Genomic DNA, 162,378 nt, shown 5'->3' with positions numbered 1-162,378 from the left:
AGCACCCGGGGCTGCCATGGGTTGTCGGGGGGCCCCCCCGCGACGGGTTCCGGGGCCGCGCCCCCGGAACACCGTGGATCAGAGCACCTTGGACAGGAACGCCTTGGTCCGGTCGTGCTGCGGGTTGCCGAGCACCTCGCGGGGGTGGCCGGCCTCCACCACCACACCGCCGTCCATGAAGACCAGCGCGTCGCCGACCTCGCGGGCGAAGCCCATCTCGTGGGTGACCACGATCATGGTCATGCCCTCCTCGGCCAGGCCCCGCATGACGTCCAGCACGTCGCCGACCAGCTCGGGGTCGAGCGCCGAGGTGGGCTCGTCGAACAGCATCAGCTTGGGCTTCATGGCCAGCGCCCGGGCGATGGCGACCCGCTGCTGCTGGCCGCCGGAGAGCTGGGACGGGTAGTTCTTGGCCTTGTCGGCCAGCCCGACCCGCTCCAGCAGCGCCATCCCGCGCTCGCGGGCGGCGGCCTTGGACTCGCCCTTGACCTGGACCGGCGCCTCGATGACGTTGTCCATCGCCGTCATGTGCGGGAACAGGTTGAACCGCTGGAAGACCATCCCGATGTCGCGACGCTTCATCGCGACCTCGCGGTCCTTCAGCTCGTACAGCTTGTCGCCCTTCTGGCGGTAGCCGACCAGGTCGCCGTCGACCCAGAGCCGGCCGGCGTTGACCTTCTCCAGGTGGTTGATGCACCGCAGGAAGGTCGACTTGCCGGAACCGGACGGGCCGATCAGGCAGAACACCTCGCCCTGCCGGACCTCCAGGTCGATCCCCTTGAGGACCTCGACCAGGCCGTACGACTTGCGCACGCCCTCGGCGCGGACCATCAGGCCGCCCGGCTGGACTTCGGTCGGGTTGTTCGTCAGATCGGTCATCCGAGACCGCCTCCTTCACCGCCGCCGCCGTGGACCCCGGCGTCGGCGGGCTTCGGTGCCGGCTTCGACCGCAGGCCCTGGAACAGGCCGCGCATCCGCTGGAGCGGGGTGGGCGGCAGGGCCCGGTTCGAGCCGCGGGCGTAGTGGCGCTCGATGTAATACTGCCCGATGGTCAGGATCGAGGTGAGGAAGAGGTACCAGAGGCTGACCACGATCAGCAGCGGGATGCTCTGGAAGTTGCGCGAGTAGATGTTCTGCCCGGCCCGGAAGAGCTCCTCCAGGGCGATCACGCTGACCAGCGAGGTGGTCTTCAGCATCGAGATGGTCTCGTTGCCGGTCGGCGGGATGATCACCCGCATCGCCTGCGGCAGGATGATCCGCCGCATGGTGTCGAAGCGGCTCATGCCGAGCGCCTGGGAGGCCTCGTGCTGACCCTCGTCCACCGACTGGATGCCGCCCCGGACGATCTCAGCCATGTACGCGGCCTCGTTGAGACCGAGGCCCAGCAGGGCCGCGACGAAGGTCGGGATCAGGACGTTGGTCTCCTGCGACCAGAACGACGGGCCGAACGGGATGCCGATCGACAGCCGGGCCCAGAGCACGCCGAGGAAGTTCCAGAACACCAGCTGCACCAGCACCGGCGTGCCGCGGAACACCCAGATGTACACCCAGGCGGTGCCGGACAGCAGCGGGTTCGGCGACAGCCGCATCACGGCCAGCAGGATCCCGCCGAGCACGCCCATGACCATGGCCAGCGCGGTCAGCTCGAGGGTGACCACCAGGCCGTGCAGGATGCGGTCGTCGAAGAGGTAGTGACCGACGAGGTCCCACTTGAAGGCGGGGACGGTCACGATGGCGTGGATCAGCATGGCCGCGAGCAGCAGGATCACTGCGGCGCCGACCCACCGGCCGGGGTGACGGACCGGGACGGCCTTGATGGCCTCATGCCGTCCCGGGGTCGCCTCCGGCCCCTTGTGGAGAGAGTTCACGATGTGGCCTCAGAACAGGTCGCTCGGAGCGAGGGGGACGAGATCAGCTGGTGGCGCCGTTGAGCTGCGCCTTGTCGATCGCGCCGGCGTCGACGCCCCACTTCTGCAGGATCTGCTTGTACGTGCCGTCGTCCATCAGCGACTGCACCGCCTTCTGCACCGCGGGGGTGAGCGCCGAGCCCTTGGCGAGCGCGATGCCGTACGGGGCGGAGTCGGTGGTGGGGCCGAGCTTCTCCAGCTGGCCCTCGGTCTGCTTGATCGCGTAGTCGATGACCGGGGAGTCGGCCATCATCAGCTGGTCGCGACCGGAGACGACGGCGTTGGTGACGTCCGTCTGCAGGTCGAACTTGTCTCCGTCGTTGGGCACCGGCGGCTTGCCGGCGGCGACGCAGGCGGGGTTGATCACGTCGGTGATCTGGTCCGCCTGGGTGGTGCCGGTCTGCACCGCGATCTTCTTGCCGCACAGGTCGTCGGCGGAGATCTTGTCGGGGTTGCCCTTCTTGACCGCGATACCGGTACCGGCGGTGAAGTAGGTGACCATGTCGACGGTCTGCTCGCGCTCCTTCGTGTCGGTGAAGGAGCTCATGCCGAGCTGGTACTTGTTGGCACCGATACCCGGGATGATCGCGGTGAAACCGGCGTTCTGGACGTCGGCCTTCAGGCCCAGCTTGGCGGCGATGGCGTTGGCCAGGTCGACGTCCATGCCGACGATGGTGCCCTTGTCGTCCTGGAACTCGTTCGGGGCGTAGGAGGCGTCCGACCCGACGACCAGCTTGCCGGACGACTTGAGGTCGGCGGGGACCAGAGCGGCGAGCGCGGGGTCGGCCGTCACCGCCGAAACCGACGCGCTCGGGTTCCCGGAGCTGGAGCCGGAGCCGGAACCGGAGGAGCTGCTGCTACAGGCGGTGAGCAGGAGCGTGCCGGCGGCGAGGGCGGCGCCGGCCACGACGAGGCGGGGGCGCGGGGTACGAGCGGACATCAGGGGGATCTCCTCCTGTAGGAGAGACGGGCGGAGCACGCCGCCGGGGGAAGCGGTGCGCCGGAGGCGTCGGACCCGGGCGTCGCTGTCCGGGGCCGGCCACGACCGGTCGTTCGGTTTGTGCTGGTCCTGCCTGAATTCAATCGCCACCCTCCGCCGAGGTGGACGAAATTGATCGAACTGCCTCGACTGGGACGACACCCGGCTGCTTGGGCTGGGGGAAGGCCGCTGCGACCGAGTTGGGTGGAATCCTGCCACTGAGTACCGGGGAACGGGTCTCTCTGCAGATCAAAATCGGATAACGAGGCGCCTCAACGTCCGCTATTCGGACGAATTCCGCGCCCCTGTCACCCTGTGTATAAGTATGCAGACCGGAGTGCTCAAGGCGAGCACCCCGGCCGCCTGTGGCCTCAGCCGCCGTTCACCACCGCGTTCTGGGCGGCGCCGTCCTTGAGGTTCCACTTCTCCAGGATCTTGTCGTACTCACCGCTGCGGATGATCTGGTTCACCGCCTTCGCCAGCGTGTCGCGCAGCTCGGCGTTCTCCTTGGCGACCGCGAGACCGTACGGCGAGGGCTGCAGCTGCTGCCCGGTGATCTCGAACTGCGCGCCGTTGAAGCCCTTCTGCACGGTGTAGGCGGCCACCGGGTAGTCGTTCATGTCGGCCACGGCCTTGCCCGAGGCGACCAGGGCCAGTGCGTCGTTGTCGGTCTCGGTCAGCGTGATGGTGAGGGTCTTGTGCGCCTTGTCGCAGGCGCCGGTCTGGCGCTGGGCGATGGCGGCCTGGGTGGTGCCGCGCTGGACCGCGACGGTCTGGCCGCACAGGTCGTCGAGGGACTTGATCTTCTTGGGGTTGCCCTTGGGGACCAGGATCGTGGTTCCCGCCAGGAAGTAGTCCACGAAGTCGACACCCGGGTTGACCTGCTGCCCGTTGTCGTCGGTGCCGTCCCGGCGCTGGCGGTTGTCGGTCAGGGCCGACATCGCGACGTCGAACTGCTTGGCCTGGAGGTCCGGGATCAGCTTGTCGAAATCGGTGTCCATGATCTTGATCTTGATCTTGAGCTGCCGCCCGATGGCCTCGGCGAGATCCGGGTCGAACCCGGTGGGGAGCCCGTCCTGTCCCTTGAACTCGACCGGCGCGTAGTTGACGTCCGAACCGATCCGCAGGACGCCGGCGGTCTTCACCGCGTCGGGGAGCCGGTCGTGCAGCTCCTCCTCGGGGGACTTGGCCGCGCCGATCGAGCTGCAGCCGGTCAGGAGCAGGGACCCGGCCGCGAGGGCCGCGCCGGATCTGGTGAAGCGGCCGGATATGCGGGCGCTGTGGTGCATGGAGCTGGTCCTCCTGTGGGAGAGGGCGGTGCTGTCCCACCGGGGTGCGCGGGTGTGCGCCGGCGGTGTACGGGCACGTCTCGGTGCTGCCGAGAGGGGGTGGGCCCGTCCGGTTCCGGTGGTCGATTGCGAGGATCCTGCCATCCCACCCTCCTGCCCCGGGTCTCGGGTGTGTCAGAATCCGGTATCGGGTAACCCCCGAAGCCCGAACACAGACCGCCGGTTCGCGACAGGACCGGGGTGCGCAGGACCGGAAGCCGAAGACGTCGACTCTGGATCCGAGGCACCGGCTCCCCTCCGTGTCTGCGTTCACTCCTACGGGTGTCCGTACTGGCCCGGCCGTTGCCGCCACTGGCCCCGGATCCTTCCGAGATCCGGTGCCGTCAAGTGGCTCAAAGGCCGTGAACAGTGCGTGACAAGGACGAAAAGGCACAGGTGCGGTGCCTTCGCCCGACCTAGGCTCAAGCGGTGTCTGTCACCTTCCCGGCTCCGGCTGGTGATGCCTGGGTAAGACCGGAAGTACAGCGCAGAACACTTGAAACCCTCATCCGAGGGCGCTGCCCGAAGGCCGTGCCCCGATCCCGGCCACCGGGTACGCGGGCCGCGTACCCGGGTTTTCCGTCCCCGGCCGGGTCGGCCGGCCGCCGGTCGCGCTCTCGCTGATCATTGACGAAGAGGTCATCGTGGCAGCGGAGATCATCCAACCCAGTACTCAGGACACCGTCGATCCCGTCGACGCCGTCTTCGCCCTCCACCGGGGCGGCAAGATGGAGGTCCGGGCGACCGTTCCGGTCCGCGACGCGGACGACCTGTCCCTGGCCTACACCCCGGGCGTGGCCCGGGTCTGCACCGCCATCGCCGAGCAGCCCGACCTGGTCAACGACTACACCTGGAAGTCGAACGTGGTCGCGGTCGTCACCGACGGCACCGCCGTGCTCGGCCTCGGTGACATCGGCCCCGAGGCCTCGCTGCCCGTGATGGAGGGCAAGGCGATCCTGTTCAAGCAGTTCGGCGGCGTGGACGCGGTCCCGATCGCGCTGGCCTGCACCGAGGTGGACGAGATCGTCGAGACCGTGGTCCGGCTCGCACCCTCCTTCGGCGGCGTCAACCTGGAGGACATCTCCGCCCCGCGCTGCTTCGAGATCGAGCGCCGGCTCCAGGACGCCCTGGACATCCCGATCTTCCACGACGACCAGCACGGCACCGCGATCGTCACCACCGCGGCCCTGTGGAACGCCGCCAAGGTGAGCGGCCGGGAGATCGGCAGCCTGCGGGCGGTCATCTCCGGCGCCGGCGCGGCCGGCATCGCGATCGCCAAGATGCTGGTCGCGGCCGGCATCGGCGACGTCGCCGTCTGCGACCGCCGCGGCGTCGTGCACGAGGGCCGGGGCGACCTGACCGACGTCAAGGCCGAGATCGCCGCGCTGACCAACCGGACCGGGATCAAGGGTTCGCTGGCCGACGCGCTGGCCGGCGCCGACGTCTTCATCGGCGTCTCCGGCGGCACCGTGCCCGAGGACGTCGTCGCCACCATGGCCGAGGGCTGCTTCGTTTTCGCGATGGCCAACCCCAACCCGGAGATCCACCCCGAGGTGGCGCACAAGTACGCCGCCGTGGTGGCCACCGGCCGTTCGGACTTCCCGAACCAGATCAACAACGTGCTGGCCTTCCCCGGCATCTTCGCCGGCGCCCTCCAGGTCCGGGCCACCCGGATCACCGAGGGCATGAAGCTCGCGGCCGCCAAGGCGCTGGCCGCGGTGGTCGCCGACGAGCTGACGCCGCAGAAGGTGATCCCGTCGCCGTTCGACGAGCGGGTCGCACCGGCGGTCACCAAGGCGGTCGCCGAGGCCGCCCGCGCCGAGGGCGTCGCCCGCCTCTGACGGCGCCCCGCGGACGGGCGCTCCGAACGGGCGTCCGCAGGACGAGCGGCGGACGGCCGGGGACGGACACGCGGTGCAGGTCACACCGACGCGTGGTTCCGGGCCCCGGCCGTCGCGGCTATCGTCCGGATCATGTTCGCTGCCTACGCCGCACGTATCGACCCCGCCGATCCGCTGAGCGGGCTGGAGCTCGGCGAGCTCCCCGAGCCCGAGGCCCGACCCGGCTGGAGCGTGGTGACGGTCAAGGCCGCCACCCTCAACCACCACGACCTCTGGTCCCTGCGCGGGGTCGGACTGCCCGCCGAACGGCTCCCGATGATCCTCGGCTGCGACGCGGCGGGAATCGACGAGGACGGCAACGAGGTGGTCATCCACTCCGTCATCGGCCAGAGCGGCCACGGGGTCGGGCCCAACGAACCGCGCTCCATCCTGACCGAGCGCTACCAGGGCACCTTCGCCCAGCGGGTCGCCGTGCCGACCTGGAACCTGCTGCCCAAGCCCGCGGAGCTCTCCTTCGAGCAGGCCGCCTGCCTGCCCACGGCCTGGCTGACGGCCTACCGGATGCTGTTCACCAACGCCGGCGTCAAGCCCGGCGACACGGTCCTGGTGCAGGGCGCCGGCGGCGGCGTCTCGACCGCGCTGGTGGTCCTCGGCAAGGCGGCCGGGCTGCGGGTGTGGGTCACCGGACGGGACGAGGCCAAGCGGGCCAGGGCCGTCGAACTCGGGGCGGACGCCGCGTTCGAGAGCGGCGCGCGGCTGCCCGAGCGGGTGGACGCGGTGATGGAGACCGTCGGCGCGGCCACCTGGTCCCACTCCGTCAAGTCACTGCGCCCCGGCGGCACGATCGTCATCTCCGGCGCCACCTCGGGGCCGAGCCCGGCGTCCGCCGAGCTCAACCGGATCTTCTTCCTGGAGCTCCGGGTGGTCGGTTCGACCATGGGGACCAAGGAGGAGCTGGCGGGGCTGCTGGCGCTGTGCGGGACGGCCGGGGTGCGGCCGGTCATCGACAGCGTGCTGCCGCTCGCGGAGGCCCGGGAGGGGTTCGCGCGGCTGGCCGGGGGGGACGTGTTCGGGAAGATCGTGCTGACGCCGTGACGCCGTGACGCGCAGTTCTGCCCCCGGCCTTGGGCCGGGGGCAGAACTGGCCGTGCGTCAGATGAAGAGCCGTCGGATGCGGGCGGCGGTGGTGGCCAGGGCGGCCTGGGCTTCGGCGAGTTGGGCCGGGGTCACACCGCGGGCATCGCGGGCGGTGTCCCTGACCTGGTCGCGGAAGCGGTCGAGCAGGCGGTCCAGCTCGCGGTCCGGGGCGGCTGCGGCGTCCGTCCGGGCCCACTCGGGGAGCTCGGCAGCGGTGACCGTGTCCGTGTCCGGGTCCGCGGTGTCGGTGTCCTTGTCCAGGTCGATCCGGGTCACCCGGATCTCCTCGGACTCCTGCTGGCCGCCCCAGCGGGCCGCGTCCGCCAGCGAGGACAGCCCCTTGGTGAGCTCGGCCAGCCCCTCGGCGAGGCCGGTCGACCAGTCGCCGCGGCTCGCGTGTTCGCGGACCTGCTGTTCCACCCGCCGCTTCAGCCGCAGCGCCTCCTGCTGCGCCGCGCTGCGGGCCGCCTTCGACTCCTCGCGCAGCCTGCGGGCCTCCCGCTCGGCGGCCTTGGCCTGTTCCTTGGCGGCCCGCTCCTGCTCCTTGGCGCGCTTGGCCTGGTCCTTGGCCTGCGCCTTGAACTGGGCGAACTCGTCCTTGGCGCGCTGCCAGGACTCCCGGTCGCCCCACGGACCCGCCCACGGGTCCCCGGCGTTGCCGGGCCTGGCGGTGGTGGCCTGCTTGGCCTCGCCCCAGAGCTCCTCGCGCAGGTCCTTGGCGCTGTCCCGGACGTCCTCGCGGATCGCGTCGGCCAGCTGCGCCACCGAGTCCCGGATCTCCAGCTCCAGTTCGGCGAGCTCGCCCTGACGCCCGGCCAGCTCCTGGCGGCCGGCGTCGGTGAGCCGGTAGACCTTCCGGCCGCCCTCGGTGCTCTGGGTGACCAGGCCCTCCTTCTCCAGCTTGGCGAGCCGCGGGTATACCGTGCCGGCCGAGGGGGCGTACAGGCCCTGGAAGCGCTCCTCCAGCAGCCGGATCACCTCGTAGCCGTGGCGCGGCGACTCGTCGAGCAGCTTCAGCAGGTACAGGCGCAGTCGGCCGTGGCCGAAGACCGGGGTCATCTCAGACCTCCTTGGTCAGCTCGGGGCCGGCCGGGAGCTCCTTGGTTGGGCCGCCGTGGTCGTCGTCCGCGTCGGGCCGGCGCAGGACGGTCACCGGGCCGGAGACGGTGGTGACCGCCAGCTTCCCGGTGCCGGAGCCGAGCTGGCCGGTGAGCCGCTTGGCGCCCCAGCTGCCGGTGACGGTGAGCTCCTCGAAGGTGCTGGAGACGTCGCCGGTGGTGGTGCCGGCCTCGACCTTGGCGTCGGCCAGCGAGGGCAGCCGGACGCCGACCTGGCCGCTGACCGTGGAGACCTTGATGTCGGTCGGGGTGGTGACGTCGAGGTCGAGGGTGACCGCGCCGCTCACCGAGTTGGCGTTGATCCGCTCGGCGGTGCCGGCCACCAGCGTGATGGCGCCGGAGACCGTGTTGACCTTGAGGTCGCCGGCCACCCGCTGGGCGTCCACGTCGCCGGAGACGGTGTTGGCCTGCACCGCGCCGGACAGGCCGACCAGGGTGGCGCCGCCGCTGGCGCTGTGCGCGCCGACCTTGCCGGCGATCCCCGAGACGGTGGACTCGGCGGAGACGGTGCCGACCTTGACCTCGGCGCCGGCCGGGACGGTCAGCGAGACCACCGCGCGGCGCTTGCGCCGCAGCGAGCTGATGAAGCTCTTGACCGACTGCACCGACTTGAGGGTCTCGCTGAACTCGTGCCAGTCGAGGTCCTTGTAGGCGACCGTGAGCACCCCGCCGTCGAGGGTGACCTGCAGCGGCTCCCCGTCGACCTCGGTCACCTCCAGCCGGGCGGGACCGTCGCCGGCCACCACGTTCACCGCGCCGCCGATGATCCGCACGTGCAGGGTGTTGACCGGCTCGTCGAAGTTGATCCTGTCAGGCTCGCTGACCGTCCACTGGCCCATTGGGTCCCGCCTCCCGTTCGCGATGTATCGCGTTCCACTGCTCAACACGATATATCGCGAATCGGGGAAGTCAAGCGGTTCCGCCCCGGACACGCGAACGGCCCGGAAGGCGGGTGCCTTCCGGGCCGTCACTGGGCGGCTCGCCTCAGTCCTCGTCCTCGTCGTCGAGCCGGGCCAGCCAGGTGGCCAGCCGCTCGACGGGGATCTCGAAGTCCGGGTTGAGGTCGACGAACTCGCGCAGGCGCTCGGCCAGCCACTCGAAGGTGACCTCCTCGTCGCCGCGCCGGCTCTCCAGTTCCTCGATGCCGCGGTCGGTGAAGTACACGGTGCGCTCCGGTCCGGTGGGATCTGACCTGGTCAGGATAGTGCGGGCGGCTCAGGTGTCGTTGCGGTAGTAGGTGAACGAGATCTTCACCGCACCGGTGGACTTGTTGCCCTGCTCGACCACCTTGCCCACCACCACCCCGCCGTTGGCCCGGTTGCGCAGGCAGAAGATCCGGCCGGGCGGCAGGTCGTCGTACTTCAGGTCGGCCACCGGGTGCTGGTCGATCGCCGTCGAGCACTGCTCGGGGCTGAGCGACTGGTCCCGGGTGATGTACGCGTCGCTGCTCCCGGACGACCAGTTGAAGTCGTCGTACGAGGGCGACAGCGCCCAGGCCGGGTACGAGGAGTCCGGCACCACGATGCCGTTGGCCAGGTCGAAGCTGTGGCTGGAGTCGGGGCTGGCCAGCTCGCGGTTCTCGTACACCATCGTGTACTTGGGCGGGCCGGACGGTGCCGCGCTGCCGGCGCCCGCCGCACTGTCGGAGCCCGCACTGCTCTTCGCCTTGGGGGAGGGCGAGGCGGAGGGCGAGTACGCGTCCTGGGCCGGAGCACTGGCGCGCGGCGCCGACGAGGCCGCCCCCGAGGAGCCCGACGATCCCGGCGAACCCGAGCCGGCGGTGCTCCCCGAGGCGGACGAGTCGCCCTTGCCGCCCAGCTTGTCCATCAGCACCACGCCGCCGACCGTGCCGCCGAGCGCCATCACCAGGGCGACCGTCAGCAGCACCTTCCAGGACACCCCCTTGCGCTGCGGCGCCGGAGCCGGCCGGGAGTCCGGGACCACCGGGCCGGGCGGCGGGGTGTCGAAGGAGGGCTGGTGCAGCGCGGTGGCCGCGGGCGGCGCCACCGGCCCGGTCGGGGCCTCGGTGGGCAGCGTCGGCGGACCGAACGCCCCGGCGGGCGGACCGAACGCGCCCGCCGGCGCCGCGGTCACCGGCCCGGTCGGGTACCCGCCCGGCACCGGCGGGTACCCGGCCGTCGCGCCCGGCGCCGCCGAGGGAGCCGGCGGAGCGGTGGGCGGCGGCGGGACCGGCAGCGGGGTCGGCGGGGTCTTCGGCAGGTCGGAGCGCCGGGTGATCTCGGTGTTGATCTGCCGCGGCAGCCAGTCGTCGGCGAACCGCAGCTGCCCGCCGACCGCCGGGTGGCTGCGCGCGATGTCGATGATCTCGGCCGGCCGCGGCCGGTCCTCGGGCCGCTTGGCCAGGCAGCGCAGCAGCAGTTCGCGCAGCCCGTCCGGGACGCCGTCCAGCACCGGCTCCTCGTGCACCACCCGGTAGAGCACCGCGGTCTCCGGCCCCTCGCCGAACGGCGGGGTCCCGCCCGCCACGTACGCGGCCAGCGCGCCGAGCGCGAAGACGTCGGTGGCGGGGGTGACCGGCCTGCCCTGCGCCTGCTCGGGCGACATGAAGGCGGGCGAGCCGATCCGGAACCCGGTCCCGGTCAGCGCGGTGGCGTCGGCGGCCCGGGCGATCCCGAAGTCGATCACGCGCGGACCGTCGGCCGCGATCAGCACGTTGGCCGGCTTGAGGTCGCGGTGCACCACCTCGACGCTGTGGATCGCCTGCAGCGCCTCCGCGATCCCGCCGATCAGCAGCAGCACCGTCCGCACCGGCAGCGCGCCGTGCTCCCGCACCACCTGCTGCAGCGACGGGCCCGGGACGTACGCGGTGACCAGCCACGGAGCCTCGGCGGCGGGCCCGGAGTCGATCACCTGGGCGGTGTACAGGCCGTGGATCCGCTGTGCGTTGGCCACCTCCTGGGCGAACCGGCGGCGGAACTCCGCGTCCTCGGCGAACTCCGGCCGCACCACCTTCAGCGCCACCGGCCGCCCACCGGGCGTGTACGAGAGGTACACCCGGCCCATGCCGCCCGCGCCGAGCCGGGCGAACAGCCGGTAGCCGCCCACCTCGCGCGGGTCGTCGGGGTGCAGCGGCTGGAAGATCGGCGCAAGCGGCGCGGCGGCGTCCCGCGGCGTGTCGGCGGTCATGACGGTGGCCCCCCTGTGGCGAGTGTCCTTCGGCCGCCGCCCGGTGCGGACACGGGCGGTGGTGTCCGGGGCCAACCTATCGGTGCGTCAGCTTCCGCTCCCAGCCGGTTCCCCAATTGGTTGCCGAGCTGTGGCCTTGGCGAACGTCCGTACCGGGGGTGCACGGACGCCCGGGCCCGGACCTCCGCCGCAGCGAAGGCCCGGACCCGGGCGTCGTGGTACCCGCCGTCAGCGGATCAGATGCTGAACACCTCGTCGAGCAGCGCCTGCTGCTCGGCGGCGTGCCGCTTGGCCGAACCGACCGCCGGGGCGGAGGAGGCCGTACGGGCGACGCGGCGCAGGCGGGCACCGCCGTTGGCGCTGCGCCCGACGACCACCTGCAGGTGGTCGACCAGGTTCATCGCGATGAACGGCCAGGAACCCTGGTTGGCCGGCTCCTCCTGGGCCCAGATGAACTGGACGTCCTCGCCGTAGCGGCTCAGCTCCTCCTGGAGCTCCGCCACCGGCAGCGGGTAGAGCCGCTCGACCCGGACGATCGCGGTGTCGGTGATGCCGCGCTCGGTACGGGCCGCCTCCAGGTCGTAGTAGAACTTGCCGGAGGTGATCACCACCTTGCGGACGTTCGCCGGGTCCACCGTGGAGTCGCCGATAACCGGGCGGAACGAGCCGGAGGTGAACTCCGCCGTCGCCGACGCCGCCGCCTTCAGACGCAGCATCGACTTCGGGGTGAAGACGACCAGCGGCTTGTGGTGCGGGTTGTGGACCTGCCACCGCAGGAGGTGGAAGTAGTTCGCCGGGGTGGTCGGCATGGCGACCGTCATGTTGTCCTGCGCGCACAGCTGCAGGAAGCGCTCCGGGCGGGCGGACGAGTGGTCCGGGCCCTGGCCCTCCATGCCGTGCGGCAGCAGCAGGGTGACGCCGGAGTGCTGGCCCCACTTCTGCTCGGCGGAGGCGATGTACTCGTCCACCATGGTCTGCGCGCCGTTGACGAAGTCGCCGAACTGCGCCTCCCACATGACCAGCGCGTTCGGGCGGGTCAGCGAGTAGCCGTACTCGAAGCCCATCGCCGCGTACTCCGACAGCAGGCTGTCGTAGACGGTGTAGCGGGCCTGGTCCTCGGTCAGGTACAGCAGCGGGGTGTAGTCCTCGCCGCTGTTGCGGTCGATCAGCACCGCGTGGCGCTGGCCGAAGGTGCCGCGGCGGCTGTCCTGGCCGGCCAGCCGGACCGGGTGGCCCTCCATCAGCAGCGAGCCGATGGCGAGGGTCTCGCCGGTGGCCCAGTCGATGGTGTTGTCCTCGACCGAGGCGGCGCGGCGCTGCAGCTGCGGCAGCAGACGCGGGTGCACGGTCAGCCAGTCCGGCAGGTTGACCTGCGAGGCGGCGATCCGCTTGACCGTCTCCTCGGAGATGCCGGTCTGGATGGAGACCGGGAAGTCCGCGACCGGCTTGCCGTTGGTGGCCGGCTGCTGGGTCCCGGCGGCCTGGCGGACCTCGGAGAAGACCTTCTCCAGCTGGCCCTGGAAGTCCTGGAGCGCCTGCTCCGCCTCTTCCATGGTGATGTCGCCGCGACCGATCAGCGCCTCGGTGTAGAGCTTGCGCACCGAGCGCTTCTTGTCGATCAGGTCGTACATCAGCGGCTGGGTGAACGACGGGTTGTCGGCCTCGTTGTGACCGCGGCGGCGGTAGCAGATGAGGTCGATCACGACGTCCTTGTGGAACGCCTGGCGGAACTCGAAGGCGAGCCGCGCGACGCGGACCACGGCCTCCGGGTCGTCGCCGTTGACGTGGAAGATCGGCGCCTCGATCATCCGGGCCACGTCGGTGCAGTACATCGAGGAGCGCGACGAGGCCGGCGGGGCGGTGAAGCCGACCTGGTTGTTGACCACGACGTGCACGGTGCCGCCGGTGCGGTAGCCGCGCAGCTGCGACATGTTCAGTGTCTCCGCGACGACGCCCTGGCCGGCGAAGGCCGCGTCACCGTGGATCTGCAGTGGCAGCACCGGGAAGGTGGTGCCGCCCTGGTCCAGGATGTCCTGCTTGGCGCGGGCGATGCCCTCGACGACCGGGTCGACCGTCTCCAGGTGGGACGGGTTGGCGGCCAGCGACACCTTGATGGTCTCGCCGTCCAGGCCGGTGAAGGTGCCCTCGGCGCCCAGGTGGTACTTGACGTCACCGGAGCCGTGCATGGACTTGGGGTCGAGGTTGCCCTCGAACTCGCCGAAGATCCGGGCGTACGGCTTGCCGACGATGTTGGCCAGCACGTTCAGGCGGCCGCGGTGGGCCATGCCGATGACGGCCTCGTCCAGGCGGTGCTCGGCGGCGGCGTCGATGGTCGCGTCCAGCAGCGGGATCAGCGACTCACCGCCCTCCAGCGAGAAGCGCTTCTGGCCGACGTACTTGGTCTGCAGGAAGGTCTCGAAGGCCTCCGCGGAGTTCAGCCGGCGCAGGATGCGCAGCTGCTCCTCGCGCTCGGGCTTGGTGTACGGCTTCTCGACCCGCTCCTGGATCCACTTGCGCTGCTTCGGGTCCTGGATGTGCATGTACTCGATGCCGACGGTGCGGCAGTACGAGTTGCGCAGCAGGCCGAGGATGTCGCGCAGCTTCATCATCTTCTGGCCGCCGAAGCCGCCGACCGCGAACTCACGCTCCAGGTCCCACAGCGTGAGGCCGTGCTGGACGACGTCGAGGTCGGGGTGCTTGCGCTGCTTGTACTCCAGCGGGTCGGTGTCGGCCATCAGGTGGCCGCGCACGCGGTACGCGTGGATCAGCTCCATGACGCGCGCGGTCTTGTTGACCTCGTCGTCGTGGGTGGTGGCGACGTCGGTCGCCCAGCGCACCGGCTCGTACGGGATGCGCAGCGACTCGAAGACCTCGTCGTAGAAGTCGTGCTCGCCGAGCAGCAGCTGGTGGATGGTGCGCAGGAACTCGCCGGACGCCGCGCCCTGGATGACCCGGTGGTCGTAGGTCGAGGTGAGCGTCATGATCTTGGAGATGCCCAGGCGGGCCAGGGTCTCCGGGGAGGAGCCCTGGAACTCGGCCGGGTACTCCATCGCGCCGACGCCGACGATGGTGCCCTGGTTCTGCATCAGGCGCGGCACGGAGTGCACGGTGCCGATGCCGCCGGGGTTGGTCAGCGAGACGGTGACGCCGGTGAAGTCGTCCATCGTCAGCTTGTTGGCGCGGGCCCGGCGGACGATGTCCTCGTAGGCCTGCCAGAAACCGAAGAAGTCGAGGGTCTCGGCCTTCTTGATCGCCGCCACCACGAGCTGGCGGTCGCCGTTCGGCTTCACCAGGTCGATGGCCAGGCCCAGGTTCACGTGGGCGGGCTTGACCAGGTAGGTCTTGCCGTCCTTGACCTGGTAGCTGTGGTTCATGCCCGGGCTGGCCTTGATGGCCTGGACCAGGGCGTAGCCGATCAGGTGGGTGAAGGAGACCTTGCCACCGCGGGCGCGCTGCAGGTGGTTGTTGATGACGATGCGGTTGTCGATCAGCAGCTTGGCCGGAACGGCACGCACCGACGTCGCGGTCGGGACCTCCAGCGAGGCGTCCATGTTGGTGGCGACGGCCTTGGCCGGACCACGCAGCGGGACGAGCTCGGGCCCGTCGGCCGCGGCGGCCGGGGCGGCGGCGGGCGCCGCGGCCTTCGGCGCCGGGGGCGCGGCGGGGGCCGCGGCAACGGGCGCGGGCGCCGGCTGGACCGGCGCGGGCGCCGGGACAGCGGGGGCGGGCGCGGCCGGAGCGGCAGCGGCAGGGGCAGCGGGAGCGGCAACGGTGGTCGGCGTGGGGCCGACCGGGGTTGCGGCCTGGGTCACTGAAGTCACCTCGGTACCGGGCTTGTAGTCGGCGAAAAAGTCCCACCAGGCTCGGTCGACCGAGTTCGGATCCTGGAGGTACTGCTGGTAGATCTCGTCGACGAGCCACTCATTGGGGCCGAAGCCAGTGGTGGAGCTTGCCGAGCTGCTGGGGGTTTCTGGGTGTGGCGACATCGGGGCAACCGCCCTCTTCCGCTTCCTTTTGGGATGGTGGACAGCGGGGATTAAGGCTACGCCCCTGACCAGTGATCGCGCAGTCCCCGGGGGCCAGGCGTCGCCCAGATCACAGTGTCGGGCTGTTATTTGGCCGAATGTGTGCGTTAGAAAGCCGTCAGGGGTGGGAACTGGAGCGCACCATTCGCCCATCCATACTGGCATCAAATCAGACAAAAGCCCAGCTGGCGGGCGGTACGGACGGATCCGGCCACCGCGGCCGCGCGTCTTGTGTCCCAGTTGTGTGACAACCCTGTGGCGGCCGCCGGCGGCGGACCGGTGCTCAGACCGGCACGCCGTCCACCGCGGCACCCCGGACGGCCGCACCCGGGAGGGTGACCTCGATCCGGCAGCCGCGGACCGCCTCGGCCACCCTGATCTCGCCGCCGTGCAGGTCGACGGCCCAGCGGGCGATGGCCAGCCCGAGGCCGGTGCCGCCGTCGGCGCCCGGTCCCTGCGCGGTGGCGCTGCCGGCCCGGCCGAAGCGTTCGAAGACCCGCTCGCGGTCCTCCACCCGGATCCCCGGACCCTGGTCCTCCACGGCGAGCAGCAGGGCGCCCGGCTCGGCCCCGGAGCGGGCCAGCACGGTCACCGTGCCCCCGGCGGGGGAGTGCTTGCAGGCGTTGTCCACCAGGTTGGCCACCACCTGGTGGAGCCGCTCGGGGTCGGCCACCGCGCTGAGCCCGCCGGGCTCCACGTCGAGCCGCAGCCGGACGTCGCCGCGCCGGGCGTAGGCGCCGCCGGCCGTCGCGCCGTCCACGGTGACCCCGCGCAGCACGCCGTCCAGGAACGGCTGGACCTCGAACGGACGGGCGTCCAGCGGGACCACGCCGTCGTCCAGCTTGGACAGGTCGAGCAGGTGGGTGACCAGGCGGCCGAGGCGTTCGGTCTGCTCCAGGGCGGCGCCCAGGGTGACCGGGTCGGGCCGCACCACGCCGTCCACCACGTTCTCCAGCACGGCGCGCAGCGCGGCGATCGGCGTGCGCAGCTCGTGCGAGACGTTGGCGATGAGTTCGCGCCGGTGCCGGTCGGCGGCCTCCAGGTCGCCGGCCATCCGGTTGAAGGTGGCGGCCAGCTCGCCGATCTCGTCCCGCGAGGTGACGTGCACCCGGGCGCTGTAGTCGCCGTCGGCCATCGCGCGGGCGGCGGCGGTCATGTCGCGCAGCGGGGCGGTCAGCCCGTGCGCGAGGAACTGCATGAACAGCAGCGAGGCGATGATCGAGAAGATCATGATGATGCGGATCTGGGTCTCGGACCTGATCGCGACCACCACCATGCCGGTCGCCAGCACCACCGAGACGATCACCAGCAGGGCCAGTTTGCCCTTGATCGAGCGGACCGGGTCCAGCGGCCGGATGTCGGCCCAGACCCGCAGCACGGCGCGGGTGGCCAGGCTGGGGGGCGGAGAGGCCTTGGCGTCCCCGTTGCGTTGCTGTGGAAAGGTCATGGTGTCCCTGACGTCGGCCCCGGACCGCGGACTTCGTCCCGCACGGCGCGGGTACGGACGGCCCGCCGGTGCGAGCGGCGAGCGGGTGCAGCAGTCAGCCGGGCGCGGATACGACCAGGGCCCCCCGGAGGCCCGAGCCGTCGGCGCGCCCGACTAGGAGAGCGGCGCCTCCAAGGCGTACCCGACACCGTGCACGGTGCGGATCCAGCTGGCGCCGATCTTGCGGCGCAGCGCCTTGACGTGGCTGTCGACCGTGCGGGTGCCGGAGGCGTCCGTCCAGTCCCAGACCTCGGCCAGCAGCTGCTCGCGGGTGAGCACCGCGCGCGGCTGGGCGGCCAGGCAGGCCAGCAGGTCGAACTCGGTCGGCGTCAGGTGGACGTCGCCCGAGCCGAGCCGCACCCGGCGCTGTACGTGGTCGATCTCCAGCTCGCCGAAGCGCAGACTGCCGAGCGCCGGCGTCCTGGCCGCCTGCTGGGCCCGCTCGACCCGGCGCAGCAGCACGTTGACCCGGGCCGCCAGCTCGCGCATGGAGAACGGCTTGGTCATGTAGTCGTCCGCGCCGACCCCGAGGCCGACCAGCAGGTCGGTCTCGTCGTCGCGCGCGGTCAGCATCAGCACCGGCACCGGGCGCTGCGCCTGGATCCGGCGGCACACCTCCAGGCCGTCGAAGCCGGGCAGCATGATGTCGAGCACGACCAGGTCGGGCTGCCAGGTGTGGAAGCCGTCCACCGCACCGGGCCCGTCGTGGGCCACGGCGACCTTGAAGCCCTCCGCGCCCAGCCGGGCCGCGATGGACTCGGCGATGGTGGGTTCGTCCTCGACGACGAGTACTCGTCGCTGAGTGCCCACCGTGCTGCTGGTGTTCTCTTGCTGCATTTCTGTCACGGTCACGCCACCGCCCCCAGGGCTGCGGGCCGGCCACCTGTGGGGGTGGCGGGGCTCCGCTCGTAGTCGTCTTGTTCCGTCGTGGGCTGTGCCCGGGCCCGGATCCGCGGAGCGCCCTTCCGCCGAAGGCGCTGTGCGGACGGTGCGCCGTGTGGGTCGACGCACCTCTTCCGTACTCATCGCAGGGTACGGACACCGTGGGTGTTCCGGCAGGTGGACCGGACATTTCCGGCCCGCGGACCAGCTCGGACCCGGTCTCGGACCGGGCCCGGACCGGGGCACGGGGCGATACCTTACCCGGCCGAAATCGGCTCTTGTGACGGTATGTATGCCTCCCATTCGAATAACCCGCCCGGGACGGGAAGCTACTCGTCCGTAGGCAGAGGGTTGGTCCGTACCAGGGCGGGCCCCGGTCGCGTGGGGCGGCCTGAGGAATTCTCAGCAGATCCCCAGCGGACTCCCAGGTGGTGGACGTATCGTGGGCACGACAAACCTCGGCGGGGATCTCCGGCGCCCACACGGGCGTTGAGGGAGGCGTGACCGGCTCATCCGCGGACGGAGGCGCGATGGCGGACGACGCGGTGCCCATCGACCCTCGTCCCGCCGTCTTTTCGCGCGCACGCCTCCGCGCACCTCTTCGCGCGGGCTCCCGGCCGGCCGGGATGCGCGCCGCGCTGCGGCTGCTGCCGACGCCGCGCCGCAACCCGTTCACCTTCGGCTACCTCGCGCTGCTGCTCGGCACCACGCTGTTCGCCCGCTTCGGCGACCCCGAGCTGGTGCGGCGCCTGCAGAGCGCGTCCAGCAGTGATGTGCACAACCTGCTGGTGCGGCCGGTCTCGGCGCTGCTGTTCAGCGGCTTCTGGGTGGCGGGGCCGGTGTGGATGCCGTACTTCTGGGCCTTCCTCGCCACCCTCGCCCCGCTGGAGCGCCGGATCGGCGGCCGGCGGGCGGCCGGCGTCTTCGCGACCGGCCACATCGGCGCCACCCTGCTCTCGCAGGCCGTGGTGGCCGGCGCGGTGGCCGGCGGCGTGCTCGCCTCCGGCGCACTCGACGAACTCGACATCGGCGTCAGCTACGGCGTGCTGACCTGCCTGGGCGCGCTGGCCGGACTGCTGCCGCTGCCCGGCCGGGTGGCCGTGCTGGCGGTGGCCGGCGCCCTGGTCGGACGACAGCTGCTGACCGACACCGACCTGGTCACCGCCGTTGGGCACCCGGCTGCGCTGCTGGTCGGCGTCGCACTGTGGGGCCGGGTGCGGCGCGGCGGCCGAGGCCCGGGCCGCCCCCTGCCGCTGCCCCACTGGCCGACGGTCCGCCCCCGACGCCCCGGCCCGGCCCGCTCCGAGGCCTGATCCCCGGCCTTCATCGCTTCCCACTGCGGCGATGCCGCGCGCGCCCGCGCCGCCGGGAGGGGTGTGGGGTCGATCGCTCACAGCGAACAGCGGCGCGGGAACAATCCGTCCGCGCCAAACCTTAGTCAGGTCAACTCAACTTCGCTGACTGGGGAGAGATCATGGCATCGACGTCCACTCCGCTCACTCTGCCCGTGCTGCCGCTCGACGACGAGGTCGTGCTCCCCGGCATGGTCGTCCCGCTCGACCTCAAGGACGCCGAGGTCCGGGCCGCCGTCGAGGCCGCCCGGGCCGGGGCCGGCGGGGCGGGCAAGCCCCAGGTGCTGCTGGTGCCCCGGCTGGACGGCTCGTACGCCGCGGTCGGCACGCTGGCCACCGTCGAACAGGTCGGCCGGCTGGCCGACGGGGACCCGGCCGCCCTGGTGCGCGCGGTGCGCCGGGTCCGGATCGGGTCCGGCACCACCGGCCCGGGCGCCGCGCTCTGGGTCGAGACCACGCCGTTCCGCGAGTCCGACGCCGGGCTGCCGGTCGCCGGCCGCGCCGCCGAGCTGGTCAAGGAGTACAAGGCGCTGTCCACCCAGTGGCTGCGCAAGCGCGGCGCCTGGCAGATCGTCGACCGGGTGGCCGCCATCGACGACGTCGGCGAGCTCGCCGACAACATCGGCTACGCCCCCTTCGCCACCGCCGAGCAGAAGCTCAAGGTGCTGCTGGAGGCCGACCAGGTGGCCCGCCTGGAGTACGCGCTGACCCTGCTGCGCGACCACCTCGCCGAGGAGGAGGTCAACGACACCATCCGCAAGGACGTCGAGGAGGGTGTGGCCAAGCAGCAGAAGGAGTTCCTGCTCCGCCGTCAGCTGGAGGCCGTCCGCAAGGAGCTGGCCGAGCTGAACGGCGACGCCGCCGACGAGGAGGCCGACTACCGGGCCCGGGTCGAGGCCGCCGCGCTGCCCGAGAAGGTCCGCGAGGCCGCCCTCAAGGAGGTCGACAAGCTGGAGCGCTCCTCCGACCAGTCGCCCGAGGGCTCCTGGATCCGGACCTGGCTCGACACCGTCCTCGAGCTGCCCTGGAACGAGCGCAGCGAGGAGGCGTACGACATCGCCGCCGCCCGCGCGGTGCTGGACGCCGACCACGCCGGTCTGGCGGACGTGAAGGACCGGATCGTCGAGTACCTGGCCGTCCGCAAGCGCCGGGCCGACCAGGGGCTCGGCCTGATCGGCGGGCGCCGCGGGGGCGCGGTGCTCGCGCTGGTCGGCCCGCCCGGGGTCGGCAAGACCTCGCTCGGCGAGTCGGTGGCCCGGGCGATGGGCCGCTCCTTCGTCCGGGTCGCGCTCGGCGGCGTCCGGGACGAGGCCGAGATCCGCGGCCACCGCCGCACCTACGTCGGGGCCATCCCCGGCCGGATCGTGCGCGCCATCAAGGAGGCCGGGTCGATGAACCCGGTGGTCCTGCTGGACGAGATCGACAAGGTCGGCTCCGACTACCGGGGCGACCCGGCGGCCGCCCTGCTGGAGGTACTGGACCCGGCCCAGAACCACACCTTCCGCGACCACTACCTGGAGGTCGAGCTGGACCTCTCCGACGTGGTCTTCCTCGCCACCGCCAACGTGCTGGAGGCCATCCCCGAGCCGCTGCTCGACCGGATGGAGCTGGTCCGCCTGGACGGTTACACCGAGGACGAGAAGGTCGTCATCGCCCGTGACCACCTGCTGCCCCGGCAACTGGAGAAGGCCGGGCTGCGCACCGAGGACGCCACGGTGGACGAGGGCGCGCTGCGCAGGCTGGCCGGGGAGTACACCCGCGAGGCGGGCGTGCGGAACCTGGAGCGGTCGATCGCCCGGATCCTGCGCAAGGTCGCGGCGCAGAGCGAGCTCGGCGAGCGCGAGCTGCCCGCGGCGATCGGCCCGGACGACCTGCGGGCCCTGATCGGACGGCCGCACCACGTCCCCGAGTCGGCCCAGGAGCCGGCCGAGCGGCGCACCGCCGTCCCCGGGGTGGCCACCGGGCTCGCCGTGACCGGCGCCGGCGGCGACGTCCTCTACATCGAGGCCTCGCTGGCGGACGCGGTGACCGGCTCGACCGGGCTGACCCTGACCGGCCAGCTGGGCGACGTGATGAAGGAGTCCGCGCACATCGCGCTCTCCTTCCTGCGTTCGCGCGGCGCCGAGCTCGAGCTGCCCGTCACCGGGCTGCGCGAGCAGGGAATCCACCTGCACGTGCCGGCCGGCGCCGTGCCCAAGGACGGTCCGAGCGCGGGCATCACCATGACCACCGCGCTGGCCTCGCTGCTCTCGGGCCGCAAGGTGCGCACCGACGTGGCGATGACCGGCGAGGTCTCGCTGACCGGGCGGGTGCTGCCGATCGGCGGGGTGAAGCAGAAGCTGCTGGCCGCCGACCGGGCGGGCATCACCACGGTGATCATCCCGAAGCGCAACGAGCCCGACCTGGACGACGTCCCGGCCGAGGTGCTGGAGCGCCTCACCGTGCACCCGGTCGCCGACGTCCGGGAGGTGCTGAAGCTGGCCCTGGAGCCGGCCGAGGTGCTGGTCGCGGCGTAGGTCCGAGGTCAGGCCCGCGAGGGGCGCCGGGAGCATCCCGGTGCCCCTCGCGGGCTGTCCCGCCCGCACTCTGAGACACCGTTGTGAGACGGTCTGTCAGTACGGCAGGCTGGCCCCATGCATCGCCACGCGTACCTGAGCCGTCGACTCGACGTCGACCTGGCGTACGCGTGCTCCGCGAGCTGTCGCACCGCGTTCTGATCGCGGTGTCCCCGCCCGGCCGTGGCCGGGAGCACGTCCGGGTGTGTGCACCGCCGCGCGGTCCGCCCCTCCTCACACCTGACGGGACACCCCTATGCGCTTCGCGCTGCCCGCCCGCGCCGCCGTCCTGGCGGTCGCCGCCCTGCTCACCGCCGCCGCGGCCGGACCCGCCGGCGCGGCCACCGGCTTCGGCCCGCTGCCGCCGCACAACCCGTACGCCGGCCCCGACGGCACCGCCACCATGCACGGCGACACCGGCTCCTCCGACGCCACCGTGCTGCCCGGTCCGCGCCCCGGCGCTGCGCTGACCTCGCACCGCACCGCGCTGGCCTCGGCCTGCCCGACCGTCCTGGTCGGCGCCGACGGCTACCCGGTGGCGCTGTGCACCACGATCTTCGGCCTGACCCCGACCGTCCACTTGCTGGACCCGGCCGACGAGCACTCGCTCGCCGAACTGCCGCTCACCAAGGGGTCGCTGCTCGGCGGGGTCTACGCCTACCTGGACCAGCGCGACCGGCTGGTGGCCGTCGACGGCGCCCGCGACCTGCTGCGGATCGGCCACCGCCGGACCGCCGCGGGCGGCTGGGAGCTGTTCGTCGACGGCCGGCTGTCGCTGGCCGGGGCCGTCCCCGACGGCGACGCGGTCACCGGGCTGTCGCCGGACTGGCAGGGCCGGGTCTGGTTCGCCACCGGCAAGGGGGTGGTCGGCACCGCCGACGACCGCACCGGCGCGGTCCGGACCCTGGTGCTCCCGGCGGGCGAGCAGATCGCCAACTCGATCTCCACCGCGCCCGGGGGCACCGCCGTCGCCACCACCCACGCCACCTACCTGCTGACCGCCGGCGCCGACGGCACCCCGCGGGTCGCCTGGCGGCAGCCGTACGACCGGGGGCCGGGCCGCAAGCCGGGTCAGCTCAGCTGGGGGACCGGTTCCACCCCGACCTTCTTCGGCCCGGCGACCGGCACCGACTACCTGACGGTCGTCGACAACGCCGCGCCCACCGTCCACCTGCTGGTGTACCGGACCGGCAGCGGCGAGCAGGTCTGCTCGGTGCCGGTGCTGAAGGCGGGCGGCAGCGGCAGCGAGAACTCGCCGATCGCGGCCGGCAACGCGGTCTTCGTGGCCGGCACCTACGGCTACCCGTATCCGAAGCTGCCCGACGGGGCGGGGCCGAGCGTGCCCGCCTCGGGCGCCTTCACCGGCGGCTTCAGCCGGGTGGACGTCCGCGCCGACGGCTCGGGCTGCGACCTGGTCTGGGACAACCGGCTGCGTTCGGCGGCCGTCCCGCGGCTGTCCACCGCCGACGGACTGATCCGCACGGTGCTGCGCTCCCCGGTGATCCCCGGGACCGACGCCACCTCGGTCCTCGACCCCTACTCCTACGCCGAGATCGACCCGGCGACCGGCGCGGTGGTCCGCACCAGGTGGCTGGGCAGCGGGTTCGTCTTCGACACCCTGCAGATGGCCGGGACCGTCGCACCCGGCCGGGTGGTGCTCCAGGGCACCACCACCGGCGTGCTGCGGATCGCCGAGGGGTGACGGCCGGGGCGCGGACCGGCGCCACACCCCCGCGCCGAATACCGGCCGGGCGGTGTGACGTGCAACACTTTCGCCGTGCCGTCGCCCACTCAGCGCGCCCTGATCCGGGTACCGAAGCGGTACCGCCCGTTCCTGGTGAAACACCGCAAGCTGGTGAAGTTCATGATGGTGGGCGGTACCTGCTTCGCCCTGACCATGGTGATCAACTTCGGGCTGAAGCTCACCGTGCTGCACGACAAGCCGGTGCTCGCACTGACCATCGCGACCCTGATCGCGACCGTGCTCTCGTACGTGCTGAACCGCCAGTGGTCGTTCCGGGCCGCCGGGCGGCAGCGCGAGGCGGCGATGTACTTCGTGGTCAGCGCGGTGGCCATCGTGGTCAACGACCTGCCGCTGGCCTTCTCCCGGTACGTGCTGGAGCTGCGTGAACCGCAGGTCGGCCACCTCACCCAGGAGGCGGCCGACTTCCTCAGCGGGATGATCGTCGGGACGCTGCTGGCGATGGCCTTCCGGTTCTGGGCGATGAACCGGTTCGTCTTCACCCGCCTCTCGCCCCGGGTGGAGCCCGGCCGCCGGGCCTCCGAGCGGGTCTGACGAGCGGGTCCGACCGCCCGGGGGCCGGCCGGCCGTCAGGCCGTGGCCTCGGCCGGCTCGCCGCCGGGCCTGCGCACCACCGAGGCCAGGGTGACCGCGACGCCGACCGCCGCCCAGGCGGCCAGTACCAGCAGCGGCACGGTGATGCCGGTGGAGTCGAAGTAGGCGAGGGAGCGGGCCACGTCGGTGCCGGCGCCGTTCGGGATCCAGGCCCCGATGGCCCGCCAGAACGGCGGCAGCAGCGGCGGCGGGAAGACCCCGCCGGCGCTGGGGTTGCCCAGCACCACGAAGACCAGCACGGCGAGACCGATGCCGACGATGCCGAACAGGCACTCCATCGCCATCGTGATCGCACCGACCGCGAACACCACCAGCGAGCCGAGGCCGACCAGCGGCCAGGCGGAGCCGGGCAGCGCGTCCAGCACCGGACCGATGATCACCGCGCCGCCGATCCCGGCGGTCACCGAGTAGACGGCCAGGGTGCCCAGCCGGATCAAGGCCCGGTGGGTGTTGGCGGGCCGGGAGCCGGCGCTGATGCCGAGGATCGAGGCGACCAGGTAGCCGCCGACGCACCAGCCGACCACCAGGTAGAAGGAGGACAGGCCCTCGGCGTCGCCGTCGGCCAGCGGGACGACGTCCTCGACGGCGAGGGTGCGGCCCTGTCGCTGCTCGAGCGCGGTGACGATCTCCGTGGCGGCCCGCGCGGCGGCCGGACCGCGGGCGTCGGCGACCAGCAGGGTGTCGCGGGTGCCGGAGGGGTCGACCAGCCAGGCCGCGTAGATCTTCTGGTCCTTGATCCGGGCCTCGGCGGTGGCCCGGTCGGGGGCGGTGGACGCCCGGACGGCGTCGTCCGGGACGGCTTCGAGGCCGGCCACCAGCTGCGGAGCGGCCTGCGGCGGGGCGACCACGGCGATCGACAGCTCGTGCGGGCCGGGGTCGTGCAGCGCCCCGACGTACGAGGTGATGAAGCCGAGCTGGAGCAGCAGGACGCCGATCACGAGCAGGGCGGCCCGGGGTGTCACGGCGTCCTTGAGTTCGGCCAGGAAACCTGATGCCGGCTCAGTCATCGCACAGCTCCTTGGATATAAGGGCAAAGCGGATGGATACTTCATATCATGAAGTAGTTTCGGAGCGTGCGGGTGCCCGCCTGGACCGGCTGGAAAGTTGCCTCACTCAACCATTTCTTCGTATGGTTGCTAAACGCAACAAATCTCCCGTCGAAGGATCCGTATGCCGACGACCCCCATGACCCACCGACAGGTCCTCGAAGCCCTCTCCGGCCTGCTGCTCGGCCTCTTCGTGGCCGTGCTCTCCTCGACCGTCGTCTCCAACGCGCTGCCGCGGATCCTCACCGACCTGCACGGCGGCGAGTCCGCCTACACCTGGGTGATCACCGCGGCACTGCTCTCGCTGACCGCCTCCACCCCGCTCTGGGGCAAGCTCTCCGACCTGGTCAGCAAGAAGCTGCTGGTCCAGATCGCCCTGGTGATCTACATCGTCTCCTCGGCGCTGGCCGGCCTGTCCCAGAACACCGGCGAGCTGATCGCCTGCCGCGTCCTGCAGGGCATCGGCGCGGGCGGCGTCACCGCGCTGGCCCAGATCTGCCTGGCCGCGATGGTCCCGCCGCGCGAGCGCGGCCGCTACAGCGGCTACTTCGGGGCCGTCTTCGCCCTCGCCACCATCGGCGGCCCGCTGATCGGCGGCGTCATCGTCGACACCGACTGGCTCGGCTGGCGCTGGTGCTTCTACGTGGGCATCCCGTTCTCGCTGCTCGCCATCGTGGTGCTGCAGCGCACCCTGCACCTGCCCGAGGCGCCGCGCCGCAAGGCCCGGATCGACTACCTCGGCGCCCTGCTGATCACCGCCGCGGTCAGCCTGCTGATGATCTGGATCAGCCTGGCCGGCAAGGACTACCCCTGGCTGTCCTGGCAGAGCGCCCTGATGGTGGGCGGCGGACTCGCGCTGGCCGTCCTGTTCGTGCTGGCCGAGCGCCGGGCCGCCGAGCCGATCGTCCCGCTCGACCTGTTCCGGCACCGCACCGTCGCGCTCGCCTCGGTGGCCAGCGTCCTGGTCGGCGTCGGGATGTACGGCGCGACCACCTTCCTCAGCCAGTACTTCCAGCTGGCCAAGGAGGAGTCCCCGACCCGGGCCGGACTGCTCACCCTGCCGATGATCCTCGGCCTCGCGGTCTCCTCCACCGTGGCCGGCCGACTGATCACCCGCTACGGGCGGTGGAAGGCCTACCTGGTGGCCGGCACCCTGCTGCTCGCCGTCGGCTTCGGACTGCTCGGCACCGTCCGGGCCGGCACCGGCTACGGCGCGCTCGCGCTCGCCATGGCGGTCACCGGCGTCGGCCTCGGCCTGACCATGCAGAACCTCGTGCTCGCGGTCCAGAACACCGTCCCCAGGAACGAACTGGGCGCCGCCAGCTCCGTGGTCACCTTCTTCCGCACCATGGGCGGCGCGATGGGCGTCTCCGCGCTCGGCGCGCTGCTGGCCGACCGCGTGACGCACTACCTGACCGAGAACCTCGCCGCTGCGCACGTGAACCCCGACGCCGGGGCGGCCCTCGGCGGCGGCGAGATCCCCGACCTGCACCGGCTGCCCGGCCCGCTGGTGCCGCTGGTCACCGACGCCTTCGGGCACGGCGTCGGCCTGGTCTTCCTGGTGGCCGCGCCGTTCGCGCTGCTGGCCTTCCTGGTGGTGCTGTTCATCCGCGAGGTGCCGCTGCGCACCGGTGAGGAGCCCGCCGTCCGGCCGGCCCCGGAGCTGGTCAGGGACTGACCCGCGGACGGCGAAGGGCCCCGCGGAGCAGCAGCTCCGCGGGGCCCTTCGGCGTACCGGGCGGGGTTCAGCCCGCGATCAGCGAGATGCCGTACAGCACGACGCCCGCGCAGGCGGTGAAGCAGACGCCCGCCCCGGCCAGCGCCAGGGTGCCGCTGCCGGCGCCGGGCGCGCCGGCCTCGCGCGCCTCGACGGCCGCCTCGCGGCGGTTCAGGGCGAGGTTGCCGAGGGCGAAGACGGCGACCACCGCGAGGGTGATCAGCAGGCTGAAGCCCGCGGTCTGGCCGAGTGCGGCCCACTTGATGCTCATGTCTGGCTGCCTCTCGCCGTCAGGCCGCGACGGCGGTGGTGGTGGGGGTCGGGTTGACCGGGGCGGGGGCGCCGGGGACCTCGACCGGGGTGACGTCGTTGACGTTGTCGGCGCTCACCGGCTGGCGGCGGGAGATGACCCACATCGAGCCCGCGCCGGTCACCAGCGCCACGCCGACCACGGCCACGCCCCAGGTGCCGCGGCCCGCGACGTACGCGGCGGCGCCCGAGACGAGGGCGGCGGCCGGCAGGGTCAGGCCCCAGGTGTAGACCATGCGGCGGACCAGCGCCCAGCGCAGGAAGCCCTTCGGGCCGCCGAGGCCGGCGCCCATGATGCTGCCGGAGCAGACCTGGGTGGTCGACAGGCCGTAGCCCATGTGGGTGGAGGTGAGGATCGCGGTGGCCGCGGCGGTCTCGGAGGCGAAGCCCTGCGGCGCCTTGATGTCGGCCAGGCCCTTGCCCATCGAGCGGATGATCCGCCAGCCGCCCATGTAGGTGCCCAGCGCGATGGCGCCGCCGGCGCTGATGATCACCCAGGTGGGGGGCAGCGCGCCCTTGGGCAGGTTGCCGACCGAGACCAGGGTCAGCGTGATGATGCCCATGGTCTTCTGCGCGTCGTTGGTGCCGTGCGCCAGCGAGATCAGCGAGGAGGAGAAGATCTGGCCGCGCTTGAAGCCCTTGGTGGTGGTCTCCGAGCCGCCGCGGGTGATCAGGTACGCCAGCTTGGTCGCGCCCCAGGCGGCCACGCCGGCCACCAGCGGGGCGGCCACGGCCGGGATCAGGATCTTGCTGACGACGACGCTGAAGTTGACGCCGCTCACCCCGGCGCCGACCACGGTGGCGCCGATCAGGCCGCCGTAGAGCGCGTGCGAGGAGCTGGAGGGCAGACCCTTGAGCCAGGTCAGCAGATTCCACAGGATCGCGCCGGCCAGGGCCGCGAAGATCACTTCGGGGTGGAGGCCGGCCTTCTCGTTGACGATGCCGCCCGAGATGGTGGTCGCGACCTTGACCGAGAGGAAGGCCCCGGCGAAGTTCAGGGTGGCCGCGATGGCGACCGCGACCTTCGGGCGGAGGGCACCGGTGGCGATGGAGGTGGCCATCGCGTTGGCGGTGTCGTGGAAACCGTTGGTGAAGTCGAAGGCGAGCGCCGTGATGATCACAACGGCCACCAGGAACGTGATGTGTTCCATACCCAAACAATCGTCGTAGTTGTCGTACTGACGCTGGTGTCACGCAGACCGTAGGGAGACTCGGTGAACGGGAGGTTAACTCGGTCGGGAATCAGGGTTCTGATGGTGTCTCGGAGGTTTCCGGGGGGCGTCCGGACGGGGTCACCAGGGGCCCTGATCAGCACTTTTGCGTGAAATGACCGATCTGATGATGCTTTGATGAGACCTGTCTCACAGTGTCCTGCGGCCAGGATGAGAAGTTCATCAGTACGTACCGGTGCCATCTGCCCCGCAGCCGCCCTCCCATGGCAGGATCAGCGGGTACATCGGCCGGGGGGACGCCCGGCCGGGGGTCGCCAGACGGGGGAGAACAGGCCGATGGGCGCTGCACAGGGGATGGATTCGGCCGGGCTGCGGCCCTGGGTGCGGGCCGCCCTGCGGTGCGGTGCGGTGCTCGCCGCCGCGGCCCTGTCGCTGTCGCTGGCCGGCGGCGCCGCGTACGCCGCGCCCGAGCCGGTGCCCCCGGTGGCCGCCCCGACCGTCGCCCCCGGCGCCGACCCGCTCGCCGACGCCAAGGCCACCCTCGGCCCGCTCCTCGACCAGCTGCACCAGCTCTACCAGCAGGCCGAGGCCGCCACCGAGCAGTACAACGGCTCGGTGGCCAAGCTCGCCGAACTCCAGAACGGCCTCGCCGACCTGCGGACCCAGATCACCCGCCAGCAGGCCGCCGTGGACGCCGGCAGCGACCTGGCCGCCCAGCTGGCCGCCGCCCAGTACCGCAACGGCCACGCCTCCGAGCTCGGCGAACTGCTGATGGCCGACGACCCGTACGAGGCCGTGGTCATCGCCGAGCTGCTGCAGGCCGCCGGTCGCTCGCAGTCGGCCTTCCTGGACCGCCTCAAGGCGGACCGGGCCGGTCTGACCGTGCTCCAGCAGCAGGCCGAACTCTCGCTCGCCCAGCAGCAGGTCGTGACCGCCCAGCAGGAGCAGGCCAAGGGCGAGGTGACCAAGAGGCTCGCCGACGTCGAACAGCTGGTCGGCTCGCTGACCGGCGCCCAGCGCACCGAGCTGGAGCAGCTCGAGAAGCAGCAGGCCGACCAGGCCCAGCTGGCCTTCCTCGCCTCCGGCGCGCTCGGCAAGGGCGAGCGCACGCCGTCCGAGGCCGGCCGCAAGGCGGTCGCCTACGCGCTCGCCCAGCTCGGCAAGGACTACGTGTGGGGCGGCGCCGGCCCGGACGTCTTCGACTGCTCCGGCCTCACCTCGCAGGCCTGGATCCACGCCGGCGTCCCGATCCCGCGCACCAGCCAGGAGCAGTGGGCGCAGCTGCAGCACGTCCCGCTGAACCAGATCCGGGCCGGCGACCTGGTGGTCTACTTCGGCGGCGCCACCCACATCGGGATGTACATCGGCGGCGGGCTGATCGTGCAGGCCCCGCACACCGGTGACGTGGTCAAGGTGTCCCAGATCGGCGCGATGCCGATCCTCGGTGTGGTGCGCCCCGACTCGGACGCCGCGGCCGACGACAAGGGCGGCGCCTGGAAGGTGCCGGACGTCAAGGTCGGCGCGGTGCGGATCGCGCCCGCCAAGCCGTCCACCCTGACGCCGGCGCCGCCCGCGCCGCCGGTCACCGCGCCGACCGCGCCCGCCACCCCCGAGACCGGCCCGTCGCCGTCCACCGGCGGGACCCCGTCCGGCACCCCGTCGGGCTCGGGCACCCCGTCCGGTTCCGGCACCCCGTCCGGCGGCTCCTCGACGGGCCCGTCCACGCCGTCCACCGGCACCGGCACGCCGTCCACCACCGGCACCCCGCCGGCCGGGACGGCCACCCCGGGCGACCCCGCCACCGGCACCGGCACCCCGTCCGGGTCCGGGGCCTCGGCGGCCGACTCCTCCTCCGGGTCGGCGAAGGTCTCGCCCAGCGGCACCGGGCACGCCCAGGACTGACCGGCCCGGGAACACGACGGCCCGGCCCCCCGCGCGGGGGGCCGGGCCGGTCCGCGTTCAGCTGCCGCTGTCCGGCTCGAAGCGGATCACCACGGCCTTCGAGGTCGGGGTGTTGCTGATGTCGGCGGTGGAGTCCAGCGGCACCAGCACGTTGGTCTCCGGGTAGTAGGCGGCCGCGCCGCCCCGCGCGACCGGGTAGTGCACCACCTTGAAGTGCGCGGCGCGCCGCTCGACGCCGTCCTGCCACTCGCTCACCAGGTCGGTGTACGCGCCGTCGGCCAGGCCCAGCTCGGCCGCGTCGGCCGGGTTCACCAGGACCACCCGGCGGCCACCGGTGATGCCCCGGTAGCGGTCGTCCAGACCGTAGACCGTGGTGTTGTACTGGTCGTGCGAGCGCAGCGTCTGCAGCAGCAGGCGCCCCGCCGGCACCTCGGGCGCGGTGAGCGGGTTGACGGTGAAGTTGGCCTTCCCGGTGGCGGTGGGGAACGCCCGGCGGTCGCGCGGGCCGTGCGGCAGCACGAAGCCGCCGGGCCGGCGGACCTTCTCGTTGAAGTCCTCGAAGCCGGGGACCACCCGGGAGATCCGGTCCCGGACGGTGTCGTAGTCCTCGGCGAACTCCTCCCACGGCACCGGGTTCTGCGGGCCCAGCGCGGCCCGCGCCAGCCGGCAGACGATCGCGACCTCCGACAGCAGCTGCTCGGACGGCGGCCGCAGCCCGCCGCGCGAGGAGTGCACCATGCTCATCGAGTCCTCGACGGTGACGAACTGCTGCCCGGCCGCGGTCCGGTCCCGGTCGGTACGGCCGAGGGTGGGCAGGATCAGTGCCCGGGCGCCGGTGACCACGTGCGAGCGGTTCAGCTTGGTGGACACGTGCACGGTCAGCCGGCAGCTGCGCATCGCCGCCTCGGTGGCGTCCGTGTCGGGGGTGGCCGCGACGAAGTTCCCGCCCATCGCGAAGAACACCTTGACCCGGCCGTCGCGCATGGCCCGGATGGTGTCCACCGAGTCCAGGCCGTGCTCGCGCGGCGGCTCGAAGCCGAACTCCTTGCCCAGCGCGTCCAGGAAGGCGGCGCTCGGCCGCTCGAAGATGCCCATCGTCCGGTCGCCCTGGACGTTGCTGTGCCCGCGCACCGGGCAGACCCCGGCCCCGGGGCGGCCGACGTTGCCGCGCAGCAGCAGGAAGTTGACCACCTCGCGGATGGTCGGCACCGAGTGCTTGTGCTGGGTCAGGCCCATCGCCCAGCAGACGATGATCTTCTCGGAGGCCAGCACCAGAGCGGCCAGCTCCTCGATCTGCTCCCACGGCAGGCCGGTCGCCGCCAGCACCTCGGCCCGCTCGGTGGCGGCCGCCTCGGCGGCGAACTCCTCGAAACCGTGGCAGTGCTCGGCGATGAAGGCGTGGTCGACCCCGCCGTCGGCGGCCAGCACCAGCTGGTTCAGTGCCCGGAACAGCGCCAGGTCACCGCCGAGCCGGATCTGCAGGAACAGGTCGGTCAGCTTGGTGCCCGCGCCGACCAGACCGCGGGCGTTCTGCGGGTTCTTGAACCGCTCCAGCCCCGCCTCCGGCAGCGGGTTGACGCTGACCACCTTGGCGCCGGCCCGCTTGGCCCGCTCCAGGGCGGAGAGCATCCGCGGGTGGTTGGTACCCGGGTTCTGGCCCGCCACGATGATCAGGTCGGCCTGGTAGAGGTCCTTCAGGTGGACGCTGCCCTTGCCGACGCCCAGGGTCTCGGTCAGCGCCGAACCCGAGGACTCGTGGCACATGTTGGAGCAGTCCGGCAGGTTGTTGGTGCCCAGCTGCCGGGCGAACAGCTGGTACGCGAACGCGGCCTCGTTGCTGGTCCGGCCCGAGGTGTAGAAGGCCGCGCCGTCCGGGGTGTCCAGCGCCTTCAGCTCGTCCGCGACGATCGAGAACGCCCGCTCCCAGGAGACCGGGGTGTAGTGGGTGGCGCCCTCCTCCAGCAGCATCGGCGCGGTGAGCCGGCCCTGCTGGCCCAGCCAGTACCCGGACCGCTCCGCCAGCTCCGCCACCGGGTGCGCGGCGAAGAACTCCGCGGTGATCCGCCGCTCGGTCGCCTCCTCGGCGACCGCCTTGGCGCCGTTCTCGCAGAACTCCGCGGTGTGCGTCTTCCCCGGCTCCGGCCACGCGCAGCCGGGGCAGTCGAAGCCGTCCGGCTGGTTGACCTTGCGCAGGGTGGCCAGGGTCCGCCGGGCGCCCATCTGTTCGCCGGCCATCTGCAGGCTCTTGGCGACCGCGGTGAGCCCGGCCGCCGCGTGCTTGGGCGCACCGACCTCGGGCGCGTCCTGCGCCGGGTCGCTCTGGGGGGCCTGCTTGGCCATGGCTGACACCTCCTGCTGGTGGGGTGGCGCCGTCGCCGTTCCCCTGCCCGTCCATCCTCGCACTGCCCGGATCCGGTCCCGCAGGGGTGGCACCCGGTCCGGCCCCCGCGCCAGAATTGCGCGTCCGAACCGCCCGAACCGCCCGGCCGGTCCGAACCGACCCCGCTCGACCCGTCCGAGCCCGTCCGTGCCGTCCGAACCCGCCCGCCGAGGAGTACCGAGCCAGTGAGCCAGCCGATGCCGCCGTCCACCGAGGATCCGCAGGGCCGGTTCGGCCCCGCCGAGGAGCCCGCCGACGCGGTGCCCGCCGTCCGCGAGCTGCTGATCCGGCTGCGCGCCGCCGCAGAGGTGGCCCGGACCCCGCAGGGCGCCGCCGAACTGCTGGAGGCGGTCGCCCGCGAGATGGTCGGCGAACTCGGCCGCTACGACCGGGACACCCTGGCCACCTGGCGCGAGGCGGCCCGCCGGCAGGGCGAGGCGGGCGACCCGGCCGCCGCGATCCACCTGCTGGAACAGGTCATCCTCGACATGGCGCAGGCGCTCGGCGCGGGCGACCCGGAGACCCTCACCGCCCGGCTCGACCTGGCCGCCGAGGTGGGACGCGCGGGCGATGCGGGCGGCGCGCTGCGCCGGCTGCACGACCTGCTGCCCGCGCTGACCGCGGCCGTCGGCGCCGACGACGCCCGGGTGCTGCGGGCCCGGGCGCAGTACGCCGCCCACACCGCCGCCGTCGGCGACCTCGGCGGGAGCGTCCACCAGCTGGTCCAGCTCGTGCCGCAGGTCCAGCAGGCCCTCGGCGAGGAGCATCCGCTGCTCGGCGAGGCCAGGACCGCGCTCGCCCGGGCCGCCCAGCAGCTCGGCCGCGCCCCCGGCGCACCGCCCGGGCTCGGCTGGATCGAGGCCGTCGCGATCGTCCACCGGCTGACGGTGTGGGACTTCGACACCGACCGCGAGGCCCTGGACTGTCTCTCCGAGCTGGAACGCCGCACCGGCCTCAAGGGCCTGGCCGACCGGATCTACGGCGCGCCCGACCACCTGACCGCCGAACAGGTCACCACCCTCGCGCTCGGCCGGCCCACCGGGCCCGCCTGACCTCGCCGGGACCGCCGGCCACCGGCGCCGGTCACGGTACGGCCGGGACCGCCGCCGCGCCCACCAGCGCCCGCAGCAGGGCGCGCGCCGCCGCGTCGTTCTGGCGGAACGCCGGCGCGTCGGTGCGCGGGCGGGCGAACGCGGCCTGCGAGCGGCCGTTGGTGGGCGGGCCGAGCGCGGTGCGGCGCGGGTGCGGGGCGCCGCCGAGCGCCGGGTCGAGGATCCGCCCGTCGGACGCGGCGGTGACGATCAGACCCGAGCGGTAGTGGTGCCCGTCGTCGCGGACCTCCTCCTCGGTGAGCCGGCCGGTCCGGTACAGCCCGGCCAGTACCGGGTCCGTGGTGCGGGCGACCGCGTGCTGCGGCAGGTACCCCTCGATCAGCGCGGTGGCCCGCACCCGCCGGCCGGGGACGGTGGGGCTGGTGGCCACGAAGGTGCCGTCCGACCCGTCGAGGGCGACCTCCACCCCGGCGCCCAGGAACCGCACCACGCCCGCCTCGGACAGCGCCAGCAGCTGCCGCAGCCGGAACCCCGGCGGACCGGAGGCCAGGAAGCTGAAGAAGCCGAACCACCAGCCGTCCAGCTCCCGCGCCACCGACCGCGCCGACAGCCGGCCGGAGGCGAGCAGCCGCGGCAGCTGCCCGTACAGCGACAGCAGCGCCAGGAAGGCCCCGAGGTCGGCGCTGTACCCGGGGTCGGCCCGGCGGTCGGCGTCGGCCGCGATGTAGCCGCGCAGGTGCCGTTGCAGCTGCTCGCCGTCGGCGAGCCGGACCCCGTCGAGCGGCCGGTCCAGCCGCTCGAGGTCCAGCCGGTCGGCCGGGTCCGGGACGGCCCCTGCGACCAGCGCGGCCAGCTCCGGGTCGTACCAGCCGAGCCGGTCGTAGCCGGCCAGGAACCGCGCCCAGGGCAGCGCGGTGCGCTCCGGATGGGCGTGGAACAGCTCGTGGTAGTAGCCGAAGCCGATCTCCTTGGCCATCAACGGCCAGGCGTCGCGCCGCAGTTCCAGCGGACCGGGCCGCGCGGTCAGGGCGTCCACGGCCGCCGCGTCGAAGTACCGCGGCAGCGGCGCGGGCGGGCCCTGCAGCCGGTAGCCGGTCTTGGAGTGGTACGGCACACCGCGCCGCGAGCCCACGTGCAGCACCGGCTCGCGGCCCGAGGGCCGGTACACCGGGCCGTCGGGGCCCTCCTCGAACCGGCCGCCCCGGCCCTCGGTGAGCAGCGCCATCAGGTCGACGAAGGCCAGCCCGAAGCCGCGCAGCAGGACGTGCTCACCCGGGGCGAGGGCGGACAGGTCGGCGTCGGAGGAGAAGGCCGGCGGCAGGTGGAAGCGGCCGTGCCGGGCGGCGAAGCGGGCCGCCTCGCGGTGCCGCGGGTCCGCCGCCGGCTCCAGGTGGCCGAGGGTCAGCACCACCTGGTCGGCGACCAGCACCCGGTCGGAGAGCTCCACCAGCTGCGGGCCGTCCGGCGGGCCGGTCAGCGACCGGGCGGTGTCCCGGTGCACGGTCAGCGTCACGTGCGCGGGCAGGTCGGCCGCGGCCCGGCGGAACACCCAGTCCAGGTAGGCGCTCTGGGCCTGCCGGGTGGCGAAGTCGGTCGGCCGCAGGGCCGCCAGTTCGGCCCGGATCCGCGGATCGGCCACCGGCCGGTACGGCGGGTACCGCTCGGGCTCGCGGGCCCACTCGGCGAGCGACGGCCCGGGGCGCACCGGCCCCTCGGCGGTCGAGGTCGCGTCGGTGAACATGGTCACGTCCTCGGCCATCGAGTTCATCCGCAGCAGCGGCGACTGCTCCTCCCGCCAGATCCGGCCGCCGCCCGGCGGGTACGGGTCCACCAGGTGGATCTCCAACGGCGCCCCGGGCGGCAGCAGTTCGGCGGCGTTGGCGGCCAGCCGCTCCAGCAGGCCGGTGCCGCGCGGACCGGCGCCCACGATCACCAGGGTGCTCACCGCGCCGCCCCCGCCACCCCGGCGGCCGGCCCGCGCCACAGCGCCCGCACCCGCTGCAGCGGGGTCGGCGGCAGCCCGTCCCGGGTGGCTCCGCGGGCGTAGTACCGCTCCAGGTAGTACTGGCCGACCGACAGCACACTGGTCACCCCGACGTACCAGAGCGTGGCCACCATCAGCAGCGGGATCACCTGGTACGTCTGGTTGTAGATCAGCTGCGTCGAGTACAGCAGGTCCTGCACCGCCAGCACGCTGACGATGGAGGTGCCCTTGAGCGTGCCGATCAGCATGTTCCCGGCCGTCGGCACGATCGAGCGCATCGCCTGCGGGACGACGATCCGCCGCAGCACCCGGCGCCGCGACAGCCCCAGCGAGGCGGCCGCCTCCAGCTGCCCCTGGTCGACCGAGAGGATCCCGCTGCGCACCACCTCGGCGGCGAACGCGGCCTCGTGCAGGGTGAGCCCGATCACCGCCGTGAGGACCGGCCCGAGCAGGTTGACGGTCCGCACGCTCAGGAACTCCGGGCCGAACGGGACCCCCAACCCCAGGTGCGGGTAGAGCGCGCCGATGTTGAACCAGAACAGCAGCTGGACCAGGAGCGGGGTCGCCCGGAACACCCAGACGAACCCCCAGCCGAAGGCCTGCAGCACCGGGTTGCCGGACAGCCTGGCCAGCGCCAGCAGGGTGCCCAGGGCGAAGCCGAGCACCATCACCAGCGCGGTCAGCCACAGCGTCAGCAGCAGGCCGCGGGTGATCGCGGTGGTGGTCAGGTACTGGCCCACCACCTCCCACTGGAAGGCCCGGTTGCGGACCAGGGAGTTGAGCGCCATCGCGAGCAGCAGCAGCGCCACGGCGGCCGCGGCCAGCCGGCCGGGGCGGCGGCGCGGCACGATCGGCAGCTCGGCGGTGTCCGGGGGCGCAGCCGGGTGCGCCGGGCTCGGGCGTTCGGGTGGTGGGGAGGAGGCGGCGAGGGGCAGGACGTCGGGCGACGTGGCCATGGCGGGGCTCCAGATGCGAGCGGGCAGGCGGGGGCCGACTGTCCGTCACGCGCGCGCCGGGTCCCTCAACCCGGCCTGGATCCGGGACGGTTGGCCCGGGCCCGGATACGCACTCACTCCGCGGCCGATCGTACGCGGGCGCCGCCCCGCCGTGTCAAGGTCCGCCGCCGGGGTCGGGAAGGCGGTGCGGCGGCCCGTTTCCGGACGGTGGTTGACGAACGCGGAGGTTCGCTGGTCAACTGGCGACATGAATGCCGAGCAGCGTCTGGTCACGCGCGGCCACATCGACTTCGGTCGGGTGTGGTCCGCGGCGTGTTGCGGCTGACCCGGCAGCGGGCCGCCTGACCGGCCCCATCTCCCCTCGGAGACCTCCCTCGGTCCGCCCCGTCGCGGGGCCGGGAAGCCGTCGTACCCGACGGAACGACAGGCGTGCGCTGCCGCCAGAACTCCCTCTCTTTCTAGCTGACCTCCCGTCACACTCCGCTGCCTGACGGCCGGTTCACCCGTCCACGCCCACGCCCTCGCCGGCGCGCCCCGCCGCGCCCTCGCCCGGCACGCCCCGCACCGCCCGCTCCGCCCGTACCTCCCGCGCCGGGCCGCCCCTCGGCGTGCCCGCACCCGCAAGGAAAGGCCAGCACCCATGCCCGTCGAGTTCCTCGGTATCGCCGCCACCAGTGACGGTTCGGAGACCACGCCCCGCACCACCGCCGCCTTCGACCGCGACTACACCCTGCGCCTGGCCCGTGCCCACGAGGACCACGGCTGGGACCGGGTCCTGTTCGCGTACGGCGCCGGCGCCCCCGACCCCGCGCCGTCCGCGGCCTACCTGGCCGCCAAGGTGGACAGGCTCCAGATCCTGCTGGCCCACCGTCCCAACGTCTCCTACCCGACGTTCGCCGCCAAGACCTTCGCCACCCTGGACCGGATCAGCGACGGCCGGCTCACCGTGCACTTCATCACCGGCGGCAGCGACCACGAGCAGCAGCGCGAGGGCGACTTCCTCACCAAGGACCAGCGCTACGCCCGCACCCGCGAGTACATCGGCATCGTCAAGAAGGCCTGGACCAGCCGCGAGCCCTTCGACCACGAGGGCGAGCACTACCGGTTCAACGACTTCGTCTCGGACGTCTTCCCCGTCCAGGAGCCCCGGCCGAACGTCTCCTTCGGCGGCTCCTCGCCCGCCGCCTACGCGGCCGGCGGCGCCGAGGCCGACATCTACTGCCTCTGGGGCGAGCCGCTGGCCGCCACCGCCGAGCAGATCGAACGGGTCAAGGAGGCCGCCCGCGCCGCCGGCCGCACCGACACCCCGCGGATCCAGGTCGCCTTCCGGCCGATCATCGCGCCCACCGAGGAACTCGCCTGGGAGAAGGCCCACCGCACGGTCGCCGCGATCAAGGCCCGGCGGGAGTCCGGCGGGGACCTGGTCCGCCGCGGCGTCGGCGGCGCGCCGCAGAACACCGGCTCCCAGCGGCTGATCGAGATCGCCGAGCAGGGCGAGCGCTACGACCGCGCGCTGTGGACCCTGACCGCCGCCGCCACCGGCGGCGCCGGCAACTCCAACGCGCTGGTCGGCACCCCGGAGACGGTGGCCGCCGCCCTGCTCGACTACTACGACCTGGGCGCCGACATCCTCTCCGCCCGCGGCTACGACCTGGTCGGCGACGCCATCGACTTCGGCCGGCACGTCATCCCGATCGTCCGCGAGGAGGTCGCCCGGCGGGACGCGGCCAAGGCCGCCGAGCGGGCCGCCGCCGAGGCCGCCGCCAAGGAGCGCGACCGGCACCAGCTGATCGCGGTGCAGGCGTGAGCACGCCGCTGTTCGAGGTCCAGCGGGTCCGGCTCGGCGACCCGCTGACCGAACCGCTGGTGCGCGAACTCACCCACGAGTACGTCACCCGGTACGGGCCCGGCGGGCACGCCGAGATGGCCCGCTACCCGGCCGAGGAGTTCGCCCCGCCGCACGGCCTGCTGCTGCTCCTGCTGGCCGACGGCGAGCCGGTGGCCGGCGGCGCGTACCGCCGCTACGACGACACCACCGCCGAGATCAAGCGGATGTGGACGCACTCCGCGCACCGCCGCCGGGGCCTGGCCCGCCGGGTGCTGGCCGAACTGGAGCGGGCCGCCGCGGCGGGCGGCTACCGGCGGATCCACCTCACCACCGGGCCGCGCCAGCCCGAGGCCAAGCAGCTCTACCTGGCGGCCGGCTACACCCCGCTGTTCGACCCGGACCTCGACCCGCCGGAGTTCCGCCCGCTCCCCTTCGAGAAGCACCTCACCGACCGGCACCCCGCCGGCCCGTCGAAAGGCTCCGCACCGTGAGACGCGTACTTCCGGCCGTGCTCGCCGCCGCCACCGCCCTGGTGCTGGCCGGCTGCAGTTCGGCCCCGGCGGCCGGGCCGCAGGCCGCCGCCGGAGCCCCGGGCGCATCGGCGGCCGGGCAGGACGTGGTGGCGGGCGAGCAGAAGGTCGAGTCGATCGCCGCACTGCTGCCGCCGGAGGTCCGTACGGCGGGCACCCTCAGGCTCGGCGGCGCCGGGGGCACCCCGCCCAGCGCCTTCTTCCCCGACCCCGCGGTCAAGAAGGCGGCCGGGATCGACGTCGACTTCACGGACGCGGTGGCCAAGGTGCTCGGCGTCACCATCCAGCGCGAGGAGGCCGCCTTCGAGACCATCCTCCCGGCGCTGGACAGCGGCAAGTACGACCTGGGCGCCGGGAACTTCGGCGTCACCACCGCCCGCCTGAGGACCATCGACTTCGTCACCTACATCGACGACGGCCAGGGCTTCGCGGTGAAGCAGGACAACACCGCCCTCCAGCCGGTCACCGACCTGGTGCAGCTCTGCGGCCTGACCATCGGCACCGGCGTCGGCACCACCTTCGAGACCACGCTGAACGCGAAGAAGAGCGTGTGCACCGACGCCGGCAAGAAGCCGTACGAGGTCCGGGCGTTCGCCGACAGCGGCGCCACCTTGACCAGCCTCCAGCAGGGCCGGGTCGACGTGGTGATGTCCACCATCAACGGGCTGCGCTACCAGGCGAGCCGGCCGGCCTCCGGGACCCGCTTCCTGGGGGAGTTCCACCGGCTGGACGTCGGCTTCGCGTTCAAGAAGGGCTCGCCGCTCACCCCGGCGTTCCAGGCCGCCGTCAACCAGCTGATCAAGGACGGCACCTACGGCCGGATCCTGCAGAAGTGGGGCACCACCGACTCGGCCATCCCCGAATCGCTGATCAGCCCGCCCGAGCACCCGTGACCCGAGCACCCGTGATCCGCCGCCCGTGATCCCGTGCCAGAAGCCCCCGCCAGCCAGTCGCTGGCCCGAAGCGAGGACCCGGCCGCCATGACCGTCGCCGCCCCCGAGAAGCACCCGCCCGAGAAGCGTCCGCCCGAGAGACACCTGTCCGAGGACCACCCGTCCGCGAGCACCGGCGATCCGGCCTCGCTGCCCGTCGTCCCGGCCCGCCACCCCTGGCGGTGGCTGGCCGGGGCCGCCGCGGTCGTGGTGGTCGCGCAGTTCCTGCACGGCCTGGCCACCAACCCCGGCTGGGACTGGCCCACCTTCCGGGCCTACCTGGCCACCGACAGCATCCTGCGCGCCGTCGGGACCACCCTCCAACTCACCTGCTACGGAACGGTCCTGGGCTTCGCACTGGGCGCGGTGATCGCCGCCCTGCGGCTGTCGCGCAGCCCGATCCTGCAGACCATCGCCTGGACGTACATCTGGGCCTTCCGCTCGATCCCGCTCATCGTCCAGCTGGTCTTCTGGTTCAACCTCTCCTATCTGTACAAGCGGCTCGGCCTCGGCGTCCCGTTCGGGCCGACCGTCTGGGAGTTCGAGACCATGGACGTGCTCGGCGCGCTCGGCGCCGCCGTCCTGGGCCTGGCCCTGCACCAGGCCGCGTACGCCGCCGAGATCATCCGGGCCGGGGTCATCTCGGTGGACGCCGGCCAGCTGGAGGCCGCGGCGGCGCTCGGCATCCCGCGGCTGCGGCAGGCCTGGCGGATCGTCCTGCCGCAGGCCATGCGCGGCATCCTGCCGAACGCCGCCAACGAGGTGATCTCGCTCTTCAAGGGCACCTCGATCGTCTACGTGATGGCGATCGGCGAACTCTTCTACCAGGTCCAGGTGGTCTACGGGCGCACCGGCCGGGTGGTGCCGCTGCTGATGGTGGCCACCGCCTGGTACGTGCTGCTGACCACCCTGCTGTCGGTCGGCCAGTACTACGTCGAGCGGTACTTCGCCCGCGGCGCGAACGCACCCCGCCGCCGACCCCGCTCCAGCGCGCCCGCGCCCTCGTCCGCCAGATCCAGGAGAGCCGGCTCTCCGCACCCTCGGGAGGCAGCTCGTGACCACGGCCATGGTGGACATCCGCGGGGTCCACAAGAGCTTCGGACGGCTCGAAGTCCTGCGCGGCGTCGACCTGCGGGCCGAGGCCGGCTCCGTGACCGTGATCCTCGGTCCGTCGGGCTCCGGGAAGTCCACCCTGCTGCGCGCCGTCAACCACCTGGAGAAGCTCGACCGCGGCTACGTCGCGATCGACGGCGAGCTGATCGGCTACCGCCGCTCCGGCGGCAAGCTGTACGAGCTCAAGGAGCGGGAGGTGCTGCGCCAGCGCACCCGGCTCGGCTTCGTCTTCCAGAACTTCAACCTCTTCCCCCACCTGACCGTGCTGGAGAACCTGGTGGAGGCTCCGGTCAGCGCACTGGGCGTCCCCAAGACCCAGGCGCGGGCCCGCGCCCTGGAACTGCTCGCCCGGGTCGGCCTGGCCGACAAGGCGGACAGCTACCCGCGCCGGCTCTCCGGCGGCCAGCAGCAGCGGGTGGCCATCGCCCGGGCGCTGGCGCTGGAGCCCAAGGTGCTGCTCTTCGACGAGCCGACCTCGGCCCTCGACCCCGAACTGGTCGGCGAGGTGCTGGACGTGATCAAGGACCTGGCCACCGGCGGCACCACCATGATCGTGGTCACCCACGAGATCGGCTTCGCCCGCGAAGTGGCGGACACCGTGGTCTTCATGGACGGCGGGGTGGTGGTGGAACAGGGCCCGCCCGCCGAGGTCCTCGACCACCCCCAGCACGAACGCACCCGCGCCTTCCTCTCCAAGGTGCTCTAGACCCCTCCTGGCAACACCCCTTCCCCGAAACGGAGTTCCGTCATGCCCCTGCCCCGCCGCGCCCTCGTGCTGGCCGCCGCCGCCTTCTCCGCCACCCTGGCGCTCACCGCCTGCGGTTCGTCCACCGGCGCCTCCGCCGACCTCGGCGCCAAGGGCACGGTGGCCCCGAACGGGATCACCGTGAACCTGACACCGGACCAGAAGAGGGTGACCACCGCCAAGGTGGACGCGATCGCCGCGCTGGTCCCGGAGGAGATCCGCAAGAGAGGCACCCTCCAAGTCGTCGACTCGCTGGGCACCGTGCCACCCCTGGACTTCCACGCCACCGACGACCGGACCATCATCGGTGCCGAACCCGACCTCGCCCACCTGATCGGCGACGTGCTCGGCCTGAAGGTCGAACTCAACCCGGTCTCCTGGGAGAACGTCTTCGTCGGCCTCGACAGCGGCAAGTACGACGTCGGCCTCACCAACATCACCGTCACCGAGGCCCGCAAGGAGAAGTACGACTTCGCCACCTACCGGCTCGACATCCTCGGCTTCGAGGCCAAGAAGGGCGCCGGCTGGAAGGTCACCGGCCCCCAGGACGTCGCCGGGCACACCATCGCCGTCGCCTCCGGCACCAACCAGGAGAAGCTGCTGATCGCCTGGAACGAGGCCAACGTCAAGGCCGGACTCAAGCCGGTCGACATCAAGTACTTCCAGAACTCCTCCGACTACTACCTGGCGCTCGCCTCCGGCCGGATCGACGCCTACCTCGGCCCCAACCCGACCGCCGCCTTCCACGCGGCCCAGACCGGCGAGACCGAGGTGATCGGCACCTACTCCGGCGCCGGCGACCAGGTCCTCGGCAAGATCGCGGCCACCACCAAGAAGGACAACGGCCTGGTCAAGGCGCTCAACGGCGCCATCAACGAAGTCCTCAAGAACGGCACCTACGCCCAGGTCCTCAAGCGCTGGGGCCTGGACAGCGAGGCCGTCCAGACCTCGGAGATCAACCCGCCCGGCCTGCCGAAGACCGGCTGACCCGCGCCGGTACGCCGTCAGCCGGCGAACGGGATGCGCTCCAGCACCCCGCCCGCGAAGACGTCGTACAGCGGCAGCGTCTCGAGGTGCACATAGCCGATGTGGCAGTCGCACACCGGCAGCGGGCAGGGCCGCGGCCGCAGTTCGGCCCGGTACGAGCCGTCGTACAGGTTCCCCAGCGGCGGGCGGACGAAGTGGCAGCGGCGGACCGTGCCGTCGCCGTCCACCGAGATCACCGACTCACCGGTCCGGCACGGGCGGCCACCGCTGGGGTGCGGGTCGCGGCTGTAGCCGAACAGGGCGTCCAGCGCCGTCCAGTCGGCGGCCTCGCGGTCGGTGTAGCTCCGGCCGTCGGCGGCGTTGACCCACAGGTACACCTCGGGCGGCAGCTCCGCCCGCAGCCGCCGGGCCGCGGCCAGGTGCTCCGGCTCGCCGACCACGCCCACGCTGTACCGGGCGCCCAGCGCCGTCAGCTCCCGGCACTTCGCGAGGAAGCGCTCATGGCCGACCTGACCGGGGTGGTAGGTGATCCAGAACGCCAGGGTGTCCAGGCAGGCGTCGGCCAGCCAGTCGGTGCGGCAGCTGAAGTTGGTCTGGATCGCCACCCGCCGCACGTGCGGCAGCCGGCTCAGCTCCACCAGCGCCCGCCGGTACCAGGACCGGACCAGCCCCTCGCCCCACGGCGTGAACAGCAGCGACAGCGTGTCGCCGCGCTGCGCCGCCGCCCAGGCGGTGAACCGCTCCAGCGCCGCCCGGTCCGCCCGCAGCTGCGCCGGGGAGTCCCGGCGCTTGGCGAACGGACAGTACGGGCAGTCGTAGTCGCAGGAGGCCAGCGGACCCCGGTACAGCACCGTCAGGTCCAGCGGCTCGGGCGCGGGGGCCGCCTGCCCGGGCAGGCCCAGGAAGACCGTCACCTCGCCTCGTAGGCGCTCATCCGCTCCCGCACCTCGGGCGAGAACAGCAGCGGGCCGATCGCGTCCGAGTACGCCAGCCCCTCCGGCGTCAGCACCAGGCGCTCCGGCCGCCCCTCCAGCCAGCCGCGGTCCGTCAGCGCGGCCAGCTCGGCGGGGAAGTCCTCGGCCGGCGAACTGCCGAAGCGCAGCCGGTACCCGGCCGGGTCCAGCCCCTCGGCCTGCAGCAGGGACTGGATCAGGTGGCGGCGGCGGGCCTCGCCGTCGTCCATCCAGCGGCCGTGCTCGGCCCGGGAGAAGTCCTCGGTGGCCACGTAGTCGTCGATGATGCCGCGCACCTGGGTCGCGTTCACCGCGTAGTCGAAGGAGTAGTGCAGCCGGGAGGTGTACGAGCGGGCGCCGCAGCCCAGGCCCACCATGCCGTCGGTCTGGCAGGCGTACTCGCTCTCGCCCGCCGGGGATCCGGCCCGGCGGAACATCCGCATCGACACCTGCTGGTAGCCGCTGCCCAGCAGGTGGTCCCGGCCGGCCCGGTACAGGGCCAGGCGCTGGGCGTCCCAGCCGGCCCCGGTGGCCTCGGCCGGCCGCCGGCCGAGACCGGTCAGCGGCCGCACGTACAGCGGGTACAGGTACAGCTCCTCCGGCCGCCAGGCCAGCGCGGCGTCCAGCGAGCGCAGCCAACTGGCCTCGCTCTGCCCGTCGATGCCGTAGATCAGATCGATGTTGAGCACCGGGAAACCGGCCGCCCGGATCCGGCCGAGCGCGGCCTCGACCGCGGCCCGCTTCTGCGGACGCACCGCCGAGCGGGCCTCCTCGTCCAGGAACGACTGCACGCCGAGGCTCAGCCGGGTGGTGCCGCGTTCGGCCAGGACCGCCAGCCGGTCGGCGGTGCAGGTGTCCGGGGAGGCCTCCACCGACAGCGGGACGGCCCGCAGGTCGACGCCCGTGCACCGCTCGGCGATGTCGCACAGCCGGGTCAGTTCGGCGGCCGTCAGATAGGTCGGGGTGCCGCCGCCGAACGCCGCCAGCGCGAACCGGGCGTCCGTGTCCAGCGCCGCCCGGACCGCCCCGGCCTGCCGCTCCAGCGCGTCCAGGTAGGCCGTGGTCAGGCCCTCCGGGCTGCCGATCCGGGTGAACAGGTTGCAGAAGCCGCAGCGCACCTCGCAGAACGGGATGTGCAGGTACAGCGAGAGCGCGTGCTGCGGCTCGCCCGCCCACAGCGCGCCCAGCTCCGGCCGCTCGGGCAGCGCCCGGTACGCCGTCTTGTGCGGGTATGCGTAGACGTACGACTGGTACGGGCGCGGGGCCTCGACGGCCGCGCCCGGGCCCTCGACGGCCGTGCTCACGGTGCTCATACGGCGGCCTCCTCGGCGGGCCCGGCGGCGGGGACGGTGAAGTGCGCGTACGGGACCGTCCAGACCACCTCGTGGCCGATCCGGTGGCCGGTGTAGCCGTCCTCGCCGTACGCGGTGCCGTGGTCGGAGCAGACGATCGCGAAGCACGGCCGGCGGCGGCTCATCGCGGTGAACAGCCGCCCGATGTGGGCGTCCACGTACTCCAGCGCGGCCGCGTGGCTGGCCCGGGTGTCGCCGTGCTCGCGGGCGGCGCCCGGCAGGTGGAACCAGTTCGGCTGGTGCAGCGCGGAGACGTTCACGAACAGGAACAGCGGCTGCCCGGCCGGCTGCCGCGCGCAGACCTGCTCGGCCCGGGCCACCTGCGCCTCGAACGAGGTCGGCGAGGGCACGCCCATCTCCGGCTCCCAGTGGCTCTCCTGGAACAGCCCCGGCAGCACCGACCCCAGCGGGCCCTGCTTGTTGAAGAACCCGACCCCGCCGATGCAGACCGTCCGGTACCCGGCGGCCGCCAGCGCCGACGGCAGGTCCGGGGTGTCGAACACCCAGGTGCGGGACTCGGTGGACTCGGAACCCGCGAACCGGGCCGCGAACAGCCGCGGGTGCGGCCCGTCCGGGCGCGCCGGGGTGGGCAGGAAGCCCGCCAGGATCGCCTGGTGCGAGGCGTAGGTGAAGCTGCCGGGGGAGTGCCGGCGCTCCCACCGCCCGCCCGGCAGGAACGCCGCCAGGTGCGGGATCCGGCCCGCCGCCGCCAACTCCTCGGCGACGTCGAAGCGCAGCGTGTCCAGGGTCACCAGCAGCAGGTCGTGGCTGCCGACCACCTGCCGCATGTCGGGTATCTGATCGCTCATCGGGCGGCTCCGGTCGGTGGTGCGGGGTCGAGGTGGGGCAGCAGGGCGGCGAGCTGGGCGCCGTAGGTGTCCAGCCCCTCGGCGGGGCCGCCGGGCAGCCCGGTCAGGCCGGGCAGCAGGTCGCCGAAGGCGTTCACCTCGCCCACCAGCCCCCGCCGCCAGGCCGCGGTCGGCAGCACGTCCACCCCGGCCATCGGCGAGCGCGGGAAGCAGGCCGCGGCCCGCTCGGCGGTCTCCAGCAGCCGGGGCCAGGCCGGGCCGGCCGCCTCCCGGGCCGGCCCGGTCTCCCCGCGGGCGCCGCCCAGGTGCAGATTGGTCATCGGGTGGCCGCTGGTGCGCACCACCACGTGGGTGGCCCGGCCCGCGACCACCACCACCCGCAGGTCGGCGGCCCGGCCGTGCTGCGCCGCCTTCGGCACCCACTGCTCGACGTGCAGGCCGTCCGGCGCCAGCCGGTCGACCACCGCCGCGATCTCGCGCTCGTCCCGGTAGCCGCGCACCCGCAGCGAGTTGTGCAGCCCGTCGTCGGCCGCCTCGACCGAGGTGGTGGCCAGCAGTTGCCCGCGCGGCCCGAACTGCAGCGCCACCACCCCGGAGGCCGAGGAGCCGTGCGCGGGCTTCAGGAACACCCGGCGCAGCCCGGCGGCGGCCAGCCGCTCCTTCAGCTCCGCCCAGCCGCCCGGGGCCGGGCCGTCCAGGGCGCGCGGCACCGGGACCCCGGCGTCCGCCAGCCGCCGGTGCGCCCGGCGCTTGTCGAACATCACCGCGATCTCGTCCGGGTCCCCCAGCAGCCGGGCGCCGGGGGCCCGTCCGACCGCCCGGGCCACGCCGGCCAGCGCGGCGGTCAGCCCCGTGTACCAGGCGGCGCCGCCCTCCACCCGGGTCGGCGCGTAGTGCGCGCCGAGGGCGGGGCCGCGCAGCAGACGGTCGACCTCCTCGTCCTCGCCGGGCGACTCGATCCGCAGCACGGTGCCGGGGGCGATCCGGTACGTGCCGCGCAGCACGTCCGCCCAGGGCAGGACGGCGGGTTCGGGCAGCCCGGCGGCCCGGGCGGCGGCGGCGAACAGGGTGACCCGCCGGTGGCCCGGGTTGCCGAGGACGGTGAGGGAGGGGGACGTCACGACGGTGGCGCTACTCGGCCACGGCCACGTAGCGGTCCTCCTCGTCCTCCTCGTCCTCGACGTCGGAGAGGTCGACCTTCACCCCCGCCAGGGCCTCGGTCAGACGCTGCTGCATCGGCTCGGTGAGGTAGTGGTGGTGCAGGTCCAGCGAGGTGAGGTGGGTGAGCGGCTGTCCTTCCAGCAGGGCGCCGGCGCCCTCGTCGGTCAGCACGCCCATCGCCAGGCTCAGGTGGTCCAGGCGGGCCACCACCGGGGCGTGCGCGACGGCCGCCGCGATCTCGTCCTGGTACTCGGAGTTCTCCAGGCCGAGGTGGCGCAGCGCGGGGAAGCGCACCCCGGTCAGGAACGGCGCCAGGTCCTCCACCGAGTGGTCGCCGCCGTACTCGTCGACCCCGAGCCACAGCTCCAGGCGCTCCAGCGCGGGGAAGTCGCCCGCGCCGACCGCACGGACCACCTCGGCGGGCAGGCCGCCGGCCTCCAGCCGCAGGGCGCGCAGCGCCTCGTGCCGCACCGGCCGCAGCACCAGGCCGCTGCCGCCGCGTACCACCAGCTCGTGGAGGGCGGGGAACGCGGTCAGCGCGCCGGTCACGTCGCACATCTCCAGCCAGGAGATCTCGCACTCGTCGTAGGTGACGTCGCCGACGAACAGCGCGCGCAGCCCCGGCAGCCGGCCGGCGGCGCCGGTGACCGCCGCCAGCGCCGCGGTCAGCGGCTCGTAGCCGTCGGCCCACCACGCGCCGATCACCAGGGCCCGGACCCGGTCGGTGTCCACCGCGTCGAGGAACGCGCCCAGCGTCTCCTGGAAACCGGTGGGGGAGTCGTACTCGACGGCTATCCGCCAGGCCACGGCGTCGGCCGCGGGCAGGGCGGCCGGCGCGTCGCCGTCCGGGGCGGCGGAGAACTCGAACACGGGCAGTCCGTGGAACCGCTCGATGTGCCTGTTGACCGTCATGGTTGCTCCTAGGGGCGGGGCGGGACCGGTTGGGGTGATCGCCGGGACCTGTCTACCAGGCCCCGGCGACGCCCGGTGGGCCGGGCGTCGGCTACCGGCCGGTCACTCCGCGACGGCCACGTACCGCCAGCGCTCGTCCGGCGCACCGGCCTCGGAGAGGTCGACCTCCACCCCCGGCAGGGCCTCGGTCAGACGCTGCTGCATCGGCTTCGTGAGGAAGTGGTGGTGCAGGTCCAGCGAGATGAGGTGGGTGAGCGGCTGTCCCTCCAGCAGGGCGCCGGCGCCCTCGTCGGTCAGCACGCCCATCGCCAGGCCCAGGTGGTCCAGGCGGGCCACCACCGGGGCGTGCGCGACCGCCGCCGCGATCTCGTCCTGCGCCAGGCTGTCGAGCAGGCCGAGCCGGCGCAGGGCGGGCAGCCGCAGCCCGCCGAGGATCGGCTCCAGGTCGGCCATGGTCGCGTCGCCGCCGTACTGGTCGACCCCCAGCCACAGCTCCAGCGACTCCAGCGCCGGGAAGTCGCACGCGCCGACCGCGCGGACCACCTCGCCGGGCAGCCCGCCGCTCTCGAACCGCAGCGTGCGCAGCGCCTCGTGCCGGACGGGCTGCAGCACCAGGCCCGGCTCGCCGTCCCAGCCGCCGCTCGCACCGCGCACCACCAGCTCCGCCAGCCGCGGGAAGGCGGTCAGGAACGGTGTCACGTCGGACTGCTGGATCCAGGAGATCTCGCACTGCTCGTAGGTGACCTCGCCGAAGAACAGCGCCCGCAGCGCGGGCAGCCGCCCGGCGCTGCCGGCGACCAGGCGGACCGTCTCCGCGGCCGGCTCCTGCTCGTCCTGCCACCAGGCGCCGATCACCACGGCGGTCACCCGCTCGGTGTCCACGGCCGCCAGGAACTGCTCCCAGCGCTGCTCGAAGGTCTCCTCGGAGTCGTAGTCCAGGCCGATCTTCCAGGCCACGGCCGCCGCGTCGGGCAGCTCGGCGCCCTCGTCCAGCGCGGGGACGAGGTCGAAGACCGGCAGGCCGTGGAACTGGTCGAGGTTCTCGCTGAGGGCCATGTGCTGCTCCTGGTAGGACGGCGGGACGACCTGTCTACCAGGCCGCTCCGACAACTGTGCGACCGGCGTGCTGCCCGGCCCGCGCGGCCCGACCGGTTGTCAGACCCCGGCCCTAGCTTCTGGATCGGACGTCCGGCAACCCGTCGGGCCGACACCGCAGGAGGCCTGATGTACCGCCAGGGTGACGTGCTGATCGTGCCGGTCGAGGAGAGCGCCGTACCGGGCGTGGTCGGCGCGCTGCCGCCCCAGCCGCGCGACCCCCGCGGCCGCATGGTGCTGGCGCTCGGCGAGGTGACCGGCCACGCCCACGCGGTGGTCGGCCCCGGCGAGCTGCGCCGCGAGGCCGGGCCGTTCGCCGCCGCCTGGCTCCGGCTGCCGGAGGGCGGGCGGGTGGTGCACGAGGAGCACGCAGTGATCGCGCTGCCCAAGGGCTGGTACCGGGTGGTGCGCCAGCGCGAGTACACCCCGGGCGCGGTCCGGGTGGTGGCGGACTGAGCCGGCGGGCCGCGAGGGCGACGGGTGCTCGGACGGTAGTGCGGGCGGGCGACAGATGACCGGCGAGAAGGAACGGAGCATTCCGATGATGGTTCAGCAGCAGTCCGCGCCCCGCGAGGCGGTGGCCCGCTGGCGGGAGGTGGCGGCAGGCACCGGCCCGGCCGACCGGCCGGCCGTCGAACGGGCCGTGCGCGCGGCCTACCGGGCGGCCGGTCTGGCCGAGCCCGCGGCCGTGGTGTGGTTCGGCTCGCCGCAGGCGGCGGCGCTCGGCGCGCTCGCGCTGCGCGGCGCCGCCCCCGAGGGCCTGCCGCTCGGCGGCGCGCTCGCCGCGCTCGAAGCGGCCGGGGTCAGGGCGGGCGGTGCGGTGAGCGTCCGGGAGCGGATCAGGACCGCGCCGTGGGAGGCCGCCCGGCAGCGGCTGCACGCCGGACTCGGCGCCCTGGGCTGGGCCGAGCTGTGGTCGCTGACCGGCGGCGAACTCGGCCCGCAGACCGGCGCGCTGGCCGCCCGGATCCGGGACGCGGTGCTCGACCGGCTCGCGCCCGACCCCACCGACGACGAGCCGCCGGCCGCCCGGGACGCGGCCCGCACCGTGCGCTCCGCCGCCCGGCTCGCCCTGCTGGACGGCGTGCTCGGCCCGCACGACGCCGCCTGGCTGGCGGCCTTCGACGCCGCCGGCGCGCTGGACGGACCGCACCCGCTGGCACCGCTCGCCGAGATCGCCCGCGGCGCCGGCTGGTGGTGGCCGTACGAGGGCGTGGCACTGGTCAGCGAACGCCCCGTGGAGCTGCACCGCGACGAGGCGGGCCGGCTCGACCGCGCGGACGGCCCGGCGCTCGCCTACCCGGACGGCTTCGCCCTGCACGCCTGGCGCGGCATGCCGGTGCCGCCCGGCTTCCTGGCCGAACTGGCCGCCGTCACCCCGGAGCGGATCCGCACCGAGGAGAACGCCGAACTGCGCCGGGTGATGCTGGAGTTCTACGGCTACGAGCGCTACCTGGCCGACTCCGGCGCCGAGCCGCTGCACCGGGACGCCACCGGGGTGCTGTGGCGGATCCAGCTGCCGGACGACGAGCCCGTGGTGATGGTCGAGGTGGTCAACTCCACCGCCGAGTCGGACGGCACCTTCCGCACGTACTGGCTGCGGGTCCCGCCGTCCACCCGGACCGCGCGGGCCGGGGTGGCCTGGACCTTCGGCGTCCCGGAGCAGGAGTACCGGCCGCAGCGCGAGACCTGAGCGGACCCCGCCCGGGGTCCCGCGGCCGGTTGTCAAGGGTACGGCCACCCGATTCCGGGCCCCGGCAGCCTGTACGGATTGATAGGAATTCGCCGAGCCCCGGCCACTGGTTCGCAGGCCAGGCCGTTGATATACCTCAGAGGCATAGGACGGGCGAGGTGTATCACCTACCCGTCGAGATGCGACGAACCAGGTGGTGATGGGCAAGTGAAGCTCCTCCGTGTGGGCCCCGCGGGCGCCGAGCGTCCGGTCGTGCTGGGCCGCGACGGCGCCGCGTACGACCTCTCCGAGCACACCGCGGACATCGACGGCGCCTTCCTGGCGGGCCTGGACCGCGCGGCCCTGGCCGCCGCCGTCGAGGCCGGCGAGCTGCCCCGGGTGGACCTCACCGGGCAGCGCACCGGCGCCCCGGTGGCCCGGCCGGGCAAGGTGGTCGGGATCGGCCTCAACTACCGCGACCACGCCGCCGAGGCCGGCGCGCAGCTCCCCACCGAGCCGGTGGTGTTCCTCAAGCCGAGCAACACCGTGGTCGGCCCGCAGGACGAGGTGCTGGTGCCGCGGGGCAGCGAGAAGACCGACTACGAGGTCGAACTCGCCGTGGTGATCGGCCGCACCGCCCGCTACCTGGACGACCACCGGCAGGCCGCCGAGGTGATCGCCGGGTACGCGGCGGTCAACGACGTGACCGAGCGGGCCTTCCAGTTCGAGCGCGGCGGCCAGTGGGACAAGGGCAAGTCCGCCGAGACCTTCACCCCGCTCGGGCCCTGGCTGGTCACCCCGGACGAGGTCGGCGACCCGCAGGCGCTGAGCCTGAAGCTCTGGGTCAACGGGCAGCTCCGGCAGGACGGCAGCACCGCCGAGATGGTCTTCCCGGTGCTGGAGATCGTCCGCTACCTGAGCCACTTCATGGTGCTGGAGCCGGGCGACGTGATCATCACCGGCACCCCCGCGGGCGTGACGCTCGGCCACCCGGGCACCCCGTTCCTGCGCCCGTCCGACGTGGTCGAGCTGGAGGTCGAGGGGCTCGGCAGGCAGCGGCAGGTGCTCGGCAAGGCCTGAGCCGGCCGCCGGCCCGACCGGTCCGGCCGCCCGCCGGCAGGTGACCGACCCGACCCAGGCACGGGGTCCGGGTCCACCCCGCCGGCTACCCCGCGTCCCCGCCCGCCGTCCGACCGCCGTGGATCCCGTCCGCCAGCGCCCGCACCCGCTCCGCCATCGCCCGCGCCGGCCCGCCCGGTGCCTCCAGCTCCAGCAGCCCGGCCAGCATCCCGGCCGTCTGCGGATCGTGGCCCGCCGTCGCCGCGCTCATCGCCACGAACTGGTCGACCAGCCAGTCCCGCAGCGAGTCCGGCGGGATCTGCCGCCCCTCGTCCAGCCAGCTCAGCGCCGAGGCCTCCACCACCGAGATCCACGAGCGCACCAGCAGCGTCAGCCGCGGCCCGGCCTCGCGCACCCCCAGGTGCCGCAGGGTGCGCCGCAGCGCGGCCCGCCGCACCTCGTCCACGATCGCGGAGGTGCGCGCCGTCTCCACCACCGAGCCCCCGCGCAGCAGCGCGCCGTACCCGGCGTCGTGCTCGGCGACGAAGTCGAAGTAGCGGTCCAGCACCGCCGCCAGCTGCTCGGTCGGCGTACCCCGGGCGGGCACCTTGAACCGGCCGGTCAGCTCCTCGGCGGCGGTCCGCAGCGCCGCCTCGTACAGCTGCTGCTTGCCGCCCGCGAAGTACCGGTAGACCAGCGGCCGGGAGGCCCCCGCGGCCTCGGCGACGTCGTCCAGGGTCACCTCCTCCGGCGGCCGCGAGCCGAACAGCTCCAGGGCGACCGCGATCAGCTGCTCCCTGCGCTGCTGCACCGGCAGCCGCCGGTACCCGGCCCGCCGGGGCCGGTCCGGCGCGCCGCCGTCCGCCGCCCCGGCCGGGCCGCTCCCGGGGGCGGGCGGGTCGGCCGGTCCGGCCGTGGCCGTGGGTGGTGCTGAGCGCGCTGCCATGGCGGTCAGCGTAGTGGCCCGGTGACCGTTTCCGGAGGGGGTCCGCCGGGTCCGGGAACGGTACGGCGGCGGTACCGGGCCGCTGCGCCGGTCGGCGGGTCATCGGTCAGAATCGGGACGAATCATCGCATCATGTGACAGGCGGGCGGGGTCGGCGGAGCGAGGAGGAACGGCGGGATGCGGCGCAGCGCCCGGGAGCGGTACCAGGCCCGCCGGGCGGCCCTCGGGCCGGCCGTCCGGGCGGCGCCCGGGGCCCTGTGGCGGTGGATCCGGGCGGCGCCCGGCACCTACGTCTGGCTGCTGCTGCTGGGGATCACCAGCCTGATCGTCAGCCGGATGGACCCGCGGTACCTGGACTGGTTCCTGACCAAGCGCAGCACCAACCTGGAACAGCTCGGCAGCCGCCCGGTGCACGCCCTGCTGGCCAGCGCGGTCTGGACCGAGCAGGGCGACTTCCTGTCCTACGTCGTGCTTTTCCACCTGTTCCACGTCCCCGCCGAGCGGTGGCTGGGGACCGCCCGCTGGCTCACCGTCGCGCTCACCGCCCATGTCCTGGCCACCCTGATCAGCGAAGGGGTGGTCGCCTGGGGCGTCGCCTCGGGACGGCTGCCGGCGAACATGGCCGACACCGTCGACGTCGGGGTGTCCTACGCCCTGGCCGGCGTCCAGGGCGTGCTCACCTACCGCTTCGCCGGCCGCTGGCGGTTGCTGTACGGCGGCGCGCTGCTGACCGTCTACCTGGTGCCGCTGATCACCTCGCACACCTTCACCGACCTCGGGCACTTCTGCGCGGTCCTGATCGGCCTGGGCTTCCACGGCTTCACCACCGGTCGGCCGACCTGGGACCCGGGCCGGTCCTGGCGGTCCTGGCGGTCCCGGCGGCGCCCGCGCCGCCCCTCCGCCGACCGCCGCCCCGCCCGGACCGTGACGCCCGGACCGTGACGCATCGGCCGAAACCACCACACCGGACGGTCCGTCAGCACCGCACGTACCGCGCCGGGGTGCCGAAAGCCCAGACCGAGAAGGTCTTGAAATCACGACCGGCTACGAAAAGATGGCCGGATGGCTGATGAACTGATCACCGAATCCGAAGACGGCCCCACCCCGCGCCGTGTCGCCGACGCCTACGTGCACGCCCTCGCCGAGCTCGATCCGCTGACCGCGATCTACCTCGGCCTCAACCCGGAGGACGACCGGCTCCCCGACCTCTCCCCGGCCGGCAGCGACGCCGTCGCCGGTCTCGCCCGCCGCACCCTCGCCGAACTCGACGCCGCCGAGAGCGCCGGCGCCGCCCGGGGCGGCCCGGACGAGGCCGAGCAGCGCTGCGCCAAGCTGCTGCGCGAGCGGCTGACCGCCGAACTCGCCGTGCACGACGCCGGCGAGCACCTGCGCTCGCTGCGCAACCTGGGCTCGCCGCTGCACAACGTGCGCGAGGCCTTCACCCTGATGCCCACCGAGACCGAGCACGACTGGCAGCTGATCGCCCGCCGCCTGGCCAAGGTGCCCACCGCGGTGGAGCAGTACCGCAGCTCGCTGGCCGAGGGCGCCGCCCGCGGCCTGTACGCCGGTCCGCGCCAGGTCACCACCGTGATCGGGCAGATCGACGAGTGGGTGGCCGGGGAGGTCCCCGGCGGCTGGTTCGGCACCTTCGTCCAGGACGCGCCCGCCCCGCTCGCCGACCAGCTGTCCGGCGCGGCCGTCGAGGCCACCGCCGCGCTGGCCGACTTCCGCGACTGGCTGGGCGGGGTGTACGGGCCGGGCGCGGCCGGCACCCCCGACCCGGTCGGCCGCGAGCGCTACGCCCGCTGGGTGCGCTACTGGACCGGCGCCGACCTGGACCTGGACGAGGCGTACCGCTGGGCCTGGGGCCAGTTCCACGACCTCGAGGCGCAGATGCGGGTGGAGGCCGAGAAGGTCCGCCCGGGCTCGACCCCGATGGAAGCCATGAAGTGGCTGGAGACCGACGGGCCGGCCATCAAGGGCGCCGACGCCGCCCGCGAGTACCTCCAGGGCCTGATGGACCAGGCCATCAACGACCTCCAGGGCACCCACTTCGACCTCGCCGAGCCGCTGCTCAAGGTCGAGTCGAAGCTGGCCCCGGCCGGCAGCGCCGCCGCCCCGTACTACACCCAGCCCTCGCTGGACTTCTCCCGCCCGGGCCGGACCTGGCTGCCGACCCTGGGCCGGGAGTCGTTCCCGGTCTGGGACCTGGTCTCCACCTGGTACCACGAGGGCGTGCCCGGCCACCACCTGCAGCTGGCCCAGTGGACCTACGTGGCCGACCGGCTCTCCACGTACCAGGTCACCCTGGGCGGCGTCAGCGCCAACGTCGAGGGCTGGGCGCTGTACGCCGAGCGCCTGATGGACGAGCTCGGCTACCTCACCGACCCCGGCCACCGGCTGGGCTACCTCAACGCCCAGATGATGCGGGCGCTGCGGGTCATCGTCGACATCGGCATGCACGTCGGCCTGGACTTCCCGGAGGACTCCCCGTTCAAGCCCGGCGAGCCGGTGCTGCCGGACGACGCCCGGGAGTTCTTCGGCCGCTACTGCGGCCTGTCCGCCGAGTTCCTGGACAGCGAGCTGATCCGCTACCTGGGCCTGCCCGGCCAGGCGATCGGCTACAAGCTCGGCGAGCGGGCCTGGCTGCAGGGCCGGGCCGCCGCCCGCGCCGCCGCCGAGGCGCGCGGCGAGGAGTTCGACCCCAAGGCGTGGCACATGGCCGCGCTGTCGCAGGGCTCGCTGGGCCTGGACGACCTGGTCGCGGAGCTCGGGGCGCTGTGAGCGCGGGCGGTGGGGGCGGCCCGGTCCGGGGCGCCCCCGCCGCCGCACGGCCGTCCGGCGCGGATATTCCCGGACCGGTCAATATCGGACTTTGGTACCAAAACTATACAAACTCCATCATTTACGTCTGAATCTCCTTGCCGATCGCCGCCCCGAGGGCTTTTCTGGAGAGAGCGTTTGCGTGCGCCCCAGCCCAGTTCCCCTCCGGAAGGCGGCCCACGGTGTCATCTCAGCCCACCCCAGACGTCCAGGCGGCGGATCCGCGCCGCTGGTGGGCGCTGGCAGTGATCGCGATCGCCCAGCTGATGATCGTCCTCGACGCGACCATCGTGAACATCGCACTTCCCTCGGCGCAGAAGGACCTGGGCATATCCGACGGCGACCGCCAATGGGTGATCACCGCCTACACCCTCGCCTTCGGCGGTCTGCTGCTGCTCGGCGGCCGGCTCGGCGACCTCTTCGGCCGCAAACGGACCTTCACCATCGGTCTGCTCGGCTTCGCGGTGGCGTCCGCGATCGGCGGCTTCGCCGTCGACCCCACCATGCTGTTCGCCGCCCGCGCCCTGCAGGGCGCTTTCGGCGCGATCCTCGCGCCCTCCGCGCTGTCCCTGCTGTCCAACACCTTCTCCGACCCCAGGGAACGCGCCACCGCCTTCGGCGTCTTCGGCGCCATCGCCGGTGCCGGAGCCGGCATCGGCCTGCTGGTCGGCGGCCTGCTCACCGAGTACCTGACCTGGCGCTGGTGCCTGTTCGTCAACGTGCCGATCGCGATCGGCGCCGCCTTCGCCGCCTTCTACCTGCTCAAGCGCGACCACATCGACAAGGGCCACCGGGTCAAGCTGGACCTGCCGGGCGCGTTCCTCGGCTGCGGCGGCCTGCTGGCGATCGTCTACGGCACCTCCGAGGCCGAGTCGCGCGGCTGGGGCGACTGGCTGGTGCTGACCTGCCTGCTCGGCGGCATCGCCCTGCTGGCGATCTTCGCGCTGGTCGAGCGGCGGACCCCCAACGCCCTGCTGCCGACCCACATCGTCGGCGACCGCAACCGCGGCGGCGCCGCCCTCGCGGTCGGGCTCGCGGTGGTCGGGATGTTCGGCCTGTTCCTCTTCCTGACCTACTACCTGCAGGTGGTGAAGGGATACTCGCCGGTCCTGGCGGGCGTCGCCTTCCTGCCGATGGTCGGCGCGATCATCATCAGCTCGACCGGCATCGCGGCCCGGCTGATGACCAGGATCCCGTCCCGCAACCTGATCGTCCCCGGACTGCTGCTGGCCGCCGCCGGCATGGCCTGGCTGACCCAGATGAAGGTCGACAGCCCGTACGCCGGCCTGGTGCTGCCCGCCGAACTGCTGCTCGGCCTCGGCATGGGCCTGGTGTTCATGCCGTCCATGAGCCTGGCCACCCTCGGCGTCGCCCCCAACGAGGCCGGCGCGGCCTCCGCCACCATCAACTCCGCCCAGCAGGTCGGCGGCTCGATCGGGGTCGCGCTGCTGAACACCATCGCGGCCAGCGTCACCACCACCTACCTGGCCACCCGCAACGCCGCCGATCCGCTGGTCCAGTCCCAGGGCGCGGTGCACGGCTACGCGGTCGCCACCGCGGTCGCGATGGGCATCCTGATCGGCGCGGCCGTGATCGCCTTCTTCCTGATCGACCACCGCCCGGCCCCCGGCGAGGCCACCGGCAAGGACGCCGAGGCCACCGCCCAGGTGCTGGCCTGACGGCCGCCACGCAACGGCCCCGAACCCCACCGCGGCCCGTGCCGGACCCCCGTCCTCCCCGCCGTCGCCCCGCCCGGATCACGCCCCGGGCGGGGCACTACCGTGTCCGGGTACGAATTCTCACTACTCTCACAGGGGCGGATCACACTCCTCCCAGGCCGACCGCCCATATTTTTGACTGTACGCGCCGCCCGGGGCGCGTCACCGGAGAGCCGACAGCGCGCGGGCGCGACGGGCGGGAGTGGGGACCTTGATGGGCCGTCAGCACGAGGTTCGCCGGCGCGTGCGCCGCCCGGTCGCCGTCACCTCCCTGCTGGCGCTCGGACTCGCGGGCGCCGTCGTCGGCGGCAACACCCTGGCCTCGCAGGTCACCGCCGCCAGCCGGCGCCCCGCCCCGGCCGCCACCGTGACGGCCGCGGCCACCCCGGCCGCCGGGCCCGCCGACGACGCGTCCACCGCGCCGCCGGCGTCCGCCGACCCGTCATCCGGCGCCGAGGCCTCCGGCGAGGCCGCCACCGACCCCTCCGACGCGGCCCCCCGGGCCGGCACCGGCCCGTCCGCGGGCTCCGAGCACCAGGGCGAGCAGGCCACCCTCTACCGCGGCGACGGCAGCACCGGCACCGCCGAGGCCGGAAGCGAGGCCGACCGGGTCGGCGCGCTCTTCACCGGCTCGATCACGGCCGGCCACCACTCCTGCTCGGCCAGCGTCATCCACAGCATCACCAAGAACCTGGTCCTCACCGCCGCGCACTGCGTGGCCGGCTCCGACGGCCTGCGCTTCGTCCCCGGCTACCGCGACGGCAAGGCGCCGTACGGCAGTTGGCAGGTGACCAAGGTGTTCACCACCGACGGCTGGAGCCAGGACGAGGACGAGGACGAGGACTTCGCCATCCTCCAGATCGCCCCCCAGGGCGGCCGGCAGATCGAGGACGTGGTCGGCGGCAACCCGCTCGGCCTCGACGCCGGCGCCACCACCAAGGTCCGCCTCTACGGTTACCCCGACGGCGGCGAGGAGCCGCTCCTGTGCACCAACGCCACCGAGCGCGAGGACACCCACCAGCGCCGCGTCGACTGCCCGTCGTTCCCCGGCGGCACCAGCGGCGGGCCGTGGATCGACACCGCCAGCGGCCAGGTGATCGGCGTGATCGGCGGCTACCAGCAGGGCGGCGACACCGCCGACACCTCCTACAGCGCCACCTTCGGCCGGACCATCGGCGACCTGTACACCGAGGCGGTCAAGGCCTCCATGCCCGCCGTCCCCTCCCCGGCCCCGGCCCCGGCCCCGCCGAGCTCGACCCCGGCCCAGCAGAACCCGACCGCGGCCGGCTGAGCGGGGATCAGCCGGCCACCGGCAGACCGAACACCACGGTCGCGTCGTCGTGCCGCTTGCCCCGGAAACTCCCCTCGGCCATCGCGAGTTCGGCCTCCCGGACCGACCGGACCAGATGGGCCGGGCCCTGCTTCTCCAGCGTCCGCAGCAGCTGTTCCCAGCTCCACCCGAAGCGCTCGACCAGGCGGGAGACACCGTCGCTGAGCAGCGCGAAGCTGCGTACCTCGGCCGTCCTGAAGCTGACCGTCACCGCCCGGTCGGCCGCCTCGGGCCGGGTGCCCGCCACCCAGAACCCCGCGTCGGTGTTGCGCAGCCGGCCCGCCGTCTCCCGGTCCATCGGCGGCAGCCGGTCGAGCCGGTCGTCGACCACCGTGGTCAGCGCGCCGTCGTGGGTCTCCACCACCACGGGGGAGTCCGCCAGCGTCAGACAGTCCAGCCGGCCGTCGTGCTCGCGCACCAGCGCGACCGTGGCCGACGGACTCTCCGGGTTCGCCAGGTCGCAGCCGGGGTGCAGCCCGCGGGTCCGGACGATCCCCTCCCGCAGCACCTCCCGCAGGTCCAGCCCCGGCCGCTCGGTCAGCACCCCCGCCAGCGCCCACGCCAACCGCCCGGCCAGCCAACGGACATCGTGCACGCACCCGGTCGGCAGCCCACTGGTCGTGGCCCCGTCCAGCACCACGACGAACCGCCCGGCCGCCACCACCACGTCCTCGTTGGCACCGCCGTCGGGTCCGACGGCGCCGGGCTCGCACACGTAGCTGATCTGCACGGCACTCCTCCTGCGGCGCTCCTCCAGCGGCACTCCCGCCGGGGAAGGCCTCGCCGCCATCATCCCCGCTCCGCCCCCCGGCCCCGGGAACGGGCCGTTACGTCCGGTCGGACGGAGTACGGCGGTCCCGTGGGGGCAACCCGGCGTCGGGGGAGGCGCACTGAAGGCAGGTGAGCGCGCGGCCGGCCCGTCGTACCGGCGCCGCCCTACGCCTCGTCGTCCCGCTCCAGGACCAGGCCGACCGAGCCCTCGACCAGGCCGTGCCCGGCTTCGAGATGCAGGTGGCTGCCGTCGGGAGTGCCGTCCGCCGCCAGCGCCAGCAGATGGGCGGCGAGCGTCCGCAGTCCCGCGGCGTCCGCCTCGACGACGACCTCACCCCCGAGGCTGCGCACGTTGATCCGGGCCCGCTCGTCCCAGCCGAACGCGAGCGGCACACCGTCCGCCCGCGCGGTCATCCGGACAGTGGCGACGGGGAATCCATCCGGTTCCGAGGTCATGGCCGCATCCTGCCACCGCACCCGGCCGCGGTCCCACCGGGCACCACCACCCCTACCGGGCCCGGAACATGACGAAAGCCCAGCCTCGCGGATGATCCGCTGAGCTGGGCCTCGATCAAGCACTTCTTGCGAAGTGCCCCCGGCAGGATTCGAACCTGCGCACCCGCCTCCGGAGGGCGGTGCTCTATCCCCTGAGCTACGGGGGCCTGCTGTGTGCCGCGGTGTTCTTGCGACGTGGAGAACATTACCAGGCCCGCAGCGTGGTCCGTGCACGGGTTTCCACGGCGGGTCCACGGATGCTCCGCCGCGGGTCCGCGCCGGCCGTCGGCGGCGGCCGGCAGGCCCGGGTGGGCGCCGCTGCGGCGGCTCTCGGCAAAGCCCGGACGGGGGGGTGGAGGCGCGGCTACCCTCGGTGATGTGCCGGGAACGTCCGGGCGGGTCCTCGTGGTGGATGACAGCGAGGTGATCCGCCAACTGATCAGAGTCAACCTGGAGCTGGACGGCTTCGAGGTGGTGACGGCCGCCGACGGCGCCGAGTGCCTGGAGGTCGTCCGCCGGGTGGCGCCGGACGTGGTGACCCTCGACGTGATGATGCCCCGGCTCGACGGGCTGAGGACCGCGGCCCGGCTGCGGTCCGCGCCCGAGACCGCCCGGCTGCCGATCGCCATAGTCAGCGCCTGCACCCCGGCCGACCTGCGCCGCGGCGAGGCGGTGGGCGTGGACGGCTACCTGGCCAAGCCGTTCGACCCGGCGGACCTGCTGGAACTGGTGCACCGGCTGCGCGCGCTCGGCGCGGCCGGCCGGGCCGGCGGTTTCGCGTACGGATTCGGCGTCGGCACGCCCACCCGGACCGATTCCGCTCTCGGCGAACACGGCTCGCCGGGTGCGGGTTACCCCTGATCCCCGACGATCTCCGACGTCTCAGCCGGCAAACCGGGTGGCGGGCCCCTCCCCCTTCTCGCCTACCCTTGGCGTCGTGACACCCGCAGAGCTTTCCCAGGCAGTCCTGGCCGCAGTGAGCGCCGTCGTTGAGGCGGGCGACCTGACCGTCGCCGTGCCCGAGCACGTGACGGTCGAGCGACCCAAGAACAGGGACCACGGCGACTACGCCACCAACGTGGCCCTCCAGCTCGCGAAGCCGGCCGGCCGGCCGCCGCGAGCCGTCGCCGAACTGGTCGCCGCGCGCCTGCGCGAGCTGCCCGGGGTCGCCAAGGTGGACATCGCCGGGCCCGGCTTCATGAACATCACCCTGGACGCCGCGACCCAGGGCGAGCTGGCCCGCACCATCGTCGAGGCCGGCGAGGGGTACGGCCGCAACGAGGCGCTCAAGGGCCTGAAGATCAACCTGGAGTTCGTGTCGGCCAACCCGACCGGCCCGATCCACATCGGCGGCGTCCGCTGGGCGGCCGTCGGCGACTCGCTGGCCCGGGTCCTGCGGGCCACCGGCGCCGACGTCACCACCGAGTACTACCTGAACGACGCCGGCGTGCAGATCGGCAAGTTCGCCATCTCCCTGCAGGCCGCCGCCAACGGCCGGCCGGTCCCGGAGGACGGCTACGTCGGCGAGTACATCGTCGACATCGCCAAGGCGATCGTGGACGGCGTCCCCGGCGTGCTCGACCTGCCCGAGGACGAGCAGCTGCAGGTCTTCCGGACCAAGGGCCTGGAGCTCATGGTCGCCGAGATCAAGCGCTCGATGGACGAGTTCGGCACCCACTTCGACGTGTGGTTCTCGGAGAAGACGCTGCACGACTCGGGCGCCGTCGAGCAGGCGATCGAGCGGCTGCGCGAGCAGGGCCACGTCTTCGACCAGGACGGTGCGATCTGGCTGCGCACCACCGACTTCGGCGACGACAAGGACCGTGTCCTGATCAAGGCCGACGGCGAGACCACCTACTTCGCCGCCGACGCCGCCTACTACCTGAGCAAGCGGGACCGGGGCTCCGAGGTCTCGGTCTACATGCTCGGCGCCGACCACCACGGTTACGTCAACCGCCTCAAGGCCATCGCCGCCTGCGCGGGCGACGACATGAACCGCAACATCGAGGTGAAGATCGGCCAGTTCGTCAAGATGATCCGGGACGGCGAAGAGGTCCGGATGTCCAAGCGGGCCGGCAACATCATCACCATCGACGACGTGGTCGACTGGATCGGTGTCGACGCCGCCCGGTACACGCTGGCGCGGTCCTCCACGGACTCCACCATCACGCTCGACATCAACGTGCTGACCAGCCAGACCAACGAGAACCCGGTCTTCTACGTCCAGTACGCGCACACCCGGATGTGCGGCGTCCAGCGCAAGGCGAACGAGCTGGGCATCACCAAGGCCCCCGACTTCAAGCCCGAGCTGCTCGCCACCGAGTGGGAGTCCACGCTGCTCGGCCAGCTCGGTGAGTTCCCGCGGGTGCTCGCCAAGGCCGGCGAGCTGCGCGAGCCGCACCACGTGGCGCGCTACCTCGAGGACGTGGCCCGGGACTACCACCGGTTCTACGACAACTGCCAGATCCTGCCGAAGGGCGACGAGGAGGTCACCGACCTCACGCACGCCCGCCTCTGGCTGGCCGACGCGACGCGCACGGTCATCGCCAACGGCCTCACGCTGCTCGGCGTATCCGCCCCCGAGCGGATGTAGCGGGCAGCAACTCCCGGCGGCAACGGGGGCGGTGACGGTCCGTCAGGACGGTCGCCGCCCCTTCGCGCAAGAGCCCGCACCCCCTCACGCCCCACTCCCCGACCCGACCCGACCGGCCCCGCCCGACCCGGCACAGCGCAGGAAGAGGCCCCAGATGAGCCGCTCCGCCCACCCCGCAGGCCCCCGCCACGGCGATGTGCTGACCGAGGGCCACTACCAGGCCCCGCCGAGCGACCTCAACGCGCTCGACCCCAAGGTCTGGTCCGCCACCGTCGCCCGCGACGCCCACGGCGCGGTCACCGTCGGCGGCCTGGACGTGCGCTCGCTCGCCGCCGAGTTCGGCACCCCGGCGTACATCCTGGACGAGGCGGACTTCCGGGCCCGCGCCCGCGCCTGGCGGGACGCCTTCGGCGAGGACGCGGACGTGTACTACGCGGGCAAGGCGTTCCTGTCCAAGGCGGTGGTCCGCTGGCTGCACGAGGAGGGGCTGCGGCTGGACGTCTGCAGTTCCGGCGAGCTCGCGGTGGCACTCGCGGCCGGGATGCCGGGGGAGCGGATCGCGCTGCACGGCAACAACAAGTCGGCGGCCGAGCTGGACCAGGCGGTCAAGGCCGGGGTCGGGCACGTCGTCCTCGACTCGTACCAGGAGATCGAGCTGCTGGCCGCCGCCGCCGAGCGCCAGGGCGTCCGGCAGCCGGTGCTGATCCGGGTCACCGTCGGCGTCGAGGCGCACACCCACGAGTTCATCGCGACCGCGCACGAGGACCAGAAGTTCGGCCTGTCGCTGGCCGGCGGCGCCGCGCTGGAGGCCGTCCGCCGGGTGCTCGCCCACCCCGCGCTGGAACTGCGCGGCATCCACTCGCACATCGGCTCGCAGATCTTCGACACCGCAGGCTTCGAGGTGGCCGCCCACCGGGTGGTCGGCCTGCTCGCCGCGGTCCGCGACGAGCACGGCGTCGAACTCCCCGAGATCGACCTCGGCGGCGGCCTCGGCATCGCGTACACCAGCGACGACGACCCGAGCGAGCCGGCCGCCATCGCCGCCGCGCTGCGCGCCATCGTCGGCCGCGAGTGCGAGGGTGCCCGGCTGGCCGTGCCGCGGCTGTCGGTGGAGCCCGGCCGGGCGATCGTCGGCCCGACCGCGTTCACCCTGTACGAGGTGGGCACCGTGAAGCCGCTGGCGGGTCTGCGCACCTACGTCAGCGTGGACGGCGGGATGTCGGACAACATCCGCACCGCCCTGTACGACGCCGAGTACTCGGTGGCGCTGGCCTCCCGCACCAGCGACGCCGGCCCGATGCTGTCCCGCGTGGTGGGAAAGCACTGCGAGTCCGGCGACATCGTGGTCAAGGACGCCTTCCTGCCGGCCGACCTGGCCCCCGGCGACCTGCTGGCGGTACCGGCCACCGGCGCGTACTGCCGCTCGATGGCGAGCAATTACAACCACGCCCTGAAGCCTCCCGTGGTGGCCGTCCTGGACGGCCGGGCCCGGGTGATCGTCCGGCGCGAGACGGAAGAGGATCTGCTGCGCCTGGATATCGGATGACGAAATCCTTGTCTCAGATCATGGAACGACCGTAGATCTGTGCGGAAAGTCCCCGAGACTGGTAGTGACCCAAGACCGACGGGCGTCGACCGAACGCCGTCGGAGACCGAGAATGCAGAGCGGAGTCGGATGATGCGTACGCGCCCGCTGAAGGTGGCGTTGCTGGGCTGTGGTGTGGTGGGCTCCGAGGTGGCGCGCATCATGACGACGACGGCCGACGACCTCGCCGCGCGGATCGGCGCGCCCGTGGAGCTCGTGGGCATCGCCGTCCGCCGGACCGGCCGTGCCCGCCCGGGCGTGCCCGAGCACCTGCTCACCACCGATGCCGAGGCCCTGGTCACCCGGGGCGACATCGACGTGGTGATCGAGGTGGTGGGCGGCATCGAGCCGTCCAAGCACCTCATCCTCGCGGCCATCGGCAAGGGCGCCTCGGTGGTCTCCGCCAACAAGGCGCTGCTCGCCCAGGACGGCGCCGAGCTGCACGAGGCGGCCGCCAGGGCCGGGGTCGACCTGTACTACGAGGCCGCGGTGGCCGGCGCGATCCCGCTGATCCGCCCGCTGCGCGAGTCGCTGGCCGGCGACAAGGTCAACCGGGTGCTGGGCATCGTCAACGGCACCACCAACTTCATCCTCGACAAGATGGACACCACCGGCGCCGGGTACTCCGAGGCGCTGGAGGAGGCCACCGCGCTGGGCTACGCCGAGGCCGACCCGACCGCCGACGTGGAGGGCTTCGACGCCGCCGCCAAGGCCGCGATCCTGGCCGGCATCGCCTTCCACACCAAGGTCACCGCCGCGGACGTGTACCGCGAGGGCCTGACCGAGGTCACCGCCGCGGACATCGCCTCCGCCAAGCAGATGGGCTGCGTGGTCAAACTCCTCGCGATCTGCGAGCGGGCCGCCGACGGCGGCTCCGTCACCGCCCGGGTGCACCCCGCGATGATCCCGCTCAGCCACCCGCTGGCCTCGGTCCGCGAGGCGTACAACGCGGTCTTCGTGGAGGCCGAGGCGGCCGGCCGGCTGATGTTCTACGGTCCGGGCGCCGGCGGCGCACCGACCGCCTCCGCCGTCCTCGGCGACCTGGTCGCGGTCTGCCGCAACCGGCTGAACGGCGCCACCGGCCCCGGCGACTCGGTGTACACCCGGCTGCCCGCCAAGCCGATGGACGAGGTCGTCACCCGCTACCACGTCAGCCTCGACGTGGACGACCGGGCGGGCGTGCTCGCCCAGGTCGCCTCCACCTTCGCCGAGCACGGGGTGTCCATCGACACCGTGCGCCAGCAGGGCCGGGACGGCGACGCCTCGCTCGTGGTGGTGACCCACCGCGCCACCGACGCCGCACTGTCGGCGACGGTCGACAAGCTGCGCGCGCTGGACAGCGTGCGCGACGTGGCCAGCATCATGCGGGTCGAAGGGGAGTAGGAACAGCCATGAACGCCGTCATCGACAGAGCCAGTGGCCACACCCACCAGTGGCGCGGCCTCATCGAGGAGTACCGCGACCGGCTGCCGGTCACCGCCGACACCCCCGTGGTCACCCTGCTGGAGGGCGGTACGCCGCTCGTCCCCGCCCAGGTGCTCTCCGAGCGCACCGGCTGCGAGGTCTACCTCAAGGTCGAGGGCGCCAACCCGACCGGGTCCTTCAAGGACCGCGGCATGACGATGGCCATCTCCAAGGCCAAGGAGGACGGCGCCCAGGCCGTCATCTGCGCCTCCACCGGCAACACCTCCGCCTCGGCCGCGGCGTACGCGGTGCGGGCCGGGATGGTCTCCGCCGTGCTGGTGCCGCAGGGCAAGATCGCGCTCGGCAAGATGGGCCAGGCGCTGGTGCACGGCGCGAAGATCCTCCAGGTGGACGGGAACTTCGACGACTGCCTCACCCTGGCGCGTGAACTGTCCGAGAAGTACCCGGTCGCGCTGGTCAACTCGGTGAACCCGGTCCGGATCGAGGGCCAGAAGACCGCCGCCTTCGAGATCGTCGACATGCTCGGCGACGCCCCCGACATCCACGTCCTGCCGGTCGGCAACGCGGGCAACATCACCGCCTACTGGAAGGGCTACCGCGAGTACGCCGCGGACGGCCTGGCCGCCCGCACCCCGCGGATGTGGGGCTTCCAGGCCTCCGGCTCGGCCCCGATCGTCGACGGCGCCCCGGTGCTCAAGCCGCAGACCATCGCCACCGCGATCCGGATCGGCAACCCCGCCTCCTGGGACTTCGCGCTCGCCGCGCGGGACGAGTCGGGCGGTCTCATCGACAAGGTGACCGACCGTCAGATCCTGTCCGCCTACCGGCTGTTGGCGTCGCAGGAGGGTGTCTTCGTGGAGCCCGCCTCGGCCGCCTCGGTGGCCGGCCTGCTGGCCAAGGCCGAGGCCGGGCTGGTCGACCCGGGCCAGCGGATCGTCTGCACCGTCACCGGCAACGGCCTGAAGGACCCGGACTGGGCGGTGGCCGGCGCCCCGCAGCCGCAGATCGTCCCGATCGACCCGGAGGCGGCGGCACTGCGCCTGGGCCTGCTGGACTGACCACCCCGGAGCGACGGCGCCCGGCCGTCCTGCCGGCCGTGCTGACCAGGTGTCAACGGTGGGCCGCCCCGCCCGGGGCGGCCCACCTGCCGTGTCCGGACGACACGTCCGGTGTCGGTCCGCTGTCTTTTTCCATGCCGTTTTCCGCACGGTTTCCGGCCACAACCGGCAACACGGTGGATCGAACGGGAGCGGGGTGTACCGCTGTGGAACCTGTCTTCGATAGTCTGGTTCCCGGCGGGCCGCGCCTTCGGCCTGCGGTCGCCCGCTCCGCCGGAGCCCTCCGGCCGGGCCCCCGCCGCCGTACCACTGGCCCGTACGCAACCGGGCCGTCCCACTCCCCAGGAGACACCAACCACATGGCCGGTCCCGCGTTCCGCGCTGCCGCCGTCAGGGTCCGGGTTCCCGCGACCAGCGCCAACCTCGGCCCGGGCTTCGACGCCTTCGGACTCGCCCTCGGTCTCTACGACGACGTGGTGGTCCGGGTCGCCGACTCCGGACTGACCGTCGACATCGCCGGCGAGGGCGCGGAGAACCTGGCCCGGGACGAGCGCCACCTGGTGGTCCGCTCGATGCGCGCCGCCTTCGACCGCCTCGGCGGCCAGCCGCGCGGCCTCGAAGTGGTCTGCGCCAACCGGATACCGCACGGCCGTGGCCTCGGTTCCTCCTCGGCCGCCATCTGCGCCGGCCTGGTCGCCGCGCGCGCCGTCACCATCGGCGGCGCCGGCCTGCTCGACGACGACGCGCTGCTCGCGCTCGCCTCCGAACTCGAGGGCCACCCCGACAACGTCGCCGCCTGTCTGCGCGGCAACTTCACCGTCGCCTGGACCGACGACGACGGCGCGAGGACCATCGTGCTGGAGCCGTCCGCGCAGGTCGTCCCGGTCGTCTTCGTCCCCTCCACCGAGGTGCTCACCGAGACCGCGCGCGGCCTGCTGCCGAAGACCGTGCCGCTGGCCGACGCCGCCGTCAACGCGGGCCGCGCCGCGCTGCTGGTCGAGGCGCTCACCCGCCGTCCCGAACTGCTGCTGACCGCCACCGAGGACCGCCTGCACCAGGACTACCGGGCCTCCGCGATGCCGGACAGCGCCGCGCTGGTCGCCGCCCTGCGCAACGAGGGCGTGCCGGCCGTCATCTCCGGGGCCGGCCCGACCGTGCTGGCGCTGACCGACGAGGCGGGGGCCGAGAAGGTGCTCGCCTTCGCGCCCGGCTTCGCCGCGCACCGGCTGGAGCTCGACCGCGCCGGAGCCTGCGTCCTGCCCCTCGACATGTAGGGGTGCGCGGGGCGCACGCCGGGCTGAGCAGCGGGAACGTCCGCGCACGGATTGGCAGGACGGACACGATTGACGAGGACGGGGCTGGGGAATGTGTCAGGGGGTCGGTAGTGTTAACCTCATTGCTGCACCAGGTGCCCTCCGGGGCGCGGTGCGACGCGTCCCGATCCCGACATCCCGCCCGCACGGCCCGACAGCCGTACCGGGTGAGCTGCGGAAGCGCGGGACCACGATTCTCCGGGAGTCCACCACATCGCGTACGCAGCCTGCCTGCGCGACTGGGGCGCATCCCGAAGCCGTGACGGCACCTGACTCCCACCCGCAGCCTCCAGACTGAGGCCCGGACGGGCGGAGCCCTGGGTACCGGAACGCGACGGGGGCCCGGGTTTCACAGGCGCAGCGGTGCCGGCACGAGTACCGGCCATCCGCGCCACTTCGCACCACAGTGCACCGCACTTCGCAATTCTCCCGATCGGATCAGCCTTTCGGGGGAATCCCGCCTCGGACCAGCGCGAACAGACGTTGGTCAGGACAGCACAACCGGTCGCCGAGCCAGACAGGCCGACGTCCGCTCCAGGGAAGGACCCTTAGTGAGCGACACCACCGATCTGATGGGCGCGCGCCCGGACGCCGACGCGTCGGACGCAGCCGCCGCCCCCGCGGCTCCGGCACGGCGCCGTCGTAGCGCTGCCGCGGGCCTGGACGGCCTGGTCCTGGCCGAGCTTCAGAAGCTCGCCTCGACTCTTGGAATCAGCGGTACCGGACGCATGCGCAAGAGCCAGCTGATCGAGGCCATCAAGGACAAGAGCGGCGGTGACCCGCTGCTCGCCGGCGCCGCCGCCCCGGCCCAGGCCCCGGCCGCCAAGCGCGCCGCCAAGGCCGCCCCCGCGGCCGAGGAGAGCGCCGCCCCGGCCGCCCCGGCCGAGGAGAAGCCGGCCCGCCGCACCCGCGCCGCCGCCGCGGCCGCCGAGGCCCAGCCGCAGATCGAGATCCCGGTCCAGGCCGCCGCCGAGACCACCGCGCCGGCCCGCACCGAGCGCACCCGCCGCCGGGCCACCTCGGCCGCCGGCGCCCCGGTCGCCGAGGCCGCCGCCGAGCAGGCCGGCGCCGTGGTCGCCGAGGCCAAGGCCGAGACCCGGACCGCCGAGCAGCGCGGCTTCGAGGGCGAGGCCCGCACCGAGCGCCGGGACCGGCGCGACCGCCGGGACCGCCGTGAGGGCGGCGCCGAGCGCGCCGAGGGCGGCGAGGCCCAGGACGGCGACTCCCGCGAGTCGCGCCGTGACCGCCGCAACCGCCGCGAGCGCGAGCGGCCCGAGCGCGGCGAGCGCCAGGGCGGCCAGGGCGGCCAGCAGCAGGGCGGCGCGCAGGACGCCGGCCAGCCGCAGCGCCAGAGCCAGCCGGCCGGCCAGCCGCAGGCGGGCGGGTACGACGACGACGAGTTCGGCGACGGCCGCCGTGGCCGCCGTGGCCGCTACCGTGACCGCCGTGGCCGTCGCCGCGAGGGCTTCGAGGGCACCGGTGCCCCGGAGCCGGTGGTCGGTGACGACGACGTCCTGATCCCGGTCGCGGGCATCCTGGACATCCTCGACAACTACGCGTTCGTGCGGACCTCGGGCTACCTGCCGGGCTCCAACGACGTCTACGTCTCGCTGGCCCAGGTGCGCAAGCACGGCCTGCGCAAGGGTGACGCCATCACCGGCGCGGTGCGCCAGCCCCGCGACGGCGAGCGCCGCGAGAAGTTCAACGCCCTGGTGCGGCTGGACTCCGTCAACGGCATGGACCCGGACAGCGGCCGCGGCCGGCCCGAGTTCGGCAAGCTCACCCCGCTGTACCCGCAGGAGCGGCTGCGCCTGGAGACCGACCCGGGCGTGCTGACCACCCGCATCATCGACCTCGTGTCGCCGATCGGTAAGGGCCAGCGCGGTCTGATCGTCGCCCCGCCGAAGACCGGCAAGACGATGATCATGCAGGCCATCGCCAACGCGATCACCCACAACAACCCCGAGTGCCACCTGATGGTCGTCCTGGTCGACGAGCGTCCGGAAGAGGTCACCGACATGCAGCGGTCGGTGAAGGGCGAGGTCATCTCCTCGACCTTCGACCGCCCGGCCGAGGACCACACCGTGGTCGCGGAGCTGGCCATCGAGCGCGCCAAGCGCCTGGTGGAGCTGGGCCACGACGTGGTGATCCTGCTGGACTCGATCACCCGCCTGGGCCGCGCCTACAACCTGGCGGCGCCGGCCTCCGGCCGCATCCTGTCCGGTGGTGTCGACTCGACCGCGCTGTACCCGCCGAAGAAGTTCTTCGGTGCCGCGCGCAACATCGAGAACGGCGGCTCGCTGACCATCCTCGCCACCGCGCTGGTGGAGACCGGCTCCCGGGCCGACGAGGTGGTCTTCGAGGAGTTCAAGGGCACCGGCAACATGGAGCTCAAGCTCGACCGCAAGCTCTCCGACAAGCGGATCTTCCCCGCGGTGGACGTCGACGCGTCCAGCACCCGCAAGGAGGAGATCCTGCTCGGCAACGACGAGCTGGCGATCACCTGGAAGCTCCGCCGGGTGCTGCACGCGCTCGACTCGCAGCAGGCCATCGAGCTGCTCCTGGACAAGATGAAGCAGACCAAGAGCAACGCCGAGTTCCTGATGCAGATCGCCAAGACCACCCCCGGTTCGGGCGACTGACGCAGGATCGGCCGACAGGGCCCCGGACCGCGCTGCGGTCCGGGGCCCTTGTCATGTCCGGGGTCAAGTCGGGTGGGGCGGCTGGCGGCCCGCTGCGCGCTTATCCTCAAAACAACGGTCATACCGGATGAAAGGGTCGGGCGCACGATGCTCACGCGGCCACGGTCGCGCCGGGTGACGAGGGAGGCGAGATGGCCGGACCGCAGGAGGACGACCCGCAGCGGCCCGCCGCCGCACCCCCGGACACCGAGCCGCCCGAGGGGACGCCCGCGGCCGGTAAACGCCCGCGGCGGCGGCTGAGACGCAACCTGATCATCGCGGCGAGCGCCCTGGTCCTGCTGACCGCCGGCGCGGCCGGCTACGCGTACCTGCGGCTCAACGGCAACATCACCAGCGTCGACATCAACGGCCAGCTGGGCGAGGCCCGGCCGCCGGCCGCCACCGACGGCTCGTTCAACCTGCTGGTGCTCGGTTCGGACTCGCGCGGCGGCGCCAACGGTGCCCTGGCCGGCGGCGCCACCGACGGCACGGCCCGCTCCGACACCGCGATGGTGGTGCACGTCAGCCAGGACCACAGCCGCGCCAGCGTGGTGAGCATCCCCCGGGACACCCTGGTGGCCCGCCCGGCCTGTACCGCGCCGGACGGCAAGAGCGTCCCGGCCGCTCGCAGCGCGATGTACAACACCGCCTTCGAGGTCGGCGGACCCGCCTGCGCCGTGAAGACCACCGAGCAGCTGACCGGGCTGCGGATGGACCACTACGTGCAGATCGACTTCGCCGGGTTCGCCGAGCTGATCGACACCATCGGCGGCGTCACCGTCACCACCGCCGTCCCGATAACCGACCAGGACAGCGGGCTCAAGCTGCCGGCCGGCACCCACCACCTGGACGGCGACCAGGCGCTCGCCTTCGTCCGCACCCGGCACGGGGTGGGCGACGGCAGCGACCTCGGCCGGATCGAGCTGCAGCAGCAGATGGTGAGGTCGATCATGAGCCAGGTCGGCAAGGTCGGGCTGACCACCAACCCCGCCAAGCTCTGGGCCACCGCCGACAAGCTCACCAAGAGCGTCACCACCGACTCCGACCTGGGCTCGGTCAACTCGCTGGTCGGTCTCGCCGACACCCTCAAGTCCATCGGCCCGGACCAGATGGCGATGGTCACTCTGCCGGTCGTCACCGCACCCTCGGACGCCAACCGCGTGGTGCCCGCCCGCCCGCTGGCGGACCAGCTGTGGGCCGCGCTCAGGGCCGACCAGCCGGTGCCCGCCGCCGTGACCGCCGGACAGCCCGCCGACCCGGCCCAGGGCCCCACCGCGGGCCCCTCGGCCAGGGCGACGGCCGGAGCCTCCACCGGAACCGCGGCAAGGTCCCCGGGGGCGGGAGCGGGCACCCCAGCACGCCGGGCCGGCGGGTAGCCGTGGAATAACCGGGAAATGTACCCGGTTTGGGAAGATGCGGTCAGTGCTGGCACACTGGTCCGTCGGTCCCGGTTCACGTGCAGCTCCCGCTGCCGACCCGGTGCCCTCCCGAAACCTAGGAGAACCCCTTGAAGCCCAACGTTCACCCCGAGTACGTGGTCACCAAGGTGACCTGCACCTGCGGCGCCGAGTTCACCACCCGCTCGACCGAGACCAGCGGCGAGATCCGCGCCGAGGTCTGCTCGCAGTGCCACCCGTTCTACACGGGCAAGCAGAAGATCCTCGACACCGGTGGCCGCGTGGCCCGCTTCGAGGCCCGCTTCGGCAAGAAGCACAGCGCCCCCCAGGCCTAGCGCTTCCACGGCGCCGGTCTCCGGCGTCCCCGTCGTACGGTGGGGACGCTGGGGCCGGCGCCGTTCGCGTCTCCCCGCACCCCTCGCCACCCAGCCCCACCAGCTCTCACGGGAAGTAGGCCCACCCCATGTTCGAGGCAGTCGCAGAGCTCCTGACCGAGCACGCCGACCTCGAGACGCGGCTGGCCGATCCGTCGGTCCACGCCGACCAGGCCAACGCCCGCAAGCTCGCCAAGCGCTACGCCGAGCTCACCCCGATCACCGTCGCCTACCGTGCCTGGCGCGCGGCCGGCGAGGACATCGAGGCCGCCCGCGAGCTGGCCGCCGAGGACCCCGACTTCATCGCCGAGGTGAAGTCCTCCGAGGCCCGCCGGGACGAGCTGACCGAGGAGCTGCGGCTGCTGCTGGTGCCGCGCGACCCCAATGACGACAAGGACGTCATCCTGGAGGTCAAGGCCGGCGAGGGCGGCGAGGAGTCCGCGCTGTTCGCCGGCGACCTGCTGCGGATGTACCTGCGCTACGCCGAGCGGCTGGGCTGGAAGACCGAGCTGATCGACGCCAACGAGTCCGACCTCGGCGGCTACAAGGACGTCTCGGTCGCCGTGAAGACCCGCGGCACCACCGAGCCCGGCCAGGGCGTCTGGGCCCGGCTGAAGTACGAGGGCGGCGTGCACCGCGTGCAGCGGGTGCCGGCCACCGAGTCGCAGGGCCGCATCCACACCTCCGCGGCGGGCGTGCTGGTCACCCCCGAGGCCGAGGAGGTCGAGGTCGAGATCCACGCCAACGACCTGCGGATCGACGTCTACCGCTCGTCCGGCCCCGGCGGCCAGTCGGTCAACACCACCGACTCGGCGGTCCGGATCACCCACCTGCCGACCGGTATCGTGGCGTCCTGCCAGAACGAGAAGAGCCAGCTGCAGAACAGGGAGCAGGCCATGCGCATCCTGCGCTCGCGGCTGCTCGCCGCCGCCCAGGAGGCCGCCGAGCAGGAGGCCTCGGACGCGCGCCGCAGCCAGGTCCGCACGGTGGACCGCTCGGAGCGGATCCGGACCTACAACTTCCCCGAGAACCGCATCTCCGACCACCGGACCGGCTTCAAGTCGTACAACCTGGACCAGGTCCTGGACGGCGACCTGAACGCGATCATCCAGTCCTGCGTGGACGCCGACGCGGCCGCCAAGCTGGCTGCCGCGCAGGAGAACTGAGCACCGAAGCCCGAGCCCACAGACCAGGGGTGTGTACGGATGAACCTGCTGCTCGCCGAGGTGGCCCAGGCCACCCAGCGGCTGGCCGCGGCCGGCGTGCCGTCGCCGCGCTTCGACGCGGAGGAGCTGGCGGCGTACATCCACGGCGTCAAGCGCAGCCAGCTGCACACCGTTCCCGACGGCGATTTCGACGCCCGCTACTGGGAGGCGGTGTCCCGGCGCGAGGCGCGTGAACCGCTGCAGCACATCACCGGGCGGGCGTTCTTCCGCTACCTGGAGCTGGAGGTCGGCCCCGGGGTGTTCGTGCCCCGGCCGGAGACCGAGACCGTGGTCGAGTGGGCGATAGACGCGGTGCGCGACATGGACGTCGCCGAGCCGCTGGTGGTCGACCTGTGCAGCGGCTCCGGCGCCATCGCGCTGGCGCTGGCCCAGGAGCTGCCGCGCTCCACCGTGCACGCCTTCGAGCTCGACGAGGGCGCCCTGCAGTACACCCGGCGCAACATCGCGGCCAGCCCGGACCGGGCCCGGATCACCCTGCACGCCGGTGACGCCACCCGCGCCTTCGAGTCGGAGCGCGCCTGGGACGGCCGCTTCGACCTGGTGATCAGCAACCCGCCGTACATCCCGCTCACCGAGTGGGAGTACGTGGCGCCCGAGGCGCGCGACCACGACCCGCAGATGTCGCTGTTCTCCGGCGAGGACGGCCTGGACACCATCCGCGGCATCGAACGCGTCGCGGCCCGGCTGCTGCGGCCGGGCGGCGCGGTGGTGATCGAGCACGCCGACACCCAGGGCGGGCAGGTGCCGTGGATCTTCAAGGAGGAGAGCGGCTGGACCGACGCCGCCGACCACCGCGACCTGAACCACCGGCCGCGCTTCACAACCGCCCGAAGGGCGTCGTTGTGAACAGTCCAGCGCCGTACAACCGCCCGAAGGGCGTCGTTGTGAAGAGTGCAGCGCGGTACAACCGCCCGAAGGGCGTCGTTGTGAACAGTCCGGCGCGTTCGGCCGTGTGCCGTGTGACCGTACGCAGTACCGCCGCCCGTGGGGCGTCGTCGTGAACGGGCCCGGCGCCGCCGCGGGGCCGCCCGCACAGCAGATCAGCTTGAGCCATCTCGGAAGGGGACCGTACCGATGAGCCGCCGTTACGACTGCGCCGATGCCGGGGACCGCGCCACCGGTCTGCGTGAGGCCGCCTCCGCGATCCGCCGCGGCGAGCTCGTGGTGCTGCCGACCGACACCCTCTACGGGGTCGGCGCGGACGCGTTCTCCCCGGAGGCCGTGGCGGCGCTGCTCGCCGCCAAGGGGCGCGGGCGGAACATGCCCTCGCCGGTGCTGGTCGGCTCGCCGACCACCCTGCACGGGCTGGTCACGGACTTCTCCGAGCAGGCCTGGGAGCTGGTCGACGCGTTCTGGCCGGGCGGGCTGACCCTGGTCGCCAAGCACCAGCCCTCGCTGCGCTGGGACCTCGGGGACACCCGTGGCACCGTCGCGGTCCGGATGCCGCTGCACCCGGTCGCGATCGAGCTGCTGAACGCCACCGGCCCGCTCGCGGTCTCCAGCGCCAACCGCACCGGCGGCCCGTCGCCGGCCACCTGCGACGAGGCCGAGGGCCAGCTGGGCGACGCGATCTCGGTCTACCTGGACGGCGGGCAGGCCGACCACGCGACGGCCTCCACCATCGTCGACGTCACCGGCAAGGTCCCGGTGGTGCTGCGGGCGGGCGCGATCAGCGTCGAGCAGCTGAGGGAGGTCGTTCCGGACCTGGAGGCCGGCAGTTGACGGCCGCCGCCTCGCTGCACGGCGCGGACCCCGGCATACCCTCCGCCCTGGCGGTGGTGCCCCGTCCGCTCGACTCCTTCCGGATCCTCTTCGTCTGCACCGGTAACGTCTGCCGCTCGCCGATCGCCGAGCGGCTGACCCGGCTTGAACTCGACACCAGGCTCGCCCCGGCCACCGCCGGGCGGATCGTGGTGGAGAGCGCCGGCACCTGGGGCCACGAGGGCGCGCCGATGGAGGCGCACGCCGCCACCGTGCTCGACGAGTACGGTGCCGACACGGCCGGCTTCGCCGGGCGCGAGCTGCTGGACGAACACGTCATCGAGGCCGATCTGGTGCTCACCGCGACGCTCGACCACCGGGCGCAGGTGATCTCGATGGGGCACTCGGCCGGGCTGCGGACGTTCACGCTCAAGGAGTTCACCCGGCTGGTCCGCCGGGTGGACCCGGGCACCCTGCCGTACGCCGACGACGGCTCCCGGCTCACCGACCGGGCCCGGGCGCTGGTCCGTTCGGCGGCTGCTCTGCGCGGCTGGCTGCTGGCGTCCTCGCCGGAGTTCGACGAGGTCGACGATCCGTACGGGGCGCCGATCGGCATGTTCCGCAACTGCGGCGAGGAGATATTCGACGCCCTCGACCCGGTGGTGACGGCGCTGACCGGGGTGCCGGCCGGCCACTGATCCGGCCCCCGGACCGCCCGCGGCGGTCCGACGCGCCCCGGATGGGGAGGACTCCGGGGGGTGCTGTGATCGAAGTGTGTCTGTCGGGTGCTCAGGAGGTGCCCCCGCCCTGACGGGTGTACCCCGGCGCGCGCGGGCGGGCCCGGACCGCGGTGCCGTCCTACGCTGGAAGCACCTCGCCCGCCGCTGCCCCGGAGCGCTGCCATGACCGTCACCGACACCGTGCACGGCTCCACCGAGACCCCCGCTCCCTGGACGGCCTCCGCCGCCCTGCGGCAGGCCGATCCGCTGGTCGCCGACCTGCTCGCGGCCGAGCGCGAACGGCGGGCCGACTCCCTCCAGCTACTGGCCGGCGAGAACCTCACCAGTCCCGCCGTGCTGGCCGCGCTCGGCGGCCCGCTGATCGACAAGTACGCCGAGGGCTACCCGGGCCATCGCCACCACACCGGCTGCGCGCCGGCCGACACGGTCGAGCTGCTGGCGGTCGACCGGGCCCGTGCCCTGTTCGGCGCCCCGCACGCCAACGTCCAGCCCAGGTCCGCCACTTCGGCGATGCTGGCGGCCTACGCGGCGCTGCTGCGGCCCGGTGACGCGGTGCTGTCGATGTCGCTGCAGCACGGCGGCCACCTGAGCTGCGGCTCGCGGGCCAACTTCTCCGGCCGCTGGTTCGACTTCGTCGGCTACGGCGTGCGCGCGGGCGACGAGCTGGTCGACCTCGACCAGGTGCGCGACCTGGCGCGGACCCACCGGCCGAAGGCGATCATCGCCGGCGGCATCTCGCACCCCCGGCACCTGGACTGGGCGGCCTTCCGGGAGATCGCCGACGAGGTGGGCGCCTACCTGATCGCCTCCGCCGCGCAGACCATCGGCCTGGTGGCGGCGGGCGCCGCGCCCTCCCCGGTGCCCTACGCGGACGTCACCGTCGCCGCCACCCACAAGCTGCTGCGCGGGCCGCGCGGCGGGCTGCTGCTGTGCACCGCGGAGCTCGCGGACCGGATCGACCGGGCGGTCTTCCCGTTCACCCAGGGCGGGGCGGCGATGAACGAGGTGGCCGGCAAGGCGGTGGCGCTGCTGGAGGCCGGCACCCCGCAGTACGCGTCGTACATCGGCCGGGCGGTGGCCGGCGCCCGCGCGCTGGCCGGTGCGCTCGCGGCCGGCGGCGCCCGGCCGCTGACCGGGGGGACCGACACCCACCTGGTGACCGTCGACATCAGCGGCTTCGGCCTGTCCGGCGCCGAGGCCGAGCGGCGCTGCGCGGGCGCCGGCCTGATGCTCGGAAAATGTGCTCTGCCGTTCGACCCCGCGCCCCCCTCCGAGGCCTCGGGCATCCGGCTGGGCACCGGGACGGTGGCGGCCCAGGGCATGGGGGAGACGGAACTGGCCGAGGTCGGCACCCTGATCGCCCAGGTGCTCGACTCCGGCGCGGACGCCCGGATCAGGGGCCGGGTGCAGGCGCTGGCGCGGGCCTTCGCGGGCCACCGGTAGCGTTGCGGGGGAGTCGGGTGGCCGCCAAGGCGAACCGCGATGCACGTCCGGAGCGTCCGACTCAATAAGGTGTGCACCGTGGCGACGCACCTCGAACCCCGAACCAGCCCGCCCCGGCCGCGCGGCGCAGTACGCTCCGTACTCGACCGTCGGATCGTGAACCAGGAGGCCAGTGGTGCGTGAGTATCTGCTGGTGCTGTTCGTCACGGCGGCCGTGACCTACCTGCTGACCAGCCCGGTGCGGAAGTTCGCCATCCTGGCGGGCGCCATGCCGCCGGTCCGGGCCAGGGACGTGCACCGGGAGCCGACCCCCCGCCTCGGCGGCATCGCGATGTTCGGCGGCCTGTGCGCGGGCCTGCTGGTCGCCTCCCAGCTGACCCACCTGGGCCGGCTGTTCATCCAGAGCGCCGACGTGAAGGCGCTGCTGTCCGGCGCCGGGATCATGTGGGTGCTGGGCGTGCTGGACGACAAGTGGGGCGTCGACGCGCTGGTGAAGCTGGGCGGTCAGATGATCGCCGCCGGTGTGATGGTCTGGCAGGGCATCACGGTGATCTCCATCCCGGTGCCCGGTGTCGGCCCGGTGGCCGTCACCCCCACCCAGGGCATGATCATCTCGGTCACGCTGGTGGTCGTCATGGTCAACGCGGTGAACTTCATCGACGGCCTGGACGGCCTGGCCGCCGGGATGGTCTGCATCGCCGCGGGCGCCTTCTTCCTGTACTCCTACCGGCTCTGGTACGGGTACGGGATCAACGACGCGGCCCCCGCGGTGCTGTTCAGCGCGGTGCTGATCGGGATGTGCCTGGGCTTCCTGCCGCACAACCTGCACCCGGCGCGGATCTTCATGGGCGACTCCGGCTCGATGATGCTGGGCCTGATGCTCGCGGTCGCGGCGATCTCCATCACCGGCCGGGTCGACCCGGACCTGGTCACCGACCAGACCGGTTCGCAGACCGCCACCGTGCACGCCCTGGTGCCGACCTACATCCCGCTGCTGCTGCCGCTGACCGTGATCGCGCTGCCGCTGGCCGACCTGCTGCTGGCCGTGGTGCGCCGCACCTGGGCCGGGAAGTCGCCGTTCGCGGCGGACAAGCAGCACCTGCACCACCGCCTGCTGGAGGTCGGCCACTCGCACAGCCGGGCCGTGCTGATCATGTACTTCTGGGCCGCGCTGATCGCCTTCGGCACGGTGGCCTTCTCGGTCACCAACACCGGCCGCACCGTGGTGCTGGCGCTGGCCGGGCTCTGCCTGGTCGGCCTGGTGGTGCTGCTGATGCCGCGCTTCCGCCCGCACGCGCCGCGCGCCGTCCAGGCCTTCGTCCCGCCGCGCTACCGCAAGGGCCCGCAGGAGGCGGCCGCAGCCGCCGCCCCGGCCGCTGCTGCGGCCTCCGCCCCGGCCCCCGCCCAGGCGGCCGCGGAACAGGCCGCGCCGGCCATGTCGGAGCTCTCCGCCGACGACAAGGCGCTGCTGGGCCGGCTCGGCACCGGAGCCACCGCGGTCGGCTCGCACGCCGAGCGCCGCGGCTGACCGGACGGGCCGGTCGGACGGGGGCCCGGACGGCGGTCCGACGGGGCTGATCATCCGTCAAGTCCCCTGGCCCGTATGGCCGCAGGATTGAGCCGTCAGTGTGACAGGTACCACACGTTCATGGTAAAGCTCTCATCAAATAGTTTGTGATACCGTTCACGAGTACCGAGAACACGCCGAAAGACCTGACAGGTGGAGGACTTCCGTCCCCGGTCGGTCTTCCTCGACGGGTCGACCGTCGAGCGGTTGCCCCGCGGTCGGGGTTCTCGGCGCGGCGCCATCGCCGCACCCCCGTGCCCGTCCCCGCCACACCGACATGCCGCCGGAGCTGCCGACATGCCGTCCCACGACGCCCGGATCATCCGTGGCGCCGCAATCCCCACTGCGGTCGCCGGATTGATCGCCGCCGCGATCTCCACCGCAGTTGTGGGGACCAAGGGTCTGCTCGGCGCGGTCTTCGCAACGCTGCTGGTGATGGCGTTCTTCAGCTTCGGCCAGGTCGCACTCGACCGGCTCACCAGGAACAACGCGCAGCTCCTCATGCCCGCCGCGCTGGCGGTGTACACCACGCAGATCCTGCTGGTGGGGATTGTTCTCGCAGTGTTCAAACACACCTCACTCTTCGACACCAAAGTCTTCGGTTTCACGCTGCTCGGCTGCGCTCTGATCTGGACGGGCTTCCAGGTGCGCGGTGCGATGAAGGCCAAGATCTTCTACGTCGACCCCGACGCTTCCGAGCGCAAGGACTCCTCGTCGGAGCGTCAACAGTGACGAGCGCCGGCTGTCTCCCGCGCGAGGGGGGCGGTGTTTATGCCCTGCTGACGGGCTGCTATCGTCCGTCGCAACAACGGAGTACGGGATGCGGCCTGGTCCCTCCAAGCGGTGAAGGCATACCGCTCGGACGCATCGCCCCCCGATTCCGACTGGTCTTCGAAGATTCCGCGGCTGTGAACGAGGCCGCCTGGGGTCAGCGAGATTTCCATCAAGTTCCAGTGCCGCTCCGTGGCCGCAGGCCACGCCGACACACCGAGGTTGCCGTAACCATGCGTCATGACGAAGGAGTCTGTGGTGGGTGCTGACGTAAGGCAGCTTGCCTCTGAGGCCGGGTGCCACCTGAACTCCGGCTGCGGCTTCCCCGCCCCCGGCCTGAACGAGTTCGACTTCAAGCCGATCTTCACCATCGGCGGTGTCGACTTCAACAAGCCGATGCTGCTGTCGATCATCTGCGCGCTGCTGGTCGTCGGTTTCTTCTGGGCCGCCTTCGCGAAGCCGAAGCTGCTCCCCGGCAAGCTGCAGCTGGTCGGCGAGATCGGCTACGACTTCGTCAAGCGCAGCATCGTGCTGGAGACCATCGGCAAAAAGGGCGAGAAGTACGTCCCGATGCTGGTCTCGATGTTCTTCTTCGTGTGGATCATGAACATCATGTCCATCATCCCGTTCGCCCAGTTCCCGGTGATGTCGAAGATCGCCTTCCCGGCCGGGCTCGCGGCGATCGTGTGGATCACCTACATGTCGCTGACCTTCAAGAAGCACGGCTTCGTCGGCGGAATGAAGAACCTCTGCTGGCCGTCCGGCATCCCCGGCTGGGTCATGTTCATCCTGGTGCCGATCGAGTTCTTCTCGAACATCTTCGTGCGTCCCTTCACCCTCGCGGTGCGAGCCTTCGCCAACATGTTCGCCGGCCACCTGCTGATCGTGGTGTTCTCGGTCGCCTCCTGGTACCTGCTCAGCCCGAGCATCGGTGCGCTGTACGGCTCGGTCTCCTTCGTGGTCGCCGTCGCCCTCACCGCCTTCGAGCTGCTGGTCCAGTTCCTGCAGGCCTACATCTTCGTGATGCTGGCCAGCAGCTACATCGCCGGTGCCCTCGAAGAGGCGCACTGAGCCCCGCAGCCCGACGGCTGCAACCCCCTGAACTCCCGGTGGCCAACCACCACCGGTTCTCCATCCCGCAAAGGATTAGCAGAGATGTCCGCTCTCGCTGAGGTTTCCGGTTCCGTCGCTTCCATCGGCTACGGCCTCGCCGCGATCGGCCCCGGCATCGGTGTCGGTCTGATCTTCGGCAACGGTGTGCAGGCCATGGCCCGCCAGCCCGAGGCTGCCGGCCTGATCCGCTCCAACATGTTCATCGGCTTCGCGCTGACCGAGGCGCTCGCGCTCATCGGTATCGTCATGCCGTTTGTCTACGGCCAGTAAGTCCGGCACACCGGTAGCCCTTTTCGACGAAAGGTTCTGATATGAACCCCGGTTTCGCCCTCGCGGCGGAGGAGAAGATGAACCCTCTCCTCCCCGCGTGGCCCGAGGTCATCATCGGCCTGCTCTGCTTCTTCATCGTCTTCGGTCTTCTCGGCAAGAAGCTCCTCCCCAGCATCGAGAAGGTGCTGTCGGAGCGCCGTGACGCCATCGAGGGCGGCATGGAGCGCGCAGAGGCCGCGCAGGCCGAGGCCCAGGCCCTGCTGGAGCAGTACCGCGCCGAGCTCGCCGAGGCGCGTCACGAGGCCGCTCGGATCACCGAGCACGCCCGCGAGCAGGGCGCTGCCCTGATCACCGAGATGCGCGCCGAGGGCCAGCGTCAGCGCGAGGCCATCGTCGCTGCCGGTCACGCCCAGATCGAGGCCGACAAGAAGCAGGCGACTGCCGCCCTGCGTCAGGACGTCGGTTCGCTCGCCTCCCAGCTGGCCTCCCGCATCGTCGGCGAGTCCCTGGAGGACAGCGCCCGCCAGAGCGGTGTCATCGACCGCTTCCTGGACGACCTGGAGAGCAAGGCCGCTTCCTCGGCGGGCGCCAAGTGATCGGCGCCAGCCGCGAGGCCCTGGCCGCCGGCCGGGAGAACCTGCAGAGCCTGACCGACAACACCTCGGTGGACTCGGCCAAGCTCGCCGAGGAGCTCACCGCCGTCACCGCCCTGCTGGACCGCGAGGTCTCGCTGCGCCGCGTCCTGACCGACCCCTCGCGGTCCGGCCAGGACAAGGCCCAGCTGGTCTCCTCGCTGCTGTCCGGGCAGGTCTCCGGCGAGACCGTCGACCTGGTCTCCGGCCTGGTCCGCTCCCGCTGGTCGGGCGCCCGTGACCTGGTCGACTCGGTGGAGGAGCTCTCGGCACTCGCCGAGATCACCGCCGCCGACAAGGCCGGTGCGCTGGACGACGTCGAGGACGAGCTGTTCCGGTTCGGCCGGGTGGTGAGCGGCTCGCACGAGCTGCGCTCCGCGCTGACCGAGCCGAAGGCCGGCACCGCCGCCAAGGCGGAGCTGATCAAGAAGCTGCTCGGCGGCAAGGCCAACGCGGGCACCGTCCGCCTGGTCACCGCCCTGGTCACCAACCCGCGTGGACGTAGCCTTGAGCAGGGCCTGGAGTCCTACTCCAAGCTCGCCGCGGCCCGTCGCGGACGCGTGGTGGCCCTGGTCACCGCCGCGGTTCCGCTGTCGGACGTCCAGAAGGAGCGGCTCGCCGCTGCCCTGGCCGGGCTGTACGGCCGCCAGGTGCACCTGAACATCGCCGTCGACCCCGAGGTCCGCGGCGGAGTCCGGGTGCAGATCGGTGACGAGATCATCGACGGCACCGTGTCGAGCCGCCTCGAAGGCGCTCGCCAGGTCCTCGAAGGCTGATCACACCAAGCATCATCCGACCCTCGGTCGGGCGTCGGTTCCACTCAGGGTGGGCCGGCAAAACGTACGGCCGGTTCACCTGACCCGGCCGAGAGTCGAGTACTTGCGGCCCTCAATGGCGGGCCGAGGATCGCAAACTAGGAGAGCAGGGAAGCCTGATGGCGGAGCTTACGATCCGTCCGGAGGAGATCCGGGACGCGCTGGCCGACTTTGTCCAGTCGTACCAGCCGGACGCGGCCTCGCGTGAAGAGGTCGGCACGGTCACCGAGGCCATGGACGGTATTGCCAAGGTCGAGGGTCTGCCCTCGGTCATGGCCAACGAGCTGCTGAAGTTCGAGGACGGCACCCTCGGCCTCGCGCTGAACCTCGACACCCGCGAGATCGGTGTCGTCGTCCTCGGTGAGTTCTCGGGCATCGAGGAGGGTCAGACGGTGCACCGCACCGGCGAGGTCCTCTCCGTGCCGGTCGGCGAGGGCTACCTCGGCCGCGTCGTGGACCCGCTGGGCAACCCGATCGACGGTCTGGGCGACATCGCCTCCAGCGGCCGCCGCGCCCTGGAGCTGCAGGCGCCGGGCGTCATGGTCCGCAAGTCGGTGCACGAGCCGATGCAGACCGGCATCAAGGCCATCGACGCGATGACCCCGATCGGCCGTGGCCAGCGTCAGCTGATCATCGGCGACCGCCAGACCGGCAAGACCGCGGTGGCGATCGACACGATCATCAACCAGCGCGACAACTGGCGCTCCGGCGACCCGAAGAAGCAGGTCCGCTGCATCTACGTCGCCGTCGGCCAGAAGGGCTCCACCATCGCGTCCGTGCGCGGCGCCCTGGAGGACGCCGGCGCGCTGGAGTACACCACCATCGTGGCTGCTCCCGCCTCCGACCCGGCCGGCTTCAAGTACCTCGCCCCGTACACCGGCTCGGCCATCGGCCAGGAGTGGATGTACGACGGCAAGCACGTCCTCATCATCTTCGACGACCTGTCGAAGCAGGCCGAGGCCTACCGCTCCGTCTCGCTGCTGCTGCGCCGTCCGCCGGGCCGCGAGGCCTACCCGGGTGACGTCTTCTACCTGCACTCCCGCCTGCTGGAGCGCTGCGCGAAGCTCTCCGACGAGCTGGGCGCGGGCTCGATGACCGGTCTGCCGATCATCGAGACCAAGGCCAACGACGTCTCGGCGTACATCCCGACCAACGTCATCTCCATCACCGACGGCCAGTGCTTCCTGGAGTCCGACCTGTTCAACGCCGGCATCCGCCCGGCCGTGAACGTCGGTATCTCGGTCTCCCGCGTCGGTGGCTCGGCCCAGATCAAGGCCATGAAGTCGGTCGCCGGCCGCCTGCGCCTGGACCTGGCCCAGTACCGCGAGCTGGAGGCGTTCGCCGCCTTCGGTTCCGACCTGGACCCGGCCTCCAAGGCCCAGCTGGAGCGCGGTGCGCGCATGGTCGAGCTGCTCAAGCAGGGCCAGTACCAGCCGTTCCCGGTCGAGGAGCAGGTCGTCTCCATCTGGGCCGGCACCACCGGCAAGCTGGACGACGTCCCGGTCGCGGACATCCGCCGCTTCGAGCGCGAGTTCCTGGACCACCTGCGGATCGAGAAGAAGGACCTGCTGGCGGGCATCGTCGAGACCTCGAAGCTCGAGGACGGCACGATCGACGCGCTGACCGAGGCGATCAACGCCTTCAAGCAGGGCTTCACCACGGCCGACGGCAAGCTCCTGTCCGAGCAGGCCTGAGTCCGGTAACGAGGGAAAGGACGTAACGACCCATGGGAGCACAGCTTCGGGTCTACAAGCGCCGGATCCGCTCTGTCACCGCGACGAAGAAGATCACCAAGGCGATGGAGATGATCTCCGCGTCGCGCATCGTCAAGGCGCAGCGCGCGGTGGCCGCCTCCACTCCGTACGCCGATGAGCTCACCCGGGCGGTGACGGCGGTGGCCACCCGGTCCAACGCCAAGCACCCGCTCACCACCGAGAACCCCCAGGCCAAGACGGCCGCTGTCCTGCTGATCACGGCGGACCGCGGCCTGGCCGGCGGCTACTCGACCAACGCCATCAAGCAGGCGATCGCGCTCTCCGCGCGGCTGCGTGCCGAGGGCAAGGACGTGGTGACCTACATCGTCGGCCGCAAGGGCGTCTCGTACTACAACTTCCGTAACCTTGAGGTCGGCGGTTCGTGGACGGGATTCTCCGACAAGCCGACCTACGGTGACGCGAAGGCCGTGGCGGTCGACCTGATCGAGGCCTTCACGGCCGAGACGGGCGGCGTGGACGAGCTTCACCTGGTCTCCACCAAGTTCGAGTCGATGCTGACCCAGACCCCGGTGGACGCCCGGCTGCTGCCGCTGAAGCTGGACGAGGTCACGCTCAGCGACGACAAGCCGGCCAAGGCGGAGATCTTCCCGCTGTACGACTTCGAGCCGTCGGCGGAGGGCGTCCTGGACGCACTGCTGCCGCGGTACGTCGAGAGCCGGATCTACAACGCGCTGCTGCAGTCGGCCGCCTCGGAGCACGCCGCCCGTCGGCGCGCGATGAAGAGCGCGACCGACAATGCGGGAGAGCTCATCAAGTCGCTGACGCGGCTTGCCAACTCGGCCCGTCAGGCCGAGATCACCCAGGAAATCAGCGAGATCGTCGGCGGTGCCAACGCGCTCGCCGACGCTAGCCGCGGGAGCGAATGAGAATGACCACCACAGTTGAGCCGACCACGGCGACGGGCCGCGTCGCGCGGGTCATCGGCCCGGTCGTCGACGTGGAGTTCCCCGTCGACGCGATTCCGGACATGTTCAACGCCCTGCACGTCGAGGTGGACAACCCCGACGGCTCGGGCAAGAAGATCCTCACCCTCGAGGTCGCCCAGCACCTCGGCGACGGCCTGGTCCGCGGCATCTCGATGCAGCCGACCGACGGCCTGGTCCGTGGCGCGCAGGTCTCCGACACCGGTTCGGCGATCTCCGTCCCGGTCGGCCAGATCACCAAGGGCAAGGTCTTCAACGCCCTCGGTGAGGTGCTGAACGTCGACAAGGACGAGTTCGAGTCCCAGGTCGAGGTCCGCTGGCCGATCCACCGCAAGGCTCCCGAGTTCAAGGACCTCGAGTCCAAGACCGAGATGTTCGAGACCGGTATCAAGGTCATCGACCTGCTCACCCCGTACGTCACGGGTGGCAAGATCGGTCTGTTCGGTGGTGCCGGTGTCGGCAAGACCGTTCTGATCCAGGAGATGATCTACCGCGTCGCCGAGAACTTCGGTGGTGTGTCGGTGTTCGCCGGTGTCGGCGAGCGCACCCGTGAGGGCAACGACCTCATCCACGAGATGGTCGACTCGGGCGTTCTGGACAAGACCGCGCTGGTCTTCGGCCAGATGGACGAGCCGCCGGGCACCCGTCTGCGGGTCGCGCTCTCCGCGCTGACCATGGCGGAGTACTTCCGTGACGTGGAGCAGCAGGACGTTCTGCTCTTCATCGACAACATCTTCCGGTTCACCCAGGCCGGTTCCGAGGTGTCGACCCTGCTCGGCCGGATGCCCTCCGCGGTGGGTTACCAGCCGAACCTGGCCGACGAGATGGGCCTCCTCCAGGAGCGCATCACCTCGACCCGCGGTCACTCGATCACCTCGATGCAGGCGATCTACGTCCCCGCGGACGACCTGACCGACCCGGCGCCGGCCACCACCTTCGCCCACCTCGACGCGACGACGGTGCTCTCCCGTCCGATCTCCGAGAAGGGCATCTACCCGGCCGTCGACCCGCTGGACTCCACGTCCCGCATCCTGGACCCGCGCTACATCGCGCAGGACCACTACGACACGGCCATCCGCGTCAAGGGCATCCTGCAGAAGTACAAGGACCTCCAGGACATCATCGCGATCCTCGGTATCGACGAGCTGTCCGAGGACGACAAGATCACGGTTCACCGTGCCCGTCGTATCGAGCGCTTCCTGTCGCAGAACACCTACGTCGCGAAGCAGTTCACCGGCGTGGACGGCTCGACCGTGCCGCTGTCGGAGACCATCGAGGCCTTCAACGCGATCGCGGACGGCAAGTACGACTCCGTCCCGGAGCAGGCCTTCTTCATGTGCGGTGGCATCGAGGACCTCGAGAAGAACGCCGCCGACCTGGCGAAGAAGTAACCAGCTGTAACCGGCCGGCGTGATGGCCGACCGTACGTGAGGGGTGGTCCCCGGGCTCCCGGGGGCCACCCCTCACGGCACACGGCGGCTGTGATCCCGGTCATCTCCGGGCCCTTGGTTTCATGCCGGGGGCGCGGGCCCGTTATTCTTACCGAAACTGCCGAGTAATCGGGCTGTTCCGATTCCCCGGCAAGAGCCTAGGAGCCCACGTTGGCTGAGCTGCACGTCGAGCTGGTCGCAGCCGACCGCAAGGTGTGGTCCGGTGCGGCCACCATCGTTGTCGCCCGTACGGCCTCCGGTGACACCGGCATCATGCCCGGTCACACTCCGGTGCTGAGCGTGCTGGAGACCGGTCCGGTCACCATCCGCACGGTGAACGACGGCACCGTCGTCGCCGCCGTCCACGGTGGCTTCATCTCCTTCGCCGACAACAAGCTCTCCATCCTCGCCGAGGTGGCCGAGCTGGCGGACGAGATCGACGTCGCCCGTGCCCAGCGCGCGCTGGACAACGCCCAGAGCGAGCTCGACGCGCACGCCGAGCGCCGGGCCGAGGTCCGCCTGGTGGCGGCCCGCGGTCTCAAGGCCGCCTGAGCGGAAGTCGAACCGACGGTCCCGGGGACGCGATTGCGTGACCCCGGGACTGTCGTATCAGTTGGTAGGACAGGGCGGTCGTTGATACGACCGCAACGGGGACGCAGGTAGCGAGGAGGTCGGTGAGCATGGTCCTCGCCCTTGTGGTGTGTGCGACGGTGGTGGCCCTCGGAGTGGCCGGCCTGGTCGCCTTCGCGGTACGCCGCCGGGTGATCCAGCGGGTCGGCGGCACGTTCGACTGCAGCTTCCGGTTGAAAATGCCCGCCGACGCCTCCACGCGGCCCGATCTCGACGAGAACGGACAGCCCACCTCCGCCCCGGTCCCGGTGACCGACGGCAAGGGGTGGGTTTTTGGTATCGGCCGGTACAGCGGCGACTCCATCGAGTGGTTCCGGGTGTTCTCCTACGCGCCCCGCCCGCGGCGGGTGCTGCCCCGGACCGAGATCGAGGTGCTGGGCCGCCGCTACCCGGAGGGCCAGGAGGAGCTCGCCCTGCTCTCCGGCTCGGTCGTCCTGCGCTGCCTGCACAACGGCGCCCCGCTGGAACTCGCCATGAGCGACGACGCCCTCACCGGCTTCCTCGCCTGGCTCGAGGCGGCCCCCCCGGGGCAGAGGGTCAACGTCGCGTAGCGACGGAGAATGGGGGCACCTCCCGCCCGGAGGGTGGGGAGTCGCGTAGCGGGGCTTAACCCGTCCCGGTGGCTTCCCGGGAATCCCTTCCCGTACGACCTGTGGGCGCCCTAGCGTCGGAGCGTTGGTTGTGCCACGGCACTCGGCCCGCTCACACTGTACGGAGGAGGTGTGCTCTCAATGACCGCTATGGCGCACGAGCCCGATCTTGACTTCGGCCTTGTTCCGGACCTGGACGAGGTGCTCTGGCAGGCGTGGAGGTCTCTCGAACTCCCCGAGGGCTATCGGGCGGAGATCGTAGAGGGGTTCATCGAGGTTTCACCTACCGGACGACGCGGTCACGCCCGGATCGCCAACCGCCTTCGCGACGCCCTGGTGCTCGCGCTGGCCGGCAGCGAGTACGCGGCATTCCAGGACGTCAACGTCCTCCACGGCCGCAAGGTCCTGGTCCCGGATCTGTTCGTGGGGCCCGTGGACCTCGACGACATTCCCGACCCCGACGGGCTCGGGGTCGCCGCCACCGGTGTGCTGGTGGTGGTGGAGGTGGTGTCACCGGGAGCCGAGGCCCGCAAGCGGGATGTGGTCCGCAAGCGCAGGGCCTATGCCCGAGCCGGTATCCCGGTCTACGTCCTGGTGGACGATCACGACGGCCCCGGGCACGTCACGGTGCTGACCGCGCCCGATCCGGAGAAGGCCACCTACGAGGCCGAGGTGCGGATGCCGTACGGCACGGACGTCACGATCCCCGAGGGCCCGGCCAAGGGCTTTGTGATCGGCGTCGCAATCACGGGTGGGCCGCGCGGGGCCTGACTAGGCTGGCCGCCATGGTGAATCTGACGCGGATCTACACCCGCACCGGTGACGACGGCACGACGGCTCTCGGGGACATGAGCCGCACCACCAAGACCGACCCCCGGCTGATCGCGTACGCGGACACCAACGAGGCCAATGCCGCCCTGGGGGTGGCGCTCGCCGCGGGGGCGCTGTCCGAGGACGTGGTGGCGGTGCTGACGCGGGTTCAGAACGACCTCTTCGACGTCGGCGCGGACCTGGCGACCCCGGTGGTGGAGGACCCGAAGTACCCGCCGCTGCGGGTGCTGCAGAGCTACGTGGACCGCCTGGAGGGGGACTGCGACCACTACCTGGAGCAGGTGGAGAAGCTGCGCAGCTTCATCCTCCCCGGCGGTACCCCCGGCGCCGCGTACCTGCATCTGGCGTGCACCGTGGTGCGCCGGGCCGAGCGGGCCACCTGGGCGGCGATCGAGCTGCACGGGGACACCGTCAACCCGCTGACCGCGAAGTACCTGAACCGGCTCTCCGACCTGCTGTTCATCCTGGCGCGGGTGGCCAACAAGGAGCGCGGCGACGTGCTGTGGGTCCCGGGGGAGAACCGCTAGACCGCCGGACCGCCGGACCGCCGGACCGCCGGACCGCTAGACCGCCGGACCGCCGGACCGCTGGACCGTCAGCCCCGCTCCCGCTTGGGGAAGAGCGTGTAGCTGGCGGCGATCAGCAGGCTGATGCCGGTGACGGCGGCCATCCGCGGGTACCACTGGTCGAGGCCGGCGGTCCGGGCGGCGTCCCCGGCCAGCCACTGGACGCCGGCGATCAGGGCCACCGTGACGACGGCCGCCACCAGCGTCCGGCCGAAGATCCGCCACTCGTGGGCGGCCCGCTCGCGGCCGTACTTCGGCGGCCTCGCGGGCCGCTCGCCGCCCGCGAAGCGGTGCGCGGCGTGGGCGTCGGCCCGGCGCACCAGCGCGTGGCCGTAGCCGACCGAGAAGCCCGCGTAGGCGGCGGCCAGGCCGTGGGACCAGTCGGCGACGGCGCCGGAGCGCAGGTCGTGGACGGTCGCCGCGAGGATCACCAGGTCGGTCAGCGGCAGGCCGATCAGCAGTACGGTGCTCGCCGTCCGCCACCGCAGCAGGTAGCGGGCGGCCAGCGCCAGGGCCAGCAGCACCCAGAAGCCGATTTCACCGGCGATGATGATCGGGACCATGGCTCCAGCCTCGCCCGGCGGCCGCCGCCGGGTCATCGTCGCGGGGTGCCGCACCGGGTGCGACCTTCGATGTACGGCGTCTCGTCCGTCCGGTCGGTGCCGGCCCGGCCGGGCGGATGATGGGATGGCCGGTGTGAGACTCTCCCCCCGCCAGGAGGACCGGGCGGTCGCCGTCGCGGGCCTGGCCGCCGGCCTGCTGCTGATCGGCTTCGGCGCGTACGACAACCGCGGTCAGGTGCCGCCCTGGCTGCTGGTGCTGCCGCTGGTGGCGATGGCGGCGCTGGAGCTGCTGCGGCGGACCCGGCCGATCTGGGCGGTGTCGCTGGGCGGGCCGGTCCTGGCGGTGGACCTGGTCACCGGGTCGGTGCTGGCCACCGTGGTGATGTACACCGACCTGCTGTACGCGGCCACCCTGTACGGGCCGCCCCGGATGTCCCGGGTGCTGCACCTGACCGGCGCGGCGACCACGGTGGTGCTCAGCGGCCTGACGGCGACCTACGGGGAGGTCTCGGACGCGCTGCTGGTGGTGGGCCTGTGCGGGCTGGTGTTCATCGCCCCGGTGTGGACCGGCGACCTGATGCGGCGCCAGCGGGAGCAGACCGAGAGCGCCCGGCTGCGGGCCGAGCAGACCGCGCTGCTGGCCGAGCTGGACCGCCGCACCGCGGTGACCGCGGAGCGGGCCCGGATGGCCCGCGAACTGCACGACGTGATCGCCAACCACCTCTCGGCCATCGCCATCCATGCGACCGGCGCGCAGTCGCTGGCCCGCCGGCAGTCCAGGGCCGAGGACGAGCCGCTGGTGGAGGCGCTGGCGGTGATCCGGCAGAACAGCGTCCAGGGCCTCGCGGAGATGCGCCGGATGATCGGCCTGCTGCGCGAGGAGCACCCGGAGGAGTCGTACGCGGCGCCCCGGCTGGACGCCGTGGACGCGCTGCTCGCCCAGGCCAGGGCGGCCGGGCGGGGCGCCGGGCTGGCCTTCGAGGCGGAGGAGTGCGGCGAGCGCGGCGAACTGGCCGCGCCGGTGGAGCTGGCGGCCTACCGGATCGTCCAGGAGTCGCTGACCAACGCGCTCAAGCACGCGGCGGCGGGTACGGTGCGGCTGCGGATCGGCTACCGCGCACAGGAGTTGGAGATCGTCACGGAGAGCCCGTACCGGCCCGGCGAGGGCCGGGCGCCGGCCGGGGCGCGGGCCGGACTGGTCGGCATGGGGGAGCGGGCGCAGCTGCTCGGCGGGGTCCTGGAGGCGGGGCCGGACCAGGGGTGGTGGCGGGTGCGGGCGGTGTTGCCGCGGGAGCCGCGGCCGACGGGGGAGAGCGCGAGGGCCGGGGATGCCGGGGATGCCGGTGCGGCGGCGGAGAGGGGAGGGACCCGATGACGGCGGTCCGGGTGCTGGTGGCGGAGGACCAGGCGGCGGTCCGGGCCGCGCTGGTGATGATCCTGCGCGCGGAGCCCGGGATCGAGGTGGTCGGGGAGGCGGCCGACGGCGAGCAGGCCGTCCGGCTGGCCGCCCGGCTGCGCCCGGACGTGGTACTGATGGACGTCCAGATGCCCCGGCTGGACGGGGTCTCGGCGACCCGGCAGGTGGTCGCCGCCGGGTCGGCCCAGGTGCTGGTGCTGACCACCTTCGACCTGGACGAGTACGTGTGGGGCGCCCTGCGGGCCGGGGCCGCGGGCTTCCTGCTCAAGGACGTGGAGGCGGACGACCTGGTCGAGGGGGTCCGGGCGGTGGCGCGCGGGGACGGCATGCTGGCGCCCTCCGTCACCCGGCGGCTGATCAGGACCTTCGCCCGCCCGTCCCCGGCGGGCGGGCCGCAGGGCCCCGACGGGTGGGCGGCGCTGTCCTCGCTGACGCCGCGCGAACGCGAGGTGCTGGGCTGTCTCGGCGCCGGGCTGTCCAACGGGGAGATCGCGGCGCGGCTGGAGATGGCCGAGGCGACCACCAAGACCCATGTCAGCCGGATCCTCGCCAAGCTCGGGCTGCGCAGCCGGGTGCAGGCCGCGATCCTCGCCCAGGAGCTGGGCGTGGTGCCGCCCGGCTGACCGTCAGCTGCGGTCCAGTGCGGATCTCGCCCGTTCGGCGTCACCCGCCCAGACCATCAGCCGGGGCCCGGCGGTGGTCCGTACGAGGGTGTGCCGCACGCCGGCGGCGGTCAGCAGGGCGCCGAGCCGGGCCGCCTCGGCGGGGTCGGCGGGCGCGGCGACGGTGACCAGCAGCCCGTACTCGTCGGGGTTGCCCGGGTGCGGGGGGCGGGCCACCAGCGAACCGCCGCGCCGGTACGTCCAGCGCAGCAGCAGCACCAGGACGGCGACCACCACCAGGCTGAGCAGCAGTGCCAGCAGCGGATGCACAGCAGTCAACGCGCCAACCTCCCGTCGGTCCGGCACAGATCACACTCCTCAATCTCACCACGGAGCCCGCCGGGGCGTTAGAGTCCGGGCCGTGAGCGGCGCGGCTCCGGGGGGAGACCCCTGCCCTGAGCCGCCTTCAGGCACCGCCCTGGAACCGCCGGAGCAACGGGCCTCGGCCCCACGCTCCCGGTGGGTCCGACGGGCGAACATCGTCACTCGGGAGACCCAGCCATGAGCAACGCAGCCAGCCAGCAGATCGCCGTGATCGGTGCCGGCCTGATGGGCGCGGGCATCGCCCAGGTGTCGGCGCAGGCCGGCCACCCGGTGGTGCTGCGCGATGTCACGGACGAGGCGCTGCAGCGGGGCCTCGCCGGGATCCGAGCCTCGTACGAGAAGTTCGTGGCGAAGGGCCGGATGACGGCCGAGGACGCCGAGGCGGCGCTGGGCCGGATCACCACCACCACCGACCTCGGCGCGGTCGCCGGGGCGGACATCGTGGTCGAGGCGGTGTTCGAGCAGCTGGAGGTCAAGGAGAGCGTCTTCCGCGAGCTCGACAAGATCGCCAAGGAGGGCGCGGTGCTGGCTTCCAACACCTCCGCCATCCCGATCACCCGGATCGCTGCCGCCACCTCCCGCCCGGAGAGCGTGGTCGGCGTGCACTTCTTCTCGCCGGTGCCGCTGATGCGCCTGGTGGAGCTGGTGCGCGGCTACAAGACCAGCGACGAGACGCTGGCCCGGGTGCGGGCGTACGCCGAGGGTGTCGGCAAGGAGGTCGTGGTGGTCAACCGCGACGTGGCCGGCTTCGTCACCACCCGGCTGATCACCGCGCTGGTGGTGGAGGCGGCGAAGCTGTACGAGTCGGGCGTGGCCAGCGCCGAGGACATCGACACCGCCTGCCGGCTGGGCTTCGGCCACCCGATGGGCCCGCTGCAGACCGCCGACCTGACCGGTGTCGACATCCTGCTGCACGCGGCGCACAACATCTACGCCGAGACCCAGGACGAGAAGTTCGCCGCCCCGGAGATCATGGCCCGGATGGTGACCGCCGGGGACCTCGGCCGCAAGAGCGGCCGCGGCTTCTACGGCTACGAGTCCTAGGAGGGCGTCACCCGGGTGGTGGGCGGAACGCCGCGAGCGGGCCCACCACCCGGGTGAGTTTGCTCACGCCCGCGCCGCAGACGGGTGATTTGGGCGGGAATCGCGCATGAGTATGGGGACTTCCTGCGTATATTCCCTCGGACGGGTGAAGTTGACCGCCATCCCGCCGGGTGGGAGCAACCTGCGGAGTTGGTTCACCGTCAGATGAGGGGGAGACCGGCGCGGCGCCTGCCGGCCCGGCCCCGTAACCCCTGGCGGCACCCGCGCGGATCCCGGACCTGTACCCGGGATCGGCACCCTGGAGCGACACGGCGCATCGACACAGCGCATCGGCACGGCGGAGGAGGAGAGCGTGCGCATCACCGGTGACCACCGCGGCCTGGCCATCGAAGGCCGGCTCGACGTCCGCAGTGCCGCCGACGCGCGGGCCCACCTGCACTCCGCCGTCGACGGCGGGCAGGGCGACCTGGTGCTGGACCTCGGCCGCCTGGAGTTCTGGGACGCCACCGGTCTCGGCGTCATCATGGGCACCCACCGCCGGGCCGGCCGGCTCGGCCGCCGCCTCGTCCTGCGGGACGTCCCCGCGCAGCTGCAGCGGCTGCTGGTCGCCACCCGCCTGCACCGCATCCTCGCCGTCGAGGGCACCCTCCCGGACGCCTACGGAGCCACCGTCCCGGCGCTCGGCGCCGCGGCCCCGCCGCTGGCGGCCCCGGCCGGCTGACCTGCCCGCCTCCCGGCCGGCCCGGTCCGCCGCCCGTCCTCGCTCCGCGGCGCCAACTTCCTTGCCCGGGCCGCCCGTCCGCCCGCCCTACCCGCCGGTACCTGCTTCGGTCGTGTCCGACCCTTCCGGGCCGCCCCGGAAACCGGGACCGGGTCTGTGCTCCGGCGGGCTGGTGTGGGAAAGTCTGCGCCAGAAGCCACGGCCACGCGGAGCCGGCCCGTGGCCGTACTGCGGCGCCGGGGGTTCAGCGCCGGACGGTCGATCATGGGCGGAGCATGGACGTGGGACAGCCAACCGGCGATTTCCGGCAGGACGGGCCGCGCCCCCGCACCCGCGAGGTGTTCCCCGGCGACCTGATGCTGACCGTGGGCGGCGCCGACGGCTCCGAGGTCACCGCCTGCCCGGACGGCTGGCGGCCCGAGCCCCGGCGCACCCGCGGACCGGCCCACCACGGCCCCGCGCTCGGCCCCGAGGTGGCGGTCGGCCCGCTGGCGCTCGGCACCGGCCTCGCCGACCTGCCGGTGCTCGACCGCGAGGCCGACACCGCCCGGCTGCTCGGCCTGCTGGCGGAGGGCCGCTCGGTCCGGCTGACCGGTCAGCCGGGCTCCGGCCGCAGCGCCCTGCTGGCCGCCGTCGCGGACGCGGCCGACGCGCTCGCACCCGACGGGGTGGTCCGGCTCAGCGGTCACCGGCGGACCTACGCCGACCTGGTGCAGGACCTGTTCACCGCCACCCACCACGCCCCCGGCGTCCGCCCCGACCGGCCGGAACTCGCCGAGCGGCTCGGCGCGGTGGGCGCGGTGGTCACCATCGACGACGTCGAACTCGGCGAGGCGGAGCTGGAGCAGCTGCTGGAGCTGGCACCCGACTGCGCGTTCCTGGTGGCCGCCGCCCCGGGCGGGCGGCCGCTGCCGGCCGGCTCGCGGCTGCAGGACCACCCGGTGGGCGGCCTGTCGCGGGGCGCCTGCCTCAACCTGGTGGTCCGGCTGGCGGGCCGTCAGCTGGACGAGTCCGAGCGGGCCTGGGCGGTCGACCTGTGGTTCGAGTCGGAGGGACTGCCGCTGCGCTTCGTCCAGGCCGCCGCACTGCTGCGCCAGCGCGACATCGCGGTCGACGCCCTGGTCGCCGCCCGCGAGGACCGCCGGAGCGTCTTCGGGACGGTCGAGGAGATCGAGGAGCCCGACGACCCGGCCGAGCTGGAGGCCGAACTGCGGCGCTCCGTCCCGCTGCCGACCGTGGCGGAGACCGCGGCACCCGCGCTGCGCCTCGCCGAGGGACTCGGGGACGCCGCCCGCGAGGTGCTCCGGCTCGCCCTGGCCCTCGGCGGCGAATGCCCCACCGCCTCCCACCTCCCCGCCCTGATCGACGTCGGCCAGGGCGAGAGCGCACTGCAGGAACTGGTCGACGCCGGACTCGCCGTCCCGGCCGGCGGCCACCTCCGGCTGGCGGCGGGCGTCCTGGACAGCCTGGCCGCCCACTGGGAGACCGGCGAGATCGGGTACGGCGCGGCCGAGCACTTCTCCTGGTGGGTCGCGCACGGCTCGGTGGGCACCGGACAGATCGCCGCCGAGGCCGAGGTGGTGCTCGGCGCGCTGCTCGCCGACCGGGAGGCCGGCCGCCCCGAGGCCGTGCTGCAGCTCGCCAGGTCGGCCGCGCCGGCACTGGCGATGTCGCTGCGCTGGGGCGCGTGGGAGCGGTCCCTGCAGCTGGGACTGGAGGCCGCACGCAGCCTCGGCGCGACCGGCGAGGAGGCCTGGTTCCACCAGGAACTCGGCGCACTCGCCCTGTGCCTGGGCACCACCCAGCGGGCCTCGGCCGAACTGGACGCGGCCGTCGCCCTGCGCGCCGCCCTGGGCGAGCCGCGCGGCGGCGCGGCGGCCCGGCGGATGATCGAACTGCTGCGGGCCAGCCTGGCCGCGGCGCACGACGAGGACGAGGACGAGGGTTCGACCGGCGGCCGCCGCCCGGTGATCCGGGCCATCGCCCAGGCACCGTTCCGCTTCCGGACGGCGCCCAGGACCGGACGCGACCTGAGGCGTACGGTGCTCGGCGCGTCGGCGGCGGTCCTCGCGCTCGGAGTGCTCGGCACCGCGATCGGCCTGAGCCTCGCCGGACCCGACGAGCAGGGCGGCGGCTCGGGCGGGCCCGGCCACTCGGTCGACGACTACGTGCTGCCGAGCGGGCTGATGCCCTCCGGCGCGAGCCCGTCCGCCTCCGACACCCCGACGCCCACCGAGAGCGCCACCGAGGCGGATACCGAGACCCCTTCGGCCACGCCGAGCGCCTCACGCAGTACGACCAAGAAGCCCACCCCGAGCAGGTCCGCGACGACCACGACCACGGCCCCGCCCCCGGGCGGCGGAGGCCCGGTCACGCCGCCGCCCACGACCCCGCCGCCCACGACCCCGCCCCCGACCTCGGAGGCGCCGAGCCCGTCGGCCTCGCCCTCGCCCACAGGCACGTAGGCCGGGAGGGTCAGAACAGCTTGAGCTTGTCGTCGTCGATGCCGCGCAGCTCGTCGTAGTCCAGCACCACGCAGCCGATGCCGCGGTCGGTGGCCAGCACCCGGGCCTGCGGCTTGATCTCCTGCGCGGCGAAGACGCCCTTCACGGGGGCCAGCAGCGGGTCGCGGTTGAGCAGCTCCAGGTAGCGGGTGAGCTGCTCCACCCCGTCGATCTCACCGCGCCGCTTGATCTCGATGGCGACGGTGGCGCCGTCGGAGTCGCGGCACAGGATGTCGACCGGGCCGATCGCGGTCGGGTACTCGCGCCGGATCAGCTGCCAGCCGGCCCCGAGCACCTCCATCCGGTCGGCGAGCAGCTCCTGGAGATGGGCCTCGACGCCGTCCTTGACCAGCCCGGGGTCGACCCCGAGCTCGTGCGAGGAGTCGTGCAGCACCTGTTCCAAGGTGATGATCAGCTTCTCGCCGGCCTTGTTGGTGACCGTCCAGACGCCGTCCACCTCCTTCAGGCTGCACGGCGGCGACATCCAGTTGAGCGGCTTGTAGGCGCGGTCGTCGGCATGGATGCTGACGCTCCCGTCGGCCTTCACCAGGATGAGGCGGGTAGCGGACGGGAGATGGGCGGAGAGCCGTCCGGCATAGTCGACGGAGCAGCGGGCAATTACGAGACGCACGGTCGACCACGCTAGCCCACCGGGGCCAGTTGATGCGATTCCGCGACAGCCGGGTGAAGAAAGCGCGTAGGCGGCGAACCATGGAGTGACGACACCTCGCCGCCGCCGACGCCGAACCGGCCCACGGTACGGCACCCGGATGTCCGGTCGCCGGGGTGCGTTCAACGGGGATGGAGAAGCGAGATGAACCGCTCCGACGGGATCCGGCCAATCTGCTCCACCGGGCGGCGCTCGAGCCGTGAATCGATGGATTCTCCAGCCGCGCTGAGCGACGAGTGACAACCTTGAGTAAGTGGCCGCCGCCCCACCTGGCGGTGTCGCCACGGCGTCGGCGTGCGCCCGGGATCCGGCCGGACCCGGGTTCTGCCCCCTGTTCTCGGTGCGCGGTCCCCGCGGGCCCCTGCGGCCCCGGTGCCGGCCACTGAGCCCTCGTCAGCCCGGACCGGCGGAAGCCGGACCGGGCGGCACCAGCCACCGCACCACCTGGCACCACCTGTGTGAGCACGGCACGGCACCATCCGCACCACGCACGACCACCCCGGCAGCCGCGCCAGGGTGGACCGCGAGAGGAGAACCCATGTCGCTCGACGTCTCACCGGCCCTGCTTGAGAAGGCCGAGAGAGGCGAGGTCGACGAGAGGGAGTTCGTCGACTGCGTCCGCGTCTCCCTGCCGTACGCCTGGGAGCTGATCAGCTCGCTGGTCGCCCAGCTCAAGGTCGACGGCACCGACTTCGCCGACAACCAGGTCCCGCCGCCCAGCGAGCAGGCCCGCGGCCAGCTGCTGCGCGCCATGGCCAGCGACGCGATCCGGGGCGCCCTGCAGCGGCACTTCGGCGTGCAGTTGGCGTTCCAGAACTGCCACCGGGTGGCCGTGTTCGCGCCGTCCGAGGCCTCCGCCGAGCGTCACCGCCGCTTCACCTCCGTCCGGGCCCAGATCCTCAACCAGTCGGAAGAACTGCGGGACTGCTGAACCGCCCCGTCCCGCCGGTGGGCCGTCCCTCGGGGCGGCCCACCGGCGTCGGCGCGCGCTGCGCCGCTCGACCCGGCTGCGCCGCTCAACCCAGCTGCGGCAGCACCTCGGCGCCGAGCCGGGCGATGTTCTCCAGGGTGGCCGCCCGGTCGCCGGAGCCCTCGGTGAGCAGCGCGAACCGCCGGATCCCGGTCCGCTCGGCGGTCGCCAGCAGCCGGTCCGCGCAGCCGCGCGGCGTGCCCACCGGGTGCAGGTCGCAGAGCAGTTCGGTGTACGCGTAGGGGTCGCGCATCCGCCGCTCCTGGCCGTCCACGGTGCGGTGCGCGCCGAGCCCGTCGGCGAAGAACCCCGGCATCGCCCGGAGCAGTTCGGCGCGGGCGCCCGCGGTCCGGTCGGCGACCTGCGCCACCCCCGCCGCGACGTGTTCGCGCTCGACCCCGGCCAGCTGCTCCTCACCCCGGCCGGCGGCCCGCCAGGCGGCCCGGTACGCGGCCAGCATCTCCTTCTTGTCGTCGTCGCCCGAGTGCATGCCCAGCAGCATCGGCAGCCCGCGCTCCGCGGCCGTGCGCACCCCACCGGGCGAGGTGCAGGCCACCACCACCGGCGGTCCGGCCGGTGCGGGCGCCGAGGCGGCCGGCCGGCGCCGCAGCGCGCCCCGCTCGTGCCGCTGCCGGGGGAAGCCGCGCAGCGCCGCCTCGGGCTCGGCGCCCAGCCCCAGCCAGCCCCCCAGCGACTCCCGCGACAGCGGCTCGGCGTACCCGGCCGGCTCCGCGGGGATCACCGGCTCGCCGGCCCGCGGCACCACCGCCACCTCCGGGAACCGGAACTGCGGCCCGTCCGCGTCCACCCGGCCCTCCCGCAGCCAGCGCAGCAGCAGGTCCAGCCGCTCGGGGAAGCCCTCCTCGTAGGCCGCCAGGCCGGTGCCGAACACCGACAGGTCGATCCACGGGCCGCCGCGCCCCACCCCGAGGGTGAACCGGCCGCCGGAGGTGAGGTGCAGCAGCGCGGCCTGCTCGCCGAGCTTCACCGGGTGGCCGGTGGACAGCACGCTGACCGCGGTGCCGACACCGATCCGGCGGGTGCGCCCGAGCAGCAGGGCGGCCAGCGTGGCGGCGTCGGGGCAGACCCCGTACGGCACGAAGTGGTGCTCGGCCAGCCAGACGCTGTCCAGGCCGGACCGCTCGGCGGCGGTGGTGGCGGCCAGGGTGCGTTCCAGCGCCTCGCTCTGGCCCTGGCCGGGGAACTGCGCGGAGAGCAGGAAGGCACCGACCCGGATCGAGTCGGTGCCGGCCTGGTGCCCGAGCACCGGAGCGGGCCCGGCCGTCGGCACCGGCGCGGGGGCCGGCAGCTGGACGGTGGGCCGGGGGGTGGTCTTGGTCATCGGAGGCCTCCTCGGGAGCGCGCAGGGTCTGCGTGCCCCGCCTTGTCCCCTTGTGAGTAACCCATGTCATGTGCCAATGGCACGCTGATCGACCAATTTCCCGAAAGAAAGGATGGATCTCAGGGGAAACGCCCGACCCCCGGGCCACCTCGTGATAGTGGCCCCGGACCCGGGCCGCCGAGCCTTACCCTTGAGGGTAAATCGTGCCCGGCCGAGAGGTAGTTGACGTGTCGCCCCGCCGAAACCGGATCTCCAGCTCCGACGGCCGCGAGGCCGCGCCGGCCGTGCCGCCGGGCGGCTCGCTGCGCCGCACCGAGAGCTACCGCGGCGAGGAGTGGGTGGTGCAGACCGTCGCGGGGACCGCGGGCCGGTTCTACCGCTGCCCGGGCTGCGACCAGGAGATCCCGCCGGGCGTCGGACACGTGGTGGCCTGGCCCGAGCACGGCGCCGGGGTGGACGACCGCCGGCACTGGCACCGGGCGTGCTGGGGAGCGCGGGAGCGCCGCGGCTCCAACATCCAGCGTGGCCGCGGCGCTCCCCGGTACTGACCCTCGCGGGCCCTGTCGGGCGTCCCGTCAGGCGTCCCGGTTCTTCAGCACCAGCGCGCCGCCGACCAGGGCCGCCAGCGTCCAGGCCAGGCAGATCAGGAAGCCCGCCCCGGCGCCGTACGGCTGCCCGCTCTCGCCGTAGACCAGCAGCATCCGCCGGCCCGCGTAGTCGGGGAAGTAGTGCGCCACGCTCTTCACCTTCGGCACCGCCGACAGGATCGGCGACAGCAGGAAGAAGAACGGGACCAGGATGCCGAGTGCCAGGGTCTGGTTGTGCAGCATCGCGGTGACGCCGGCCGAGAACAGGCAGAGCATGGTCAGGTAGGCGGCCGCGCCGAACACCGCGCGCAGCACGTTCGGCTGGCCCAGGTCGGTGGAGTGCTCACCGAGCAGCGCCTGGCCGACGAAGAAGGTGACGAAGACCGTCACCAGCGAGACGGCCAGCGCCAGCGCGCCCAGCACGACGGCCTTGGCGGTGAGCAGGGTGCCGCGCTGCGGCACGGCGGCCAGCGAGACCCGGATCAGGCCGCTGCTGTACTCGTTGCCGACCGCGAGCACGCCGAACACGATGATGGCGAGCTCGCCGAGCCCGATGCCGGACAGCGAGGTGCTGGCGGCGTCGAACGGTCCGTCGCCGGCGAAGTCGCTGAAGTTGTTCTTGGCGAGCAGGGAGATCAGCACGCCGAGGCCGAGCACCACCAGGAAGGTCAGCGCCAGGGTCCAGATGGTCGAGCGGACACTGCGGATCTTGGTCCACTCGGACTGCAGGATCGCGGGGAAGGACGCCATCTCAGTTCTCCTCTCCACCCTGCGGGGCGGGCTGCGGGACGGCCGGTGCGGCCGGGGCCGGCTGCTGCCCGGCCGGTACGGCGGCGCCCTGGCCCTGCTGCCAGCCGGCGCCCCAGGCCGGCGGTGCGCCGGGTGCGCCCGGTGCGCCCGGGCCCGCGTGGTACTCCACCGAGTCCGCGGTCATCTGCATGAACGCCTCCTCCAGCGAGGCCTGCTGCTGGCTGAGTTCGTGCAGGGTGATGCCGTGCTGCGCGGCCAGGTCGCCGAGGAAGGTCAGATCGCCGTTCTCGACCTCGTACGCGCCGCCGGCCACCGGCTCGGCCCGCAGGCCGGCGCCGTGCAGCGCGTCCAGCAGCTGCTCGGGGTGCGGGGTGCGGATCCGGGCGGCGGAGCGGGCGTTCTGCTTGATGAACTCGGCCATCGACAGGTCGGCCAGCAGCCTGCCCTTGCCGATCACCACCAGGTGGTCGGCGGTCAGTGCCATCTCGCTCATCAGGTGCGAGGAGACGAAGACCGTCCGGCCCTCGGAGGCCAGGCCCTTCATCAGGTTGCGGATCCACAGGATGCCCTCGGGGTCGAGCCCGTTGACCGGCTCGTCGAACATCAGGATCTCGGGGTCGCCGAGCAGCGCGGAGGCGATGCCCAGGCGCTGGCCCATGCCGAGCGAGAAGCCCTTGGCGCGCTTCTTGGCCACCGGGGTGAGCCCGACCAGGGCCAGCACCTCGTCCACCCGGGAGCGCGGGATCCGGTTGCTCTGCGCCAGCCACAGCAGGTGGTCGTAGGCGGAGCGGCCGGGGTGGACGGCCTTGGCCTCCAGCAGCGCGCCGATCTTCTTCAGCGGCTCGGACAGCTGCCCGTAGCCCTTGCCGTCGATGCTGACCCGGCCGCTGGTCGGACGGTCCAGGTCGAGGATCATGCGCATGGTGGTGGACTTGCCGGCACCGTTGGGTCCGAGGAAGCCGGTCACCACGCCCTGGGGCACCTGAAAGCTGAGCCCGTCCACGGCCAGCTTGTTGCCGTATCGTTTCGTCAGTTGATGCAGTTCGATCATGTCGCTCCCTCACTCTCCGTCAGATTATGGCAAAGCGGGTATTGAGGCGCGCTGGCTGCGGGAGGTCGGTGGCCCGCAATACGGTGGCACCATGACCCTCCCCACTGCACCCGCCGGCCACGCGCGCGCCACCGGCACCCCGCTCGTCCTGCTGCACGCCTTCCCGTTCTCCGCCCGGATGTGGGCCGCCCAGCTGGAGCGGCTCGCCGGTGCGGCGGGGGAGCTGGCCCGGGTGTTCGCCCCCGACCAGCGCGGCTTCGGGGCGGCTCCGCTCGGTGACGACGCCCCCTCGCTCGACCTGGTCGCCGACGACGTCGCCCGGCTGCTGGACGAGGCCGAGGTGGACCGCGCGGTGGTGGGCGGGCTGTCGATGGGCGGGTACGTCGCGATGGCCTTCGCCCGGCGCCACCCCGACCGGCTGTGCGGCCTGCTGCTCGCCGACACCAAGGCCGCCCCCGACACCGAACAGGCCCGTACCAACCGCGAGCGGATCGCCGCGGCCGTGCTGGCCCGGGACAGCGTACAACTGCTGGCGGAGGAGAAGGTGGCCGAGAGCCTGCTCGGTCCCGCGGCCGGTCCCGACCTGCTCGCCGAGGTCCGCGCGATGATCGCCGAGGCCTCCCCGCAGGCCGTCGCCTGGGCCCAGCGCGCGATGGCCGCCCGCGGCGACTCGCTGGAGGTGCTGGCGGTCGTCGACGTGCCGGCCGCCGTCATCGTCGGCGAGGCCGACGCCGTGACCCCGCTGGCCGAGGCGCGGATGATGGCCGAGGCGATGGCCGACGCCGAACTGACCGTCATCCCCGCGGTCGGCCACCTCAGCTCGCTGGAGGCACCCGAGACCTTCGACGCCGCGGTGCGCGCCCTGCTGCGACGGGTGCACGCCTGACCCGCGCCGGACAGCACGGTGGGCCCGTACCGTAATCGGTACGGGCCCACCGGGCACCGCGTCAGCGTCGGACCGCGCCAGGGATCAGCGGGACTGCTGGGCCGGCACGCCGAGGGCGTCGTCGGCCGGCAGGGTGGCGGCGGCCACGGCCGCGCCGGTCAGCGTGGCGAGCATCTCGCGCACGTTGGTGAGCTGGGCGTTGATCGAGTCACGACGGTTGGTGAGCGCCGCCAGCTCGCGCTCGGACTCGCTGCGGACCCGGTCGGCCTTGGCGTTGGCGTCGGCGACGATGTCCTCGGCCTGGCGCTGCGCGGTCTCCACGGTCTGGCGGGCGCGGCGCTCGGCGTCGGTGCGCAGCTTCTCCGCCTCCAGGCGGAGCTGCTCGGCCCGGTGCTCGATCTCGGCCAGCCGCTTCTCGGCCTTGGCCTGACGGGCCGCCAGGTCGCGCTCGGACTGCTCGCGGCGCTTGGCCAGGTTGGTCTCGAACTCCAGCGCGGCCTGGGCGGCCTTGGTGCGGGTCTCCTCGAAGAGGGCGTCCGCCTCCTCGCGCTTGTTCTGGGCGTCCTTGTTGGCCTCGGCGCGCAGCTGGGCGCTGTCGCTCTTGGCCTTGTCGACGATCCGCAGACCCTCGTCCTCGGCCTTGGCCTTGCGGTCCTTGGCGTAGTTCTCCGCCTCGGAACGGACCTGCTGGGCGGCCGCCTCGGCCAGCTCGCGGTGCTGCTCGGCGGCGCGGTGCGCCTCCTCGCGCAGGTCCTTGGCCTCCTCCTCGGCGAGCCGGAGGATCTTCTCCACCCGGGCGCCGAGACCGGCGTAGGACGGCTCCGCGTCGGCGACCTGCGCCTGGGCGCTCTGGGTCTCCAGGTGGAGCTCCTCGATGCGCTTCTCCAGCGCACCGATCCGGGCCAGCGCGCTGTCGCGATCGGCTACCAGCTTGGCGATCCGCTCGTCGACCTGGGCGCGCTCGTACCCACGGCGTACCAGGTCGAAGCCGTGCGGGGAGTGACTGTCGCTCATGGGATTTCTGGGCTTCCTGTCGTCGAACCGCTGAGGTGGTTGAGGGAATCCTGACACGTTACCGGAGTGTCATCGGCGAAATGCCGATGCTTCGCGGACAATGTCCGCTCAATCGGGTGGCGCCCCTCCGGAGCGATTGCCACCCGATCGGGGGGCACCGACTCCGGCGCCGGCCTTCGACGCCCCCTCACGAGCGACGGGCCCGGTACCTGCTCCGCGACCGCCGCCCTTACCGCTTCCCCCGCTTGCCTGGGCCACCGGTGACGGAGCCTCGAACGCCTCCAGTGCCGACAGCACGTCCTGGACCCGGGAGATCTCGGTGTTGATGTCCTTGCGCCGCCGGACCAGCTCGTCCAACTCCCGCTGACCCTCGTCGGTCACGCGCTCCGCCTCGGCCTTCGCCTCGGCGAGCACCCGCTCGGCCTCCTCCTCGGCCTGCCGCAGCTGCGCGTCGGCGTTCTCGTCGACCCGGCGCAGCCGCTTCTCGGCCTCGTCGGCGGCGGCCTCGATCCGCTGCTCCGCGTCCTCCTCGGCGGACTTCAGCTTCGCCTCGGCCTTCACGATCAGCGCCTCGGCCCGCGAGGTGGAGTCCGCCAGCTTCAGCTCGGCCTCCTTCAGCAGGCCCTCCGCCTTGCGGACGGCCGAGATCCGGACCTTGCCGGCCTCCGCGGAGGCCTCCGAGGTCAGCTCGGCGGCCCGCTTCTCGGCGGCCTCGACCAGCTCGGCGGCCCGCTCCTCGGCCTCGGCGACGGCGGCGACCGCCTGCTCCTCGGCCTCGGTCAGCTGCTCCTGGGCGGCCGTCACCAGTGCGTCCACCCGCTCGCCGGCCGACTTCATGGCCTGCGCGTTCTCCTTGCGGGCCCGCGCGTGCAGCGCCTCGATCTCGGCGTCCGTGCGCTCGCGCAGCTCCTCGGCGCGCTCGCGGATCGCGGTGGAGTCCCGGCGGGCCTCGGAGAGCAGCGCATCGGCGTCCGCCCTGGCCTTCTCGACTTCGGCCTGCCCGGCCGCCTCCCCGGCCGCGACCAGCCGCTCGGCCTCCTTGCGGGCCGCCGCCACCATCGCGTCGGCCTGCTCCTCGGCCGCGGCGGTGGTCGCCAGCGCGGTGGTCTGGGCGTCCTCGCCGAGCTGTTCGGCGTCGGCGAAGGCGCGCTCCAGCACGGACTTGGCCTGGTCCCGGGTGGCCTTGTCGAACTGCTCGGCCGCCTCCCGGGTGTCCCGGTCGTACTCCTCGGCGCGGGCCCGCGTGGAGCTGTCGAAGTCCTCCGCCAGCGTGCGGGTGGCCAGCGCGTACTCCTCCGCCTCGGCGCGCAGCGCCGCCGCGAACTCCTCCGCCTCGGCCAGCGCGGCCGCGGCCCGCTCCTCGGCCTCGGCGACGGCCCTGCGGGCCTGCTCCTCGGCGTCCGCCCGGCACTGCCCGGCGAAGTCCAGCGCGGACTGCCGCTCGGCCTCGGCCTCGGCGCGCAGCTCGGTGTCGTAGGCCTGCGCTCCGGTCCGCAGCTTGGTGTCGTACGCCTGTGCCTCGGCCCGCTCGCGGGCGATGGCGACGGCTGCGCGCTCCCGGTCCTCGGCCAGTTCGGCGGCGGTGGACTCGCGCAGCTCGGCGGCCTCGCGCTCGGCGGCGGACCTCAGCTCGGCGATCTGCTGGGACGCGGACTCGTGCAGCCCGGCCACCGACTGACGGACCTCGGAGGCCTCGTCCTCGGCCGCCGCGAGCAGCTCGGCGGCCTGCCGGGTGGCGGCCGCGGTCAGCTCCTCGGCCTCGGCGGCGGCGAGTTCACGCTGCTCGTCGGCGTCCCGGCGCAGCTCGGCCGCGCTCTCCCGGGCCTGCTCCAGCTCCCGGGTGCCCTCGGCGCGCAGCTGCTCGGCGGCGGCCCCGGCCTCGGCGCGGGCCGCCTGTGCGGCGCTCTCGGCCTCGGCCAGTTGCTCGGTGGCGGCGGCCTCGGCGGCGGCCAGCTCCCGCTCGGCGCGCTCGCGCAGCTCGGCGGCGTCCCGCTCGGCGGCGGCCCGCGCCTCGGCGGTCTCGGCGGCGGTGCGCTCGCGCAGCTCCGCGGTCTCGGCGGCGGTGCGCTCGGTGAGGGCGGCGGCCTCCGCGGCGGTGCGCTCGCGCAGCTCGTCCGTCTCCGCGACGGTCCGCTCGCGCAGTTCGGCGGCCTCGGTCTCGGCGCTCTCCCGGTCGGCCTTGGCGGCGGCCAGCAGCTCGCTCGTCTCGGTCTGCTCGCGGAGCAGGCCGGCGGCGGCCTCCTCGCGCTCGCGGCGGCTCTCCTCGCGCAGCGCCTGCGCGGCGGCCTCGGCCTCGGCGAGCTCCTCGCGGGCCCGGTTCCCGGTCTCGGTGCGGTGGCTCTCGGCCCAGGTGCGGGCCTCTTCGCGGGTGTCCTCGGCGGCGGCCTGGGCCTCCGCGCGCAGCTCGGTGTCGTACGCCTGGGCCTGGGCCTGCAGCGACTCGGCGGCGGCCAGCGCCTCGGCCCGCACCCGCTGGTCGAACTCGGCTGCCTCGCGCCGCAGTTCGGCGGTCTCCCGCTCGGCGGCGGCCCGGTTCTCGGCGGCGGCGGCCTTCGCGGCGGCCAGCGCCTCCTGGTGCTGCTGGGCGGCGGTGGCGGCGAGCTTCTCGGCCTCGGACCGGGCCCGGCCGAGCGTCTGCTCCGCGCGGGCCTGGGTCTCGGCGGCCTGCTCGGCGGCCTGCGCGCGCTGGCGCTCGACCTCGGCGGTCGCCCCGGCGCGCAGCTCGTCGGCGTCGGCCTTGGCCCGGGTCAGCAACTCCTCGGCGGTCTTGGCCGACTCCTCGACCTGCACCACGGCCTGGCGGCGGGCCTCGGCGCGGATCCGCTCGGCCTGGGCCTCGGCCTCGGCGCGCAGTTCCTCGGCCTCGGCGCGCAGCCGGGCGGCCTCCTCGTGCATCCGCTCCATCTGCTCGCGGACGGCGGCGGCGTCGTCCAGCGCGGCGTTCTGGGCCTGCTCGACGACGGCCTCGGCCTGCTCGCGCAGCCGCTGGGCCTCGGCGGCGGCCTCCGCGCGGACCCGCTCGGCCTCGGCGGCGGCCTCCGCGCGGGAGGCCTCGGTGTCCCGGGCGGCGCGGCCCAGGATGTCCTCGGCCTGCTTGGCGGCCTTGGCGAGCCGGACGGCGGCGTCCTTCGCGCCCTCGGCGCGGCCGCTCTCCTCGGCCTCGGCGCGCAGCTGCCCGGCGGCGGCCTCGGCCTCGGCGCGCAGGGCCGCGATCTCCCGTTCGGCCTCGGCCCGCAGCTCGGCGATGGCGGTCTCGGCCTCGGTGCGCAGCTGGGTGGCGACGCTCTCGGCGGCGCCGCGCAGCCGTTCGCTCTCCTCGGCGGCGGCGGCCTTGGCGGCCTCGGCCTCGGCCTGGGCGGTGGCGGCGGCGGACTTGATCAGGTCGGCCTCGCGGGTGGCGGCGGCGACCATCCGGGCGATCTCGGCCCGGGCGGTGAGCGAGCGCTGCTCGCTGGCGGCCTCCCCGTCGGCGACCTTCTGCTCGGCGGCGGCCTCGGCCTCGGCCTGCAGGCGCTGGGCGGCGGCCTCGGCCTGGATGCGCAGCTCGGTGGCCTCGCGGCGGGCCCGTTCGGCCTCCGCCTCGACCTCGGCGCGCAGCCGCTCTATCTCGGCCTGGGCCTGGGACAGGGCGGCGGCGGCGCGCTCCTGGTCGGCCTGGACCCGCTGCTTGAGGGCGGTGATCTCGGCCTGCGCGGCGGCGAGCTGCCGCTCGGCGGCGGCCTGGGCGCCGGCCAGCTGCTGCTGGGCCTGGTTGGCGGCGCTGCCGCGCATCTCCTCGGCGGCGGCGCTGGCCTGCTGGGCCTGCTCGGAGGCGGCCCGCAGCAGACGTTCGGCGTCGGTCTGGGCGCGCTGGAGGGCGGCCTCGGCGGCGGCGCGGGCCTCGCCGCGGGCGGCGTCGACGTCGGCGGCGGTCTGGGCCCGGGCCTGGTCGGCGAGGGCGGCGGCCTCCGCGCGGGCGGCGGCGACCATCCGCTCGGACTCGGCGCGGGCCTCCTGGAGCAGGCGCTGGGCCTCCTGCTCGGTGCCGGCCCTGGCCTGCTCGGCCCAGTTGACGTTCTCGTTGACGTGGCGCTCGGCGGAGCGGCGCAGCTCGGTGAGCTCGTCCTCCAGCTGGCGGCGCCGGGCGCCGAGCTCGGCCTCCAGCTGCGCGGTGCGCTCGGCGGCCTCGGCCATCAGCCGCTGGGTGGCGGCCTGCGACTCGCGGAACTGGCGTTCGGCGTCCGCGCGCAGCGCCTCGGCCTGCAGCTCGGCGTTGCGCAGGAGCTGTTCGGCCTGGCCGTTGACGGAGTCGAAGGCGCGCGGCTGAGCGAGCTGCCGTCGGGCCTCGTGCAGCTTGGCCCGGAGCACCTCCACCTGGTAGGCGAGGTCCTCGGCATGCTCGATGGTCTTGTCCCGCTCCTTGCGAGCCCGCTCCAACTCGGCCTCGAACTGGGAGAGGTGATCCTCAACCTCGTAGCGGTCGTAGCCCCGCACTCCGCGGTCCCATCCATCTCCTGGTCGCGTCCTCGACCCGGCCGGTCCAGTGGCCCCCGGAATTCCGGGGCCGGACCGGCTGGTCCTTGCAGCCGCGGCTGGTGCCACGGGTCGGAGCCGCCGTGCGGTGGTGCGCGACGGTGTCGCGCTCCGCCGTCCGGGTGGACTCCTGAGCGAACTCTTGCCTTGGGAGAATGGTGACAGATCCGAACTGCGACCGTTCAGCCGTGCCCGCGTAGTGGACTCCCCTGCAACGAGACGAGCCGTCGGATGATCAGCCCCACTCGCGCTCGGCCGTGCCCGCCGGACCGGTCCTCCCCGGAGCATTGGCGCACTTGGGCATTGTAGTGGGCGCGGCGCCGGGGGGAATGGGGGCACCTGTCTTTTCCGAAGTTACCGACGGGTCGGGCCCGAACCGGGTATATGCGGTCAGTGCTCCTGCGGCGCCGCCGAGGTCACCAGCTCGGTCAGCACCCCGCCGCAGTCCTTCGGGTGCAGGAAGGTGATCCGCGAGCCCATCGAGCCGATCCGCGGCTCGTCGTACAGCACCCGAACGCCCTTGGACCGGATGTCCGCGGCCTCGCCGTCGACGTCGGTGGTCCCGAACGCGATGTGGTGCACGCCCTCGCCGTTCTTGGCGAGCCACTTGGCGACCGTGGAGTCCTCGCGGGTGGGCTCCAGCAGCTGCAGGTACGAGGCGCCGCCGTCACCGGTGTCGTTGATCTTCAGCATCGCCTCGCGGACGCCCTGCTCCTCGTTCACCTCGGAGTGGAACACCTCGAAGCCGTAGGTGGCGCGGTAGAACTCCACGGTCCGGTCGAGGTCGAAGCAGGCGATTCCGATGTGGTCGATACGGGTCAGCATGACGGCCTCCGGGGGCACGGTCGGTCGGACGGGGCCACCAGTGCAGCGCATCGCGGCAGGCCGGCGCCACCACGCGGCGTGCGAGCCTGCTCACAATTCACTCGCCGCGACCTGACACGGTGTTGACTGGGCAGTGCCAGTGCCACTGATCACACCCTCGCGCCGGTGACGGCGGGGTTACACGTCAGTACATTGAGCCGCATCCCCACACCCTCTCCTGGCCATGACGCGCGAAGGAGCTCGTCCCATGACTACCTCAGTGATCGTCGCGGGTGCCCGCACCCCGATGGGCCGGCTGCTCGGCTCGCTCAAGGGCTTCTCCGGCGCCGAACTCGGCGGCTTCGCCATCAAGGCCGCGCTGGAGCGGGCGGGCGTGACCGGCGAGCAGGTGCAGTACGTGATCATGGGCCAGGTGCTCCAGGCCGGAGCCGGCCAGATCCCGGCCCGCCAGGCCGCCATCAAGGCCGGCATCCCGATGAATGTCCCGGCGCTGACCATCAACAAGGTCTGCCTCTCCGGTCTCGACGCCATCGCGCTGGCCGACCAGCTGATCAGGGCCGGCGAGTTCGACATCGTGGTGGCCGGCGGCCAGGAGTCCATGACCAACGCCCCGCACCTGCTGCCCAAGTCCCGCGAGGGCTACAAGTACGGCGCGGTCGAGCTGCTGGACGCCATGGCGTACGACGGCCTGACCGACGCCTACGAGAACATCCCGATGGGCGAGTCCACCGAGAAGCACAACACCCGCCTCGGCATCGGCCGCGAGGTGCAGGACCACCTCGCCGCGCTCTCCCACCAGCGCGCCGCCGCCGCCCAGAAGAACGGCGTCTTCGAGGCCGAGATCGTCCCGGTCGAGATCCCGCAGCGCAAGGGCGACCCGGTGCTGTTCGCCCAGGACGAGGGCATCCGCGGCGACACCACGGCCGAGACCCTGGCCAAGCTGCGCCCGGCCTTCACCAAGGACGGCACCATCACCGCCGGCACCTCCTCGCAGATCTCCGACGGCGCCGCCGCCGTGGTCGTGATGAGCAAGGCCAAGGCCGAGGAGCTGGGCCTGAGCTGGATCGCCGAGATCGGCGCCCACGGCAACGTGGCCGGCCCGGACAACTCGCTGCAGTCGCAGCCGTCCAACGCGATCAAGCACGCGCTCTCCAAGGAGGGCCTGGAGGTCGCCGACCTCGACCTGGTCGAGATCAACGAGGCCTTCGCGGCCGTCGCCCACCAGTCGATGAAGGACCTCGGCATCACCGAGGAGAAGGTCAACGTCAACGGCGGCGCGATCGCGCTCGGCCACCCGATCGGGATGTCCGGCGCCCGCGTGGTGCTGCACCTGGCGCTGGAGCTGCAGCGCCGCGGCGGCGGCGTCGGCGCGGCCGCGCTGTGCGGCGGCGGCGGCCAGGGCGACGCCCTGATCGTCCGGGTGCCCAAGGCCTGAGCGGCCGGCCGACACTGACACCGGGGCTGCTCGCCGGGACGACACCGTCCCGGCGGGCAGTCCCGTTCCCGATCGAGGAGCACGCTGATGGTCGATGTCGCCACGCTGGTCGAGCAGGCCAGGGAGGGCCGGCCGCGGGCCGTCGCCCGGCTGATCACGCTGGTGGAGAACGCCGCCCCGCAGTTGCGCGAGGTGATGGCCGCGCTGACCCCGTACACCGGGCAGGCCTACACGGTCGGGCTGACCGGTTCGCCGGGGGTCGGCAAGTCCACCTCGACCTCCGCGCTGGTCTCCGCGTACCGGCGGCTCGGCAAGCGGGTCGGGGTGCTGGCCGTCGACCCGTCCTCGCCGTTCTCCGGCGGGGCGCTGCTCGGTGACCGGGTCCGGATGCAGGACCACGCCACCGACCCGGAGGTGTTCATCCGCTCCATGGCCACCCGCGGCCACCTCGGCGGACTGTCCTGGGCGGCCCCGCAGGCGCTGCGGGTGCTGGACGGGGCCGGCTGCGAGGTGATCCTGGTGGAGACGGTCGGCGTCGGCCAGTCCGAGGTGGAGATCGCCGCCCAGGCCGACACCACGGTCGTCCTGCTGGCACCCGGGATGGGGGACGGCATCCAGGCCGCCAAGGCCGGGATCCTGGAGATCGGCGACGTGTTCGTGGTCAACAAGGCCGACCGCGACGGCGCCGACGCCACCGCCCGCGAGCTCAACCACATGCTCGGCCTCGGCGAGTCCCGCGAGCCGGGGGACTGGCGCCCGCCGATCGTCAAGACGGTCGCCGCCCGCGGCGAGGGCATGGACGAGGTGGTCGAGGCGCTGGAGAAGCACCGCGCCTGGCTGGAGGCCAGCGGCGAACTGGCGGCCCGGCGCCGCCGCCGCGCCGCCGACGAGGTGCAGGCCATCGCGCTGGCCGCGCTGCGGGCCCGGATCGGCGACCTGCGCGGCGACCGGCGGCTCTCGGCGCTGGCCGAGCGGGTCGCCGCGGGCGAACTCGACCCGTACGGCGCGGCCGACCAGCTGGTCGCCGACCTGACGGGCGCCTGAGCGCCGGGCCGCAGGACCGGGCCGGGCCCCGGCCCGGTCAGCCCCGGCCGCGGAGGTTGCGCAGGTGCTCGGCGACGGGCGCCAGCGCCTGGTACATCGCGTCGATCTGCTCCGGTGTGAAGCGGTCGACGAAGTGCTGCCGGACGCTGCGGACGTGGTCCGGGGCGACCTTCTGCATGGTGTCCCAGCCGAGCTCGGTGAGGTTGGCGTAGAGGCCGCGGCGGTCGCCGGGACACTCCTGGCGCAGGACCAGGCCGGCTGCCTCCATCCTGGTGATCTGGTGCGAGAGCCGGCTCTTGGACTGGAGGGTCGCGGTGGCCAGGTCGGTCATCCGCATCCGCCGGTCCGGGGCCTCGGAGAGCACCACCAGGATCTCGTAGTCGTTGATGGCGAGGTTGTGCGGCTGCAGTTCCCGGCCGAGCTGGTAGTCGAGGAGCTTGCTGACCTCCAGATGGGCACGCCAGAACCGCTGCTCCGCGGCGGTGAGCCAGGGGGTCTCCGCCTCGGACTCGGAGGCGGAGACCGCCGGCGCTTCGGTCAGGTTCGTTTCCATGGCGCCAGCATAACCCGGATTGTTAAAAGTTGTACAATGTAGCACGGGCCGGTCGGCCGTGGCTCAGAGCCCGAACCGGCGGCCCAGGTCGCCGAGGTTGCCGAGGCCCGGGATGTTCACGTTCGGCAGCTGCTGCTGCCCGTGCCCGCCCGGCTGCTGGTGCGGCACGCCGCTGCCGGGTACGCCGGCCTCCGCGTGCACCACGCCCACCGAGCGCTCGGCCATCAGCGTCTCGGTCGACTGCAGCAGCACCTGCCCGGCCCCGATGAACTCGAACTGGTGCTCCTCGCCGGAGGCGCCGCCGAGCCCGGTCAGGTGGCGCAGGCCGCCGATCAGACCGTGCATGTAGCCGTGGTCGTAGTGGTGGCACGGAGCGGGGCAGTCCGCCCAGCCGACCAGCGCCTGCGGGTCGACCCGGATCGGCGGCTCGACGAAGTGCACCGGCCCGTTGGAGGCCGCCACGAACTTGCCGGTGCCGATCAGCGTGAGGAAGCCCGGGATGATCGACTGCTTCAGCTTCAGGGTCGGCTCGAAGGCCAGCAGGTTGCCCGAGCGGACCGTCAGGTTGCCGTTCTCCAGGTCGTAGGAGTTCAGGTCGAACGCCCGGTCGGCCAGCAGCAGCTTGCCGCGGCCCTCGGCGACCACCCAGTCCGAGGCGTGCAGCGGGGAGTTGAAGTTCCGCTCCAGCATCTGGTCGATCACCCCGCGGCCGATGCCCGAGAAGCGCATGTCGCCGTAGTAGGCGATCATCTTGCCCTTCTGCAGGTAGTACGCGCCGTTGAGGTCCACCGAGAAGGCGTACGGGTTGACGTTGTCGTTCACCGGCAGGGTGTGCGCGTCGTGCACGGTCGGGCCCTCGGTGCCCGGCGCGGCGTACGGCAGCGGGGCGCCGTACGCGCCCTGCGGCGGCTGGCCGTAGGGCTGCTGCGGCGGCGGGGCGCCGTAGGGCTGGCCGGGCATGGCGGCCTGGGTCTGCTGGTACGCCTGGTCGTAGCCCTGCTGCGGGTACGGCGGCTGCCCCGGCTGCGGCTGGCCGTACGGCTGCGGCGGCTGGCCGTAGGGCTGCTGGGGCGGGTACGGCTGCTGGCCGTACGGGGGCTGCGGCGGGTAGGACATCAGAGCTTCTCCTCGCTCGCCTGCACGTACACCACGCCGTGGCCGGACAGCTCCAGCTGGAACGCCTCGCCCGAGCCGCGGCCCACCATGTCGCGCCAGCCCAGCGCGCTGGACAGCTTGTTGGTCACCTGGCCGCGGTGCGCGACGTACGCCTGCGGGTCGACGTGCACCGGCTGGCCGGGGCCGATCGGCAGCTCGAACACGCCGCCGTGCGCCATCACGGCGACCGAGCCGTGGCCGTCGAGCTTGGTGGTGAACAGGCCCTGGCCGGTCACCTGGCCGCGGACGATGCCCATCACGCCGCCCTGCTGGCCCATGAACATGGTCGACTGCTGCAGCGAGCCGTCGAACGCGAGCAGCCGGTCGGCCTCCACGTAGAGGGTGTCGCCGGTCAGGTCGATCACCTGGACGTTGTGGCCGCCGTGGCCGAACATCACCTTGCCGTGGCCCTCGACGGTCATCAGCGGGGTGTCCTCGTTGGCCACCCGGCGGCCGATCATCGAAATCACACCGCCCTGGCCGCCCATCACGTTGGGCGTGAAGGAGACCTCGCCGGTGTACGCGAGCATGGCGCCGCGCTGGCTGAAGACCTTCTGGCCGGGCAGCAGCTGAGCCTCGACCATCTTGTTGTTGATCTTGTTGAACGGCATCAGACGTCACCCCCGAAGGTCATCTTCTCGGAGGGCTGCACGTAGACCAGGCCCTCGCCGGCGAACTCCACCTGCATCGCCTCGCCGCCGCCCTCGCCGATCAGCGTGGTCCAGCCCGCACCCGACTTCAGGCTGCGGTTGAGGTTTCCGGTGTGCGCGATGTACGCGCCCGGGTCGACCCGCAGCGGGGTGCCCTGGGTCACCCGCAGGATGATCGCCGGACCGCGGGAGGTGAGCGCCGCCCAGCCGTGTCCCTCCACCTTGGTGGTGAACAGGCCGTTGCCGGACGCCATCCCGTTGAGGCCGGTGAAGCTGGTGCCGGTGTGCAGGGTCGCCTCGGTGCAGAGCAGGTTCTCGGCCTCGACGTAGAGCGTCTCGCCGTTCAACCGCACCAGGTTGACCTCGCTGGCCTTGTCGGCGAAGAAGCAGGTGCCCTGCCCCTTCACCTCCATCACCACCATCTGTTCACCGGTCAGCCTGCGGGTGACCATGCCCCGCAGCCCGTCGCCGCCACCGGAGAGCTTCTTGAAGCCCATCTGCCCGGTGTAGGCGACCATCGTCCCGTTACGTGCTTTGACGGTGTCGCCCGTCATGTCGACGGCGAGCACCTTGGACCCTTGGAGTCGAAACTGTGCCACCGGGCGAATGTAACGGCAGCGGGCCCCCTGCGGGGAGAGGGCTCGGGGCATTCGGTACCCAGCTGCGACAGAAGGCGGCGCTATGCCCGGATTTGTCCGGGTGATCAGGCCTTGACAGGCACCGCACCGGCCGACTGCTCGACCTCCAGCAGCGAGGCCGAGTGCCGCTCGGCCTCGAAGGCGGCGTGCCCGCCGCGCAGCCCGAACAGCCGCTTGGAGAGCAGGATCCACAGCACCGCGACGACGTTGAGCAGCAGCGTGCAGATCTTCAGCACGCTGATGTGCTGGGTCAGCTCGTAGACCTCGATCGGCAGGAAGGCGGCGGTGGCGACCACGGCCAGGTACTCCGCCCAGCGCCGGTTCATCCACAGGCCGACCGCCTCGACGATCTCGATCACGGCGTAGGCCACCAGACCGGCCGCCAGCAGCAGCAGCGTCCGGTGCTCGTGGCCGAACGCCTTGCGGACGGTGTCCACCACCGGCGAGTGCTCCAGGTCCCAGTGGAAGTGGTCGGCCACCGGCCGGAAGACGGTCAGGTTCTCGTCGAAGATCCGCTGGACCGCGTCCTGGCTGTTGGAGAACTTCCACACCGCCCACGCCGCGACCAGCACCAGCAGTCCGCGCAGCCCCCGCTCGACCGCCAGGAAGCGCAGGATGAACAGGTCCCGCAGCGCCCGGCCGCGCGGCACCAGCGGCGCGTCCTCGGCCGGGCCCGCGCCGTGCGGCTCGCCCAGCGCGAAGTCGCCGCAGCGCAGGCAGCGCCAGGCGTCGCCGAGCGCGGTGTGCGCGCGCAGCCGCTCGCGCAGCTCCGGCTCGGTCGGCGCGTACGTGGTGTGGCCGCGCCGGGAGCAGGTCCGGCGGTCCCAGTCGAGCGTGAACATCTGGCAGTGGCCCCCGTATCCGTGGCGGGCCTGTCCGTCAGACCGCGCGCCAGCAGGATAGGGGGGACGGGGGCCCGGACCCGAGCCGGCCACGCGATCCGTGGCCCGGCTGTGACGAAGGCCGCGCCGCCGGCCGGCGGCGGGACCCGCCCGGGGACCGGGCGTGCGGTCGGTGATAATGGGTGGCGGCTTGTGCGTCGGTTCACAAGCGCCCCGCCCCGTCGGCACGTCGACCGCCCCGTGAGGAACCCACCGTGAAGAGCAGCGCCGTCCACCGCCTGCGCCTTGTCTCCGGCCCCGAGGGCCTGTCCTTCATCCTGCTGCTGGTCTGCTCGGTGCTCAAGCGCACCACCAGCTTCAACGCCGTGCCGGTGATGGGCATGGTGCACGGCGTGCTGTTCATCCTCTACCTGGTGTTCCTGGCGCTCGCCTGGCAGAAGCAGCGCTGGGACGCCAAGCGCGGCATCGTGCTGTTCGTGCTCTCGGTGCTGCCCACCGGCGGGTTCTTCGCCGAGCGGATGCTGGCCAAGGAGGAGCGCGGCGAGGCCCCGGCCGCTCAGCGGCAGGCGCCGGCCGCGGCCTGAGACCGCCACCGGGAATTGGCGCAGCGGCCGGGTCCTCCCTGATGGAGATCCCGGCCGCCGCGGGTATGCGGGGCGCCGTCGGCGTCAGTTGACGTTGACGGCCTTCCAGGCCGCCGCCACCGCGTTGTACTCGGTGGAGGCCGCGCCGTACAGGTCCTTGGCCGCGTTCAGGGTCGCGGTGCGGGCGGCCTTGTAGTTGGTGGTCGACGTCATGTAGACGGTCAGCGCCCGGTACCAGATCTTGGCGGCCTTGTCCCGGCCGATGCCGGTGACGGCGGTGCCGGTGTAGGTCGGGCTGTTGTAGCTGACGCCGTTGATCACCTTCGCGCCGCTGCCCTCGGACAGCAGGTAGAAGAAGTGGTTGGCGACGCCGGACGAGTAGTGGACGTCCTTGTTGCCGACGGTGGAGGACCAGTAGTCGGCGGAGGCGCCGTCCTTGGAGGGCTTGTCCATGTACCGCAGCGGGGTGCCGTTGCCGTTCAGGTTGAGCCGCTCGCCGATCAGGTAGTCCGGGGTGTCGGTGGGCAGGTTGGCGTAGAACTCGACCATGGTGCCGAAGATGTCGCTGGTGGCCTCGTTGAGGCCGCCGGACTCGCCCGAGTAGTTCAGGCCCGCGGTGGCGGAGGTCACGCCGTGGGTCATCTCGTGGCCGGCCACGTCGATGGCGGTCAGCGGGTGGGTGTTCCCGGAGCCGTCGCCGTAGGTCATGCAGAAGCAGCCGTCGTCCCAGAACGCGTTCACGTAGTTGGTGCCGTAGTGCACCTTGCTGTACGCGCCGACGCCGTTGTTCTTGATGCCGTTGCGCCCGTGCACGTTCTTGTAGTAGTCCCAGGTGGTGGCCGCGCCGAACTGGGCGTCCACGGCGGCCGACTGGCCGTTGGAGGCCTGGCCGTTGCCCCAGATGTTGTCGGCGTCCGTGTAGAGGGTGCCGTTCTTGTCGACGGTGTACATCCCGCCGCGGGTGTTGTCCTTCAGCTGGTAGGTGCTGCCGGTGTAGTTGGTGGTCAGCGTCACCGTGCCGTCGAACACGCCGTAACCGGTGCCGGTGGCGTTGGAGGTGTGGATCTGCTCGTCGCTGGAGAGCAGCTCTCCGGTGGCGGCGTCGGTGACCAGCAGCTGGCTGCTCGGGGTGCCGTCGGCGCGGATGCCCCCGACGGTGGTCCGGTAGGCGAGGCGCGGGGTGCCGGAGGCGGCCCAGACCACCAGCTGGGCGGTGCCGGCCCGGCCGGCCGAGGCGAGCGCGGGCTCGTCGGCGTCCCTGGCGGTCCCGACGGTGGCCTGCACCGCGCCGGCCGCGGCCGCGGAGGCCTGGGCGGCGGTGAGCTTCGGGCTGAGCGTGGCGGGGGCGACCGAGCCCTGGACGGCGCGGTCGACGGACTTCACGGTGCCCTTGGCGTCCTGGTGGACCACCAGGTCGCCGCCGAGCACCGGCAGGCCGCCGAAGGTGCGCTCGTAGCGCAGGTGGCGGGTGCCGTCGGCGTCGACGACGGCGTCCTTGGCGACCAGCTTCTCCTGGGAGCCGAGGCCGAGGGCCTTGGCGGCGGCGGGCGCCTGGGCGTCGGCCTGCGCGATCAGCGTGGCCCGCTGCTGGGCGGCCACCGGTGCGGGGGAGGCCTCGGCCAGGCCGGCACCGACCTGGATCGCGCTGGCCAGGATCGCCGAGGCGGAGAGGACGGCGCCGACTGTCAGCTTTCGCTTCACGTGCGGATTCCTTCCGGATCAACCGCGTGTGCGCGGTCGCGCCTCGTTCCGGGGCACCGGGGTTAGTGCCAGCGGGGCGGAACGGACGCTGACGTGCTGCTCCGTGCGGTCAGGGGCGTCCACCGGGGGTGGGGGTGGCGGACCGCCCCGACGGGGCTGGGCATTAGCATGACAATTCAGTTCGTCAAATGACAGGTCTGCGGTAACAATTGGCAGAATCCGATCGGCCCCGCGGTGGCCGGCACCCGGCGATACCGGACGCACCGCGGGCGGCGCGGCGGCCGGGCCTCCCCTCCGGAGGGCCCGGCAGCCGCGCGTCCTTGGGCCGGTCCTGGCGTCGCGTCAGTTGACGTTGACGCCGGACCAGGCAGCCGCGACCGCCTTGTACTCGGTGGAGGTCGCGCCGTACAGGTCCTTGGCCGCGTTCAGGGTCGCGGTCCGAGCGGCCTTGTAGTTGGTGGTGGAGGTCATGTAGACGGTCAGCGCGCGGTAGTAGATCGCCGCCGCCTTGTCCCGGCCGATGCCGGTGACCGTGGAGCCGTTGGAGGTCGGGCTGTTGTAGCTGACGCCGTTGATGGTCTTGGCGCCGCTGCCCTCCGCGAGCAGGTAGAAGAAGTGGTTGCCGACGCCCGAGGAGTAGTGGACGTCCTTGTTGCCGACGGTGGAGGACCAGTAGTCCGCCGAGCCGCCGTCCTTGGAGGGCTTGTCCATGTAGCGCAGCGGGGTGCCGTCGCCGTTGATGTTGATCAGCTCGCCGATCAGGTAGTCCGGCTTGTCGCTGGGCAGGTTGGCGGAGAACTCGACCATGGTGCCGAAGATGTCGCTGGTGGCTTCGTTGAGGCCGCCGGACTCACCGGAGTAGTTCAGGCCCGCGGTGTTGGCGGTGACGCCGTGCGTCATCTCGTGGCCCGACACGTCCAGCTCGGTCAGCGGGTGGCTGTTGCCGTCACCGTCGCCGTACGTCATGCAGAAGCAGGAGTCGTCCCAGAACGCGTTCACGTAGTTCTTGCCGTAGTGCACCCGGCTGTACGCGCCGACGCCGTCGCCGCGGATGCCGAGCCGGCCGAACGAGTTCTTGTAGTAGTCCCAGGTCGCGGCCGCGCCGAACTGGGCGTCCACGGCGGCGGACTGGGTGTTGGAGGCGGCGCCGGTGCCCCAGGCGTTGTCGGCGTCGGTGTAGAGGGTGCCCTTGCCGGAGGTCTTGTTGGCCAGGTTGGTGGTGTACATCCCGCCGCGGCCGGCGTCCTTCAGCTGGTACGTCGAACCCGACTGGGTGGTGGTCAGCGGCACGCTGCCGACGAACACGCCCTTGCCGGTGCCGGCCGCGGTCTGCACCTGCTCGTGGCTGGACAGCACCTCGCCGGTGGCGGCGTCGGTGACCAGCAGCTGGCTGCTCGGGGTGCCGTCGGCGCGCAGGCCCTTGACGGTGGTCTGGTAGGCCAGGCGCGGGGTGCCGGAGGTGGCCCAGACCACCAGTCGGGCGCCGCTCGGGGCCTCGACCGAGACCAGCGCGGGCTCGTCCGCGTCCTTGGTGATCCCGACGGTGGCCTGCACCGCGCCGGCGGCCTTCCCGGCCGCCTGCTCGGCGGAGAGCTTCGGGGTGGCGGTCGCGGGGGCGACCGAGCCCTGGACGGCGCGGTCGACCGACGTCACCGCACCCTTGGCGTCCTGGTGCACGACCACGTCGCCGCCGAGCACCGGCAGGCCGCCCAGGGTGCGCTCGTAGCGCAGGTGGCGGGCGCCGTCCGCGTCGACGACGGCGTCCTTGGCGACCAGCTTCTCCTGGGCGCCGAGACCGAGGGCCTTGGCCGCGGCGGGCGCCTGGGCGTCGGCCAGGGCGATCAGGTCGGCGCGCTGGCCGGCGGCCGGGAGCCCGAAGGCGGTCACCGGCGCGGCCTGGGCGACGCCCGCGCTGACCTGGATCACGCCGGCGAGCAGCGCAGAGGCAGAGAGAACGGCTCCGACTGTCAGCTTTCGCTTCACGTACGGATTCCTTCCGGATCAACCGCGAGTGCGCGGTCGCGCCTCGCTCCGGGGCACCGGACCTGGTGCCTGCTGGGGCGGAACGGACGCTGACGTGCTGCTCCGTGCGGTCAGGGGCATTCGCCGGGGTGGGGGTGGCGATGCTCCAACGGGGCTGGCCAGAAGCATGACAATCAAGCTGATCAAATGACAGGTCTGCAGCAAGAGTTGGCCATGTCCCGCCAGCTCAGACCGCCGGCGCGATCGCGCGGCGGCTGCCCGTCGGACCGGTCAAATGCGGGCAAAGAGCCGTCCTGGGCAGGGGTTTCGGCCCGAACAGTGGCTGAACAGCAGTCGAATTCCGGCAACTCCGTTGACAGAACTGAATATTGCCCGAATATAAACAGCTTTGAATGGGCTGGTTCGGACCAGGAAATTGCTGGCGTGATCCCGCCAAGGGTCGGTCTTGTCCACCATCGTGGACACCTGCTACCCGGCCGCCCGGCCGCCGGTACGGTGGGACGGTGGCCAAGCCCCTCGCACTCGACTTCGACCCGATCGCCCGCGCCGACGAGCTCTGGAAGCGCCGGTGGGGAAGCGTCCCCGCCATGTCGGCGATCACCTCGGTGATGCGCGCGCACCAGATCCTGCTGTCCCGGGTGGACGCGGTGGTGAAACCGTACGGGCTGACCTTCGCCCGCTACGAGGCGCTGGTGCTGCTCACCTTCAGCCGGACCGGGGAGCTCTCGCTCTCCAAGATCGGCGAGCGGCTGATGGTCCACCCCACCAGCGTCACCAACACCGTCGACCGCCTGGAGCGGGCCGGCCTGGTCGCCCGCCGCCCCAATCCGCTGGACGGCCGCGGCGTGCTCGCCTCGATCACCGCGCGCGGCCGCGAGGTGGTGGAGGAGGCCACCCGGGAGCTGATGGCCGTCGACTTCGGCCTGGAGGGGTACGACGAGGACCAGTGCCACCAGGTGTTCGACCTGCTGCGGCCGCTGCGGGTGCGGGCCGGCGACTTCGCCGACCCCGAGCAGGCCTGAGCGCCGCAGCCGCGCACGGGGGTCCGTGCGGGTGTCCGTGCGGGGGCCCGGACGGGGGCGGCCGTGAAGGCGGCTACCCTCGATGCAGCGGTGTGCGGACTCCCGGCGCGCCGCCCGATCAGGCCGAGCGAGGTAGGAAGAACATGAAGGCGACCCCCCTGCTGGGCTGGTACCGGGCCCTGGCGATCGCGACCGGTGTGGCGCTGCTGGTGTTCTGCGGCTTCATGGTGGCGAAGTACGGCTTCTCCACCGCCGAGGACGCCACCACCTACGTGGCGATGCTGCACGGCTACCTCTACATCGGGTACTTCGTGGTGACCTTCCTGCTCGGGCAGAAGCTCCGCTGGCCGCTCGGCCGCCTGGTCTTCACGCTGGCCGCCGGCTGCATCCCGTTCGCCTCCTTCGTGGCGGAGCGCCGGGTGGTCCGCGAGGCCGCCGGCAGCCTGCCCGCCGACGAGGCCCGGCAGCCCGCCGGGGTCTGATCCGTCTGCTCCTCGGGGCGCGCCTCCCGCCGGTCGGGGGGCGCGCCCTTCTCGTGCTCCGGGACCGGCCCGGCCCCCGTTCGGGGCCTTCGGCGGGTCGGGCATCGACAGATACTAGGACGTCCGAGTACTTTGGAACGGCGTCCCACCGGACGTCCTACTGGCCGATCCGCCCCGAGACCCCGGGCGGCCGCACGGAGTGGAGTTCGCAGTCATGGACGCCGACGAGATCGAGGCCGGCCGCCAGCGCTGGCAGCAGCGCTACGACAAGGCCCGCAAGCGCGACGCGGACTTCACCACCCTGAGCGGCGACGAGGTCGAACCGGTCTACGGCCCGGCCGCCGGCCTGCCGTACGAGGGGTTCGAGCGGATCGGCTGGCCCGGCGAGTACCCGTTCACCCGCGGCCTGCACCCCACCGGCTACCGCGGCCGCACCTGGACCATCCGGCAGTTCGCCGGCTTCGGCAACGCCGAGCAGACCAACGAGCGCTACCGGATGATCCTGGAGGCCGGCGGCGGCGGCCTCTCGGTCGCCTTCGACATGCCCACCCTGATGGGCTACGACTCCGACGACGGCCGCTCGCTCGGCGAGGTCGGCCACTGCGGCGTCGCCATCGACTCGGCCGCCGACATGGACATCCTGTTCCGCGGCATCCCGCTCGGCGAGGTCACCACCTCGATGACCATCAGCGGGCCGGCGGTGCCGGTCTTCTGCATGTACCTGGTCGCGGCCGAACGCCAGGGCACCGACCCCGGCGTGCTCAACGGCACCCTGCAGACCGACATCTTCAAGGAGTACATCGCCCAGAAGGAGTGGCTGTTCGCCCCCGAGCCGCACCTGCGGCTGATCGGCGACCTGATGGAGTACTGCCAGGCCAACATCCCGGCGTACAAGCCGCTCTCGGTCTCCGGCTACCACATCCGCGAGGCCGGGGCGACGGCCGCGCAGGAGCTGGCGTACACCCTCGCGGACGGCTTCGGCTACGTCGAGCTCGGCCTCTCCCGCGGCATGGACGTGGACGACTTCGCGTCCGGGCTGTCCTTCTTCTTCGACGCCCACCTGGACTTCTTCGAGGAGATCGCCAAGTTCCGGGCCGCCCGGCGGATCTGGGCCCGCTGGATGCGCGACCACTTCGGCGCCAAGACCGACAAGGCGCAGTGGCTGCGCTTCCACACCCAGACCGCAGGGGTGTCGCTCACCGCGCAGCAGCCGTACAACAACGTGGTGCGCACCGCCGTCGAGGCCCTGTCCGCGGTGCTCGGCGGCACCAACTCGCTGCACACCAACGCCCTCGACGAGACCCTGGCACTGCCCTCCGAACAGGCCGCGGAGATCGCCCTGCGGACCCAGCAGGTGCTCATGGAGGAGACCGGCGTCACCAACGTCGCGGACCCGCTCGGCGGCTCCTGGTACGTCGAGGCGCTCACCGACCGGATCGAGGCGCAGGCCGAGGAGATCTTCCAGCGGATCCTCGACAAGGGCCGCGCCGACCACCCGATCGGGCCGATCACCTCCGGCATCCTGCGCGGCATCGAGGAGGGGTACTTCACCGGCGAGATCGCCGAGGCCGCCTTCCAGTACCAGCGCTCGCTGGAGAAGGGCGACAAGCGGGTCGTCGGCGTCAACTGCCACCCTGGCAGCGTCACCAAGGAACTGGAGATCCTCCGGGTCAGCCACGAGGTCGAACGCGAGCAGGTCCGGGTGCTCGGCACCCGCAAGGCCGCCCGCGACGACGCCGCCGTCAAGGCCGGCCTCGCCGACATGCTCGCCGCGGCCCGCTCGGGCGAGAACATGATCCCCCCGATGCTGCGCGCGGTACGGGCCGAGGCGACCCTGGGCGAGATCTGCCACGCCCTCCGCGACGAGTGGGGCATCTACCGCGAGAACGCCTCCTTCTGACCACGGGAAGCGTCGTCGGGGGGTCCATCAGGGGCGCGGGGAACTGCGCGAGGGCGGGAGGGCACTGGGCTTCAGGCGGCGTCGGACGGTTCCATGCGGGGCCGTTCCGGGCTGTGGGGTCCGTGCCCTCCCACCGCGCGCAGTTCCTCGCGCCCCCGGCTGTACGCCGCGTCTTTCAGGGGCGACGGGGTGTTCCTCAGGGGCGCGGGGCTGCGTGAGGGCGGGAGGAGACCAGGCTGTAGACGGCTTCGGACGGTTCCATGCGGGGCCGTTCCGGGCTGTGAGGCCCGTACCCTCCCACCGCGCGCAGTTCCTCGCGTCCCCGCCGTACGCCGCGTTCTCAAGGGCGCTGGGGTGTTCTTCAGGGGCGCGGGGAACTGCGCGAGGGCGGGAGGAGACCGGGCTGTAGACGGCGTCGGACGGTTCCATGCGGGGCCGTTCCGGGCTGTGGGGTCCGTGCCCTCCCGCTGCGCGCAGTTCCTCGCGTCCCTGAAGGATGCCCGTGCCCCGGTGTGTCAGGGGTGGGGGGTCTCGGCGAGGGCTGCGGTGAGGCCGGGGAGGGGGCTGAGGAGGAGGGTGGTGAAGCGGCGGATCCAGGCGGGGCTGATCGGCTCGCCGCTGACCAGCATCCGGTGCTCCACCGTCCCCGCGATGGTGTCGAAGATGATGTCGATCTCCTCGCAGGCGGTGTCCTCGTCCCGGTCGGGGTCGAGTTCGCCGCGGGCCTGAGCGTTGGCCCGCCCGAGCTGCACCAGGTGCTTCTGCGGGTCGACGATCCGTTCCCGGATCCGCCGCCGCAGCTGCGGGTCCCGGCTGCCCTCGGCGAACAGCGCGAGCAGCGCGGCCTGTGTCTCCGGCCGGGCGAGCAGGTCCGCGAACTGCGCGACCACGGCTTCGATGTCGGCCTGCAGGCTGCCGAGGTCGGCGATCTCCAGTTCGTCGAAGAGGCTCGCGACGGCGTCCACCACCAACTCGTTCTTGGAGGGCCAGCGCCGGTAGAGGGTGGTCTTGGCGACGCCCGCGCGGGTGGCGACGTGCCCCATGGTGAGCCCGCCCCAGCCGATCTCGGCGAGGGCGGCCCGGGTGGCGTCGAGGATGGCCCGGTCGGCGGTGGCGCTGCGCGGCCGTCCCTTGCCGCGGCTGGGCACGTCGACGGCCGCCTCGTCCGTGGGGGAGGCGGGAGCCGTGGCGGCCTGCTGCGGGGTGGTGGGCTGCGGGGTGGTGGGGGCCACCGAGCCTCCTTGCGTCGTGCGGTCTACCGAGCGCGTTCTACCGATAAGTAACTTTTCGGGACTGCCACCGTAGCGACCGTCCGCGGGGGCCCGCAGCGGGGTGGGCCGGGAAAGTGGGGCAGCTCACGTCGGTACGGGCCGAGGGGGACTTGCGGGACCGGCCCGGGTTGCAGATACGCTACGACTCGTAGCGAAAGAGCGACAACCACGCGCCCCGGCCCACGGGATCGGGCGGGCGCGGGTGCGGGTGGGGATCCGCACCGGTACGCACGGCTACACGGGATGAGCAGGAGCCCGCAGCGCGGCGGGCGGCAGGGGCGGGGACGGTTCGGCACGTTCTTTCCGGGCGGTTGGCGCCCGTCATCCGCGTCGACGGGGGAGGATGGTGCCATGCAGTCACGGAATTCGCGTCTCAACAGCTCCGCCCTGCGCGGCGCGGTCGACCTCGCCGCCGTCAAGGCCGCCGGCGAGGCAGCTCAGAAGGCCGAGCAGGCCAGGGCCGAGCGGGCCCGTCAGGCCGCCGCCTCCGGGGTCGACCCCGTCGCGCCGGCGTTCCCGCTGGTCATCGATGTCACCGAGGAGACCTTCGAGACGGAGGTCGTCCAGCGGTCGGCCGAAGTACCGGTGGTGATCGACTTCTGGGCCGAGTGGTGCGGCCCGTGCAAGCAGCTGAGTCCGATCCTGGAGCGACTGGCCGAGGAGTACGCCGGCCGGATCGTGCTCGCCAAGATCGACGTGGATGCCAACCAGCTGATCGCCCAGCAGTTCGGCATCCAGGGCATCCCCGCCGTGATGGCGGTGGTGGCCGGCCAGCTCGTCCCGCTGTTCCAGGGCGCCGAGAACGAGGCCAACGTCCGGAAGATCATCGACCAGCTGATCGCCGTCGCCGAGCAGCGCTTCGGCATCGTCGGCGGCCAGGCCGGCGGGCCGGGCCCGGACGGCGGGTCCGAGGCAGCCGAAGGCGCGGCCGCACCGCGGGTGCCGGCCGATCCGGCGCTGGAGGCGGCGCACGACGCGCTGGACCGCGGTGACCTGGGCGGCGCCATCCAGGCGTACCAGAACGTGCTCGCCGACCGGCCCGGCCATGTCGAGGCCAAGCTGGGTCTGGCCCAGGCGCAGCTGCTGCGCCGGGTGGAGACCATGGACCCGCAGGCGGTCCGGGCGGCGGCCGCGGCCGATCCGAAGGACGTCGCCGCGCAGCTGGAGGCGGCCGACCTGGACCTGGTGGGCGGTCATGTCGAGGACGCGTTCGGGCGGCTGGTGTCGACCGTGGCGCGGACCTTCGGCGAGGACCGGGACACCGTCCGGCTGCGGCTGCTGGAGCTGTTCGAGGTGATCGGCGCGGAGGACCCGAGGGTGGCCGCGGCGCGTACCGCACTGGCCCGCGTGCTGTTCTGACGACGGCTCCGGTGGCACGGCGGATGACCTGCGGTGTCGCCGGTGATTTGGCGACATTCCCGCCGCACCCGCAGAGCTTTATCAAATCTTGACAGAACCCCTCCCCGGTGACCACAGGTGACCGGGGAGGGGTGTTTCATTCCTGTTTCGTGCGGATTTCTGCGCCACAAATTCTCCAGAATGTCACTCTGGGTAGTCGCGCCTTCGATTCCACGATCATCGGCACCTGTTGTTGGATTACCCGTCAGTAACGCACCCCTTGTGCTTCGCCCGGGATTCAAGCAGCATCGGCGACGCCCGGTCCCTCATCCGAGGGATCCCCACCGGGCAGCCGCCGGCCCCGGCCGGTGTCTGGAGGACAGGGGGGTAGCCGCAGATCCCACACCGCGGCTCCTGGCCTCATGTCGGTCGCGCAGCCCGTGCGGCCGTCGGTTGTCGCTCGGGGGTGATCGCCGAGACCGTCCCCCAGGGCGGTCGGGCGCTCTCCGTTACCGAGGACGTAGCTCTCTCCCATCCCGGGCCGGGCCAGTGCGGGACGCACCGGATCCAGGCCGGAGATGTACGTCCTAGAAGGAGGACTGCATGTCCCAGACTTTCGGCAAGACGCGCTGGCGTCGCTTCGCCGTCGTGATGGTCCCCAGCATCGCCGCGACCGCCGCCATCGGTGTCAGCCTGGCCAACAGCGCCCTGGCTGCCTCGTTCAGCGTGTCGGGCCAGAGCTTCAAGGTCACCGCTGCCGACCTGGACGGCACCGGCTTCTCGCAGTTCGGCGGTGTCGACTTCGAGGCCAACGGCACGCCGCACCCGGTCGCCATCTCGTCGTTCGACCACGCCACCATCAAGGGCCTGTGCCAGTCGGTCGTCACCGACCTCGGCCCGCTCGGCAAGTGGACCCTGGTGCTGAACGCCGGCAACGGCGACAAGGCGGTCGACGCCAAGCAGCTGCTGATCGACCTGAACCAGCTCAACGCGGACGCCGAGTTCACCAACATCAACATCGGCCAGGACGCGTCCACCCTCCCGTCCGGTGACGGCACCGCGCTCGGCAAGCTGAAGGCCTCGGGCGGCAAGCTGCCGACCGGCGCCCAGGGCTTCGCCCAGGCCGCGGACCGGGCGCACCTGAGCGGCGTGCAGCAGACCGCCTGGGCGACCTCGGCGGGCACGTTCACGCTGAACGGCCTGAAGCTCAACATCAACAAGGGCTCCGGCGCCGGCGTCGAGTGCTACTAAGCCCCTCCTGACGGTGCGCCGGCCCGGCGCACCGTCCTGACGGGCCCTGCGGTCGGGGTGGGCGTTCACCGCCACCCCGACCGTGTCGTCAAGTCCCAACCTCGTAGACGTCGAGGAGCTGCACCATGTCCAGCGCAACCGCCGAAGCCTGGCCCGAGTCCACGCCGGGCCACCGGAGGGTACGGATGGGATTCCGTGCCTGGCGCCGTACCCGGCCTTTCTGGGGCGGCCTGCTGGCAATGCTGGCCGGCGTCCCGATCCTCTACTTCCCTTACGCCAAGCTGTCCATCGGCGGCCTGACGATGGCGATGGCGACCACGGCGGGTGCCGGTTCGCTGATCATCGGCATCCTGCTGATCGCGCTCGGCCTGACGTCCTGGTTCCAGCCGGTGGTGCGGGTGTTCTGCGGTGTGGCCACCACGCTGCTCGCCCTGATCTCGATCCCGGTCTCCAACCTCGGCGGCTTCGGCCTCGGGGTGACGCCGGGTCTGATCGCCGGCGGTCTGCTGGTCGCCTGGGCGCCGCTGCGGACGCTGCCGGCCGAGGCCGAGGCCGAGGCCGCCGCCGAGCCGGAGGCCGCCGCCCTGCCCCACCAGCAGCACGAGCCGGCCGACCGGCCGCTCGCCTACGGCGCGGCGCCGGCCGGACAGCCGCAGCCGTCCGCCCCCGACGCCGCCGCGGCGGCCGTCGACCCCGAGGAGCCGCGGTGACCGAGTCCCAGGAGCCCTCGGCCCAGCTGCCGGGCCCGCGGCACGCCGCGCCCCGCGCGGGGGTCCGCAGCCGGCTGCGCGGACGGGCGCTGGCCATCGCGGCCGTGCCGACCGCGCTGCTGGTCGGCGCCGCGTACACGCCCACGATGGCGGTGGCGGAGCCCAAGTCCGACAAGGCGTGCGCGAGCGCCCCGGACACGGTGATCGAGGAGACGCCGGTCCCGCAGAGCGAGATCAACGTCGTCCCCGACACCGCCTCCACCAACCAGGACCCGGCGGCGAAGAAGAGCACCGCCCCCGCGTCCGGTGCCACCACCACCAACGCCGCGTTCACCACCGCCGCGGCGCCGCAGAGCACCGGCAACCGGGCCGACCCGGCCGTCTACACCACCTCGGACACCAGCCAGGCGGTGCACGGCGCCGTGCAGCAGGCCGGTCTGATCGACGACATCGTGAACGGCGTCTTCCACCCGGGGACGGCCAAGAGCGCCACCCCGACGCCGACCCCGGTGCCGCCCGCGCCCAAGGGCGACACCTCCGCGTCCGCCTCGCCGTCCGCCCCGGCCTCGCCGTCGGCCCCGGCGCCCAAGAGCGACCCCGCGCCGCCCGCCGCCCCGGCGTCCTCGCCGCCGCCGTCCGCCCCGGCGTCCGGTAAGGCCCCGGCGAAGGGGAAGGCCGCGACGCCCGCGCCGTCGCCGTCCGCCTCCGCCGGGCCGAACTGCGTGCTGGACACCCGCAGCGCGGTGGCCAAGGCGGCGCCCGCCGGCCATGTGGTGCCCGAGCAGAACTGGACCCTCAAGTCCAGCCGGCTGGCGCTGCACGGCTCGGTCTTCAACGGCGTCTACGACGTGAGGACACCGACCGGCACCAAGCGGGTGCTGAAGTTCACCACCAGCAGCGTCGACATCGGCAATCTCGACATGTCGACCATTCAGATACCCGGGCTGACCTTCCACGTGAAGAGCGCGCCCAACTCCACGTCCACCATGCGCAACGGCCCGATCACCATGTACGTGGAGCGGCTGTCCGGCCACCTCTCGGAGATCTACGGCCTGCCGATCCCGATCGACCTCGGCGAGATCACGCTGACCCCGGACACTCTGCCGAAGTGGCTGTGGGACCTGCTCAGCGGTGTGCCGATCCCGCTGGACATCACGCTGACCGGGGCCACCGCGATCCAGGCCGGCCAGTTCGGCGGCACCCTCAAGATCCCCGGCATGAAGCTCTACAACGACGAGGAGCCCTACGTCGGCAAGTAGCCTCCGCCCGCACTCCCCGCCCGTACGCCGAAGGGCGGCCCCCCGACCGGGAGGGCCGCCCTTCGGCGTGTGCGGGGAGCGTCAGTTCTTGACGCGGGTGCCCAGGTGGTGGACCTGGACCATGTTGGTGGTGCCGGGGATGCCGGGGGGCGAGCCGGCCGTGACGATCACGGTGTCGCCCTCGGCGAGCCGGTCCAGGCGCAGCAGCTCGCGGTCGACCTGCTCGACCATCTCGTCGGTGGTGGCCACCTGCTCCGTGACGTACGCCTCGACGCCCCAGCTGAGCGACAGCTGGTTGCGGGTGGCGGAGTCCGGGGTGAAGGCGATCACCGGGATCGGCGAGCGGTAGCGGGACAGCCGGCGGGCGGTGTCGCCGGACTTGGTGAAGGCGATCAGTGCCTTGCCGTTCAGGAAGTCGCCCAGCTCGCAGGCGGCGCGGGCGACCGAGCCGGACTGGGTGCGCGGCTTGCGGCCCGGGTTGAGCGGCTGCAGGCCCTGGGAGACCAGCTGCTGCTCCGCGGTCTCGGCGATCCGGCTCATGGTCTTGACCGTCTCGACCGGGAACTTGCCGACGCTCGACTCGGCGGACAGCATGACCGCGTCCGCGCCGTCCAGGATGGCGTTGGCGACGTCCGAGACCTCGGCGCGGGTCGGCCGCGAGGCGTGGATCATCGACTCCATCATCTGGGTGGCGACGATGACGGGCTTGGCGTTGCGGCGGCAGAGCGTGATGAGCTCCTTCTGCACCAGCGGGACCCGCTCCAGCGGGTACTCCACGGCCAGGTCGCCGCGGGCCACCATGACCGCGTCGAAGGCGAGGACGATCTCCTCCATCGCCTCGACGGCCTGCGGCTTCTCGATCTTGGCGATGACCGGGACGCGGATGCCGACCTCGTCCATCACCTTGTGCACGTCGTCGATGTCGCCGGCGTTGCGGACGAAGGAGAGCGCGACCATGTCGACGCCGAGCCGCAGCGCGAACCGCAGGTCGTCCTTGTCCTTCTCGGAGAGCGCGGGCACGTTCACGGCCGCGCCGGGCAGGTTGATGCCCTTGTTGTTCGAGAGCACGCCGCCCTCGACCACCACCGTCTTCACCCGCGGGCCGTCGACGCTGACGACCTCCAGGGCGATGACGCCGTCGTTGATCAGGATCGGGTCGCCGGGCTTCACGTCGCCGGGCAGGCCCTTGTAGGTGGTGCCGCAGATGTGCTGGTCCCCGGGCACATCCTCGGTGGTGATGGTGAAGGTGTCGCCGTTGTCGACGGTCACCGGGCCGTTGGCGAAGGTCGCCAGGCGGATCTTCGGGCCCTGCAGGTCGGCCAGCACCCCGATGGTGCGGCCGGTGTCCTCGGCCACCTGGCGGACCTTGCGGTACCGCTCCTCGTGCTCGGGGTGGGTGCCGTGGCTCATGTTCAGTCGGGCGACGTTCATGCCCGCCTCGACGATGGCCTTCAGCTGTTCGTAGGAGTCCGTGGCAGGACCCAGGGTGCAGACAATTTTCGCTCGGCGCATATCGGTCAGTCTATCCGTTCGTGTTATCGGTGCATTCCGCTCGAAACCTGAGGGATCGCCAACGAACCATCCCGAGGGATGGGATACTGACCGGTAGTCAGAAACTCGCCGGTCGGCTCACCGGACAGCAGTCTGCACCAGCGTGAAGGCCTGCTGTGCGATCTCCAGCTCCTCGTCGGTCGGGACCACCGCCACCGCCACCCGGGAGTGCGCGGCGGAGATGATCCGCGGCTCCCCGGAGCGGACCGCGTTCAGCTCCGGGTCGACCGCGATTCCCAGCGCGTCCAGCCCGGTGCAGGCCGCCTCCCGCACGGGCGCGGCGTTCTCGCCCACCCCCGCGGTGAAGGCGACCGCGTCGACCCGGCCGAGCACGGCGCAGTAGGCCCCCAGGTACTTGCGCAGCCGGTGGACGTACGCGTCGAAGGCCAGCGCCGCCGCCGCGTCGCCCTCCTGGGAGCGGCGCAGCACCTCGCGCATGTCGTTGTCCCCGCACAGGCCGAGCAGGCCGCTGCGGCGGTTCAGCAGGGCGTCGATCTCATCGACCGTCAGCCCGCCGACCCGGTGCAGGTGGAACACCACGCCCGCGTCGATGTCGCCCGAACGGGTGCCCATCACCAGGCCCTCCAGCGGGGTGAGCCCCATCGAGGTCTCCACGCACACCCCGCCGGCCACCGCCGAGGCCGACGCGCCGTTGCCCAGGTGCAGCACGATCACGTTCAGCTCGGCCGGGTCCCGGCCGAGCAGCCGCGCGGTCGCCTGCGAGACGTACCGGTGCGAGGTCCCGTGGAAGCCGTAGCGGCGGACCAGGTGCTCGTCGGCGACCGCCCGGTCGATCGCGTAGCGCGCCGCGTACTCCGGCACGGTCGCGTGGAAGGCGGTGTCGAACACCGCCACCTGCGGGAGGTCCGGACGCAGCCCGCGGGCCACCTCGATGCCGCTGATGTTGGCCGGGTTGTGCAGCGGCGCGAGCGGCACCAGCCGCCGGACCTCGGCCAGCACCTCGTCGGTGATCAGCGTCGGCTCGGTGAACCGGCGCCCGCCGTGCACCACCCGGTGCCCGACCGCCACCAGCTCCGGCGAGTCCAGCCCGAGCCCGTCCGCGTCCAGCTCCTCGGCGACCGCCCGCAGCGCCGCCGCGTGGTCCGGGAAGACCTGCCGCCGCTCGCGCCGCTCCTTGCCGTCCGGGGTGTGCACCAGCCGCCCGTCCGGCTCACCGATCCGCTCGGCCAGCCCGGCGGCGGGGCGGCTGCCGTCCAGCATGTCGATCAGCTGGTACTTGACCGAGGAGGACCCGGCGTTCAGCACCAGGACCCGGGTGCCCGCGCTCATCGCGCCGCCTCCCGGTCCGCGCCCTGGGCCTGGATGGCCGTGATCGCGACGGTGTTGACGATGTCCTCCACCAGAGCTCCCCTGGACAGGTCGTTGACGGGCTTGCGCAGGCCCTGCAGCACCGGCCCGACCGCGACCGCGCCGGCCGACCGCTGGACCGCCTTGTAGGTGTTGTTGCCGGTGTTCAGGTCCGGGAAGACCAGCACGGTGGCCCGGCCCGCCACCGCCGAGCCCGGCAGCTTGGCGGCCGCCACCCGGGCGTCCACCGCCGCGTCGTACTGGATCGGGCCCTCCACCAGCAGCTCCGGCCGCAGCTCGCGGACCAGCTCGGTGGCGCGGCGGACCTTGTCCACGTCCGCGCCCGACCCCGAGGTGCCGGTCGAGTACGACAGCAGCGCCACCCGCGGCTCGACGCCGAACCGGGCCGCGGTCTCGGCGGAGCGGATCGCGATGTCGGCCAGCTGCGCGGCGTCCGGGTCCGGGTTGACCGCGCAGTCGCCGTACACCAGCACCCGGTCGGCCAGGCACATGAAGAACACCGAGGAGACCGTCGCCACCCCGGGCGAGGTCTTGATCACCTCGAAGGCCGGGCGGATGGTCGCCGCGGTGGAGTGCGCCGCGCCGGAGACCATCCCGTCGGCGATTCCCTCCTGCACCATCAGCGTCCCGAAGTACGAGACGTCGGCGACCACGTCCAGCGCGGCCTCGACCGTCATGCCCTTGTGTGCCCGCAGCTGCGCGTACAGCTCGGCGAAGCGGCGGCGCAGCGGGCTGGTGGCCGGGTCGACCACCCGCACCTGGGCGCGGTCGGCCCCCTCGACCGGGGCGGGCAGCTCGATGCCGAGCGCGGCGGCCCGGCGGTGCACGGCCTCCGGCTCGCCGAGCAGGGTGAGGTCGCAGATGTTGCGGCGCAGCAGCACCTCGGCCGCCCGCAGCACCCGGTCGTCGGTGCCCTCCGGCAGCACGATGTGCTTGCGGGAGCCGCGGGCCCGCTCCAGCAGCTCGTGCTCGAACATCATCGGGGTCACCCGCTCGGACCTGACCAGCTCGATCCGCCGGGTCAACTCGGTGACGTCGACGTGGAGTTCGAACAGCCCGAGGGCGATCTCGGCCTTCCGCGGGCTGTCCGGCCCGATCCGGCCCTCCAGGTGGGTCAGCGCCGCGGCGGTCAGCCAGCTGCCCTCGGGGACCGCCGCCACCGGGGTCCCCGGCGCCAGCCGGGCCGCCAGCGCCATCACCTCGGGGCCGGGCTGCAGCCCGAGGGTCAGCAGCACCCCGGCGATCGGCGGCGCCCCGGCGGCGTGCGCGGCCAGCGAACCTATCAGCAGGTCGGCGCGGTCACCCGGGGTGACCACCAGCGCCCCCTCGGTCAGCGCGGTCAGGAAGGCCGGCAGCATCGCACCGCCGAACACGAACGAGCGCACGTCCCGGGCCAGGCCCGCGGCGTCCCCCAGCAGCAGCTCGGCGCCGGTCGCACCGACCAGCTGGGCCACGGTCGGCGCCGACAGCGCGGGCTCCTCCGGGATGACGTACGCGGGGACCGGGAGCTTCTGCGCCAGGACCTCGCGGACCTGCTCCCGGGTGCCCGGCGCGACCCGGTTGGCGATCATCGCCACGGTCGAGCAGCCGAGGTCGGTGTAGGCCCGGTGGGCGTTGCGCACCTCCGCGACCACCGCCTGCGGGTCCTCGCCCTGGCCGCCCACCACCGGCAGCACCCAGGCGCCGAACTCGTTCGCCAGCCGGGCGTTGAAGGCCAGTTCGTCCGGGATGTTGGTGCCCGCGAAGTCGGTGCCGAGCACCAGCACCGCCTGGCACTCGCGCTCCACCGCGTGGAAGCGCTCCACCAGCGCCGAGACCAGCTCGTCCTGGCCCTGCGCGGCCTGCAGGGCGGCGGCCTCCTCGTAGGTCAGGCCGTACAGCCCGGCGGCCGGCAGCTGCAGCCGGTACCTGGTCCGCAGCAGCTCCACCACGTGGTCCCCGCCGGCCCCGCCCGGACCGTGCGCGTGCACCAGCGGCCGGAACACCCCGACCCGGTCCACCTGCCGGGTCAGCAGCTCCATGACCCCGAGCTCGACGGCCTGCCGGCCGTCCCCCCGGTCGATCCCGGTCACGTACACGCTGCGCGCCACGCGGGTGTCTCCGTCCCGTCGCCCTCGAATCTCCGTCACCTCGACCCTACCTTCGCGCTCCGCCCGAGGGCGGCCCTCGCGCGGCCCGGCGGACCGGTCCCGGGACCTGCGGGAGGCCGGCCGGCGCGGCCCGTCCCGCCCGGCCCTGAGCTGGGCTTTCACCGCAGGGCACGTCACTCGCGGTGATCGTCCGGGGGGCGTTGAGTAAAGCCTGGCCGGATCGGCCGTACTACGGTCCTCGAACCCGGGCGGCTCACGTCCCGGGCCTCGCTGATGCGCCATCAAGCGCACGTTGCATCGATGAGGAGCAGCGCGTCATGAGCTTGGACCCGTCCTGTCCGATCGGGGAACTCCCGGCCGACATCAAACGGTGGATCCGGGTGCAACACTCCGTCTACTGCCACCGTGAGCTGTTCCGTGGGATCCGGGACCCCCGGCTGAACATCAAGGCCGCGGTCAAGGAAGGCATCATCCGGGCCTTCGCCGACCGCACGGTCACCGCCCGGGGCGTCGCCGAGGCGGTGCTCGGACATGCGCTCGCCGCCGGCCACGAGCAGGCGCAGCGGTTCCGGGTCCGCGGCGGCCAGGTCCACCGGCAGAGCCTGGTCGAACTGCTGGGGCAGGAGGCCGACGGCGACCCGGACATCCTGCGTGGCCTGCAGGAGGTCGACGGCCTGTCGGGGCAGCGCAACGCGGTCTTCATGTGCCGCAGAGTCTTCCGGATAACGGGTCCGCGGACGAGCCTGATCCTCAACAAGACCGTCGGCACGACGGCGACCACGCTCACCTACACGGAGAGAGTGGCCCTCGCGGCAGTGGACCTCAAGTATCTGGCCGAGTTCTTCAAGGAATCACTTCCGAGAGAGGAGTCGAAATGACCACAGCCCGGACCATGACGGTCCGACGGGATTCGCACGCGAATGCACACCGGCCGCGGGTCGGGACCCATGGCAGGCTGGCCGAACCGACCTCGCTGCAGCTCTCCGAGCGCGACTACGAGGCGATCCTCGACGAAGCCCGGCTGCGCCGGTCCGGGGGCGCGGCGACGGGCTCGCAGCAGCGCGGTGTCACCTATCTGCCCGGCTGCCGACCCGAGCGGTCGCGCTCCCGGGTGCGGCTGGCGCACCTCGCGATCGAGCTGAGCGGTGCCCTGCGGATAGGGGTGATCGGGATGGCGGTCTTCCTCATCGCCCGGGGGGAGGTGTTCAACGGGCTGGCATTGATTCCGCTGGTCGTTCTGGATGCGCTACGACGGCTGAACGACTGATCGTTGCGGGAGCTGCCTGCCACCCGTGGGTTGGAGGCCGATGGCGGCAGGCAGCCACAGGTACACCCTTGAGACAGGAGAGCACCGTATGTCCATCAGTAGCACGACCGGCGGAGCGGGCGGCGAGAACGGAGAAATCGCCCGTCCGGACGGGAACGACGGAGCAAACCGGTCCCTGGAGGCCGCGGTCGCCGATATGCTCCGCACCCCCCGGCACCGCGCCGCGCTGGCCGCGGTGGTCGCGCGCGAGCAGGACGGGCGGCGCCCGGGGTTCCGGTGCGCCTGCGAGTGCTGTGCCGAGCGGCGGGAGCGGTCGCGGGCGCGGCGGACGCTGACGATCTCCGGGGCGCAGCTGGTGCTGGGCTGCCTCGTGCTGGTGCTCGGCGCGATCGGCCTCGACCAGGTCGTGCACCACGGGCCGCAGGCCGGCGTGTACGGGGTCTTCGCAGGCCTGGCGGTCTCCGTCATCGGCCTGCTCCACACCATGCGGCCGAAGAAGTCGGCCTGAGGCCCCGGGACGCGGCGGCGCCCGGGCTTCCCGGTGGGATCGGGGAGGCCCGGGTGCGGCGCGGCGGCTCAGGCCGGGCGCAGCCAGAGGGTGGCGAGCGGCGGGACGATCAGCTCGGCGCTGCCGGGCTGGCCGTTCCACGGGGTCGGTTCGGCCTTCACCGGGCGGGAGTTGGAGACGCCGCTGCCGCCGAACCGGGCCGCGTCGGTGTTCAGTGCCTCCTCCCAGAGCTGGTCCTTGCCGGCCAGCTTCGGCAGGCCGACCCGGTGGCCGTGCCGGACCACCGGGGAGAAGTTGCAGATCGCCACCAGCGGGGTGCCGTCGGCGGCGTACCGGACGAAGGAGAGCAGGTTGTCCTCGGCCGCGCCGCCGTCCAGCCAGCGGAAGCCGTCGGGGGTGGTGTCCTGCTCCCACAGCGCCGGGCTGGCCAGGTAGACCCGGTTGAGTTCGCCGACCAGCTGCTGGGTGCCGCGGTGCTCGGCGGCGGCCGGCCAGTCGTCGGCGAGCACCCACCACTGCGGGCCGTGCTCGTGGTCCCACTCCGCGCCCTGCGAGAACTCCTGTCCCATGAACAGCAGTTGCTTGCCCGGGTGGGCCCACATGAAGCCGAGGTAGGCGCGCTGGTTGGCCCGCTGCTGCCACCAGTCGCCGGGCATCTTGGTGACCAGGGACTGCTTGCCGTGCACCACCTCGTCGTGCGAGATCGGCAGGATGTAGTTCTCCGAGTAGGCGTACACCATCGAGAAGGTGATCTCGTTGTGGTGGTACTTGCGGTGCACCGGCTCCTTGGACATGTAGACCAGCGAGTCGTGCATCCAGCCCATGTTCCACTTCAGCCCGAAGCCGAGGCCCCCGCTGTCGGTCGGGCGGGTGACGCCGTCCCAGGCGGTGGACTCCTCGGCGATGGTGACCACGCCGGGGCAGCGCCGGTAGACGGTGGCGTTCATCTCCTGAAGGAACGCGGCCGCGTCGAGGTTCTCCCGGCCGCCGTACCGGTTCGGGGTCCACTCGCCGCCCTCGCGCGAGTAGTCGAGGTAGAGCATCGAGGCGACGGCGTCCACCCGCAGGCCGTCGATGTGGAACTCCTCGCACCAGTACGTGGCGTTGGCGACCAGGAAGTTGCGGACCTCGGTGCGGCCGTAGTCGAACTCCAGCGTGCCCCAGTCCGGGTGCTCGGCGCGCAGCGGGTCGGCGGGCTCGTACAGCGGCTCGCCGTCGAAGCGCGCCAGCGCGAAGTCGTCCTTGGGGAAGTGCGCGGGCACCCAGTCGACGATCACGCCGATGCCGTGCAGGTGCAGGGTGTCGACCAGGTACCGGAAGTCGTCCGGGCTGCCGAGCCGGGCGGTCGGCGCGTAGAAGCCGGACACCTGGTAGCCCCAGGAGCCGCCGAACGGGTGCTCCATCACCGGCATGAACTCGACGTGGGTGAAGCCCAGTTCCTTCAGGTAGCCGGGCAGCTCGGCGGCGATCTCGCGGTAGCCGGTCAGGTCCGGCCGCCAGGAGGCCAGGTGCAGCTCGTACACCGACATCGGCGCCCGGTGGTGCACGGTGTGCGCCCGCCGGGCCATCCACTCGCCGTCGCCCCACTCGTACCCGGAGGTGTGCACCACCGAGGCCGTGGCGGGCGGGCACTGGGTGGCGCGGGCCAGCGGGTCGGCCTTCTCCAGCACCCACCCCTGCCGGGTGCGGATCTGGTACTTGTAGGTGGCGCCGTCGCCGAGACCGGGCACGAACAGCTCCCAGATCCCGGAGGAGCCGAGCGAGCGCATCGGGTGGCCGGTGCCGTCCCAGTGGTTGAAGTCGCCGATCAGCCGGACCCCGACGGCGTTCGGCGCCCAGACCGCGAACGCCGTGCCGAGCACCCCGTCGACCTCGCGCACGTGCGAGCCGAGCGCCCGCCACAGCTGCTCGTGCCGGCCCTCGGCGATCAGGTGCAGGTCCAGCTCGCCCAGGGTCGGCGCGGTCCGGTAGCCGTCCTCCTGTTCGAGCAGCTCGCCGCCGGGGTAGCCGACCCGCAGCCGGTACCGGGGGAACTCCTCGCCCGCCAGCAGGCCGGTGAACAGGCCGGACCGCTGGTGCGTCAGTTCGGCCGGGCCGTGCTCGGTGTCGATCAGCACCCGCTCCGCGAACGGCCGCAGCACCCGGATCGCGGTGCCGCCCTGGGTGGGGTGGGCGCCGAGCAGGGCGTGCGGGTCGTGGTGGCCGCCGGAGACCAGCCGGTCGACCTCGGCCGGGGGCAGCGGCGCCTCCGGCAGCCGCAGCACGGCGTCCGGCCGCGGCTGCGGGAGCAGCGGCGCGCCGGCCCCGGGCCGGTCCTGGGCGTCCGGGCCGTCGGACGGCTCGGCCCGCCGGGGCGCCCCGGCCGCCCGCGACCGGCCCGCCCGGGCTGGGGTGCCCCGCTCGGGCAGGAAGGTGGCGGGCACGGCGGGGTTGGTGCGGTCCGGCTTCGGGCCGAGCGGTGTCACGACGGGGTCCTCCTGCGGCGGTGGTTGTGCGGGGGTCAGACGGTGAGGGCCAGGCGGTTGATGGCGGCCAGCGGGATGGGCAGCCAGCTGGGCCGGTGGCGGGCCTCGTACACGACCTCGTAGACCGCCTTGTCGATCTCCAGGGCGCGCATCAGCTCCGGTGCGGCCGCGGGGTCGGCGCCGCCGCCCGCGGTGTAGCCGGCGCAGTACGCGGCCCGGTTGCGGGCCGCCCAGGCGGCGGCCAGGTGGGCGAGCTGCGGGTCGGTGCCGGGGGAGCCGGCCAGCAGGTGGGCGGCGGCGTAGTCGAAGGAGCGGAGCATCGCCGCGACGTCGCGCAGCGCGGGCTGCGGCAGCCTCCGTTCGGCCAGCGGCTTGGCGGGCTCGCCCTCGAAGTCCAGCAGCACCCAGCCGTGCGGGGTGCGCATCGCCTGGCCGAGGTGCAGGTCGCCGTGGATCCGCTGGACCTGCAGGCCGTCCAGGTGGTCCGCGGTGAGCTGCTGGAAGGCGCCGCGCAGCGCCGAGCGGTAGCGCAGCAGCCCGGGGACGGTGGCGACCGCGCTGTCCAGCCGGTCGGCCATCGCGCCGGCCAGCCGGGCGATCCGCTCCCGGTCGAGCCGGTCGACCGGCATCGACCGGGCCAGCACCCGGTGCACCTCGGCGGTGGCCCGGCCGAGCCGGTGCGCCTCGATGGCGAAGTTGCCGGGGGAGGGGTCGCCCTTGAGCCGGGCGACCTGGTCGAGGGCGAGCTCCCAGCCGTCCTCGGCGTCCGGCAGGTAGCGCTGGAGCAGGCCGAGAGTGGCCGGTTCCGATCGCTCCAGCCGGCTCTCGAACCACGCGGCGACCCGCGGGATCCGGGTGGAGCCGGCCCGGGAGAGGGCCAGTGAGAGTTCGAGGTCCGGGTTGGTGCCCGGGCTGATCCGGCGGAACAGCTTGAGGATGAAGGCGGTGCCGTAGATCACCGAGCTGTTGGACTGCTCGGCGGTGGAGGCCCGGCCGGGCAGGTTGCCGGGCAGCCCGGGCCCCGGGGTGCGGCGGAAGGACAGCGGGCCGAACCGGTCGCCGGTGGCCAGGTGCTCCAGCAGCCGCCCCGTCAGCTCCGGGTCGTGCACCGCGTCGTACAGCATGGCGCCGTCGTAGGTGGTGCCCTCCAGCCGGCCGAGGACGGCGCCGGGCGGGATGCCGCCCGGCTCGTTCGAGCGGATTCCGAGCAGGAGCTGGTAGATGTCGCCCTGGGCGGCCGGCCCGGTGCCCTGCTCGACCCGCAGCAGCAGGTGCAGCAGGGCGGGGTCGCCGACCTGCAGGGGCGTGCCGACCACCGGGGTGAGCCCGGTGATGGCCCGGCCCTTGCCGGCGTACCAGCGCTGGGTGGGGAGCCAGGCGGCGATCAGCGGCAGCGCTGCGTGGACCAGCTCGCTGACCCCCGCAGCAGTTCTCCGGGCCCCGGATCCGCGCGTGCTGACGGCCCCGGGGGCGCCGTCGGGCGTGTCGCGGTGCACTTGGGCTTGAGAACGGGAGGTTTCGGACATGACTCCCTTTCCCCGGAAGCGGGCGGACTGCCCGACGGGTCCTGGCCGGGTCCGTCAGTCTTCCGGATTTCGGCGGCGCGGCGGCGACGGCACGCGAGCGGGGCTCGGGTGTCACGCCATAGTGTGGGTGGCCGTTGGGCTGTTCTCCGTACGCGGTGGTGCAGAGGCCTCCGGGGGCGCGGGGTGCTGCTCTCGCGCCCCCGGAGGGTTCGGTGCTGTGGGGCCTGGTGGATCGTTACTTCGGCGCCGCGAGCTACTTGGCGCCGGGCTTGCGCAGCTGGAACCAGTAGAAGCCGTGCCCGGCCAGGGTGAGCAGGTACGGCCACTCGCCGATGGACGGGAAGCGCACGCCGCCGATCAGCTCGACCGGGTACCGCCCGCCGTACCGCCGCAGGTCCAGTTCGGTCGGCTGTGCGAAACGCGAGAAGTTGTTCACGCACATGACCAGGTCTCCCTCGTACTCGCGCACGAAGGCCAGCACTGCGGGGTTGCTGGAGGGCAGCTCGGTGTAGCTGCCGAGGCCGAACGCAGGATTGAGCTTGCGGATCTCGATCATGCGACGCGTCCAGTGCAGCAGTGAGCTCGAACTGCTTTGCTGCGCTTCGACGTTGGTCACCTGATAGCCGTACACCGGGTCCATGATGGGCGGCAGACTGAGCCTGCCCGGGTCGGCGGAGGAGAAACCCGCGTTGCGGTCCGGCGTCCACTGCATCGGGGTCCGGACACCGTCCCGGTCGCCGAGCCAGATGTTGTCGCCCATGCCGATCTCGTCGCCGTAGTAGAGCACCGGGGAGCCGGGCAGCGAGAGCAGCAGGGCGGTGAAGAGCTCGATCTGGTTGCGGTCGTTCTCCAGCAGCGGGGCGAGCCGCCGGCGGATGCCCACGTTGGCCCGCATCCGCGGGTCCTTCGCGTACTCCGCGTACATGTAGTCGCGCTCCTCGTCGGTGACCATCTCCAGGGTCAGCTCGTCGTGGTTGCGCAGGAAGATGCCCCACTGGCAGCCGGACGGGATGTCCGGGGTCTTGGCGAGGATCTCGGAGACCGGGTAGCGGGACTCCCGGCGCACGGCCATGAAGATCCGCGGCATCACCGGGAAGTGGAACGCCATGTGGCACTCGTCGCCGCCGGAGGCGAAGTCGCCGAAGTAGTCGACCACGTCCTCCGGCCACTGGTTGGCCTCGGCCAGCAGCACCGTGTCCGGGTAGTCCGCGTCGATCTCCTTGCGCAGCCGGCGCAGGAACTCGTGGGTCTCCGGGAGGTTCTCGCAGTTGGTGCCCTCGCGGGCGTACAGGTACGGCACCGCGTCCAGCCGGAAGCCGTCGATCCCCAGGTCCAGCCAGAACCGCAGGGCCGCGATCACCTCCTCCTCGACCCGCGGGTTGTCGTAGTTCAGGTCCGGCTGGTGGGAGAAGAACCGGTGCCAGAAGTACTGCTTGCGGACCGGGTCGTAGGTCCAGTTGGAGGTCTCGGTGTCGACGAAGATGATCCGGGCGTCCGGGAACTGCTTGTCGTCGTCGGCCCACATGTAGAAGTCGCCGTACGGGCCGTCGGGGTCGTTGCGCGAGGCCTGGAACCAGGGGTGCTGGTCGCTGGTGTGGTTGACCACGAAGTCGATGATCACCCGCATCCCGCGCAGGTGGGCGGCGTCCACGAACTCGACGAAGTCGGCGAGGTCGCCGAACTCGGGCAGCACCGACTTGTAGTCCGCCACGTCGTAGCCGCCGTCGCGCAGCGGGGAGGCGAAGAACGGCGGCAGCCAGAGGCAGTCCACGCCCAGCCACTGCAGGTAGTCCAGCTTCTCGGTGAGCCCCTTGAGGTCACCGACCCCGTCGCCGTTGCTGTCCTGGAAGGAGCGCACCAGGACCTCGTAGAAGACCGCGCGTTTGAACCAGTCGGGGTCCCGGTCCTTGCTCGGCGTCTCGGCGAAGGTGTCGGGGACGGGCTCGTTGACTGTCACTGAGGATGCCTCCGAACGGTGAGGAGGTGGGCCGGCCCGGCGGACGGGTCGAGCCGGACGTAGTTGTGCCGGGCCCAGGTGTAGGTGGCACCGGTGAGCTCGTCGTGCACGGTGATCGGGTGGTCGCCGTCGAGGGTGACGGTCGCCTCCTGGGCCTGCCTCGGGTCCAGGTTGACCACCGTGATCACGTGGTCCTCGATGCCGTCCTCGGTGGTCGCCGACTTGGAGTAGGCGATGACCTGGTCGTTGTCGGTCGGGTGGAAGCGCAGGTTGCGCAGCTGCTGGAGGGCGGGGTGCCGGCGGCGCAGCCGGTTCAGCGCGGTCAGCAGCGGGGCGAGGGTGTCCTGGCGGGTCCAGTCGCGCGGGCGCAGCTCGTACTTCTCCGAGTGCAGGTACTCCTCCGAGCCCGGGTGGGCCGGCTCGTTCTCGAAGTGCTCGTAGCCGGCGTAGACGCCGTAGCTCGGGGCCAGGGTGGCGGCCAGCACGGCCCGGACGGCGAAGGCGGCGCGGCCGCCGTGCTGGAGGTACTCGGGCAGGATGTCCGGGGTGTTGGCGAAGAAGTTCGGCCGCATGTAGGCGGCCGCGTCACCGCTGAGCTCGGTGAGGTACTCGGTGAGCTCCTGCTTGGTGTTGCGCCAGGTGAAGTAGGTGTAGGACTGGTGGAAGCCGATCTTGCCGAGGGTGTGCATCATCGCCGGGCGGGTGAAGGCCTCGGCGAGGAAGACCACGTCGGGGTCGGTGCGGGCGATGTCGGCGAGCACCTTCTCCCAGAAGCTCACCGGCTTGGTGTGCGGGTTGTCGACCCGGAAGATCCGCACCCCGTGTGCCATCCAGAACCTCAGGACCCGCAGGGTCTCCTTGACGATCCCGTCGAAGTCCTGGTCGAAGTTGACCGGATAGATGTCCTGGTACTTCTTGGGCGGGTTCTCGGCGTACGCGATGGTGCCGTCGGCGCGGTGGGTGAACCATTCCGGGTGCTTGTTCACCCACGGGTGGTCCGGGGAGCACTGCAGCGCGAAGTCGAGCGCCACCTCCAGGTCCAGCGCGGTGGCCTCGGCGACGAAGTGGTCGAAGTCCTCGATGGTGCCGAGGTCCGGGTGGACCGCGTCGTGGCCGCCCTCGGGGGAGCCGATCGCCCACGGCGAGCCGACGTCCCACCGGCCGGCCGTCAGGGTGTTGTCCGGCCCCTTGCGGAACGCCCGGCCGATCGGGTGGACCGGCGGCAGGTAGACCACGTCGAAGCCCATCGCGGCGACCGCGGGCAGCCGCTCGGCGGCGGTCCGCAGCGTCCCCGACACCGGTGGGGTGGCACCCGAGGCGTCCACCACGGCCCCCTCGGAGCGCGGGAAGAACTCGTACCAGCCGCCGAACAGCGCGCGCTGCCGGTCCACCTGCAGCGGCAGCGGCCGCGAGGCGCTGACCAGCTCGCGCAGCGGGTATCGGGCGAGCAGGGCCGTCACCTCCGGGGCGAGCGCGGCGGCGTAGCGGCTGAGGGTCGGCAGCCCGGTGTCGCGCAGCGCGTCCACGGCGGCCAGCACGTGGGCCCGGCCGTCCTTCTTCGGCACCCCGGCGGCGGCCCGCTCCAGCAGCAGCGCGCCCTCCTCCAGGACCAGCGCGGTGTCGATCCCGGCGGGCAGCTTCACCGCGGCGTGCCGGCGCCAGGTGGCGACCGGGTCGCTCCACGCCTCCACCAGGTACGACCAGCGGCCGGGGGCGGTCGGGGTGACCTGCGCGCCCCAGCGGTCGGTGCCCTCGGCCAGCTCGCGCATCGGCGTCCAGGGGCCGCTGCGGCCGCGCGGGTCGCGCAGCACCACGTTGGCGCTGACCGCGTCGTGCCCTTCCCGGAAGACGGTGGCGGTGACCGTGAAGGCCTCCCCGACCACGGCCTTGGCCGGGCGGCGCCCGGCGTCGACTAGGGGGCTGACGTCCAGGACGGGGATGCGGCCGATCACGGTGTCGCTCTCTGTCGTCTTGCGGGCGGTGGACTTGCGGGCGGCGCTCTTCGCGGGGGCCGGCCGGCGCGCGGCGCCCGCGGCGCCGCCGCTGCCCGCGCCCGCGGAGCCGGCCCGCGTCGTGGTGGTGGTCCGCGCGGTGGTGGCCCGCGCGGTGGCGGTGCGCGGGGCGGCGGCGGTGGCGGCGGTGGCGGCCGAGGTGCGCCGCGGGGCCGCCTTGCGGGCGGGGACGTCGTCGGCGGCGTCCGGGCCGCCGCCGGGGCCGCCGGCCCGCGGGGCCGGCAACGGCGGCTCCGTGGTCGACGGTGTGTCGGGTGAGCCCGACGGCGAGGTGGACTGGTCCCGCGTGTCGCCGTGCATGCCAAACTCCTGCCCGAGATCGGCGGCGGCTCCCGCGGGCCCGAGGCCGGGGAGTGCCGGAGGAACTGCTGGCTGAGGAAGGACGTGCGACCGGAAGGCTGCCCGCACCGACGCGCCCGGCAACCTGCCAGCCGGCCCGCGACCGCGGCCCGCGCCCCGAGCGGCCGCGCGCGTCCCGGCGCGCGCCACTCGGGGCACGCCCCGAGGTGACCCAACCCAACCGGAAACGAGCGGAGCAGGGGCGAGGACACGCACTCGGGCCGCAGGAGAGGGCCGAATGGGCTAAGGACGACAGGAAGGATGAAGGTTCGTCAACGAGGTGATCCCGGCACTGGAGCAGCGGGGTGCGCCAACCGGCTCGCACTCCCCGCGGCACCAACGACCTTTGTGCATCCTCGCACCACCGGCAAGTCCTCGGGGCCGGTATGCGCGCGGTTTCGGACGATGAACGGGGGCAAATCAGACAGTCGACATGCAGCTGTTCCCCAGTGTTTACGCGCCCAGGGCGCGCCCTCCGCCGGTCGTGCGCCCCCTGCGCCCCCCGTCTGCCGGAGTGCGCCCGATGCGATCTCACCAATGGTCCGAACGGGTGCGCAATACGGTAGTTGACGCATCTTCAGGCGCACTCCGGGGTCTACGCTTCAGGCCGTGAAGGCAATCCGCAGATTCACCGTCCGCACCGTCCTGCCCGAGCAACTCCAGCCGCTGCACGAACTGGCGCTCAACCTGCGCTGGTCCTGGCACCCCGAGACCAGGGAGCTCTTCCGCTCGGTCGACCCAGAGGTCTGGGCCGCCGTCGGCGAGGACCCGGTCCGGCTGCTGGGCGAGGTGCCGGCGGCCCGGCTGTCCGCGCTCGCCGCCGACCGGCGGTTCCTGCGCCGGCTCGGCGATCTCGCGGACGACCTCCGCGACTACCTCACCGGCCCGCGCTGGTACCAGTCCGCCCTCCCGCCCGGCGACGGCTCGGGCCCGCTGCCCGCCGCCATCGCCTACTTCTCGCCCGAGTACGGCATCGCGGCCGCGCTGCCGCAGTACTCCGGCGGGCTCGGCATCCTGGCCGGCGACCACCTCAAGGCCGCCAGCGACCTGGGCGTGCCGATCATCGGGGTCGGCCTGTTCTACCGGCACGGCTACTTCCGCCAGTCGCTGTCCCGGGACGGCTGGCAGCAGGAGCGCTACCCGCTGCTCGACCCCGACGAGCTGGCCGTCAGCCTGCTCCGGGAGCCCGACGGTACACCCAGCCGGGTCGACCTGGCCCTGCCGGCCGGCCGCAGCCTGGCCGCGCACATCTGGAAGGCCCAGGTGGGGCGCGTCCCGCTGCTGCTGCTCGACTCCGACATCGAGCCCAACGGCCCGGCCGAACGCAACGTCACCGACCGGCTCTACGGCGGCGGCAGCGAGCACCGGCTGATGCAGGAGATACTGCTGGGCATCGGCGGGGTCAGGGCCGTGCGCAGCTACTGCCGGCTCACCGGCCACCCCGCCCCCGAGGTATTCCACACCAACGAGGGCCACGCCGGCTTCCTGGGCCTGGAGCGGATCCGCGAACTGGTCACCGCCGAGGAGAAGCCCGGCGACGGCGACGCCCCGGCCCCGGCCCCGCTCGGCTTCGCCGCCGCCCTGGAGGCCGTCCGCGCGGGCACCCTGTTCACCACCCACACCCCGGTCCCGGCCGGCATCGACCGGTTCGACCGCGACCAGGTCGCCCGCCACTTCAGCGGCGACGCCGCGCTGACCGGCGTCCCGGTCGACCAGGTCCTCGCGCTCGGCGCCGAGAGCTGGGCCGGCGGCGACCCGAAGCTGTTCAACATGGCCGCCATGGGCCTGCGGCTGGCCCAGCGCGCCAACGGCGTCTCCACCCTGCACGGCGAGGTCAGCCGGGCCATGTTCAACGGCCTGTGGCCGGGCTTCGACGCCACCGAGGTGCCGATCACCTCGGTCACCAACGGCGTCCACGCGCCCACCTGGATCGACCCCGCGGTGGTCCGGCTCGGCGCCGCCGAGATCGGCCTGGAACGGGCCGAGGACGCCATGGCGGTCGGCGAGGAGACCCGCTGGACCGGCCTGGAGCGGATCGGCAACGCCGAGATCTGGGAGCTGCGCCGCACCCTGCGCGCCCAGCTCGTCGAGGAGGCCCGCAGGCGGGTCCGCACCTCCTGGCGCCAGCGCGGCGCCGGCGAGGCCGAACTCGGCTGGGTCTCCAGCGCCCTCGACCCGGACGTGCTCACCATCGGATTCGCCCGCCGGGTCCCCTCGTACAAGCGGCTCACCCTGATGCTGCGCGACCAGGACCGGCTGCGCTCGCTGCTGCTGCACCCGACCAGGCCGGTGCAGATCGTGGTGGCCGGAAAGGCGCACCCGGCGGACGACGGCGGCAAGCGGCTGATCCAGCAGCTGGTCGCGTTCGCCGACGACCCGGCGGTCCGCCACCGGATCGTCTTCCTGCCGGACTACGACATGGCGATGGCCACCAACCTCTACCCGGGCTGCGACGTTTGGCTGAACAACCCGCTGCGCCCGCTGGAGGCCTGTGGCACCTCCGGGATGAAGGCGGCCCTCAACGGCTGCCTCAACCTCTCCATCCTGGACGGCTGGTGGGACGAGTGGTACGACGGCCAGAACGGCTGGGCCATCCCCACCGCCGACAGCGCCGGCCTCGGACGGCTCGACCCGGAGAGCGCCGAGGCGGACAAGCGCGACGACATCGAGGCCGCCGCGCTGTACGACCTGATCGAGCACCAGGTCGCGGCCCGGTTCTACGACCGGGGCGCGGACGGGCTGCCGCACCGCTGGATCGCGATGGTCCGGCACACCCTGGTCACCCTCGGCCCCAAGGTGCTGGCGGGCCGGATGGTCCGCGAGTACGTGGAGCGGCTGTACGCCCCGGCGGCCGCCGCCCGGCGGCAGCTGGCCGCGACCGAGGACGGCGGGCCCTCGTACGCGGGGGCCCGGGAGCTGGCCGAGTGGAAGGCCAGGGTCCGGCAGGCCTGGCCCGCCGTGCGGGTCGAGCACGTCGAGGCCGACGGCCCCGACGAGGCCCAGGAGCTTGGCAGCACGCTGGCGCTGCGGGTGCAGGTGACGCTCGGCCCGCTGGAGCCGGCCGACGTCGAGGTCCAGGTGGTCTCCGGCCGGGTCGACGAGAGCGACGGCATCTCCGACGCGGTCGCCATCGCCCTCAAGCCGGCCGGCGGCCCCGACCTGGACGGCCGGCAGCGCTACGAGGGCTCGCTGGAGCTCTCCCGCACCGGCCCGTTCGGCTACACCGTCCGGGTGCTGCCCGCCCATCCGCTGCTGGCCTCGCCGGCCGAGCTCGGCCTGATCACCCTCCCCGCGGAGGCGACCGGGATGGACGCCGGCATCCTGCGGTGAGCTGCGGCTGAATTCCCTTGCGCGGCCCTTCGCCGGTCATTATCGTCACTCTGACCATAATGACCGGGAGGGGCCGTGCCCATCATCGACTTCCTGAGCGGGCTCACCGCACCGCTCACCACCGTGCTCGGGCACGTCGGCGGTGACGGAGTCACCTGGGCCGAACTGCTCGGCTTCGCCACCGGCGCGGCCTGCGTCTGGCTCACCGTCCGCGCGAACATCTGGAACTTCCCGGTCGGCATCGCCAACAACGTCTTCTTCCTGATCCTCTTCGCGGGCGCCCGGCTCTACGCCGACGCCGCCCTGCAGCTGGTCTTCCTCGCCCTCGGCGTCCACGGCTGGTGGCAGTGGCTGCGCGGCCGGGCGGCCGGCCCGGGCGCCGCCGCCGGTCCCGTCGTGGTCCGCCGGGCCACAGCGCCCACCCTGCTCGCCCTCGCCACCCTGCTCGGGCCGGCCACCTGGGGCCTGACCGAACTGCTCACCCGGGCCGGCGACAGCGCGCCGTTCTGGGACGCGCTCACCACCGCCCTCTCACTGGCCGCGCAGTGGCTGCTCAACACCCGCCGGATCGAGACCTGGTACCTCTGGATCGCCGCCGACCTGGTCTACGTCCCGCTCTACCTCAGCAAGTCGCTGGACCTGACGGCCCTGGTCTACCTGGTCTTCCTCGGCATGTGCGCGGTCGGACTGCGCTCCTGGCGACGGAGCCTGGCCACGGACGCGCACACCGCGGCGGTGCCGGCATGAGCGGACGCTTCCGGCACGGCCTGGTGATCGGCAAGTTCTACCCGCCGCACGCCGGCCACCACTTCCTGATCCGCGCCGCCGCCGACGCCTGCGACCGGGTCACCGTGGTGGCGATGGCCGCCGACACCGAGTCGATACCCCTGGCCGACCGGGTCGCCTGGCTCACCGAGGCCTGGTCCGGCGACCCGGCGGTGCACGTCACCGGCGTGGTCGACAACCTGCCGGTCGACTACGACAGCGCCGAGGTCTGGGCCGCCCAGGTGGACCTGATGCGGCAGGGCATCGCCGCCGCGCCGCCCGCCGGAGGGGTGGACGCCGTCTTCAGCTCGGAGCCGTACGGGACCGAACTGGCCCGGCGGTTCGGGGCCGCGGCCGTCGTGCTCGACCAGCGGCGGGACACCTTCCCGGTCTCCGGCACCGCCGTCCGGGCCGACCCGGCCGCGTACTGGTGGGAGCTGGAACCACCGGTACGGGCCTGGTTCACCCGGCGGGTGGTGGTGGTCGGCGCCGAGTCCACCGGCACCACCACGCTCTCCCGGGACCTCGCCGAGGCCCTGCGGCGCAGGGGCGGGACGCACGCGCTCACCGGCTGGGTGCCCGAGTACGGCCGGGAACTGACGGCCACCAAGGTGGCCGTCGCCCGGGCCGTCGCCGACCCCGCCGGGCCGGTGCCGACCGTGTTCGACGTGGAGTGGGACGACCGCGACTTCGAGCTGGTCGCCCGCCGGCAGAACGAGGCCGAGGAGCGGGCCGCCCGCGGCGGCGGGCCGGTGCTGGTCTGCGACACCGACGCGCTCGCCACCACCGTGTGGCAGGAGCGGTACCGGGGTGGGGTGAGCGGGGCGGTGCGGCGGTGTGCGGCCGGGATGCCGCCGCGGGCGCTGTACCTGCTGACCTCGGACCGGGGGGTGCCGTTCGAGGACGACGGGCTGAGGGACGGGGAGCACCTGCGGCCGTGGATGACCGGACGGTTCCGGGAGGTGCTCGCGGCGGGGCGGACACCTTGGCTGGAACTGCACGGCGACCGCGACGAACGCCTCCGGCTCGCCCTCACCGCAGTCGACCAACTCCTCGCCACCCCCATCCCCCTCACCGACCCCCCGGGCTGACCGCCCGGAGGGCGGTCTGTCAGGGGCGCTGGGGGTACCCCCGGCCGAAGGCTGGGGAGGAACTGCGCGCAGGCGGTAGGCACTTACCCGTACCCGGGGGCCGTGGGCCGGATGCGCCTAGGTAGCCCGTCGGTCCCTTGGTTGCCTTCCGCCCCGCGCAGTTCCTCGCGCCCCTGGGGGCTGCCGCCCCTGAAGAAGCGGGCCTCAGACCAGGCTGTCCTTCCAGGTGCGGTGGAGGTCGGCGAAGCGGCCGTCGCCGGTGATGAGGGCGGTGGGGGAGCCGTCCTCCACGACGCGGCCCTGGTCCATCACCAGGACGCGGTCGGCGATCTCCACGGTGGAGAGCCGGTGGGCGATGATCACGGAGGTGCGGCCGGCCAGCACGGTCTGCATCGCACGCTGCACGGCCTGCTCACCCGGCACGTCCAGCGAACTGGTCGCCTCGTCGAGGATCAGGACGGCCGGATCGGCGAGCAGCGCCCGCGCGAACGCGACCAGCTGCCGCTGCCCGGCCGAGATCCGGCCGCCGCGCTTGCGGACGTCGGTGTCGTACCCGTCCGGCAGCGCGGCGATGAACTCGTGCGCCCCGATCGCCCGGGCCGCGGCCTCGACGTCGGCGCGGGTGGCGTCCGGCCGGCCGATCGCGATGTTCTCGGCCACCGTGCCGGAGAACAGGAAGGACTCCTGGGTCACCATCACCACGTTGCGCCGCAGGTCCGCCGTGGACAGCTCGCGCAGGTCGACGCCGTCCAGGGTGACCCGGCCGTCGGTGGGGTCGTAGAACCGGGCCAGCAGTTTGGCCAGGGTGGACTTGCCCGCGCCGGTGGCGCCGACCACGGCGGTGGTCTGCCCGGCGGGCAGCACCAGGTCGAGGACGGGCAGCACCTGCTTCCCGGTCCGGTAGGCGAACCGCACCTGCCGGAAGGCCACCTCGCGGCCCGCTGCGGTCGGCGCCGGCAGCGCCACCGGGGCGGCGGGCTCGGCGACGGAGGGCTCGTGGGCGAGCAGGCCGGCCATCTTCTCCAGGGCGGCGGCGGCCGACTGGTAGCTGTTCAGGAACATCGCCAGCTGGTCGATCGGGTCGTAGAGCCGCCGCAGGTAGAGCACGAAGGCGGTCAGCACGCCGAGCTCCAGGCTGCCGTCGGTGACAAGGTAGGCGCCGAGCAGGACCACGCCGGTGATCCAGGTGTTGGCGACGGCCCGGGAGAAGCCGACGTAGCGGGCCATCTCCAGCAGGCCGTCGGCGGTGGCGGCGGCGGACTGCCGGTTGACGGTGCCGAAGGCGTCCTCGTTGGCCTGCTCGCGGCGGAACGCCTGCACCGGGCGGATGCCGTTCATGGTCTCGGTGAACTTGACGATCACCGCGGCGACCGCCGTCCTGGACCGCCGGTAGACCCGCAGCGAGCGCCGCCGGAACGAACGGACGATCAGGTACATCGGCAGGAAGGACGCCAGCGCGGCCAGGCCCAGGCGCCAGTCCATCACCATCAGTACCAGCGAGATGAGGCTGACCGAGAGCGCGACCGACAGCAGCTCCTGCAGGCCCTCGTTGAGCAGCTCGCGCAGCGCGTCCACGTCGCTGGTGGCGCGGGAGATGATCCGGCCGGAGGTGTAGCGCTCGTGGAAGTCCAGGCTGAGCTGTTGGGCGTGCCGGAAGATCCGGCCGCGCAGGTCGAGCAGGACGTCCTGGTTGATCCGGGCGCTGTAGCGGATGAACAGCCGCTGCAGGTAGGTGGAGAGCAGGGCGCAGCCCAGGTACGCGGAGATCACCGCGATCAGCGGGCCGCTGTCGTGGTCGCGCAGCGCCGGGATGCCCCGGTCCATCGCGAACGCCACCAGCAGCGGGCCGGCCTGCAGGGCGGCCTGCTGGACCACGATCACCAGCATGGCGAGCACGATCCGGCGGCGGTGCGGGCCCAGCAGCTGCCCGAGCAGGGCGCGCGCGGCGCCGGGCGGGACGGGGATGTCCTCCTCGTCGGCGGCGGGCGGCGGGAGCTCCTCCAGCTCCTCGGCGGGCTCCAGGGTGGTGGTCATCGCAGGGCACTCCCTTCGAGTTCCTGGGCGCTCTCGCCGGACATCAGTTCCCGGTAGGCCGGGGAGGTCTTCAGCAGGTCGTGGTGGGTGCCGACGGCGGCGATCCGGCCGTCGGCGAGGAGGGCGACCCGGTCGGCGAGCAGCACGGTGCTCGGGCGGTGCGCCACCACCAGGGCGGTGGTGCCGGACAGCACCTCGCGCAGCGCCCGCTCGACCAGCGCCTCGGTGTGCACGTCGAGGGCGGACAGCGGGTCGTCGAGGACCAGGAACGCCGGGTCGCCGACCACCGCGCGGGCCAGCGCCAGTCGTTGGCGCTGGCCGCCGGACAGGCTCAGGCCCTGCTCGCCGACCTGGGTGTCGGGGCCGGCCGGGAGCCGGTCGACGAAGTCGGCCTGGGCGGTGGCGAGCGCGGTGGCGAGCCGGTCGGGGCCGGCCTGCTCCGCGCCCATCAGGACGTTGTCGCGGACCGAGGCGGAGAACAGGGTCGGCTCCTCGAAGGCGACCGACACCAGCCGGCGCAGCTCCGCGCGCGGGATGTCCCGGACGTCGCGGCCGTCCAGGGTGATCGAGCCGCCGGTGGCCTCGTACAGCCGGGGGAGCAGTGCGGTGAGGGTGGTCTTGCCGCTGCCGGTGGCGCCGACCAGGGCGAGCGTCTCGCCGGGCCGGATGTGCAGGTCGACGCCGGCCAGCAGGTCGGGGGTGCCGGCCGGGGCGTCCGGGTAGCGGAAGCGGACACCGGTGAAGCGGATGCCCCGGCCGTCGCCGGCCGGGAGGCCGGTGGGGCGCTCCACCGGGTCGGGTTCGTCCATCACCTCGAAGTACCGGTCGGTCGCGGTGGCGCACTCGTTGGCGTACGCGAGCAGCCAGCCCAGCGACTCCACCGGCCAGCGCAGCGCCAGCGCGGTGGACAGGAAGGCGACCAGGGTGCCGGCCGAGAGGTCGTCGTGGGCGACCTGGACCGCACCGACGGCCAGCGCGCAGCCGAGCGCCAGCTCGGGCAGCCCGACGATGACCGCCCAGAGGTTGGCGAGCAGGTCGGCCTTGCGCAGCTCGGTGGTGCGCAGCCGCTCGCTGTGTCCGGCGAACTCCTCGGCCATGGTGCGGTGGCGGCCGAAGGCCTTGAGGATGCGGATGCCCAGGATGGACTCCTCGACCACGGTGGCGAGGTCGCCGTTCTGGTCCTGGGCCTGCCGGGCGGAGGCGGCGTAGCGGCTCTCGAAGTAGCGGGTCAGCACCATCAGGGGGACGGCCGGCACCAGGGTGATCAGGGCCAGCTGCCAGCTGAGCGTGAACATCAGCGCGGTGCCGGTCAGGAAGACCATGGTGTTGACGATCAGGAAGACCAGCGGGAAGGCCAGGAACAGCCGCATGGTGAACATGTCGGAGGTGGCCCGGGAGAGCAGCTGGCCGGAGGACCAACGGTCGTGGAAGGAGACCGGCAGCCGCTGCAGTTTGGCGTAGAGGTCGCCGCGCATGGCGGTCTCGACCTTGGCCAGCGGGCGGGCCACGATCACCCGGCGGACGCCGAACAGCCCGGCCTCGACCAGGCCGAGCAGCAGCAGGACGCCGGCCAGCGGCCACAGGCCGGCCAGGTCGCGGTGGGCGATCGGGCCGTCGACGATCCGGCGCAGCACGATCGGCACCCCGAGCACGCTGACCGAGGCGATCAGCGCGGCCAGGACCGCCCCGGCCAGCCGCCAGCGGGCCGGGCGGGCGTACGGCCACAGGAGCAGCAGGGACCGCACCGTGGACCGGTGCGCCGGCCCGGCGGCGGGGTCGGGTCTGCGGACCGACGCTTCGTCAGGGTTGCCGGTGGTCTGCGCGCACTGCTCGTTCTCGGCCATCGCGGAGAGGGTAGGCCGTGACCCTGACATTTCTCATCCGGTTTTACGCCCCTGTCGGCGGGAACCGGCCATGGTCGGACCCGGCGCCGGCCGAGGGGTCCGCCGGGTCGACGGCCCGCAGCAGGCGGCAGGAGCGCCCGGCCAGGGTGACGGCGGTCAGTGCGGGGTGCGGGCCCTCGTCGGCGGTGTCGCGGGAGGTGTCGACCTCGGTGCGGTAGGCGGACGCCCAGGGTTCGCCCGGCAGGGTGAAGGAGACCGCCTGCGGGCCGGCGTTGAGCAGCAGCAGGAAGCTGTCGTCGCGCAGCGGGCGGCCGTGCTCGTCGCGTTCGGACATCGCGGTGCCGGAGAGCAGCATGCCGAGGACGGCGGTCGGGGTGAACCAGTCGGCCTCGGTCATCTCCCGGCCGCTGTGGGCGAACCAGGCCAGGTCGCGCTGGCCGCCGGCGACCGCGGCCCGGCCGGAGAAGAACGCCCGCTGCCGCAGCACCGGGTGCCGCCGGCGCAGGCCGATCAGCCGCCCGGTCAGCTCGGCCAGCGAACGCCACTCGGGCTGCTCCAGCAGCGACCAGTCCAGCCAGCTGGTCGCGTCGTCCTGGCAGTAGGCGTTGTTGTTGCCGCCCTGGGTGCGGCCGAGTTCGTCGCCGGCGGTGAGCATCGGGACGCCGGTGGACAGCAGCAGGGTGGTGAGCAGGTTGCGCAGCTGGCGTTGGCGCAGCGCCAGCACCTCGGGGTCGGTGCTCTCCCCTTCGGCGCCGCAGTTCCAGGACCGGTTGTCGTCGGTGCCGTCCCGGTTGCCCTCGCCGTTGGCCTCGTTGTGCTTCTGGTTGTAGGAGACCAGGTCGCGCAGGGTGAAGCCGTCGTGCGCGGTGACGAAGTTGACCGAGGCATACGGGCGGCGGCCGCCGCGCTGGTACAGGTCGGAGGAGCCGGAGAGCCGGTAGCCGAGCTCGCGGACGTCGGGGCGGGCGCCGCGCCAGAAGTCCCGCACGGTGTCGCGGTACTTGTCGTTCCACTCCGCCCACAGCGGCGGGAAGCCGCCGACCTGGTAGCCGCCGGCGCCGACGTCCCACGGCTCGGCGATCAGCTTGACCCGGCTGAGCAGCGGGTCCTGCGAGACGGCGCCCAGGAACGGGTGGTGCATCTCCACCCCGTCGCTGCCGCGGGTCAGCGCGGAGGCCAGGTCGAAGCGGAAGCCGTCGACGCCCATCTCGGTCACCCAGTAGCGCAGCGAGTCGGTGATCAGCCGGACGGTGTGCGGCTGGCGGGTGTCCAGGGTGTTGCCGCAGCCGGTGTAGTCGGCGTAGCCGCGGCGGCCGCGGTCGAGGCGGTAGTAGCCGGCGTTGTCGATGCCGCGCAGCGACAGGGCCGGGCCCATGATTCCGCTCTCGGCGGTGTGGTTGTAGACCACGTCGAGGATCACCTCGATGCCGGCCGCGTGCAGCGCGCGCACCATCCGCTTGAACTCGCCGACCTGTTGGCCGCGGCTGCCGGAGGCGGAGTACCCGGCGTGCGGGGCGAAGTAGCCGAGGGTGTTGTAGCCCCAGTAGTTGACCAGTCCGCGCTGCTGGAGGTGGTCCTCGCTGACGTGGTGGTGGACCGGCAGCAGCTCCACCGCGGTGACCCCGAGCCGGGTCAGGTGCTCGATCGCCGCCGGGTGCGCCAGGCCGGCGTAGGTGCCGCGCAGCTGCGGCGGCACGTCCGGGTGGCGCATGGTGAAGCCGCGCACGTGCAGCTCGTACAGCACCGTCTCGGCCCACGGGGTCTTCGGCCGCTGGTCGTCGTACCAGTCGTCGTCGTCGTGCACCACCACGCCGCGGGGCACGTACGGCGCCGAGTCGCGGTTGTCCCGGACGGTGTCGGCGACCTCGCGCTCGGGCCAGTTGCGCACCGCGGTGCAGGTGGCGTCGTGCGCGGTGTACCGGCCGTCGACGGCGCGGGCGTACGGGTCGAGCAGCAGCTTGGCCGGGTTCCACCGGGCGCCGGTCCACGGGTCCCAGCGGCCGTGCACCCGGTAGCCGTAGCGGGTTCCGGGCATCACCCCGGGCAGGTACCCGTGCCAGGTCTGGAAGGTCTGCTCGGTGAGCCGGTGCCGGCTCTCCTGGCCCCGCTCGTCGAAGAGGCAGAGCTCGACGGCCTCGGCGGCCGGCGCCCAGAGCGCGAAGTTGGTGCCCCGGCCGCCTCGCAGGTCGGTGCGGAAGCGCGCGCCGAGCGGCTGCCAGCTGCCCGGCCAGGGGTCGGGCGGGGCCGGGTGGGGCGCCGTGCCGTTCGGCCGGTCGGCCGCCGGGCGCGGTGCGCCCGGGCTCGTCCCCGTGTCCAGCTCCTGCCACGCCGTCATCGCCGCACCCTCCCAGCGCGGGGGTCCCTTCCCCGCCTCCGTCTTGTTCCCTGATCGGATGCCGCAGTCACGTCCCGGTGCCTCTCGTGACGGAATGTGATGATTCTGTCCCGCGGTGGGCCGCCGTGACGGCCGTCGGGGGAGATCGTGCCCACGTGTCCCCGCCCCGATGCGGTCGTTATGCCCGCTACCGGGCCGGTCGCGGCCCCGGGCGGCTGATCAGGGAGGGCCGGGATGCACCCGGGAGTACGGGGCTGGGCGCGGCGGGCGGCGGCGCTCGGGCTGGGTCTGCTGCTGACGGGGTGCTCGGGCGGGTCCGCCGGGCCGGGCAGCACCGACGCGGCCGCACCGGAGCCGCCGCGGACCGTGCCGCACGCCCAGCTGGCCGTCACCCCGGCCGACGGCGCCCAGGAGGTGCCCCTCGACGGGCCGGTCACGGTGACGGTCGCCCGGGGCCGGCTGGTGAGCGTGCGGCTCGCCGACGAGAAGGGCGCCGAGGTGCGGGGCCGGCTCGGCGCGGGCGGCCGGAGCTGGACCCCGGACGGGCGGCTCGCGGCGGCCACCGCGTACACCCTGGACGCGGTGGCCGAGGACGACGAGGGGCTCACCGAGGCGCAGCACGCCGCGTTCGAGACCAGGACCCCGGACCGCACCTTCGTGGCCTTCTACACCCCGGAGGACGGGACCACGGTCGGTGTCGGCATGCCGGTCTCGCTGCGCTTCAGCCGGGCGATCACCGACCGGGCGGCGGTGGAGCGGGCGGTGGCGGTGACGGCGGACCCGCCGGTGCCGGTGGCCGGCCACTGGTTCGGCGCCCGGCGGCTGGACTTCCGCCCGGAGCGGTACTGGGCGCCGGGCACCCGGGTGACGCTGACCCTGCGGCTGAAGGACGTGCAGGGGGCGCCGGGCTACGTCGGCACCCAGTCCAAGTCGGTCCGGTTCACCGTCGGCCGCTCCCAGGTCAGCACCGTGGACCTGGACACCCGGACGATGACGGTGCGGCAGGACGGCAGGGTGGTGCGCACCCTCAAGGTCAGTGCGGGCGGGCCCGAGCACCCGACCTACCTGGGCGCGATGGTGGTCTCGGAGCGGTCCGCGGTGACCCGGATGGACTCGCAGACGGTCGGGCTGGGGGACGAGTACGACATCAAGGACGTGCCGCACGCCATGCGGCTGACCGGGTCCGGGACCTTCGTCCACGGCAACTACTGGTCCCCGCGGACGGTCTTCGGCACCGCCAACACCAGCCACGGCTGCATCGGCCTCGCGGACGTCAAGGGCGGCTCCCCGGACTCCCCGGCCGGCTGGTTCTTCGACCACACCATCACCGGCGACGTGGTCGAGGTCCGGGGCTCCGCGGGCGAGCGGGTGCCCGCCGACAACGGCCTGAACGGGTGGAACCTGCCGTGGGCCGGCTGGACGGTACGGAGCGCGCCCGCCACCCGGTGACCATTCACCGAACGGGCACCCGCCTCCCCTCGAAGATTCACTCAGACGGGCCAGTTATCCTGACCACCGCGCCGGTCCGGGGTCCCCGTCCGGCGAGCAGCGCTAAAGAAGTCGGCCCAGGGGTGCAACTCACCCGGGCGGCAGCGCGTGTATCGCTTTGGGTTACCGGGAGGGGAGCAGACCGACGTGAAGCCGGTTCGGGCGGCCGACGCCGCCATACGCATCAACACGAGGACCGCCGGACGCGCCGTGCGGCGCTCCGGCATCGCGCTGGCGATGGGCGGCGTCCTGCTGCTCGGCGCGGCCTGCAGCAGCTCGGGCGGCGGCTCGGCGGCCGGCGGTTCGGGCGGCGCCACGGGCGGCGGGGCGGCCTCGGCCGCGGCCGAGCCCGCGAAGGTCTCGGCCGCGCAGCTGACCGTGACGCCGAAGGACGGCGCCACCGACGCCGCGCCGAACGCCCTCCAGGTGGCGGTGGCCAGCGGCAAGCTGACCAACGTCGAGGTGACCGACAAGAACGGCAAGCCGGTGGCCGGCACCATCGCGGCGGACGGCCTGAGCTGGAAGCCGACCGAGGCGCTCGCCGTCGGCATGGTCTACAAGGTGAACGCGCAGGCCAAGGACGACGCCGGCCTGGAGGCCGCGTCGACCAGCACCTTCACCACGCTCACCCCGGCGAAGACCGCGGCGACCAACGACAACATCTCCGACAACGGCACCTACGGCGTCGGCATGATCGTCTCGGTGGCCTTCAGCAAGCCGATCAAGAACACCAAGGCGGTGGCGGACGGCATCACCTTCGAGGCCTCCGACGGCACCAAGGTCAAGGGCCACTGGTTCGGCAGCCAGCGGCTGGACTTCCGTCCGGCCGAGTACTGGAAGCCGGGCACCAAGGTCACCATCCACTACCGCCTGAAGAGCATCGAGGTCTCGCCCGGCGTCTACGGCGACGTGGACAAGGACGAGCCCTTCACCATCGGCCGCTACCAGGTGAGCACCGCGGACGCGGCCAGCCACCAGATGACGGTCAAGAAGGGCGACGGCTCCACCCAGACCATCCCGATCACCGCCGGCAACGACGACAACCCGTCGTACAACGGCACCATGGTCGTCTCCAGCAAGGAGAAGGTGACCCGGATGAACTCCGCAACGGTCGCCAACGTGGTCGGCGGCGAGTACGACGTGCCGGACGTGCCGCACGCCATGCGGCTCACCAACAGCGGCACCTACGTGCACGGCAACTACTGGAGCAGCGCCTTCGGCAAGTCCAACGCCAGCCACGGCTGCATCTCCATGCAGGACGGCAAGGGCGGCGACGACAACTCCACCGCGGGCAAGTTCTTCAGCTCCTCGCTGGTCGGCGACGTGGTCAAGATCGTCAACGCCAAGGGCAAGCAGGTCTCCCCGGACAACGGCCTGAGCGGCTGGAACGTCGCCTGGGGCAGCTGGTAACCCCAGGGAGTCACGGAGCATCGAAGGGCCCGGCCGTTCCTCGGAACGACCGGGCCGTTCTCCGTTCGTGACCGAATCTCGACCCTGGTCGCGCAACCTGGGTCGAGGACCCCACGTGTAAGTGGCTGACGGCCGACCGGGGAGATGGGGAGTACACGAGTGAAGTCGATACGCACGGGCCTGGCGGCCGGGGCGCTCTCAGGTGCGCTGGTGCTGCTGGCGACGGGCTGCGGTTCGGGCGGCGACACCGGGAGCAGCAGCGCCGCGCGCCTGGCGCCCGGTGCGTCCCCGGCGGGCACGCCCGCCCCCGCCACCCCGGCGAAGCCCACCGTCTCCTCGGCGGCGGTGACCATCGAGCCCGCCGACGGCGCCACCGGCGTCAAGCCCGCGGGGGCGCTGAAGGTCGGCGTGAGCGGCGGGAAGCTGACCACCGTGGCGGTCACCGGCCCGGACGGCAAGGAGGTGCCCGGCGCCGTCGCGGCGGACGGCCTCAGCTGGGTGCCGAGCGGGAACCTGGCGGTCTCCGCGCAGTACCGGGTGGCCGCCAAGGCGGTCGACGCCGCCGGTCTGGAGACCACCGCGCAGAGCGGCTTCACCACCCTCACCCCGGCCAAGGACGCCGGCGCCCACGACAACATCTCGGACGGCGGCACCTACGGCGTCGGCATGATCGTCTCGCTCACCTTCGACCGCCCGGTCAAGGACAAGGCCGCGGTCGAGAAGGGGGTCGGCTTCGAGACCTCCGACGGGACGGTGGTCAAGGGCCACTGGTTCGGCAGCCAGCGGGTCGACTTCCGCCCGGCCGAGTACTGGAAGGCCGGCACCACGGTCGCCGTCCACTACCGGCTGAAGAGCGTCGAGGTGGCGCCCGGCGTCTACGGCGGGGTGGACCGCGACGAGCCGTTCACCATCGGCCGCTCCCAGATCACCACCGCGGACGTGGCCACCCACCGGATGCAGGTGGTGCGCGACGGCCAGGCGGTCGACGAGGTGCCGTTCACGGCCGGCAAGGCGGGCTTCGACACCTGGAACGGCACCATGGTGGTCGAGGACAAGGCGGAGACCACCCGGATGAGCTCGCAGGGCGTCGCCGGGGTCGGCTCGGGCGAGGAGTACGACATCTCCGACGTCCCGCACGCGATGCGGCTGACCGACTCCGGGACGTACGTCCACGGCAACTACTGGAGCAGCGCGTTCGGCTCCTACAACGCCAGCCACGGCTGCATCGGCCTGGCCGACGCCAAGGGCGGCTCCGCCTCCTCGCGGGCCGGCAAGTTCTACGACTCCTCGCTGATCGGCGACGTCGTGACCGTGGTCAACTCCAAGGGCGAGCAGGTCGCCGCCGACAACGGGCTGAGCGGATGGAACCTGTCCTGGAACAACTGGTAGGCGCTCGAACGGTCCGCCGGGCGGACGTTCGGTTGCGACGGGCATATGCCAGACGACTAGTGATCGTTTGGTCATTGTCCGTACGCGCCCGCATGCGTTCCGCAATGATTGGCGCATGGCAGGATGGGGCGAAGCGGACCGGGCATCACATGGGCTGGCGGAACTGGCCGATGACGGCCCGTCGGCCTGTGGCGCCCCGGCGCTGTCGGAGCTGGAGCGGCTGACGCCCGGCGAGCTGGAGCGCACCGCCCGCCGGCGGCTGCGGGAGCAGGCCGAGGACCAGGAGGCCCGCCTGCCGTCCCGGCCGGTGTCGGCCGGCGTCGCGCGCCGGGTGGTGCTCGGCGTTCTCGCCGACTGGGGTCTGCACCAGCAGCTGGAGGCCGGCGAACTGCTCACGGGCGAGCTGGTCGCCAACGCGGTCCGGCACGCGGGCGGGCGCACCATCGGCTTACGGGTGGTCCGCCGTCCCGGCGTGGTGCGGGTCGAGGTACGGGACTCCTCGCGGGCGCTGCCCTGTCTGATCATGGCGGCCGAGCCGCTGCACGAGTCCGGGCACGGCCTGCGGGTGGTGTCGGAGATCGCCGACCGCTGGGGCGCGGACCTGCTGCCCCGCGGCAAGGGCGTCTGGTTCGAGCTCAAGGTGCGCGAGCGCACGACGGCCTGAGCGGCCCGCGGGCGGCCGGGGGCAGGCCCGGACAGCAGACCTGGACAGCAGGCCCGGGAAACAGTGCGGGGCCCCCGTCCACGGTGTACGTGGTTCAGGGGCCCCTGCAGGTCACCGTGCAGGCCTAGGGGGTGCTCGCCGCGCGGTGGTGACGGCCGGACCGGGTCATGGAGGCCGTGGATCGCGTCCGGCGCTCGCAACGCCCGACTTGTTCGACTATCGCACGGTCTCAGCATGTGAGCAAATTGGATTGGAAGGTTTGTAACCCACTTCACCTTCAGTGTGCGAATAGATTCGCGCGGCGGCCTCTGATTATTCAGCCGATGGACGCCTCATGTGTGGATTCCGTGCCCGGCCACCCCGGCCGGCCACCCCCCCGGGGCCGCGGCTCAGCACTCGATGACGTTGACCGCGAGGCCGCCGCGGGAGGTCTCCTTGTACTTGATCTTCATGTCGGCGCCGGTCTCCTTCATGGTCTTGATCGCCTTGTCGAGGGAGACGTGGTGCCGGCCGTCGCCGCGCAGGGCCATCCGGGCGGCGGTGACGGCCTTGACCGACGCCATGCCGTTGCGCTCGATGCAGGGGATCTGGACCAGGCCGCCGACCGGGTCGCAGGTCAGGCCCAGGTTGTGCTCGATGCCGATCTCGGCCGCGTTCTCGACCTGCTCCGGGGAGCCGCCGAGGACCTCGGCGAGGCCGCCGGCCGCCATCGAGCAGGCGGAGCCGACCTCGCCCTGGCAGCCGACCTCGGCGCCGGAGATGGAGGCGTTCTCCTTGAACAGCATGCCGATCGCGCCGGCCGCCAGCAGGAAGCGGACGATGCCGTCGTCGTCGGCGCCGGGGATGAAGTTCTGGAAGTAGTGCAGGACGGCCGGGATGATGCCCGCCGCGCCGTTGGTCGGGGCGGTCACCACCCGCTGGCCGGAGGCGTTCTCCTCGTTGACGGCCATCGCGTAGAGGGTGACCCACTCCATCGCGTTGGCCGGCCCGATGCCCTCGGCGCGCAGTGCGCGGGCGCCGGAGGCGGCGCGGCGGCGGACCTTGAGGCCGCCGGGCAGGATGCCCTCGCGGGCCATGCCGGCGTCGACGCACTCCTTCATCACGCCCCAGATCTCCAGCAGCCCGGCCCGGATCTCGGCCTCGGAGCGCCAGGCCTTCTCGTTCTCCAGCATCAGGCCGGAGATCGACAGGCCGGTCTCCCGGGTGAGCCGCAGCAGTTCCTCGCCGGTGCGGAAGGGGTAGCGCAGCGCGGTGTCGTCGGGGACCACCCGGTCGGCGCCGATGGCGTCCTCGTCGACCACGAAGCCGCCGCCGACCGAGTAGTAGGTCTTCTCCAGGACGGTGGCGCCGTCGGCGTCGAAGGCCCAGAGGGTCATGCCGTTGGCGTGGTAGGGCAGCGACTTGCGGCGGTGCAGCACCAGCTGGGTGTCCGGGTCGAAGGCGATCTCCTGGGCGCCGAGCAGCCGCAGCCGCTTCTCGGCCTTGATCCGCTCGACGTCCAGGTCGGCCTGGTCGACGTCGACGGTGCGCGGGGAGTTGCCCTCCAGGCCGAGCAGGACGGCCTTCGGGGTGCCGTGGCCGTGGCCGGTCGCGCCGAGCGAGCCGAACAGTTCGGCGCGCACCGAGACGGCCTGGGCCAGCAGACCCTCGGACTTCAGGCGGCGGGCGAACATCCGGGCCGCCCGCATCGGGCCGACCGTGTGGGAGCTGGACGGACCGATGCCGATGGAGAAGAGGTCGAAGACGCTGATGGCCACGGGGACGTCCTTGTCTGGTCACGTGGAGACGTGCGGAGTTGCTTGGGGGGTGCGGGCACGGCGCGGGGCACCGCGGTCCACTGTCCAGTGTGCGCGGTGCCCCGGAGAACCGAGGGGTACGGCGGGGGTCGTCCGCCGTACCCCGGGGTGAACTACAGGTTGGGGTAGAGCGGGTACTTCTCGGCCAGCGCGGTCACGCGGGCCTTCAGCGCGGTGGCCTTGGTCTCGTCGAAGGCGGGCAGCAGCGCCTCGGCGA

Annotated in this window: 129 protein-coding genes, 1 tRNA gene and 2 pseudogenes; 77 read left to right on the top strand and 55 right to left on the bottom strand. The window is 72.8% G+C overall.

Annotation, left to right across the window (positions count from 1 at the left end):
• Positions 1-78: 78 nt before the first annotated feature.
• The 4 genes from AB0D08_RS03405 to AB0D08_RS03390 all read right to left on the bottom strand — a co-directional run bounded on the left by AB0D08_RS03405 (position 79) and on the right by AB0D08_RS03390 (position 4,175).
• Positions 79-831, bottom strand: coding sequence for an amino acid ABC transporter ATP-binding protein (locus tag AB0D08_RS03405; RefSeq protein WP_033818935.1), 753 nt, complete (start codon positions 829-831; stop codon positions 79-81).
• 44 nt (positions 832-875) lie between these two features.
• Complete coding sequence (locus AB0D08_RS03400; RefSeq protein WP_233288948.1) at positions 876-1,871, bottom strand: amino acid ABC transporter permease; 996 nt, start codon at positions 1,869-1,871, stop codon at positions 876-878.
• 40 nt (positions 1,872-1,911) lie between these two features.
• On the bottom strand, positions 1,912-2,847 hold the full coding sequence (locus AB0D08_RS03395; RefSeq protein ID WP_359886085.1) for an ABC transporter substrate-binding protein: 936 nt from the start codon (positions 2,845-2,847) through the stop codon (positions 1,912-1,914).
• Between the two features lie 410 nt (positions 2,848-3,257).
• Complete coding sequence (locus tag AB0D08_RS03390) at positions 3,258-4,175, bottom strand: ABC transporter substrate-binding protein (protein ID WP_051811944.1); 918 nt, start codon at positions 4,173-4,175, stop codon at positions 3,258-3,260.
• Between the two features lie 743 nt (positions 4,176-4,918).
• Between AB0D08_RS03390 and AB0D08_RS03385 the strand changes: the two are divergent.
• Both AB0D08_RS03385 and AB0D08_RS03380 read left to right on the top strand, forming a co-directional pair.
• Positions 4,919-6,055: pseudogene (locus AB0D08_RS03385) on the top strand (NADP-dependent malic enzyme); the annotation flags it as partial.
• 132 nt (positions 6,056-6,187) lie between these two features.
• Complete coding sequence (locus tag AB0D08_RS03380; RefSeq protein WP_033818867.1) at positions 6,188-7,150, top strand: quinone oxidoreductase; 963 nt, start codon at positions 6,188-6,190, stop codon at positions 7,148-7,150.
• Between the two features lie 57 nt (positions 7,151-7,207).
• Here AB0D08_RS03380 and AB0D08_RS03375 read toward each other — a convergent pair whose 3' ends face one another.
• The 7 genes from AB0D08_RS03375 to AB0D08_RS03345 form a co-directional block, all read right to left on the bottom strand.
• Positions 7,208-8,251, bottom strand: a complete 1,044-nt coding sequence (locus AB0D08_RS03375) for a PadR family transcriptional regulator (RefSeq protein ID WP_359886084.1) — start codon at positions 8,249-8,251, stop codon at positions 7,208-7,210.
• 1 nt (position 8,252) lies between these two features.
• Positions 8,253-9,149, bottom strand: a complete 897-nt coding sequence (locus tag AB0D08_RS03370; RefSeq protein ID WP_359886083.1) for a DUF4097 family beta strand repeat-containing protein — start codon at positions 9,147-9,149, stop codon at positions 8,253-8,255.
• Positions 9,150-9,294: 145 nt separating this feature from the next.
• Entirely contained in the window at positions 9,295-9,474 is a 180-nt protein-coding gene (locus AB0D08_RS03365) for a DUF6104 family protein (protein WP_030267971.1), read from the bottom strand.
• Positions 9,475-9,525: 51 nt separating this feature from the next.
• A complete protein-coding gene (locus AB0D08_RS03360; RefSeq protein ID WP_359886082.1) occupies positions 9,526-11,457 on the bottom strand; it encodes a protein kinase in 1,932 nt (643 codons plus the stop codon).
• Between the two features lie 236 nt (positions 11,458-11,693).
• Complete coding sequence (locus AB0D08_RS03355; RefSeq protein ID WP_359886081.1) at positions 11,694-15,443, bottom strand: multifunctional oxoglutarate decarboxylase/oxoglutarate dehydrogenase thiamine pyrophosphate-binding subunit/dihydrolipoyllysine-residue succinyltransferase subunit; 3,750 nt, start codon at positions 15,441-15,443, stop codon at positions 11,694-11,696.
• 322 nt (positions 15,444-15,765) lie between these two features.
• Positions 15,766-16,929: an ATP-binding protein gene (locus tag AB0D08_RS03350; RefSeq protein ID WP_051811990.1), complete on the bottom strand. Its 1,164-nt coding sequence runs from the start codon at positions 16,927-16,929 to the stop codon at positions 15,766-15,768.
• A gap of 153 nt (positions 16,930-17,082) precedes the next feature.
• Positions 17,083-17,805 carry a response regulator transcription factor gene (locus AB0D08_RS03345; protein ID WP_033819094.1) on the bottom strand — a complete coding sequence of 241 codons (723 nt, stop codon included), beginning with the start codon at positions 17,803-17,805 and terminating at the stop codon, positions 17,083-17,085.
• A gap of 671 nt (positions 17,806-18,476) precedes the next feature.
• On the opposite strand from AB0D08_RS03345, the gene AB0D08_RS03340 reads away from it, so the two are divergent.
• The 4 genes from AB0D08_RS03340 to AB0D08_RS03325 all read left to right on the top strand — a co-directional run bounded on the left by AB0D08_RS03340 (position 18,477) and on the right by AB0D08_RS03325 (position 24,053).
• On the top strand, positions 18,477-19,163 hold the full coding sequence (locus tag AB0D08_RS03340) for a rhomboid-like protein (protein ID WP_051811991.1): 687 nt from the start codon (positions 18,477-18,479) through the stop codon (positions 19,161-19,163).
• 161 nt (positions 19,164-19,324) lie between these two features.
• Positions 19,325-21,718 (top strand): endopeptidase La, encoded by a 2,394-nt coding sequence (gene lon, locus AB0D08_RS03335; RefSeq protein ID WP_033819095.1) that lies wholly within the window; start codon positions 19,325-19,327, stop codon positions 21,716-21,718.
• Positions 21,719-22,013: 295 nt separating this feature from the next.
• Entirely contained in the window at positions 22,014-23,459 is a 1,446-nt protein-coding gene (locus AB0D08_RS03330) for a hypothetical protein (RefSeq protein ID WP_359886080.1), read from the top strand.
• Between the two features lie 75 nt (positions 23,460-23,534).
• Positions 23,535-24,053 carry a GtrA family protein gene (locus tag AB0D08_RS03325; RefSeq protein ID WP_033819097.1) on the top strand — a complete coding sequence of 173 codons (519 nt, stop codon included), beginning with the start codon at positions 23,535-23,537 and terminating at the stop codon, positions 24,051-24,053.
• A gap of 35 nt (positions 24,054-24,088) precedes the next feature.
• Here AB0D08_RS03325 and AB0D08_RS03320 read toward each other — a convergent pair whose 3' ends face one another.
• The gene (locus AB0D08_RS03320; RefSeq protein WP_033819098.1) at positions 24,089-25,120 is read right to left on the bottom strand and encodes a membrane protein; all 1,032 of its coding nucleotides are present in this window, start codon (positions 25,118-25,120) and stop codon (positions 24,089-24,091) included.
• 178 nt (positions 25,121-25,298) lie between these two features.
• Here AB0D08_RS03320 and AB0D08_RS03315 point away from each other — a divergent pair, with 178 nt between their 5' ends.
• Positions 25,299-26,837 (top strand): MDR family MFS transporter, encoded by a 1,539-nt coding sequence (locus tag AB0D08_RS03315; protein ID WP_359886079.1) that lies wholly within the window; start codon positions 25,299-25,301, stop codon positions 26,835-26,837.
• Positions 26,838-26,904: 67 nt separating this feature from the next.
• On the opposite strand, the gene AB0D08_RS03310 is transcribed toward AB0D08_RS03315, so the two are convergent.
• On the bottom strand, positions 26,905-27,147 hold the full coding sequence (locus tag AB0D08_RS03310) for a hypothetical protein (RefSeq protein ID WP_033819100.1): 243 nt from the start codon (positions 27,145-27,147) through the stop codon (positions 26,905-26,907).
• A gap of 19 nt (positions 27,148-27,166) precedes the next feature.
• Positions 27,167-28,336, bottom strand: coding sequence for an inorganic phosphate transporter (locus tag AB0D08_RS03305; RefSeq protein WP_359886078.1), 1,170 nt, complete (start codon positions 28,334-28,336; stop codon positions 27,167-27,169).
• Positions 28,337-28,693: 357 nt separating this feature from the next.
• On the opposite strand from AB0D08_RS03305, the gene AB0D08_RS03300 reads away from it, so the two are divergent.
• Positions 28,694-30,259 (top strand): NlpC/P60 family protein, encoded by a 1,566-nt coding sequence (locus tag AB0D08_RS03300; protein ID WP_359886077.1) that lies wholly within the window; start codon positions 28,694-28,696, stop codon positions 30,257-30,259.
• Between the two features lie 57 nt (positions 30,260-30,316).
• On the opposite strand, the gene AB0D08_RS03295 is transcribed toward AB0D08_RS03300, so the two are convergent.
• The gene (locus AB0D08_RS03295) at positions 30,317-32,599 is read right to left on the bottom strand and encodes an FdhF/YdeP family oxidoreductase (RefSeq protein WP_033818796.1); all 2,283 of its coding nucleotides are present in this window, start codon (positions 32,597-32,599) and stop codon (positions 30,317-30,319) included.
• 225 nt (positions 32,600-32,824) lie between these two features.
• On the opposite strand from AB0D08_RS03295, the gene AB0D08_RS03290 reads away from it, so the two are divergent.
• The gene (locus tag AB0D08_RS03290; RefSeq protein ID WP_033818795.1) at positions 32,825-33,691 is read left to right on the top strand and encodes a hypothetical protein; all 867 of its coding nucleotides are present in this window, start codon (positions 32,825-32,827) and stop codon (positions 33,689-33,691) included.
• Positions 33,692-33,722: 31 nt separating this feature from the next.
• Here AB0D08_RS03290 and AB0D08_RS03285 read toward each other — a convergent pair whose 3' ends face one another.
• On the bottom strand, positions 33,723-35,636 hold the full coding sequence (locus AB0D08_RS03285) for an FAD/NAD(P)-binding protein (RefSeq protein WP_359886076.1): 1,914 nt from the start codon (positions 35,634-35,636) through the stop codon (positions 33,723-33,725).
• Positions 35,633-36,631, bottom strand: coding sequence for an amino acid ABC transporter permease (locus AB0D08_RS03280; RefSeq protein WP_033818794.1), 999 nt, complete (start codon positions 36,629-36,631; stop codon positions 35,633-35,635). The genes AB0D08_RS03285 and AB0D08_RS03280 overlap by 4 nt, the downstream gene beginning before the upstream one ends.
• A gap of 640 nt (positions 36,632-37,271) precedes the next feature.
• Here AB0D08_RS03280 and AB0D08_RS03275 point away from each other — a divergent pair.
• The 6 genes and pseudogenes from AB0D08_RS03275 to AB0D08_RS03250 all read left to right on the top strand — a co-directional run bounded on the left by AB0D08_RS03275 (position 37,272) and on the right by AB0D08_RS03250 (position 42,766).
• Positions 37,272-38,438 (top strand): LLM class flavin-dependent oxidoreductase, encoded by a 1,167-nt coding sequence (locus tag AB0D08_RS03275; RefSeq protein ID WP_359886075.1) that lies wholly within the window; start codon positions 37,272-37,274, stop codon positions 38,436-38,438.
• A complete protein-coding gene (locus AB0D08_RS03270; RefSeq protein ID WP_359886074.1) occupies positions 38,435-38,950 on the top strand; it encodes a GNAT family N-acetyltransferase in 516 nt (171 codons plus the stop codon). Before AB0D08_RS03275 ends, AB0D08_RS03270 begins: the two co-directional genes overlap by 4 nt.
• Positions 38,947-39,882 (top strand): ABC transporter substrate-binding protein, encoded by a 936-nt coding sequence (locus AB0D08_RS03265; protein ID WP_359886073.1) that lies wholly within the window; start codon positions 38,947-38,949, stop codon positions 39,880-39,882. Before AB0D08_RS03270 ends, AB0D08_RS03265 begins: the two co-directional genes overlap by 4 nt.
• Before the next feature lie 87 nt (positions 39,883-39,969).
• A pseudogene (locus AB0D08_RS03260) lies at positions 39,970-40,979 on the top strand (amino acid ABC transporter permease).
• An 8-nt stretch (positions 40,980-40,987) separates the two neighbouring features.
• Positions 40,988-41,740, top strand: a complete 753-nt coding sequence (locus AB0D08_RS03255; RefSeq protein WP_082526295.1) for an amino acid ABC transporter ATP-binding protein — start codon at positions 40,988-40,990, stop codon at positions 41,738-41,740.
• Between the two features lie 42 nt (positions 41,741-41,782).
• Positions 41,783-42,766 (top strand): ABC transporter substrate-binding protein, encoded by a 984-nt coding sequence (locus AB0D08_RS03250; protein ID WP_033818790.1) that lies wholly within the window; start codon positions 41,783-41,785, stop codon positions 42,764-42,766.
• Between the two features lie 17 nt (positions 42,767-42,783).
• Here the strand turns inward: AB0D08_RS03250 and AB0D08_RS03245 are convergent, their stop codons facing one another.
• The 6 genes from AB0D08_RS03245 to AB0D08_RS03220 form a co-directional block, all read right to left on the bottom strand.
• Entirely contained in the window at positions 42,784-43,629 is an 846-nt protein-coding gene (locus AB0D08_RS03245) for an STM4011 family radical SAM protein (RefSeq protein ID WP_033818800.1), read from the bottom strand.
• Positions 43,630-43,676: 47 nt separating this feature from the next.
• Entirely contained in the window at positions 43,677-45,032 is a 1,356-nt protein-coding gene (locus AB0D08_RS03240; RefSeq protein ID WP_051811925.1) for an STM4012 family radical SAM protein, read from the bottom strand.
• Positions 45,029-45,859 carry an STM4013/SEN3800 family hydrolase gene (locus AB0D08_RS03235; RefSeq protein ID WP_033818798.1) on the bottom strand — a complete coding sequence of 277 codons (831 nt, stop codon included), beginning with the start codon at positions 45,857-45,859 and terminating at the stop codon, positions 45,029-45,031. The genes AB0D08_RS03240 and AB0D08_RS03235 overlap by 4 nt, the downstream gene beginning before the upstream one ends.
• A 17-nt stretch (positions 45,860-45,876) precedes the next feature.
• Positions 45,877-47,001, bottom strand: a complete 1,125-nt coding sequence (locus AB0D08_RS03230; RefSeq protein ID WP_359886072.1) for an STM4014 family protein — start codon at positions 46,999-47,001, stop codon at positions 45,877-45,879.
• A gap of 10 nt (positions 47,002-47,011) precedes the next feature.
• Positions 47,012-47,953, bottom strand: coding sequence for an STM4015 family protein (locus AB0D08_RS03225; protein ID WP_359886071.1), 942 nt, complete (start codon positions 47,951-47,953; stop codon positions 47,012-47,014).
• A 102-nt stretch (positions 47,954-48,055) separates the two neighbouring features.
• Positions 48,056-49,009, bottom strand: a complete 954-nt coding sequence (locus AB0D08_RS03220; protein ID WP_359886070.1) for an STM4015 family protein — start codon at positions 49,007-49,009, stop codon at positions 48,056-48,058.
• A 168-nt stretch (positions 49,010-49,177) separates the two neighbouring features.
• On the opposite strand from AB0D08_RS03220, the gene AB0D08_RS03215 reads away from it, so the two are divergent.
• The 3 genes from AB0D08_RS03215 to AB0D08_RS03205 all read left to right on the top strand — a co-directional run bounded on the left by AB0D08_RS03215 (position 49,178) and on the right by AB0D08_RS03205 (position 51,800).
• Positions 49,178-49,504 (top strand): hypothetical protein, encoded by a 327-nt coding sequence (locus AB0D08_RS03215; RefSeq protein ID WP_033818786.1) that lies wholly within the window; start codon positions 49,178-49,180, stop codon positions 49,502-49,504.
• An 85-nt stretch (positions 49,505-49,589) separates the two neighbouring features.
• A complete protein-coding gene (locus tag AB0D08_RS03210) occupies positions 49,590-50,741 on the top strand; it encodes a DUF6745 domain-containing protein (RefSeq protein ID WP_359886069.1) in 1,152 nt (383 codons plus the stop codon).
• A 207-nt stretch (positions 50,742-50,948) separates the two neighbouring features.
• The gene (locus tag AB0D08_RS03205; protein ID WP_033822179.1) at positions 50,949-51,800 is read left to right on the top strand and encodes a fumarylacetoacetate hydrolase family protein; all 852 of its coding nucleotides are present in this window, start codon (positions 50,949-50,951) and stop codon (positions 51,798-51,800) included.
• 85 nt (positions 51,801-51,885) lie between these two features.
• On the opposite strand, the gene AB0D08_RS03200 is transcribed toward AB0D08_RS03205, so the two are convergent.
• Entirely contained in the window at positions 51,886-52,725 is an 840-nt protein-coding gene (locus AB0D08_RS03200) for a TetR/AcrR family transcriptional regulator (RefSeq protein WP_051813143.1), read from the bottom strand.
• Positions 52,726-52,902: 177 nt separating this feature from the next.
• Between AB0D08_RS03200 and AB0D08_RS03195 the strand changes: the two genes are divergently transcribed.
• The 4 genes from AB0D08_RS03195 to AB0D08_RS03180 all read left to right on the top strand — a co-directional run bounded on the left by AB0D08_RS03195 (position 52,903) and on the right by AB0D08_RS03180 (position 58,557).
• Positions 52,903-53,667, top strand: coding sequence for a rhomboid-like protein (locus AB0D08_RS03195; RefSeq protein ID WP_233289152.1), 765 nt, complete (start codon positions 52,903-52,905; stop codon positions 53,665-53,667).
• 120 nt (positions 53,668-53,787) lie between these two features.
• A complete protein-coding gene (locus AB0D08_RS03190; protein ID WP_359886068.1) occupies positions 53,788-55,509 on the top strand; it encodes a DUF885 domain-containing protein in 1,722 nt (573 codons plus the stop codon).
• Between the two features lie 305 nt (positions 55,510-55,814).
• Entirely contained in the window at positions 55,815-57,227 is a 1,413-nt protein-coding gene (locus AB0D08_RS03185) for an MFS transporter (RefSeq protein WP_033822184.1), read from the top strand.
• Positions 57,228-57,510: 283 nt separating this feature from the next.
• A complete protein-coding gene (locus tag AB0D08_RS03180; RefSeq protein WP_359886067.1) occupies positions 57,511-58,557 on the top strand; it encodes a serine protease in 1,047 nt (348 codons plus the stop codon).
• Between the two features lie 7 nt (positions 58,558-58,564).
• On the opposite strand, the gene AB0D08_RS03175 is transcribed toward AB0D08_RS03180, so the two are convergent.
• The 3 genes from AB0D08_RS03175 to AB0D08_RS03165 form a co-directional block, all read right to left on the bottom strand.
• Positions 58,565-59,326, bottom strand: coding sequence for a protein phosphatase 2C domain-containing protein (locus tag AB0D08_RS03175; protein WP_359886066.1), 762 nt, complete (start codon positions 59,324-59,326; stop codon positions 58,565-58,567).
• Positions 59,327-59,532: 206 nt separating this feature from the next.
• Positions 59,533-59,823 (bottom strand): hypothetical protein, encoded by a 291-nt coding sequence (locus AB0D08_RS03170; protein ID WP_233289151.1) that lies wholly within the window; start codon positions 59,821-59,823, stop codon positions 59,533-59,535.
• Positions 59,824-59,957: 134 nt separating this feature from the next.
• Positions 59,958-60,029: transfer RNA gene (locus AB0D08_RS03165), tRNA-Arg, on the bottom strand.
• A gap of 211 nt (positions 60,030-60,240) precedes the next feature.
• Here AB0D08_RS03165 and AB0D08_RS03160 point away from each other — a divergent pair.
• The 27 genes from AB0D08_RS03160 to AB0D08_RS03030 all read left to right on the top strand — a co-directional run bounded on the left by AB0D08_RS03160 (position 60,241) and on the right by AB0D08_RS03030 (position 89,272).
• Entirely contained in the window at positions 60,241-60,723 is a 483-nt protein-coding gene (locus AB0D08_RS03160; protein WP_082526764.1) for a response regulator, read from the top strand.
• A gap of 76 nt (positions 60,724-60,799) precedes the next feature.
• The gene (gene argS / locus AB0D08_RS03155; protein ID WP_033822176.1) at positions 60,800-62,455 is read left to right on the top strand and encodes an arginine--tRNA ligase; all 1,656 of its coding nucleotides are present in this window, start codon (positions 60,800-60,802) and stop codon (positions 62,453-62,455) included.
• A 154-nt stretch (positions 62,456-62,609) separates the two neighbouring features.
• Complete coding sequence (gene lysA / locus AB0D08_RS03150) at positions 62,610-64,001, top strand: diaminopimelate decarboxylase (RefSeq protein ID WP_033822175.1); 1,392 nt, start codon at positions 62,610-62,612, stop codon at positions 63,999-64,001.
• Positions 64,002-64,130: 129 nt separating this feature from the next.
• The gene (locus AB0D08_RS03145; RefSeq protein WP_033822174.1) at positions 64,131-65,423 is read left to right on the top strand and encodes a homoserine dehydrogenase; all 1,293 of its coding nucleotides are present in this window, start codon (positions 64,131-64,133) and stop codon (positions 65,421-65,423) included.
• Positions 65,424-65,431: 8 nt separating this feature from the next.
• Positions 65,432-66,523, top strand: a complete 1,092-nt coding sequence (thrC, locus tag AB0D08_RS03140) for a threonine synthase (protein ID WP_033822173.1) — start codon at positions 65,432-65,434, stop codon at positions 66,521-66,523.
• A gap of 359 nt (positions 66,524-66,882) precedes the next feature.
• Positions 66,883-67,797 carry a homoserine kinase gene (gene thrB / locus AB0D08_RS03135; protein WP_033822172.1) on the top strand — a complete coding sequence of 305 codons (915 nt, stop codon included), beginning with the start codon at positions 66,883-66,885 and terminating at the stop codon, positions 67,795-67,797.
• Between the two features lie 590 nt (positions 67,798-68,387).
• Entirely contained in the window at positions 68,388-70,478 is a 2,091-nt protein-coding gene (gene rho, locus AB0D08_RS03130; protein WP_359886065.1) for a transcription termination factor Rho, read from the top strand.
• A 191-nt stretch (positions 70,479-70,669) separates the two neighbouring features.
• Positions 70,670-71,893: an LCP family protein gene (locus tag AB0D08_RS03125; RefSeq protein ID WP_063794488.1), complete on the top strand. Its 1,224-nt coding sequence runs from the start codon at positions 70,670-70,672 to the stop codon at positions 71,891-71,893.
• Between the two features lie 131 nt (positions 71,894-72,024).
• Positions 72,025-72,249: a 50S ribosomal protein L31 gene (rpmE, locus tag AB0D08_RS03120; protein ID WP_033824065.1), complete on the top strand. Its 225-nt coding sequence runs from the start codon at positions 72,025-72,027 to the stop codon at positions 72,247-72,249.
• Positions 72,250-72,377: 128 nt separating this feature from the next.
• Complete coding sequence (gene prfA / locus AB0D08_RS03115; RefSeq protein WP_033824066.1) at positions 72,378-73,454, top strand: peptide chain release factor 1; 1,077 nt, start codon at positions 72,378-72,380, stop codon at positions 73,452-73,454.
• 39 nt (positions 73,455-73,493) lie between these two features.
• A complete protein-coding gene (gene prmC, locus AB0D08_RS03110) occupies positions 73,494-74,360 on the top strand; it encodes a peptide chain release factor N(5)-glutamine methyltransferase (protein WP_033824067.1) in 867 nt (288 codons plus the stop codon).
• A 228-nt stretch (positions 74,361-74,588) separates the two neighbouring features.
• A complete protein-coding gene (locus tag AB0D08_RS03105) occupies positions 74,589-75,236 on the top strand; it encodes an L-threonylcarbamoyladenylate synthase (protein ID WP_033824068.1) in 648 nt (215 codons plus the stop codon).
• A 35-nt stretch (positions 75,237-75,271) separates the two neighbouring features.
• The gene (locus AB0D08_RS03100) at positions 75,272-75,913 is read left to right on the top strand and encodes a protein-tyrosine-phosphatase (RefSeq protein ID WP_359886088.1); all 642 of its coding nucleotides are present in this window, start codon (positions 75,272-75,274) and stop codon (positions 75,911-75,913) included.
• 204 nt (positions 75,914-76,117) lie between these two features.
• A complete protein-coding gene (locus tag AB0D08_RS03095) occupies positions 76,118-77,398 on the top strand; it encodes a serine hydroxymethyltransferase (RefSeq protein WP_359886064.1) in 1,281 nt (426 codons plus the stop codon).
• A 175-nt stretch (positions 77,399-77,573) separates the two neighbouring features.
• Complete coding sequence (locus AB0D08_RS03090; RefSeq protein ID WP_359886063.1) at positions 77,574-78,926, top strand: MraY family glycosyltransferase; 1,353 nt, start codon at positions 77,574-77,576, stop codon at positions 78,924-78,926.
• Between the two features lie 336 nt (positions 78,927-79,262).
• On the top strand, positions 79,263-79,697 hold the full coding sequence (locus AB0D08_RS03085; protein ID WP_033824071.1) for a hypothetical protein: 435 nt from the start codon (positions 79,263-79,265) through the stop codon (positions 79,695-79,697).
• 279 nt (positions 79,698-79,976) lie between these two features.
• Positions 79,977-80,807: a F0F1 ATP synthase subunit A gene (gene atpB, locus AB0D08_RS03080; protein ID WP_051813927.1), complete on the top strand. Its 831-nt coding sequence runs from the start codon at positions 79,977-79,979 to the stop codon at positions 80,805-80,807.
• Positions 80,808-80,891: 84 nt separating this feature from the next.
• On the top strand, positions 80,892-81,119 hold the full coding sequence (gene atpE, locus AB0D08_RS03075; protein ID WP_014138091.1) for an ATP synthase F0 subunit C: 228 nt from the start codon (positions 80,892-80,894) through the stop codon (positions 81,117-81,119).
• 41 nt (positions 81,120-81,160) lie between these two features.
• Entirely contained in the window at positions 81,161-81,715 is a 555-nt protein-coding gene (locus AB0D08_RS03070) for a F0F1 ATP synthase subunit B (protein ID WP_033824073.1), read from the top strand.
• Positions 81,712-82,527, top strand: a complete 816-nt coding sequence (locus tag AB0D08_RS03065) for a F0F1 ATP synthase subunit delta (protein WP_033824074.1) — start codon at positions 81,712-81,714, stop codon at positions 82,525-82,527. The genes AB0D08_RS03070 and AB0D08_RS03065 overlap by 4 nt, the downstream gene beginning before the upstream one ends.
• Positions 82,528-82,685: 158 nt before the next feature.
• Entirely contained in the window at positions 82,686-84,260 is a 1,575-nt protein-coding gene (atpA, locus tag AB0D08_RS03060) for a F0F1 ATP synthase subunit alpha (protein WP_033824075.1), read from the top strand.
• A gap of 32 nt (positions 84,261-84,292) precedes the next feature.
• The gene (locus AB0D08_RS03055; RefSeq protein WP_033824076.1) at positions 84,293-85,207 is read left to right on the top strand and encodes a F0F1 ATP synthase subunit gamma; all 915 of its coding nucleotides are present in this window, start codon (positions 84,293-84,295) and stop codon (positions 85,205-85,207) included.
• A gap of 2 nt (positions 85,208-85,209) precedes the next feature.
• On the top strand, positions 85,210-86,655 hold the full coding sequence (gene atpD / locus AB0D08_RS03050) for a F0F1 ATP synthase subunit beta (RefSeq protein ID WP_033824077.1): 1,446 nt from the start codon (positions 85,210-85,212) through the stop codon (positions 86,653-86,655).
• A 210-nt stretch (positions 86,656-86,865) separates the two neighbouring features.
• Positions 86,866-87,246, top strand: a complete 381-nt coding sequence (locus tag AB0D08_RS03045; RefSeq protein ID WP_033824078.1) for a F0F1 ATP synthase subunit epsilon — start codon at positions 86,866-86,868, stop codon at positions 87,244-87,246.
• Between the two features lie 128 nt (positions 87,247-87,374).
• Positions 87,375-87,875: a DUF2550 domain-containing protein gene (locus AB0D08_RS03040; protein ID WP_033824079.1), complete on the top strand. Its 501-nt coding sequence runs from the start codon at positions 87,375-87,377 to the stop codon at positions 87,873-87,875.
• Between the two features lie 180 nt (positions 87,876-88,055).
• Positions 88,056-88,685: a Uma2 family endonuclease gene (locus tag AB0D08_RS03035; protein WP_033824109.1), complete on the top strand. Its 630-nt coding sequence runs from the start codon at positions 88,056-88,058 to the stop codon at positions 88,683-88,685.
• Between the two features lie 14 nt (positions 88,686-88,699).
• Positions 88,700-89,272, top strand: a complete 573-nt coding sequence (locus AB0D08_RS03030; protein WP_359886062.1) for a cob(I)yrinic acid a,c-diamide adenosyltransferase — start codon at positions 88,700-88,702, stop codon at positions 89,270-89,272.
• Between the two features lie 68 nt (positions 89,273-89,340).
• On the opposite strand, the gene AB0D08_RS03025 is transcribed toward AB0D08_RS03030, so the two are convergent.
• A complete protein-coding gene (locus AB0D08_RS03025; protein WP_359886061.1) occupies positions 89,341-89,874 on the bottom strand; it encodes a hypothetical protein in 534 nt (177 codons plus the stop codon).
• Positions 89,875-90,007: 133 nt separating this feature from the next.
• Between AB0D08_RS03025 and AB0D08_RS03020 the strand changes: the two genes are divergently transcribed.
• Both AB0D08_RS03020 and AB0D08_RS03015 read left to right on the top strand, forming a co-directional pair.
• Entirely contained in the window at positions 90,008-91,249 is a 1,242-nt protein-coding gene (locus AB0D08_RS03020) for a histidine kinase (protein WP_233289299.1), read from the top strand.
• Positions 91,246-91,914 carry a response regulator transcription factor gene (locus AB0D08_RS03015; RefSeq protein ID WP_033824082.1) on the top strand — a complete coding sequence of 223 codons (669 nt, stop codon included), beginning with the start codon at positions 91,246-91,248 and terminating at the stop codon, positions 91,912-91,914. The genes AB0D08_RS03020 and AB0D08_RS03015 overlap by 4 nt, the downstream gene beginning before the upstream one ends.
• A gap of 3 nt (positions 91,915-91,917) precedes the next feature.
• Here AB0D08_RS03015 and AB0D08_RS03010 read toward each other — a convergent pair whose 3' ends face one another.
• Positions 91,918-92,232 carry a hypothetical protein gene (locus AB0D08_RS03010; RefSeq protein ID WP_033824083.1) on the bottom strand — a complete coding sequence of 105 codons (315 nt, stop codon included), beginning with the start codon at positions 92,230-92,232 and terminating at the stop codon, positions 91,918-91,920.
• 222 nt (positions 92,233-92,454) lie between these two features.
• On the opposite strand from AB0D08_RS03010, the gene AB0D08_RS03005 reads away from it, so the two are divergent.
• The 3 genes from AB0D08_RS03005 (at position 92,455) to AB0D08_RS02995 (ending at position 96,507) form a co-directional block, all read left to right on the top strand.
• Positions 92,455-93,321: a 3-hydroxyacyl-CoA dehydrogenase family protein gene (locus AB0D08_RS03005; protein WP_033824084.1), complete on the top strand. Its 867-nt coding sequence runs from the start codon at positions 92,455-92,457 to the stop codon at positions 93,319-93,321.
• Between the two features lie 352 nt (positions 93,322-93,673).
• Positions 93,674-94,042 (top strand): STAS domain-containing protein, encoded by a 369-nt coding sequence (locus tag AB0D08_RS03000; protein ID WP_359886060.1) that lies wholly within the window; start codon positions 93,674-93,676, stop codon positions 94,040-94,042.
• A gap of 281 nt (positions 94,043-94,323) precedes the next feature.
• Positions 94,324-96,507 (top strand): hypothetical protein, encoded by a 2,184-nt coding sequence (locus AB0D08_RS02995; protein WP_051813930.1) that lies wholly within the window; start codon positions 94,324-94,326, stop codon positions 96,505-96,507.
• Positions 96,508-96,517: 10 nt separating this feature from the next.
• Here AB0D08_RS02995 and nucS read toward each other — a convergent pair whose 3' ends face one another.
• Positions 96,518-97,177 (bottom strand): endonuclease NucS, encoded by a 660-nt coding sequence (gene nucS, locus AB0D08_RS02990; protein ID WP_033824085.1) that lies wholly within the window; start codon positions 97,175-97,177, stop codon positions 96,518-96,520.
• 577 nt (positions 97,178-97,754) lie between these two features.
• On the opposite strand from nucS, the gene AB0D08_RS02985 reads away from it, so the two are divergent.
• The gene (locus AB0D08_RS02985; RefSeq protein ID WP_033824086.1) at positions 97,755-98,147 is read left to right on the top strand and encodes an SCO5389 family protein; all 393 of its coding nucleotides are present in this window, start codon (positions 97,755-97,757) and stop codon (positions 98,145-98,147) included.
• 85 nt (positions 98,148-98,232) lie between these two features.
• On the opposite strand, the gene AB0D08_RS02980 is transcribed toward AB0D08_RS02985, so the two are convergent.
• Positions 98,233-99,423: an LLM class flavin-dependent oxidoreductase gene (locus AB0D08_RS02980; protein ID WP_359886087.1), complete on the bottom strand. Its 1,191-nt coding sequence runs from the start codon at positions 99,421-99,423 to the stop codon at positions 98,233-98,235.
• 389 nt (positions 99,424-99,812) lie between these two features.
• Between AB0D08_RS02980 and AB0D08_RS02975 the strand changes: the two genes are divergently transcribed.
• Entirely contained in the window at positions 99,813-100,076 is a 264-nt protein-coding gene (locus AB0D08_RS02975) for an ATP/GTP-binding protein (protein WP_233289301.1), read from the top strand.
• Positions 100,077-100,103: 27 nt separating this feature from the next.
• Here the strand turns inward: AB0D08_RS02975 and AB0D08_RS02970 are convergent, their stop codons facing one another.
• Positions 100,104-100,865, bottom strand: a complete 762-nt coding sequence (locus AB0D08_RS02970; protein ID WP_033824089.1) for an ABC transporter permease subunit — start codon at positions 100,863-100,865, stop codon at positions 100,104-100,106.
• Between the two features lies 1 nt (position 100,866).
• Positions 100,867-101,916, bottom strand: coding sequence for an ABC transporter ATP-binding protein (locus AB0D08_RS02965; RefSeq protein ID WP_359886059.1), 1,050 nt, complete (start codon positions 101,914-101,916; stop codon positions 100,867-100,869).
• Positions 101,917-102,007: 91 nt separating this feature from the next.
• Here AB0D08_RS02965 and AB0D08_RS02960 point away from each other — a divergent pair, with 91 nt between their 5' ends.
• Positions 102,008-102,802, top strand: coding sequence for an alpha/beta hydrolase (locus AB0D08_RS02960; protein WP_359886058.1), 795 nt, complete (start codon positions 102,008-102,010; stop codon positions 102,800-102,802).
• Positions 102,803-102,886: 84 nt separating this feature from the next.
• On the opposite strand, the gene AB0D08_RS02955 is transcribed toward AB0D08_RS02960, so the two are convergent.
• The 3 genes from AB0D08_RS02955 to mce all read right to left on the bottom strand — a co-directional run bounded on the left by AB0D08_RS02955 (position 102,887) and on the right by mce (position 109,153).
• Positions 102,887-103,816, bottom strand: a complete 930-nt coding sequence (locus tag AB0D08_RS02955) for a cellulose-binding protein (RefSeq protein WP_033824091.1) — start codon at positions 103,814-103,816, stop codon at positions 102,887-102,889.
• 108 nt (positions 103,817-103,924) lie between these two features.
• On the bottom strand, positions 103,925-108,289 hold the full coding sequence (locus tag AB0D08_RS02950; protein WP_359886057.1) for a hypothetical protein: 4,365 nt from the start codon (positions 108,287-108,289) through the stop codon (positions 103,925-103,927).
• Between the two features lie 429 nt (positions 108,290-108,718).
• The gene (mce, locus tag AB0D08_RS02945; protein ID WP_033824092.1) at positions 108,719-109,153 is read right to left on the bottom strand and encodes a methylmalonyl-CoA epimerase; all 435 of its coding nucleotides are present in this window, start codon (positions 109,151-109,153) and stop codon (positions 108,719-108,721) included.
• 247 nt (positions 109,154-109,400) lie between these two features.
• Between mce and AB0D08_RS02940 the strand changes: the two genes are divergently transcribed.
• Together AB0D08_RS02940 and meaB are read left to right on the top strand one after the other, a co-directional pair.
• Entirely contained in the window at positions 109,401-110,588 is a 1,188-nt protein-coding gene (locus AB0D08_RS02940; RefSeq protein ID WP_149038523.1) for an acetyl-CoA C-acetyltransferase, read from the top strand.
• A gap of 87 nt (positions 110,589-110,675) precedes the next feature.
• Positions 110,676-111,632, top strand: coding sequence for a methylmalonyl Co-A mutase-associated GTPase MeaB (gene meaB, locus AB0D08_RS02935; RefSeq protein WP_033824094.1), 957 nt, complete (start codon positions 110,676-110,678; stop codon positions 111,630-111,632).
• A gap of 37 nt (positions 111,633-111,669) precedes the next feature.
• Here the strand turns inward: meaB and AB0D08_RS02930 are convergent, their stop codons facing one another.
• The 5 genes from AB0D08_RS02930 to AB0D08_RS02910 all read right to left on the bottom strand — a co-directional run bounded on the left by AB0D08_RS02930 (position 111,670) and on the right by AB0D08_RS02910 (position 115,470).
• Entirely contained in the window at positions 111,670-112,185 is a 516-nt protein-coding gene (locus AB0D08_RS02930; RefSeq protein WP_051813932.1) for a MarR family transcriptional regulator, read from the bottom strand.
• Between the two features lie 63 nt (positions 112,186-112,248).
• A complete protein-coding gene (locus AB0D08_RS02925; RefSeq protein ID WP_033824115.1) occupies positions 112,249-113,067 on the bottom strand; it encodes an AIM24 family protein in 819 nt (272 codons plus the stop codon).
• Between the two features lie 233 nt (positions 113,068-113,300).
• Positions 113,301-113,951, bottom strand: a complete 651-nt coding sequence (locus tag AB0D08_RS02920; protein ID WP_359886056.1) for an AIM24 family protein — start codon at positions 113,949-113,951, stop codon at positions 113,301-113,303.
• Positions 113,951-114,589 carry an AIM24 family protein gene (locus AB0D08_RS02915; RefSeq protein WP_033824096.1) on the bottom strand — a complete coding sequence of 213 codons (639 nt, stop codon included), beginning with the start codon at positions 114,587-114,589 and terminating at the stop codon, positions 113,951-113,953. The genes AB0D08_RS02920 and AB0D08_RS02915 overlap by 1 nt, the downstream gene beginning before the upstream one ends.
• A 104-nt stretch (positions 114,590-114,693) precedes the next feature.
• Complete coding sequence (locus tag AB0D08_RS02910; protein WP_359886055.1) at positions 114,694-115,470, bottom strand: DUF2127 domain-containing protein; 777 nt, start codon at positions 115,468-115,470, stop codon at positions 114,694-114,696.
• Between the two features lie 254 nt (positions 115,471-115,724).
• On the opposite strand from AB0D08_RS02910, the gene AB0D08_RS02905 reads away from it, so the two are divergent.
• Complete coding sequence (locus tag AB0D08_RS02905) at positions 115,725-116,054, top strand: DUF3817 domain-containing protein (protein WP_033824099.1); 330 nt, start codon at positions 115,725-115,727, stop codon at positions 116,052-116,054.
• 84 nt (positions 116,055-116,138) lie between these two features.
• Here the strand turns inward: AB0D08_RS02905 and AB0D08_RS02900 are convergent, their stop codons facing one another.
• Both AB0D08_RS02900 and AB0D08_RS02895 read right to left on the bottom strand, forming a co-directional pair.
• A complete protein-coding gene (locus AB0D08_RS02900) occupies positions 116,139-117,755 on the bottom strand; it encodes a M4 family metallopeptidase (protein WP_359886054.1) in 1,617 nt (538 codons plus the stop codon).
• 342 nt (positions 117,756-118,097) lie between these two features.
• Positions 118,098-119,738 (bottom strand): M4 family metallopeptidase, encoded by a 1,641-nt coding sequence (locus AB0D08_RS02895; RefSeq protein ID WP_359886053.1) that lies wholly within the window; start codon positions 119,736-119,738, stop codon positions 118,098-118,100.
• A 503-nt stretch (positions 119,739-120,241) separates the two neighbouring features.
• Between AB0D08_RS02895 and AB0D08_RS02890 the strand changes: the two genes are divergently transcribed.
• From AB0D08_RS02890 to AB0D08_RS02880, 3 genes are all read left to right on the top strand, one after another.
• Complete coding sequence (locus tag AB0D08_RS02890; protein WP_033824102.1) at positions 120,242-120,760, top strand: MarR family transcriptional regulator; 519 nt, start codon at positions 120,242-120,244, stop codon at positions 120,758-120,760.
• A 143-nt stretch (positions 120,761-120,903) separates the two neighbouring features.
• Complete coding sequence (locus AB0D08_RS02885; RefSeq protein ID WP_033824103.1) at positions 120,904-121,242, top strand: DUF3817 domain-containing protein; 339 nt, start codon at positions 120,904-120,906, stop codon at positions 121,240-121,242.
• Between the two features lie 214 nt (positions 121,243-121,456).
• Positions 121,457-123,142: a methylmalonyl-CoA mutase family protein gene (locus tag AB0D08_RS02880; protein WP_033824104.1), complete on the top strand. Its 1,686-nt coding sequence runs from the start codon at positions 121,457-121,459 to the stop codon at positions 123,140-123,142.
• 515 nt (positions 123,143-123,657) lie between these two features.
• Here AB0D08_RS02880 and AB0D08_RS02875 read toward each other — a convergent pair.
• A complete protein-coding gene (locus AB0D08_RS02875) occupies positions 123,658-124,290 on the bottom strand; it encodes a TetR/AcrR family transcriptional regulator (protein WP_359886086.1) in 633 nt (210 codons plus the stop codon).
• 474 nt (positions 124,291-124,764) lie between these two features.
• Between AB0D08_RS02875 and trxA the strand changes: the two genes are divergently transcribed.
• From trxA to AB0D08_RS02855, 4 genes are all read left to right on the top strand, one after another.
• The gene (gene trxA / locus AB0D08_RS02870; RefSeq protein ID WP_033824105.1) at positions 124,765-125,772 is read left to right on the top strand and encodes a thioredoxin; all 1,008 of its coding nucleotides are present in this window, start codon (positions 124,765-124,767) and stop codon (positions 125,770-125,772) included.
• Positions 125,773-126,354: 582 nt separating this feature from the next.
• A complete protein-coding gene (locus tag AB0D08_RS02865; RefSeq protein WP_033824106.1) occupies positions 126,355-127,002 on the top strand; it encodes a DUF6230 family protein in 648 nt (215 codons plus the stop codon).
• 125 nt (positions 127,003-127,127) lie between these two features.
• Positions 127,128-127,712 (top strand): DUF6114 domain-containing protein, encoded by a 585-nt coding sequence (locus AB0D08_RS02860; protein WP_359886052.1) that lies wholly within the window; start codon positions 127,128-127,130, stop codon positions 127,710-127,712.
• Entirely contained in the window at positions 127,709-128,971 is a 1,263-nt protein-coding gene (locus tag AB0D08_RS02855) for a hypothetical protein (RefSeq protein WP_359886051.1), read from the top strand. The genes AB0D08_RS02860 and AB0D08_RS02855 overlap by 4 nt, the downstream gene beginning before the upstream one ends.
• A gap of 81 nt (positions 128,972-129,052) precedes the next feature.
• Here the strand turns inward: AB0D08_RS02855 and pyk are convergent, their stop codons facing one another.
• The 3 genes from pyk to pta all read right to left on the bottom strand — a co-directional run bounded on the left by pyk (position 129,053) and on the right by pta (position 133,941).
• Complete coding sequence (gene pyk, locus AB0D08_RS02850) at positions 129,053-130,483, bottom strand: pyruvate kinase (protein ID WP_033821714.1); 1,431 nt, start codon at positions 130,481-130,483, stop codon at positions 129,053-129,055.
• Between the two features lie 117 nt (positions 130,484-130,600).
• Positions 130,601-131,812 carry an acetate kinase gene (locus tag AB0D08_RS02845; RefSeq protein ID WP_359886050.1) on the bottom strand — a complete coding sequence of 404 codons (1,212 nt, stop codon included), beginning with the start codon at positions 131,810-131,812 and terminating at the stop codon, positions 130,601-130,603.
• Positions 131,809-133,941: a phosphate acetyltransferase gene (gene pta, locus AB0D08_RS02840; protein ID WP_359886049.1), complete on the bottom strand. Its 2,133-nt coding sequence runs from the start codon at positions 133,939-133,941 to the stop codon at positions 131,809-131,811. Before pta ends, AB0D08_RS02845 begins: the two co-directional genes overlap by 4 nt.
• Before the next feature lie 317 nt (positions 133,942-134,258).
• On the opposite strand from pta, the gene AB0D08_RS02835 reads away from it, so the two are divergent.
• The 3 genes from AB0D08_RS02835 (at position 134,259) to AB0D08_RS02825 (ending at position 135,716) form a co-directional block, all read left to right on the top strand.
• Positions 134,259-134,819 carry a hypothetical protein gene (locus AB0D08_RS02835; RefSeq protein ID WP_033821717.1) on the top strand — a complete coding sequence of 187 codons (561 nt, stop codon included), beginning with the start codon at positions 134,259-134,261 and terminating at the stop codon, positions 134,817-134,819.
• The gene (locus AB0D08_RS02830) at positions 134,816-135,208 is read left to right on the top strand and encodes a hypothetical protein (RefSeq protein WP_033821718.1); all 393 of its coding nucleotides are present in this window, start codon (positions 134,816-134,818) and stop codon (positions 135,206-135,208) included. Before AB0D08_RS02835 ends, AB0D08_RS02830 begins: the two co-directional genes overlap by 4 nt.
• Positions 135,209-135,296: 88 nt before the next feature.
• Positions 135,297-135,716, top strand: coding sequence for a hypothetical protein (locus AB0D08_RS02825; RefSeq protein ID WP_033821719.1), 420 nt, complete (start codon positions 135,297-135,299; stop codon positions 135,714-135,716).
• 68 nt (positions 135,717-135,784) lie between these two features.
• Here AB0D08_RS02825 and glgB read toward each other — a convergent pair whose 3' ends face one another.
• The 4 genes from glgB to AB0D08_RS02805 all read right to left on the bottom strand — a co-directional run bounded on the left by glgB (position 135,785) and on the right by AB0D08_RS02805 (position 143,616).
• The gene (glgB, locus tag AB0D08_RS02820) at positions 135,785-138,181 is read right to left on the bottom strand and encodes a 1,4-alpha-glucan branching protein GlgB (protein WP_359886048.1); all 2,397 of its coding nucleotides are present in this window, start codon (positions 138,179-138,181) and stop codon (positions 135,785-135,787) included.
• Positions 138,182-138,216: 35 nt separating this feature from the next.
• Positions 138,217-139,707, bottom strand: a complete 1,491-nt coding sequence (locus AB0D08_RS02815) for a maltokinase (RefSeq protein WP_033821720.1) — start codon at positions 139,705-139,707, stop codon at positions 138,217-138,219.
• Positions 139,708-139,960: 253 nt separating this feature from the next.
• A complete protein-coding gene (gene treS / locus AB0D08_RS02810) occupies positions 139,961-141,664 on the bottom strand; it encodes a maltose alpha-D-glucosyltransferase (RefSeq protein ID WP_033821721.1) in 1,704 nt (567 codons plus the stop codon).
• Positions 141,661-143,616 carry an alpha-1,4-glucan--maltose-1-phosphate maltosyltransferase gene (locus AB0D08_RS02805; RefSeq protein WP_033821723.1) on the bottom strand — a complete coding sequence of 652 codons (1,956 nt, stop codon included), beginning with the start codon at positions 143,614-143,616 and terminating at the stop codon, positions 141,661-141,663. Before AB0D08_RS02805 ends, treS begins: the two co-directional genes overlap by 4 nt.
• A gap of 1,008 nt (positions 143,617-144,624) precedes the next feature.
• On the opposite strand from AB0D08_RS02805, the gene glgP reads away from it, so the two are divergent.
• From glgP to AB0D08_RS02790, 3 genes are all read left to right on the top strand, one after another.
• Complete coding sequence (gene glgP, locus AB0D08_RS02800; RefSeq protein ID WP_359886047.1) at positions 144,625-147,345, top strand: alpha-glucan family phosphorylase; 2,721 nt, start codon at positions 144,625-144,627, stop codon at positions 147,343-147,345.
• Between the two features lie 75 nt (positions 147,346-147,420).
• On the top strand, positions 147,421-148,092 hold the full coding sequence (gene pnuC, locus AB0D08_RS02795; RefSeq protein WP_033824297.1) for a nicotinamide riboside transporter PnuC: 672 nt from the start codon (positions 147,421-147,423) through the stop codon (positions 148,090-148,092).
• Entirely contained in the window at positions 148,089-149,201 is a 1,113-nt protein-coding gene (locus tag AB0D08_RS02790; RefSeq protein ID WP_359886046.1) for an AAA family ATPase, read from the top strand. Before pnuC ends, AB0D08_RS02790 begins: the two co-directional genes overlap by 4 nt.
• A gap of 204 nt (positions 149,202-149,405) precedes the next feature.
• Here AB0D08_RS02790 and AB0D08_RS02785 read toward each other — a convergent pair whose 3' ends face one another.
• Genes AB0D08_RS02785 through glgX form a run of 3 tightly spaced genes read right to left on the bottom strand, consistent with a single transcriptional unit; the run spans position 149,406 to position 155,414 of the window.
• A complete protein-coding gene (locus AB0D08_RS02785; protein ID WP_359886045.1) occupies positions 149,406-151,235 on the bottom strand; it encodes an ABC transporter ATP-binding protein in 1,830 nt (609 codons plus the stop codon).
• A complete protein-coding gene (locus AB0D08_RS02780; RefSeq protein ID WP_359886044.1) occupies positions 151,232-153,079 on the bottom strand; it encodes an ABC transporter ATP-binding protein in 1,848 nt (615 codons plus the stop codon). Before AB0D08_RS02780 ends, AB0D08_RS02785 begins: the two co-directional genes overlap by 4 nt.
• A 43-nt stretch (positions 153,080-153,122) precedes the next feature.
• On the bottom strand, positions 153,123-155,414 hold the full coding sequence (gene glgX / locus AB0D08_RS02775) for a glycogen debranching protein GlgX (RefSeq protein WP_082527042.1): 2,292 nt from the start codon (positions 155,412-155,414) through the stop codon (positions 153,123-153,125).
• A gap of 234 nt (positions 155,415-155,648) precedes the next feature.
• Between glgX and AB0D08_RS02770 the strand changes: the two genes are divergently transcribed.
• From AB0D08_RS02770 to AB0D08_RS02755, 4 genes are all read left to right on the top strand, one after another.
• Positions 155,649-156,863 (top strand): Ig-like domain-containing protein, encoded by a 1,215-nt coding sequence (locus tag AB0D08_RS02770; protein ID WP_051813966.1) that lies wholly within the window; start codon positions 155,649-155,651, stop codon positions 156,861-156,863.
• 186 nt (positions 156,864-157,049) lie between these two features.
• Complete coding sequence (locus AB0D08_RS02765; RefSeq protein WP_233289312.1) at positions 157,050-158,312, top strand: Ig-like domain-containing protein; 1,263 nt, start codon at positions 157,050-157,052, stop codon at positions 158,310-158,312.
• 159 nt (positions 158,313-158,471) lie between these two features.
• Positions 158,472-159,701, top strand: coding sequence for an Ig-like domain-containing protein (locus AB0D08_RS02760; protein WP_359886043.1), 1,230 nt, complete (start codon positions 158,472-158,474; stop codon positions 159,699-159,701).
• A 115-nt stretch (positions 159,702-159,816) separates the two neighbouring features.
• Positions 159,817-160,365 carry an ATP-binding protein gene (locus AB0D08_RS02755; RefSeq protein WP_082527044.1) on the top strand — a complete coding sequence of 183 codons (549 nt, stop codon included), beginning with the start codon at positions 159,817-159,819 and terminating at the stop codon, positions 160,363-160,365.
• 389 nt (positions 160,366-160,754) lie between these two features.
• Here the strand turns inward: AB0D08_RS02755 and AB0D08_RS02750 are convergent, their stop codons facing one another.
• On the bottom strand, positions 160,755-162,122 hold the full coding sequence (locus tag AB0D08_RS02750; protein WP_033824301.1) for an L-serine ammonia-lyase: 1,368 nt from the start codon (positions 162,120-162,122) through the stop codon (positions 160,755-160,757).
• Positions 162,123-162,378: the final 256 nt, after the last annotated feature.

Origin of the sequence: Kitasatospora sp. NPDC048540, from assembly GCF_040651175.1 — a bacterium.
In the GTDB taxonomy this organism is placed as follows: Bacteria; Actinomycetota; Actinomycetes; order Streptomycetales; family Streptomycetaceae; genus Kitasatospora.
The sequence above is the reverse complement of the archived record's forward strand: the minus strand, read 5'-3'. Positions and strand labels throughout refer to the sequence as shown.

Excerpts from the sequence above, each read along its gene's own strand:
- AB0D08_RS03355 (WP_359886081.1), bottom strand. The coding sequence starts at position 15,443 with ATGTCGCCACACCCAGAAACCCCCAGCAGCTCGGCAAGCTCCACCACT.
- AB0D08_RS02920 (WP_359886056.1), bottom strand. The coding sequence starts at position 113,951 with ATGCCGTTCAACAAGATCAACAACAAGATGGTCGAGGCTCAGCTGCTG.
- AB0D08_RS02885 (WP_033824103.1), top strand. The coding sequence starts at position 120,904 with ATGAAGGCGACCCCCCTGCTGGGCTGGTACCGGGCCCTGGCGATCGCG.
- AB0D08_RS02970 (WP_033824089.1), bottom strand. The coding sequence starts at position 100,865 with ATGGCGTCCTTCCCCGCGATCCTGCAGTCCGAGTGGACCAAGATCCGC.
- AB0D08_RS03070 (WP_033824073.1), top strand. The coding sequence starts at position 81,161 with ATGAACCCCGGTTTCGCCCTCGCGGCGGAGGAGAAGATGAACCCTCTC.
- AB0D08_RS03280 (WP_033818794.1), bottom strand. The coding sequence starts at position 36,631 with ATGGCCACGTCGCCCGACGTCCTGCCCCTCGCCGCCTCCTCCCCACCA.
- prfA (WP_033824066.1), top strand. The coding sequence starts at position 72,378 with ATGTTCGAGGCAGTCGCAGAGCTCCTGACCGAGCACGCCGACCTCGAG.
- AB0D08_RS02785 (WP_359886045.1), bottom strand. The coding sequence starts at position 151,235 with ATGACCACCACCCTGGAGCCCGCCGAGGAGCTGGAGGAGCTCCCGCCG.
- AB0D08_RS03320 (WP_033819098.1), bottom strand. The coding sequence starts at position 25,120 with ATGACTGAGCCGGCATCAGGTTTCCTGGCCGAACTCAAGGACGCCGTG.
- AB0D08_RS03345 (WP_033819094.1), bottom strand. The coding sequence starts at position 17,805 with ATGCAGCAAGAGAACACCAGCAGCACGGTGGGCACTCAGCGACGAGTA.
- meaB (WP_033824094.1), top strand. The coding sequence starts at position 110,676 with ATGGTCGATGTCGCCACGCTGGTCGAGCAGGCCAGGGAGGGCCGGCCG.
- lysA (WP_033822175.1), top strand. The coding sequence starts at position 62,610 with ATGAGCCGCTCCGCCCACCCCGCAGGCCCCCGCCACGGCGATGTGCTG.
- AB0D08_RS03170 (WP_233289151.1), bottom strand. The coding sequence starts at position 59,823 with ATGACCTCGGAACCGGATGGATTCCCCGTCGCCACTGTCCGGATGACC.
- AB0D08_RS03015 (WP_033824082.1), top strand. The coding sequence starts at position 91,246 with ATGACGGCGGTCCGGGTGCTGGTGGCGGAGGACCAGGCGGCGGTCCGG.
- AB0D08_RS03215 (WP_033818786.1), top strand. The coding sequence starts at position 49,178 with ATGTACCGCCAGGGTGACGTGCTGATCGTGCCGGTCGAGGAGAGCGCC.
- AB0D08_RS03405 (WP_033818935.1), bottom strand. The coding sequence starts at position 831 with ATGGTCCGCGCCGAGGGCGTGCGCAAGTCGTACGGCCTGGTCGAGGTC.
- AB0D08_RS03380 (WP_033818867.1), top strand. The coding sequence starts at position 6,188 with ATGTTCGCTGCCTACGCCGCACGTATCGACCCCGCCGATCCGCTGAGC.
- AB0D08_RS03030 (WP_359886062.1), top strand. The coding sequence starts at position 88,700 with ATGGTGAATCTGACGCGGATCTACACCCGCACCGGTGACGACGGCACG.
- AB0D08_RS03240 (WP_051811925.1), bottom strand. The coding sequence starts at position 45,032 with ATGAGCACCGTGAGCACGGCCGTCGAGGGCCCGGGCGCGGCCGTCGAG.
- AB0D08_RS03315 (WP_359886079.1), top strand. The coding sequence starts at position 25,299 with ATGACCCACCGACAGGTCCTCGAAGCCCTCTCCGGCCTGCTGCTCGGC.
- AB0D08_RS03390 (WP_051811944.1), bottom strand. The coding sequence starts at position 4,175 with ATGCACCACAGCGCCCGCATATCCGGCCGCTTCACCAGATCCGGCGCG.
- AB0D08_RS02880 (WP_033824104.1), top strand. The coding sequence starts at position 121,457 with ATGGACGCCGACGAGATCGAGGCCGGCCGCCAGCGCTGGCAGCAGCGC.
- AB0D08_RS03250 (WP_033818790.1), top strand. The coding sequence starts at position 41,783 with ATGCCCCTGCCCCGCCGCGCCCTCGTGCTGGCCGCCGCCGCCTTCTCC.
- AB0D08_RS03195 (WP_233289152.1), top strand. The coding sequence starts at position 52,903 with ATGCGGCGCAGCGCCCGGGAGCGGTACCAGGCCCGCCGGGCGGCCCTC.
- AB0D08_RS02910 (WP_359886055.1), bottom strand. The coding sequence starts at position 115,470 with ATGTTCACGCTCGACTGGGACCGCCGGACCTGCTCCCGGCGCGGCCAC.
- thrC (WP_033822173.1), top strand. The coding sequence starts at position 65,432 with ATGAACGCCGTCATCGACAGAGCCAGTGGCCACACCCACCAGTGGCGC.
- AB0D08_RS02940 (WP_149038523.1), top strand. The coding sequence starts at position 109,401 with ATGACTACCTCAGTGATCGTCGCGGGTGCCCGCACCCCGATGGGCCGG.
- AB0D08_RS03330 (WP_359886080.1), top strand. The coding sequence starts at position 22,014 with ATGCGCTTCGCGCTGCCCGCCCGCGCCGCCGTCCTGGCGGTCGCCGCC.
- AB0D08_RS02780 (WP_359886044.1), bottom strand. The coding sequence starts at position 153,079 with ATGGCCGAGAACGAGCAGTGCGCGCAGACCACCGGCAACCCTGACGAA.
- AB0D08_RS03040 (WP_033824079.1), top strand. The coding sequence starts at position 87,375 with ATGGTCCTCGCCCTTGTGGTGTGTGCGACGGTGGTGGCCCTCGGAGTG.
- AB0D08_RS02955 (WP_033824091.1), bottom strand. The coding sequence starts at position 103,816 with ATGAGCGACAGTCACTCCCCGCACGGCTTCGACCTGGTACGCCGTGGG.
- mce (WP_033824092.1), bottom strand. The coding sequence starts at position 109,153 with ATGCTGACCCGTATCGACCACATCGGAATCGCCTGCTTCGACCTCGAC.
- AB0D08_RS02865 (WP_033824106.1), top strand. The coding sequence starts at position 126,355 with ATGTCCCAGACTTTCGGCAAGACGCGCTGGCGTCGCTTCGCCGTCGTG.
- AB0D08_RS03305 (WP_359886078.1), bottom strand. The coding sequence starts at position 28,336 with ATGGAACACATCACGTTCCTGGTGGCCGTTGTGATCATCACGGCGCTC.
- AB0D08_RS03125 (WP_063794488.1), top strand. The coding sequence starts at position 70,670 with ATGGCCGGACCGCAGGAGGACGACCCGCAGCGGCCCGCCGCCGCACCC.
- AB0D08_RS02930 (WP_051813932.1), bottom strand. The coding sequence starts at position 112,185 with ATGGAAACGAACCTGACCGAAGCGCCGGCGGTCTCCGCCTCCGAGTCC.
- AB0D08_RS03055 (WP_033824076.1), top strand. The coding sequence starts at position 84,293 with ATGGGAGCACAGCTTCGGGTCTACAAGCGCCGGATCCGCTCTGTCACC.
- AB0D08_RS03185 (WP_033822184.1), top strand. The coding sequence starts at position 55,815 with ATGATCGTCCTCGACGCGACCATCGTGAACATCGCACTTCCCTCGGCG.
- AB0D08_RS03005 (WP_033824084.1), top strand. The coding sequence starts at position 92,455 with ATGAGCAACGCAGCCAGCCAGCAGATCGCCGTGATCGGTGCCGGCCTG.
- AB0D08_RS02985 (WP_033824086.1), top strand. The coding sequence starts at position 97,755 with ATGTCGCTCGACGTCTCACCGGCCCTGCTTGAGAAGGCCGAGAGAGGC.
- AB0D08_RS03035 (WP_033824109.1), top strand. The coding sequence starts at position 88,056 with ATGACCGCTATGGCGCACGAGCCCGATCTTGACTTCGGCCTTGTTCCG.
- prmC (WP_033824067.1), top strand. The coding sequence starts at position 73,494 with ATGAACCTGCTGCTCGCCGAGGTGGCCCAGGCCACCCAGCGGCTGGCC.
- AB0D08_RS03095 (WP_359886064.1), top strand. The coding sequence starts at position 76,118 with ATGACCGTCACCGACACCGTGCACGGCTCCACCGAGACCCCCGCTCCC.
- AB0D08_RS02830 (WP_033821718.1), top strand. The coding sequence starts at position 134,816 with ATGACCACAGCCCGGACCATGACGGTCCGACGGGATTCGCACGCGAAT.
- AB0D08_RS03235 (WP_033818798.1), bottom strand. The coding sequence starts at position 45,859 with ATGCGGCAGGTGGTCGGCAGCCACGACCTGCTGCTGGTGACCCTGGAC.
- trxA (WP_033824105.1), top strand. The coding sequence starts at position 124,765 with ATGCAGTCACGGAATTCGCGTCTCAACAGCTCCGCCCTGCGCGGCGCG.
- AB0D08_RS02835 (WP_033821717.1), top strand. The coding sequence starts at position 134,259 with ATGAGCTTGGACCCGTCCTGTCCGATCGGGGAACTCCCGGCCGACATC.
- AB0D08_RS03255 (WP_082526295.1), top strand. The coding sequence starts at position 40,988 with ATGGTGGACATCCGCGGGGTCCACAAGAGCTTCGGACGGCTCGAAGTC.
- AB0D08_RS03360 (WP_359886082.1), bottom strand. The coding sequence starts at position 11,457 with ATGACCGCCGACACGCCGCGGGACGCCGCCGCGCCGCTTGCGCCGATC.
- AB0D08_RS03220 (WP_359886070.1), bottom strand. The coding sequence starts at position 49,009 with ATGGCCCTCAGCGAGAACCTCGACCAGTTCCACGGCCTGCCGGTCTTC.
- AB0D08_RS02965 (WP_359886059.1), bottom strand. The coding sequence starts at position 101,916 with ATGATCGAACTGCATCAACTGACGAAACGATACGGCAACAAGCTGGCC.
- AB0D08_RS03025 (WP_359886061.1), bottom strand. The coding sequence starts at position 89,874 with ATGGTCCCGATCATCATCGCCGGTGAAATCGGCTTCTGGGTGCTGCTG.
- lon (WP_033819095.1), top strand. The coding sequence starts at position 19,325 with ATGGCATCGACGTCCACTCCGCTCACTCTGCCCGTGCTGCCGCTCGAC.
- atpE (WP_014138091.1), top strand. The coding sequence starts at position 80,892 with ATGTCCGCTCTCGCTGAGGTTTCCGGTTCCGTCGCTTCCATCGGCTAC.
- thrB (WP_033822172.1), top strand. The coding sequence starts at position 66,883 with ATGGCCGGTCCCGCGTTCCGCGCTGCCGCCGTCAGGGTCCGGGTTCCC.
- AB0D08_RS02825 (WP_033821719.1), top strand. The coding sequence starts at position 135,297 with ATGTCCATCAGTAGCACGACCGGCGGAGCGGGCGGCGAGAACGGAGAA.
- AB0D08_RS02815 (WP_033821720.1), bottom strand. The coding sequence starts at position 139,707 with ATGTCCGAAACCTCCCGTTCTCAAGCCCAAGTGCACCGCGACACGCCC.
- AB0D08_RS03370 (WP_359886083.1), bottom strand. The coding sequence starts at position 9,149 with ATGGGCCAGTGGACGGTCAGCGAGCCTGACAGGATCAACTTCGACGAG.
- AB0D08_RS02790 (WP_359886046.1), top strand. The coding sequence starts at position 148,089 with ATGAGCGGACGCTTCCGGCACGGCCTGGTGATCGGCAAGTTCTACCCG.
- AB0D08_RS03085 (WP_033824071.1), top strand. The coding sequence starts at position 79,263 with ATGCCGTCCCACGACGCCCGGATCATCCGTGGCGCCGCAATCCCCACT.
- AB0D08_RS03340 (WP_051811991.1), top strand. The coding sequence starts at position 18,477 with ATGCGCGCCGCGCTGCGGCTGCTGCCGACGCCGCGCCGCAACCCGTTC.
- AB0D08_RS03225 (WP_359886071.1), bottom strand. The coding sequence starts at position 47,953 with ATGACGGTCAACAGGCACATCGAGCGGTTCCACGGACTGCCCGTGTTC.
- AB0D08_RS03295 (WP_033818796.1), bottom strand. The coding sequence starts at position 32,599 with ATGGCCAAGCAGGCCCCCCAGAGCGACCCGGCGCAGGACGCGCCCGAG.
- pyk (WP_033821714.1), bottom strand. The coding sequence starts at position 130,483 with ATGCGCCGAGCGAAAATTGTCTGCACCCTGGGTCCTGCCACGGACTCC.
- AB0D08_RS03190 (WP_359886068.1), top strand. The coding sequence starts at position 53,788 with ATGGCTGATGAACTGATCACCGAATCCGAAGACGGCCCCACCCCGCGC.
- AB0D08_RS02845 (WP_359886050.1), bottom strand. The coding sequence starts at position 131,812 with ATGAGCGCGGGCACCCGGGTCCTGGTGCTGAACGCCGGGTCCTCCTCG.
- atpB (WP_051813927.1), top strand. The coding sequence starts at position 79,977 with ATGACGAAGGAGTCTGTGGTGGGTGCTGACGTAAGGCAGCTTGCCTCT.
- AB0D08_RS03105 (WP_033824068.1), top strand. The coding sequence starts at position 74,589 with ATGAGCCGCCGTTACGACTGCGCCGATGCCGGGGACCGCGCCACCGGT.
- AB0D08_RS03395 (WP_359886085.1), bottom strand. The coding sequence starts at position 2,847 with ATGTCCGCTCGTACCCCGCGCCCCCGCCTCGTCGTGGCCGGCGCCGCC.
- AB0D08_RS02960 (WP_359886058.1), top strand. The coding sequence starts at position 102,008 with ATGACCCTCCCCACTGCACCCGCCGGCCACGCGCGCGCCACCGGCACC.
- AB0D08_RS03310 (WP_033819100.1), bottom strand. The coding sequence starts at position 27,147 with ATGAGCATCAAGTGGGCCGCACTCGGCCAGACCGCGGGCTTCAGCCTG.
- AB0D08_RS02755 (WP_082527044.1), top strand. The coding sequence starts at position 159,817 with ATGGCAGGATGGGGCGAAGCGGACCGGGCATCACATGGGCTGGCGGAA.
- atpD (WP_033824077.1), top strand. The coding sequence starts at position 85,210 with ATGACCACCACAGTTGAGCCGACCACGGCGACGGGCCGCGTCGCGCGG.
- AB0D08_RS03145 (WP_033822174.1), top strand. The coding sequence starts at position 64,131 with ATGATGCGTACGCGCCCGCTGAAGGTGGCGTTGCTGGGCTGTGGTGTG.
- AB0D08_RS03200 (WP_051813143.1), bottom strand. The coding sequence starts at position 52,725 with ATGGCAGCGCGCTCAGCACCACCCACGGCCACGGCCGGACCGGCCGAC.
- glgX (WP_082527042.1), bottom strand. The coding sequence starts at position 155,414 with ATGACGGCGTGGCAGGAGCTGGACACGGGGACGAGCCCGGGCGCACCG.
- AB0D08_RS03350 (WP_051811990.1), bottom strand. The coding sequence starts at position 16,929 with ATGACCTTTCCACAGCAACGCAACGGGGACGCCAAGGCCTCTCCGCCC.
- AB0D08_RS02770 (WP_051813966.1), top strand. The coding sequence starts at position 155,649 with ATGCACCCGGGAGTACGGGGCTGGGCGCGGCGGGCGGCGGCGCTCGGG.
- AB0D08_RS03275 (WP_359886075.1), top strand. The coding sequence starts at position 37,272 with ATGCCCGTCGAGTTCCTCGGTATCGCCGCCACCAGTGACGGTTCGGAG.
- atpA (WP_033824075.1), top strand. The coding sequence starts at position 82,686 with ATGGCGGAGCTTACGATCCGTCCGGAGGAGATCCGGGACGCGCTGGCC.
- AB0D08_RS03375 (WP_359886084.1), bottom strand. The coding sequence starts at position 8,251 with ATGACCCCGGTCTTCGGCCACGGCCGACTGCGCCTGTACCTGCTGAAG.
- AB0D08_RS02860 (WP_359886052.1), top strand. The coding sequence starts at position 127,128 with ATGTCCAGCGCAACCGCCGAAGCCTGGCCCGAGTCCACGCCGGGCCAC.
- AB0D08_RS03210 (WP_359886069.1), top strand. The coding sequence starts at position 49,590 with ATGATGGTTCAGCAGCAGTCCGCGCCCCGCGAGGCGGTGGCCCGCTGG.
- AB0D08_RS03300 (WP_359886077.1), top strand. The coding sequence starts at position 28,694 with ATGGGCGCTGCACAGGGGATGGATTCGGCCGGGCTGCGGCCCTGGGTG.